The organism is Nocardia sp. NPDC004573 (genome assembly GCF_053602135.1).
This window is the reverse complement of sequence record NZ_JBSGDA010000004.1, coordinates 115,344-342,421: the sequence shown is the minus strand read 5'-3', so window position 1 is coordinate 342,421 and position 227,078 is coordinate 115,344. Positions and strand designations below refer to the sequence as shown.

The following is a 227,078-nucleotide window of genomic DNA, read 5'->3' as shown; positions in this document are numbered from 1 at the left end:
CCACAGGGTGCACGCGTTCTCGTCGCAGTCGAAGCGCATCCCGATGGCCGCGGGCGGCCCGGAACCGCACCGACCACCCGGTCCGGACACGCCGGTATCCCGTACTCCCGGCGTCGCCGCGCCGTAGTTCGGCCTTGCCTGTTGAGCATTCGACCGACAGAATCCCCAGAGATATGCAATGTTGTTATTGCGCAACGGCATTGAGAGGGAACCCACGGTGGCCGAGTAGGCACCGGTAAAAGGGGGTGCGGCGAGATCATGTCGTCGAACACGTCCGAGCCCGGCGGCCGACGCGCCCGCCCAGGCCAGGTCCGGGTCGGACGCGTGCCCAGCTGGCCGGGGATGATCTCCGCCCAGGACCCGCCGCCTGCACGGGACCGGCATCGGGCGGTCCGCCCCCGGCGTCGCGCCCGGCGCGGCGCACGCCGGGCATGGCTGGTCGGGGGCGCCGGGCTGGCCGCCTCGCTCGCCGCCGCCGCGCTGGTGCTGGTCTACACGGACGCGGCCTCGGCGCCGCGGCAATCGGCCACCGTGGCGGACCCGGTGCTCGGCGGCGGTCCCGGCTGCGAGCCGACGCGCGGCACACAGCTGGTACGCGGCAACGGAACCGGCTCGACCGCCTCGGGGCCGGACGTGATCCTCGCCTTCCAGCACGCCTACTACGTGACCCGGTCGGGCGCGGTCGCGCGATCGCTGACGGTGCCGGACGCCGCGGTGCCGCCGGTCGCGGTGATCGACGCGGGTATCGCCTCGGTCCCCACGGGGACGCAACACTGCGTCATGATCACTGCCATGCTCGACGGACGCTACGACGTGGTCATCACCGAGCTGCGCCCGGAGGCCGCCGCCCGCACCTACCGCCAGTTCGTCACGGTGGCCGCCACCGACGGCGAAGCCGCCATCGTCAAGATCGCCCCACCGAACTGACGGAGCCGCCGAACCCACCGCCCGGGCGTGCCGGCTTTCGCTACGATGCCACTGCCGGGGCGGTCGATCGGCGCGAAATGCTCTGCATAGGCGCTCGATTCAGGGGAGGTCGTCGGTGGTGTTCGCGCCGCCGAGGATTCCACCGGACTGTTCTGCGCACCGTCCTACACGGTGCGCCGGTCGGTGCAGGCCGGTCTGCTCGACGGACAGATCGATCCGCTGCGCAGCGCCCCGGCGCTGTTGGCGCAGGGATGGACGGTCGTGGTGCCGGATCATCAAGGGCCGAACGCGGCCTTCGACCATTCGAACGAACACCTGACCCTCAATACGCTCGCCGAGAGCAGTGTGATCGCCTGGCTGCGCGAACGGTTCGCCGGAGTGCCGGTGGACGACAACTGCACCATTACCGATGTCGGTTCCATCGCACCGGGGCGATGACAAACGGCCGATGCCGGGCGATGCGACTACGGCCGGTCGAACGCGCCGTCCGTGACAACGGCGGTGACCGCATCCCACTGACCGGGCGTGAAGACCAGCGCCGGCCCGGTCGGGTTCTTGGAGTCCCGCACGCCGATCATTGTCCCGTCGAGGTGCGCGACCTCCACACAGTCGTTGCCGCCGCCCGCTATGGCTGCTCCACCGGTCGGTGGAGAAGATCCGGCTGCGTATCGAGAACGAACCTCAGGTCAGCCCGGCGACCTTCCGGCAGCGCCATTCCAGGTAGTTGATCAGCATCCAGAAATCCTTGAACGCCGGATTCGTGGTCTGTCCGTGGTGGTAGCGATAATAGATCTGCTGGGCGATGACGGCGAGGCGGAACAATCCGAAGACCTCGTAGAACGGCCAGTTCTCCGCCGAGCGGCCGGTGCGTGCGCAGTAGTGTTCGACGATCTGCGCGCGGGTCAGCATGCCGGGCAGGTGACTGGGCTGACGGCGGGAGGCCCGCATGACCTCGTCGTCGTCCGCCTGCACCCAGTAGGCCAGGGCCCCACCGAGATCCATCAGCGGATCGCCCAGCGTCGCCATCTCCCAATCGAGCACGCCGACGATCGCGCCCGAGCCCGACGGGTCCAGTACCAGATTGTCCAGGCGGAAGTCGTTGTGGATGACGGTGGTGGCGACGTCCGCGGGCTGGTTGGCGTCCAGCCAGGTCATCACCGCGGCGAAATCGCCCACGTTGTCGGTGCGGGCGTTCACGAAGCGCCGTGACCAGCCCGCTACCTGGCGGCCCACATAGCCCGCACCCCGGCCGATTTCGGTGAGCCCGGCGGCGACGGGGTCCACCTGGTGCAATTCGATCAGGCAGTCGACCGCCGCGGTGGACAAGCGTCGCGCCCGGTCCGGGGACAGGCTGGTGCCCTCGGGCAGGTCACCCCGCAGGATCGTGCCCGCCACCCGCTCCATCACATAGAATTCGCTGCCGATCACCTCGGGATCGGCGCACCGTGCCACCATCCGCGGCACGTAGCGATAGTGCGGACGCAGCCGCTGTTGCACCAGGAACTCGCGGCCCATGTCGTGCGCGGACGCCGCTTTGGTGCCGCCCGGCGGGCGGCGCAGGATCAGGTCGCGATCCGGGTAACGCAGCAGGTACGTCAGATTGGATGCACCTCCGGAGAACTGGCGCACCTCGGGCGGCTCGCTCAGACCCGGTACCTGCTCGGCGAGCCAAGCGTGCATCGCCGCGACGTCGAAGGCGTCCTCCGCGCGGACCGCGGCGGCGTCCGGAGCGTTCACCGGTCGGTTCCGTATTTGCGCAGCTCCTGGCGGGCGATCACGCCCAGGTGCACCTCGTCGGGGCCGTCGGCGAAGCGCAGTGAGCGAATGCCGGCGAACGCGCGCGCCAGCGGGAAATCGTCGGAAAGCCCGGCGCCGCCGTGTAATTGGATCGCCATGTCGAGCACTTCCTGGGTCATCCGCGGCACGACCGCCTTGATCTGCGAGACCTCGCTGCGCGCGCCGGCCAGGCCCTTGGTGTCCAGCAACCAGGCGGTGCGCAGGACGAGCAGCCGCGCCTGGTCGATCGCGACGCGCGCGTTGGCGATGCGCTCGCGGTTCCCGCCGAGGTTGGCCAGCGGCTTGCCGAACGCCGTGCGGGACAGGGCACGGCGGCAGGCCAGTTCCAGTGCGCGCTCGGCCAGGCCGATGGCGCGCATGCAGTGGTGGATGCGGCCGGGGCCGAGGCGGCCCTGGGCGATCTCGAACCCCCGTCCCGGCCCGGCGATCACGGCGTCCAGCGGAAGGCGCACGTCGGTGAAGGTGACTTCACCGTGGCCGAAGGGTTCGTCCAGGTAGCCGAAGGTGGTGAGCATCCGTTCGATCCGCACGCCGGGCGTGTCCAGCGGGACCAGCACCATGGAGTGCCGCTGATACGGGTGCGCCGCCGGGTCGGTCAGGCCCATGAAGATGACGAACTTGCAGTTGGGGTGGCCGATGCCGGTGCTCCACCACTTGCGGCCGTTCAGCACGATCTCCTCGCCGTCCACCACGGCGGTCGCGGCCATGTTGGTCGCGTCCGAGGAGGCGACCTCGGGCTCGGTCATACAGAACGCCGAGCGGATCGTGCCGTCCAGCAGCGGCCGCAGCCACTGCTCCCGCTGCTCGATGCTGCCGTAGTGCAGCAGCACCTCGGCGTTGCCGGTGTCGGGCGCGTTGCAGTTGAACACTTCCGGCGCCCACCCGGAGCTGCCCATCGCCTCTGCCATCGGGGCGTAGTCGACGTTGCTCAGTCCCGCACCGAGCTCGGGATCGGGCAGGAAGAGGTTCCACAGCCCCGCCGCCCGCGCCTTCTGCTTGAGCTCTTCGACCACCGAGGGGACCGCCCAGGGCGATTCCCGCAAGGCAGCCGCGTGCTCCTCGTCGCGCGGCTCGATCTCGTCGCGCACGAACTGCCGCACCTGATCGGTGAGACGGACGGCTCGGTCGGAATGTGTGAAGTCCATACCCATCCTCGAGGCTCGCCGAGCATTGCTCAACTTCCGGTCGGGTCATTGGTAGCATATTATTGAGCATTGCTCAATAGAGGAGGGCGGATGACCGAGGTTGCCGTGGCGGGTGGCCGCCGCTCGGCGGACGACCGGCGCAGACAACTCATCGGCATCGGTCTGGGCATGCTGATCGATCGCCCGTGGCACCAGATCACTATCGACGCGGTCGCGCAGGAGGCGGGCATCTCGCGCGGGTTGCTGTTCCACTACTTCCCGACCAAGCAGGACTACTACGCGCAGCTCGTCCACGCCGCGGCACAGCGATTCCTGCGCGCCACCGGTCCCGACCCGGACGCCGCGGACCCGCTCGCGTCGATGATCGCCAACTTCGTGGGCTACATGCGCAGGCGCAGTGGGCCACTGGTGAGCCTGCTCAGCGCGGCGGGGCAGGACCCGGTGCTCGAGTCGATCATGGAGCGGATGCACGACGAACTGACCGAGCGGGTGTTCGCCGCTCTGGGCCGGCCCGCGCGCTCGACCGCCGAGCGCTTGGTGGTGCGTTCGTGGTGGGCGCTGGCGGAGGACCTCACCGTGCAGTGGCTGTCCCGCGATGATGTCGACCAGGACGGGCTGGACCGGCTGCTGTTCGACATGTTGTCCCGGGTGCTCGACTCGGTGGACGCCGAGCGCGCGGCCGGTCACCGGTGAGCGGCGCCGCGGCGGAGAAACGTTCGCGAATCCGGCGCGGCGCGCCGCGATGATCGCGGCTCGGGGGTCGGTGCGGATCGGTGGGCGGCCCGGTGCCGCCGAGGGGCGAATCTCGACAGCACCGGCGTATCCGAACGCGCTGCGGGAGCGCACGCGCCGCCGCGAAGGGAGAGCGCGCCACTCCAGCATAGAGGGATCAATGGTCTGCCGCGCGGTAGGAAGGAAATGCCTGCGACTAGCGGGAAATCATCTCGCGGCGCGTGTGTCGTCCGCGGCGCGCCGAATAGTTTTGCGAGATGGCAAATGAACAGTTTCGCCAGTAGCGGTGGATCGACTATGAATGAGACGTGCCGTTGCCATTCGTGATCACTTGTCTGCCATCGACTCTCCCGTGCGGGGAGCGCTGATGGTCATCGAACATCCCATCGAGGACGAGGTTACACAGCTGGCGAGGCGGGTCGAGAAGGCCCGTGGACGGCTCGCCTACCAGTTCGATCCCGCGCTCACCGAGGCGCTGTCGGAGGACGAACTGTATGCCGAACGTGAGCTCGCCGAACGGATTCGCACCCAGGAGCGTGGACAGCGCTGGAAAGAGGCGCAGGCGGCCGCCGCGGCGTCCGACCGCGCCAGGCAGACCACCGAAGCGATCGAGAAGGCCGACATGCGAGACCTTTTGCTCGCCCGCAAGGCGATTGCCGCGCAACGACGCGAATCCAGTCCGCACGCGAAGCTGGCCTCGCTCTACCGGCATCGGTCCTGGTCGCTGCGCGCGCTGGCCGGCGTCGTCGCGGCGGGCATGTTGTGGTCGGCGGTCAACGTCCAGCACAATATCGCTCCCGGTGGCGCGACCGATCCGCTGTACTGGTTCAGCTACCTGCTCGAAGGCATGATCAGCGTCTGCTTGATCATCATCATGATCGGCACCAACAAGGTCGCCGAGTGGGGTGTGGTGGACAACCGCCGTCAGGTCGCGGCTGCCGAAATGGCCCTGCTGGCCTTGACCGTCAGCCTCAACACCTACCCCTATCTGCGTGCTGGCGCGTGGTACGACGCGGCCGTGCACGCCATCGCGCCGGTGATGATCGGCGTCGCGCTGCTCATCCACGACGCCGCGAGCGCCCGCTACGGCCTCGCCATCGCCAGGGCCACCGAGCAGGTTCGCGATCTGCCCGACCCGGCCGAGCAGATCCGGCTCACGCTGCCCAGGTACCGGATGCCCACCGCGCCCGAGGCGCCGGGCATCCCGCACGAGCACGTGCACCCCGAACCGCAACCCGTCGTGGCCGCGCCCCCGGTGGAGGTCGTCGAGCAGGAGGCCGTCGAGGTCGTCGAAACCGACGGCGCGCCGGAGACTTCCGAAAAGCAGCCCGTGGCCGTGGCGCAGGCCGAGACCCAGTGGGCGCCGGTCGAGGCACCGCGGAAGCCGGTGCTGCCCGAGTCGATCGAGGATCTCGACGCGATGGACGTCTTCGGCACGTCGGCGCGGGTCGAAGACACCGCCGTCAACGGAAGTGCGCCGTCGGCCAACGGGAAGAAGCTCGTCGCGAGCGAACCCGCATCGGGTGCGGCCGCCGGCTCCGAGGACCGTCCGGCCGCGCGGGTGCCCGTCGACGAACCGGCCGCGGCGAAGGTGGTCGTCCGGCAGACGCCCCCGGCCAAGCCCCGCGCCACGGCAGCCGACACCGAGGCCGCGACGGCGGAGATCCCGGTGGCCACGCGCCGCCCGCCGGTCGAAGCCAAGAGCGACAGCCCGACGCCGGAGCCCAAGAACGGCAAGGACACCCCCAAGCCCGATATCGCGCAGCCGCCGACGGCCCGCACGCCGGACATCTACGACACCGGTTCGTTCCGGGTCGCCGACATCCTCGAGCAGGAACTCGCCGAGCTGCAGGCCGAACGCCGCCGCGCCCGCACCAGCAGGCAGCGTTCCGCTTCGACCGCGGGCCGCGAGTCCTAGCCCCCGTTCCGGCGACGATGCCCGTCAGCGCACCCTGCGCCGACGGGCATCGTCGTTCCACGGGCCGGATCCTCCGGCGCCCTCAGGCTTTCGGCTCGGACGGCGGCGCGGTTGCGGCCCATTCCGCCCAGTCGGCGAGCGCGTCGTAGAGCCGCACCGCGGCTTCGACCGTGATGCGCATCAGCGTCCGCTGGAACTGGTTTCCGACGTGGAACTGCACCGGCAGTTCGACATCAATGTCTATGGCCCGCACCGAGTCCTGGCGGCCGCACTGCCGCTGTTACGCGCGGGCCACGGCCGGGTGATCAACATCAGCGCGGCCAGCGCACGCACCGCGATGCCATACCTGGGTCCCATCTCGGCGAGCAAGGCCGCCCTCGAATCGCTATCCCAGGCGGCCCGGATCGAGCTGGCGCCCTGGGGTATTCCGGTCTCGGTCGTCGAGCCCGGTGCGGTCGAGACGACGATCTTCGCCAAGGCGGATGCGACTGCGCGTGAAGCGCTGGCGCTGGCCGACCTGGATCGTGTTGCGCTCTACCGCGATCAGCTGGCGGCCGTCGGCGATGCGCTGGCCAAGCAGAAGACGGGCTCCACGCACAGTGTGGTCCGCGCGATCGTCCGCGCTGCCGAAGCCCGCAGACCCAAGGAGTGCTACGTCGCCAGTGCGGACGCCCGCATGCTCCGGTTGCTCGCCCATCTGCCCTTCCGCCTGCGCGATCGTGTGCTCGCCGGTGCGCTGGGGCTGTCCCGGGTCCCGCTGGCGGCCGGAGCGGCGCGATGAGCCGGATCGTGTTCGCCGCTGCCACATCAGGGCTGGGGCGGCAAGCGGCGCACCGGATGTCCGTCAGCGGCTGCTGAGAGCGGATCTGCCCAGGGCAGCGCGGAGCCGGTTCGGTGCCGCTGGTGCGGCACCGTGGAGCCATGGCTCACGATGACAAGACCCCGATGTTCAGCTGGCGGGCGCGCGAGCAACTGCTCAGCCGTCGCATCGTCGTGCTCGACGGCGCGCTCGACGACGACAACGGCACGCTGCTGATGACCCAGTTGCTCACGCTCGCCGCCGAGGATCCCGAGGCGGGTATCTCGCTGTGGATCCATTCGCCGGGCGGATCGGTTCCCTCCATGCTCGCCATCCGCGATGTGATGCGGCTGGTGCCGTGCGAGGTCTCCACACTCGCGCTCGGATTGGCCTGCAGTGCGGGGCAATTCCTCTTGTCGTCGGGGAGCAAGGGCAAGCGTTTCGCATTGCCGCACGCACGGGTGCTGATGCATCAGGGATCGGCGGGCATCGGCGGCACCGCCGTGGACGTCGAGGTCCAGGCCGACGATCTGCGCTACACCGTCGACACGGTGCTCGGAATCATCGCCGAGGACACCGGCCAGCCCTTCGACCGGATCTACGAGGATTCGCTGCACGACCGCTGGTTCACCGCGGCGCAGGCCAAGGAGTACGGCTTCGTCGACCACATCGTCGACTCGTTCGGGCAGATCGTCCCCCAACGCCAGCGAATCGGGATCTCGGCATGAGCGGTCAGGCCCGGAGGCGGCAGCGGAGCGTGACCACGGAGGGCCCCGCTCATGCCGGAATCGGATACAGCATGAGCGGTCAGGCCCGGAGGCGGCAGCGGAGCGTGACCACGCAGGGCCCCGCTCCTGCCGAAATCGGATACGGCATGAGCGGTCAGGCCCGGAGGCGGCAGCGGAGCGTGACCACGCAGGGCCCCGCTCCTGCCGGAATCGGATACAGCATGAGCGGTCAGGCCCGGAGGCGGCAGCGCAGCGTGACCACGCAGGGCCCCGCTCATGCCGGAAAGGACGGAGCATGAGTACCTACACCATTCCCAATGTGATCGCGCAGCATCCGCGCGGCGGCGAGCGGATCACCGACATCTACTCCCACCTGCTCGCCGAGCGCATCGTCTACCTCGGCACGCCGATCGACTCGGGCGTCGCCAACGCGCTCATCGCGCAGCTGCTGCACCTGGAGTCGGAAAGTCCGGAGCAGGAGATCAACCTCTACATCAACTGTGAGGGCGGCGATCTGTCGTCCATGCTCGCCGTGTACGACACCATGCAGCACATTCGGTCGCCTGTGCAGACCACCTGCGTCGGGCAGGCGATCGCGGTGGGCGCGGTGCTGCTGGCGGGCGGCGAGCCCGGTCGCCGCGCGATGCTCCCGCACGCCAGGGTGGTGCTGCATCAGCCCGCCGCCCGCGGGCAGGGCACGATTCCCGATCTGATCCTGCAGGCCGACGAACTGGTACGCATGCGCGCGGAGATCGAGTCGATCTTGTCGAAGCACACCGGGCAAACGGTGGAGCGGCTACGCCGCGACACCGACCGCGACCGGGTCTTCACCGCGTCGGCAGCGGTCGAGTACGGCCTCGTCGACCAGGTCCTGGGGCGGCGCGACTAAGCCGCCAGAGCCATCAGCGTGGGCCCGGTAGCGGAACGCGGCGCAGGCCGTCGCAACAGCGCCATCCGGCGCCGGGCCCGCAGCTGGTCGGCCACCTGTCCGGTGAGCTCGCCCAGTGTGGTGCCGAGGGAGCCGGCCAGGGCGGCGATCATCTCGCTCGACGGCTCTTTGCGTCCCCGTTCCACCTCCGACAGATACTGCGGGGAAATGCCCGCCCGGCGAGCGGTTTCGACCAGCGTCTCGCTGCGGTCCTGCCGCAGTGTGCGCAACTGTTCACCGAGCACCTCGCGCCACAGGGGTTCCGGCGGTGTGCGCGGGTCCTGCTGCCGGTCGTCGCGTCCACCGGGAATCGAGTGCAGTCTCGGGTGCTCGCTCATGAGCAGAGCGTACGGTTCCGGATGGCTGGTCTGCCCGGCATTACGCTCTGGGCGTACGAGCGCGGCGGTAGGCGTGGATTCGGCGTGGTCGCCGCGGTGATCGGGGCGGACCGAGCATGATGGGAATCATGCCCGAGAATTCGAAGGTTCCCGATCTCAAGCCGCGCAGCCGCGACGTCACCGACGGCCTGGAGAAGACCGCCGCGCGCGGGATGCTGCGCGCGGTCGGCATGGGCGACGCGGACTGGGAGAAGCCGCAGATCGGCGTCGCCTCCTCGTGGAACGAGATCACTCCCTGCAATCTGTCCCTGGACCGGCTCGCTCAGGGCTGTAAGGACGGCGTCTTCTCCGGCGGCGGCTTTCCCATGCAGTTCGGCACCATCTCGGTGTCCGACGGCATCTCCATGGGCCATGAGGGGATGCACTTCTCCTTGGTCTCGCGGGAGGTGATCGCCGACAGCGTCGAGACGGTGATGCAGGCCGAGCGGCTCGACGGCTCGGTGCTGCTGGCCGGATGCGACAAGTCGCTGCCCGGGATGCTGATGGCCGCGGCCCGGCTGAATCTGGCGAGTGTGTTCCTGTACGCGGGGTCGATCCTGCCCGGGATCGCCAAGCTCTCCGACGGCAGCGAGCGCGAGGTGACGATCATCGACGCCTTCGAAGCGGTCGGCGCCTGCGCCCGGGGGCTGATGAGCCGCGAGGACGTCGCCGCCATCGAGCGGGCGATCTGCCCGGGCGAAGGGGCGTGCGGTGGCATGTACACCGCCAACACCATGGCCAGTGCGGCGGAGGCGCTGGGCATGTCGCTGCCCGGCAGCGCGGCCCCGCCCGCGACCGACCGCCGCCGGGACGGTTACGCCCGCCGCAGCGGCGAGGCCGTGATCGAGTTGCTCCGGCAGGGGATCACTCCTTCCGACATCCTCACCAAACCAGCGTTCGAGAACGCGATCGCGGTGGTCATGGCGTTCGGCGGTTCCACCAACGCCGTGCTGCATCTGCTGGCCATCGCGCACGAGGCGAACGTCGATCTCTCGCTGGACGATTTCGCGCGCATCGGCCGCCGCGTTCCGCACCTTGCCGACGTCAAACCCTTCGGCAAGCATGTGATGACCGATGTGGACCGGATCGGCGGCGTGCCGGTCATGATGAAGGCACTGCTCGATGCCGGGCTGTTGCACGGCGACTGCCTGACCGTGACGGGACGGACGGTGGCGGAGAACCTGGCCGACATCACCCCGCCGGACCCCGACGGCAAGGTGATCCGCGCGATGGCCGCACCGATCCATCCGACCGGTGGCATCACGATCCTGTCCGGCTCGCTCGCCCCGGACGGCGCCGTCGTCAAGTCGGCGGGCTTCGACTCCGACGTGTTCAGCGGCACGGCACGGGTTTTCGACCGGGAACGCGCGGCGATGGACGCGCTCGAGGACGGCACGATCGCGGCGGGCGACGTGGTCGTCATCCGGTACGAGGGACCGAAAGGCGGTCCCGGGATGCGCGAGATGCTCGCCATCACCGCGGCGATCAAGGGCGCGGGCCTGGGCAAGGACGTTTTGCTGCTCACCGACGGACGGTTCTCCGGCGGCACCACCGGCCTGTGTGTCGGACACGTCGCCCCCGAGGCCGTGGACGGCGGACCGATCGCTTTCGTGCGCGACGGCGACCCCATCCGGCTCGACGTCGCCGCGGGCACCCTCGACCTGCTGGTCGACGCCGACGAACTCGCGCGCCGCCGGGAAGGCTGGGCACCCCTGCCGCCTCGCTACACCCGCGGCGTCCTGGCCAAGTACACGAAACTGGTCGGCTCGGCCTCGATCGGTGCCGTCTGCGGCTGACGGCGTGCGACTGTGCGGTCGCAACCGCACAACCAGGGCATTAAGCTACATAATTGTAGCTACAGTTGACTAGCTACCGTGCCGTATCTATATTTGCGTTGTGAACGCAAGAAAGCCTGTTGAGAAGGGGCGCCGCACCCAGCGCGAGTTACGTGCCGACTGTCATGCGGCCGTCATCGCCGAGGCCGCCGAGGCGGGGGTGGCGAAGTTGGCGATGGAGGGAGTCGCGCGTCGCGCGGGTGTGGCCAAGACCTCGCTCTACCGGCATTGGCCGACAGTCGAGGACTTGCTGATCGAGGCCCTGGCGCAGGCGTATCCGGTCGAAGTTCCGACTCCCGCGGGCGGCAACCTGCGCGGCGACCTGCTGCGCGCGCTGGAGCAGTTGACGGAGTGGCTGTCCGCTCCGACCGGAGCAGCCGCGGCTGCCGTCCTCGCGGAACGGCAGCGACGGCCCGATCTGGTCGAGGCGCTCTATCACAATGTCTTCGACCTTCGTGGCGGCCGATTCACCCGGACGGTGCTCGACCATTACGCGTCATTGGGTCAGATCGACTCCGCGCTGATCACACCGATCGTGAGCGACATCGGCGAGGCGCTGGTGATCAAGCATCAGATCGACACCGGACGATGGCCCGACGAGCGCGTCCGGGCAGCCATCGTCGATCAAGCTCTCTTGCCCGCACTCGGATTCCCGCCTCCACAAGAGAAGAGCACAACGAAATGACAAGCGCACCCGAGAATCCGGTCCACATCGACTGGACCGCCACCACCGGCACCTCGCGCACCACACTGACAACGCACGTGTGGACCGCGCCGCCGCTGCGCCGGAATTCGCCGATACACGACAAAGCCTTCGCCGCGCTGCGCGCGCTCGACGCCGACCTCGTTCGGTTCCTGCCGTGGTATTCCCACCCGCGCATTTCCGTCGCCGAGCTGACTCCGCCCACCGCGACCGAGACATACTGGGATTTCCAGCTGCTCGATCCCCTGGTCGAGGACTTCATGGACGCCGCGGAAGGCCGGCCGGTGGTCGCGAATTTCGCGACCATTCCGGCCTGGATGTTCCGCACCGACGAGCCGGTGGCCGTAGCGGAGAACCCCGACGAAATCCATTGGGACTACGAGCAGGGCTCCGAATTCCGCGACTCCAGCTTCACCGAGGTGGCGGACTACTTCTACCGTGTCGCCAGCTGGTACATCGCGGGTGGGTTCACCGATGAACTGGGGCGTCGCCACGAGTCGGGGCACCATTACCGCTTCGCCTATTGGGAAGTCCTGTGCGAGCCGGACCTGGGGCACCGGATCGGACCAGCGGCATACACGAGGCTCTACGACGCGATCGTGGAACGTCTCCGTCCGCTGGATCCCGACATGAAGTTCGTCGGATTGTCGCTGAGCCATATCCACCGAAACCCCGAGTATTACTGGACTTTCCTGGATCCGGCCAGTCATCGTCCCGGTGTCCCGGTCGACGCCTTCTCGTACCACTTCTACGCCCAGCCGGACATCGTCAATCCGTTCGGCCCGGAGGGTAACGCGCCGGCCGCGCACTGGCGCGATATCTTCTTCGCGCGGGCGGATGGATTTTTGGAGCAGGCACGGTTCGTCGAGGGCATCCGACGTCGGCTCGCGCCGGACGCCGCGACGTTCGTCAACGAGATCGGCACCTTCCCGGCCGATCTGATGAACCCGAACCCGGATATTCCGGATGAGTACTGGGCACTCAGCGCCGCGATCCAGTCCTACCTGTGGGCCGAGCTGGTCGCGCTCGGGGTCGACCTGGTCGGCATCGCCGAGTTCATGGACTATCCCGGCATGATCCCCGGCACTTCGCTGATCGACTGGGAGACCGGCGCCCCGAACCTGCGTTACGAGGCGCTGGCCTTATTGCTGCGGCACTTCGGGCCCGGTGATCGACTGGCCGTGGCCGGCACGGTCTACCCCGATCCACGCATCCACGCACGAGCTTTCGTCACCGTGTCCGGCCGGCGAAAGCTCCTGCTGATCAACAAGTTCGCCGCGCCCCTTACGGTCACCCTCTCCGCATCCGTGCCGATTGCTGTCGAGCAAGTGGGATCCGAGGGTTTGCGAGCCGCACCGCTGAGCGAGCCTGTGCTACCGCTCGACGGCTTCGCCACCGCTGTCGTCGATTTCTGACGCAGAGGACCGGTTGTGGGCCGCGCGGCAGAATCGCCGCGCGGCCGCTCGGATCTATTTCGCGGCGGCTCGAGCGATCAGCTCGGTCACCACATCCGGCGCGGACACCGAGACCGCGTGCGAGGCCGCGACCTCGACGACATCGGCGCCCGCCCGCTGCGCCATGAACCGCTGCGCTTCCACCGGAATGTTCTTGTCCTCGCTGGTGAGCAGCGCGAACGACCGGATGTTCCGCCACGCGGTGGCGGTCGCGGGCTGTTGCAGGGCGTCGAGGGCGACCGGCCGCTGGGTCGCGGCCATCAGCTCGCCGGTGGCGGCGGGCACGTCGGCGGCGAACTGCCGGTGGAATTCGTCCTGGCGGATGTAGAGCTCGGTACCGGTGCCTCCGCCCGGAAGCGGGTAGGCCGCGGCCCGGGTAGTCGGCCCGAGCGTCGATCCGGGGAACTTGTCGGTCAATTGCAATGCGCTCTCGCCTTCGTCGGGAATGAAAGCGGCGATGTAGACGAGCGCTTCGACATTGCTCTTCCCGGCGGCGGCAACCGTGATGACGCTCCCGCCGTAGGAATGGCCGACCAGAACGCACGGCCCTTCCACGCTGTCGAGGACCGAGGCCACATAGGCGGCGTCACTGTCGAGGCCGCGCAGCGGATTGGCGGCCGCGATCACGGAGTGCCCTTGTGCGCGCAACCGTTCGACGACCCCGTTCCAGCTGGAGGAGTCGGCGAAGGCGCCGTGGACAAGCACGATGGTCGGACTGGTGGGCTCGGTGCTCACGAGGGTGATTCCTCCGAATCGGATCGTCGGGTACGGATCAGGCGGGGTACAGAGCGGATCGCAACGTCGCGACGGCCTGCGCCACCGCCGCCTTGGCGGCATGGGTGTCGTGCAGCGAGTTGACCATCACGAAGTCGTGCACGATCCCGCCGTAGCGCACCTGGGTGACCGGCACGCCCGCGGCGCGCAACTTGCCCGCGAAGGCTTCGCCCTCGTCGCGCAGCACATCGGCCTCGGCGGTGATCACCAGCGCGGGCGGCAGCCCGGCCAATTGCTCGGTGGTCGCGCGCAGCGGGGACGCCGTGATCTGCGCGCGCTCGTCCGCGCTGGTGGTGTACTGATCCCAGAACCACTTCATGCCCTCGCGGGTGAGGAAGTACCCCTCGGCGAACTGCTGGTAGGAGCCGGTGTCGAAGTTGGCGTCGGTCACCGGGTAGAACAGCACCTGCTGGACGAAGGAGACGTCGCCGCGTTCCTTGGCCATCAGGGTCAGCGCGATGGCCATGTTGCCCCCGACCGAGTCGCCCGCGATCGCGATGCGGGAGGGGTCGAGGCCCTTCTCGGCGCCGTGGGTGGTGACCCATTGGGCGACGCGGTAGGACTGCTCGTTGGCCACCGGGTAGCGCACGTCCGGGGACCGGTCGTATTCGGGGAACACGACGGCCGCGTTCGTGCCGACCGCGAGATCGCGCACCAGACGGTCGTGGGTGTGCGCGTCGCCGAACACCCATCCCGCGCCGTGGGTGTAGACGATCACCGGCAGTGTCCCGGTAGCGCCCTGGGGCTTGACGATCCGAACCCGCACCGAGCCGGTCGGCCCGCCCTCGACGGTGATCCACTCCTCGTCGATCGCGGGCTTGAAGATCGGCGAGTCCTGCACGCCGTCGACCGCTTTGCGGCCCTCTTCGGGCGGGAGTTGGTAGAGGAACGGCGGTTGTGAGGTCGCGTCGACGAACTCCTGCGCCGCCGGTTCGAGCGAGATGCCCAGCGGATTTCCTGACATGATCGTGCCTCTCTGATGGGGGTGTGGGAACTGCGATGGCTCAGGCAGACGCGGCGATCGCGTCGGTGATGACGGCCGCGACTTCGCCGGGGTGGGTCTGCATGACCAGGTGTGGCCCGTCGATCTCCACGACCGCGCGGAATCCGGCTCGCCGGTAGCCGAATCGTTCGACCTCCGGGTTGATGGTGCGGTCGGCGCTGGACACGATGCCCCAGGCCGGTTTGGTCTTCCACGCGGCCGCCGAGGCGGGCTCGTTGAACGCGATCGCCGACAGCGGGCGCTGCGAGACCGCGAGCACCGCGGCCTTTGCCGGGTCGAGGCCCGCGGCGAAAACCTCGGGGAAAGCGCCGATCTCGACCGAGACATCCGTGCCCGGCTCGGCACCATCGATCGGGTACGGCGCGTAGACGAGGTTGGCCGCCAGGTCGGAATCCGGGAACCCGCCCTGCAACCGGCCGAGACTCTCGCCCTCCTCGAGGGCGTAGCCGGACACGTAGACCAAGCCCACGACATTGTCGGCGACGCCGGCGACGGTGATGACGGCCCCGCCGTAGGAGTGCCCGGCAAGCAGCACGGGGCCGTCGATCTGCTCGACGAACGACCTGATGTAGGCCGCGTCCGCCGCGAGGCTGCGATTGAACACCGGAGGAACCAGGACGCGACGGCCTTGGGCGAGCAGCCGTTCGGTGACCGGGGACCAGCTCGAGGCGTCGGCGAAAGCGCCGTGCACCAGGACGATGGTCGGACTTTCCGGGGCGGGCATAGCGTTCCTTTCTCCAGCGCTCGACGAGTGGCGCTGTGACCGACCCAAGTCTCGGCCGGACACCCCTCCGCGCGCCCCTCCGCACGGGCCACAAATGCCTCCGATCAGGACACGGCCTGCGCCATCATCGGCTCCGCCCGCGCGGTCGACCGGAAGCGCTGCTGATATTTGCTCGGGGAGACGCCCAGACGCGCGACGAACGCGCGGCGCAACGCCTCGCTGGTGCCGTATCCCGCGGCCATCGCGGCCTCCGTCACGCTGTACCCGGCGTGCAGCATGTCCCGCGCCGTGCCGAAACGGATGAACGCGACGTACTCCGCGGGGGAGCGTTCGAGTTCCGCCCGGAACAGCCGGGTCAGATGCCGGACGCTGACCCGCGCGTGGGCGGCCAGGGTGTGCACGGTGTGCGGGTGGGCCGGGTCCGCGCAGATCAAGTCCACGACTCGGCGGACAAGCGGGCTGCGCGGCACCGGTCCGCTCAGTGACGCGGAGAACTGGGATTGCCCGCCCGCGCGCTGCATGTAGACCACCAGCGCCTGCGCCCCGTTCCGCGCGATGTCGGCGCCGTGGTCCTCTTCGACGAGGGCTAGTGCGAGATCGACGCCGGCGGCGACCCCGGCCGAGCTGAAGAGGTTGCCGTCCCGCACGAAGATGGCGTCCGGGTCCACCTCGATGGACGGGTAGCGCCGGGCCAGCTCGGTCGCGAATTTCCAGTGCGTGCTCGCGCGTCTGCCGTCGAACAGGCCCAGCTCGGCCAGCACGAACGCGCCACTGCAGATGGATGCCAACCGCCGCGTGTTGCAGGCCAGGTGCCGCGCGGCCGCAAGCACCGCAGGCGTCACGAACTTGCCGGGCGGCAGCTCGCTGCCCGGGATCACCACCGTGTCGAAACGGCCCGCGTCGGCGGCCGCGCAGCTCACCTCGACCCGCGCGCCGATCGAGGTCTGTGCGTCCTTGCCGTCGGCCGAGACCAGGACCACCTCGTACCCCGCCACCGATTGATTCGCCTCGACGAACACCTCCGCGGGCCCGACGAAGTCGAGCATCTTCACGCCGTCGAAGACCAGGATGCCTACCCGTTTGCCGGGCGAGGCGGCGAAGTTGTGGGACATGTCAACAGTATTGTGGAGGCGCGCCTCCAGAACAAGTGATGTGCCGGACCTCGCACACCGATTGGTACGGTGAGGGCATGGGACGGCCGCGACAGTTCGATGAATCGAGCCTGCTCGACGCCGCGACCGAGCTGTTCTGGTCGAAGGGTTTCGACAGCACGTCGGTGGAAGACGTCTCGCAGGCGACCGGTGTGGGCAACGGAAGCATCTACGCCGCCTACGGCAGCAAGCGCGGCCTGTTCCTGGCGGCGTTCGAACGCTATTGCGAGCGCCGTGCGCGTCTGGTCCGCGAGGCCATCGGCTCGGCGGGCGGTTCCGCGCGCTCCGCGGTGCGCGCGCTGTACCAGGCGATCATCGAGGACTGTGCCGCGCAGCCGGATCGGCGCGGGTGTCTGATGATCAACAGCATCGCCCAGCTCGCCACCCGTATCCCCGAAGTCGCCACCATCGGGACCCGGACCACCACGGACATGGAGCACGGCGTCGCCGACCGGCTGCGACCCGCCATGCACGACGCCGGAACCGGCGACGAAGCCATGCTCTCGGCCGTCAGCGCCAATGTCGTGATGGTCGCCCAGGGCCTGATCCAATTGAGCCGCCTGGGTTTTTCCTCGCAGCGCCTGCACGAGATCGCCGACGTGTCGAGTGCGGCACTGCCGCAGGCATGGGCCGACCAGCCGGTCCGCTGACCGGCTTCAGGGCAGACCGTCATCCGACGCGCACGCCGGTATGGACCGTGCGAACGTCGCATGCCTGCCGACAGCCAGGGCGACGACCATCGAAGACGACCGATCGGGCCCACACAGTGCAGGAGGTCCCATGCCGTCGACCATCGTGATGACGGGGGCGAGCCGCGGAATCGGCCGCGTCGCCGCGCAGCGCATCCTCCGCGCGTCGCCGCAGGCGCATCTCGTCGTCGCCGCTCGTGGCTCCACCGGCGCACGACTGGCCGCCGAACTGGGCGCGGGCGGGCGCTCGGTGTCGCACGTCGAGGTGGACCTCGGCGCACCGGACAGCGTGCGGTCGGCCGCGGCCGAGATCCGCGGCAGGCTCGACCGGGACGAAGCCAATCTCGACGGCGCGTTGTCGTTCGTCGACCGGCTCCGCGGTGACGAACCGTCCGCGCTGCCACCGGCCACCACGACAACGCCTCGGGTGCTCGCGATCGGACCGTCGCCGACGAGTACGCCGCGGCCGACGCCGACCACGTCGTCGGCCGCGGCGACCTCTACGTCCACCGTCCGGCCGTCCCCGTCGGCGACGTCGGCCGCCTTGGCTCCTTCCAGTGACGGGTGGTACGACCTGGTGGAGTATCAATCGGTCAGCTGGGCGAACGGATTCGACCCGGTCGATCCCATTCGGATCGGCGCGGTGTCCTTTCCGAGCAGCATCGTTGGGTACTACCCGTCGAGCGCTTCCGACCCGATGAACCGGGCCACGTGGACGATCGGCGGGCAGTGCGACCGGTTCTCGGTCTGGATCGGCAAGGATTCGGATTCACCCTCGTCCGCCGGGGTCGGACGATTCGTGGTGCGGGTCGACGACCAGGACGCGTTCACCGCCGAGAAGTCGATGTCCGATCCGGCCGAGGAAGTGAATCTCGACATCTCGGGGAAGATCCGCCTGACCCTGTTCGACGCTCGGCGCTCGCAGGACGCGAAGAACGCGTGGGGTCGTCCTCGGGTTCATTGCTCCGCACCGCCCGGACGGAAACGTTAGTTTCGTCCGGGTGTGTCGCCACCGTTCTCAGAGGTAGGGGAAGCAGTCGATATCGCGGTGCGTGAAGCAGGGCTGCTCGACCGGTCGCAGCCAGCGGGCCGGGACGCGGAGTGGTTCGACCTCGGGCAGGCGCACCGGCCGGTCCTCACCGTCGAACAAGGTCCCGCGTACTCGGAACACGCCGACCGGCAAACCGAGATCCTGGGCTTGTTCGGGGGTCAGCACGACGGCGATGCGCGAGTTGGCGGTGATCCGCAAGCCTTCGACGGTGATCGGATCGCTGGTCTGATCGATACCGGTGACGGTGAGCCGGAACCGGCCGCCGCGCAGCCAGGACCACGCCCAAGTGAGGGAACCCGGCTGGTCGCAGTCGGGGTACCGACTGCGTGGCAGGCGCTGCGGGACCAGCACCATATAGGTGCACCCGACCTCGATATCGCGGGTCCGCATACCTTTCAGCGTGACCGCGGCACCGGCTCCTCGCAAGGAAACCGGCAAATCATGCGCGCTACCTCGGGGTGGAGCCGAAGGTCACTTTGCCGCGGATCCGTCCGAGGGCGGAGTTCCGCAGGTGCGATCGGGCCGTCTTCCATCGGGTCAGCACGGGAGCGAGCGGACGGGGGTCGACGCCGTCGAGAGCCTCGGTGAGCAGGCGGATGGGCTCGGCGCACGAGTCGTAGCGCGCACCGGGTTCCTTGGCGAGCGACCGATGCAGGATCACGTCGACCTCGGGCGGGATCCAGCGGTGACGGGCGGCCAGCCGAGGGGGCGATTCGTGCAGCTGCGCCTCGGCGGTGGCCATGAGGTTCGCCCGGGAGAACGGCGTGTGGCCGGTGAGCAACTCGACGGCCGAACAGGCCAGCGCGTACTGGTCGGTCGCCGGGGAAACTGTGTCCGCTCGCAGCAGTTCCGGCGCGGCGTAGGGCACCGATACGACGACGAACCCGTGGCTGGCCAACGGCGGCTCGGGCCGGTGCAGCCATCGGGCCGAATCGAAATCGGAGATCTTCACCGTCGCCGGTTCGTCTGTTCCGACCAGGACGTTCGCCGGTTTCACGTCGAGATGGACCACTCCGTTGGCGTGCGCGAAGTCCAACCCCGCCGCGACGTGGGTCAGCACGTGGAGCACCTGCCGCAGGTCCGGGCGCCGACGCGGCGCCGGCACCAATGTCGACACCGTCGCGCCGGCCACGTACTCGTGGGCCGACCACAACCTGCCGTCGGTTTCACCGTGCGTGTACATCCGCACGATGTCGGGGTGCCGCAACGCCGACAAGATGTCGAACTCGTGCACGAATCGAGCGCGCGCCTCGGGCGACCGGCTGTCCTCCGGTCCCAGAATCTTCAGTGACACCGGTCGCGACCATTCCGGGTCTTCGGCCAGGTACACCTCGCTGCTTCCCCCGTGTCCCAGCCGGTCTCGCACGACGAATCCCGCAAACTGGTCACCTGGTTCGAGCGGCACCGCCCCACCATAGTGCGCCGACCTCGGCCGTACGCCGCGGTTCGCCCTCGTTGTGCCCAACGGCACTGCGTCGCAGGCAGGCGGATGACGCCCGCTCTTGGAGGACGGGCCGCCCGCCGGCCTGACGGTCGTGACACGTCAGGCCGGCGGGCGGAGTCGTTCGAGCGTCAGACGAGGGTGACCTTCAAGGTGTAGCCGGCCGCCCCGCCGTCGGCGGAGGAGACGACGATCTGGTAGTCCATGCCGTCGGCGACGAGGTCGGCGTGCGGAACCTCGTTCGCGACCTGCGGCCCGATCAGCGGGGCCACCGACACGCGGGCGTTGCCGCTCACGTCGAAGCTCAGGTGCTGCCCCGGCGCCGTGGCGATGGAGTAGCTGTCGGACTTGCCCTGCGCGACGTTGCCGGTGGCTTCGGTGCTGTTCTGGCCGGGAGCGATCTGCAGGCGTTGCACCACGCCGGGAACACCGGGAACGCCGGGTGCGGCCTGGGCCGTCGAGACTCCTCCGGCCGCGGTGAAGCTGACGACGGCGAGCACCGCGGGCACGGTACCCACCAACGAACGAAACAGTCGAGATGCGGTCATGGACATCATCTTTCCTCAGCACGCCCGCGAGAACGCATGCGGATGCGAAAAATCGGTGGCCGGGTCCGCTGCTCGCGTCGTCTTCGCCGAATTCTGTCGGTGCCCCATGCCACACTGACGACGTAGTCGCCTGGCCGGAGGAGAACGAATTGGCCGCCATTGATGACCGCCCCGTGGTGAGACTGGTCGCGCACTGCCGTCGTTGTCACGGTTGGTTGCTGTCCCCGCAATCGGTCGCCGAGGGGATCGGACCGACGTGCGCGATTCGGGAGCGCGCGCAGCAGCGCGCCGAATCCGCACGGGGCCCGCAGGAACTGACGCTGTTCGACGTCGCGGCATGAACTGAGATCAGCCCGGAGATCATGTGGTCGCGACGATGATCTGCTCTGATTCCGCCGGTCGCAGGCCATCGGTGCGGTCGGCGAAGTAGCGGGCGGTCAGCTCGGCCGAAGAGATGTGCCGGGCGTCGGCGAACCCGGCGTCTCGGGCCAGCCGCACCATCTCGCCGGGACGGAAGAAGCTGAGGAACGGGGTTCCGGAGCGGCGGGCGCCTTCTTCGGCGAACCGGCGCATGCGCTGTTCGCCGGGATCGACGAGTTCGAGCGGCAGCAGGAATGTGGTGGCCAGGGTGGAACCCGGCGCGAGTGCCGACAGTTGCCGCAGCGTCGCGGTGTTCGCCTCGCGGGTCAGGTACATCGAGACACCGGCGGAGGCGACCAACGCCGGGCGAGTGGGGTCGAAACCGGCTTCGATCAGCCGCTGCCACCATGCGTCCACCTCGAAGTCGACCGGCACCAACCGCAGCCAGGGCGGTAGGTCGAAGCCGAGTTCGCTGAGCCGCTGACGTTTCCATGCCTGCGGGCCGGGCTGGTCGACCTCGAAGACGGTGAATCGTGCGGCGAGGTCGGGCCTGCGTTGCGCGAAGGTGTCCAGTCCCGCGCCGAGTACGACGTACTGATCCACGCCGCGCTCGGCCTGCTCGGCGAGGAGATCCTCGAGAAACCGTGCGCGGCAGACTATTGCGGCGCGCATCGGTGCGGTGTTGCGCGGTTCCATGTCCGGGCGCTCCCGCCAGCCGTCCTCGGGAGCGGCCAGGCGCAGGCCGACGCGATCGTCGAATACGTGCGGGGGCGCGTCGTCCAGGACGTGTATCGCGCGCCACAGCGCTACCCGTACCGCGGTGTTGTCCGGGGCAATGGTCTCATGTGCCACTGCTTACTCCTTGCCCGGTGCCTGCAGGCTCCACGACCGTCCGTCCGGGTCTCGGACGGTCATCTCCTGGGTCCCGTAGTGGGTCGGCTCGAAGCCGGTGACGATGTCGACGCCCTCGCCCGGACGTTCCTCGGAGCTCGCCACCTTCAGCACCAGCTGGGTGCGGGCGGGCTGCGTCGCGGGGACCTCGGCGACGAACACGGAGGGGCCGTCGCCGTTGCGGAACTGGCCGGAGTGGTGGTCGGTCTCGAATTCGACCGTGAATCCCAACCCCTGCAGGAACTTTGCCATCCGGCCCCAATTGTGGGTCTCCAGGAACACGGCCTCGATGCCCTCGGTGGTCATTGTCGATCCTCTCCTGACGGCGCGTTCGATCGGTCGTCCAGGTAGGCGCGCAGCGCGGCGGTCACCAGCGCCGACAACGACATCTCCGACTCGATCGCGCGCAATTTGACCTGCTTGATCAGTTCGATCGGCAGGTAGACGTTGAACTGCTTGACTTCCTCGCCCACCGGGCAATGCTAGCAAGCTAGCATGCTAGCCACCAGAGCTCGCTGGAGTTATTCGGGAACGTACGGGTAACGGGGGTCTCCCTTCACAACTTCTAGTTGTTGACTTCAGGCGATCGGTTGTTGGTGTCGATGCCCACCGATCGGCTTCAATCTCCTGATCACACAACATGGTTCAGGGCTGGAAGCGGGTATCGGGTATGGGCGGTGACAACCTCGGAAGGTCGTGCGGATGGTTGTGGGCGGCCTACGCCGTCAGCGCCTACGGGACCGGGCTCGGGTTCGGGGCGTTCACGGTCGTCGCCATCACGGCGCTGAACGCCGGCTCGGCGGAGGTGGCGGTGCTGTCGTCCGCCGGGTCGGCGATCGGGGCGCTGCTGGCGGTTCCGCTCGGGCCGTGGATGGAGCCCCGCGCCAAGCGGCCGGTCCTGATCGCCATGGACGTCGTCCGGTTCGCGGCGCTGGCGTCCATACCGCTGGCCTACTGGCTGGGCGTGCTGACCTTCGCGCAACTTCTGCTGATCGCCATCGTCACCGCGGCGGCGAAGATCGCGTTCACGGCCGCCAGCGGCGCCTACCTGAAAACCGTCGTCCCTGCCGACCGGCTTCTCCTGGCCACCAGCCGATTCGAGTCCACCACCTGGTCGGCCACCGTCGTCGGACCGCCCGTGGGCGGCGCCGCCATCGGGCTGCTGGGGCCGGTGGCCACCGTTGCCGTGGATGCGGCGAGCTACCTGTTTTCGGCGCTGGCTTTGACCGTCATCCGAGAGCGGGAGCGGCCACCGAGCCCGCGGACGACCCGGACGCGCCGGTGGGGCGACATCGTCGAAGGATGGCGCTACATCCTGACCCACCACACGCTACGGCGACTCTTCTTCAACACCGTGCTGGTCAACGGACTGATCATGGCCGCGGAGCCGCTGCTGTCGGTGCTGATGCTCGCCGAACTGCGGTTCCCGGTCTGGGCGTACGGGCTGGCGTTCGCCGTTCCCTGTATCGGCGGCCTCGTCGGGTCACGACTCGCCCACCGGGTCGTTTCCCGCTTCGGCGAGCAAGCGGTGCTGCGCGTCTTCGGCGCACTTCGAGCCTGCTGGCCCCTCGGTCTCGCGTTCATTCAGCCGGGCGTGACCGGTCTCGTGATCGTGATGGTGACCGAATTCGGGCTGATCGTCTGCGTGAGCCTTTTCAATTCCGTCTTCGCCGCCTATCGGTTGCGCAACACCGATGCCGACCGCCACGCCCGGGTGCTCGCCGCCTGGTCGATCACCAGCAGCATCGGCATCGCCGTACTCACCCTCTCGTGGGGTCTGCTGGCCCACCTCACCGGCCTCCGTGCGGCGATTGCCCTGGCCGGGCTTTTGCTCCTGGCCACACCGCTTCTGCTGCCACGGCCTGCCGGACCGTCCTCATCCGGCTTGCGGGAGGGCGGCGAAATCGTCCAGCGCACTGATGAGGGGGGTGAGTCTCCGCAGCTCTTCCAGATGCGTGGCGCCGAGTAGGGCCAGCGTCTCCTTGCCCGCCTCGGTGAGCGTGAGATGGACGACGCGGCGGTCGTTGCCCTGCCCCCGCGTGCGGGCGACAAGGCCGAGTTGCTCGGTGCGATCGATCAGTTGCACCACGCTGTGGTGGCGGGCGCACAGATATCCGGCGATCTCTCCGACGCTGGGCCCGTCCGGATCCGCGTGCCCTCGGATCGCGAGCAGTAGCTGATGCTGCGTGTCGGTGAGCCCGACTTCGGCTGCCCGGCGTTCACTCCAGCGCAGGAGCTGCCGAAGCCCGCTCCGGAACGCCAGCAGCCTCGCGTACTCCTGGTCGGTGAGGTGGGCAGGCGAGGGCATCGACCCTTCCATCATGGAGTGATAGTATCACGGCATGACATATGAGTGAGTGGCGACTACCCGGGCCGCGTTCCGCGACCTAGCACAGGCCGTCCGGCTCGAGAGCCTCGATTCGCCACTACGTCCAAAGGTGGTGGAGAACATGAGTAGTGAAACCATGATGAGTCGGCATCCCGACATCGTGGAGTTGCGGGAGAAGTACGAGCGCGCTTCGGAAGCGCCGGACGCGCAGGCGGTCACCGGACTGCTGTTCTTGACCGGGCTGTATATCGCGATCTCCCCGTGGGTTGTCGGATTCAACGGGTTCTCGACCTTGACCGTCAACAACCTCGTCTGCGGTATCGCTCTGGCGATGCTGGCCCTCGGATTCGCCTCGGTGTACGGGCGGACGCACGGCATCGTCTGGGCCGCACCACTGATCGGCCTCTGGACGATCGTGTCCCCGTGGGTGGTCAGCGGTAACGTCGACACCACATCGACGATCTGGAACAACGTCGTCACCGGCGCGCTCGCGCTGCTGCTCGGCCTCGGCTCGATGGTCCTCGGGATGAGCCGCACCGGACGACTCACCGGCGAAGCGCCCGGCGTAGAGGACACTCGAATCCGGCGGCCGTCCGGACTGGGGCCGGAGACTACTACCCGGTGAAACGAGTCGTATCGGCATCGGCCGGGCGTGGCGTCGCGCCGATCGCCCGGCCGCCGACGAAGCCGTAGCCGGTCGCAGCGTGCGCGAGCGCGGTGACCGGCACGGCGAACAAGACCGCCCGTAATGAAAGTTCTTCTTCGGGACGCCGTCCGCTCCCGCTAAGATGAGCGACGCTCAGTTTTGGTTGCGGGGCGGGAGGTGTGGTGCCGCCGAAGGCTGTCGGCCAACGTCGTCGTCCGACTCAGGAGCGGGCAAAGGCGACGCGGGAGCACATTCTGGATACGGCCGCGCGGTTGTTCGGGGAGCGCGGTATCGCCGATACCTCGACGAACCGGATCGCGGCGGAGGCCGGTGTCAGCATCGGCACGGTCTACCGGTATTTCGCGGATCGGGCGGTTCTGGTGGACGAGCTGCTCGAGCGGTTGCTCGAAACAGTGGAGCGGCGCTTCACTCAGCGCGTGTTCGATCTGTCGGGCAAACCCGTCCGGCAGATCGTCACCGACATCCTGGAGGTCATCAGCGAGGAGTTGGTCGCCAATGCGAAATTGGTGCGCGCGCTGGTGGCGGGAGTGCAGTTCTACAGCAGCGGGATTCCCGAATTCGAGCCGCGGCTTCGCCTGCTGGTCAAGGTGTTGCTGATCCAGGTGCTCGGCCCGGGTGACGATCACCGCTACGACGTGATGACGTTCGTCATCATCAACACCGGCTTCGCGGCAGTGTTGCGCGCGTCGGCACTCGAGGTCGACAGTGGAGCGCGCAGGGAGGCGATCGAGATGACCGGGCGCATGATCGGGGCATGGATGGAGGCCGAGATGGGCGCCGCGGCCGTATGAATCCCGCACGGCAAAAGTGAGCACCTGACTATGTATGTGGGGGCGGGGAGCTTCCCAAATCGAACACAGGCTCACTAACTTTCCTGGTCAGCACCCATTGCGCCGGACGTCGGAAGGGTGCCCGAAGGGGAGTAGTAGCTGAGTTGCCGTGCGGTTTACCGTTTGTGACGGAGCGGACAGCAGTGGTGCTGCGGACGCTGGAGGTCGGGCGCTTCTCCGTAGCGAGCGGCGAATCCGACGCCACCGTGGCTCGACGGCGACGAGGAGGTCACCCGTGACGATCGGCAGAATCGCCCACTTCGCACCGGATACGGCGCGGCCGGTGCGGTCACCTTTACGCGACACCGACGCATGGACCAGAAAGATCGTCGGACACCTGAAGGATTCCGCCGTGCTACCGGGTGGCCCAGCCGACGCGACGATCCCGGTGGTGGTCCGGATGTGCTTGGAATGGGCGAGTCAGCGGGTGGGCGAGCCGGCCTCGGCCGACCGCACCGAGGGGCTACTGAACGCGGCAGCGGGGTGGGCTCGGCAAGGCATATCCGTCGACGCGATCCTTCATGCGGTTCATGTGGGATTCAAGTTCGGGCTGGAGATGTTGTTCGCCGAGAAGGACGCCGCGAATCGCGTAGACATAGTCTCCGGCACTGCCACCACGCTCGAATTGCTGAGTCTGGTCACCGCGACGATCGGCAAAGCCTATGTGCGGGAATGCAAAGCCGGTGCGGCCGAGGATCGAACCGCGGTACTCACCCTGACCTCCGCGCTGCTGGGCGGCCATGCGACCTCCGCGATGGCGCGCGAATGCGGCGTACCGATCGCGGACACCTACATGGTGCTCGCCGTGGCGGTACCGGCGCATCCCGACGAAAGTCTTCCCCAGCTCGACGGAAAAGTCGTCGCGCGGCGCAAACTTCGCCGCCTGCAGTCCAGTCTCGCCGATCTGTTCGACGGCCAAGCCCTGTCGCTGCTCTCGGTGGACGGAGGAACGATCCTCATTCCCGCCACCCGGTCCGGCGCCCCGGATCTGGACGCCGTGGTCGGCGAACTCTCGCAGGCGGCGCGCGTGCCGATCACCGCCACCGTCGTCCCCGCCGAACCGCACCAGGTCGCCGCCGCCGCTGTGCAAGCCCACGAGTTGCTCGACACGGTCGAGCAACTCGGACGTGGACCGGGCGTGCACAGGTTCACCGAGTTGGCGCTCCAATATCAGCTGACCCGGCCCGGCATCGGACGCGACGCACTCGGCACCCAGCTCGCGCCGCTGATGGATTATCCGGACTTGGTCGAGACGCTGCGGATACACATCGGCAACGAATTGAGTCGCCAGCGCACAGCTCGGCGGCTGAATGTTCATCCGAACACGGTCGATTACCGGCTACGACGAATCGCGGAACTCACCGGCCTCGATCCCTCCGACGCACGAGGACTCTGGTACCTGCACTCGGCACTGATCATCTGGACCAACGGCGGCGCCGAACGGCCGCGAGCCGAGACCCGGCGAATGGCCGCCCCCTGAGGCCCGGCCGCTGTGCAGTCGACAACTGACGCCGGAGTGCGAACAATCTCGGCTCGTGTGACATACGCCGCGGATGCTCATGGAGGTGCATGCGGTGACCGATCGAGTGCCCAAAGGGCGTTTGGCCCGGGGTGGCCGGCTGGGCCGGCTGGCAGCGGGACAAGCCGTCCGTGGCGTCGGAAATCGGTTGTCGATGGTCGGCAGAACCGAGGAAGCCCGCCGGGTACTCGCCGAACGGTCCACCCTGACAACGGCGCAGCAGCTCGTCACGGTGCTCGGCAGTATGAAGGGCGCGGCGATGAAGCTGGGCCAGATGTTGTCGGTGCTGGACGTCGACCTGATCCCGCCGGCGCATCGCGAACTGTTCCGGACCAAGCTCGCCGAATTGTGCGACCGCGCACCGACTGTGCCGTTCGCGGCGATGCTGAAGGTCATCGAGGACGATCTCGGGCCACCGGCGCGAATTTTCGCCGATTTCGACGAGACACCGATCGCGGCGGCGTCGATCGGGCAGGTGTACCGGGCGCGGCTGCGCGACGGACGCGCGGTGGCCGTCAAGGTGCAATACCCGGGCGTGGACGAGGCCATCCACGCGGACATGCGCAATCTGGAAGTGCTCAGCAAGCTGTGGAAATCCATCCTTCCGAGCGCGGCCGACAGCGCCGTGCTGGAGGAGATCGCCCGCAACATCGGAAACGAACTCGACTATCCGCGCGAAGCCAGGACCCAGCACCGGGTGGCTTCGCGCTACCGCGGCCATCCGTTCATCATGGTGCCCGACAGCATCCGAGAGCACTGCACGAGACACGTACTGGTCACGGAGTTCGTCGCGGGCAGACCTTTCCCGCAGATGCAGGCGCTGCCCGAAGTCGAGCGCGATCGGCTCGGGGAGTTGATCTACCGCTTCTACATCAGTTCGCTGTTCTGCGACTACGAGTTCTGCGGTGATCCGCACCCCGGGAACATCCTGCTCGCGGACGACGGCCGGCTGGCATTCGTCGATTTCGGGCTCTACGACCGCATGGATCCCGTGCATGTCGATTTCGAGCGCGCGTGCCTGCGGGCGGCCGGGGAACACCGCGCCGAGGACCTGTACGAGGCGTGGGTGGGACGCGGCATCATCGACCCGGGAGCGGGCGTCAGCACACAGGAATGCCTCGACTACGTGTGGGCCGCCGCGGGCTGGCATCTGCTGGACGAGCAGATCACCATCACTCCCGACGTCGCCACCGGCGCCGTGATCCTCGCGGTCGACCCGCGAGCCGCCGAATTCCGCGGTATGCGGCATCAATCGCTGCCGCCGGAGCACGTCTTCTCCCGCCGCGCGGATTTGTTCACCTTCGCCGTGCTCGGCCGACTGCGAGTGACCAACAACTGGCATCGCCTCGCGCGTGAGTGGCTCTACCACGAGCCCCCGGCAACCGAGATCGGACTGGCGATAGCCGAGTGGCGCGAGCGCCGGTGAACTTCCTTGTCGCCGCAGGCGCACACCACGATCACGGCAGCATCGAATGTGGTCTGACCGCGGCGATCTCGCGCCGCGAGCGTAGGCCGAGTTTGGTCAGGATGCTCGACACATGGGATTGGATCGTGCGGCGCGACAGGAACATCTGCGCTGCGATATCGGAATCGGAGCAGCCCTCGGTCACCAGCGCGGCGACCTTGCGCTCGGTCTGCGTCAGTGCGGTCCAGCCGGTCTTGGGGCGGTTGCGCGGACCGCGCACGCCCAGTCGGATGCCGTGTGGCCGCACGCGTGCGGCCGCACGGGCGCTGTCCCACGACGCGCCCAGACGGCCGTAGATTCCGATCGCCGTGTCCAGCGCGCGGCGCGCCTCGGCCTCTCGCCCCGAAGCGGCGAGCAGCACGGCGGCGTTCTCGTGCGCCTGCGCTTCGTACCAGGGCCACCCGGACCGCTGGAACGCGTCGGCGGCCGCCGCCAGATCTTGCGGATCGGCCGCCGCCAGACCTCGGCAGAGCAGGGCCGTTCCGGTGCGGCCCGCGGTCTGCTGCCGCGCCAGCAACTCGTCCGCGCCGGCGACCACCGTGCGCGCCGCAGCGTCGTCCCCGACCTCCGCGGCCAGCCGAGCGATGTCCGGGAAGATGTGGTGCAGGGTGGACGCGGTCAGGCCGTCGGCAAGCCGCTGATGGGCGTCGAGGAGTAGTTCCAGCGCTCGCTCCGGGCGGCCGCGGGCCTCGTGCGTCAGCGCCTGGACCCAGGGATGCAGCTGGGCGTAGCCGGCGCTGCCCAAGCGGTCGTCCGGCACGGGAATGTCTGCGGGGTCCGGCACGAATGTGCCGCGGTGGATACCGATCAATGCCGCCAGGCAACGCGCGACGGGCGCGTACCCGAGGACGTCGGGGGCTTCCACGCTCGCCGCGCACTCGGCCAGCGCGTCGTCCCAGCGGCCATCGAGCAGGTACAGTCGCGCTTTCGCGAGCAGGTTGGCGGACAGGTAGACGCCGTGCATCCGGCGGTTGTGCCCGATGGCCGTCTGCAGCGTCTGTTCGGCGTCGGCGAGCCGATCGAGTTCGATCAGGCAGTGCGCATACAGCACGTACGGATCGAACTGGTCCGATCCGGTGCCGTCTTCGAAGATTGTGAGGATCCGGGTGCTCAGATCCAGCGCCTCGTCCAGATAGCCCTGCGTGTAGCGCACCGCGCCCAGCGCCATGAGACCGTATCCGGTCGCGAGCGGGTTACCGGTGCTCCGTCCCATCGACACGGCCCGCCGACCGGCCGCCTCCGCCGCCTCGAAACGCTCGAGGAAGAAGTTGTCCAGTCCGCACATGCCCAGGAGCCGCCCCGCGTCCTCGGCGCGGAGATCCATGGTGGACAGCGCCGTCTCCGCGACCGCGACGGCGTCGGCCAACCGGCCCTGGGAATGGCAGGCCTGGACCAGCAGCCAGGTCAGTTCGGCATCGTGGTCGTATTCCGGTCGAGCGCGCAGCGCGGTGCGGACCACGGTTTCGGCCTCGGCGGCGCGGCCGTCCCACAGCAGCGCCCTGGTCCGCCAGCGGATCAGCGCGTTGCGTCCGGCGCCGTCGAGTCCGGTCGCGGCTCGGCTCAGCAGTTGCACCGCCAGCTCGGGCGCCCGCACGATCAGCTCGCCCGCGACGGCCAGCAGCCACTCCGAACTCCTCCGGTCCAGTTCGTGGCCGCTCGCCGACAGGTAGTACGCCACTCGTTCGATCGGCGCGTCGGTCGCTTGCAGGGCCTGCCCGGCCTTGCGCAGCAGATCCGAACGCAGTGAAGCGGGTAACCGGTCTGCCAGCACATCGCGCACGAGGTCGTGGCGAAACACCAGCTCGGAGTTCCTCCGGGTGAGCAGCCCGCCGTCCACCGCCTCGGTGACGGCCCGCCAGACGTCCAGAAGTGGACTGTCCAGCACCGCCGCCAGTTCCCCGACATCGATGACGGGTCCCAGGGCGGCGGCCATCGGCAGCACGTCCCGGGTGCGACCCGACAGCAGCTGCAGCCGCTGGATGATCGCCTCCGGCAGCGAGGCGGACGGGGGTTCACCGGCGTCCGGCACCGCCGGAGCCGCGATTTCGGCGATCACCCCGATCGCCTCCGCACGCAGCAACGCGGCCACCAACTCGGTGATGTGGAGGGGATTTCCGCGCGCGCCGGCCACCATCCGCAGCAGCGCCGGGCCTGGGGAGGCACCGACCAGATGCCCCACGAGCCCAGCCGTGGCCGGCCCGGGCAGCGCGTCCAGCCGGATCATCGGGGCCTGCCGTTCCTCGAGATCGACCCTCAACGCGGCGAACGCCGGGGCCGACGGCAGCGGCCGGGTCGCGAGTACCAGCAAGAGAGGTTGCGCGTCGACGAGGGCACAGAGCCGCCGCAGTACCGCCAGGCTCGACGTGTCCGCCCAATGGATGTCGTCCACGATCAGCGCCACCGGAGCGACCGCACACCAAGCGTCCACGCGATCCACAATGGCTTCGGTGACGGCGAACTCGTGGGTCGCCGCGGCATCGCCCGCACGATCCGCACTGTGCCGCAGCGGGCGACCCGGATCCGGACCGCCGCACGGCGCGGTGCCCTCGACGGCGAGCCAGGAGCGCACCGCGGCGAACGGCACGTCGCGCTGCAATTCCCTGGCGGCGCCGGTGCGCACCCGCAGACCCGCTTCCGCGAAACGGGTCGCGGCTGCCTCGAGCAGTGCCGTCTTCCCGATGCCTGGCTCGCCCTCCACAAGCACCACCGCGCCCTGTCCCACGGCGACTCGGCCGGCCAGTGCCGCCAGGTGCTCGAGCTCGGCGTCTCGACCGAGGAACACTGTGGCGGCGGACTTCTGCATGGGGGTGAGCTTAAGCATGTCCTGGCCGTGAGCGGTGGCGATGCCGGGACGGTACGGATATTCCGTTCCGGTTCGACGGATGTTCTCGGAGTCCGGCTGCCATACCGTCCCGAGGGCGTGCCCGATGACGCTCGGGCGGGCACAGCAGTCGAATCCGGCAAGCAGAGGAGATACGCGTTGGCGTCCACAGCTTCCACTCCGGTACTGGAGATCGTGCGGGGGATCGCCCGCATAGGTGGTCACGTCACCAAGGAGACGCTGACGCGGCGTCGGGCCCGGAGCGCGAGCGATATCCCGGTGACCGCCCGTGAGGTGACCGTCGAATGGCTGACCGCCGTGCTGTGCGCGGACCACCCCGGCGCGGAAGTCGAATCGGTCGAGAACGAGGATGTGAGCGCGGGCACGTCCACCCGCTGGAAGCTCGGCGTGGCCTATAACACCGCGGGCCGCGCGGCGAACCTGCCCGAGCGCTTGTTCGCCAAGACCACCGCGGACTTCAAGCAGCGCCTCACCTTGGACCTCGCCGGAATCCTCGGCGGCGAGCCGGGATTCTTCACCCACCTACGGTCGGCCCTGGACATCGAAGCGCCCCGCGGCTACCACAGCGCCGTCGACTATCGATCGGGCCGGTCGATCTCGTTGCTCGAGGACATCGGCAGCACCAAAGGCGCGCTGTTCTGCACGCCGCAGACGCCGATCGACCATGCCCAGATGGCTGATCTGTTGTGCACGATGGCGACCTGGCACGCCCGCTACTGGAACGACGCCGAATTGGCGCGGCACCGATGGCTGAAGCCGCCGCAGGCGCATTTCGCCAATCTCGACCGGCTGATCGGCATGTCGAAACGCGCGCGGGTGGGAGCCCGGCGGGCCGCGTCGGTGCTGCCGGAAGCACTGGCAGGCGACCACGATCGGTTGTATCGCGCGCTGCGACGATCCCTGGAGATCGCGGGCGCCGGTGCGCAGACCTTCTTGCACGGCGACAGCCATATCGGCAACACCTATATGACTTCCGAAGGCCGGATGGGATTCACCGATTGGCAGGTCGTTCTGCGGGGTAGCTGGGCGTATGACGTCGCCTATGTGGTCAACTCCGGTCTCGCCGTGCCCGACCGGCGGGCCTGGGACCGCGAGCTACTGGCCGTCTATCTCGATCGTCTCGCGGCCTGCGGCGCGCCGGCGCCCGACTTCGACGCGGCGTGGCGGGCCTACCGGCAGCAGGCCATGTACCCGTATTTCATCTGGTTGGCGACCATCGGCCACAGCGCCATCCAGCCGAAGTACCAACCGGACGAGATCAGCCTCGGCATCATCGAGCGCACCGCCAACGCGGTATTGGACCTCGACGCCGTGAATGCACTGGACGAGGGGTAAGCCGTGCAGATCGTCAGCACCCGCTGCCGCACTTTCGAATACACGGTGACGGCGGCGGGCCCGTGCGCGGTCGAATCGGAGTCGGCGGTCGGGGCCCGCCGGTATTTCCACGATTGCCTCCGTGTGACCGTCGGGGTGGATCACGGGGATCTCCCCTTGGCGGGCGCGGCCGTGCAGCTAGTCCGGCGCGTCGTCGACCAGACCCACGCCTGGGGAGTCGTCGTCGACGGCCTCGCCCATCTGTCGTCCGGCGACCTCGCTCGGCCGCCCGAGAAGGTGGATGTCCTCTCGGCACTCGCCGACACAGTCGACGTCCTGGCCGAGTTCGCCGAACGACTGGAGGAACGCGGCGAACGCGTTCACCTGATGCCTTTCGGCTGGCGCAAGGACTGCCGCACCGAGGTGGTGACCGGACCGGGGGCCCGGCAGGTCATCCAGCTTTCGGCGGACGGCGATATCCGCGTGCATCCGGGGTTTCGCGAGATGCGCGCCTCGGCCGGGTGGCGGCGCCGCGTGCGGTGTATGACGGGGCCTAGACCTGGCGGTTTTCCGACTTGATTATCCACGCCAGCTTCTCCAGCGACTCGATGACCTGGTGCAGCAGATCACTGGTGCTCGGGTCCTCGGCGTCCACGTCGTCGTGCACGTCGCGGATGGTATCGATCGCCGCGTAGGTCCGCGTCGTGATCAAATCGACGACGTCGGCGCTGTTCGCCTCTTGGGCGGGGAACGGAGGAAGGCTCGTCGTCGCGGCGATGGTGTCGGACCGCCCGTCGGGCACGAGATCCAGCGCGCGCATCCGCTCGGCGATGGTGTCGCTGCTCTCGCGGGACGCGTCGACGAGTTCGTCGAGCTGCAGATGCAGGTCACGGAAATTGCTTCCGACGACGTTCCAGTGCGCCTGCTTGCCCTGCAAATGCAGTTCGATGAGATCGACGAGCACGCGCTGAAGACTGGCCGCCAGCCGGGGCGAACCGGTGAAATTCCGGACATCGTCGGCGAGCCGACGGTTGGTCCGCTGCCGAGCCTGAGGTGCTGCGGTCATGGTTGCACTCCCTAAGTGCCTGTGAACAAACTGATCGAATAGCGTGTGTGGTGCGTTGATCTGCGGTAATCGTTGCGGGGCTGTTGCGGCGGTTGCTGGCGGTTTATCGTCGGTGTTGGGGGGTGGCGAGTCTGTGGAGGCGGCGATGGTGGCCTGGCGTGAGGAGCTGCTCGGCGCGAGGCGGCGGCGGCCGAGCAGGCCGCTGATCTTCGTCGGCGGATCGGGGAGCTGAGCGAGCAGTTGGATGCTTGCGAGCAGGTGCTGGCGAGGCTGGTGGTCACTCGGGAGACGATGAACGAGATCCTCACCGCCGCTGGCGGTCTGGATTCGGCGCGGATGCCGGAGACCGGCGACGTGGCTGGTGAGGATGCGGACCCTGCGCCGGTGCCGCCTGTTTCGGGTGATGGCGGGTCGCCGGTCGGGTTGGTGCTGGTGCCGCCGCGCAGGGCTGGGGTTGATGCGGCGGCGGTGTTGCCGGGCGACTACTGCGACATTCTGGATGTGCTCGCCCACGCTGGTCAGGGGTTGCGCGCCGGGCAGGTCGCGGCCGAGTTGGGGATCGCGGGGACCGGGCGTTCGAAGGTGGAGGCGTTGCGGTCGAAGCTGAAACGCCTGGTTGCGCGGGGTTGGGCTGCCCAGCAGCCGTCCGGGGGTGTTCACGATCGCCGAATGAGGTTGGCGTAGTGGGTGGTTGACAGACCGGTTGCTGATCGGCCGGTGTGGCTGCCGGGTGGGGGCGGGACCTGGTGGTAGCCACGGGGTCACCACAACTCCGACCCCACCGAGGTCCCGCCCATGTCGTTCTACTCCGCAACCCCTTGCGCTGGCACCGATATCGCCTCAAACGGTTGTGGGTGTGTGGCCTGCCGGTTCGGGCACGGCACCCGCCGTCCGCCGCGACCGCGCCACTACACCTCCGACACCACCGATGCCCAATGGCAGGTCCTGGCACAGGTTTTGCCGTGGCCGACCTGGCTCGACGGCGCCGGGGGCCGGCCCGAGGAGTACTGCCGCCGTCAGATCATCGACGCGATCTTCTACCTGGCCGACAACGGCTGCAAATGGCGTAATTTACCTGCGGATTTCCCGCCTTGGCGCACTGTCTATGCCTTGTTCACCCGTTGGTGGCACAGCGGGGAGGTCACCGCCGTGCACAACGACCTGCGCGAAGCCTTGCGCGAAGCCGATGGCCGCGACCTGGAACCGAGCGCGGCGATCATCGATTCCCAAACCGTGCGCGCCGCCGAAACCGTCGGCGCGGCAACCCGCGGCTTCGATGCCGGCAAGAAGACCAACGGCCGTAAACGCCACGTCATCGTCGACACCCTCGGCCTGCTTCTGGTCGTGCACGTTACCGCCGCCGACACCCAAGACCGAGACGGCGCCCGCACCGCCCTGACCCAGCTGCGCGAGGTGTTCGCCACCATCGCGCTGGTCTGGGCCGACGGTGCCTACGCCGGAAAGCTCCTCGGCTGGGCCCAACAAAAACTCGGGCTCACCCTCACCATCGTCAAACGCAGCGACGACACCTCGGGATTCGTTGTCCTGCCCCGGCGTTGGCTCGTCGAACGCACCCTGGCCTGGATCACCCGACGCCGCCGATGCGTCCGCGACTACGAACGCCTACCCGAACACCACGAAGCCATGGTCTCGCCGCGATGAACAAGGGCGGTAGCTATGTCGGCTACTGACCAGGGGTAATTGTGGCGCCGCCCGGCTGGGCGCCCTGGCGGGGCGCGGCTTCATTTTGGCCTCGCAAAGAAATTCTGGAGATTGATGGAACCGATCCACGACCATCAACGTCAAACCATGGTGACAGCAACAGAATTCGGACTTGGAGCCCAGATGACGATCATCGAGGACACCGTGGTGCGGCCGCTGCCAACCCTGCGTGGCGGCGCTCGTTCGGGGTGCTCGGCGCGGTTGTCTCGGCGGGTTCTGATGACTCTGAGTCCGTGCCCGCACCGGAGCCTCTGATTAGGAACTGAGCATGGAGACGAACGGGGAAGGTTTTCGTTTGCTGGCTGGTGCGCACACTCGAACGAGCCAGCTGCTTTCAGACACTGCTGTAGGGTTGATCAGCGCCGCAGCAGAGTTCGCACCCGCATACGCGGGCGGCGACTACTCGCAGTTCGGTACGCAGATCCGGACGGCGATGGAAGCTACCGGCCAGCAAGTCTCAGGCTGGGCGGTCCGTTTCGAGGAGAGTGCGAGCAGTGTGGCGCTGAGCGCCACTGCCCTCACCCCGGTCGACAGCACCTCAGCCGCCGATATCAACACCGTCGATGGAGCCCGGTAATGCGCCCCCTCACTACTCAGAGCGACACCGACGTCGACCAAATCCTTGCCCAGGTGATGGAAAGGCTGCAGTCCTTCGGTCGGCTCGTGTCGCTGTATCGGGACTGGACTGGGACTTATCCAAACGGAACAAGCCCAGATTCCTTGATCGATGAGCATCAGCAGCAGCAAGGCATGAGTGTGGTCGCGCTCCGCACATACGCCACCACGCTGAGTAACGAGCTGTCGGCAACGCTTATCGACCAAGCTGCGGATCAGCAGACGAAACTAAACCAGCTGCAGTACTTTTGGAGTGGTTCCCCGGCCTCTGCCGCGGCGATGCCGGCACAGTCGAAACTGAGCGATGGCGTGGCCACTGACATCGCAACGCTGTCTGAAACGGCGAAAATCGTTGCCGCTGTGGCAGACACCCCCGAACGCGTCATCTCGGAGAAGGCGTCCACCATCCAGAACGGCCTGACTGATACCGTTGCAGGCTTGTCCGCCGAGCAGATCAGCCAGCTCATCGACTACGCCAGGAACGGTTTCGGCGGGGCGAGTACCGAGCGGGCGGCTGCCATGCTGCGCAGCCATCCTTCCCGAGTACCCGGCCAGCGGGAGTTGACCATGTCTCACCCCATCTACCGGTGATATGGGAAAGGCGGGAGAGTGGCGGCCCGGGGATATCGCCAATGCCATCAGCGCCGCAAGCAAGATCACGGGGAGCCTGCCGGATCTGATCAGGGCCATCGGCACATTGGACGACGACATCGACGATGTTATCAAGGCGGGCGGCGAGGCCATCAAGTCGGGCGGTGAAGGCATCGCAAAAGTGATCGATACGGTCGACAACAATGCTGAGCCTGGTACGGGTACGCCGTCGCCGACGGAGGTTCCGAGTACGGGTACGCCGTCGCCGACCGAGGTCCCAGGCACTCCGACATTGGCGGACCCAACGACCGCCAATCAATCGGCGCATACGTCGTTGATGGGTCTACCACCCGTTGGTCGCCCCACAGACGACAAGGAGCATCGGCCGGAGTCCAGACTCACTCCGACACCGACCGACCCGCGTGAGTCCGTCCAGAACGAGGCACAGCAATGAATTCGGTGTCTAGGCTCGAACATATTGCGAGTCGGCATGATTCGGCAGTTAGACGGGCCAGAGACCAGTTTGAGCGGATGGATCAGCGCGCATCGGAGGCCGCTCGTGAGCTCGCTACGCGAGAATGGCAGCGGCGGCATCGTAGCTCCCGGAGAGACGCGTCACAGCCGCAATCAGCGATGCCGAAACCTGTTGAGCTGCTATATCATCCAGACCTGCTCATTTGGGCCCTCCAGGCGAAGAATCTCAGATGACCAGCAGAACAAAATAATCGAAGAGAGTTCGAAATTGGGTGGAACCGAATCCGAACGCGATGCGTCAAATCATATGGAACAGAACGAATCTCGGAAGGAATCACCAATCGACTCACCCCCCCTGGAAATGGACCACGTAGGCCGCGGAGTCTGGCCAGCACTCAAGGGGGCAACAAAGCCTGGTGTTGGGGAGCTGCAACTCCCCAACACCCGGAGCTGCACACGTATGCAGCCGCAGTAGCAACAACCAATAGATAGGAACTCGCAATAAACCGTATCCGCAAGGCTGTCGCCGCAAGCTCGATTGTACTCGCAGCGATGGCAGGGGTGACGACAAGCATCGGTACGGCGTCGGCCGCTCCGGCCGAGCCTCACGCGACACAGTTCGAGGCCGCACGGGCGCCTATGGGGCCGATGCGCACGGCCGTCCCGGCTGTTCTGCTTGGCGTGGCCGTCAAGTCCTGCGCCCAGGGCGCCTTGGCTGGCGTGGCCGTTGACGTTCTCAAGGACGTTGCCCTCGGAGGAGACCAACCCCAATACGTTGTTGACGCCGTCGTCGGCTGCTTTAGCGGTGCTGGAGTGGGGATGGTTTGGAGTGCGCTGACGCCAGGTCTCAAGAAGAAGGCTATTGCGGCAGTGGTCGCCCTAGTCATCGGCATCTCTCCACTGGACTGAGGTAGCATCCCTACGTGCATCTCGCCGGAGGATGCCTCCCCGGCGAGATGCTGCCCAAATGCGTAGACTTCGAGGGTAGATTGTGCGTCCACTTCTTATGGCTCTGATATACGTACTAATTCTGTTAGTGTCGATCTACGTCGCTTTGAAGGGGTATCGCGGAATTGCCACGAGCGTATCCGAAGGCTACGGCGAATACATCCCAGACCATCTAAAAACTGATCCGGTCCGCAGGAAACAACTGAACAGGATGTTCTTTCACTGGGGCGCCGCTGGCGCTCTACTATGTCTGCCGCCACTGGGTTATCTCGCATACATCCTGGCTGACCCTTTCAGAAATCTACACACCTCCGCTATTGTCCTGCTGGCAGTCTACGGAGTTTCGATTACCATCGTTCCCCTGTATCCGATTGAGAAATTTAGATCTCAGAAATAGATATTCAACATCGAAGTGGCTGGACGCAACTCGACCGCCAAGGGGAGCCCATGACGGGACCCCGGTGATCGGTCCACGTGATCTGGCCCCTGCTCGTCGGTCCGCGCTTACTAGAGTTGAGGGCTTGGTTGGATGTCGAGCCACAGCGTCTCATACTCTGTGGGGCTGAGGTGGCCTAGGTAGGAGTGACGGCGCTCGGTGTTGTAGAAGTTGTCGATCCAGTCGGACATCGCGATGGTCAGCTCGAGGGTTGTCGACCACTTCCTGGTGTTGAGGAGTTCGGTTTGCATCCGTCCCCAGAATGACTCCATCGCTGCGTTGTCGAAGCAATCACCGACAGTTCCGAACGAAGGCAGAATCCTGTGCCGGCGGAGGTTCTCACCGAACGACCACGAGGTGAATTGTGTTCCGTGATCTGCATGCACGATCAGCCCCTCGTTGGTGACGCGTTCTGTCATTGCCATGTTGACGGCGTTGTTGACCAACAGCGTGTCGGCGATGGTGGAAAAGGATCGGCCGACGATCTTCTTGCTGAAGCAGTCCAAAACGGCGCAGCAATAGACTTTTCCGTCCCTTGCGGGATGTTCGGTGATGTCGGTACACCACAGCTCGTTGGGGCGAGCAGCAGTGAAGGACCGGTTCACCAGGTCCGCGGGAGTGCTCACTGCGAGCATCGGGTGGCCACGTCGTTTGCGTCTGGGCAGGCCGAACAGCCCACGCTCGGCCATGATCGAAGCCACCAGCTTGTGGTTGACGATCATCTCGCACTCGGCCAGCAACGCAGCCTTGATCCGGCGTTTGCCGTAGGTTCCACGGGACTGGACATGAATCCGGGAAATCTCATCGGCGACCACGATCCTGCGAATCGTTCTGGTGGACAACGGCTGCCGTCGTTGCCGCAGAAAGGTGGATCTGTGCACTCCAGCGATTCGGCAGGCCGACCGCCCCGAATGTCCGAGCGCGATCAGCCCTTCGACGACCGCGATCCGCCTTTTGGGGACACCACCGCCTGCGCATCGAACAATTCGCAGGCGTCGCGAGTGAGTTTCAATTCGGCTTCCAATGCGGCGATCCGTTTCTTCGCCGAGGCCAGCTCGTCAGCTTCCACGCTCGGAATGCCCTCGCGGACTCCTGCATCGACGAGGACCTGCGCCTTCCACCGGAACAAGGTGGCAGGCGAGATCCCTGTCTCGGCCGCTATCTCGGCGACGGGCTCGCCGGCACGCAGCCGAGCGCACACCTGTCGGCGCATCGCCAGCGGAAAGGATTTCGGCATCGTGACCAGATCATATCGTTCACACGTGTCGCGTTTGGCTGGTCAGCAGGGCTAATCGTTCAGGCTGAGTGGCGCTGGTCTCGCGGATCGAGCGCGATCGCCTGGTGTATCGACGGAGCAGCAAGGTGACCGGTCAGACTGGCACGGTCCGCCTGGAGGACCTGACCGCGCCGGCGTGATGCCGGTGGTGTCAGCGCTTCCGGCTGCGGTAGGCGCGTTGTTGGCAACTTCGCGAGCAGTAGGCGCGCGGACGGCCCGAAGCGGGTTGCTCGATCGGCTCGCCGCACATCGCGCAGGTTTCGTCACGCGTTCCCTCACGCTGTGCGACGCGCAACTCGATGCCGTCGAGCAGTAGCGCCAGACCGAACTCGAACGGGTCCGGCTGCTCGAAACCGCCCGTCTCCCACAGCGCGGTGAGGGTCGGGTAGCGGCTCATCCGCGACCAGAGCCCGTCGCGTGCGCCCCAGAACTCCTCGTCGCTCACCCCGCTGTCCCGCTCGGCGCGCGCCGCCTCGACCAGCGCCAGGGCCTCGGCGTCGAGGAAGCGGCCGAGCAGGCCCGCGGCCGCCACGACCTCCGCCGGCGGCAGGGGCGTGCTCGCCAGGATGCTCAGCAGGTGCTCGTAGTGCGCCAGCGCGTTCGGCCCCGGGAGGTGCCGCGTGCTGCGCTCTTCGGCCAGCCATGGGTGGCGTTTGCGCAGCTCCCAGCCGTGCCGGACGGCCGTCTCCAGGCGCTCACGCCACGGTGCTCCGGTGTCGGCGGGCGCGGGCGCGTCCAGGACGGCGTCGCGCATGAGGTCGACCAGGTGCTCCCGGCTGGGCACGTGCCGGTACAGCGACATCGTGGTGAAGCCCAGGTGCTCGGCGACCTTGCGCATGGACAAGCCCGTCAGGCCCTCCGCGTCGGCGACCTCCACCGCGGCGGCCACCACCCGGTCCGGGCTCAACCCCGGCCGCGCGTCCTCGTCGCGCCACAGCAGTTCGACCCGCTCGTTGTCCTGCGTCACCCGATACCTCCTGTTTATAGTATAAATGTGTTTATGTCATACACAACCGAAGTCCACGTGGCCCTCAACGGCGACGACGACGCCCCCGGCACCCCGGAACGGCCCTTCGCCACGATCGACCGGGCGCGGAGGGCGGCCCGGGAGGCGGTGGGCGACGTGGTCGTCCACGTGCGGGCGGGCACCTACCCCGGCCCGTGGGAGTTCACCAAGGAGGACTCCGCGCGAGAAGGCAGCCGGATCACCTATCAGGCGAACGGGTTCGGTACACCCGCGCAGGACGAGGTGGTGATCGGAGGCGGACGGGTGATCACCGGCTGGCGGGTGGGCGGTGACGGCGTCTGGGTCGTGGACGTCGGCACGCTCGACACCCGCCACCTCACCGTCGATGGTCGGCGCGTCGACCGGGCCGCCATCAACGGGATCCCGGGCGAAGTGAGTGAAAACGAGTGGGGTTACGTCACGAATGCTCGCCTCGACTGGCGAGCGGGCGCCGAGTTCGTCCACCGGGGCGTCTACCCGTGGACCGAGGCCCGGCTCGCGGTCGAGTCGGTCGCGGACGGCACGATCACCATGAAGCAGCCCGCCTTCTCCTGGGCCCGGCAGCTCTACAACTCCTCCTGGGACGGCCAGACCTCCTCCGGCCCCGGCCTGCCGACCCGCGTGGAGAACGACCCGTCCTTCCTCACCGAACCGGGCACGTTCGTCCTGGACCGCTCCCGCCCGGGCGAGCACGTCCTGCACTACCTCCCGCGCCCCGGCGACGACCCCGCCGCCACCCAGGTCGTCGCTCCGGAACGGGACACCCTGCTGGTGGCGACGGGGGCTGGCGGCATCTCCTTCCGCGGCCTGATCTTCGCCGACACCACCTGGCTGCGCCCGACCAGCGACCGGGGTTTCCTGCACTACCACGGCAGCGGCTTCCACGACGGCGGCCGGATCGACACCGTGGTCGTCGTGGAGGGCCAGTCCTGGCTGACCGTCACCGGCGAGCCGGAGACCATCCCGGCGTGCGCGTCCCTGGTCGACACCACCGGCATCCGGTTCGAGGGCTGCCGCTTCACCCGCCTGGGCTCGACCGCGCTCGGCGTCACCGGTGGCGCGGACACCGTGGTGCGCGGGTGCGGGTTCGATACCCTCGCCGCCGGCGCCATCACCCTGACCGGCACCTACCGGGCGGTGGTCGAGGACAACGAGGTCCACCGCGTCGGGCTCGACCACTCGGGCTCACCCGGCATCGCCCTCCTGGCCACGGTGGACTGCACGGTCGCGCACAACCGCGTGGACGACGTCCCGCACTGCGGGATCGTGGGCGGCCCGGCGAAGGGCACGCGCATCCTGCACAACCACGTCACCGGCGCGATGGGCGTGCTGGCCGACGGCGGCGGCATCTATGTGTCTGGGCCGCAGGGCGAATCGCACGAGGACGGGGCGGTGGTGCGCGGCAACGTCGTCACCGACACCCGCACCCCGTACAACTTCGCCCTCTACACCGACTACGGCGCGGCGTGGGTGACGGTGGCGGACAACGTGGTGCGGCGCGCCGACAACACCGCCGTGCTGCACGTCCACCCGCCGCTGGACAACGTGGTCTACCGCGGCAACGTGTGGGACGCCGACCCGGTCGGCAGCGAAGCCGTCCCGGATTCGGTCACCTACGAGGACAACGCGACCCTGACCGACGCGGCCGACCTGGACGCCGCCGAGGCACGCGCGCAAGCCGGACCTCGCCGACGCTGACCACACCGGGCCCGCGGCCCCTCCACGGGGTCGCGGGCCGTCGCGGGTCGCAGTCGGCCTTGTCCATGCGCGCCGCGCGCGTGGAGGTCAGGTGCACGTGGGTGTTCGTCCGGTGCAGAAGCCGGTCCAGGGAAGGCCGGCCGTTGGACCAGGTGCAGGCTCACGCCGGCCGATGTCGCACGGCGGTGGGCCGCGAGCAGCATCGACAACCGTTGACCGCGTTGGTTTCTTCCGGCGTAAGTGTAAACGGTGCCTTCAAGATCGACTCTTCGTGCGCGGTCAACACGAGCCGGTTCGGGCTAATGGGGAATAGCGCTAGCGCTGCGGTGATAAAGCTCGGTCCCGGATAGCGAGCCTGCCCGGCCCGGCTGATTCTCTGTGTTCAACCCGTCAGGCGTGTTCGCCGCTAGCTGCCAATGCCACTGGGCGGATGCGAAAAATCGCTGAGACAGTAGGATTCAGCACCACATCGGGCCTACCGATGAATCGCCCCGGCGTGTCGGGAGACTTCATCTCTTGAGGAGGATGGAGTCGTGTCGTCGAGGAGGAAGTACCCGGCCGAGCTGCGTGAGCGGGCCGTGCGGATGTTTGTCGAGATCCGTGATCAGCATGGCTCGGAGTGGGCGGCGATGCGGGCTGTCGCCGAGTTGTTGGGAGTCGGGCACCCGGAGACGGTCCGTGGGTGGGTGCGTCAGAGTGAGGTCGATGGCGGCGCTCGTCCCGGTGTCACGACTGAGGAGTCTGAGGAGCTGAAGCGGTTGCGCCGGGAGAACGCAGAACTGAAGCGCGCCAACGCAATTCTGAAATCAGCGTCGATTTTCTTCGCGGCCGAACTGGACCGGCCACAGCGCTGACCGTCAGGTATATCAGCGAACACCAGGGCCACCGAGTCGACGGTGGCCTGCGATGGGGTGTCGAGTCGATCTGCGCCACGCTCACCGAGCTCGGCGTCCGGATTGCCCCATCGACGTACTACGCGCACCGCGATCCGAACCCGACCGTTCGGGAGGCCCGCGACGAGGAACTGCGGGTGCACATCCAACGTGTTCACAGCGAGAACTTCGGCATCTACGGCGCCAGAAAGGTCTGGCTTCAACTCAATCGGAAGGGAATCACCGTGGCCCGCTGCACCGTTGAGCGGTTGATGCGGCAGCTCGGATTGCGGGGTGCGGTGCGCGGCAGGGTCAAACGCACCACGATCGCGGATCCGATCCCACCGCGGTCGGCGGATCTGGTGCAACGCAGGTTCACCCCGGCCGCACCGAACAGGCTCTGGGTCGCCGACATGACGTATGTGTCGACGTGGTCGGGCTGGGTGTATGTGGCGTTCGTGATCGACGCCTACGCCCGCCGGATCATCGGCTGGCGCACCGGCACGTCGATGACCACGGCACTGGTGCTCGATGCGATCGAGCATGCGATCTGGACCCGTGAGCGTGCCGGATGGAATGTGAACGATGTTGTGCACCATACGGATAGGGGTTCGCAATACACACCGATTGCGTTCACCGAGCGGCTCGCCGAAGCAGAGATCCAGCCCAGCGTCGGCGCGGTGGGCTCGAGCTTCGACAACGCTCTCGCTGAGACCGTGAACGGCCTTTATAAGACCGAGCTGATCAAGCCCCGCGGCCCGTGGCGCAGCGTCGATCATGTCGAGTTCGCCACCGCCGAATGGGTGGATTGGTTTAATCACCGGCGCCTCTACCAGTACTGCGGGGACGTCCCACCCGCCGAAATGGAAGCCGCCTACTACGCTCAGAACCCAGCCCAGCAACCTGCTGAGCTGTCACACCAATAAGTCTCCGGACTCACCGGGGCGATTCAGACCGGGGAGTCATCAGACGGGCGGAGTTGAAGATCCGAGGCGCGAAAGCAGGATGTCTCGTGCTGGTCGGTCAAGCTATGCCGTTCAATTCGTATCGGCGGAATGGAATGAAATGTAATGAAATTGAGAAGGTGGGGGCGACAGCCTTACCGACGAATGCCCTTGCCCCGGTACCCAGTCCGCTGCCTCACTGCGCTTCGGCATCCTTCAGGACCGCCGTGAGGTGGCATCGACTACCTGTCTGCCCACCTCATCGAGCGCCCCATGTGCGCACGAACGACTACGGCTCGGCGCCAGGTGCAGCCTCATTGCTGTCGCGTGATCCGCATCGGTCAAGCATATGTAGCGCGCGGCAGGCGGCAACATCAACTCCTCGACATAGGAGACAGCCACGCGGGCGGTGCCGTAGGGATTCGGACCCAGCGTGGCTGACCACCGAACTTGCGTTCCCGGGCCGGGACCTGGCCTGGATGCGCAACCTCTGAGCGGTGTCCGCTCGTGCGTGGCGACCCCTGCCACTAGATGGCAGGGGCGCTCACGACATGAGCCATCATGCTCGTCGTCTGGTTTTCACAGGCCGTTTCGCGGGAGCGAAAGGGCTGCGGCTTCGCTGAGTATCCGGCTGATCGTCGACCGGCTCCTGTTCAATTCGTTGGCAATGCGGGTCAGATTCCAACCGTCGCGGTGATGGTGGGCCAAAGCTTTGGCCACGAGTTCGGGATCTCGTCTCCCGGCCGGATCGCGTGCGCACAAACGCGCCGCAACGTCCGCAAAATCTTGGCTTGTGACGTCGGCCAGGTGCGGCGCCGTGAGAACCGGCTCGAGTACATCTGGTGGCGTGTGCACGAGCTCGTCGTCCGCGAACGAAGGATTCGCCTGCGGTACGGAGTCGTCGTTGCGCGGGTCGTCACCGTGCGCACGCTTCTCGCTGAGGGTCGAGTGGGCGAGGGCGAGTAGCGCGACGGTGGATTGGGCCATGGATCCTTCGATGATCAGCGGCCATATCCACGCTTCACTCTGAGGAACTCCGGCGGTGATCGCCAGCGACCGTAGGGCAGTGAAGGAGAGCCAGAACGCACCGGTCGCGATGAGAACCGTCATCGCGGTCGCCACCCACCGTGCGGCGCGGGTCGCAGTGTGCGCACGCGCCAGGACCGTCACCCCGTGCACCGCCGCCAGTAGAGCCAGGGGTGGGATGATCGCGACCGCAGCGGCCACGACGGGCAACGCCGTGTCGTGCAGTAGAGCTTGGGTGGCGTTGCCGGTGATGCTGACCGTGGCCGCAGCGGTGAGCACCGTCCAGAAGAAGCCGTGCGCACGGGACTTCGGTGTGGCTGCCTCCGCTGATGGCGTCCGCGCGATTGCCGTGGGCGGGGCGAGCGCGATCTCGGTCATGAGAGGGTTCCTTCGGTCGCGGGCTCGGCGTGCGGACGGTCCGGCGTGCCGTACGCGGGCACGAGCGGATGCGCTTCGCCGGTCAGCACGGCCACCGCGGCGGCGACCTCGGTGATGTGTGCTTTGACGTAGGTGGCGGTGGTGCCGTTGTTCTTGCTGTGATGTCCGGCGTACTTCTGGGCGACGGCGTAGCTGAAGGTGCGTTCTGCCCAGGTGAGTGTGGTGTGGCGCAGCCAATGCATGCTCACGCCCTGCGTGGCGACCCACGGCAGGGTTTGCCCGATCCGTTTCCAGATGTGGTCGAAACGTCGTGATGTGATGGGCTTTCCGTTGCGGTAGCGCAGCAACTGCCCCGAGCGCGGGCTGTGACGTTCGGCGGCGTGCTCGAGCAGGTGCCGCATCAAAGTGGGCGACACCGGCTGCCAGCGGTCGGTACCGTCCTTCTCCCGCAGATAGACCAGGCACTGATCTGCGTCGAGATCGTGCGGACGCAACGCCAGGGCACCACCACGACGGCAAGCGGTCTCGATGTGCAGGCGCAGGATCAGGGAATCGAGGTCGGGGTCATTGCCGGTGGTCGCGGCGACCGTCCAGATCTCGGCCAACTGATTCGACGGGATCGCATAGCGGTGGGAGGGCTGTCGGGTGGGCATGGTGAGTTTGCGGGCGGGGTTGTCGACGGGCCGGATCCAGCCGGTGTCTTCGGCGTAGCGGTACACGCATCGGGTGGCGCTGATGAAGTGTTCGACCGCGCTGGTGCCGCCGCGGGAGGCGCGGTTGACCCGTGTGTTGGCCTGGATGCCGGCCGCCATCTTTTCGAAGTCGGCTTTGGTCGGCTCGTTGAGGCGGCGCTGGGCCCAGTGGGCGAGCAGGTGCTCGAAATGCGTGTTGTAGGTGCGCAGCGTGCCTTCCGACAGCCGAGCCCGGACCTGGGGGATCACCTCCTCGAAGGTTGGCATCCGCGTGTCGGGAGTCACGAGATCGGCAGGGGCGATGCCCATCTGGGTCAACAGCAACCGTGCGGCGGCTACTGTCTCCGCAGTCGCGGTCGAAGGGGCGAGTGCGGTCATCACGCCCCCGCTTCCAGCAGCCGCAGGCTCGCGGCGCACAACTCCTCGAGCGCGGCGGGCGGATGAATCAGCAGAACACGGCGGCTGCGGTGCCCGATCAGCAGGGTTCGCTGTCCGATCAACAGACCTACCCGGCGCCGCAGCCGGTACGGAACGCGGAAGTACCCGCCCTCGGTCATGGCGATGCCACCCGCGGGAACTGGACGGGCCAGCAGAACTCTGGCATCCGGACGCGTCAGCTCCAGGCGCATGCCCGGAGGCCAGTCCAGCGCGGTGAAGGTGATCTTGTCGAGGATCCGGCCTCCGTCTCCGACGGAGCAGAGCCCGTAGACGAGATCGTCATCGGCGGGACGGACCACGCGGTTCGTGACCAGCGGTCCGTGAACAAGTTCCTGTAACGGCGACTGCGGTGGGATGACCGGTGCGATCACCGCCGACCACCCCTCCCGGCGGCAGTGGCAGCAAACTTTTCGAGGGGGTCACCACTGTCATGAAGTGGCAGATCTGCCACGAATCTATGCAGTTCAGAGCGTGTTTCCACTGGTCGTCCTCCGTGTGTGAGAGTGCACTCCAACACGCGGCACGAAAAGTGTCACGACTGACGGGAATCTGTGCGCGAGAGGGGACTTGAACACGAAGACGGGCCACCAGTGACGGGGATCCGTGCGGAAGACACCTCTAAACTAGATCGCTGATCGGTAACAGTCAACTGTGCCATCCCGCCTCAGTGTGAAAGTGGCAGGAATGACACAAGTTTCGGAACTGGAGCGGATTAGCTATCAGCCTGCTGTTCTCATTCGCTTGCTGTCCTCAGACCTGTGGTCCCTGGGGACGATTCACACCCGGCTGCGGTTTCCGCGACGAACCTGACCGGCAACGACGCTGCCGCAGGGAACGGCGTCGAGTTTCTCGAGGAAGGTGGCGGCGATATGTTCGGCGGCCCCTCTACCGGACAGCCCAGCTACCGGACGATCTCACCGGCCTCGACGTGTTCTCTGTGCTGCAGCGCACTTCGAGGATTTCGACGCACTCCTGGCCGAACTCGTCCTGGACCGGGCGCGGGATCGACGACCGGTCCGCCGCATGTGCGCGGCACGCGGGCACGGGTTCGGTCGTGGGCAATGTCACCGAGGCGCTGGACCAGGTCTTCGGTTCCGTGGCCGGGCCGTCCTGCTCCTGATCACCTTTCGCGACGAGTTACGCGCCCGCCTCCGTGCGCGGTCGGGGGCAACATGAGTGGTCGTGCGAACTCGGTCAGAATATGCCTCTGAATGGCAGGTCGGTCAGTGTGTCGTCGGGTGTGGCGAGTGGGTGTGGTTCGCCAGTGAGTTCGGCGACTGCGGTGGCGATTTCGGTGATGGTTGCTTGGACGTAGGTGAGGGTGGCGCCGTCTTGTCCGGTGGGTTCGGCGTGGGCGGCGAATGCACGGGCGATGGCGTATCCGTAGTGGCGTTCGATCCAGGTGAGGGTGGTGTGGCGTAGCCAGTGGGTGGTGATCTGGTGGGTGGTGATCCAGGGCAGGTGGCGGCCGAGGCGTTCCCAGAGGTGGTCGTAGCGGCGGCGGGTGATTGGGCGCCCATATCGGTATCGCAGAAGTTGCTGGCTGGGGTCGTCTCCACGACTTCTGTGGTGGAGCAGGCGAGTGGTGAGGGTGGGGGATATCGGTTGCCAGTGGATGGTGCCGCCTTTTCCGAACAGTCGTATCTGGGAGTGGTCGGGGTCGATGTCTTCTGGTCGTAGGCGCAGGGCGCTGCCGGTGCGGCAGGCTGTCTCGAGGTGCAGGCGTAGTAGGAGGGTGTCGAGGTCGGGGTCGTCGCCGGTGGTGGCGGCGACGTGGTTGATCTGGGTGAGCTGGCGGGCGGATAGCGCGCGGCGGGAGCTGCGCTGGCGGCGTGGTTTGTCCAGTGCCGCAGCGGGGTTTCGGGAGGCGGGTATGTATTGGCTGGCGACGGCGTGGCGGTAGAGGCGCCGGATCGCGCCGACCATGTGTTCGGCGGCGCTGCGGCCTTCCCGGCTGTTACGGCGCACGATCGCGTGGCGTCGTGTGTGCTCGACGAGTTGCTGGAGTTCCAGGCCGGTGGGGTCGGCGATGCTGCGGTCGGGCCAGCGGCTACTGAGTTTTTGCCAGTAGGGCAGGTAGGTTCGTCGGGCGCCGGCCGGAGCGGCGTCGACTACTTGGGGAACGTACTCACCGAAGGTCGGGATGGTCACGTGGGTAGGCGCGGTCAGCAGATCCTCGGGGCGAACATCCAGGCGCTGCAACAGCAGACGCGCGGCCTCGAGGTCGGCGCTGTTCATGCGGCACCGACTATCTCGGCCACCATGGTGGACAGGGCGTCCTGGACGAGTGGTGCCGGAATGATCGCCAGCAGGCCGTCGGCTGGCAAGGCGAGAACCACGACCGGGTCGCCCGGTCGGAGTCCGGTGGCCCGCAACACTTGGGCGGGAAGCCATATCTGGCCGAGTGCCCCGATCTTGAACCGTGAAGTGCCCGCGTAAGTACCGCGGATGGCTATGACGTGCCCATGTACTGAATAGACGATGGGATGTCCGGGCGGCCAGCCCATCGCAGCGAAACTACGCCGAGCCGACAAACGCGCGCGATCGTTGAGGATCGACACAGCGATCATCGAGATCGTTGACTGCTGCCGAAGAGTTGGTGGCGGCCCCACAGGGGAGGGAAGGGGTAGACCCTGCGAGTGTCGTGCTGTAGGCATGGACTTTCTTCCTTTGTCCAGCCTGCTGATCCTCCAATGCCATGGAACCAGATTTTCAGCGATCACGCCATATCTGGTACTGCGGAGACGAAATGGACCTCGTGCGCTAACGACGATCGTTGCGCGGCTGGATTCGGAAACACTCACCTTGCGTCGCGGAGCGGGTCCGCAAGGTCCACCGACAAGTCCTGCGCCGCGAAAGTGCCGAACGCGCTCGATCCGCCGAACACTCCGTACAAGTGGCTCGCCGGCGGCCGCCCGCGCGCACCGTGGCCGGACCTGGCCGCGGCGCTGCTGACCGCCGAGCTCGCCCGCCCGGTGGCGAACGTTTCTGGGAGTCGTGCGAGCGGGGTCGCACTGGCGTGCTCGTGGACATCGCGGTGCCGGTCGGGGTCGGGGATCAGACGGCCGCGTTCCTCGAGGAACTGGGCTGCTAGCGGGTCCATACGCCTGGTGGGAGTGCGTGCGTTCTGCCGCGGATCGGACCAGCTGCTCTGGGTTGGGCCGCTACGCCCCAGGCTTACGTCGTGTCCTGAATGCTCAATACGGAGCGGTCCTGTCGCAATACCGGTTGACGTAACCGCCCGGATGTCCCGCCCGCCTAGTCAGTCGCCATGTCAGAGCGTTACAGTTGAGTCTGTCGGGCGCGGCACGGATGTCGGCTATGAGTGTGGGGAGTCGTTGTGGCCGTGAATTTTTCATGCCCGCCCTGGTGTGAATCGCACCAGGGGCGGGTTATGAATAATCCCAGCGTTGGCACTGTCCATTATGGACCGGAATTGGTGCTCGAAATCGCCGAAGTGGTAGTTATCGGCGTTGTCCGTCGTATATCGATGCGAGTCAGTGCTCGCGATCATGGCGAATCACGCAGGTGTGTGATCGAAATGGTGGATCCGCACGGAGTCGGCTTGGAATTGACCGCCGATGAAGCTCGGCGGGTAGTGCAGATGCTGATCGACGCCGCGGACCTGCGGCTGACTGCCTCCGACGGAGAGTGCCCCCCATGGTGTCTGGAGCACACAGACCCCAACCCGGACGATCCTGACGATGAGCGCGAGCACCGAGGTCCGTTCCAAGCGATGGTCGTCGCCGGTACATACGAGCCCAGCGTCGCGATCGGGGTGCGAGTGCGCGCATTCGACGAGGAATACGCGCGCCGGGTCTCGCTGGAGATGCTGGTGCAATCGGTCTCTACCGAGCTGTTGGCGGCGGAAGCGTGCAAGATCTCGGCACACCTGCTCCACTGCGTAGATCTGGCCGAATTGGTGGATGTCGCATAGGAAGCATGGGCGCTACTCGGCCTCCACGTGGCTGTCCTGGTGCAGGCACCGGACTGCTATGAGCCTGCTCGCCATCCCGTTCTCGTCGACGAGTCGATCATCGGGGTCGAAGACGAGATAGAAACGGATGTCGCTTCGCCAGTGTTCTTCGATGTAGCCAGTCGGGCCGTTGGAGTCGACCTGGTTGACGACCCGATAGCGACGCGGGTCGGTTGTGCCCGGCACCCAGCATGCAGTGTAGGTGGTGTCCTCGACATCTTCCATCACGTGCCGCAACCCACGGTGATCTACCACCGCATTCCCGACAGCGGCAGCATGTGCGTCACCACAGTTTCCGCCACAGCGGGCCTCGCTGGGTTCGGTCGGCTCGTTCAGCGCATCTGGTCCCGCTGGCCGGCCACCACAACCGAATCGGCACGGTTCCGCCTCTATATCGCTGTCTTGTACTGGAATGCTCTGACCGTCCTCCCCGAAGGGCGTCGACTGGCGGAGGATTACTTCCAGTGCTGTGTCGCCGACTTGGCCGCGGCCTGGCAAGGCGACGAGCCCGAAAACGACCTGCCCGCCCGCATCATCACCACAATCGAGGACGGAAGCCGTGCCGACACTGCCGCATGACCTCGCCACCGCCACCCAGAATGCCGGAATCCGCATCGACACGGTGCTCCAGCAGACTGACAAGACACTGCTCGCCGCAGGCAGCTTCGCCGATAGGCGCGTGGCCGTGAAATGCCTACTCGGCACCGACCCGTTCTGGGCCGGGAAATGGCGGCACGAACTCGAGGTGTACGAGGTTTTCGCGCACTCCGCGCCGCCCGTGCCAGTGCCGCAGCTGGTCTACACCGATCACACCCGGCTCATGGCACTGGAATGGATGAACGGGCAGCGCCTCGACGACGACCGCTACCCGCAGCGGTCACTCGCCGACACAGAGATCGACGCGGTGCTCGGCACAGTCGAGGCTCTGAACCGATGGCAGCCACCCGCCGAGGCGTTCGACGTGATCTTCGACTACCGAGATCGGATCGGCCGCTATCATGCCCGCGGTTATCTCACCGACACCGACCGCGACGCCTTGCTGCGCCTGGTCGACCGCGCCGGTGCTGTCGATCAGCTCAATCACGGAGACCCGTTGGCCAGCAACATCCTCCTCCGCGAGGAGGCCCCCACTGTCCTGCTGGATTGGGAATTCACCGGACTGTTCCTGCCCGGTTTCGACCTGGCAATGCTGCACGCCCAGCTCGGCGCCGCCACCGCAGAACTTCGGGCTCGCATCGACACCGCGGTCACCGCCGCTGGGATCGAGGTACCGTTCGTCGTCAATCTTGCGACCGTGCTCACCCGGGAAATGCGCATCCACCGGGAGCTGCCGGACGGGCCGGTGCGCGAAACGCGGCTACGGCTCATCGACTCGGCGTGGCAGCAGACGCGAGAGCGTGTGCACGCCATCGCTATGCGGGATGTCTGATGCACATCGCCATGGTCCACCGCGATCTGCACCGACCTACCCGCGGTGGCATCTGCGCCATCTACCGGTCGCTTGCTGCCCGCATGGCCGCACGTGGCCATACCGTCACCCTGATCATCCAGCAATCCCCGCACCCGGTGACGGTGGACGGTGCACGGGTAGTCACCCTTCCACGCACCGAGAACATGACCGCGCACCGGGCATCCGTCACCGCCGTCCTCGACCGCATCCGCCCCGACGTGATCGACTGCTCCACCTGGGAAGCCGAAACGCTGACCTACTTGCACCAGCTACCTGAGTACCGGGCGCCGGTCCTCGTGCGAGGGGAATTCAGCGCCCGCACCCTCGGCGCCGACGACCTCGCCGCCGTCGAACATGAGCTGGTGCACCTCGCCGACCGCGTGATCGCAGTCAGCCACTACGCCTCCCGCGACCTCGCCGATGCCTACCACATCGAGACACCCGCCGTGATCCACAACGGAATCGACCGCGACCGAATTACCCCTGGTCCAGCCACCTGGCCGAACAGCGGACTACGCATCCGTCTGGACCGCGACGGGCAGCCGAGCGACCCGGAGCCCATCCCCGCTTTGCTGGCCTCCGCCTCGCCGCTACCGCCGTTCACCGCCGACCCACGTCACCGCCAGTGCCTGGTATGGGTCGGCAAGATCACCCCGATGAAAGGCTGGGACCGGCTCGAACAGATCGCCGCCCGCCTCTACGACATCGCGGTGATCACCGTGGTGCTCGGACACTCCCGTGCCTTCTGCCCAGTCAGCGAGCACTGGATCTCGAACCGGTACGGGCTCATGTTGTAGTCGGCTTCACCGAGCTTGCGCACGATCTCGAACTCCGAGAGCCCGGTCTCTTCCCGCGCCTCTCGTACGGCTGAACTCTCCGAGGTTTCCCCGGCCCGGATGCTGCGGCGGGAATCCTGGATACCGACTTCCTCCCAGGAGAAGTCGGGGTGCCGGAACACCAACAGCTTGCCGTCACGGACGACGTACACGACGACCTTCTCCTTGATGGACTCCTCAGGCATCGAGCAATCCATCCCTCCGAATTGAAAGTCGTGGCGACGCAGGAAACCGCGCCGGAAGGGCAGCTCAATCGATCCAGTATCGGCGATTCAGAATGCCATCCGTACATGGTTCGACCGATTCGAATACGCCGCCGCAGGATTCGATGATGCGCCGAGAGGCGAGGTTGGTGTCGTGGCAGGTGATCAGTATCCGTTCGATGCCGATCGCGCGGGCGATGGTGAGACTGTGGCGGAGGATGGCGGTGCCGTAGCCGCGGCGCCGATATTGTGCCAGGACGGCGTAGCCGATGTGACCACCTCGCCGGCGTAGTGCGTCGTTGAGGGTATGCCGGATGGAAGTGCGGCCGACGATCTGGTTGTCGACGGCGGCGACCAAATTGGTGGCCGCGACGATACCGTCGGGCAGGTTGATCCCTTGGCGGTAGTCCTCCAGCATCGACAGATACTGCGGCCATGTCATGGCCGGTGTGAGACCTAACGCGAAGGGGAATCCGTCGTCGTCGGCCATGGCCTCATGCGCCGCACGGACCACCTGTTCATCCGACACGCGCAACGGCCGCAGCCGCACCGCATCGAGAATGGGCGAGGTCCGGAGAGCATTTGACATGGCCCGCACCGTAGCCAGCGAAACTACCGTCGTCGACGGATTTTCAGCCACGATCCGCTCGTGCCGACATGGGGTGGCACACATGCTCCGCCGAGCGACACATCAGTCCCCAAATGTCTGCGTCCAAGGCATGCGACGGGCCGAGGTCGTGCACGATCATGTCCGATAGCCTGGATGGCGAATTCGGTTGTGTGAAGCGCGTTTTCTGGTCTCAGGGGGTGGCGGTGTGTCCGGTGAACTCCAGGTCGAGGTCGACCGGTTGCGGGAGGCAGCGCGGTTCGTTTCCGGGAAAGCCCAAGCCATCAGGGATGAGCTGAAGCGGCTCGATGGCACTATCGGCAAGGAACTCCTCGCCGACGGCTGGCAAGGCAAGGCGGCTAGCGCGTACGACGAGTCGTGGGTGGAGTGGAAACACGGCGCCGAGGCGGTGATCGCTGCGTTGGAGGAATCCGCCACCAGCCTCGCTGAGGCCGCCAACCGCTACGAGAACCGCGACACGACCACCCAGCAGGCGATCACAGGGTTGACTGGATTGGACCTCCCATGACAGACAGCGGTCGCTACCGCGTCGATCTGGAGCAGCTCGATGCCGCGGTCGACACGATGCAGAAGTTCGGCCGCACGGTCGAGGACTGGTTGGGCGAGGTCGACCGTCACATCGCCGACTTGCACCTGACGTGGGCCAGTGAGGCGGCGACCGCGCAGCGGTCCGCGCACGATAAGTGGGTCACCGGTGTGAACGAGATGCGCGAGAACCTCGATGAACTGCGGGAGGTCGCGAGGAAGGCGCACCAGAATTACACCGCTGCGATCGAGGCCAACACCCGGATGTGGCCTTAATGGCGCCGCCTGTTGTGCAGGTGGATCCGCAGGGATTCACGAAGGCCGCTGAGGCCTACGAAGGCGTGCACAACGCGTTGATCTACGGCGTCGACACGTTGGCGAAGGTACTGGGCCAGTCCGGTGGCTGCGCGGGTTCGGACAACGCCGGCCGGGCGTGGAGCAACGACTACGACCCGGCCGCGTGGGACACCGTTGACGCGCTGGGCGAGCTCGCCCTCGCGGTGGGGCAGATGCACGACCTGCTGCAGTTCACCGCCGCCAACCACGCCAACGCGAACTCGCAATCCACGCCCGAACCGAACTCGAACGACCTCGTTTTCCCGCCAGGGACGCTGAAGGTCTACCAGCCGCCCGAACCCCCAGCCGTCTACGGCGGTCATGACCCGGAGCCGACCGGGTGGGACTGGGTCACAGGCGCGGTCCAAGGTGAGCTGTGGCCAAATGGGCACCCCGACGTGCTACGAAAGATCGCCGCGGCGTGGCGGACCATGGCCAACGCTCTTCGTATCGCGGCCGGGCTGTTGCCGAACGCACGGCAGTTGATCGAGGCACAGCAAAGCCCGGAAACACCCCAAGCGCTCGAGCAGGCCGACATCGTCAAGGGCCAGTTCGACGCCTTGGCGGCCGTGTGTGATGAACTCGCGAAATCCTGCGACTCGTACGCGGATTCGGTCGAACAGACCAAGAACACGATCAAGCGTGCGCTCATCGAACTCATCGCGATCGTGGCTGTGGACCAGGCGTTCGGGTGGATCGCCGCGCCGTTCACCGTCGGCGGGTCGGCGGCCGCCGCGCAAGGCGGAATGGCGATTGCGATCGGCATCTACGGCGCCCGCATCGCCGCGGTCATTCGCGCGCTGATCGGTCTCGCGGAAGCTGCCCGCGTCCCGGTCGTGGTGTCGCAGGCCGTTGCCCGCGGCAGCGAGGCGTTGATCCCGCTGATACGGGCGCGCCCAGCGCTGGCCGGCGCCGACGGTGTCGTCGCGCCCGGACCGTTCATGACATTCGCCAACCTCCGCCGCCCGCACCTGACCCAGCAGACCAGAGACACGATCATCGCCAGAACCCGAACCTGGGGACGGCCCGGCGAAAAAGAAGACTTCTATGTCGTCGAATCCGAGCCGAACGTCAAGGTACCGATCAACAAGTCCTATGACGATAAGCCCTGGGTGCAGCAGCTACCCAAGACAGAGGACGGCAAATACTACGTCGACGCGGCCAACAGGTCGTTGTATCCAGTGAACCCGAAGTGGGAGTTCGGCCACAATAGTGGCTTTGAGCACCGGCGCCTGCTGGCCGATGCCCAAAGCCGCGGCTTGACCCAGAAAGAGTTCGACGACTACGTCAACAGCCACCCCGAGCGGTTCCACATCGAAGACATGACCGGAAACAGAAGCCACAGACGGGAGCAGAAGTAGATGACCGAACCAGACGAATGGGGCCGAACCCCCCTGCATTACGCCGCGATGGAAGGGCAGGTCGATGCCGTGGCGCGTCTGCTTGACACAGAGGACGTCAACGGTCGCGACAACGAAGGCTGGACGCCGTTGCACTTCGCATCCCAATACGGGTTCACCGAGATCGTCCAACGGCTACTCGACGCGGGCGCCGACATCAACGCCTTGACCGAGAAGGGTATGCCGCCGATCTACTGGGCGATCATGTCCTCCAGCGGAGATCGAATCGGCACGGTCCGTCTCCTGCGTGCGCGGGGCGCCGACCCGACGAAGTCGACGATCAAAGGGTACTTCGGAACCCAAAGCCCCCTGGACGTGCTGCGGGAAGTCCGCAACGACCCCGCCATACAGGCCGAATTCGCGGACCTGCTGTGAGCGAGCCGCCAGACCTCGACGCCACACTTGAGGAGATGAAAAACAAAGCCAGCCAGGTCAAGTCGGCCCTGTCCCGCATACGCGGCATCGGTACAGCAGGCAACGGCGCCATCACAGCGATCGTCGATTCGGCAGGACACCTCCGCGACCTGAATCTCACCCGGGACGCACACCGGTGGGGAGACCGGCTGGCGAGCCTCATCCTGCAGGCGACCACCGCTGCCGAACGGGACGCCGCCACGAAAGCTGAGAAAGCGATGCGCCCACTCATCCACGACGAACGCGTCGAAGCCGGGATTAAAACGATTCGCGAAACTTTCGGACAAGCGGAATCCAGGACGAAGCCCACGAGGCCGATGACCGAAGACGAGATCCAGGCCGCTGATGACGCCTACTTCGAACGCATGAACCGACAAGGCTGGAACCGCTGAATCTGACCGCATACAAGCTCCTCCCGGCCAGTTTGCATTCCGATCTGGTCGCAGGTCGCCTCCAGCAGCCGCTGATGCGTCACATCTGACCAGCTGCGATGGAACACGGCTCCACGAACCCGGTTCAAGATGGACAGTTCTGCGGGCCAGGGACGGTAAGCTGACGGCGGAGTGTCAGGACGCGCACGCGCTCCACCTTTTTCGCCGGAGTCACCCCGCCCACGCTGGTTCGGTGACAGTGATGGCCAAGGTCCTCCCCGGGGCCCGCGGTAGCTCGTTTTCCCTGTTCGCATGATTTTTCGTCGCAGGCAGGGTGGCGTGGGCACCGCTGCCGGAACTGGACGAGGGCATGCCCAAGAACAGCAGTGCGCGCCGTCGGCGCCGGGCTCACCGCATCGCCGCTGAGGAAGGCGTGAAGTACACCGAAGCCTTGCGTCGCGGCGATGAACGCGCCGAGCAAGCCCGCGCCGACGAACAGGCAGAGCAGGATTCGTTCCTGAGACCGGTGACGGTCGAGATCGACGGTGTCAGGCGCTATTTACGACGTGAGGATGCCGAGCAACTCAGCCGCGACGGGTTGGCCGACCCGGTCGAGAAAGATGTTGTTGCTGCGGTGGATGTGCTGTTACCGCAGGTGCGTGCCCTGCTGTCAGCCAGGTTACGGCCGGTGACCGTGACCTGGCCGGACGGGCAGCCGCACAGGGTGGTGCCATGCGAGGCCGAACACCGCGAGAACTTTCGCGACACGGTGCAGAAGGTGATCAAGGACCTAGAGCGTGTGCGAGAGGACGCCGAGATCGCCTGGGTCGAGTCGGCGACCGTGGCCGCTGCCTACTACGGGGTGGAACTGAAATTGAGTGGTCTGCGTCGGATCACCGACGGGCTGCTGCGTGATCGGGTCGCGTCGGCGGTGGAAGCGGCCGAGGTGCTGTCGATGACGGCAGAGGCCACGCACAGTCGAGGGTGCATGCTCGGAGCGGGCGAAAACCGGTCCCGGCGGCGCTGGGGATACTCGCCGTGCGCCGCCGGTGACGTGCGGGTGCGCGTGAGGATCTTCGATGACGACACCATCGTTACCGTCCCGGGGTGTCCTCGCCACGCCGCCGAGGAAATTGTGCACTGGGACTACTTCGTCGAGATGGGCGACTCCGCGGTCGAGGTCATGGGCGGGACGGACGATGATCTCGACATCATCTACGACCTCGCTGCCGAACTCCGCCGTGAACGCAAACGGATCCAGCGAGAACGGGAAGAGAACAACATCGGGTCATACACCCTGCCGTCGCCTCCATGGATGAGGCGCCAGGACTGGTGATCACCGACGATCAGGAGCCGGCCGTCGTGCGGTCGGTGTCGGTGCGAACGGCAAGGTAGGCGGCCCGGCTAGTTGGGCCAGCCGTTCCCAGGCGTGCGGTGGTCAGGCAAACGCCGAACAGGTCACTGACCACCGCAGGCCGCGGGCGGCGGCAAGCTTGTCAATCAGGATGGCCGACGCTGTCGACCCCGCGGGTCGGCGGTGAATGGCGGTAGCACCGAGCCGGAGGCCAGCAAAAGCCGATATCGACACCCGATCGCTCAGCTGCCCGCTGGGGTCCAGCAGGGCCCGTAGTCTGCTACACGTGCCCGACCCCGGATAGACCCCGACTGCCGGGCATGGCAGCGTTGACGAGGGTGCCGTCCCTCGCAAGGAACAACATCACCGGTCCGGTAATTCTCGATCTTCTCGAGCCGATCCGGCAGTGCCTGGGTGTCGTGTGAAGGCTCAACCTGGGTATTTCAGTGAAAGCCGACAGCCTGGGTCGACAATGAAGCGGGACTCGACCCTGGCACTGCGGAAATCCACCCGCCAGACTGGTCGGTGATTGGCCGTGAGCCGGTAGGTGATCTGGGTGCCGAGTAGGTGTACGAATTCAGCGACTGGTTTGTCGCGTAGCGGCCCGGGTCATGGCGGTGCGGTAGGCGGGCGCGGTGCGGAGGGCGGCCACCACGGGGGTTGAAGGTGCCGATCATCCCGTCCCATGAGTGATCGGAATTCTCGTCGACGACGAGGAGCTGGCTGCGGTGGATGCGGCGTTCCCAGTCGGGGGTCGGAAAGCGCGGCAGCCTGGGCGAAGGGCTCGCTGAAGGCTGCGGGGTCGGTGCGGAGTGCTTCGAGGCGAAGTTCGCGGAGGTGCGCGCCATGGCCGGGGCATGGCCGTCCGATTGTCCAGGTTGGCATCCGTCCGACGGTACGAGTGTCGTGCGGCGTGAGCGAATGAAATTGGCGGCCCACCTCTACTGGTAGGCCACCAATTAGAGATCGTTGCGGTCAGACGGTCACTAGGTCAACTCACAATGAGGTCAGACTGAGGCCGGGATGAACTCACCGGCGCGAATACCTGCGACAAAGGCAGTCCATTCGGCGGGGGTGAACTCCAAAGTGGTGCCGACCGCATCGCGGACCACGGTGCCGTGGCTGTCCGTAGCAATGCTGGGAACAGCGATACTGCCGCCCTGGATGACGTTGCCGAGGGTCAGCTCGAGGAATGCTGGCCAGGCGGTGACGGGCACGGCGATGGTGGGTTGCAGGTCTGCGGGGCCGTTGTATTTATCGTCGCGGACGAGCACCATATCGCCGTCGAACGCTACCTCCACGCAGTTGTTGGAGGATGTCGAGAACGAGGACTTGAACCACTCGCGACGGGGTGTGTTGGTGCTGCTCATGAGGATGATCCTATCTGTGTGATGACGTCGCGAATCCGTGCAAGAGAGTCCTCACGCGATAGCGACGCCTGTGCGGCAGAGCCGAAGGCAGCCGCCAGCGTTTCGATCTTCGCGGGATCTTCGATTACCTCGGCGACCACGGCTGACTCATGCCAGCCCAAGGGCGTGGCCTGATCGCCGGGGAAGTCCAGGATGTGGAAGGCGGCACCACCGGAGCCAGAGCCGTTGGGGCTGGTGAAGGGCAGAATCAGCACTTCAATCGTGTCGTACGTCGTGATGACCTTGACCAGGTGTTCCAGCTGAGCACGCAGGACGTCGACACCGCCGATCTGCTGGTGGAGCGCGGCTTCGGAGATCACCGCGTTCAGGCGAACCGGGTCCTCACCCCCGATGCGCTCCTGTCGCTTCATCCGCGCCTGAACACGCCGCCGCACCTCGGGTCTCCGAACCATGGCCTGGTCGCCGGAGATGAGGCTGCGCGCGTAGTCCTCTGTCTGAAGTAAGCCGGGGATGAGCAGCGACTCGAACGACGAAATCTCCTCGGCACCGTACTCAAGTCCCCACAGCCGAGTCTGTTCGGCGTTGAACAGCCCGGCGTACTCGTCCCACCAGCCGCGGTTCTTGGCCTGCGCACGTAGCTCGATCAGCTTTTCCCGCTCTTCGCCGTCTACTTCGAGCAGATCGAGCAGCGCCACGTGCTTCTCCTCGGGCAGCACCATGCGGTCTCGCTCGATCTTGTACCAGTAGTTCGGCGCATAGCCAAGCTGCTTGGCGATCTTGGTGCCGATCAGCCCGAGGTCGGTCTGCCTACGCCGCAGCCGTTCGAACAACTCCCAGCGCGCGACGGTCGGTGACATCGGTGCCACGACGTGTCCTCTCCAGTCGGGATGAGCGGATATGTGAAGACGATACAGGGTCTGCACGCACCCAACTGGCCATCTAGCATGTTAATTAACATCTTGAATCTGTTTACGTTTCAGTAGAGATGTTGACGTTTAAAGAGTGTGTCACTTACCGTATGAATGTGTCGGCTATCACCTTGGCCAGAGTGGCCGACACACCCTCCGATGCGGAGTGCGTTGGCGCTCCGCGCATCTGGACGCCAAGGGGCAAAACATGGCAAGCGAGAGCGACGAGCACCGAGCCCGAGGTGCGCAGATACAGCAGCACCACGACGGCAGTCTTTCCATCGCTCAGGCGCGCGTTCTCAGGGCGCTGAACTGCGGCGGGATGCTCACCAAGAAGCAGATCGAGGTGGCGGCTGGCCTGACGAGGTGGAAGACCCGGCAGACCGTCACGGAACTGACCCGCCGAGATCTGATCTTCGACAGCGCCCGGCTGGACCGCTATGAGATCACCCGGTTAGGCCGCAACACTTTGGCAGCTCAGGCGTCCGACTTCGAGCGGCTGGAGGCGGAACATGGAAGAGCTACAGGACCGGACTCCCGGTGACTACATCGAGTACGGCTTCCAGTCGACGTGGCCTCCCGTGTTGAGGAGGGCCTGCACAGGCTGGATTCCGAGCCTTTTCCGATGCCTGGGCGTGGCGGCATGAGTGAACACATCACCGAGGTGGACGGGCTGCAAGCGACCTGGCGACTGGAACGGCTGCGGATAGAGATCATGAACGTGCACAACCAATCTCAGTCGGTTGAGGTGACGTTTGTGACTGGCACGGATTTGGCAGCCGCACGGGATAGACGTCCGAAGTGGGCGCGGCCGTGGGGCCGGATACGCAGCGAATTCTGGATGGAATACACGTCGGCCACCGGACGCAACCCGACTGTTGGCGTAGTGCGGTTGTGCTGATAGGCAATCGAGACGCACGCGAGCTGTGCAGCCCCTGGGCGATCGTCACCGTGCAGGACTACCGCACTTAGTACGGCGCTGCGGCCGAGTTCTCGGCCTAGGCACACCGACAGCATTTGGCACCGGTCACCATCGACGGCTCTATGCCCCAGGACGTGAAACGTTCTCCCAATCAACGGCTTTTCCTGCCGTGATCCCACCCCTGCCCAGAGGAGATGAACATATTGAGATCACTCGCAGCTATCGGCTACATCCGCCGCGATGTGTCCGGAACCCGTCAACACTGGGATGAGACAGAAATCCGCCGTCTGGCCCACGACTTGGGCTACTCCCTCGCCAAAATGGCCGTGTTCGGCGACGACGTGGACCATCCGGCGCTGCGCCTGCGCAATCTGGCCCGCAACATGACCCGCGTACACGGGGTGGAGATCTCGGCTGTGCTCACCCCGAATCTCGATCATCTCGACGGTGATGCGGGGCCGGTCATCGAGTGGTGCGACGAGGTTGTCACCGTGGACGACGGTGCGACCTATGCCCGCACCGAGTCAGATGTCATCGCGTAAGGCCGTGGAGGCAACTATCACCGGCGATCAAGGTCGTTCTGGTGTTCGCCGGGACGATTTTCTGGGCCGCGTGTGTTGCCTCGCGACGGTCGGGCAGGCCCGATGATCGACCGTGACAACGTATTCGGCGAGTTGATGCGTAGGCTGCGCGAGCGGCGTGGTCTCTCGCTCAAGGCTCTCGCCGCGCTGACGGTGTATGCGCCGACGACCCTGCATCACATCGAGCAGGGAGAGCGGCCACCGACCACGGACATGGCCACTCGCCTCGATGACGTTCTGCAGGCGGATGGGGCCCTGCTGTCGGCGGCCACCGACGCCGCGTTGCAGCGGCTGCTCACCACCGCAGCGCAGGAGTCGACGGACCTTGTGCGGTGGGTGAGCGAAGAACCGGTGGTCGGGATCTCCCAAGACGGCCTGACGCGTGATCTGAGCCGAATTGCACGTGGTTACGTGCACCGGCCGCCTCTGCCGCTGCTGACCGACCTGCTGCGTGTGCGGAAGCAGATCGCGCAGCAACTGGATCAGGCGCGGCGACTCCAGCGCCGGCGCGAACTGTCCCTGCTGGGGGCGGTCGCGGTCCAACTGCTGGGTGAACTCACCGATGATGTGGCGGGGAATTCTGAGGCCGCGATGCGGCATGCCGTGGCTGCCGAGCTGCTGGCCCAGGAAGCCGCGCATCCCGGATTGCGGGCGTGGGTGGCCGGCACGAAGGCCCTGATCGCGGAATGGTCTCCGCAGCCACACACGGCACTGGACGTCATCGACGACGCGGCCGGGTCGGCGCCGCCGGGCGACTACCGGGTCCGGCTGTTTGCGTTGCAGGCACGGTGCGCTGGTCGGCTCGGTGATATCAGCCTTACCCGTTCCGCCGCGGTGCGCACCGTTGCCGCCGCCGAGCAGGCACGCGATGCGCCTGATGAGGTGACCGCGTTCGGTGGCGCTCTGACATTCCCGCACGCGAAGATGGCCTACTACCTGGGCTGCGCGTATCAGGCGATTGGTGACCACCAGCATGCCGAGCGGTGGGCGCTGGATGCCATCGGCGAATACACTGTCGGTCCACCCGAACACCGATCCTACGGGGACGAGGCCCTGGCTCGGGTCTCGCTGAGCCTGTCCCGGATCGCCTGCGACGAGTTCGAAGGCGCGCGGGAAATACTCTCTCCGGTCCTGGAACTTCCCACCGAGCAGCGGATCACGGCCATCATGGAGGGGATGAATACCGTTACCGCCGCGATCCGCGAGCACCGCCATGCCCAAGCACCCGTCGCCCAAGACCTTCACGAGGCCATCCGCGGGTACACCACACCCTCGACCGCGGCCCTGGCATGACGGAGCTGGCCGCGCACGACATCCTCATCGCCGCCTGCGAACAGATCGGGCTCGACGCCCGGGACGCGCGGCTGCTGCGCGCCCACAGCAACGCTGTCTGGCTGCTCCCGCGCCCGCCAGCGGTGGTCCGGATCGGGCGAAGCCAGCACCGCGGCTTGCGGTTTCAGGCGGGGCTGACGCTGACGCGGTGGCTGGCCGAGCATGGCATTCCGGTGACCGAGCCGCTGGTGGACCGGGCCGTCGATATCGACGACGCCACCGTCACGGTGTGGCGCTACTACCCGCAGCAGCAGCGGGGTGAACCTCCGATGCGAGACCTCGGCGCTATTCTGCGTCGGCTGCACGCATTGCCGACCCCGCCGCTGGAACTGCACCCGTATCCGCCGCTGTCCGGGCTGACCACCATCCTCGGCTCGGATGCCGCACGCCGAGTTCTCGAGCCGGATGATCTGACCTGGCTGTCCGACCGCGCCCACGAACTGCTCGACCGCTACCAGGGCCTCGAATCCGTCCTGGGCGTCGGGTTCATCCATGGCGATCCGTATCCGGCGAACTGCCTGTGGGACGGCGACGAGCGGGTTGTGCTGGGAGACTGGGACGAGGCCAGTATCGGCCCGCGCGAGCTGGACCTGATCCCCACCTGCCACGACCACCTCCGATTCGGGGCCTCCGAAGGCGATCTCGCGCAGTTCTTCCGCGCGTACGGTCTCGACCTCGAGGAGTTCCGCACCTGGCCGGGGTTCACCGTGCTGACCTCGATGCGTGACCTGCACACCCTCACCGGCTACATTCGCCGCGCGGCCGGTGCCGATACCGCCGCAACCGGCGAACTCCACCGCCGCCTGGGCATGCTCCGAAACCCCGGCGCCGGCACCGAGCCCTGGCACGGCATGTAGACACCCTCGGCGCTGCGCGTCTCGGTCGGGATCTACCGGATCGGGGCCGAGATCGCAGTGCGTTCTCCTGGGTCGCTGCGGCACGGGAAGATTCGGCGCATGCCAGTTCAGTGAGATATCCGCTCCGGCAAGGTACTCCACGCTCGGTCGTCGCATGCACATCCGATCTGATCATCTCGCTGTGGCGGTGTGCGGTCTGCCGCTGTCTCGGGGTCTTCCATGGCGCGCAGGCGGCCGACGGTGGCGGAGGCAATTTTTGGCTCTGACCTGCGTACCCATGAACTGGACAAGTGATTGGGTACGCGCGCCCTATTGTGCGGCGTTGCTTGGTTTGCCGAAAATTGTTCCAGCACCAGTTATTTCGCTGCATCGCGAACGCTACTCACTTCAGTACACCGAGCTGTGCAGGTCGGCGCCGCACCCCTTGCGGGGCCGCTCTGCATAGCGCGGCGATAGCTGGTGCCCAAGACATGGGAGGTATTCGAATGTGCATGACGAAGTTGCTGTCGTACATGCCCGCCGAAGAACGCGACAGGATGGCGCTAGGCGACTGCGCAACACCGCCCGATCCGGAGATCACCACCGTGCAAGCGCATCTGCTGCGGTCACAGCACGCAGGACATCCCGTCACCTGCGTACGCAGACTGGCCCGATCCAGCGAAGAGGACGATAGCCGCCGCGAATTCCCCTACGCCCCTTTGCGTTCGGCGAGCGGCGGCGCAGCAGTGGGCGAGCCGGACGCGCAGCCTGCGCAGGCGGGGACGATATGACCGACGCCAGCATTGCGCAGACGTGGCCGGACTCGCTGGCGTTGATCGGGGCGGTGTCGGATGCGCTGTGCGGAAAGTACACCGCTGTCGATGCGCATCCGGCGCTGAGCGTGGTGTGCGGGATGGCGCTGCTGTACAGGAAGCGCCGCGAGGACACCCAGCGGTTCAGTGCTCCGCCGGCCGCGGTCAACTGGGACCAGGCCGACGGGCCTGCGGAAACCAACCCGCCCGAGCTGCGTCTGTGTGCTGAGTTCGACCGAATCGCTGCCACAGCATTCGACCTCGGCCCGGCGCGACCGGGTGTGCTGGCCGCGCGAGTCGCGTACTGGACCATCTGCGAGAACATCCCCTGCGTGGTGAGCGCGACCCGCGCCTACGACGACTGCATAACCCGCCTGAAGGCGGCGCCGACCAACCTCGACGAGCACGTCTCCCTCTAACCACCCACCACCGTTCTTCCCTGGCGGCCCCGCGCTCACCGCGCATGGCCGTCCCGGATCCTTCCCCGCTCATAGTCGGCCGCTGCGACGGACCGGCTTGATTCGTCGTGCCCCGAGCACGTCACTTTCCCTGCCCGGAGGCACATTTGACCACCCCAGCACCCCCACCAGGAACCGGCACATGCCCGCACGCCGACGCCGATCGCGCGGTGCAGCTGTACGGGCCTGAGTTCTTCGCCGATCCGCACCGGACATATCAGCAGATGCACCACGACCACGGGCTTGTGGTTCCGGTGGAGACCGGTCCAGGGGAAAACGCAACCGCGGTGATCGGGTTCCAACACGCCCGCGAAGTCCTCGACGATCCCCTGCACTACCCGACCGACCCGAAACCACGGCAGTCCCACCAGCGTGCCGAGCGCCGGGATCGGCCGGATCTGGCGCAGGCCAGCGGCACCGATCACGCGCGGTTGCGCCACACGGTACGCGAGTGCCTCGAACGCATCGATCAGCACGCACTCCGCACCACGGTCGGTCAATTCACGGCAGGACTGATCAAGACATTCTGCATGGAAGGCTCCGCCGATCTCGTCGGCGAATTCGCGAGTCCACTTGTCGTACGGACATTTTCGTGGATGTTGGGTCTGCCTGCGGATGTGTGGGACGAGGCCGACATCGCGGTCCGGACATTGCGCACCATGGGAGATGCAAGCGCACTGACCCCGCTGGTCTGGTCGGCTGTGGAGGCCGCCCGGATGACCCCGAGGACAGATGTGACCTCATGGTTGTGCGGGCATCCTGCAACCCTGGACGACTACGAAGTGGTTCAGCAGGTGCTGCTGCTGTACACCAGCGGATGCCTACCGACCATCGATCTGATCGCCAACGCTCTCATGCTGGTCATGACCGACAAAGAGTTCGGCGGCGACGTGATGTGCGGATCGCTGACCTTGCGGGACGCGCTCGAGCACGTGCTGGCCGTCGAGCCGCCGCGCCCGACTCTTCGCCCGCGGTTTCCCCTGAGCCTACAGATCCGCGATGGCGTACACCTACATCCTCGTCAGCCGGTGCTGGTCAGCCTGGCCGGCTGCGCCGCTGATCCGGTCATGGCCGCCGACCACACCAGGAAGGTCGGCAGCCGGTCCCATCTGGCTTGGGGCGGCGGCCAGCACAAATGCCCGGACGAAGCGGCGGCCATAGCGATGCTCACCGCCGAAGAAGCCCTGAACCTGCTGTTCGAATCCCTCCCCGACATGCAGCAGGCACCCGGCACGCGGATCGAGTGGCTGCAAACCCTGTACCACCGTGCGCTGGTCGCCCTTCCGGTCACGTTCGCCCCAACATCACCGCTTCCACACCCCATCAGCACGTAGGAGACCACTGCTGTGCCGCCGAACTCCATCCCCGCCCTGTCGGACGCGGATTCGACACCGATCGAGGACGTGTGCGAACGAACCCTGATCCACACTCAGGACTTCGCCGATGACCCTCACACGGTCTACGCCTGGATGCGCGCCCAGGGCCCCATGGTCCCCGTCGAACTCGCCCACGGCGTACCGGCGACGCTGGTCGTCCGCTACCACACCGCGCTGCGCATCCTCCGCGATCCCGAACGCTTCCCCGCCGACCCACGCCGATGGCAGCCCACCATGCCCGCCGGGTGCCCGATCGCGCCGATGATCGAATATCGGCCCAACGCGCTGCGCAGCGCCGGAGCCGACCACGACCGCTATCGACGCGCCAACCTCGACAGCCTCGACGGCATCGATCTGCTCCGCCTGCGCGAGGAGGTGATCGGCACTGCCGAAAAGCTACTGGATACCCTGTGCCACCGACGAGACATCCAGGACGCCAACCAAATAGACGTCATCACCGACTACGCACGGCCGCTGGTGTTCACGGTACTCAACCGGATACTCGGCTGCACCGACGATGTCGGCGACGACGTTGCCTGGGCGATGGCCCGCATGTTCGAGTCGACTGAGGACACCGAGCACGTCAACAAGGTGCTGGGCCAATCGCTGGGCGGGCACATCACCGCCAAGAAGGCCGCGCCCGGAGACGATGTCACCTCGCGCCTTATCGCTCACCACACCGGCTTGGACGATGTGGAACTGATCCACCAACTGGTGACCCTGTACGGCGCGGGTATCGAACCGACGACCAACTTGCTGGCCAACACCCTGCGGCTGATATTCAACGACCCCCGATTCGTGGCAGGCGGGGACGGTTTCGGTGTGCCGATCAGAGAGGCGGTCACCGAGAACGAGATCACCGACCCGCCGATGGCGAACTACTGCCTCTCCTATCCACCGGCCGGGGTCACGGTCGACGGGATCTGGCTGCCCGCCCACCAGCCGGTGGTGATCAGCATGGCCTCCTGCAACAACGACCCCGCCGTCAACACCGGCGACGGGGAATACCTCCAGGCCGGCTGGGGCCTGGGCTATTCCGCCGGGCCGCACCAGTGCCCGAAACCGGCGCAGGCCGTGGCACGTCTGATCGCGACCGAAGGCATCACGCGGTTCATCGACATGCTGCCCGACGCCCGACCGCAAGGGCGGCCGACCTGGCGGCCGGGACCGTTCCACCGGGCCCTGTCCGCCTTCCCCGTCAGCCTGCACTGATCCCCGCATCCCGCTCCCAACAAGGACACCACCGATGACCATCGATCCCGCCCCCGCCGCGCTGGACTACAACGGCGCAGCGGTCCCGCACACCTTCCTGGACACCTATCACCGCGAGTTCATCGACCACCACCGCGCCACCGGGCACCTGAGCCCTCAGCAACTCGACGATCTCGACCAGAACCCTCACTACTACCTCGAGTTCTTCGACCAGCAGCTTGCCACCGCACGCGCGGCCCTGGACCTCGAGCAGGCCCTCACCCTGGCCGACGTCATCAGCACGCCGACAGACCAGTTCGACCGCCGATGGTGGCCGCACCCGGGCCGCACCATGGCCGTCGTGCTACGAGCCGGCGCCGACGTGCCGCATCACAACGAGCGATGGCGCGCGGACTGGCTGGTCCTGGCCACGGTGTGTGAAACATGGACACCGCCGCAAGCCTTCGCCGTCCTCGGCGCGCTCACCCGCGGCCGCCACGTCTGTTCGGACTGGGTCGGCACCCTCCATGCAACGGGCCTGTGGCTCGGCTAACCCCTTCGTCCCAGGCGCCGCCGCGGCGCTCGGCGGCACAGAAAGTGTCCGGCCAGCAGAGAACGACGTGACACAACCAAATCTCGTTGTGTCGCATCGTCGACCCTCTCTGCAAGACCGGCTTCCCAGTAACCAGAACCCGTGAAAGGGGGTGTTGCCCGCCTATATCGGCGTCGGTCCGACAACGGCGAATGACCGAACTATTGATCCAGCGCTGCATTGATTACAGCGAGATAGGCACAGCAGTGCCCCGCAGGGAAACCGCAGGTCCACTCAGTGACGCCAGGATCTGTCGTGCACCTCTGCGGGGCCGGTGCACCGGCACGCACCGCTGCCATTCACCCACAGCTCCACCTCAGCACGCCATCACGAAAGTGCGTGCAGCTCGAAGCGTTCGGTGACACGACCCCGCCGTTTTTACCGGGCGCATCACCGGCACTCCCGAAGGGACAGTCATGACAACCCACGGCACGCTGGACGGTCCACTCAACACCGATCTCGTCGACGCCTTGCACACGGTGCTGGTCGGCCCAGACTCCCCGCTGCACGCACGGGTCCGTGAAGCAGTGCTCGCTGTGCGGGACGTGCCGACGTCCGGGCTGACGTACGCCGACCAGCACTCGCGCACACCGGGTCTGCTGCGGGCACTCATCCGCGAAATGGGCGGATCCGCGCTCGATATCGCTGGTGATCCCCGGCTGCGGGGGGTCCTGTTCGAGGAGGCGGCTATCGCCGCGCCTTCGGTGCTGACCCTGATGAGCGGGCACCTCAACCTGGCGCTGGGCGCCATCCTCGCCTCCGGGATCGACACCGAGTATGTACAGCGCTGCGCCACCGACCTCGATACCGGCGCGGCGGTGGGTGTGCTGATGCTGACTGAGTTGGCCGGCACCAACGGACCCCATTGCCGCACGACCGCCACCTGGGATCCGGCGATCGGCGGGTTCCGGCTGGCGACCCCAACCATCGGAGAGAAGCCAACCATCGCAGAGAAACCGGCCGTCGAAGCGGCGAAGTTCATGCCGAACCTGGCAGGACGGGCCCCGAAGATCGCAGTGGTCACCGCGCGCCTGCAATTCGACGGCCGCGATGAAGGGGTGCTGCCGTTTCTGCTGCGCGTGCGTGACGCCGACGGGCAGCTCGCTCCCGGGGTGCGGGTGACGGCGCTGGCGGAGAAGATCGGGTCGGCCTCGGCGATGGACCACGGCCTGATCGTGTTCGATCCAGCCGAGTGCATACTGCCGCGCGAGGCGCTGCTCGGCGGGGACTGGGCACGCATCACCAGCAACGGCGAATTCGACTGCACAGTGCCGTGGGAGCAACGGTTCGCCCGCACGAGCGAACCCCTGGGTGGTGGCCGGGTGGACCTGCCGTGCGCAGCGATCGCCACCGCTCGCGCCGCGCTGGCAGGAGTCGTCGGCTACGCCGGTCAGCGCCGCCCAGGCCGGACGGTCATGATCGACCGCGGACCGGTCCAGCGCAACATCGTGACCGCACTGGCGGCGGTTTGGGCCACCAGCATCCTCGGCCGGCGGGCACGCGAACTCCGCGCGGCTGGCGCATCACCGTGGGCGACGCTAGGGCCGATGGTGGCCAAACCGCTGCTGTCCGGCACCGCTTTTGACGTGCTGGTCATGTGCCGCCGCCGCGCCGGTGCGCAGGGCATTCTGCGCTCGAACTACATCCCGGACTGGATCGCCAATGCCGACGGCATCTCCACTGCCGAGGGCGACGACCAGATCATGCAGGTCGCGGCCGGACGACACTACAAGGATCTGCTCGAGCTGCACCTGCCGGAAACCCCCGGCAGTCTGCCGTCGTACATCGATCTGCTGATTGCGCGTGAGCACGCGATCGCGGCCGGGATGCACCAAGGCAATTACGGTGCGGCAGGACCGGTTTGGGGGTCGGATACCGCGGCCGCGGAGCTGACCGCCGCGACCGGGGAACGTCTGGCCGCGACCGCACTGCACATCGCGGCAGCCACCGCATCCCATCCAGCCGCCGAACGGCTTCTGCACTCGGCGGCTGCTGCCTACGCGCTGGGCCGCATCTACGAGCACGGCGGCTGGTACACCGTCCACGGCCTGATGAACGCCGAGCAGGCCACCCGGATCCACACCGAACTGCTCGAGCACCGCGGCGTGCTGGCGGACTCCATGGCCGAACTCGTGGCCGCGTTCGACATCCCCGCCCTACCCGGGGCGCCGCTGTTCGCCCCCAACTACCTCGATCCCTACCGGACGCTGACCGGCTCGAACGCCGACACGCCCGCTGCCGTCTCGGTACGCCAGGCCAGCTGAATCGGTTTCCTACCACCTGATCCCGCACGAGCAGAGAAAGGACAGCTATGGGTTTGGCCGATGAAGAAGGCTGGGATGATCCGACCCCCATCCAGAGGTTCCGCAGGCGGTTGCTGGAGTGGGAGGCACTTTCTCCCGAGGAGGCCCGGAAGTTGCTGCGTGCACGGATTCCGGCTGCGTTTCCCGCCGACGGGTACAGGATCAGAAGAGCCTATATCGAATACCTGCGGCTGATCGGCGACCCGCAATGGCAGCAGCGCATGACCGATCTCGACCGCTCCGGATTCCACCGGTACTGGGCGGATTACGACCCCGTGGTGTGGGGGCCGTGGCGTGAGCCCGCCACCCCGCTCCAGCAGTACTTGAACGCCCTGAAATTCTGCGACGAGGATTCCCGGGTGCTGACAGCCATGGAGCTGCGCAATCATGGAGCCCCGGCACCCGTAGCAGCGGACGGGGAGGAGATCTGCCGAGCCTGGTGCCAGCTACGAATCCTCATCGGCGACCCCCGAGGCCCGCAACTGCTGAGGTGGTCCGAAAAAGCGGCGGACTCCAACCCGGCTGGAACTGGCGAGGAGGGGGAAACCGGATGAACAGCTACACGCACAGTCCGGAGCGAGCGCACAGCGGCCGCATTCACAGCGCCCTGCTGGGCGGCAAAGATGCCTATTCCCTCGATTTCGCCGCCAGCGAGCGGCTGGCCGCCGAGGCGAAGCGCTTCCAGATGGCGACTCGCGCGACGCGGCTGTGGCTGTTGCGCGCGGTGGAGTATCTGGCTGCGGAAGAGCAGATTGCGCAATTCGTGGAGTTGGGTTCGGGTTACCCGCTCGCACCGAACGTCCACGACGTCGCACGTGAACACCTGCCCGCCGCGCGTACCCTCTACATAGACCATGATCCGGTGGTCGCGTCTCACGGTCGGGCTCTGCTCGCTGATGATGCTCAGACATTCTTCTCCCATGCCGATCTGACCGACACCGACACCATCGTCAACAAGATCACTACCGTGCTGGACCTTGGTGCGCCTGTGGCGGTGTGTCTTTCGTTCGTGGCGGAGTTCATCGCCGAGCCGGTCGACGTCGTCGACGCTGTGACCGCCGCGTTGCCGCGCGGCTCTTTCGTGGCGCTGAGCCACGTCGCCGACGACATAGAACCCGGTGTGGTCAAAAGTGCTGCCGAGGTCTACGCCAGCTATGGCATCGACTTTCGGCCCCGCTCGCGCGGAGACGTGGCTTCGTTGCTGGCGCGCTGCGACCTCGTCGAGCCGGGGCTGGTTGCTCCGCATCGATGGCGACCGGCTGACGAACTCGACCGTCGCCGTGCGCGGCGCAAGCGCTGGGAGCCGCCGCAGGAGGAGCAGGTGTGCTGCTACGTCGCCGTGGGGAAGCTTCGCTGACCGGATCGAGCAGCATATGTCCACCCTTTCAGCGGGGTGGGCCTCCAAGTCCGAGTTGCTATGCGCCACAGCAGTTTTCCAGAAATAGTAGCGGGGTGGGTGGCGCGGTCGGCGCAGCCCGTCGCGTCACAGCGTGGGGGTGTGCATGCCGGGTAGTCAGCTGGTGGTCGTCTTCGTCGGCTTGGTCGTCATTATGGTGGCGGCCAGGGCGATGGGGTGGCTGGTGGAGAAGGTCGGACAGCCTGTGGTGGTCGGGGAGATCGCGGCGGGGATCCTGGCAAGGACATGGGCGGCGTAGGTTTCGCCGAGCAGCGGATTCGACAGCGCGGCAGTGACGGGAGTTCGGGTGAGACGGGTCGGGGTGGACAGCGAGTTCGGGGAGCTGCGGTCGGTGGTGATGCGTCATGCCGGTCCGGTCACGCTGGATCTGTCCGGGTCGGTGGATCCGGTGCTGGCACGCCAGCGCGAGACCAGCCGATGGGGGCCGTATTCGCCTGTCCGTGTGCGCGCGCAGCAGGACCGCTTCATTGATCTCCTGCGCGGCCGCGGTGTGGAGGTGGTGCTCGCCGAGCAGGTGCCGGGCTCCTACGGCCAGCACTACACGCGCGATATCGGGTTCGTCGTCGACGATGTGTTCGTGGTGTCCCGGTTGCACTCGCGGCGGCGGCAAGGGGAGTTCGCGGGGGTGCGGCGTCTGGTGGAGCGCATGGAGCGGGTGGCCTATCTCGATGCGGGCACGATCGAGGGCGGTGACGTGATGTTGCACGACGGGCTGGTGCTGGTCGGCCTGAGCGAGGAGACCTCGCCGGCCGGGCTAGAGGCGCTGCGCTACCAGCTCGACCGGCTCGGCAGCGACCGCACCGTCCGGCCGATCGAGTTCGCCTGCGGTGGCATCGTGCACTTGGACGACCATTTCAACATCGTCGCGCCGGAGGTGGCACTCGTGCACCAGGGCGTGTTCGACGATGCTCAGATGCGGTGGTTCGCTAAGCATTTCGACTTGATCCCGGTGACCGGCGAGGAGGCTGCGGCGGTGGAGGTGAACGCCTTGGCGCTGGGGCCGGGTGTGGTGGTCGTCGCCGAGCGCAGCGAGCGGATCGCCGCGCAGCTCGATGCCCGGGGCATCGAGGTGTTCCCGGTGGACTATTCCGAGGTCACCCGGATTCCGGGCGGTTTCCGCTGCTCGACGCTGCCGTTGGCTCGCGCGAGCGCCGTCGTGCCTTCACCTGGCGGGCAGCAGTTCGAACGCGGCCTCGGCGATTCGGCGGCCGTTGATCTGGATCTGCAATCGGCTGGTGCCGGGGGTGAGTTTGCGGCTCGCGGTTGACCTCAGCGGTTGTGTCCGGGTCACGGTGCGGGATTCACCGGGGTTCAGGTCGAGAGTGGCCCCTTTGAATATCGCTTCCCCGTGGCCGGATCGGGCCCGTGGGTAGGTCAGGACGTAGTCGATGACGACGCGCTCGGTGGTGGTGCCGGTCGCGCGCAGGGTGCAGTCGACGCCGAGGCTGTTTCCGATGGCCACCGCGGGTGCGTCCAGGCGTAGTTCGGCCACATCGACCGCCGGGGTGATCGACAGTCCGAGGAATTCGAACGCACCGGGGTGCCCCTTTTTGACCAGTGTGCGCAGCGATTGCCTGATGATGAATTCCATTTCCTTCGGGCGCTGCCTGTGCGATTCACGCCACCTGCCCAGGGTGGTCAATACTAGTTCTGGATCGGTAGCGGTGATGTCGTTGAGGTGATTGGCAACCGATTGGGTGACGAACCGAGAATCGTCGGAGAACAGTTCGTCCAATATCGGAATTGCGGCGTCAACGGGAAGGGTGATGCGGGGCGACCAGGGAAGTTTAGGGCGTGTTCCTTCGCTGGCCAGACGACGGACATGATAGTCGGGATCGCGACTCCATTCCGCAACAGTTGTCATCGTCTCGTCGGGGTATGTGTTGAGGAAATAGCGCAACGCGTCTTCGGCGGTGAAATGCTTGGTTATTTCTTTCAACGCGTTGAGTGAGGAGTCGAGGTTTTCGCGGGTGCAGCCGTAGCGGGCGATGAAATCGGAATACGGGGCGTAGGTGTAGAGACCGAAGTCGCTGCCGGTGAAGGTTGCGTCGTCGTGTGGGGGCAGCGCGGCAACCACGATCGCTGTCGCGGTGCTGACATCGGCGGGCAGGTGATCCGCCAAAGCGTCTGCGACACAGGCGATTCGGGCTTTGAGTTCCAGCCGGGTAAGTTGCGCCATGACGGTGGTGACGAACCCCTCGGCGTCGAAGCCGGGCTCGACGCGTGATAGATCGCTGGCCAGCGATTCGACCCGTGCACGGTTCATGGCGGATTCTTTCAGCGGAATCGGCTGAGTCATGGCGAAATGATATCCTATTTTTCCTCTCGGACCGCAGTAGACCCACATCTCGAGCAGATCTACCGCCATCCGGGGAGCATCCGTCCCCGGCTCTCCGATTTGAGCCTGAATACGGGCTGTTCTTGCTAGAATTCATCGGTGAGTCGCTATCATATCGGCCCCTTGGCATCCACATTCGGCGCTGAGGTTTTCGGGATTGATCTGTCCGGCCCGTTGGAGGAATTGGTTTCGGCTTCCCTCGTTGACGATCTTCTGAAATACAGGGTCCTGGTGGTGCGGGATCAAGCCTTGTCGCACGAGGACCACATCCGGGTGAGCAGAGTGTTCGGTGAGCCGGAAATACATGTGCAGGATCAGTACACGGTGCCGGGTTTTGCGCAGATCGTGACGATCAGCAACATTCATCGCAACGGCGTGCCGATCGGGCTGTACGACGGCGACAACGAGCAGGAGTGGCACACGGATCTGTCGTTTCGCCCGGCGATGAGTTCGGTGTCGCTGCTGTACTCGGTGATCGCGCCGGAGGTGGGTGGACAAACTCGGTTCGCCGATACGACCGCGGCCTACGATGACCTGCCTGCCGAGCTGCGCACCCGGGTCGACGGGCTCGAGGCGGTGCACTCGATGGTGCATCTGTTCGAACGCCAAGCGGCCGACAACCCGGCGAAGGTGCCGCTGACGGAGGCTCAGCGTGCGCAGGTGCCGGATGTGGTGCATCCGCTGGTGCGGCAGCATCCGCAGACCGGACGCCGGTCGCTGCTGCTGGGCGAGATGATCATCCGCAACATCGTCGGCCTCGATGAGTCCGAGTCGGCGAGCCTGCTCGATCAGCTGCATGCCCATGCGACCGCCGAGCGGTACGTGTACTCGCATCGGTGGGCGGTAGGGGATCTGGTCATCTGGGACAACCGGGCCACGATGCATACCGCCTCACCGTGTGATCACACCCGCCACCAGCGTCTTCTCTACCGCACCACGGTCATGTGAACGCGATGGCCGCGCCGAGCGCCACTGCTCGGCGCGGCCATTCGATCGGCGGAGTCAGGAGCCGGCGTCGACGGTTTCGATGACCGGCAGCCACGGCACGGCGTTGTCCTTGCAGGACTGGTGCACCGGGGTCAGCGCGCTGTGGTCGTCGAGGGCCATCATCGTGATGCCCATGGCGTCGCCGCCCTCGTCGATCGCGGCGACGAGTGACCCGCAGTTGGGGCAGAAACCGCGCTTGGTGGTGGGGTAGGTGTGGTACCAGGTCGGCTCGCCGCCATTGCCGGTCCAGGCGAACGTTTCGAGCGGGAAATCGACCCAGGCTGTGACCGGGCCTCCGGCCAGTTTCTGGCAGTGCTCACACGAGCACAGGTGCGGCCAGTTTGCCTCGGCGTCGGCGCGGAACCGGATCTGCCCGCACAGGCAGCCACCTTCATACATCGGCGTTCGCCTCTCTATTCGAAATTCATTGTCAACAAAGCGGTTTCAGCACCCGACCGTGACGGCCGGGCACCGGCCGGGCCAGCCTAGAGCAGCACAAGCGGCCGGTCCGGGACGTGGCAGGTGTGCCGCGTCCCGGATCAGAAGGTCGCGGACTGCCGGAACAGGCGGATGTCGCGGACGCCGGTGGCGGCCATGCAGAGTCGTTCGATCCCGATGCCGAGCCCGACGCTGCGGGAGGGCACGGCACCGGCGAGGATCGCCTTCTGCACCAGCGACTGTTCGGGGTTGTAGAGGCCGATCGCGCTGGCGCGGCGGATGAACGCTTCGGCGTCTGTCTCGTCCTGGTAACCGTGCACGACTTCGACACCGTCGATGAATACCTCGAACCGGTTGAGCACCGCGGCGGTGTCCTCACGCAGTTTGGCGCAGGGCTCGTTGCCGCCGAGGGGCATATCGACCAGGAACAGCGCCATCCCGGTGCTGCGTGGCTCCAGCTCGGCCGCGATATAGGCGTCGAGCAGGTCGTGCAGTGGTGTATCGGCCGACAGGTCGAGGTAGGCGGCGAGGGCGCCGGTGTGCCGGTCCAGGGTTTCGCGGGTGAGGTCGACGCCGAGGGTGGTGCCGAGGTGTTCGGCGACCGAGATCCGGTTCGCGGCGCCGGGGTGGGCGAGACGGACCAGATTCTCCGCGAGGTCGATCAGGTAGTCGTAGCTCGACTCCGCGGCATACAGGTCGAGCATGCTGAATTCAGGGAGGTGGGTGTGGTCGGCCGGGTCGTTGCGGAAACAGGCGCCGATCTCGAACACCCGCGGGGTGTGGGCGAGCTGGTAGCGCAACGCGGGGCCGATCATGCTGCGCAGCCACCCGTCGCGGCCGCCCACAGCGGCGCGGGCGCGTTTGCCGGTCAGATCGTCGGCCTGCCGGAAGGTGGGGGTGGTGACCTCGGCGAACCCCTGGCCGCGCAACAAGGTTCGGATCTTGTACAGCAGATCGGATTTGACTTCGATGGCCTGCCGCGGAGCCAACGTCACCCTGGCCGTGGCGCGGCTCATGCGAAGTAGTCCTCGCGTCCGCCGGCGCGCACCGTGTCCAAGGTGAGACAGTGAAAACCGCCAGCGAACAGGCGGCGGTGGCGGTGCTGGACGGGGATGACGGTCAGGCCCTTCTTCTCCAGGGTGCGCATCAAATCGGGGCACAGGCTGTTCACGACGACGGTGTCTTCGTCGACGGAGAGGACGTTGATGTCGATGTAGCGGCTGGTCAGGTTGAAGCCGAAGTCGCTGTAGTCGGGGAAGGCGTCCTCGTCCTGCTCGGGCGGCACGACGATGTCCCAGCCGTGCAGCGGTTCGGGCAGCGCGTCGAGGTAGTCGGCGGAGCGCAGCATCAGCAGGCCGGGCCGCAGTGGCACCACGATGGAATCGATGTGGCTGTCGGCGATGGCGTCGAGCCGGTGGAACCGCAGCTCGGGGAAGGCACGCCGCAGCCAGGACAACCCGAGTTCGTGGTTGGTGTTGGCGACGTTGACCAGGACATCGCGGCCCAGGCGGATGCATTGGGCGCCATCGAAGATCAGTTCGTGCCCCAGTCCGGGCAGCACGCGGGTGTCGGTGTCGCCGATGACCGCCGACAGGTCGACCGGCTGGCCGTCGAAGAAGCTCGGGTCCAGCGACTGGCGCGCCAGCGCCGGCCGCGGCATCGACATCCACCCTGATCCGGCGTGCAGGTAGCGGTAGAAGTGGGGCTTGAGGTAGTCGTTCTCGAACACCCGGCCCCGGATGTGGGGGGCGGTTTCCACGATGGTGTCACCGAGGATGATCGTCTGGTCGCGCACGTTCAGCGGTGGCGTTTCCCGAGCGGACCACCAGGGTGAGCAGATCACGGTGCGTTCGGTGACCGGCTCGGGACGCAGCACCCGCACCCCGGCCTCGGCCAGCGCGGCGCACAAGCCTTCCACGTCTTCCTCGAGCTCGTCGACCAGCTGCGGCGGGATCGCCAGCTCCCGGCCCCCGGCGGCCGCAGTCGGAGTGACGTTGTCGAGGTAGAACAGGCGGAAACTCGCATCCGCGTCGTGGGAGGTGTAGCCGTGGGGTTCGCCGACGATCACCTCACGCAACGTGGTGAATTCATCGAAACTGTTGACAGGCAGAGACATTCGAGTCCTGTTCGGGGTCGTTATCGCGGCGCGGCGTCCGCAGGGTCAGGTGTTGGGCTGGTGTTCGGTGAGCTGGAGGTGGAGTTTGGCCACGATGTCGTCGAGCACGCAGGGGATGTGCGGGGTGGAGCGGCGGCGGAAGAAGTACCCGGAGCACCAGGGCACCTCGTCCCAACGTGGGTAGTGCTCGCGCAGGATGGTGGCGGCTTCGGGCAGCTCTCGCCAGCCGATGTTGGGGAACCAGTGGTGGATCGGGTGGTGCATGTCGTCGTTGTGGCCGCCGAGCAGGTGCCGGGTCAGCGCGTGCGAGGTCCAGCCGCGGGTCTGGCGGATGACGTCGGTGTTGTGGATCAGGCCGGCATGGTTGCCCAGGTCGGTCAGCCAGGTCACGATGGGGCGCACCACGATCAGGGGCAGGGCCCAGTACAGCGCGAAGTCGATGCCGTGCCCGAGCGCGGCGGCCGCCGCGGCGACGGCGGCCCAGGTCGCCCATCGGGTTCCGGCGGCCTTCCAGGTTTCGTCACCGGCCTTGCCTGCCAGGGTGAGGAATCCGTATTTGGGCAGCTGCCACAGCGCGTTGCCGATGATCACGTGGGTGACGAAGGCCCGTTTGTCCGGCCAGGGCGCGTGGGCGCGGCGGGAGATGTAGGAGCGCAGCATCGGATCGTCGGGGCTGCCGAGTTTGGCGTGGTGGATGCGGTGCGACCGCCGATAGGGGGTGAAGGGTTCCCCGAGCGCGAGGCAGTTCAGGTGCCCGAGGATGGTGTTCGCGCGGCGGGAGCGGGTGAGCTTGGTGTGGATTGCCTCGTGGGTCAAGTTCGACAGGTGCCGTTGCCGGATCCCGATGTAGATCACGCACACCGCGGTCAGGATCGGGTGGCCGACGGTGATGCCGACCGCGGCGGTGACGGCGGCCGCGAGATAGTCCCGGGCCAGATCGAGGGGGCCTTCGGCGCGGCCGCGGGCGCACAGGGCGTCCATGCGTGCGATCAGCTCGGGGCCGAAGGCGCGGCGGACCGGGCCGGACGCTCCTGCCGAGGGGCGTCGGCGGGTGGACTCGCGCGCCGCGATGGTCATGCTGTTCTCCACGCTGAGTTCGGGAACGAGGCCAGGGCAGCCGCTGTCGGTGGCGCGTGCGCGAGCTGTGGCCTCGATCGGAGTTGGAAAAGGGTGGCGGGGCCACGAGACGAGCTGGCGTCGTGCTGTCGCGTGGCCCCGCGCAGGGGGTTCGTGCCTTGGACGTCAGGAGGCGTCCGGGCGCACCCCGGCCTTGAGGGCATCCGGCCGGACACCGGCTTTGAGGGCGGCGTCGGGGCGGACACCGGCCTTGAGGGCGTCGGGGCGGACACCGCTCTTGAGCATCGGCGACATAGTGATTTCTCCTTCTTTTCGGTGGGTTACTGCAGGGATCAGGGGAGGGTGGCGGCGCGGTCGGTCAGCTGCGACCACCACGCCGTCATGCCCTCGAGGATCTGGAGCCAGCCGTCGACGATCTGCGGCAGATCCAGGCCGAACAGCTGGTACTCGCGAATGAACCTTGCGATGCCTTCAATGTGAGCAGCCTCGACGCTGAAGCCATCCACGGCCGCGGCTTCGTGGCCCTCGTCCAGGTGCAGCGAGTAGTAGTAGTCCAGGTGCGGCAGATTCGTTTCGGCGCCGACGGTGAGTTCGGCGTAACGGTCGGTGATGGCGCGCAGCAGCTCGGTTTCGTCGATCGCTACGCCCTCGGTGGCGTAGTAGCCGCCGCAGATGTGGCTCACCGACGAGCCGATGACCAGCCAGTCGTGCAGCGACACCAGGGTCAGCGTTTCCGGCGCGGGCAGGTGCCCGTTGACCAGCAGGCCCAGATCGGCCAGCAGCGCCCCGGAGTAGAGCGTGTAGTGCGCGGGCACCTTGCCTCGCTCCCCGCCCTCCTCGAGGTGGTTGCGGCGGAACTCGTGCGCCAACTCCATGCACCCGCCCTGCACCGTGTCGGCGGCCTGGCGCAGGAAATCGGAGTTGTAGCGCGCGAACACCGACAGTTCCCGGATGTAGTGCGCTGCTTGGTCTTTCGTCAGCGTTGCCGGTGATACCTCGGCGGTGATCTGCTCGTACAGCGCGGCGACCATCGGCGCCATGTGCTTGTCGACCAGGTCGTTCCCGCTGACCGCGGGCTGGTTGAGCAGGACACTGGTGATGGCGGCCTTGGTGTCGGGGTGATCGTCGAGATAGCGCGCGACCTTCGAGGCGGTCATGCCGACTCCTCGGCGTCGGGGTCGGTGAGGACTTGGATGCCACCGGTTTCGAGCAGCAGCGCCAACGTGTCCCCTCCGAGCTCATCGGTGATGCGCACGGTGTGACCGTCGGCCAGCGACGCCAACGCGGTGCCCCAGGCGGGGGACTCCGGCACGCGCAGCACCAGACCGCGGACCGTGACACCGATGTGCAGGTGCTCGTCGATGTCCGGATCGGCGTGCAGCGTGTACGGCGACGCGACGCGCAGATGGGTGCCGTCGGCGGCGAGCGCGGCCGCGGCCTCCCGCGCCGCGTCTTCGCGGGCGAGGTCGTGTTCGGCGGCCTCCCAGCCGCCGTTGCTGAGCAGGGTGCGCCACCGCGCGCTGATCAGCTCACCGACCTTGGTCTCCAGCTGTTCCGAGACGGTGGTTAGCATGTCGGCGGCCGCCGAGGTCAGGGCCGCGGCGACCGGGCCGGGACCTGCGGTCACCGAATGCATCGGCGAGGGTGTCTCCTCGGCGACGCTGACGACGGCGGACTCGAGCACGGCCGGCAGGATCGACAGGGCCAGCATGCGCGTGTCGGAGTAGGTGTAGAGCGGGACCGCCACCGAGATCGAGAAATCGTCCTGGACCCCGACGTGGAACACCCGCCGCGGCAGGAACAACACATCGCCGGGTTCGAGGTCGTGGCGCTCACCCCGTTCGAGCAGCGCGGTGTAGTCGCCGAAGGTCGGCGTGTCGCCGCCGGTCAACTCCCGGTACAGCTCACCGGACCAGGTGTAGAAATGCTTGATTCCAGGGCCGAGATGCACCAGGAAGGCGTCTTCATAGCCTTCGTGCACGCCGAACGCGGTGCCCGCGTAGTTCCCGGCGAAGGCGACCTGCTCGCTGCCGCCGATCGGCACACCCCATCCGGCGTGGGCGGATCCGATCAGCTCACCGAGCACCGCCGCCAGCTTCGGGGAGGTGGTTTCCAAATTGTTGATCACCAGCGAGAACCGTGCGGCGCCGGTGAGATTCTGCATCCAGGCGACGAAGTCCTCATCGGACCACGGCGCCGACAGCACGGTGTCGATCACCTCGTCGCGACGCTCCTCGCCGACGTAGACGCGGGTACGGGCGCTGGTGGGCTCGCCGTGGGCGGCCGCGCGGCGCAGCCTGCGCAGTCCGTCGAGCACATCGTCAGGGCCGAGCCGATCGGCCGGCACGATGCCCTTGAACAGGTACGGCGCGGCCGCACCATCGGTCTTAGCCGGGAACCGGGTCGACCAGAACTCCGGTGACGGCGGCCAAGTGATCACAGGATCCGCGGCGGTGGTCATGACGTCAGCCCCGTCGCGGGTGAGGACATGCAGATGGTCAAGGTCTCTCCTCTCCTGCTGCGCAGCCCCGCAGGATCATCGGCCGGAGCCTGCTGTGCGGGCTGCGACAGACGAACGTCTCGATGCCCCGCCGCCCGAGACCGCGTATCCCGTCGCGACGTACGAGAAGTGTTGGCGCTCAAGGGGTCCAGTCGCATCGCCGAACCGGTCCGTAACTGTCTGGTTCCGTCCGATTCCGTCCACTGGACCACCGATCTCGATAGGATCGTGCGCTAGCTCGACAGCTCGACACCTGAAAAAGGGGACGTGATTGGGGACCGTGCTCAAGATGCTGCTGGACGAGCGGCATCTGGCAAGCCATAAGGACTTCTGCGCCGAATACCGCAAGCACGCCGCCGAACTCGGCAGCGCAGCCCGGGAGGAACCACCGGCCCGAGCAACCTTTTACAGCTGGATGTCGGGCGAGATGAAGGGTCTGCCGCAGAACCACCACCGCAGAGTGCTGGCCCGGATGTTCCCCGGCTGGTCTATCCACGCACTGTTTTCGATGGCCAACGCGGCGACCGCCGCCCCGCACCCGGCTGGTGACAACCCCGCCGACGAGGGGTTAGAAGCCTTCCTCGGCGCCGAGATGGTCGAACGGGGCGCCACGCTGGTAGTGCCCACCTTCGAGCTGGCCACGAGCTCGGTCGAAGCGCTTGCGGCCGCGGGAATCCCGCGTCAGCACATCTTCAGTAAACGGGCGAGCGTGTTCAACGCCGCCCACCGCATCGACGTTCCCGTCGCGCTGGCCGAAAACGACGTTCGCGGGATGCTGTACGTGATGTCGATGGTGCAACACCACGACGGCATTGCCGTCGATATCCAGAGCGATCGCGATGTCGTGGCAGCCTGCGACCGGCCCTACATCAGCTTCGGACTCAGTTCCAACGACTGCACCCACATGTACCTCGAAAGCAGCAGCGACCCGCTGTTCACCATCCAGGACAACCCGCGCTCCACCTGGGGATATCTGGAACACCTGGAACTCGCCGACGGCCAACGTTACAGCTCCGACGACAGCCGTAACATCGGCATCATCGCCCGCGTCCGCCCGGCGCCGCAGCTACACCCAGATCGCTACTGGTTCTTCTGCGCCGGGCTCGGCCCCCATGGCACGACCGGCGCCAGCTGGTATCTGACCAAGCACTGGGCCGCCCTCCAGGAACGGGTGACCGACCGGGAATTCGCCGCGGTCGTCAGCGTGCGCACCTACTCCGATCAGACCGCCGCCCTCGAACACCTGCTCATCCGCTGACCCGAAGGAGCCCCTGGTGCCCGACGCACTGTTCGTGGGTCTGTCCACCCTCGATATCGCCTACGCCGTCGACCGATACCCCGCCGAGGACACCAAGACCCAAGCGCTGGATCAGTTCCTCGGTGCCGGTGGGCCCGCAGCCAACGCTGCGGTCGCGTGCGCGATCGTGTCGGGCCGGCCTGCGACGCTGATCACCGCGCTCGGCCGCCACCAGCTCGCCGACCTCGTGCGCCACGATCTGACCAACCACCACGTCACGGTCCTCGACGCGACACCCGACAGCACCGACAAGCCGCCGGTGTCATCCATCGTGGTCGCGCTCGGCGCGCAGTCCCGCACCATCGTCGGCCTCGACGCCGCCCGGATCCAAGCCCCATTCACCGCCGACCTCGCCCAATGTGTCGACCAGGCATCCGTGGTACTCGTGGACGGCCACCATCCCGATCTCGCGGTGGGAATCGCAAGTCGCGCCGGAGAGGTGGGGGTGCCGGTCGTCCTCGACGCGGGTCGCTGGAAGCCAGTCCACGACCGGCTCCTGCCGCTGGTCGATGTCGCGATCTGCTCGACGGCCTTCGCGCCACCGGGCGTCAACGGCGACTGCACCGTGCTCCTGGACTACCTGCGGTCAGCCGGGCCGAAACAAGCGGCGGTGACACGCGGGCCGGACCCGATCGTGTACGCCGAGGAAGCCCGCCAGGGCACAATCGAAGTCGCGTCGGTACACGAGGGCGACACCCTCGGTGCTGGCGACATCCTGCACGGTGCGTTCTGCGCCTACTACAGCCGCAGCCGCGACTTCATCGACGCACTCACCCGCGCGTCCGCGGTGGCCACGCTGTCATGTCGATCGTTCGGCACCCGCAACTGGGCCCGTGATCTCAGCGAACTTCGCAGATGAGGTAGTTGCCGGAGGTTTCGCGCAACACGGTATCGGCGTGGCCGCGGGTGTGCGCGATCAAGCGGGCGTTGGGCAGATCGCTGTCGGTGATCTTGGTGTGCGCCTGCTCGGCGGTCTTGCCTGCGAGCAGGTGTCGGTCGGTCAGCCGCTGCTCGATGACGGTGTCATCAGCGTCGAGGTACCACACCTCATCGAGCTGGCTGCGGACCTCGACCCACCCGGGTTGGTCGAGCAGCAGGTAGTTGCCCTCGACCACCGCGATCTGTTGATCGGCGAAAGTGATCGCGTCGGGTACCGGATCGTGCAGTTCACGGTCATAGATGGGCCAGGGCACATGCTCACCGAGCGGCGCTTCGCGCAGCAGTTTCAGCCGGGCCACGAACCCGGACACATCGAAAGTGTCTGGCTGACCCTTGCGGTGACGCGCGCCAGCAGCGTCCAACTCGGCCGAAGTCCGGTGGAACCCGTCCATCGGGGCGATCTCCGCACCGACCCCATGTGCAGCGGTGATCGCCGCGGCCAAATTCTGGGCGAGCGTCGACTTGCCCGCTGCTGGTGGACCAGCGATGCCAAGCATGTACCGACAATTGCCGGGCACTCGCGTCGACACCCACCCCGCGAGCTCCGCCACGGGGACTTCGCTACCTGCACGCATCCTGGAATCCTTTGCACCTGAATCCAATCGGTGACCTCACCGTAGCAACGACGTCGCCTGGTCGACGCGAAGCCCTTTCGATCAGCGAAGTGCCCAGTTGTGAGCATTCGACCGGTACGCTCACCGCCGTGAGCGGCACGCAGAAGCTGTTCTCCGAATTGTCCGCGTCGCCGTAGCGTCGACGGTTCCTGCGAATCGCATGGTGGGGCGACAGCCTGATGGAGCACTACGAAGTCCACCATCCGCGCCTGTCGAGCCAAGCCGATCTGATCGAACCCTTATCCGAAAGGGGGTGCGGACCGCCGCGATCGAGGCTCACAACGAGGCCGGGTTCGTGCGGAACTGCCTCGCGGCCAGCCTGGTTCTGACCGGACGCAAAGCCAAGGACGGCATCGGGGTGTGCGGCTACGGTGCGTACCGACCCACCGACCACGGTCCAGGCATCGGATTCGCCGGGCTCCAGCATCGCACCGGACCTCACGCTTCCGAAACTGCGCGAGGCGTGGTCGTGGTACCCGGAATCGGTGACCATCGCGCTAGTAACGTGGGCAACTCTGTTCGACCGTGACCTACTAGGACCTGCCGCAGCCTCGAAAGAGACCGACCCGCCCAGCTCGGTCACAGTAGGTCGAGGTGGTCCATGAGGAGCGCGGTGAGGGTAACGGTGCCGACGAACCCGACTCCGGCGTCGCGGATCGCGCGAGCCGCATGGGCACCTTGGACCTTGGCAAGCAGTGCTGTGACCATTCCGATGATCACTCCCAGAAGTACGGCGATGACGATCAGCAGGATCTTGATGCTCATGTGTGCTCCGCTTCTTTCAGTAACTGTTGGCGGTGGAAGCACACCAATCCGGCTGCGGCCCACGCAACGCGCCTGCGCTCGCCCGATGACATGTTTATGAAGGTCAGGGGGCTGATTGAACGCCCATCCGCTTCCTGCGACTCGTATCGACTCGTGTCGTATCAGGCTTCGTGGTCGCAAGCGATGCTCGGCAGCACCGCACGGGAGCCAGGACCGGCAGCACCGAGTAATACTTCAGGTCGCCTGTCGCGGCGATGCCGGGTTGGAGGGAGGCGCGTTGCGCGCACGCCCGAGCCATTGCTGCGATTCGGCCTCTTCGCCATTGCCGTTCAACAAGATTGCGAGGTTGTTCATGGCCGGTCGATGTCCGCCCGCGGCTGCTTTCCGGTACCACTTTTCGCCGAGCTTGAGGTTGTCGGCCTGAACGTGTCGGAAACCGAGCCGGAACATCGCATCCAGGTCGCCTGCGGCGGCGCACCGTTCCAGCCAGCGATCGGCTTCGCCGTGCTCTCCACGCAGGTATAGCGCCTGCCATAGGGCTGACATCGACGGCAGATGGTCTGCCGCGGCTCCCCGCCGCAGATATGGCAGGGCCTCCTCGCCGCGTCCACTATCGTGAAGCAGTCCGGCGTAGCTGCGCATTGTCTCCAAGTCGCCTGCTTCGGCGCCGAGGCGCAGCAGTTCCTCTGCAGCGGCGATGTCTCCTCGGAGATAGAGAACGCGCCCGAGATACCCGACGGCGGTCGTGTCCCCTGCGGCTGCGGCCCGACGTATCCAGATCTCCGCTTCCTGGAGGTTTTCGCGCTCGACATAGATCGCGCCGAGCCCCTGGGCTGCGCGCAGCCCGGCCTCGCCGTCCGGGTCTGCCTGGTGTGCACGCCCATACCAGTGCTCGGCAGCCTCGAAGTCCTTGCGGTCGAACATGATGCAGGCCAGGTTGACTGCCGCACCGGCATGTCCAGCGGACGCGGCCTGGAGGAACCAGTGTTCGACTTCGGTCATTCGGTCGCCGTGACGTTGCAGTGCGTGCGCGTAGTTGAACATCGCGACCGGGTCACCATTGCCCACCGACAGCGCGAGCACGTGCTCGGCCTCGCCCTCACGCCGGGTCTTCGTCAGCAGAGTGGCCAGGTTGCGCAGCGCTGCGGCATCCCCAGCTTCTGCTCCCCGGCGATACCAGACTTCCGCCTCGCCCAGATTGTTTCGTTCCGCGCACAAGACACCTATGTTCGCGAACGCTGGAACGCACCCTACGGCGGCAGCCCGGCGATATAGCTCGTCGGCCTCGCTCAGTTTCCCAGCGACCTGCATCGAGACGGCCAGGTTGTAGAGCGCCCCGGGGTGTTCGACGCCAGCGCCACGGCGCCAGAGGTTGTCGGCGATCTCGTCATGCCCCCGTAGGTGGGCTTGGAACCCGACGGTGGTCACGACATCGGGGTCGGCATCGCGGGTCGCCACCTCCCAGTAGTCGTGCGGGATTGCCCGTGCGGGTCTGTCCTGACCATCGTCGGCGGCGACGAGGTAGTCGAACGGCCGATAGGCACGCTCACCCGTGACCAAACGTTCGGTGTGCAGCGCCGCGACTTGCCCGGCGCCTTCTCTCGGCATTCGCGCCGCCGCAATCGCATCCTCGAGAGCGGAGCCATCGATATCGACATGTGGCCAATGGTGTTCGAGAACATGTCGGGAGAGGCGCTGCAACTGGCTGTGCGGCATCGGGTCGGTACGTCCGATTCGAGACCAGTCGATCACGGTCTGAGTCACCGCACCGAGGGCCGGATCCGCGTGACGGGCCACCTCATACTGTCGAAGTAGGTCCGGCGCGCCGGCAAGCACTTCCGCCAGCCCGAACCGGCCCAGGTTCAGCGATGGATACAGGGTGGCCGCCATCGCATGCTCGCTCACATCATCACTGGTCGACCGCAACCTGATGGTCTCAGCTTGGGCCAGAACCGTGCGCTGGTCGCGCGTCAGTTCCCCGGTGCTGCGGGTGAGACGGTCGATGGCGTCGTCGCGAATCGTCGCTGCGATGACGGTTCGGGCCGGGCGTGCGCTGATCTGTGCGAGGAGGATCGGACTCAGCGGATTCTCACCGGCGAGGAAGTCCTGGAGGTCGTCCAGCCATACAACGATCTGGTCGCCGCAGTCGCGGAACTCCGGGAGGTCGATCGCAGCCTTCAACGTGCGGCGGCTCGGTACGAGGATCCGCGCCTGCGGCAGCGTGCGGCGCACATTCTCGTATAACGTGCGCGTCTTGCCGGTCTTCGATGGACCGGTGAGGACCACCATTCGGCGACTTTTCAGCGCCGACATGACTCTGCGATCAACCTGGTTCGCCGTGCGGGGAACGTACCGGTCGAATCGGCTGGCGTCGCCTAGTCCGACGTGAGATGGTATGGCGCCCAATGCATGTGGATCTAGGTCCGTGGCGTGCGGCAGGCCGCCGTCTGCGCCCACCTGCTCAACGATCCCAAGCCACACCAAACCTGCGTGCTCGACCTCAGCCCTGGCTGCCACGTGGAAAGCATCGGCTGCGGTAGCGCTCGTCAACGCTGCCCGACGGGCGCGGTCCCACCTGTCGATTTCGCGGCGGTCGGGTCGTCTTCCTTTTGGCCGCTGTATCAGGAATTCGACCAATCGGGCGAACTGGTCACCGTTGCGAGGGACCACCCGCTTCCGCTGGACCGTTGGTTTCTCAGGAGCGCTCGGCAGCCAGCCGCGAATGGTGGTAATGCTGATCTTGGTTTTCTCGGCGATCAGTTGCTCCGGCGGCGATCCAGCCGCCTGGTACAGGTCGTCCACCTGCCGGAAGAACTGCTCACGCAGCTCAGATTCCCCCACTTCAGCCCCTTCAAGCCCAGCGGCCGCGACGAATCGGTACCTCGATACCAGGATGTTCAACCCTACATCCGTAGGATTCTCTGTGGCGGTTGGTGCCCACACCCTGTTCGCCGGGCTCACCCCGGCTGCAGATTGCGCTGCGTCAGGCGTGGGAAGCTGGGGCCTGTGACCGATCTCCATCAGCGTGGTCGCTATGGCTTGTGCGCCGGTTGGCTGGGGTCCACAACCTGCTCACTCTCATCTGGGGGCTGGACCGGGCTAGGCTGGGCAGCCATGTCCGTCTACCTCGTGACCGGCGCCGCGGGTTTCATTGGCGCGAACTATGTGCATCACCTGCTGGAGTGGGAGTCGGACGCTCAGGTGGTGGCGGTGGACTACATCGGCTTCGCCGGCAATCTGGCGAACCTGGACGCGGTGATCGACCGGATCGTGTTCGAGAAGGCCGATATCGCCGACCTCGAGGTGATGGAGGCTCTCTATCGTCGGCATCGGCCGGATTTTGTGGTGAATTTCGCGGCGGAGTCGCATAACGATCGCGCGATTCTGGGTCCGTCGTCGTTCATGCGCAGCAACGCCCTCGGCGCGCAGGTCATGGCGGAGTGCAGCCGTCTGGTGCCGGTTCGTTCGCATGTGCATGTGTCGACGATCGAGGTGTACGGGGAGCTGGCGGCCGGGGACCAGTGGTTCACCGAGCGGTCGGCGTTGAACGCGAAAACGCCGTACTCGGCGGCGAAGGCGGCCGGGGATCAGATGGTGCGCGCCTACATGCAGACCTATCCGGAGATGAATATCCGGATGACGCACTGCGCCAACAACTACGGTCCGTTCCAGCTGCCGGAGAAGCTGATCCCGCTGGCTGTGACGAACGTGCTGCGTGGGAAGAAGGTGCCGGTTTATGGCGACGGGTTGCAGAGCCGGGACTGGCTGCATGTGGCCGACCACTGTGCCGCGGTGCACCGGGTGCTGCACGCCGAGCTGGCCCCTGTCCCGGCCGCGGCGGCGACCGACCCGGGGTTGCTGCCGATCTTCGACGTGTCCGCGCGGTTCGAGGTCACCAATATCGACATCGCCGCCATGGTGGTCACCGCCCTCGGTCTGAACCCGGAGGAATGGATCGAGCACATCCCGGATCGGCCGAACCACGATCGCCGCTATCTGATCAACCCGGACAAGATCGAATCGCAGCTGGGCTGGGCACCGACCCACGACTTCGCCAGTGGGATCGCCGAGACCGTCGCCTGGTATGTCGAGCACCGCGGCTGGTGGGAGCAGATCATCGCCGACAAGGGCGAGCTCGGCTTCGACTGGAGCCAGGTCGGCCCGGCGGCGGCCTCACGCTAGGTGTCGGCGGTCAACACGGTGTAGCCCTTCGGGTCGCGCCACGATCCGCCGTGGCAGGCGAACCAGCCGCGAACCTCCACACCAAGGCTCTGCGCGATCTGCTGACGCTGCGGTGAGTCCTCGGGGACACCGCAGGCGAAACGGGTGAGCACGTCAGCGTACTGCAGCACACTGTCGGGGGTGGGAAAGACCAGGGCATCGTCGCGCCGCCACACGGTGGCATGCCCGAACTCGATGCGCAGCAACTCCGCGGCGGCATCCACGTCCAATGGCGTAGCCGTGGTCGGTGTGCTGGCGTAGCAGCGAAGCCTCTCGTGCCCGCGCGGCCCCACGCTCGCAGCTGCCATCTGTACGACGCGGTGGCACCGACGAATCTGATCGGCACATCCGCAGTTCAGCGGGTCTTGAAGACTCAGCGCGTGCATAGAGCGGCCTCGACCCGATCACGCCCAGGTGCCGGACGGTCCCACAACGGTGCGGCCTCGGTGAGTCGTCGGGTCAGGCCGTCGACGAGCGCCTGTTCGCCTGCGGGGGTGCGATCACCCGCCGCGATGACCTTCGCGTAGCGGACCGCGTCGATGACAGCGGCTTTTATCCGCTCGCCGGCGAGGTAGCGGTCCAGGTCTTCGGGCCAGCCTGGGAGTGCGGCCTCTTTTTCGGCGGCGGCCCACGCGGTGAGGAACGCCTGCTGTTCGTGCGGGAGGTAGGTCATTTTCGCCAAGTGGATCGCGACATCGGCCAACGGGTCACCGTAGAGGGCCAGTTCCCAGTCCAGGAACACCGTCCTACCCTCGCGGATCATCATGTTCTTTCGGTGGACATCGCAATGGATCAGCCGAAACGGGCGTGCACGCAGCGATTCGGCGGCACCCGACAGGGGCGCGAACGGATCCTCGGGGATGCCCAGGCGCCGGAACAGCGCGGTGAAGTCCGGGCGGTGGCTGTCGTGCAAGCGGCGGGTGTTGTCCCACAACCGGTTCGCGAACCGGCGCGGATCGTCGTCGAGTTCGTCTGCCGGAGAGGGCAGCTGGTCGGTGGGGATCGCGCGGAGCTGCCCGAACAGGCTGGCGACGTCGGCCGGGACGTGCTCGGGGACGGCGGTGCCGCGCGGTGCGATCGCATCGAGTTGGTGGCCGTGGATGTATTCCTGGATCTGGTAGCGCGGCTGGTCACAGGAACTGTAAAGGCGTGGGGCCGCAGCGACGTGGGCGGCGATCGCGGCTAGGATCCGCGGTTCGGGCCATTGGGTCACATCCATGATGTCCGCGTGTTCGAGCGGTATACGGACATTCACCGCGACGCAAGCGACATCGACTCGGATATTGCGGTTGTAGAACCCGGCCGACGCGTTCGGACTGTCCAGAGCCTGGCGGTGCAACTCGGCGGCGGCCACACCCAGGACAGGGAGCGTGTCCCCACAGGATGAGATGTGGTGCGCGAGAACGGACGAGGGCGGCGGATCGGGATGCGGCACAGCTGCCATGCACACGATCGTAGAGCTCGCACGAGGGCAGTCACCGAACAGTGCACCGCGCGCATCACCTGCTTCCCGTCGCCGCTGGCGGTACATGCATCGTGGGGTCACTGGCGCGTCGAGCCCGCCGCGCACATGATCAGCCTGCTGAGACCCGCAAACCATCGGTGAATTCGGTCATCGGTCTTGAGGCGGGATGTATCGGCGGTGGCGGGTTCGTTTGGTCGGCCGGGCCAGGTGGGTCGAGCTCGGTTGGTTGGTTGTGGTGCAGGTTGGCGTTTGGTGGGGCGCGAAAATGGGCTTCGGGAGACTTCGATCGCGGCGTCGATGTCGCTGGCGGTGAGGAACCAGGTGCGGCCGGCTTTGTGGCCGGGAAGCGTCCACTCTTGAGTTGTTGGACGTACCAGCGTTCGGATTTCCCTAGTTGCGGGCACCGGCGGATACCGGATAGGTCTGCTCGTGAGGTCCGGTGGGAAGAGGTGGGTCCGGACCGGGTGCGGGGGTGCGAGGGTTTTCAACCATGGTCAGATCCTGCGCTCAGTTATGGATCCCGAAGTGCGGATTCGGCGAAATCGACGTCGAGACGTCGATTCGATCCGAATATTCCAGCAATTTTTCGACGGCTGTGGGGCGACGAGTTCTTTGCGTCCGCTTCATGGCAGCGGATTACAGATATGTCACGGTGCCCCCAGGTTGCCGATGGAGGGGCATCGACAGCCTCGGGCGGGCAACATGTCGGCGTGCGGTAACGCTGAGCTTGATCAACATGACCTGGCGGTCGGCTGAACTCCGAGAGAGGTCTTCGGCGTGTCGTAGCGCGTGTCGAAAGTTTTCTATCCGTCGGCTTCTCGGTTCGTGGTCGAGCCGGGGGACGGTTTGGGCGAGAGGATGAGCAGCAGGACGGACTCGGACTGATTGGAGATGGTCAGGCTGTAGGCGACCGGCTGGCCGGTGACGGGATGGATGGTGTGCATCAGCGCACTGGGGTCACGCCCGTAGGCGGCGCGTACGCCATCGCTCCACGATTTCCGGAACTCGATGTTAGGGCCCAGGTGTCGGAAGACCACTCGGACCTGCTCGGTGTGGCGATAGCGGCCGGTCATGGCACGAATGGAGGCTGCCGCGTAGTCGAGTTCGAAAGGCCGGTCGGTCAGGATCGGTTTGGTGTTGTCGCTGAACATCCACACCGGGACCGACCCGGTGCGCTCGAGTCCTGGTGTCGCCTCGCGGAACAAATTGTTGCAGGCCAGCACGTTCCATATCGGGTCGATGTAGGCGGCGAGGTCGCCTCGGGCGTTCAGGTCGCGGAGATGGGCGATGAGCAGGTCGTTGGCGGTGACCGACCTGGCCAGAACCGCAGTGGGTTCGAGGTCGAGCGCTGCCACTCCTAATTCGCGCACGTGGCGGGCGAGGGCGGAATCGAGTCGGTAGCCGGCGATGATCAGCTCCAGCAGTTCTGGGCTGGGGTTTCGGCGGCCTCGTTCGATATCGGTGAGGTAGCTTCGGCTGATTCTGAGCATGGCCGCGGCGTAGTCGCGGGTGTAACCGCGTTCGTCACGGATTCGGCGGACGGTGTTGCCGAGAGTGGGGACACGCGGTGGTAGTGCGTGTCGGGATCCGGGTGATCGGCGTAGTTCGGGATCACGGGTCATGGGAGTGGAATCCCCCTCCTCGAAAGTCTTCCACGGCAGGATGGGCAGAGGTTATGGTGATCGGTTGGCCCCCAGGTGATGTTTCGTTCCTACCAGAGCGGGTACCGCCCGGCAAGCGTTTAGATGATCACATCATCCAAACCAGTAGCTCCGAGGATGCGAGCGCCGAGGATGGTCGTCTCGATGGACGGCGTTGTGGCGGAGCGACTTCGGTGGAAATTCCAGGTATTGCAGCTTGCATACATTCCGCAGCAAATCTGCTGATCAAGTAGTGAATAGCAAATGTATGCAAGTTGCGGTACCGCAAACTGCATACCTGAAAACCCTGGATTTCCAGCAGTTCCGGGCGTTTGGTTGGAAGCGCGAGGTCGACACCGATCCCGCCGAGAATCCGAAAGACGCTGAGAGGAACGCGATCGTGGATCCCTTCGTAATTCTGGGCTACATCAACGCCGGGCTGTCGGTGCTGTCGAGCGGCCTGAACGTCGCAGCACAGGCACTCAGCCTGATCCTGCCCTTCATCTGACCGAGATGACCTGAGAAGCGGTCTCCCACAGCGTATCTCCCGCTGTGGGAGACGCCGCCCAATTCCTAGGCCGCACTCTCGCGCGGCAATTCCACTCCCCGTATCGCTCACCCTCACTGGGAAGGCTTATTTCGTCATGCCCTCATCCGGGAATTCACCGCTCCATCGCACGTCGGCCGACCACCACGCGTCGCATACGCCTGGTAATCGCGCCGCACGCCGAGCCCGGCACACGCCGCGCACCACACACGTAGCCCGCGTCACCCTCTGCGCGGTGGTCCCGGTCGCGGTCCTTCTCGCGACAGCGGGGACTGCGCAGGCCGCCGAGCCGCTCACCGCGATCGCCGACCAGCCCGGCGTCACCAGCCCCGGTCAGCCCGGAACCACCGCGCCGCCGCCACCGCCGCCCGCGCCGGAGCCGTCCCCCGAACCGGCGCCGCCGCCGGAGTCCGCGCCGGCACCGCCGGTGTACTACGCCCAGCCGCCGGAGGTGCGCAACGCGCCGACGCGCCCGGCGCCGTCGGCGGACGAGCCGGTGGAGCCGATCCGCATCGAGGACCTGCATCTTCCCGAGCCGGTGGAGCCGGTCGCGCCGGTCGAGGTCCCCGACGATGTGATCCGGTTCGGCCAGTGGGAGACCGCGCGTCCCGGCTGGCTGGATCCGCAGTGCGCGGACGCGATCAATGATTTCTCCGCGGGCGTGGAGGCGCAGCTGGCGACCGCGCTGGACTCGATCGGCATCCCGGCCGGGCGCTCGGATCGGGTGTCGGGTGCGACGCTGGCCGGTGCCGGGATCGGCGGCGCGGTCGGTGCGGTCGCGGTCGGTGCGCCCGCAGCGGTCGCCGGTGCGGTCGCCGGGGGCCTGATCGGGGGCACGGTCGGCGGGATCGCGGGCGCCGCCCTGGGCACGATCGTGCCGGTCCCGGTCATCGGCGAGGTGACTTCCGGTGTCGCCGGTACCGCACTCGGTGCGGCGGCCGGTGCCGTCGCCGGGGCGGTCGTGGCCGGTGTCCCCGTCGCCGCTGTCGGCGCGGTCGCCGCCGGAACCGTCGGCGCGGGCTTCGGTGCCGGAGTCGGAGTCGGCCAGTGACCACGACGACCTCGAACGTCCGCCGACTGGCCGCTGCCGTGGCGATCGCCGCCACCGCGTCCGGTCTGACGCTGGCCTCGGCGCCCGCCTCGGCGGTGCCGATCGGCCCGGGGTGCCCGGCACTGTACGTGCTGGGTGTGCAGGGCACGGGCCAGTCGTCCCCGACGGCGGACCCGCTCGCCGACACCGGGGTGGTGGGCGCGCTCATCGCTCCGGTGCTGTCGGCCGCCCCCGGCCTGGTGCAGCGCTCCTATATCCCCTACGGTGCCGGTTTCGGCGGTGCCGTTCCCGGCGGAGGCCCGGATCCCTACGCGGTGTCGGTGACCGACGCCCGCCGCCAGCTCGACGCCGCCGCGGTCCAGATCGTGGATACCTGCCCAGACACCTTGATCGCCGGAATCGGATACTCCCAAGGCGCACAAGCTGTCTCGGATTTCGCCGCCGACATCGGCGCGGGCCTGGGCCCGATCGGTGCAGACCGGATCGCCGGTGTCGCGCTGTATGCCAACCCCGATCGCGCGCCCGGCGCCCCGGTCTTACCGGGCCGGCCCGGGCAGGTGGTGCCCGATCCCGCGCCGGGCACCAGCGGTGCGGCGGTCTCGCAGGTCGCGATCACCAACCCCGCGGCCGGTGGCGGCGGGATCGCGGGCGCGGTCGGCTACGGCGAGCTGACCGGCCGTGTCGCCGATATCTGCACCGACGGCGACCTGGCCTGCTCGGCCCCCGACCGCGCCGCGCTCCTGCGGGTCGGCGCCGAGATCGCGGCCCAAGCCGACCTGCGAAACCCGATCGCCGCGCTGGGCACCCTCAGCGGCCTCTTGCAGGCCGCGCTCGGCGATGCGTGGAACACGGTGCTGCTCAACGACTTCTACGTCGACGGCGGGGATGTCGACTACCGGCCGCAGCAGGGGCTGGCCGATCGGCTCGTCGAGGCCGCCGACCCGCGCACCCCGACACCGGACGGACAGGCGGCGGCGGCCCGCTGGGGTGAGATCACGGCCACGGTCGCCTCGAATCCCTTTGTGCTGCTACCGAAGCTGGCCGGACAGCTGTCGGCGGCGTGGGGGCAGTTGGTCGCCGACAACGCCGACTTGATGAATCCGGCGGTGCTGCTGCGCTACGTCGACACCATCGCCCGCCATAACGGCTACGCCACCGGCGGCCAACTCGCTTCCGGGGTGGCGTGGATGGTCGCCCTGGCCCACGACCTCGCGGGACGGTGACCATGACCACCTTCGGCATCGACGACACCGAGGACGAGTTCTACGCACCGGACTCCGACGACTTCACCCAGCCCGCAGGTGCGCTGCTACGAGCACGCGAGGTCGAGGTCCCGGTGTTAGCAGGAGCGGGACGCGCGTGGCAGGTGGTGTACTCGACCCGCACCGCGTTCCACGCCCCACTGCCGGCGTCGGGGCTGGTGGTGGCTCCCGAGCAGGCCGTCGGCGGTGACGGGTCGATACTGCTGTACTGCCCGCGGTTCCAGGGACTGGGAGGGCGCATCGCCCCATCCCGGCGCCTGGACCAGACGGCCCTCGCGGATGTGGCCGCAGATGTGGCGATGGCGTTGGCGCGGGGCTGGGTCGTCGGGGTGCCCGACGGCCAGGGCGTGGGCATGAGCGCTCTGGGCGCGCACCCGTTCCTGTCCGGTGCCGCCGCCGCGCACACCGTGCTCGACCTGGGCCGGGCCATCACCAGCTCGACCGATTTCGGCGCATCCGGCCCGTGTGCGATCTGGGGGTACGGCGACGGCGGGCGGGCCGCGGTGCTGGCCGCCGAAACCCACCCCGACTACGCCCCCGAACTCGACCTGCGCGGCGTCGCCGCCGGCGCGGTCGTCGGCAACCTGCGAGCCTTGGTCGCCGACCTGGACGCCGGACCGTGGGCCGGACTGGTCTTCGCGGGGATGGTCGGACTGGCTCGCGCCTACAGCCATCTGCCCGTCACCCACCTGCTCACCGAGGAGGGACGGCGTGGCCTCGCGCACGCCCAGACGCTGACCGTCGATGAGCTGATCGAGACCTACCGGCACATTCCACTCGGCACGTGGTGCGAACGCCGCGAACCCTGGAACGACCCGATGTGGCGTTACGTGCTGGCCGCAGAATCCGCCGCCTATCGCGCCCCCGGGGTGCCGGTGCACCTCTACCACGGCACCGAGGACGCGCTGGTCCCGATCGCGCTGAGTCGCGCCCTGTTCGCCGAATACCGGGCTCTTGGGGCGGATCTGAGCTGGCGCGAATACAACACCGGCCACACCCGCACCGCCGCCGTCGGGGCACGCGAAGCGCTGACGCAGCTGAACAGCTTCCTGCCGCGCCACCGGACACCCTCTGCGGCCACCATCTCGCAACCACCCGCCACCTGAATCGTGTCTGCCCGCCCCGGCCCCCTCGCCACGGGGCGGGCAGGCACCCCCCATCGAGGTGAAATCTCATGCACAGCAACAGCATACGACCCCGCCACCTACTCCGTAGCGCCGTGATCGCGTTGATCATCGGCACTACCACCGTCAACGTCACCGTGACGGCATCAGCCGAGCCCGGCGCGGCTGTGGACGGCCCGTGCCCGGTGCTGTACGTGCTCGGTGTGCAAGGCGGCGAGGAAGGTGATGTCGCCTCCGGCAGCGACACCGGCGCGTTGGGACAGGTATTCGGACCGCTGACAGCTGCGGCGGGACAGGCCGTGCAGCGCGCCTACATCCCCTTCGGGCGCAGCGGCGACGGGAGTTCACTGGCCTACGACGACGCGGTCACCGCAGCGGCCGACCAGCTCGAGCAGGCCGCGGCGGCCGTGGAAACCCGCTGCCCGGACACCCGTCTCGCGGTTGCGGGATACGCGCACGGCGCCGCGGCGGCGGACCGCTTCGCCACTCGGGTCGGCGCGGGCAGCAGCACGGTCGACGCGGACCGGGTGGCAGCGGTCGCGCTGCTGGCCAATCCCGCCCGCCAACTCGGCACACCCGTGTTGCCCGGCCGTCCGCAAGCGCACACCCCCTCGGCCGCGCCGGGCACCGGCGGAGCCCATGTCTCGACGATCACGCTGCTCAACTCGGCGCTGACCGGAGCCGGGATCACCGCCCCGACCACCGCCCCGACCGGTTACGGAACATTGACCGGGCGGGTGGCGGATCTGTGTGTCGGCGGCGACGCCACCTGCGACACCGCACCCGGCAGTCCGCTGGCGACGACGGTGGCCAACATCGCGGCGCGCTCGGACCTGCGGGATCCGATCGCGGCGATCTCCACCATCGCCACCGCCTTGTCCACGACGGTGTTCACCACCGCGGTCGGCGTCGTCAACGACGACCTGTCCGGCACCAGCCTGGACCAACTGTCCTACGACCCCGCCAAAACCCTCGGACAGCGCCTGGCCGAAGCCTCCGACCCGGCCACCACACCACCGAGCCAGGCCGACGCGCTCTCGGCGCTGTTCAAACTCGGCACGATCGGGCTCAACGCCGCGATCTCGGTCGCCCGCACGGTGATCACTCCGGCGACGGTGGCCGAGCTGGCAACCGTCGGCATGGCTGACCCGCTGGCCGCGGTCGGGATTCTCGGCACGAAACTCGCCGCCGCGGTGGTGCAACTTGTGCCGCCCCAGACCGCCAGCCGGTGGGTCAACGACGCCTTCGACGCGATCACCAGCACCGTCACCGCCCCCGATCAGCTCTACACCCTGGCCGGGTCCGCCCAGTACAGCGACACCACCGGCCGCCACGGCTCCTACGACAGCGTGCCCGCGACCGGCACCGGCGAATCCGCGCTGCGCGCGGTGTCGGCCTGGTTCACCGCCGTTGCCCGCGACCTGGCGACCGCCCCGACCACACCGACGACGGCGACCTCGACGACGAGAACGCCCTCGGCCACCGCGCCCTCCCGGCCGAATTCCCTCCCACCGGTGTCCACGAGCTCCGTGGCTCCGTCGAGCCGGTGAACCACCCCAGACCCCTTCGGGCGGAAGCCGGATTCAGCGGACGCTACCCCTTCGGTCTGCTGATCCTCCCCGGAACTTCCGCCCGGAGGGCCCACCCCGACCCCGACACCGGCCACCGAAGGAGGTGACACACCGACAATGGCGGACACCGAGATCGACTCCCCACACGGGGCCGGGTGGCTCGAGAAATCGACACCCGCGGCCCTGCAAGCCGTTGCGCCCGATACGGGAACCGCCGACGGTGACGATCACGCGTGGCGGTGGCTGGATCGGCCTCCGGAGGAGCCACCACAACCCCGCAACCGCCGGACCGCCCGGCCCACGGCGCGACTGGGGCGGATAGGCATCGCGCTGGGGACGGCACTGGTCGCTGTCGTCGTCCTCGTCGCTGTCGTAGTCCGTTGGGGCAGCCACGAACCCGACACCAGTGGGGTGGCGCCCACCGCCCTGGCCGCGCCGCCCACCACGACCGCGGTCCTCGCCGCGGCGTGCACCGGGTTGAGCGGTGACGTGGTCACCGACACCGCCGGTGACCCTCGCACGATAGCCGGGGTGATCGCGGCCTTCGAGCACGCCTACTACCAGCGCCGCGACGCCGAGGCCGCGCTGCGGCTGGTCGCACCCGAGGCCGGTCTGGTCCCCGAGGCCCTGGCCGCGGGTATCGCCTCGATCCCCACCGGGAGCACGCACTGCGTGGCGATCACCGCGGTCGCCGAGACGACCGCCGAAGTGCACCTGGTCCAGCGGCATCCCGATGGCAGCCGCATCGACTACCTGCAATTGATCAACGTCCGCGCCGGCACCCCGAACAGCGGCGATCTGGTGATCTCCAACATCCAGAAGCGAGGGTGAGGATGACCGCCGCGCACCGCCTCGCCGACACCACGCGACCGCCCGGGCCGGCGCGGCTGAACCCGGACACCGTCGCCGTGCCAGACCCGCAGCACCGTGCCCCGGTGCGTGAACAGCCCTTGGCGATCACCGGCGCGCACCCGCCGCTGTTCGCGGTTCTGGGCGCGCACGGAGGCGCTGGTGCCTCGACCCTGGCGCGCTGGTGGGCACCGGCCGCGGACACCGGCGCGGCCTGGCCCGCCTGCCCGCACACCACCCAACGCGTGCTCGTGGCCGCGCGTCTGTGCACACCCGGTCTGACCGCGGCAGCCGATCGACTGCGGGAATGGCACGCCGGTCTGGCACCGACCGGAGTCGAGGTGATCGGGCTGGTGCTGACCCCGATACGGCCCGGCAAGGTCCCGGCGGTGGTTCGCCGCTACCGGGCACTGGTCACCGACCTGGTCACCGACGTCTACGACATCGGCTGGCACGACCAGCTCCTCGAGATCGAACTCGGCGAGCTGGCCGAATTCACCCCCTTCGACCCACCACCGCCCCGTCGCGCCGGGTTGCGCCACGCCGTTCCCGCTGATGTGCATCGCGCCGGAACCCAGATCATCACCCGCTTGTCCGCGACCCACACATCGGTTGCGGCACATCCTGATTCGGAGACGACATGACCATCGTCGCATTGGCTACCGACGTGGCCTCGACCGTGCTGGCCCAGGAAATCAAGATCACGCCCACGACCCCGCCGGGCTCGAAGCAGATCATCAACCTGGTCAATTATCTGGCCTGGCTGGTGAGCCTGGCCGGGATCGCCGCCCTGATCTACGCGGGCGGGAAATTCGGGTGGGAACGCTGGCACGGCGGCAGCGTCGAATCCCCGAAGATCATCGCCGCCGCGATGGCCGGAGGCATCCTGGCCACCAGCGCCGGCCCCATCATGAACGCCGTCGTCACCGGAGGCTCCTGATGGCCTCCAACAACTCGAACTCCGTGCTCGCGCATCAGGATTGGAATCCGCTGGCGGCCTCACCGCCCGGCAGCACGATCCTGCCGAGGCAGGTACTCGAACCTCTGGCCCAGCTGCTGGGGTATCTGGCCTGGTGCGTGCTGCTGTTGTGCATCGCGCGCGCGATCTGGGTGGGCGGGCTGCTCGCGATCCGCACCTACCGCGAGGAAAGCGTCGAAGGGCTGCTCGGCGCCCTGCTCGGCGCGGCCCTGCTCGGCACCGCCAGCTCCCTGGCCCTGGCCGTCATTCCGCGGTGACCACCATGCCCACGACACCGACACCCCCGCACCCCGACCGACTCCCGCGCTGGGCCGCGACCGCCGTCCTGGCTTTCACCGGCCTCCTGGCCGCCGCCGCTCTACTCGCCTGCGGCACCGACGCCACCGAACCCACCCGCGCCCCGGCCGCCGCGAGCGACACCCTCACCCCGCCGACCGGGCTGCGATGGCAGCCCTTCCAAGGCGTCGACCTGCCCGTCACCGACCAAGGCCCCCACCGTATCGACGGTGCCGTCGCCGCCGGGTTCGACCACTCACCCGCAGGTGCCGCCGTCGCCGCGACGCAGGCGACGGTGCGGGCCTCGATCGCCACCGACACCCAATGGCCCCAGGTCGGCGCGCAGATGCTCGCCCCCGGTGCGGGCCGTGACGGCTGGGCAGTGGCGCGCGCGCAGATCTCGATCACCGCCCCCGTCGCCGAGGGCGCCCCGCGCCTGCTCGGCTACATCGTCACCCGCTACAGCCCCGAGGCCGCCGACGTCGAGATCTACAGCCTGCACCCGGACAACTCGGTGACCCGCAACCGCGCCGCCGTGCTGTGGCAATACGAGGACTGGCGCCTGGACCTGCCCGCCCCCGCCGTCGCCGCCCCGCCGGCGGTCACCGTCATCACCGAGCCACCCCCCGACCTCGTCGTCTTCCTGCCGCGCTGAAAGCGAGCTGCCCCGCATGCGAATTCCTCGACTGCTGATCATCGTCTTCGCCGCCATCGTCGTGGTGGTGATCGTCGTGTTCGTCGTGACCATCACCCGCGACGACGGCCCCTCTCAATCCGGCAGTACGACAACACGTCCGGCGCTTTCCTCCTCCGAGACCCGCCCCACGGGACTGACCGCGGACCTGTTCGGCAACCGGCTCGAGATTCCCGCGAGCGAGGCCGGGACCGCACTCGCGCAGGATCGCACCCGCCGGGCCGACCCTGGACAGCCGGACTACCTGGTGCACGCGCCTGCGGGCCTGCGCTGGCAACGGGGATGGGGCGGTGCGGCGCTGCCGGTCTCGACCGGCGACGGCCCGACCACGATCGCCGAGGGCATCGCCTCGGGTTTCGCGCACACCCCTCAAGGCGCCGGGCTGGCCGCTGCCGACGCGCTCGCCCGCGCGCTCGCAGCCCCCGAACCCACTTGGCAACAGGTCCTCGCGTTGCGCTATCACGGCGGCGGACAGGCCCTGGTCGACCGGTTCGCGCGCTCGCGGGCGCGCACCCCCGACGCCGCCCGCTACGTCACCGTGCCAGACGGTGTGCGCATCGCCGATGGATATAACCCCGACTACGCGGTCGTCGAATTTGCGACCCGCGACGGGCTCGGCTACAGGATCGCGCGCTGGCCGATGGCCTGGCTCGACGGCGACTGGCGCGTCGCGGTGCCCACTGAGATCGAAACCCTCTGGGGGCCAGGCACCTTCGTCGACTCGATGACCGGATTCGGTACATGGAAGGCCACCTCATGAACGACAGCCTCGTATTGGCGTCCCCGGCCGGCGGCGCCCGTCAGCAACTGCCGGTGCCCGGCGTCTGCGATATCCCCCTCGGCCCGCAGCAGGTGTGCGGCCAGGTCGGCCAGGTCGCGACCCAGGCGGTGGGCTCGGCCTGGGAGGACATGGTCGATTTCCTGATGTCGGGTTTCGGCCGCGGGGTGCGTTTCGTGATGGCCTGGTGGACCGACCTGCCCTCCCCGGTGCTGACCGGTCCCGGCGGCCAACCGGGCGCGGCACTGACCGCAGTGCGCGACTTCAGCGGCGGGCTCCAGGTCGTGTTCCTCACCGCCGGAATCATGTTCGCCGCCGCGCGGTTGGCCCTGGCCAAACGCGGTGGATTGGCCGGAGAAGCCCAGGAGAGCTTCCTGATGCTGGTGCGCGCCAGTTTCACCTCGATGGCCTTCGCGGTCCTGGTCACCACCGGTACCCGCGCGGGCGATGCCTTCTCGGAGTGGGTGATCTTCACCTCCAGCCACGGGGACTGGATGCGCGCGGTCGACCGGCTCACCGAATTCGACAAGGAAACCAACGCCGGGCTCGGCACCGGGATCCTGTTCGTGGTCGGGCTGCTCGGACTCATCAGCACCCTGATCCAACTGGTCATGTTGGTGATCCGCCAAGCCCTGCTGATCCTGGTCGTGGCGGTGATCCCCCTGGCTGCCGCGGCGTCGGGCACCGGTCCGGGATCGCAGTCCTACAAGAAACTGTTGTCTTGGTCGCTGGCGTTCGTGCTCTACAAACCCGTCGGGGCACTCGTCTACGCCATCGCCTTCACCGTGATCGGTGACGAGAAACAGACCGACCCGCAGCAGGTCCTGCTCGGATTGATCCTGCTGGTGATGAGCGTGATCGTGCTCCCGGCCCTAGTCCGGCTGGTCGCCCCGGCGGTGGCCACCCTCGGCGGGGGCGGCGGCGCAACCGCGGTGCTGGCCGGTGGCGCGGCGGGTATCGCCATGGGCTCGACCGGCGAGCGCGGCAGCGCCCGCAAGGTCAGCGAAGGCGAGAACGCGCCCAGCGGATCCGGCCCCGGCGACGCCTCCGGTGGTGGCGGTGGCGGCGGTGGTGGGGGAGGGGGCCGACCACTGGGCGGCGGTTCGGGCAGCGACTCCGGCACCGCTTCGGAAGCGAGCGCCGGCACCGGGGGATCGAGCGGATCCGGCGCAGGATCCACAGCCCGGTCGACCCCGCCGAACGCGAAGCCGTCCTCCGGAGCGGGAGCGGAGTCCGGGGGTGCTGCTGGTGGTGGTGGTGGTGGTGGGGCTGCTGCCGGTGCCGGTGCGGCCGGTGCGGCGGTGATGGCCGCGCAGCAGATCAAAGCCGCGGGCGAGCAGGGAGTCGCCGCGGTCGAGGCGCAGACCCGCGACGCTGCCGACGGGGGCTGGAATCCCGATTCGCTGACCCCGGCGGAGGTGCGGCGATGACCGCGCGGATGTACGGCCGGTGGGAACGCCCCCGCAGCGCAGGCTTCTTCGGCCTGACGTGGGGTGTGTCGATGGTCGGGCTCGGGCTGGTGATCACGATCATGGCCGGGTTCCTGATCTCGCGCTCGCTCAGCGTCGCCGCCGTCCTGGTGGTCGTGGCCGCGGCGGTGTTCGCACCTTTGGCGGTCACGATCAACGGCCGCACCGGCTGGGAACTTGCGCTGCTGCGCGTCCAGTTCGCCACCGCCCGCGCCCGCGGTGAACACCTCTATCGGGCCGGGCGCTTCGCCCGCATCCCTGGCATCGCGAAACTGCCCGGTCTGCTGGCGGATTCGAGCCTGTCGGAGTACGAGACGGCGGGCGGGCGCCGGTTCGCGATGCTGCACATCCGCCGCAGCGACCACTACGCGGTGGTGCTGAGGGTCGTTCCGCGCGGCAAGGAGCTGGTGGATCAACCCCAGATCGATGCCTGGGTCGAAGGGTACGGGCAATTCCTGGCGACCCAGAGCCGCGGCGGCGAGGTCGTGGCGGTCACCGCAGTTCTTGACAACGTCGTCGAGACCCGGCTGCGCCAGGCCCGCGAGGTCACCCGGCTGGTGCGTGAGCAGGCCCCGGAGTTCGCCCAGGCTGTGATGCGCGAAGCCGCCGCCGACCTCGGCGGAGTCGGTGTGCGGATCGAGGCCCGGATCGCGATCACCTACCGCGCCATCGGCAAGGGCCGCGTGCTCCGCGACGACGCCGAGCAGGCCCGCGAGATCGGGCAACGCCTGCAAGGGGTGCTGTCTCAGCTCGCCCGCGCCGGCCTGCCCGCCACCCCGCTCCAAGCGTGGGAAGTCCTGGCGCTGGTGCGGACCCGTTACGACCTGGCCTCCCAACGCGACGTCGAAGCCGCCGGCGCGTCACTGCTCGAGACCCAGTCCTGGGATTCGGTCGGGCCGATCGCCCACGTCGATCGCTGGGATCACTACGTCCACGACGGAGCCCGCTCGATCACCTGGGAGATGGACGCCGCCCCCCGCGGCGCGGTCATGGAAACCGTTCTCGAGGAACTACTGCGCCCCCGCGCGGACGTGCCACGCAAACGCGTGGCCCTGTTCTACCGGCTGCACTCGGCCGCCGAAGCCACCTCACTCGTGGACTCCGATTTCCGTGACGCCATCGCCGCCGAACAGACCGAACGCGGGATCGCCTCGGCTTCGGCGCGTATCCGGGTCGGCAACACCCAAGCCGCCCGCGAAGAACAAGCCCGCGGCGCGGGCCTGACCCGCTTCGGGGCGCTGGTCACGGTCACCGATCACCTCGACGGTGACTTGCCCGGTATCGAGGCATCGGTCAAGGCCATGAGCGCGGCGTCCCGGTTGAGCGTGCGCCGCTGCTACGGCTCCCAGGCCGCGAGCTTCGCCGCGTCACTGGGGATCGGGTTGATCCTGCCCGAGCACTCCTCGATCTCCAAGCGGGTAAGCGCATGACCGGCAACAGCAACCACCGTGATCGGCGGCGCAGCGAGACCGTCGCGGGGGTGCGGGTGCTCACCGCGACCGCGCGGGCGGCGACCGAAGCCGCTGCCGCCCGGCCCGGGATCCGGGGCTGGTGGGCGCGGCTGGCGATATCGAGCGATGATCATCGCCGGGCCACCGCCGCCCGCCGCACCGAGAACGCGGGTGCCGGAGATGGCTTCGACCGATCGCTGGCGCAGCTCACCGACCGCGGATACCGCGGGCCGGGCGGCGGCCGGGCCGCCGTCGTCCCCACCACCCCGGAATGGCGCGCCACCACCGTCCAAGTCGCCGGACTCTGGCCCTTCTCCGTCGGCGCCAGCGCACCCACCGTCGGCACCCCGGTCGGCTCGCACTACATCACCGGCGCACCGGTCCACTTCGACCCGATGAGCTGGTTCCTCAAAGGATTCATCACCGCACCGATCGCATTCGTGCTGGCACTCAACGGATTCGGCAAATCCTCCCTCATCCGGCGCATGGTGACCGGAGCGGTTGCGGCGGGGGAGACCGTGCTGTGCATGGGCGACACCAAACCCGACTACCGCGACCTCGTGCTGCGCCTGGGCGGACAGGTCGTCGACGTCGGCTACGGGCACGGCACCCTCAACCCCCTCGACGTCGGAGCGCTCGGGGCGATCGTGGACCGGCTCACCGACCTCGACCAGCGCCGCCAGGTCACCGCACGGGTCGAAGCCGGACAGGTCAACATCGTCGCCGGCCTGATCGAACTCGTCCGCGGCTCCCGCGTCGCCGACTACGAAGAAGTCCTCATCGCCGCAGGACTGCGCGAACTCTACAGCGCCGCCAACGATTTCACCCACGAGCGGCCACCGCTGATCGAGGACCTGCTCGCGGTGATCTCCACCGGCGGCGACCGGATGATGCGCTTCGCCGAAGAGGACGACGAAACCAGCTATCGCGCCTCCACCAAGACCCTGCGTCGTTCCTTGCGTGCCCTGGTGGAGGGGCCGTTCGGGGCGATCTTCAACGGCCCCACCACCACGCGGCTGGACCTGGCGAGCCCGGCGGTGTGCGTGGATGTCTCACGGATCCCCGAAGGTGACACCAAACTGCTGGCCGCGGTGCTGATGGTGTGCTGGAGCGAGGGCTTCGGTGCCGTTGCAGCCGCGCACGCCCTCTCCGATGCCGGACTCGCCCCGCCGCGCACCTTCGAAGTGGTGATGGACGAGATCTGGCGCGTCCTCGGGGTCGGGGAATTCATGGTCGACCGCGTCGACGCCCTGACGCGCCTGAACAGGACTTTGGGCACCGGGCTGATCATGTGCAGCCACACCATCAAAGACCTCGCCGCCTTCGATTCCGCTGCGGCACAAGCCAAAGCGCTCGGGTTCTTCGAACGCGCCCGCGCCAAGATCATCGGCCCGGTCGGCCCGGAAGAGATCGACCGCATCCGCGCCGCCGTCGGCATCACCGACACCGAGAAACTCCTCGTCACCTCCTGGGCCGCGCCACGCCCACCTACCGACGACGACCTCGACCCCGGACAGCGCGAAACACCGCCCGGCACAGGATGTTTCCTCCTCAAGACCGGTGAAGCGGCCGAGCCGGGTGTGGCCTTCCGCATGACCTTCACCCCGACCGAACGGGCGAGCCAGGTCCACAACACGAATCAACGTTTCGATCTGGACAGCGAGGCGACAAGGCGATGACCGGCGACGATGATGAACGCGACCTCGAAAACGACCGCCGCCGCAGCGATCCTACTACCGATCACGCTGCTGGTGTTGCTACTCGGGGTGATCGCAGCCGATCCACCCACCTCCTGCGCCACACCGCTGGCCGCCGGAGCGGGCGGGCCGACCGGGCAAACGGTCGCGGGGTTGAGCGAAGCGCAGCTGCGGCTCGCGCGCGACGGGGTCGTGATCGGCAAACAACGCCGGATGCCCGAATCGGTGATCATCGCCGAACTCGCCGCCCAAGCCACGGAGTCCGGGTTCCGGAATCTGGCGAATCCGTCGGTGCCGGAATCGCTGACCTATCCCAACGACGGGCTGGGCCACGACCACGACTCGGTCGGCCCGCATCAACTCCGGGCCAGCGTGTGGGGATCGGTCGGCATCGCGAAGCTGATGCAATCGAGCTACCAGATCAACTGGTTCTACGACCGCGCCGAACAATCAGGTCTCTTGGCGCAACAGCTCTCACCCGCGGAGTTAGCCCAGCACATCGAGCAATCGGCACCCAACGCCTACGCCGGACAGATCGAACTCGCACGCGATTTGTATCAGCGTTTCGCCGACATCGACCCCCGCACCGCACCCGCCTCGGCGGGTGCGGCGCCCACAGGCTGTGGGTCGGGGGCAGCGGCGGTGTTGAGTCCCGCCGAGGCCAGCGCGTTCGGGCGCGCGGTGATCGAGCACGCCTCCCGCTGGATCGGCACCCCGTATGTGTGGGGCGGCGGCGATATCAACGGCCCGACCAACGGTGGCCTGGACTGCTCGGGACTGACCCTGTACGCGATCTACCACGCTTCCGGCGGCCGAATCCGGCTCCCGCACTACACCCAAGCCCAGCAGGACCATCCCAGCGCGGTCGTCGTCCCGTTCGCGCAACGACAGCCCGGCGATTTGATCTTCTTCACCTCCCGAGGGGACTCGGATTCCCATCACGTCGGGATCTATCTGGGGCCCGACGATCAGGGACGCGACCAGCTCCTGCACGCTCCCCAATCCGGACAGACGGTGACCACCACTGCCCTCAGCGGATTCGAGGGGGAGCGAATGGACGTACGCCGCTACGAAATCCGCGAATCGACCGGGTTGTCATGACCGATTGCGTCTTCTCACCGGATCTTGCGTCGATCCCGTTGCGCACCGGTGCACGGCCCACAGCATGCCGCGAGAACCCATACCCCGGCCGCGATCACCGCCCCATCTGCCGACGCCCCCGCAGAACCGGAAACAGCACGTAGACAACGACACACGGAGGTCGAACCGTGAGTGAGAACCCCACAGACCGCCCCGCCGCCGGTGCGGGAACGACGATGCGCGATATCGAATTACTGGTCACCACCAACACCGCGCTGCTTCGCCGCACCACCCGTGCCCTGGACCTGGAGCGCTTCGCGCTCGAGCACGGACTCGACGATCCGGCCGGATTTCAGCGATTCGTCCGCGTTCTGCGCTCGATGGCCGGGGTCGACTACGAGGCCGTGCGCGCGCTGAACATCGCGCAGAAGGGCGCCGACCCGATCTTCGCGGTCCGCGCGGTCCACGGTCCGCGACTGGCGCTGTGGTGCGCGGGCACCCGTGCTCATTTCACCGTCATCCGCTCGGGCGGAGAGATCGTCTGGCGCGACCGCCACCCGCCGGACGCGACGGTCAAGAGCGCGGCGCAGGCCGCCGAATCCGCCGCACTCCAGGCGATCCGGGTCGCCGGGCAGACGTGCCGACGGTGGGATGTCGACGCCGCCGCCCTGCGCCTGACCGTCGCACGCAGCCACGGGCTCGATCTGGCCGGGCTCTACCGCGCCGCCCTCGCCGCGAATCTGTTGCTCGAGATCGTCACCGATCCCGTCCGCAATCCGGCAGCCCGCGCCTCGAGCGCCCCCCGCGTCGAATGGCGCGGCAGCGACCTGCTGTCGCTGACCGACCCCGACCACGACCCGGACCAGTCATGAGCAGCCGACGCACAACGGCGGCATGGATCGCCACCGTCGCGATCTGCGCGACAGGATGTGCCGCACAAATTCCCGCCAGCCCTACGACTACCCAGAACAACTGCTACGCAAAAGGTTTCACCGCACCGTTCGATCAGGTCGATCCCTGCGATGCCGACCAGGTACTCACCGCCGCGCTCGGCGCGATCTTCGGCTACCGGCCCAGTGAGCAGGCCGACCCCACCGAGGCGCTGGCCTCGGCACGAGCGTTGCTCGAGGACCGGTTCGCCGCGAGCGCCGCATCCAGCGCGCTGGTGTGGGCGCCGGTCACCACCGCCGTCTGGCAGCAGTGGCGCCACGACCGTGTGCAGGTCGCGACCACCGCGCGAGTACTGGCCGATGACCACCAACCCGACACCACCACCAGGGTGGCCCGAGTCGTGACCGTCGACATCGACGCGCCCGAGTCCGATCCTGGCGCCTTCGCGGTTTACGCCACCGCGACCCGCGGCAGCGTCGAGATGCCATGGCTTCTGTCCGGATTGCAGGTGACCCAGTGAGCGGGGATCCGGTCGAGGAGGGCGGCCAGCAGATGCGTCAGGGCTTCGTCCAAGCCCTGCAAACCGCACATACCACCGCGGCGTTGATGCGCGGACGCGGCACCGATAGCCGATCCCGCACCGAACACCTCCAGCGCGTCGAACAAGCCGATCAACGCGAGCTGCGCTCGATCCGCGAGCACAACGTGAGGGTCGCCGCCGCGATCGACAAATCGACATCCGACTGGCGGGTCAACGAAGCTCGCATCACCGAAATCAAAGGTCGCACCACCCACAACCAGGAAGCCCACACCCTCGCACAAACCGAAACGAAGCGACGCATCGAACGCGCCGACGAACTCCACAGCCTCGACGTCGAATACAAGCAACTGCTGATCGGAATCCGTAAGCGCGCAGCCGGTTTCACCGACACCCTCACCAGCCAAGGCACCGACGGTGAGACTGCGGCATCAACGGCGGCGTTCGCCGCCGCCGACGCCAACCGGGACCTGTCCGAGGAACACGAGCGCGACGCCGACGCATACGACCAGCGCTTCGCCGAGGACACCGGCCACAACGTCACCGAGGTCATCGACGCTCCCTCCCTCCCGGCTGCCGACGCCGACGCCGTGATCGACGTCGAATTCTTCGACATCGAGCCCGACCAACCCGGCGGCGACGACCTCGGCGTCACCGACCCCACCGCATCCACCGAACCCGAGTACCCGGATTCGGTGGCACCGGATGCGTGGCAGCGACTGACCGAAAACCTGACCGCCGAGACCCGCCTCTCACACGCGGTCGACGAACTGATCGATCCCGCGCCCGAGCCTGATCTGCCGATGGCATCGGCGGTCGCCGACGCCGTGGACGCCGCGGTCGGTAGCGGCACCGGTGAGGAACCGCTGCCCGAGGACGCACCAGGCATCGATCCCACGACCGAGCAGTTCGGTCCAGAACCGGAGTGGGAGCTGTGACCGGGTCGAGGAGTCGGTGATGGACAGCCCGACCGCGCTGCAGGCCCACCTGCTCAAGGGCATCCAGAACCTGTCGTTGGACAACGAGCGCCACCGCCCGCGCCCGACCGAGACCGGCGAACCCGCCGCCACCGACGAACAGTGGGGAATCGGGCAGCGCTGCCTGGACCAACTCGAACAGGTCGCCCTCGGAATCGGGGTACCGCACGCGTGGATCGACTACGCTCGCGCATCCGGGCAACGCGGCGAACGGTGGCAGCCGGGCCGGCAGATGCTCGGATCCGGGCGCGTCGAACGCTCAGTGCTGATCACCGCGCTGGGCCGAGACGTTCGCGGCTTGCAGGACATGTCCGGTATCGGCGCGGTCTTCACCCACCGTGGCGTCGACGCCGAGGTCACCGCCCGCTTCCGCCGGATCATGGGCATGACCTGGCAGCGTCTGGGCGCGATCTCCCACGCCCTGGGGTTGACGACCGAAGAACGACACCAGGTCTGGGCCCGCGGCGAGCGCCACTGGTCCACTGCGGTCGCCGAGCGACTCCGCGACACCGACTTGAAGTCGCTGGCACAGGACTGGAACCGGATCGTCACCGCTGACTTTAGCGCGGCGACCATCCCGGTGGTCGTGCTGCAAGCGGCCGGGATCACCGCCGCCGACGCCCACGCGGCGATGCCGACCTCGCCCGACGACATGGTCACCGAGGTCACCGAAGCCCTCGCCCTGCTCGACGAACGCCACATTCCCGACCCCGCCATCGCCCGCACGGCCGCTGCGATCGCCACCGCGGTAGAGCCCTCACCCGAGCCCGGCGCGGCCCTCGCCGACCCGGACTCCACCGCGGCGGGCGAACAGATTTCCCTGCCCTCCTACCCCGATCCGAGCGACGGAGCCGAACCATGACGGCAGCTACAGCGATGCAACCGAAAACCGTTGTGCCACAACCCCGAATAGGAAGGAGAAGGCAGATGAGTCGAACCGATGATCTCGGGGACTTGGCGAGCTGGAAAGCCGGGCTGCTCGCGCGGATCCAAGTGCGTGGCGTCGAGGACGCGCGGTTGCTGTATCGGGGATATCCCGAATACGGCCCCGGCTTCGGACGCCGTGACATCGCGATCCAATCCTGGCAAGCGCACCTGCGCGACCTCAAGGCCGAACAGCGGGAATTGATCCTGCGCACCGACACCCCCGGAATCCCGCCCACGGCGATCGCCGCGGCGGTGGAAAACGGCAAGGCGGGCCGACGGTGGGGCGAGGCCGTGACCGACCCACCGACAACCCGCCACGGCGACGACCCGGTCCGCGCGCAGATGATTGCGGCGATCGCCGAGGACATCTGGACGTTGGAACACATGGCTGCCATCGCCATCGCGCGCGAAGAACGCGAGGTCGGCAACCCGACCGACAGCGCCGGTCACCAGCAGTACCTGATCAACATGGACCTGCTGTGGGAACGCGTCGACTCCGTCGCGGCGCTCGCCGAACTGACCCTGGCCGAACGCGATCAACTCTGGGGACGTGACGACCTCGGCTGGTCGCGGCTGGTGGCGGCGAGCACGGATCGGTGGCTCGAACCACCCGATCACCCGCCGGATAACGGGCCGACCGGCGGGGTCGAGCTGTGAGCGGGTGGCGATCATGACGACTCCGCCCCCGGCGCCAGGATCCCGCGAATCGGTCGTGCAGTGGCAAGCCCAGCTGCTCTCCCAGATCCGGCTGCTCACCGGCGAGCACACCCGAATCCTCGGTGCAGGCTGGGAAGGGTTCGAACCGCTGGATTCCGGCGGTGACGCCGAATCGGCTTGGCGGCAACACCTCGACGCCCTGTCCGCCGAGCGAGAGCGCACTGAGCAGACCGCGCTCTCGGCGGGTGTGCGGCAGGAATGGATCGACGACGCGGTCGCGCTCGGCGAGAACAGTGCCCGGCCCCGTGTGGATGCCCTGTCGAGATTGGATTCGATGCCCTGGCGCGACAACGCCGCCCAAGGATTCTTCGTCGGCATGCTCGGGCTGGACCTGTGGCATTTGGAGCGGATGGCCGCGTTGGCGGCCGAACGTGACGACCGCGTCGCGACCGGCCGCTGGAGCTACGGCAAGAACCCGATGTCGGAAAAGCAGTTCGCCCAGAACATGGAGCTACGTCACGAACGGGTGGTCGCGCTGGCACACGCCGCGCAGATCACCGAGGACGAGGCCGACATGTTGTGGGGCGACGCTGCCGAACCCTACCGGCGTGATCACGCCGTACGGCTGGAAATCCGCGACGAACTCAGTGTGGCCCGAGCATGGCACTCCTACACCAAACCCAGCACCGAACTGTCGGTACCGCCCTACGTTCCGACCGACCCCGCCACAGGCACCCCAATCGTCGGCGCGCACACGCTGCCACCGACACCGCAACAGATGATCGCCGCCGCCGCGGCGACACTGCGCGCCGAATTCATCAACGCCGCATTAGCCGACACCGACGTCGCCGCCGACACCACCACCGCGCTCGGCGCCATCTCCGCTGCCGTGGACGATGAGCTGCCCGCCGAGGACACCGGCCTCGCCATCGACCCCGACCTCGGACCGGATCCGGACAGTGACGGCGGATATCGCCACGACTACGGCACCGACCCCTGACCACCTGACAGACCCTGCGTTTCGTCGATGCCGTCGGTCACGGGTACTGGCCGCGACATCGAACCCGCCACCGGGGACACCGATTCTTCCTCCTCTCTGTTTCGGAGGCTGCCGATGTCCATCCCGCAAGCACCACACCACCGAACACCGCGACACCGTGACCACACCGCGGGCAGGCGCTGATGAGCTGGCCCGACTCGCACCCCGGATCGCCCACCGATCCCGGCTACTACCACGACGCCGCCGACGAGCGTGAAGCCCAACTGCGCGCCGATTTCGCCCTCTACCACAACCTCCGCGAAATCGCGCCGTTCGGCGAAACATCCGATCAAGTCGCCGAATTGACCGCCCAAGCCCAGATGCTGGCCGAGCGGTGGACCGGTGCCGGTCACACCGAATTCGCCCGGCTGTGGATGCAATTGGACGCCAGCACCGCTGCCTGGCTGGCCCGGCCGGAAACCACGCGCGCCGCCTACGACCGCCTCGCACAAGCACATGCCACAGGTGATCAGCTCGTCGACGACCTGACCTGGCGCACCCTGCGCCAGACCGCGATCCTGACCGGACGCATCGAACCCGGCATCACCGGATCGGTACAGGACAGCGCACGCTCACGCCCCCAGGACCGGGCGAAAGTGATCGAGCTGCGCCCGACGAGCCGGGTGGACCGCGCACTCGGCGGACGTGGACCCGAGATCTCGCTGAAGGAAGTCGACGCGCTCATCGCTTCCACCGACGAGCTGCTCGACGCCGAAGAACGCGACGGCGACCTCGATACCGGCGCAGACCAACGCAGCGTCGAGCGGCAAGCGGCACTGCGGCGGGTCCAGGACCTGTCGGCCGAGCACACCCGCACCAGCACCCGCTTCGCCGGCGTGCCCAGCCACGACCAGGACCTCATCGAGCGCCTGGACGAGCTGCTGGCCCAGACCCGCGACGCCCGCGCGGAGGCGGCACGGGCCGGGGCCACTCAAGACCAGATCGACCTCGCCTACCTCGCCGGACGCGACGGCACCTACGCCCACACCACCACCGAACCCGATGCGACCGCCGCCGACCGCATCGGCGCGGCAGTCTCGGCCGCCATCCCCGCCGACCCGGTCGACACACCCGGCGCCGGGCCCGAGCCCGACCTCGATACCGAGCCCGACCCGTCCCGAGACATCGAGGTGTCGCTGTGAAAACGACTGTCCACCAACAGATATCGAAAGCCGATCGAGGAGTGCGCGCATGATCTCGACACGGGAGACCCGTCGACGGACCAAGAGCGGGATCGGGGAAGAGACCACGATCCTGATGCTGTTCGTTGCGGCGGTCGCGGTGGCGCTCACCGCCTGGGCGGCGCTGTCGCTGGGCCGGTGGTGGGCCGGATTGCCGGTCACCGGGAACCCGGCCGCCGCGCTGCTGGCCGTCGCGCTCGGCAAAGCGAGCTGGCCGTGGCAGGCCACGCTCGTGGCCGTCGCGCTCTACGGCCTCGAAGCGGGCGCGCTCGTCGCCGGATGGCGACTGCTGCGCACACCGCACGAGATCGACAGCGCCGCACGGACCATGCAGCGCCCCAGCCAGATCCGTATCGCACGCGCCGGCGACAACGCCGCGGCCAACCGGCGGTTGCTGGCCGACGCACCCGAGGACGTCCAAGAACTCAAAGGCCCGCCCCTGGGCCGAACGGTCGTCGGCGGGGTCGAGCTGTTCGTGCCCGCCGAGTTGGGGGTGACGATCGCGGCGGGTACCCGCACCGGCAAGACCATGGCCTGGGCGATCCCGGCGGTCCTCGCGGCGTGGGGGCCGTGCCTGGCCACCTCGAACAAACCCGATCTCTACCGCCACACCCTCGCCGGACGGCAAGAGGCGGGCGATATCTGGCTTTCGGACCTGCAAGGGGTCACCGGAACACCGACCTGCGGGTTCTGGGTGAATTTGCTGACACAGGTCACAGGCTTGCCGGCGGCACGCAAACTGGCCGGGTTCTTCGTCTCCGCATCCTCGGGAACCGCCGCCCAAGCCGCGAATGCCAAGGTGGACAGTTACTTCGATGGCGGCGCCCAAGAACTACTCGCCCTCTACATACTCGCCGCCGCCCGCGCGGGCGGGGATCTGCTGCACGTGGCCGAATGGCTGGGCAAGGATCAGGATCCCACCCCGGCACTGATCCTGGATGCCCACGGCCAGCGCCGTCCCGCCGAACGTATCCGCGAGTCCCAGGCCCTCTACTCCCGCCAAAGAGACGGGCTCTACGACATGGCCAGAAGGTTTCTGAACGTCTTGGCCGACGCCGATTACGCGCGGATGGTGACCCCGCCTTCACGCACTCATTTGCGGGTGCGTGAAGGCAAAGCGGGTGTCGTGATCGAGAAGGCGGCCCAGCCCCGCACGCACGAGTTGCCGGAGTTCAAGCCGGTCGATTTCGTCGAATCCACCGACACCGTGTACGCGCTGAGCATGGCCGGACCGGACGGGGCGACCCCGCTGACCTCGGCGCTGGTCGGGCAGATCATCGAGGCCGCGCTGAGCGCCGCGCGCGCCCGGCCCGACGGCAGGCTGGCGGTGCCGCTGCTCGGTGTGCTCGACGAGGCCGCCAACTGCGCCCGCATCAGCGAACTCCCCAGTTACTACACCTATTCGGGGGGCTGCGGAATCATCTTGATGACCATCCTGCAAGTTCTCGAACAGGGCGAAGACCTGTGGGGCGCCAACGGACTCAAGACGATGCGCGCCCAGTCGATCGAGGTCTACGGCGGCGGAATCGCCGCGGTCGACTACCTCCAGCACTGGTCACAGATGGCCGGACAGCACGATGTCGCCGACCGCTCCCGCAGCCGCGGCCAAGGCGGCACCAACCGCACGCTGTCGTGGCGTGCCGAACCCATCCTCGAGGTCTCCCAGCTCGCCGCGCTCCCCAAAGACCGCGCCCTGGTCCGGCTGCCCGGACACGGACCGGTCCTCGTATCCAAAACCTGGTGGCAGGACACCGAATACGCACCGCTGATCCACCGATCGCTGAAGCAATTCGCCACCGACAGCCAGCCCGTCGCCCTCGTCGTACCCGAGAAACCCGACGACGCAGACGACGGTCCGGACGCCGAAGGGCAGCGGTCATGAACGCCACGAACCCGACGGCACCAGCCGCCAAACCGGCGCAGGCCCGCAAATCCTCGTATCCCCACTTCGTCGCCTTCGCCGAGAAATGGCTGCTGCCCTTGATCAGCGTCCGGATCTCCGGCGGCCAACGCGAGAACACCTACACCTGGTGTGAGCGATGGTGGGCGCACCGCCCCGTCGCGGTCCGCGTCGCCTTCTTGCACGGCGCGTTCGAAGCCTCCCGTGGCCCCGGCGCCAGCGGATTCGTCACCGGCCACGTCGACCCCCATTTCCGCGTCATACTCGACGCCGCCAAAGGACCCCTGCACCGCTGCACCCCGACCGACCACGTCAAGACACCCTCGCTGCCGTTCGAACCCGTTCCCCCCGAACGCATCCCGCCCACCGACCGCGCGGAACAAGCCGCACCCACCGAGACCGGTACCGGCTCGGCGAAGGACACCGACTCCGAGAAGAAGAAGCCGCCGCCGCGGTTCACCGACTACGGGCTCTGGGTGCAGCAGTGGCTGCTGCCGGTGACCTCGGTACGCATCGCCGCCCAGCACCGCGAGGGCACCTACACCTGGTGCACCCGCTGGTGGGAACACCACAGTGTCTCGGTCCGGTTCGCGCTGCTGCACGCGGCGTTCGAGGCCGCGGTCATCTCCACCGACAAGACGGCGATGTCGTCGCTGTTCACCCGTCAGATCGATCCGACCATGCGCCTGGTCCTCGACGCCGCCAATGGGCCGCTGCACCGCTGCACACCCAGCGACCACGTCGAGCTGGCCGGACTGGCCGCCAGCCGCGTACCCCGTAACTGGTTCGGCGCGCCCGGCGCGCGGCCCGCGATCGAACGGCTGGGATTCGGGCCCGATTTCCGAGTGCTCGCCCCGGGCGAGGACGAGGAGGAGCTGTCGTGATCACGCCCACCCGAGCCCAGACACGGTTGCTCAAGGCCGTCCAGAACCGCAGTCGCGTCATCGCCGCCATGCTCACCGAGGCAGAAGGATTCGACGGCTCACCGACGCAGGAGTGGTTCAGCACCTACCAGCACCACGCGATCACGCGCGCGGACCTGATCGCCGCCGCCACCGCTGGCGGAGTACCGACCGAGTGGCTCGACCAGGCCCAGGCGCGCGGTGAGCGGGGGATCGGATGGCGCGCGGATCTGTATCTGGCCACTCCCGGCCCGACAGACTGGGACCGGATCCTCGGCGATCTCACCGGGGATGTGGCCCGGATCCAGGAATGGGAAGTACTCGATGCCGCGAACCGGCAGCTGCACGCCCACGACCCGGGCGGCGCGTCGGCGAGCCTGCGCACCAACCTGTCCGCCTTGCACATGCGCACCGCCGGTGTCGCGAATCTGCTGGGACTGACCGCCGACCAAGGAACCCAGTTGTGGGGCGAACTCGACGACTGGGCACGCTCGGCCGCCGCCACGCTCGACGGACTGCCCGCCGAACAGATCCGGCACCGCTGGCACGCCGCCGCCGACACCGACACCCGCGCCTGGGCCGGGCAAGCCACCGCCCTGGCCACCGACGCCAGGATCGCCGTCGACACCAGCCCCGCGCTGCCCGCCCCTGCGGCCCTGCGGACCGCGATCGCCGACCAATTGGGGCCAGTCCACGCGCAGTTCGTTCCCGCGCGCGACACCGAGCTTTGCGCGGCGCTGGACGCGGCGATCCCCGAACCCGACCAGCAATCGCCGAGCACCGAGGTGCTGTTCAGCGACGCACCGTCCCCCGATGAACCGTGGGTTTCCGAACATGCCGGTGCGGAACCGGTATTCCTGAGCGCGGAGGGCAGTCCGTGGTGAGCGGGGTCGCGATGCCTGTGCGGGTGCGCGATATCCCCGCCGACCACGCGCAGGGACTGCGGCGCATCCACGAGCTCGCCGCCGAAAGCGCCCGCCTGCACCATCTCCAGAACACCGCAGGGGCGTCGGTCACCGAGCGGCTGGGCCGGCAACAACAGATCGATCGGGCCGACCGCGAGCGGGGCCTGCTCGAAATCACGGTCCGGGGCAACGGTGTCCCCACCGAATGGGTGGACCTCGCCCGGCGACTCGGATTCTCCCGACAGCCCTGGACACCGGCACAGATCCTGCCCCCGCCTTCGCCCTCGACACTTGCGCGCGGAAACCGCAACCGGGTCGCCTCCGATATCCATCGGCTCGCCGACATGGCCGCGGTCTCCGCGGTGCGCCAGCACCTGCTGACCCACCACCAGATCAGCATCGACCCGAACTCGGTCGCCGAACACCAGTTCCGTCGCAACATGCACACGGTCTGGCAGCGCGCCGTCGTCACCGCCGCAGCGATCGGTATGCCCACATCCCAGCGCGAACGCATCACCGATGCCGCCGCCGCTGGCCTCGACCAGCGCCTGAGCATCTACCGGGATCTCACCCTCGACGACCTCGACACCCTGTGGCACGCCTACACGGGCGCCGCCTTCGGCGACACCGCGCGCCGAAAGCTCACCAAGGCGCCCGAACGCGACACCACCAACGCCGCGTTTCCCGCTCCCACGGACTGGCTCGAACAGGCCCGGACCGGTCTGTCCAGCACGCTGCCTACCGACCCCGCCGACGACATCGCCGCTGCGGTCGCCGCAGCCGTCACCGACACCGACCCCGACCAGGGCACCGAGCGAGAACGCGACCACGACCCCGTCGTGGACCAGTTCGCCGACCACCAGGTCGCGACGGAGTCCGGACCCGACCCGTGATCTGTCCGACATCGGCGCGCCCGCAACCAGCACAGGAGCAGACGTGACCCGCCCTCGCGGCAGACACGACCCGCCCGGCCCCGACAACCGCCACAACCGCCGACGACGCAGTCGGCCGATCCCGCACCGAGACAACAGGTCTCGAACATCAGAAGGAGAACCCACCGTGTCCGTCACCAACGATCGACTCACCCGACCGGCCGGACTTCGCCGCCAAGTCTTCGGCCACCTTCGCGTCACCTACCTGCCCGACGGCGTGGCGCTGCTGGATGCCCGGCGCTGGCTGCCCGACGCCGACGAACACGTGTGGCGTCAGTTCACCGACTTGCTCGATCCCGACGGCTACCTCGTGGCCAGCGTGGGCGCGCTGCTCATCGAATACGGCAACCGCGCCATGCTCATCGACGCCGGATTCGGGCCGCTGGCCGCGCCCACCCCGGTAGGACAACTGCGCGGCGGGCAACTGATCGACAGCCTCGCCGCCGCCGGGAAATCGGTCAACGACATCGAACTCGTCGCTCTCACCCACCTGCACATGGACCACATCGGCTGGCTGTGGCAAGCCCATACCGACACCACCATCAACGTCTTCGCCGGAATCCCGGTACTGGTCAGCACCACCGAATGGGACATGCGCGACCTCGCCATCGCCGACGGCACACCCCCGGAAGTACTGGCCACCTTCGCCACCCAGATCCGTCCCGTCCCCGACAGTGAGTTCTTCCCCGGCGTGCGTGCCCTGCCCACACCGGGACACAGCCTCGGCCACACCAGCTACCTACTCAGCAGCCTCGGCGAGCGGCTGATCGTGTTCGGCGACGCCCTCACCACCCCCGTCCAGATCACCCACCCGCACCTGACCACCGCCATTGACGACGACCACGCACAGTCGCGGGACTCCGCCGCCCGGCTTCTGCGTGAACTCGCCGAGCCGCACACCCGCGGGTTCGGCATGCATTTCGCCGACATCCAGTTCGGCCGCCTCGTCACCCACGAGCACACCAACCACTGGCAGCCCGAATAGCGCCCGCCACCACACCGATGAAAGACGACACCATGACCCAATACCGACCCACCACCGTCAACACCGACCGACCGGATCCCCGCATCGCCGTGCGCGATATCGACAGCGAAGCCGAACTGCACCAGTTCGTACGCTGGGCCGCGATGAGCGGCGTCGGGGATCCGGACTTCTTGGTCGAGCACCTGCTCGGGTTCCACCAGGACGGACTGCTCGGCAGCGACCTCATCACCACCCGAGCCACAGTGCGCCGGACCCTCGACACCCACGGCGTGCCCGCCGCCGCGGCCACCCGCACCAGTGCCTCGGTCGCCGTGGTCGACGGCCAACTGGCCGGAGGCATCCTCAGCGGGCCCACCCTATGGCTGCTCACCCGCGTCATCGCTACCAGCCCCGACCACCTACTCCTCGCGCTGCTGCGCACCAGCGAGATCCAGGTCTTGGCCGTCGACGAACAGCATCGACGAACCGGCGCGGGAGCAGCCCTGGTGAACAGCGCCATCCGATCCTCGCGAGCCCTGAAAGCACACGTGCTCTACGGACAGTTCCCCAACACACCGCCGTTGTTGAGCTTCTATCACGGCTGCGGACTCACCGTCCACACCCCCGGCGCCGCCATCGATTTCGGCAAACTCGCCGGAATCGACCTGACCATCAACACCTCCAGCGAAGGCCGGTTCTTCACCCACAACCTCCGCTGAACTCGCACGCGGCGCGACGGCGCGATTGCCGGGCACACGAGAGATCCGCCCCGCGCAACCGCGTCGTCGGCCAGTCGGCACCGACCGGCCGCCTTCTCAACGGCGTCCAGGTCAACGAAATTCCGGACCAGGCCGCAGCGTCGCAGAGCTGACCCCTCCAACGACAGGTAACCGACCCCAGTTGAGGAACCCAAACGATCTCAGCTTCTTGTCGTTCGACGGCCGGCGCAACCGCCCCGGCACAGACCAAAGGAATGCCATGCTCACCAGCACTCGTTCGACCACACCCGCAGTCGAAATACGCCACGCCATCACCCGCCGTGAGGCGCACGAAATCGCACGCTGGCGGCGCGTGGCCGGAAACCCTCTGCCACGGCTCGCCAGACACCACCTCCTCGACATCCACCTACACCCGCGTACCGATCTACCGGCCGTCATCGCCCCGAGAGCGCACTACGAGTCGCTGTGCCATCTGACGATCGGCGATCGCTCATGACATCCGAACCGACAGCGCACGACCTGGCGCAGGGGAATACGCACCGGCATCGTTCCGCCGCGAACCCGGCAGTGCTTCAGGTCGCAGTCATCGGCGCCGGATTCGGAGGGATCGGCATGGCCGCGGCACTGCGGCGAACGGGCATCACCCGGTTCGCGGTCTTCGAGCGATCCGGCGACATCGGAGGAGTATGGCGCGACAACACCTACCCCGGATGCAACTGCGATGTCCCGGCCCACCTGTACTCGCTGCCGATCGCGCCCTACCGAGATCGCCATATCCGCTATCCCGATCAGCGCGCGATCCTGAACTACCTGCACCGCATCGTCGCCGACGAAGGACTCACACCGCACCTGCGATCGGGTATCGGGATCACGGCCGCCACCTATCTCGACGCCACAGGCTTCTGGGAATTGGTCACCGACTCCGGACAGACGATCCTCACCGAAACCGTGGTCTTCGCTCTCGGTCAACTGCACCGCCCTCACATCCCCACCCTGCCAGGACACATAGAATTCGGCGGCACCACGTTCCATACCGCGCGCTGGAACCACGACCATCCCCTGTCCGGTCGCAGCGTCGCGGTCATCGGCACCGGTTCCAGCGCTGCCCAGATCCTGCCCAGTCTCGCCGACACCGCAGCCCGGGTCCGAGTCTTCCAGCGCACACCGCACTGGGTGCTGCCCAAACCCGGTCCCGCGTTCGGGCCCGTCACCACCGCGCTGCTGGCGGTCCCGGGCGCACATCACGCCTACCGTCGGCTGCTGCACCACAGCGCTGACAACCTGCTGGCGCCGATCATGCGCCGCGGCTGGACCGCCCGCCCTGCCGAAGCGATCGCGCGCCGCTATCTGCGACACCACATATCCGACGCGGTGATGCGCGCGAAACTGACACCGAACTACCCTCTGGGCGGCACACGGATCGTGCTCGACAACGGCTTCTACCCGAGCCTGCGCAGACCGAACGTCGAGCTGATCACCACACCGATCTGCGAACTCGACACCCGCGGACTCATCACAAGCGACGGGACACACCACGACGCTGACACCATCATCTACGCCACCGGCTTCCACGCGCCGCAATTTCTGGCCGACGTTACGGTATCCGGGCGTGGCGGGCGACTGCTGCACGAGCAGTGGGCCGAGGGGGCGAGCGCCTTTTACGGCATGGCGGTGCCGGGATTTCCGAACCTGTTCCTGATCGCCGGACCCAACTCCTTCACCGCCGCGGGCAGCAACCCGGCGATGAAACAACTCCAAATCGACTACATCCTGGCGTGTCTGCGGCTGCGTGCCGAAAGCGGTGACATGGCAATAGAAGTTGACTCCGAGGCGATGTCGGCCTACCAGGAATGGATGGACCGGGCCCTCCAGACAACCGTTTGGCCGCGCAGCCCGCAGAGCTGGTACAAACACGCCAACGGCGCGGTCACCAATCCCTGGCCCGCGACCGTAGGTCAATACCGCAAGAAGTTGCGACGGAACCCGCCGACACACTGTTTCACAACGATTGCCCACCAGCCTCCGACGATGGCATTCGCGGGTGAGTTCGCACAGTGAGCGAACCGAGTCGACGGGATCGACACGGTCGGCTTACTGACCCGAACTCCGACGTTCCACGGGCGACGCCGACCGAGGTGCCGCTGGGGAGGGGATCCGGCGGCACTCGGACGACGATCAGCGTGTGCTGCCCCCTCGCGAACGTTAGACTCACACCGTCCCGTACGGGCAGCGGACCCCTGATTCGACGCCACGCCGGTGAGGACTCGACAGCGGTTCGGCGCGTCGATCGGCCCAAGACGATTGGCCGATGGACTGAGGAACCGAACACGCCGGGCTGATCCTTCGACGGTGGTTCTATCGGCGAACGCTCTGGATGACAGCGATGCAGTTCAGTGGTACAGCGACGGGTTCACGGCATGGACTGATCTCCAGGAGCACGGCGCTGTGGTCGCCGGTGATCCCGTACAGGGCTGCGGGGATATCGATCAGTCCCGCGGTGTATTCGGTGGGTGGATGCTCGATCTCGGGGAGCAGGCCCCACCGCGAATGGACTGTCGGGGGTTTCGCGGCGGCGATTTCGAGTCGGACCTGTACGTCGGCGGTGTTGTGGGCGCTGGTGCGGGAGAAGGCTAACTCGAACAGGTCGAGGTCATCGACACCTGGGATAAATATCGAGCCGGCATGGTTGAACGCCGCTCGTGCCTCCCAGGTGGTCCAGCTACGGTCGTCGCCGTGGAGGTGCGCGGGAAGCTCACGGCTGTTCAGGGCGAAGGGGCGGGAGTGGTACTGGAACTGGGCGTCGTTGAGCGCGGTGACCAGGTGGCGGCGTTCGGTCTCGACAAGCGATGACAGCCGGGGCGAGTGAGCCAGGTCGGCCGGGTGGATCACGACTCCGACTTCGCGCAGCAGTTGACGAGCCGCAGTGACGGGGTCGACGTCGTCGATCAGCGGTGTCGAGCGGATGTGGGAAGAAATAGCGTGCGCCTGTTCGGCGGCGTGGTCGGGTACCCGCAGCACTGCCACGGTGGTCCGGTCGCGATCGTCGTAGTCGTCGGACAATCTGCTGCCGTATCGGAGCTCGATCGGCATGGGCGGCAGCAGCTGCGGGTATTGGGTCAGATAGGCCAGTCGTGCGCGGGATGCGACGTGCAAAGGCCATCCGGCTACCAACAGGGCGCGTTCGGGTTCGGTGCTGTGGTCGCGGCGATGGACTCCGCGCAGCCCGTGCAGGGCCATTTCCGCGCGGTCCACCCAGGCGGTGACGGTCCGGTCCCGCAACGTGGAAAAGACCCGATCCGCCCAGCTCTGCGGTGTGTCGGCCGGATGGACCGCCACCGTGGGATCGGCCGGTAACCGGGTCAGGTCCTTCACCTGTGACAGGTGTTCGGCGACATACCTGGTGGCATTCGCGGTGATCATGGCGGGATCGGAGTGGCCCTGCCGGTGCGCGGCGAGCCAGAGACCAGCGACCGACGCCCAAGCGTCGAAGGACCGATCCTTCAGGCCGTAGACCCTGATACCGGAATCGGCGGTACCGGTGATGGCCGCAAGCAGATCGCTTTCGGCGCGTGCGGGTGAGTCGGTGTCCACGATGTCGACCGCCCGATCGAGCAGCCCGTCCTCGGCATCGGAGCCGAGCCGCGTGGCCAATTGCGCGAGCAGCTCATCGTGTCGGCGCGAGTAGTCGAGGGCCGCGCTGTTGATGGCGGCGATCGTGCGCGAGTAGCCCCGAACGCCCCGGATCTGGTCGATCAATCCCGCTATCGATTCTGTCGACATCGGGCATCGGGCACGCCATTTCGCGTAGTCGAGCCATTCGAAGGTGGCGTCGGGATCGGCGAGCATGCGGGTGAGCGAGTCGATGTGTCGGCGCATCGCGCTCACTTCGCCGACGGCTCGGAGGGTGCTCGCGTGTACGGGGTCGACGGATCTGGCGACATTCGCGCAGTTGCGGCACACCTCGGCCCACCGGATTCCGAGCAGCGGGATCTGCTGGACGGCTCCCTCACGCCCGTACTGACATCCGTTGCGGGCATGCCATTTACCCGACCTGGCCGCAACCAGCTCGACGGTGGCCTGATCCAACGCGGCGGGAATCGGAATCTGGTGACGCTCGAAGTCGGCACGGTCGAGCACGTCGGAAGGAAGGGTGACCGGGCTCATCGGCCGCGATCGGGACTCGTTCGCGCGGCCGAACGCGAACGCGTCGCGAAGGGGTTCGCGGGGAACTGATGCGCCACCCAGAGGAGTTTATCGGGTTACCGAGCACAGCGGATCATTTGGCGTGGCCGCAGCAGATCCGATCCGCGCGTCTGGGCGGTCCCGTCGTCGACGATCGAGCGGGCACGCCGGGCAGCTATGTGCAGCAGTCGGTCTGCGATCGTTGTGCCGGATTGTTCCAGCGCCTGCACCGCTGTCCGGCATGGGCCTGCGCTCAGCCGCTCAAGTGGGCAGTTCCGTGGAGGTGGTCATCGGTACTGTCGCTCGCTGTTCTCGTCGCTGGTGTGGTGGGTCTGCGCGGGTGGCGCGCCTTCGTGGCGGGTGTGGGCGCGCGGGCCGGTTCGAGGTCGGCTGCCGCGTCCCACGCCGGTGACCACTGCTTCGTATCGCTGACCGAGGTGGAGGAATTCGGGGACGATGAAGCGTTGCGTGATGTCGGGGCGGACCTTGTGGAGCAGGACCGCGAGCATCGCGATAGGCGCGACGAGATCGCCGATGGTCACGATCCCGCCGGGTTCGTCATCGAGGGGCAAGGCCGCGCCGTGGCGGTGGCTGAACCGTTGGGCGAGTTCGACATGATCGCTGTAGTGGCCCCGTGCTAGTGCGGCCTGGCCGCCGTGCAGGGTCCAGTCGTGGCTGTCGACGATGTCGATACCGGCGAGGTAGGCGGCCCAGATGTCGTGGACGGTGTCGAGCGCGTCCTCGATCGTGGTCGCCGGGGTCACTGATCCGTGCCGGATGCCGAGGAGCCGGTTCATGTCCGGACAGGCCGGGGCCGGTCGAAAGATGCTCACCTGTGGTCTTTCTCGGTTCGGTTGCGCGTCGGGCCGCTGGGGTGGGGTCGAGGATCGCTCGTCGTTACGGCGGGCTCAGTCATCGCGCACCGCCGCGAGTGCGTCCCGCACAACGGTGATGACGTCGGGGTCCTCGTCGGCGGGAGTCGTGAGCGCGATCTCGTGATCGGTGGTGGTGCGGTCGGGGGTGAGCCGGCTGGGATCGGGCATGGGTCAGCTCTCCTGGATGGGGGTGCTCGTTCTGGGGAATGTGCGGTCGTTGGGGGCAGGCAGTACGAGTTCGATTTGCGTTCGGATCCACTGGTGGTCGGAGGTGGCGTCGTCGGGCGGGCCGATGGCGAGCCCGACCAGGGCGGCGATCAGTGATGCGGCAGTGGTCGGGAGCTCGATGCCAGGGCAGGGTTCGATGGTCGTGGTGAGCAGCTCGGTCAGTGCCGCGTGGATTCGGTGTCTGCGGTCGTGGTGCTGTGCGCGGTGTTCCGGGCCGGTGGTGGCGAGATCGAGTTCGAACCAGATCCATTCGGGGTGGCTGGTCACGGTGCGCGCCCACTTCGTCAGCGTCGTGACTAGGTGGCTGCGGTCTCTCGGGTGAGCATCGCGGATGTGGTGTACGGCCAAGGCGGTCAGCCTCTCGGCGACCTCGTGACCGATCAGATGTTTGTAGGGGTAGTGCTTGCCCAGCGCACCGGTGGTACACCCGGTGGCGTCGGCGATATCGGTGATGTGGACAGGCCCGTAGCCGTGGGCGAGGAACAGTCGTCGTGCGGTCAGCAGCAGTCGGCGCCGGGTCCGTTGCCCGCGCCCGCGACGCGCCGTTGCCGGGGCGGTCACAGGGACCGCACGTTCTGCGCGGCAGGGCCTTTCGGGCTGTCGATGGCATCGAAGGTGACATGTTGATCCCGGTGCAGCGCGTCGTGGCCGTGGACATCGGCTTGACGGACGAACAGGTCCGGGCCGGAGTCGGGTGTGATGAACCCGAAACCCTTCTCGTGGTTGAACCATTTCACGGTCCCGAACTTCACGTTTTTCCTACCTCTCTTGGTGATTCGATGGACGGTCGGCATCGTTTCCGCGGTCGGCCGAGTGGGAGCTGCGCGCGGGGTTCGTGGGTCGTGGTGACCGGGTCGGCGTGGCCTTCCTGGACTTGTGCCATGCGCAGTGCCGGCTCCTGCCGGTGTTCGGCGCTGCTGGCGTGGCGTAGTACGGACCGGGATTGGCGTGGATCTGCGCGGCGTGGCGGACGACCTCGCCGAGGGATCGCGTGTGGCGTTTCGGCAGGGTGGTTGTGGTGTGGGGCGTGGTCAGTGCCGTGCATCGGCCGGTTGTGGGACACGGGTGGGTAGATGGACCCGTCCTGCGGCGACGTCGGCGGCGAGCAGGTCGTAGACCACGGCCTGACCGACCAGGGACTGGTGTGCTCTCGGACCGGTCTCGACCGGGACAGAGGGGTCGATCGCGGTGATCCAGCATCGGCACAGTTGAGATACCTCGGCGCCGAGACCGTTGCGATGACAGGTCGCCGGCCGGTGCACCGGCGGGGCGAGGGTATGGGCGAGATGGTCATCGATCCGGTCGATCAATCGGCCGAGTCGTCGGTGGGCGGTATGCAGGGCGTCGGTAGGAACGTCGATGTCGACGCTGTCGTCGTGGCCGGGCGGCAGCCGCAGTAGCTGGCCGAAGGCGGCCCGGTAGTGGTGATGGGCATCGAGCATCTGCACCGCGATACCGACCAGCGTGGGGAACGGGTAGTCGGCGGCGGCGAATTCTGGTGTGTTCCAAGCGCGGAACAGCACGTGCGCGGATGGGATCGCTCCGAACCAGGATGAGTCTTTGCCGGCGGCGCGTGGCGTCGGTGGGTCTGGTTGGTGCCCGGTGCCGGGGCGTGTGCGGTTCATCGGAGCTCCTGGATTGCTCGCCAGCCCAGCGGTAGTTGGACGCGTCGGGTACGGATCGCGGTGACCAGATCGGCGTAGCCCTGGTGGGTTTGGGCCATCCGCAGAGCGGCTTCGTGGTGGTGTTCGGTGTTGGTGGTGTGGCGCAGGATCCACTGGGACTGGGCGAAGACATTGGCGTAGTGGCTGATCACTTCGCCCAGAGGATGGGTGTGGTGGGCGGCGTTGACAGGTCGGGGCAGGCGGAATATCGCCCACTCGTCGATCGCCGCCATGACCGCGGTCATGTGGTCGCGGGTGGCGATCTCGTCGAACCCGGCCGGACGCCGATCCGGTGACACCGCCGCGCTCAGCAAGCTCGCGTGAATGTCGGCCAGCTCTCGCGCCCACCCGATCAGCGACGAACAGCCCTCGACACGGCGTCCGGCTACCGCGAGGTGAAGTTCACGAGCCTCCAGCAGGTTGTCGACCGCCCCGCCGCGATCACCCTGTCCGGCATAGTGTTCCGTCATCGACAGCGGGCCGGTGATAGGTGTTGTGGTGCTCATCGCTGACTCACCGCCGACTCGCCGGTCGTGCTCACGCGGGCCGGAAGGGTGCAGCGAGTGATGGTGTGTGCGCCGCTGGGGAAGCGCTGCACACGCTCGCACAAGACGACCAAGTCGTGGGCGGGCTCATCGCTTCGCGGATACGGTTCGTCGAGTTCGATGGCCAGCGCCCCGGTCAGGGTGTCGACCAACGTGCGGATCACCGTGTCGGGGATCGGGGTGGGTTCGAGCCACAGCGTCCGGGTGGCCGGGTGGTGGCGGTCGCCGATGAGGGCGACATAGACCGCGTCGACGCGTTCGATCACCTCGGGCCACCCGTTACGGGTCAGCGCTTCGGCGGCGTCCAGTTGCGCCGCGGCCGGGATCGCGCCGACCCGAGACTCGACCACGACCTGTTCGTGGTCCGCGTCGTGCTCGGGGACCGGACGCGATACCGGAGCGGGTCGGTGCGCGGTTCCGTCGAGATAGTGCAGGGTGAGCGTGGGCAGGGCGGTGAGGTGGGACAGTGCCGCCCGTCCTGACGGGTAGAGATCGGACAGGTGCTGTCGGGAGGGCACCAGGAACCAGACGTCGGTCGCTTCCGGAATTCGCGACAGGATCGACCAGAGCAGATCGGCTCGGCGGTGACCCGGTGCCAGGAGCCGTCCGAGGTCCACCCGTCGCGACCGTGCCAGCGACTCGAGGCGGTTCAACACCGGCACGGTACGGTCGATCTCGGTGAGCAGATCACCGATCAGGGTCTCCGGTGCGAGCGGTTCGAAGAACACGCGGCCGTCCCCGAACCCGTTGCGCGCGGCGAAGTCGTGCACGGATCGATCGAAAGCATCGGCGCCGTGTCTGGACATCAGGTCCGAACGGGCGTATCCAATCCACATTTCCTGTGACCCCTTTTCGCTGGTTCTCCTCGAAGAGGTGAAGGGCGGTAGTGACCGATGACCAGTGGCGACCCGAAGGGTCTTCAGGCAGGCACGAGATGAGCCTGCGTGTCGCCGACGATGACGTGGGCGGTTCCTGACAACGAGTGATCAGGGAAAGCAGTTCTGGGGAACGTCGGGTTCCGCAGCGCTGATGTGGCTGCCGTCCAGGCGGCGTGTGGCGACTTATCGTGTCGATCCGGTCCGGCGCCGACGTGGCGGGGCGCGGAGTACGTCATCTGCTGTCATAGACAGAGTTAATCGTCGCCAGAGGACTGCCACCATGACATCGCGCAGGGCAGAATCGGGCAAGTTCGCCGACATTCACATGACAGATTCGGACAGCCGGTCCGATGACTCCAGGCACAAGCTGTCGAGGATCGTCGATGCGACTGCCCTCCGGTCCTGTCGGTCGAAGGCCGGTTTGCCGCCACGCGGGGATCTAGGTGTAGAGGTCCCAAGGGATGTCGTGCCGGCCTGTCTTGAGTGTGGCCAGGCGGTGGGCGTGTTGGGCGGCGACGCTGGGGCGGTGCTGGAGATCGGGCAGGACGCTGGTGACCATGATCAGCTCGCGGATACGAGACAGGATCGGCCACGCCGGATCGTCGCGGACGTCGCTGCCGTATGCGTGGACGAACTCGCGGTAGAAGTCGTGGCGGTGGAACCGTGTCGCTCCGACCGCTTGGGGAACGAGATCGTATGCGAGGGGACCGATCCCGGCCTCGTCGAGGTCGCAGAGCACGACGGTGTCATCGTCTCGGTGCAGTAGGTTGCCGGTGTGGGGATCGCCATGGATGATGCCGGTTGGCAGCTGGTCCTGGACGCGCCGGAATTCTTGTTCGGCTCGGTCCCATTGCTCGCGCAGCCACCGGGCGTCGGCGGGGGCGAGGACAGCGGTGCCGGCGTGTGCGAGCCGATCGCGTGCGGTGGTGAACGGGTCCCAGGTCGGCAGGACGGTGTGGTCGAGGTCGAGGGCGTGCAGTCGATGCAGCGGCGATGCCAGATCGGCAGCGGCCCAGTCTGTTCGCCGGCCGAGTTCGTGCCAGAACGTCACCGTGTAATCGCCTTCGACCTTCAGCGGTTGTTCACCGTCGAGCAGGGCCGCGATCGGGGCGTTTCGGGCCTGCAACCAGCGGGCCATGGTGACCACGCGCTGTCCCCGCGAAACTCCGACCCGGTCGGAAGCGACGCGAAGGACAACGCGTTCGCGTGGGAGCCGGTAAACGGCGTTGACGGTGTATTTGATCAGTTCTGCCCCGTGGGAGTTCAAACCGATTCGGGCGCAGGCCAGCTCGACGATGCGATGCAACTCGGCGGCACGCTCGGCCGCGATATCGGTCGCCACACCCCCAGCCTATCCGGTCGTGGCACGGCCCGTGGTCGGGTGATGTGACGCGCGGGGGATCGCCAGCAGGCTCGCTTTGACCGCGTGGGACAAGTCCCGGACATCGCTGCGTGGTGTCGCGGTGGTGGCGCAGCGGACCATGTTCTCCAGCCGGTCCGCGACCCTGGCGCTGGTGATCCGTTCGGCCATCTCGACGGCGGCGGTGGCGAAGGACAGGCCGGTGTCGATCTCACCGAGTCGGAAGCAGGCGGTGGCGGCGGTGATGTTGTCGAACAGGATGCTGCGGGCCGGCCGCCCGGGCGCGGAGGCTTGCAGGGAGGCGCGGGCACTGTCGAGGGCGGCGAGGCAATAGCGGTCGGCGACGGCGCGGGGCGCGGTGGTGGCGTATTCGTTGTAGATCACGGCCTGGATACCGGTGAATTCGCCCGGTGTGAAGAACACGCGAGTCCATGGCGCGACGATGTCGCCGACGCGGTTGATCTCGTCTTCGGCGCATGCCAAGGCGAAGTTCATGCGGTTCTGATCGCCCAGCATGGCGTGTGCCCACGCCTCATTGGCGTACAGGCGAGCCGATTCGCCGCCGTCAGCGGCGTCGCGCGCGGGAAGTTGCCCGAGCTGGAACATGCGCAGTGCGGTGCGCGGATCGCGTTCGATCACACTGATGCGGCCCAGCACGTACAGGATCGACGCAGTCAGACTGTCCGCGCCCGCCCGACGCGCGAAGGCCAGAGCCAGGGTGGCAAATTGGCGCGCGCGATACTGATCTCCGGCATCGTGAAACGCCCAGCCGATCAATCGGGCCAGGTCGGCCGAGGCAACCAGAATCGCCTGATCGGCAGTCTCGTCGCGACACAGCTTCCGCAGATCCGGTATCGAACCCAACAACGCCGTAGCAGAACCGGTGATCGCGAAGCCGCCGCGTTGTTGATCGAGCGACCGCAAACGCGCCGTGGCCGACCGCACACCATCGGCATCCATGGCCCGCCCGCGGCCGACCCGATCCGTCGCCTCTGCCTCGTAGAGTCGCGGAAGCCACGGGACCAGCGCGGAAAAGGATCCGACGACCGCGGCGGCGACGGCCTCCAACAACGTTGCTTCCGGCGCGCGTCGCAGCTCGGATACGCCTGACCCGACAGACGATGACATCGGTGCCTGCACGGGCACGGCATCGGTGGCGGGTCGCGCGCGTGCAGATCTCTGGTCGTGGTCAGGGACAGGTGCGCCGATTGCCACCAGTAGACGTCGATACGGTGCGCTCGGGGTCCGGACGTCGCCGTCTTCCCACCGTGCGACATGACGCTCGGAACACGCGACGTTGACACGCTCGCCGCGGGCGCGCGCGTTGATGAGCTCGGCGAAGTCCTTGCGGCTGATCTGGAGGTGATCGAGCCGAAACGACCGCAGGCGTTCGCCCCAGGATCGGTCGCTCGCCTCAGCGCCGGCCGCGAACTCGGCGATGGGATCGCGCAACATCGACGGCTCCACCGGCCACCCCTTACCTTCGGACACCACCTGCTGAACCCTGACGCCGCGCGCGCCGGTTCGGCGTCCCACATCTCCCTCGCGCGGCGACGCCCAACCGAACATCGACTAACGGAGTGCTCTCGTGCCTCGGACAGACTATCTTGACTGATAATCTAACCTGATAATCAGTGTTACGGGTGGAAAGAGTCCGATCGAGCTGTGGATACGGTGGGAGTGCATGGCGAGGACCGCGAGGAAAGTGCTGCTCGGACGGGAAATCGATGACCTGCTGCGGCGGTCGCGTGTTACGCAGGCCGACGCCGGCCGGATCGTCGGTGTCGGCCAGTCGCGCATCGCCGCCGCGATCGCGGGAACCGGCAATCTCACCGCCGAAGCGCTGAAGAAGCTGGTCACCGAATTGGGGATCGGCGATGAGAACTATCTCCAGATCCTGCTCGACCTGCGCGAGGACAACCATCGCCGCGGGTACTGGACCTCGGGCTACCGGCGTGCCTACATCGAGGACCTGCGACTGCTGGTCGATCTCGAAGCCGTGGCCGATCGCCTGCGCGAAACGGCCGCCGAGATCATCCCCGGTCTGCTCCAGCATCCTGACTACATCCGCGCGCTGCACCAACCGTTCCAGCCCGACGACCACGACCCCGACGCCATCACCGTCGACGACTACGTCGAAGCCCGAACCGCGCGCCAGCAGATCCTGTTCACCCGCACGGCACCGGAGTTCCACGCGATCCTGTCCGAATCCTGCCTTCGCCGCACCTACGGCAACGACCAGGTGATGGTCGACCAGCTCAGCCACCTCATCGAACTATCCGGGCGACCCAACATCCAGCTCCAGGTCATGCCCTTCACCCACCAAGCCCCCGGCGCCGGTATGGAAGACCGCTACATCCTGGTCCGTGTCCCCTCACCCGGCGCCGCCGGTGATCTGGAGATGGCCGTGGTCGAAGCGCAAGGCGAGATCCGCTACATCGACGACAAACCCGCCGTCGCGATCCGCGACAAGATCTTCACCCGCCTCACCATGACCGCGCTGAGCCCCGCCGATTCCCGGCAATTCATGCACCACCTGCTGCGCGGACTGCGCAACCGACCCAGCGTCACGCGATAGCCGACCCCCGCGACCACAATCGAACAGGAACCTGTCGATGTCCGAACCCGACTTCGAACCTCGCCATCTCGACACCGCCAAGCCGAGCTCGGCACGCATCTACCTGCACATGATCACCGGCGAGGTCATCTACGAAGCCGACCTCCCCTTCATCGAACAGCTCTATACCGCGATCCCCTTCTACCCCACGTGGGCCCGACACAACCGCGCCTTCCTCGCCCGCGCGGTCCGGCACATGGTCGGCAACGGCATCCGGCAATTCCTCGACATCGGATCGGGACTGCCCGCCGGTGGCAATACCCACGAAGTCGCCCGCGAACTCCTCGCCGACCCGCGCGTGGTCTACGTCGACAACGACGAAGAAGCCATCAACCGTGCCCGCGAACTGCTCACCCGACACCAGCTCCTCGACACCACCGCCATGGTCGACGCCGATCTGCGCCACCCGGCACGCATCCTCGAACACCCCGAGACCCGCAGGCTGCTCGACTTCACCCAGCCCATCGGGCTGCTCTTGATATCGGTGCTGCCCTGGATCACCGACGAAGACGACCCCGCCGCACTCCTCGCCGAACTCCGTCACGCGATGCCGCCCGGTAGCCACCTCGCGATGACCCATGTCTCCCTCGAAGACGCAGGACCCGAAATCAGGACCCAGGTCGCCGCCGGTGCGTCGGTATTCGCCGACGCGAGTACCCCCGTCACCCTGCGAACCCGACAACAGTTCGCGAGCTTCTTCGACGGATGGACACTCACCGAACCCGGAATCACCTACGCCACCGACTGGCACCCCGACACCCCCACCGACACCGAAGACGACGCACGCCGCTGCAACTTCGCCGCTACCGCCACCCTCCCGTAGCGTCGACCGGTGCGGAAACCGGAAAACACGGTCCCGCGCGCTCGAAAGGAAAGGCCCATGCTGCCGACACCGACCGTAAGTCAATTCCGCAAAGCTGCCGCCAGCTCACCCCAACAGGCATGCGTCATGATCTACCGAGACGCCACCCGCACCATCCTCTGGGACGACAAACTCGCCCACAACGGCGACCACGAAGTCCCCCTCGACCAGTGCCTGACCTTGGACCACGACCAATTCGAGGCGATCCAACAAGCCATCAGGACAGGCCAGCCGGTGCGTCACGCGCTCACGATCACCCGAACAAGCGGCAACGGCTACGTTTTCAGCGCCACCGACGGGCACGCGGGAAGCGCCGGAACGGCCAGACTGTACTTCGACCACCACGAATACCGCGCCTTCGCCACAGCGGTGCGAAATCGCGAGTTCGAACGCCGGTCTACTACGTAGCAACCCCCTGTAGCCCTCCGATCTTGTTCGACTGCCCGGCGGTGCCGCTCCTCACCGTCGCCGAACCACGACAGGGCTGCCGGATGTCCGGAGGCAAGCTGTCCGAAACAACAAGCGGGCAGAACCACCCGCCCGAAAGCCGATCTCACAATCCGACGTCGGGCTCCGGCGAGCCGCTGACATCGGGCTGGTCCAGCCCGGTGTGGTCGAGGGGGGCGTGGAGCTCGTCGGCGAGGCGTATCACCTGTTCGCGACGTGCCTGTGCCGGTGTGAGATCGGCTCGGCGTTGTTGCTCGGCGTGGACGCGGTCGATCTCGCTGCGGGTATCGGCGGCGAACCGGTCGGCGGTCGCGTCGACGGCGGCTTCCCCGCGGCGAGTGTGGCTGTTGCGGGTGGTGATGTCATCGGGGCTCGTGTTCAAAACGTCGTCCCATTTGTCGGGCGTTCCGGCGTGGTTGACTGCGTCGCGGTGGGCTTCTCGAGCGTCGCTGCGGGCGCGGGTGCGGGCACGTTCGTGGTCGCCTTGCTGGCGTACGAGTTCATCGATGCGGGTACGCAGGACGTGACGGACGTGGCGTTTGTAGGTAGGTGTGGTGTCGAGGCGTTGGCGGTGGGTCGCGAGTTCGGAACGGGTGGCGTGCAGCGCGCGGGTCGCATCGTGTAGACGGTGCTCGGCATCGAGTGCTGCGCGGATAGCGGTTTGCGCGTCGCGGTGACGCAGAAGCAGTTCATCGATATCGACGCCCTCGGATTGTTCGGGGGATGCTGGAGCGTAGGCAGCGGCGTAGGTGTCGGTGAGCGCGAGCTGCTGGTGAAGTTCGCTCAACCGGTCTGCGAGTTGAGCGTCGGTGAGCGCGAAGAGTGGATCGGCGACCGGCTGCTGGTGCTCGACGTCGCCGATCGGCGCGGGGTGGGTGCGGATCCAGGCTTCGATCTGGGCGCGGCGGTCGAGATCGGTGACGGCTTTCCAATCCCGGCGCAGGATGGCGTGCACGGCGGGAAGGGGTTTGGTGGCCGCGAGGTGGTCGGCGCGCGCGATCATGTGCCGGCTCGGGTCGTGGTCGGGGATACCGGTCTCGCCATTGTCGCGGCATTCTCCGCAGAGCCCGTCGTCGGAGCGCCGCGGCGGCACCGGTGTCGCGTCGCGCGGGCGGCGTTCGATGCTGCACGCGACGCATTCCAGGCCGCGGGCACGTGGGGTGGCGGCTTTGTCGTAGTCGAGCGAATACGCGGCCGGGGTGGGATCTTTGGCTTCGTCACGGCGGTAGCTACGGACGGCGAGATCGGCCTCGCGAGGCGTCGGCACCGCGCGCCGCGGTAGGGGAGGTAGGTGTGAGTCGGGTAGCGCGGGGTCGTCGGTGAGACCGCGGACCTCGTGCGCGTCCGGGCGCGCCCAGGGCTGATCGTCCATTCCGGCGCGGGCGTCGTGGTAGTCCTGCTCATGGCGGCGGGCACGGACCTGCGGGTCGGGCAGCGGGTCGCGGACGAGGTCACGGTCGACTCGGGTGTCATTGTCGCGGGCTGCTCGATGACGGCGAGCGCGGTCGAATACCGGTGAGGGTGGCTCGCGGTCGGGTCGGTCGTCGTGGACGCCGGGGTCGATGGCCGGGGTGCAGGCGTCGATGAGCGCCCGATGTTGCGGAAACTGTTGCCCGGCTTGGCGCAGGCGGGCGGTGGCGACGGGGTAGGCGTAGCGGTAGAGAGTGTCGGTGACCGCGCCGATCACCCAACGCTGCTCGTCATCGAGGTGGTCGGCGAATTGCCGGAATCGGTGCACGGCCGCGCGGATTCGGCCTTCGCGATACAGCTGCGCGATGGCCGCGAGCTCCGGATCGAAACCGGAGGCGGTGATGTTCGCCGGAGTAGACGGCACCGGTGCCGGAACCGGGGCGCGGTTTTCGTGGTGACTGTCGGGTTCGAGATGATCGGGTGGATGCTCGCGGGCCGTCGATGCGGGGGTTGGTGGGGTGGTGGTGTTTTCGCTCATGGGTGGGGTGCTTTCGGTGGGTTTGGTGGTGGGTGTGTGGTGCAGGAGTGCGTCGATGCGCCAGGCGAGAGCGGCGGCGATCTGGTCGGGGCGCAGGCCGGTGCCCTCGTTGTCGGGGATGGCGGCGAGCAGCAGTTCGTAGGCGGTGGCCAGGATCTGGCGGGGCCTCCATTGCGTGGCGGTGGCGCGGTCGACCGCGGCCACGACGCGCGGCCAAGCGGGGTCGTCGACGACCCGGTCGGCGGTGTCGGCGCCGAGAACGTCGGCTAGGTCGGTGATCCAGTCCGGGCGCAGGTTGTGGTCGCGGGCGTCGAGTGCGGAGGCGTCGAGTTCCAGACGCGCCCACAGCGCGGCGGCGGGCATCTCATCGGGCAACGGCCTCAGATCAGCGGCGGTGTGAAGTCGTTCGGTGATGTCGATGCCGGCGCGGGTGGCGAGATCGATGCGTTCGGCGATCACGGGCCAATACGGGTCCTCGACAATGCGGGCTTCGATCTCGCGCACGGTCTCGGCCCACCGGTTGACCGGGCGTGCCGGATCGCCGAGCGCGGCGACGACGCGGGCGTCGAGGACGTCTTGGTGGTCGCGTTCGCGCACCGGGTAGCGGCGCGGACCGGTCGGGCGGATATCGGTGTCCTCGACATGCAAACTCGCCCGCCAGACCGCGAGATCGGCCAACAAGGCGGGGTTGGCGCCGAGCAGAGGTCGCGCCCAGACAGGCGCGGTCAACGGTGTCCATGGCGCGGTCGCGGCCCGGATCTGTGCGGCGAGTTCGCCCAGGACACGCGCGCGAGCGTGGACCTGGGTGGCGCTGGTGTCGAGTCCCGGCGGTAACGCGGGTGTCCACGGCAGCGGCCCGGTCCCGGTCGAGCGCGCATCGCTCGGGTCCAGGCGCCAGTCCAGGACTGCGGCGGGATCGGCGGCGGTGTCGAGTTCACGTTCCTCGATCGCCTCGCGCAAGGCGGTGACCGGGTCGGCACCGGTGCGGGCGAGGGTCGCTAGATGCTGGCGCAGTGTCGGGTAGGCGGGGGCGTCGGTGAGCCCCGGGTGCAGCAGTTCGGCGGCGGCATCGAGGCGTGCGAGTGCGGGTTCGCCGAGGGCGTGTTCGGCGGCGAGACCGAGGGCATCGAGGTAGATATCGAGCGCGCGACCGATACGCCGGTGCGGGTCGAGCGCGTCACGCAGGTGGGTGTGCGCGGACTTCTGAGCCCCGTCACGACCCAGGATCCGCACGAGATTCTCGACTGCGGTGCGTGGGAAGACCGCGTCCTCGCTGTAGAACGAGCCTTCGTCACCGTTGAGCGCGGAAGGGATGTAGGCGTGGTTGGCGTGCACGCCGCGGGTCATCGCGACGTAGAACTGCTGTCGGGTCTCGCCGCCGGTGAGCGCGACATGACATGCGGTGGTGGTGATTCCTTGCGCGGAATCGATCGTCGCCGCATACCCGAGACGCACATTGTGTGCGACGTAGTCGGCAGGCAACCGCACAATCGCCCCGGTTTTGCTGTGGTGTCGGGCGGTGACACTGCCGTCGGAATGCACGGCGGTGACGGTCCAGGCGTAGCCGTTGCGCACCCAATCCCGCACACCGATACGCAGCTTCGGCGCGTTCTGACGGGTGCGGATCGTGTCACCGACCGAGGCGGCGGTGCTGTCGGCGAGCACCACTTCGGGGCCGTCGAGACCACCCTTGCGCAGAAGTCTGTCGGCCCGGGCACGCTCGTTGAGCGCGGTCACGGTGTCGTGGTTGGCGGCCAACATGATCGCGCTACGCCCGGCCGCGTGGTCGGCGGCCCATGCGGTGTAGGCGTCGTCGTGGGTCGCGCCGGTGTGCCCGCCGTGGATTCGGCCGTTGTCCAGATACCAGCCCAGCGCTGCCGGGTCGCCTTGGCGCAGCATCAAACTCGCCGACGCCTCGGCGGTGGAGGCGAACCGCACGACGTGGGTGAGGGTGAGCGTGTGCTCGGGTGCCGCTGTCGCCATGTCGGCGTCGACGCCACCGGCCTCTATCGCGGGAAGCTGGTGGTCATCGCCCAGGCAGCGGATCGTCGCGCCGCGATCGGTGAGGAAGCGCAGCAGTTTCAGGCGTTTGAGGGTGCCGATCTTGACGTGCTCGTCGACGATCACGAGCGTGTCGGTGCCGATGTCGAGGACCCATTGCGGCAGCGGCGGGGGATGTTCCCGTTCGTTGGCGGGGCTGTTCGGGTGCGGTGTGTGCAGGGCGATGACGGTGAGGAGTTTGTCGACGGTTTCGCAGCGCGCGCCGATCGATTCGCCCAGGACCGCGGCGGCGTTGGCGGTGGGCGCGAGCCCGAGCACCGTTCCGCCGCTGGTATTCCACGCGGTGGTGAGCACGGCCATGCCGGTGGTCTTGCCGGTTCCGGCGGGCGCGTTGGCGGTGTGCACGCGCATACCGGAGCCGGCGAAGCCTTCGATCACGCTGCGCTGCCCGGCGTTGAGCACCCGATCCGGGTTGGCGGCGTCGTATCCACGGATCGCCGCGTTCACCACCGCGGGGTCCACGACGCGGGCACCGGGCTGCACCGACAAAGCGATGAGGGCGTCCTCGGCGGCCAGAATCCGGGTGGAGGTGTAGATCTGGGCGCCAGCGGGGGTGTAGCTGCTGGAGTTGTCGCGGCGGCGCAACGCGTCCGGGATGGTGGCCAGTTCGGGCTCGTCGGCGATATCCGGGTCGCCCATCGGAATCGAACGCGCCGGATCCAGGGCCGCATCCAGTACGGCCTCGCTGACGTGTTCCCACTGGCTGCCGGGGATTTTGCCGCGGATCTGGCGTTCGATTTCAGCGCGTACGTTCGCCGCGCGCCAGGTGGAGCGCTGCTCGGCGACGGTCTCGAGGACCCGGTCCGCGGTGCGCGCGATCCACTCCCTGGTGGCGGTGATCCGCGGCGAGCGCACCGGATTCAGTGCCGCCGACACCATCGCGGCGACCGCGTCTCGGCCGCCGAGCAGCGCGACGGCCTCTTCGCGCCAACTGCGCCGCTGCTGGGCGAAGGAGCGCAACAGGTGTTTTGCGGGCCGGGTTTCCAGGGTCGCCTGCTGGGCCAGATCACGGATCTCGATCGGGGTGGGCTCGCGACCGTGCTCGCGTTGGAACACCGCCGCCAGCTCACCGACGCGGGAACGGATCGCGGTTTCGCGCCGCGACCACGCCTGAATCAACCGCAGCGGGATGCCGACGATCTCGCGGATCGGGCGCTTGCCCGGGTCGTTCCCGGCCCGCTCGGCGAACTCCACACCCACCAGCCGCTCGCAGTGGTGCTCGAGGCTGGTGTTGTAGATCTCCGACACCGTGACCACCACCCGGTACAGCGCGGCACCGTCCAAGGTCCGCCAGCGACCGTCGGCGGTGCGGACACGGTTGGCTATCAACACGTGTGTGTGCAGATCAGGGTCACCGGCACGCGAATCCCTGTGGAAAAAGCACGCGGCGACGATGCCCTCGACGTCGACCTGGCGGACGCCGTTGCGACCGAGTCGGGTGTAGATGCCGTGGCGCTCCAACCACCGCAACGCATCCGCCACCGCGGCGCGGTGGGCGGCCTCGATCTTCGCCGACACCGATAGCGGTGCGACTGCCCACAACGCCGACACCGACTTCACCGGAGAAAAAGTGACGTCGAAACCCGCGACTGCTGTGGCGGGTGGGCGTGAGTTTTTCGCGATCCATCCCGACAACTCACGCGCGTTCAGTGGTGGCCGTTGGTACTCGTCGGTGAACATATCGAACGCGACATGTGTGCGGATTCGCCTGCGATCCGACTCCGAAAGTGGAGCGTCGGCCGGTCTTCCGTGCGCGATATTGTGTTCGACATACGCCTTCGCGCACCGTTTTCGAAAATCGGAATTCGGTGCGTAAACGCGAAAAGGATTACCCAACCGCGACGCCTTATTGGCCGCATCGCTGGCTTGTTTCGGTGTCGAACCGGCCGCCGAAGCGTGGTGGAAGACCGTCTCCTCGATCGATTCGGCGTCTGGATGGCGACCCAGTCCGAACAGGGACTTCATCTGAGACTCGGTCACTTCCGCGCCGATATCGATCCCGAGTGAGGCCAAACCGGTACCGCTCCACACGCCAGGAGACTCGCCGTGGGCGGAGTAATAATCGGACAGCGGTGATCGGCCGCGGGAGTTGATGTCGTTCGCGGCTATATTTCGCAGGTAATACTGGTAGCCATTGCCTGCGACGACTTTATGGATCGTCGCGGTCATAAATCCATCGAGCGCCCCGGCTCGACGAAAGTCGAGCGATCCAGGTTATGCAGATTTCGGCTGTTTACGAAAAATCCCAGTACGAGACCGGATCGTTACCAAAATGGGCTGGGGGAGGGTCCTGGATGCAAGAGGTGTGCTTGACAAAAAGAATGGGGATGAAGGGGGTGGATGAGTGTATGGATGGTGGGGGGTGGATGGTCAGGTGGGCTTGTGGATGGCTGGGGACGGATTGGGGAGCGGTGTGCGGGTGATCGGTGAGTGCGTAGGGACTGGGGCGGGTAGGAACCGGAACGGGTGACCCGGTTCCTACCGTGATCACAGCTGTCGGGTGCCCGACGGTCGGGTGGGCACGCTCACCGGTGCTGCCGGGTCCGGACCGCCGCGAGCGGGTCGAGGTCGGGATCGAGGGTCAGGGCGGTGAGGGTGTGGCCGTGGCAGGGTTTGGGCGCGCACCAGCAGCCGAGCACCCGGCGGGCGAGTTCGCCGCGACGCAGGCGGGCGAGGAGGTCGGGTTGGTCGGCGAGGTGGCGGGCGTGAGCGGCGAGCACGTCGTCGCGGTTGCCGTCGCGTCCGAGGACGAAGGGGTTGCCCCAGCTGCTGGTGCGATCGATGGGCACGAACAGGTCGTGGCGGCGTGCCCACTCGATCAGGTGCGCGTGTCCGGCGGCGGCGCGCATCGACACCACGACCGAGCGGCCGGTGGCCAGGGTCTGGTGCAGTTCGGTGATCGTGAGGTGCGCGGGGTCACTCGGCGGCGCGGGATGAGTCATGGCGTAGTGGTCCTTCCGGTCAGGGTGGTCGAATGGCGGGTGCGGACCCTCGGTCCGTGCATCGCCAGCGTGGACGGCCGGTCGCGGCGCGGTGCCGGTCAGCCCGGTGGGGCGGGGACGCGGGTCCATCCGCGGGACTGACACGTGTAGTGGCGGTCGTCGAGTCCGACGACGTCGCCGACCGACAGTGACCGGAGTCGCATGCCGTACCAGGTGTCGGTGTGGATCTGGTCGTCGTCGTGTTCGGGGTGGTCGTTGAAGGCGGCGAAGACGCGCTCGAGCAGAGCCTGGTCGGTGTCGGTAGCGGGGTCGACGCGCAGTATGTAGGTGTAGGCCAGTGTGAGGGGTGCGTCGGGCCGGTATCCGGTCAGCAGGGCGGTGGGGTCGGTGTTGAGGTAGACCCGCACCCGGACCTCGGTCGGGCGGCGGGGTGCGAGCGGGGCGTCGCGCAGCGCCGCCAGGGCGCGGCGCGCTCGGTTCGGGAGTCGATGCACGGTGGTGTTCCTGTCGGATCGGGAGTGGTGGACCGGTCCGCCGCAGGGGTCGACACCGCGGCGGACCGGCGAACGGGAGGGAACCGAGCAGGGGCGGGTCAGGCCGCCGCTGCGGTGCGGCGGGTGGTGGGCACGAGTCCGAGGTCGATCCGGCAGTCGGTGCAGTAGTTGTCGGCGTGCACGATGCCGTTTCGGGCGCAGGCGTCGCAGCGTCCGATGCGCTGCCCGGCACCGAGCGCGGACCCGCCCCGGCGCGGCCGTCGCGCGGCGGCAGGACGGGGTGCGCGTTCGGGCTGTTCGAGGTTGGCCGCCATCCACCGGGTGATCAGCCGCCAGGTCGGTCCGGTGTTCGCCGCGGCGGCCCGCACCCGATCCAGCAAAGCCCGCACCTGGACAGGATGAGCGGCGGCGATGTAGGCGCAGCGGGATTCGACGAAGGTCTGCATCTCGAACCCGGCGGGCAGGGCGGGGATGCCGGGGTGGCCGTCGGCGCGGCAGACATCGCAGAGCCCGTCGTCGCTGACGATCACTCCGTGGCGGGTGTGGAAGGGGCGGCGGTCGCCGGAGGGCCGGTCGATCCAGCAGCCCACGCACGGCCACCCGAGATACGGGGTCATCGCAGCGAGGTCGTAGTCCAACCCTGAGCCCTGCCAGGTGGACTCGCGGACGTCGAGTTCGCTGTAGGGCAGATACTCGTCACGGTCGCTGGGGACCGCGAGCCCGGTCCTGCGGGCGGCGAAGCGGGACTGGTCGGCCGGGGTGATCCGCGGCGGGTACTGCGGGCGGGTGCGTCGGGCACGCGCGCCGCGCGCCCAGGCCGAAGGCTTGGGCTCGGTGTCGTGCTCGCGCAGGAACTCCCGTGCCGCGTCCGCGAGACCGGCGTGACGGCGCTCGGGCGCGATGTGGCGTTCGGGCAGCTCGGGGGCGAGGAGATGGCGGTCGGCTTCGGTGTAGCACTCGGCGACGTGCAGGAAGTACGAGCGGTCCCACAATTCGGCCTGCACGTGCGCCCACAGCTGCCCGGCCTTCTTCCGGGGCTCGGGAACCGGCGGGGTGCGGTCGTCGTCGACGGCGGTGTCGATCGTGTACAACCGCTGCGCGGCATAGCCCGCGTATTCACGGTGGCGGCGCTCGGCGACGGCCAGGTCCCGGCGGCGGTGGCGCAGACTCACCAGCCCGGTGGTGGGTGCGGGGATGCGGGCGCGGCGGGCGGCGACCTTCTCGGGCTGGTAGCGGGCGGCGTCGGTCGCCGCAGACGGGGTGGCGGTGTCGCGGTCGCGGTAGCGGCGCTCGCGGATGGAGCGACGCACCCATTCGGCCGCCTCGATCGAGGTCTCGGACTGCTGGGGGAGCTCGGGCCGGTACAGACCCGGGTCACCCTCGGCGGTGTGCTCGACGATCATCGACCGCAGCTCGGGGCGGGACTTGGCCATCCACCCCAGCTGACGCGCCGCGGTCTTCCACGGCGAGCGGGTCAGCATCTCGGCAGCGCGATCGAGGAAGGCACGCTCGGCCGGGGACGCGAGAGCCAGCACGGCGGTGAAGCGTTCTCGCGCGGCGTCGGGATCGGTGTCGAGGAGGTATTCGATCTCTCCGAGCGCGGCGGCGAACGGGGACACGGTCTGCACGGGATCGGTGACAACGTCGGTGACGGTCTCGGTGACAGAGGCGGTGGTTTCGGGTGCGTTCAACGTGGCGGTCATCACTGGGTTCCTGTTCTGTCGTCTGGAAACAGCTCGGCCCCGCGCCGGACGCACGCACACGCGTACGTAACCCCGGCACGGGGCTGGGCGGCTGGTCGTCTGACCCGCCTGAGTGCGGCCGACCAGGGTGGGAGCCCGACGCGGCGGAGGGAACGCGCCGAAGCGGGCGGCGCTGAATTCGCTGCGCCCAATCACTCGGCCGCCGGGTACGAGACAGCCGGCGCGCCGGGCGAATTCGGTGACGGCCGGGCGCGGGGCCCGCAGCCGTGGCGGGATCACGCCCTGGTAGCACTCAGCAAGGCGGGGCAGACGGCCAGAGGCCCAGCCCTCACCAACCGCCACACCCGCCCGCTCACGTGCCCAGCACCAGGCATCAGGTGTGCGGGTCATCGGGGCGGTCGATGGCCGCCCACGCCTGTTGCCAGGCGGCGGTGAAGCTGGTGCCATTCTCGGCGGCGCTGATGCCCTCGTCGTGGGACTGTGTCGCGTCGTAGATGACGACGGTCCAGCTGTCGATGTCGCTGCGCCGGGCAGCGAGTCCGGCGTCGATGCTGGTGATCAGGACGTAGAGGGTGCCGCTCGGGTCGATGATCGGCCCGGCGTCGGCTTCGATGGCCACGAACGCGAAGGCGGGCATTCCGCCGGTGTCGACGACGCGGGGATTGCCGCCGATCCCGGTCAGGAACTCGACTTCGGGACCGTGGGCGGCGAGCAGCGGTGCCGCGATGTGTTCGGGCGCGGGAAAATTGGGTGAGTCGATGGACATTGCGCCTCCTGTCTGTCGCCGGGCCGGTGCACCCACCCCGCGAAGGCCCGGCGACAGTGCGCGTGAGTTCGAGCCGGGTTGGGTGGGGGTCTCGCGAGCGCGTGCCGCGGCGACCCCGCGTGTCGCGGTCGGTGGCTGTGCCGGGTAGAAGTCAGTGCTGCGTGGCGGATTCGAGCGGGTCCACCGATTCGATGAACCGCAGCGGCACCAGCACCGCAGCGAGTCCGAGGCGGGCGTGAGTGCGGACGACGATGTGACGGTGACCGACCGCCAGGACGTGGACACGGTGGCAATGCCCGCCGCGGGTCGTGATCGTGGCCCCGGTCGCTGTACGGCGCAGCCGGTGCAACTCGACCGCGATCAACGCGAGCCGACCATGCCCGCTGTCTGCGCCGTCCGCTCCGGGTTCGGCCGGTTCGGTGTCGGTGATGACGGTGAGGCGTTGGGCTATGACCCGGCGCAGGCGACGGATCCCTTCCCACGGGCTGGCCTCACCGGCGAGGGCATCGAGACGGTCGAGCAGATGGCGCAGGAACCGGATCTGGATCGTGGCCGTCTCACGCGGGTCATCGGCGCTCACTGCACACCCCGCTCCCCGGTCAGGCCACCAACCGGCCGTGCGCGCCGGTACTGGTGCTGGTCACCGTCTCGAAACCGGGGTGGCGCGGTCGGCGGCGGGCGCGGGTTGCGATCGCTTCGCTGGTGGTGCGCACCGCGTCGGTGGTCGGGCTCGGTTCGGCGTGCAGGCGCAGGTCGTAGCAGTCCTCGCGGACCGGGCGGCGCACCCAGCTGCGGACCTCGACCTCGACCGGGACCTCGATCACCTCGACGCCGGTGGCTGGGTGCGACCGGTGGTCGAGAGCCTGGGTGTCGGCGGTGCCGAGCCGGGCTGCGGCGAGGGCGAGGACCCTGGACAGGGCGGCGTCGGGTGAATGGGCGTGACCGCGGTAGAGCAGCCCCAGCCACGCCCAGTCCTCGGGCGCCAACTCGGTCAGCGCCGCAGCCATCGCGGCGCGCGCTCGCGTGGGCGCGCGCTCGGCGAGCGCGATCAACGCGGACGCCGCCGCTGTCGACGCGGTGACCGCGGGCGCTTCGGTAGGGACTGGCTCGCTCATCTGGGGATCTCCTGGTCCGGGTGAGACAGCGGTGGATCCACACCACTCGCGTGGATCCACCGCTGTCGAGAGGGTGGGTTCGATTCAGGGCTGTTCTTCGCGCATCTGCGACTCGCGGCAGATCCGCTGCCAGGTGCGCACGAGTCGATCACCGGGCCGCAGGGCCGCGACGGCCTCTGCGCGGTCGCTGGACTCGCACCACAGCTGCCCGTCGGGGCCGAGCACGCTGTACCAGCGGGTCGGCTCCCAGTCACCGTGGTCGCGGGTGTCGGTCGAGTTCTCGGGATTGTGCACGCGGTGGTCGACCTTTCGACAGTGGATCGGCGCACGCGGGCGGGGCGCGCGGGATGCGAGAAGGGCGCGCGATCGCTTCCGCGAGCGCCGCTGACGCCGGGCGCGCGCGGAGGTCGGAGTCGCGCGGGACGGGTTTCTAGAACGAGGGCTCCTCGCCTCCGCCGAATCCGCCGCCGAACCCTCCGCCGAATCCGCTACCGGTGGTGGCCCAGGGATCGTCGTCGCCGCTGCGGTTGCCGGTTGCCGCGCCGACGAGCTCGCGGGAGCGATCGCTGCTATCGTTCGTGTTGGTGTGGTTGGGCTTTCGTTTGGTGACCTTGGCGGTGGCGTAGCGCAGCGAGGGACCGACCTCGTCGACCTCGAGCTCGACGACGGTGCGTTTCTCGCCTTCGCGGGTCTGGTAGCTGCGCTGCTTGAGACGGCCGCTGACCAGAACACGCGCTCCGCGGGTCAGCGACTCCGCGGCGTTCTCGGCGGCCTCTCGCCAGAGGCTGCACCGCAGGAACAGCGCTTCGCTGTCCTTCCACTGGTTGGTGTTGCGGTCGAAATATCGCGGGGTGGATGCGACGGTGAAATTCGCGACCGCGATACCAGCGGGCGTGAATTTCAGCTCTACGTCCGCCGTGAGATTCCCTATCACGGTGATGACGGTGTCTCCGGCCATAGCAGTTCTCCTCGAAGTTCGATGATCAACAGGGACAGATGAATTCGCGCGGGATCAGCGCACGGGTGCGGCTCCGAGCCGGTCGTGTTCGGTGTCGGTACGCGGCTGGTCGCCGCGCTGGTGGCGGGGTTCGGGGTCGGCGGTTTCGTTGAGCGCGGTGAGCACGTCGGTGACCGAGTGCGCGGGGCGGGCGTGGCCGTCGCCGATGAGCTGGTGACAGCCAAGCGACGTCGAGAGGGGGCCGGGCACAGCCAGCACCGGGCGGTGCAGCCGCCGCGCCCACCGCGCGGTGGACAGGGTGCCTGAGCGCAGCCCGGCCTCGGGGATCACCAGCTGCCGCGACATCGCCGCGACCAGTCGATTGCGCGCCAGCAACCGCGCACGGTCGACACCCTCGCGCGGCGGGTATTCCGACACGATCGCGCCGGTCTCGGCGACGGCGTCGAACACCTCGGCGTGCGCGGTGGGATAGACGCGGTCGATCCCGGCCGCGGACACGAGCGTGGTCGGCGCGCCGTGGTCGAGGGCGGCTTGGTGGGCGAGCACGTCCACGCCGAAAGCGCCGCCGCTGACCATGTGCACACCCCGCACCGCCAACGCGCCTGCGATCTCGGCGGTGATGCGGGCACCGCGCGGCGAGACCGCCCGCGTACCGATGACACCGACGCGGGTCAGCACCGAGACCGGGTCGATGGTGCCGCGTACCCAGACCGCCACCGGCGCGTCCAGATACCGGTCGTCGGGGGAGTCGAGGTCGTCGAATCCCAGTCCGGTCCAAGCGGGATCGTGGGGGGTGAGCAACCACGCCCCGATGTCGGTGGCGCGGTCGAGATCGCGGGCAGCCAGCTCGGCCACCGACAACCTCGAACCGGGTCCGGCCGGGAGCGCGCCGATCCGGTCGGCGGCCTCCTCGATGTCGGTGGCGGCCGAGCGAGTGGCCGCGAGCGCGCGGGCAGTGGTGGCCGGGGTGAGCGCGGCGCGGGCCAGGATCGCCCACGCCCGCAGCCGTGTATCGGAGACCGTGGCGATCGTGTGCATGGCAATGCTCCTCGAAAGTGGTGGTGCCGGGCCGGTTGCCGGGGCGGGAGAATCGCGGCCTGCCTGGGCACCGGAGTCGGGTGTCGCAGGGTTGGTCAGCCGGGTGCGATGGTGATGCCGGTGAGGTGTGCAGGGCGTGGCGCCAGTCGGCGAAGCGGGTGTTTAGGTGCTGGTCGGGGATCCGGTGTCTGCAGTCACCTCCGGCGTAACCCCCCACCCGTCGCAATCGTGGGTGACCGCAGCCAGACACAGCTCGCCGTCCCAGACCCGGACTTCGCTCGCGTCCGTCTCGCCGGCCGGGTCCGCGGTGAGATCGTCATCGCCGCGACAGAACTGGAGACGCAGGCCCGCACCGGCCGTCGCGACGGTGGGTACCGTCGATCGCGAGACCGGTTCGGCGGTCGAGGGGTTCGGGGTGGGATCGAGCATGCGGGTACCCCAGACTCCGGTGGTCGAGGGCAGCGGTGGACGAACGAACCGACACTGGCGGGCGGCACCTGGCCGGACTCGCCCGCCCGTGTCGTATTCCGTGGTACCGGATCTCAGGAGGGGCAGGTGTCGGAGAGTTCGACGGAGAAGGTGTTCGGGTAGACGGTGATGACGAGCCAGGCCGCAGTGTCGGGTCCGCGCAGCGTGTCGATGAACGCGGCCCCGTCCTCGCCGAGAGACTCCGTCAGCGGCAGGTATTCGACGAAGTCGTCACCCAGCGGCGGGCCGTGATGCCAGTGGGTGCCGTATCCGTGGCCATGGGCGTAGACGACATGCATCTTGCTGTCCGGGTGATCGGCCGCGGTGCGGGCTTGGCGGGGCAGACCGTTGCTGGCCAGATAGATGCCGTCGTCTTTGACCCAGATAAGCGACGGCGACCCCACGCCGGTGTTGTCGAAGGGCGGAAGCGAGTGTTCGGCGGCGGCCATGGCGTGCTCGGCGAGGTCGAGTACGTCGGCGCGGGGAAACCACAGTTTGGCGCAGGTCATCGCGGTGAGGTGTCCTTCCTGGTGGTGCCGGTATCGGTGGCCGGTGCCGCGGCGGATTGCTGGACCAGGCATCGCCAGATGCGCGCGCGGCTGCGGGTGGCGGGGGTGAGCGCGGTGAGCAGTGCCGGGTCCAGCCCGCGGTAATAGTCACTGCCCTCGATCTCGTGGCGGTGGGCCAGTTCGACCCGGACCCGGTCGCCGGACCCGCCGCTGCGGGCGAGGCGGTAGAGCAGCTGATGCGCGGTGACCTCGCCGGTGGTGTCGGCGATCGCGGCGGTCAACACCGTGTCCCAGCTGGTCGTGGCCCAGGCCGCGACCGCGTCGGCGGCCGGGGTGCGATCGCTGCGGAGCAACCGCTGCCCCTCCGGCAAATGCTCGCGCAGATACGTCAGCGCGAAGGCGTCGATATCGGTGGCGGCGGGCACGGTGACCGCGACCGCGCGTGGTCCGGTGAGCCGATAGCGCGAAGCGAGCCGGTCCTCGGCCTCGACCCCGTCGAGCCAGTGCCTGCGGTCTCGGCCGAGCACGTATTCACCGCCGGGCGGGTCGTCGAAGGCGTCGATCAACTCGGCGCGGCAGGCCGGACTGCTGGCTTCGGCCAGGGTGGCGTCGCGGAAATCGCGCCAGTCGTCCCATTCCCAGCCGTGACCGACATCGATCACCACCGATCGGCAGTCGGCGACGACGCCGTCGACATACACCGACACCCAGGTCTGGGCGGACGGGTCACGGACCACCACGACTTCCACGTTCGGATCCGGCATGATGTCTCTCCTTCCAGCTGCGGTCGATGGGTCATCGGCGCAGGTAGCGGGGGCGGGAGCGGGAGTAGCGCAGCCCGTTGGCGATAGTGCGATCCGCCTCGCTGCTGGTGAAGCCCTCGACCCCGACGTGCACCGCGGCGGCGTCCGCGAGCACGGTGCGGGCGTGGTGTTCGCTGATCTCGTCGGCGGCCACCAGCCGTCCCAGCACGAGCGCGGACCGGAACAGGGTGTGGTTGCGCAGATGGACTCGTGCGCTGGCGACGCGGTGGGCTTCCCCGGCGAGGATGGCCGCGAGGTAGGCGTCGGGATGCGTCGCACCCGCGCAGGACCGAATCGTGGGCGCGGGTGGTGGCGGGGTGAGCAGAACGACGAGCTCGGCAGGCAGTTCGGCGACCGGATGCTCGGCGGCGACGATGTAGTCGCCGTGGCGGGTCCGTGATCCGGGCGCGATGACGTAGCCGCCGTGCCCGCGGGTGTCGATGCCGTCCCCGAGACGGCCGATGCTGCACGGCAACCGCGGCGTCTGCGGGGCCCGGTAGTAGAGATGCCAGCCGTGCGGGGTCGCCACCGTCCACGTCACCGGCACCGGCGCGCTTGAGCGTGCGTCGAGCCGGGTCATGGCGTCGGCGAATCCGGTGGCGGGCGGGCTCATATGGCGGGGGTCGAGGTCGATCACGCACAACCCGGCAGGGCCGGTCGCGATCGCCACGTTGCGGGCCGGGTCCTGATCCCACCACCGGTTGATGCGGGCCGGGTCGGTGGAGGCGTGGTCGGGCCAGCGTTTGAACACCGGCGGCTTCTTTGCGCCGGGCCGGATCGGGAACACCGGCCACCCGCGCGCCGCGATGTCGAGAGCGAATGCCCGCAGGTCCACGACGTCGGCCTGCGCCGACGTGGCGGTCACCACCGCGGTCCCACGTGGCGGGCGGTGCGGGCGATCCACACTGCGGTGGCGTGCAACTCGCGCACGCGTGCACAGACCGCCTCGAGGGTGGCAGGCGGGTCGGGGTCGGCGGGCAGGCGCGGGTAGTCGAGATGGTCGGCGCGCAGCAGTAGATGCCAGGACAAGCTCATCTGGTCGAACACGCGCACGGTGGCGCGGAAGCCGCCGTCGGCCTCGACGGTGACGGTGATGTCGGCGGGCTGGGCGTCGACCAGGCACAGGCTGCGGGCGCGATAGCCGTTGTCGTCGGTGCGGGCCAGGGCCTCGATGGCGGGTTCGTCGGGGGTGCGCACAACTGACTCCTTCGGAGAAGGCCGGAGAAGGCCGGGACGCGGCCCCGGTGCGCCCGAAACTCCTCCGGGCGCACCGGGACCGCGGGGATGCCGAGACGGTCAGGCCGCGTCGGGCAGGTCCTGCTCGTCGGCCTCGGTCTCCTCGTCCGCGTCGAGATCAACGACGCCATCGGCCCCGGTGTCGCCGGGTTCGCCGGTGGCGGTGGGGTTGTCGATGTCGATGTCGACGGCCTTGATCTCGCCGAGGGCGGCGAGTTCGACCGGGACCAGCGGGTAGCCGAGTTCGCGCAGGAAGCTCAGGTAGCGGCGTACGGCGGATTCGGTGTAGCGCCACAGGTCCTTGTCGGCGCGGTGCTCGTAGCCACCCAGCACCAGCGCGAGCGCGATGACCTGGGCGCGGGCGGGTTTGGTGGTGTCGAGGGTGGCGAGAATGTCGAGGCGGGACCGGTAGCCCTCGATGCCCAGCAGCTTGAGCGCGGAGTCGAAGGCGTGGTACTCGCCGGTCAGTCCCGGATCGGCCAGCAGGGACCGGGTCATGAACAACGCGGCTTGGGTAGGCGGGGTCTTGCGGGCCAGCAGCCGGGTGACGAACTCGATACGGGTCGCCTTGGCGGCCAGACCGAGCTTGTTGAGCTCGCGGACCCGCCGCCGCGCGGCCCGCTCGATCTCGGCCGCCTGCGCCGCGGCTTCGGCTGCCGCTTCGGCGGCGGCGCGCCGATCCGCGGCGACCTGCTCCTGATCGACCTGACCGAAACGGGTACCGCGCTCGCCGAGGTGCTCGCCCTCACCGACCTCACCGGCATCGGTGTCGGTGTCGTCTGCGTTGTCGGGCTCGGTGTCGACGCGTTCGCGCAACCCTGTCGCATCCAACAGGTCGCGGGGCAGGAAGTACTCGCACAGCAGCTGGTCGCGCTGCTCGACTTCGCGCGCGTGGCGCAACCCCTCGGCGGGCTCGGCGTCGGGCTGATCGCGGGTATCCCAGTCCACGGTGTCGGGGTCAACGATATGGCCGGACTCGATTTCGACCCACACCTGCTCCTCGGCAATCTCGAACCACGCCAGCCACGCTTCGGGATGGGCTCGGATGTGCTCGAATTCGACGGCGTTGCCGTCCGCGTCGACGAGTTCGCCCGCGCACAACAGTCCCATGTCGGCGTCATCGAGGTCGGGGTAGTCGGTGAGGATCCCGAGCCCGGCCTGGGCATACGGGAGGGCGTCGGCGAGGTAGGCGCGGCGTTCGGCGCGATCGGCGGCGATCCGGTTGGCCTCGTAGTCGAACACCCCGCTGCGGACGTTGAGCAGCCGCCGGACGGCGTCGAGGTCGCCGACGTTCTCGTATTCGGCGATGACCGCGGCGTGGGTCAGGTCGTACTGGTCGTCGTCGATCAGAGTGCGCGCGGTGGGCGAGGTACCGACCTTGCCGACGAGTTTGACCTCGTCGCGTTTGGTCTGCAACGCCTTCGCGACGCGGGTGACCGAGGCGCCGAGGTCGAGCATCGCCGCGATCCCGGCGGCGCGGTCGCTGTTGGTGAGCGGGATGCGGCGGTCGTTGAGGGTGATCTGTTCGGTGATGCGCTCGATCTCGGCCTCGTTGGTGTCCACGCTCGGGTCGAAATCGCGGATGTAGACCGGCACCTCGGGCAGTTCGTAGGCCAGCGCGATCAGGGTTCGGACCTGCCCGTCGCGCACCACCAGACGGCCGTCGGGCATCCGGATCACCAGGATCGGGTCCCGGACACCGTGTTCGCGGATCGACTCGGTGACTTCCGGGTGGTCCTCGAGCTGGAAGGTCTCGCGCACGTTCTTGTCGATCTCGAGCAGGGCGGGATTCACGGTCGGGCCGGTGCACAACCGGTCGAGGGACCCGGGTGCCTCGTCGGTGTCGGCTTCGCCGGGGCCCGAGCCGCGGTGTTCGGTGTCGGTGGGGGCGGGACCGGGTGCCGGGTCGACGGCGGGGGCATGCTCGGCGATGTCGGTGTCGGTGGTGGGCGTGTCGGTGTCGGTGGGCATCGAGATGGGCTCCTATCGTGAAAGAGGCAGGGACCGGCCAGCTTTGGACTGGCTGGTCCCTGCCTCGTGGGATGGGACTTCGATGGATGGGGCGAAAGCGCGGGCTAACCGCCCGCGGGCTTGGTGAGGTCCGGGGGGTCGCCATCGATGACGATGTCGAGGTCGTCGCGGGCGATGGCGATCTCGGCATCGATGCCGCCGTGTTTGTGGTGCACGTCGCGGTAGCAGGCGCGGCACACGACCCCGGAGATCGAATCGGCGCTGCCCTTGCCGCTGGCGTGACAGCACGGTGTCAGCACCGCCGTGTGGTGAGTGGCGAATCTGATGACGACACAGCCTTCGGCGTCGAGGCCGAGGATGTCCTCGACAGCATCGAAACCCGCGGGCAGTCGCAGTTCTCGCTTCTTCTTCGTCATGGGCAGATGTCCTTCCAGGGTTCGGAGGGGTTCTGTCGGCGCGAAGCAACACGAGATCGCGGTCGCCGCGCGATGTCGGTGACCGTGTGGCCGGTGGCGAGATCGAGGGACACCGGAACGGCCAGCGGTCCCGGGCTGCCGATGTCGCTTCCGACCGCGTGCGGGCGCTCGGGACAGGGGTGCTACTTCTTGGGGCGGGGGGCGACGTTGATCGGGCGCAGGTACCGGGCGCCGTGCGGGGATTCGGGGTCGGTGTAGCCCCAGTGCTTGGCTTTCCAGTCCGGGTACTGCTCGCGCCAGCGGTCCACGGTGTCGGGGCCCAGCGCGGTCACCGCGCCGGCGGCGCCGAAGTGCTCGGCGGTGTCGAATTCGGCACGGGTCAGAACAACGGTTTCGGCCATGGGCGTAACTCCTTCGGAAAAGCAGGGACAGGGATATCGAGCGGGAGAGTGGTCCTCGGGTGCGGGTCAGACGAGGGTCATCGCGGTGAGGGCAAGGTCGTCGAGGTCGTCGGCGCGGTCGGGGTCGGGGATGGTCTGGGAGTAGCTGGTGACCGCGTTGGCGATCCCGGCGGCGGTGAGCTGTCCCCCGGCGATGAAGTGCGACAAAATCCCCGAGCGCTCGTCCTCGGTGAACCCGAGCTTCTTCGACACGACCTCGAGGGTGCGGTCGGGCTGGGTCACCGGGGTCCCGGCGTGGCGCTCGAGTTCTTCGACCCGGGCGGTCAGGAACTCCGGCGACATCCACTCCGAGACCTTGTCGCGGGTCTCGGCGGTGATGACCGCGAGCCGTTTACGCTGGGTGTCCTGCGACCACGAGCGGGTGCCGCCGATTTCGAGGCGGTCCCCGACGTGGCGTTTGGTGAACGCGAACAACGGCAGCGTGAGCCCGTTGCCGCAGATCTGCACCACCAGTTCCGGTTTCAACGTGACCGCGTGGTGGCCGATCTCGGAGTTGGAGAACCGCAACCCGGCGAACACCACCGGCTCCGAACCGGGCCGGTAGCCGCGGCCTTCCCGCGCGGCCAGCCGCCGCCCGGTCTCGATCTGCCCGGCCACACGACGGCGCTCGGCCTCGAGGTCGGGGTTGGCGAACGGGGTCCGATAGTTCTCCAGGAACGTCGGCGCGAGGGTGCGGATCTTCGGCGAATACACCTTGCAGTGCATCGAGGACTCCGACAGATCACACGAGCGCACCGTGACGTCGGTGTCGGCCAGGCGGATACCGTCGAGCACCGCGGTGAGCACGTCGAGGTTGTCGATGATCCCGTAGCGGTCCGACAGCACCGCCCGCAACACCCCCGGCTCACCGGGCGTGGAGGAGGTGAACAACCGCAGCAGGAACGAGCGCTCGTCCGGCCCACCGGGCAGACGCGGATCGTCGGGGCCGTGCAGCAGGCCGTTGACGTTGGCGTCGTAGAGATCGGTGCGCTGTATCTCCCGCAGCGACTTCAGGTACCCGGCGGGGATCTTCAGCTTCGACCCCAGATGCGAATCCGCGGCACCGGTCGGCCGATACAGGCCATCGACAGGGGTGACACCGCGGTCGTCGAGGACCGGCTCCACACCCGACAGCTGCAACAGCCCGTCGCAGGCGCGCAGCGCCGACGCGGGGGCCAGGACGTCGAGTTTGGCGGCCTGCTGATCGTTGAGCAGACCGACGAGGTCTCCCAACTCGGCGTGACGCACACACGAGGCGATCGACATGACGGTGTATTCCTCTCTGGGACAGGCGGATACGACGCGACACCCACCGGGTGCGGCGGGTGTCGCTGGCAGGAAGGGGCGCAAGGGCAGTTGCAGGGATCACAGACAGCACGGGCCGATTCGACCGCCTCGCCATAGGCGAAGGCGTCGGGCGCGTGAGGTTGCTCGAGCGCGGTGACCTGCGTGCGCCTCGGGCTGGTGAGTGCGGTTCAGGTGTCAGGGGTGAGCCGGGTCGGCCTCGGCCGCGACGTCGAAGACGAGGTTGTCGATCTGTTGGATGAGTTCTTCGACGGCGTCGAGCTGTTCGGAGGTGAGGCCGGGAATACGCACGATCGCGGTGGTGCCGAAGGAATCCTCGTGCTGTCGGCCCGCCTCGGCGTCGGCCTCGGTGTCGAAGGCATGCAGGTAGAACTCTCTGCTCGCGCCGCCCTGCTGGATGTAGACGAAGGATGTCTTCGGAGCCGCAGCACCCGCGAGCCATGCGGACAGGCGCCGGATCGGGTGCAGAATGTGATGCGCCCGGTCCTGCGGGTCGCACTCGTCGTAGTCGCGTTCCTCCCCGATCTCCGCATAGGCCAGGACCGCACGCAGGTCCGCCAGCACCGCAGGCGTGAGGCTCAGGTCGGTGTCGAGCATCATTGAAACTCCTCGGGTGGCTGCGATCAGCAGTACGGATCGGCGCGGGTCAGTTCCGCTGGCGCAGGGTCTGCACGAGCGCCCAGGCCGCATCGGCCTCGGCGCGGGCGGCGGCCAGACGCCGGTAGCCGTGCTGCTGGAGCACGTCGATGGTCCCGAGAGCGGTGGCCGCGTCCTGGCGGCGCTGGTCGGCGCAGAAGTGGCGATGGCGGGCGGCACGGTCGTCGGTGAGGAACTCTCGGCGGTGATCTCGATGACGGTGTCGGACACCAGTTCCCGCAGGTCCGCATCGGCGGTGGTGAGAGGATGGCCCAGTTCGAGGTGCAGGCGTCCGGGCTCGCCCAGGCACACCGCCGCCGCGGCCCCGCGGCCGGGCTCTCCGGGGACGAACCGGGCCAGCACCCGCGGGTTGCCCAGGGGCTCGCCTTGGGCGCGCAGGCCGAAGAACCGCACGATCACCATCGACCGGCGTTCGGGGATGCCGTCGACCAGGACGGTGTGTTCGCCCATGTCGGTGAACACCGTCCCGGTCAGGGGTGCCTCGTCGGTGCGGAACAGCGTGTAGGAGGCCCCGTAATCGGTGGAGTTCGTGTCGGTGCTGAGGCTGAAACCTGGTGTGGGCATGACGAATCCGGGCTCCTGTCCAATCGGCGGGTACGAGGGGTGGCGGTTTTTCAGCTGGCGCGGGTGGCCCGGTCCCACGGCGCCACCACGGCACCGGCGCGTGCTCGGGTGCGGGCGCGTCGGCGGCGCGCGAGGGCGGTGTCGGCGAATTCGGTGGTGACGATCTCGGTGCGCGGGGCGGGGTGATGCCAGTGCGGGTCGTGGAAGGCGGTGTTGACACTGCATCCGGGCTCGAGGGCGATGCCGGTGCCGGAGGAGAAACGCTTGTATTCGGCGTCGCCTTGCCCTTCGAGCATCTCCTGGCGTCCGCTGTAGTGGAACGGCGCTGAGGTCTGCGGCACCAGGAACACGCCGTGGCGGGCCAGGTGCGAGGCGAGTGCGATGACGTGGTATTCGAAGCGGGGGCCGCGGTAGCCGGGGGCGTTGCCGGTGCGGGGGCGGTTGCCGAAGGGCGGGTTGGCGATCGCGGTGTCGAACAATCGCCATCGCTGCCGCCCCACCTCGAACACATCGGCGCAGACCCAGGTGGCCTCCGGAACCAGCTTCATCCCGACCGCCACGAACTCGGGATCCGATTCCACGCATACGATTTCGCGCGCGGGCAGCCCACGAGCCTGCTCAAGGGGGTTGCGGCAGGCGAAGGCGAGCGCGCCGATCCCGGCGCACAGGTCGATCACCCGATTGCCGACCACGTCGAGGGACATGCAGTCGGCCAGATCCGTCGGGGTGAAGAACGTGCCCTCGACGGGGCGGGCCTGGCTGGCCGATTCCTGGTAGTGGGTGAGGACGAAGCGTTTCTCTTCTTCGTCCAGGTCGCGGCGTAGACCGGCCAACCCGAGCGCTTCGCGATGCGCGGTGGCCTCGGCACGAGTGAGTCTGCCCATGAGAGATCAACCTCCGAACACAGGAAAGATGCCGCACCTGAGCCGGGTCCGGCGAAAAGGGGGGATGGATGAGGAAACGGAGCCGGCCCTGACCGGAATGCGCTCAGGCGGCGGGCCGGGGTTCACGTCCGCGCGGTGGGTGGCGCGGATTCGCCGGGTGCGTGCAGGATCTCGAATTCACGCAGGGCCCACCCGGGGGCCGCACGCAGTTCGCGGCCCTCGATCTCCACGCCGGAGTCGGTGATCCGGGCACGCCGCCAGAGGGTCGGGGAGCACACCAGGACCTGCTGCACGGCGCCGATGCCGTGGCCGTAGGTGTAGGCGCGGTCCAGGCGTATGACCGCGCCGACCGTCCGGCGGGCGGTGGCGAGGGCGCGGTGGTGGCGGAGCGCCTCGGCCCGCCACTGGCAGGCGTCGGGATGGTCAGTGGGGGTGAGCGCGTCGAGCACGCGGCGGGTGACGCCGTGGTGATCGCCGGGGCCTTCGGTCTCGTGCAGGTGCTTGACGACGATCTCGGAGACACCGCCGCGGTGGTGGCGCTGGTAGAGCAGCACGTGCGCCGACACCGTCACCGGTGTGGTGGTGTCGGCGATCGCGGCGTAGAGGGCATAGGACCAGCCGCCGTGGCGGCGGCCGGTGCCCAGCGCGGCGCGGCAGTGCGCGACCAGCATGTGCCCGGTGGGCAGGTTCTGGCGCAGGTTGTCCAGGACGAAGCGGTGGGTGTCGGTATCCACCGGCACCCGGAACCCGGTCGAACCCATGCGATCTCCTCGCAAGTGGGCGCCCGCGGGCGCGGGGTGGTCAGGAGGTGGTCTGGGATGAAGTCGCTCAGCCGTTGTTCGGCGGCGTCGACGAGGTCTGCGAGCAGCGGGTCGATGCCTTCGCTCGTGCGCGATGCCACCGGGGTCAGCGGTTGTCGTCGCCGAGGTACGGAGCGTGCTCCTCGACCTCGCCGCGGTTGAGGACTGCCCGCAGTTGCCGGACCCGGGCGGGACCGAGGTTGTGGGCGATGCGCATTCCTGGCGACGCCGGGCACGCCGTAGCGGATCCGAGCTGCTCGCCCGAGAGGGATTCGAGCCAGGTCAGGACTGCCCGCAGATCGGTGAGAGTGACGACGGTGATGCCCTCGACCTGAGATCGTCGGTGTTCTCCGGTGTCGCGGTCACGACGTAGCGGAATTCGGTGCGGGCTGCCGCCGCGACAACGGTGGCGATGGTGTCCGGCGGGCCAGCGGCGCGCAGGCGGCCGTCGAGGCCGAGTTCGGCGAGAAACAGGACGTGGTCGAGGAGCCCGCGCCAGGGCGGGTCGACGGCGAGCTGGTGGACGGTGACCGCGACCGCCAGATCGTGGTGGGGCCGGTGGCCGGTGCCGCCGACGCGGTAGAGGCGAAACGCCTCGCTCGGATATCCGGCGTCGCTGTTGACCAGCCCGGCACGAACTCTGTGGCGGGTCTCGGGCGGGACCGGGTGCGCGGCCACGGAGGCTGCGACCGTGTCCCGCGCGGTGGTGGGAGTGGCGGCGAGCAGGGCCAGTTCGGTGCCGCCGTGGCGGGTGAGATTCGCGGTCCAGGCGAAGGTGTCGATCACGCGGGTTCTCCGTTCGGTCGGTCCGGGGCGTCGTCGCCGGGAAACGGATCGGTGGGCAGATCACCGGCGAGCAGGTAGATGTCGCGGGGTGAGGCGACCGGGGTGACGTCGTGGTCGGCGATGAGGCAGTTGCCGGGGCTGGAGGTCGGGGAGGTGATCGGCCCAGGCACGGCGTAGGTGTTGCGGCCCAGCCGCTGCGCCCACGTGATCGACACCTCGCTCCAGCACCGCCAATCGGCCTCGACCAGGACGGTGGCGCGGGTGAGCGCGGCCAGTAACCGGTGGGCCGCTCCCACTCGCTGCGGTCGCGGCTGGGTCCCCGGCGGGTATTCGCTGACCAGCACACCGGTGCCAGGTTGCGCAGAGCGCAGGTGGTGGTTGTGGTGGCGGTAGGCCAGGTCGGTGCCGCACGAGAGCACCGTCAGCGTCGGTGCCGGGATGTGGTGGGCGGTGGTGAGGGCGTGGGCGGGGATGCCGGGGCCGCCTGTGGCGGCGACGGCCATGCCGCGGGCGGTGACCTGGGCGACGATGGCGGTGGTGACCTCGATCCCATAGCCGGTCGGGCGTGGTGTCCCGGCGACCGCGACAGCGTCCTCGGCGATCTCCGGCAGCCGGGCGGTGCCCGACACCCATAAGGCGAGGGGACCGACGAAGTATTCGGGTCCCCACCCAGGTGCGTGCAGCGCCGCCAGATGCGAGCTCGGCCATTCGGGGTCATCCGGGGTGATCAGTCGGCCCCCGCCCGCGTAATGTACGACCAACTCGGCAGCGGCGCGGTCGGCATTCGCGCGGGCGACTACACCTGGATCCACCTCGGCCTTGGCGGTGCCGGTGGCCAGCGCGGTCGCCGCGTCTTCGACACCGAGCCGGTCGATCAACTGCCACACCGGTTTCGACGGTCCGCGCGCGGCGCGCGATAGCAGCGCCCACGCCAGCCGCCGGGGCTCACGCACTGCTCCGAACGGGCAGGGATCAGTGCTGTACATGAGCGAATTCCGTTCTGCTGGTCGGTGAATCGGCCTGGCCGATCGGGGCGGTACTGCCGTGGCGCCTCGGCGCGCCCGGGTGGCGGGTGTTATACGCCGAAGGCGTTGAGGGGCTGGCCCGAGCGCCAGTTGGTCCAGGCGTCGGCGATATTGGGGCGCGACACACCCGCGGCCACGAGCACGGCGTAGGCGCGGGCGAAATCGACCGCGTCACCGGACCCGACCCCGGCCGCGTCACACCAGCCGCGCACATACCCGAGAGCCTCGGCGCACAGCCACCACGCCGTCCGGTTCCGTAACGCGGCGTCGCATTCCTCGAATCCCGGCACCCGCTCGACCGGGGACGGGGCGGGAGCGAGGTCGGCGGTGAGGTCGCCGGTGAGCCGCCACGCGACCCACGCTTCCGCCAGGCCGGGGACGAAAACGTTATCTTTGGTGAGGGATTCGGTGACTCGGTCGGCGTAGGCGGACGCGAACGCCTGGGCGGTGGCGGCTTCGGGGGTGCCGGAGTGTTGGATGTGCAGTGCACCCCAGACGAAGCCTTCGGCACGCGCGCGATCGTTGTCGATCCGGGCGCGGAGGCCGGTGTCGGCGGGCGAGTCGGGCGAGGCGGGTGTGGACATGGGGGTGGCTCCTTCGAACGAACGACGACGCCGCTCTCGTCGGGAGAGGGTGGCGGCGGGTTGACTGGGGCGAGGGTGGACCTCGACGCACCCGGCAGGTCAGTTCGGTGACCACGCACCCGCCGACCGGCACCGGGGAGTCGCCAGTGGGTGTGGGTGCGCGGTGGGCTGGAACTATGGTCTGCCGAATCCGTACAGGTGTAGGGCTTCGACGATGTCGTGGGTGCTGGGATGGTCGGCGCCGCGCAGGTCGGCGATGGTCGCCGCGACCGCGAGGGTCCGGTCGGCGCCACGGCGGGTGATCCGGCCCTCCCGTAGTGCTGCCTCAAGGGGAGCGGCCTCGGTCCGTGACAACGGAAAGTGTTGGCGCAGAAGCGATGCGGGGACGCGGGCGTTGGTGGTGTAGCCGTGCTCGCGCCACCGGGCCGCTGCCGCCGTACGGGCCGCGGTGACCCGGCGGCGCACCTCGGCGCTGGTTTCGCGGGAGTCCTCCCCGAACCCGCCACGGTCGTCGGGGTTGTCGCGGATGGTGATGTCGACCCGTTCGGCCAGGACCCGGTGCAGCCGCTCCCGGTGGCGGCGCTTGGCCGCTGGCGGGCAGGCACACGCGCTATCGCGGGCCGCGTGGCACAGGCATTCGGCCGAGGTCAGCACCGCGAGGGTGTCACAGGGCAGCCGCAGCAGGTTGTCGCGGTTGGCGACGACGACCTCACCGTCGTCCAGCGGTGCCCGCAGCGCGTCGAGCGTGCGCTGGTGCAGGTCGGGATAGGACTCCAGGTGCAGCACGCCGAGGTGGGCGCGAGCCAGCGCGCCGGGACGAGACGAAGTGGCGCTACCCAGCAACGCCCGAGCACTCGAGGAATGATGGACTTCGACATAGGGGCGGGCGGTGATCGATGCCAGCGGACCCTCGGGCAGGGTGCCGGCCAGCGACGCGATCGCCCGGACCTCCAGCGACTCGGATTCGGTCAGCCGCGGCAGTAGTCCGGGCAGGCGGCGGGCGAGCGCGCCGAGCCCGGCGGCCGGTGACCCGATCAGGCGCAGGTGGTGGCCCCCGGCGGCGGCGACCTCGAGAGCCCATCGCGCTCGGTAGTGACCACGCACGTCGCTGAGGTCCACGCCGGTGAATTCCGGTGGTGCCGGGACGGCGGCGGGGACGTCCAGTGTGTGGTCGGCCCCGCCGAGCCAGGCCAGCACAGCGCCGAGATGATCGGCGCCGAGAACGGTCATCCCCGGCACGAGGGCGGCCTCGGCGAGGCTTTCGCGCGGCACGATCACGAGGGTGCGTCCGTGGTCACGGGCGGCCAGGACCGCGGGCAGGATCCCGCGCACGGGCCGCAGACGGCCGTCGGGGGCGAGTTCGCCGAGCAGCACGACCCCGGCCAGGCGCGGTGCGGGGATCGTGTCGGGGGCGGTGGCGGCGAGTACCGCGACCGCCAGTGCGAGGTCGTGCATACCCTCGATGCCCGAGCCGACCGGCGGCGAGATCGTGAGCGTCACCTGGGCCTGCGGCCACCCCCAGCCGCAGCTGGCGACCGCGGCGCGGACCCGGTCGATGCACGCGTGCGGCTGGTCCTCGGAGAGACCGGTCACGGTGAGCGAGGGCAGTCCCGGCGTGATCTCGGCCGCGACCTCGCGCAGGTGCCCGGTGAGTCCGCGCACGATCACCGACCAGGCCACCGCGCCCATCACCGATCTCCCTCATGTGGGGGGTCGACGGACAGGGGCAGACGACGGGTCGATACCGCGGCGTGACGGACAGGAGTGGAGGGCATGGTGGTCTCCGTTCTCGGTGCGGGACATGGACGGGACGCCGCAGGAGGGCAGGCCGACAGGGATCGGTCGAATGGCGGCCGAACGGGTCGGCGGCGCTGCCGCGGTCGCCGGATGCTGTTGTGTGACAGCGGATTGCGCGAGCCACAACGGGATCGCGGGGCGGCGGTTGGCCCGGTGTCGCCCGCAGGGGTGTCGGCGGGTCAGGCGGCGGGCAGGTAGGTGCGGGCCTCGACCAGGACACGGACCTGGTTGTGGACCTCCTCGGGCCAGCACACCGGCCCGGTGATCGCGAACTCGGTCACCGGGAGTTCGACCGGGTCACCGTGCACGCGCCCGGCCGGGCGGCGACGCGCGCGCAGACGCACTACACCCGGTTCGGTGATGGGCTCGGGCGGGGTGGCGAACCAGTGCGAAGGGTGCGCCCACACCGCGTCGTATTCGATGCCGTCGATGCGCCAGGACCAGTGCTCGGCCTGGAGGCCACGGTGGTAGTCGAGTTTCGTCTTCCCGCCCTTGCGTTTCGGGCGCGGCGGGAGGCTGTTGGTGTCGAGGTCGGCGAAGATGTCGGGGAACCGTTCGTGGGCCTGGGCCTCGGTCATGACGGCGGTGATCTCGTGGAAGCGCACCGTGTCATCGGTGGTGATCCACCGATGCCCGGTCATCTTCGCCGCGATCGTGTGCACTGCCAACGGGGACAGTGAAAAGTTCACCACCGACACCGATTTCGGATTCACCCGCGTGATCTGACGCCACGTCGCCCCGCGGGCGCGCACGAAGTCCCCGACCGTGAAATCCTCACGGCCCCAGCCCGGGGTCAAGCCTTGGTCGATCTGGGTTTGGCGGACCTGTTTCCAGTAGGCGATGTCTCGCTCGCGCTGGGTCATTCGGGCTAGCACGCGCGCCCGGTAGTCGCCGGTCGCCGGGCCGGTGGTTTCGGTCTGATAGACGTTGCCGTAGCTGTCGAGGAACCGGCGGGTGTGTCCGTCGAGGGCGCGTTGATCGCCGCGCTGCTCGGCCTCAAGGGTATCGATCCGGTTGGCCACTGTCCGCGGGGAATTCCGGTGCTCGGTGGTGTGGGCGGCGGCCTCGGCGCGATGGTGGGCGCGGGTGGCGTCGCGGTCGGCTTCGACCGAGCGCCCCCACGCCTTCCACGACTTGTCGATGGCGTTGCGGTGGCGGCGTTCGGAGTGGTGCCCGATCTTGACCGGCTCTCCGAACGGGGGCAAGGCGTTGTGGGCGCGCTGATGCGCGGCTTCCGCGGCGGCGGCTTTCGCGTCTTTGCGGGATGCCTTGTTCTGCAACGCATCGACTCGGTCGGCCTGTCGGAGGGCGCGGTCGGTTTCGGCGTCCTCGGTGGCGCGCACGCTGCGGTCGATGTCCACCTCGACGGTGTATCCGGCCTCACGCAACTTCTCGGCGGCGTAGTCGATGTGGTACTGCTTGGGCTGGCGATCGCGGGAGGACACCACGATCCAGCACTGAAGGCTCCTGGCCCACCGCCAATGCCCGATCGCGTCGCGTACCGCGCACATCACCTCGTAGGTGCCATCACCGCGGTCGGTCCCTTCCAACAGGGTGCCCTCTTCGGCGGTATGGGAAATCGTGAGTGCCGGCAAGAGCGCCACCTCCTTCCAAGAGTTGTCGACATGCGCGTCTACGCATGTGTGAGGGTTGGGTTCGTCCGGCCGTTTTCTGTAGCCGCGGGTCAGTCGCGGCGGGGTGAGCTTTCGGGCAGCTGATAGTCGCGGGGGCCGGTGCGGGTCAGTTCGTCGCGGGTGAAGTCGTCGACGGTGGCGCCGATCCACTCCGCGGTCAGGCCGGGGAAGGTGGCGTCGCCGAGCAACCACGACTCGAGAGTGTCGCCGACCTCGAACAACCTGCCTGTCACGCGGTCGTCGACGCAGAGCCGCGCGGCGTCACCGCACGGCACGCGGATCAACGACAGTCCGGTCGCTTCCTCAATCGCGGCGAACAGGCTACCGATGCGCTCAGCGCTGACCGAGACCAGCGGTGCCGGGCCCAGACGTGTGGTGAACGCCTCGGGATCGGTGAACGCGCGCAGTTCGGCGGTGAGTTCGCGGCGGCGTCCGGCGATGACGGCGAACACCACATCGCCGAGCGAGTCACCGATACTCGAATTCCGAATCGCGGCGCGCACCTTGGGGAGTTCGGTGCGGGTGAGGCTGCCGCCGACCATCGCCAGGAGATCCGCCACCGAGATCACCGCCGCCCCCGCCGCGGCACTCGCGCGCGCGGGCTCGACAGCGGTGACCGACGGCGGTTCGATCTCGGTGTCGTCGTCGCATCCGCCGACCTCGAGATAGGCGCCGGTGAGAAGGTCGTCGTCGCCGACCTCCACCAGAGTGAGGCCCCCTTCGTCGATACCGACGAAATCGGAGGTATCCAGACCCGACACCCAGGTACGTAGTTCCGGGACGGAGATCATGAGCGTCCTTCCTTTGCTGTTGTTGGAACAGAGTTCGTCGATTCGGCGACCGGGTCGCTCGGCAGCGTCGACCGCGGCGAGTCAGAGGAGGCGACGCGACCGGGATCTGTGCTGGCGATATTGGAGCGGCGTCGCCGCGGCGGTGTTCGCCGGAGCCGCTGCGGGCAGTGCGTGCCCCTCTTCCGGTCGTGGGCTGTCTGAGACGACCAGTGATGAGGTGAAGCAGGCCGTTGGCGATCTCCACGGTGTGTTCGAGGTGGAAACGGATTGCCGCGGCCGTCGAGAGTCCACTGTCGGGGAATAGTATTTCGGTGAATCCGGTGGTCACGGCGACGCTTTCCTGCCCACCGCTGTAGTTGCGCAACATGCGGGTGAAGCCGGGAAGCTGCGGGGTGTTGTCGTGGTCGACGAGCATTTCCAGGCGAGGGTCGCCGGTGCGAACGTCGGCGTTGCGCGCGGCGTCGAGCAGTGCCACCAGGTCGCTGGCGGGCTGCTCGTCGTGACTGCACGCGATGTTGCCCGCGATCCGATGCCCTTGCGCCGCGACCCAGCCCGCGAACGCGGCCTCGTCCAGAGCGAACGGGCACGGATCGCGATGGCCGATGACGAAGGCGGTCTCGGGAGAACCGCTCGCCGGTGCGTCGGCGGGCTCGTAATCGCTGAGCAGCTCGTGTGCACGGGCCAGCAGATCCTTCTGCTACGTACCGAGGACGTCGTGGGGATCCCCGGTAGCGGCCCACAACTCCGCGGCGGTCGCTACCAGGCACTCGATTTCCTCGGTGGTGAACCCGGTCCTGATCGGGTACATGGGCGGTCCCTTTCTGCTCTGCTGTGGCGATATCCGTGCTCGGCCGCCACACCAGCGGTGATCCGAGCGACGGTGCCGACACAAAGGGATGACGCAGCGACACCACTGGTCCGGTCAGTGGACCGCCGCGTGATCTGCACGGCGGGACGGCAGGACGGTCGGCGCGGGCCGAAACTGTCGTGGCCGCAACCGGAGTGGGTCATGCCGCAGGGCTGGTGCCATGCGCCCGGCGGCGGCGGCGTGTTGTGACTCGCACCCATGCATGGCCGTGCCCGCGCTTGGTGACGCTGGCAGAGGCGTTGCGAACAACGATTCTTGGCCGGGCCGCGCGGCGATAGTTGGGCATCCAGGGACGTGGGCTGCGGGCTGGCCCGGTTATCGATTGGTTTGTGGGCCAGCGGGCCGCGGACATCCGACGCCGTTGTCGCGACGCGACTGCGGTTCAGGAGTTTCCTTCGTCGAGTTCTCGACGCAGCAGTCAGATCGGCTGATACGTTGAGCGCGTGGACCAAAGGGCCGATCCACTGAGCGCAGAGGATCCGGTGACCAGCCGGGAGCAGGACGCTGTTCGAATCCTGTTGTTGCTCGACAGCGCGGGCGAACCAGTGGACGACACCGAGCGGAGGATTCCTGGGCTGAGCACCGCGGTGTGTGTTGTCCGCACGACGGTGCGGTTGCTGAAGCTCGACTTCTGGCTGCGCAACCCCGACTACCTTGCAGACGAGCTGCTCAACGACTACGAGAGCAGTCGCGAGGAGCCGCTGCTTGCCATGGCCGCGTCGATCTTGGAGTCCGAGGAACCCGAGGTGCGTCGATACCCCATGCTGCGCAACAAGTTCGGCGCGTGGGAGAACATCGACAACGCGATGGCGGTTCTACGCGGTGCGGGCCTTGCCTCCCGCAAACGCAGCGGCACGATCGAGCGGGTGCGTCAGAGCGATTTCTACCTCCTCGACGAAGGCAGGCGGGTGGCCCGCGAGATCGTCGCCGACGAGCCGGTCTTCCAGTACTACGTCGACCGGGTCGACTTGGTGGTGAGACTCGCGGATGGTCTCGGCGGAACGCAGTTGAAGAACCGCCAGTACTTGCAGCGCGAGTATGCCGATACACCACTGCACGAGCACATCTCGACGGTGGCACCGCGGGCACGTGCCCGCTTGGCGGCGCTGCAAGCCGACTTGGCCGATTCGCGTGAGGCTGTGGACACTACGCAAGGAGAACGACGATGACCGGGCTTGTGGGTGACGACCAGCACGCCCTGTTCACCGGTAAAGATGCGAGCACCGTGGCAGATGGGGGCGCGCAGGAGCCGCCGGTGTCCGGTGAAGCGTTGCTGGATACGCGAATCGCAGACCGGGCCAAGGTCACCGCGGAACAGGTACGGGACGTGTTCGCCACCTATGGGTGGCCGTTGGTGTTCACCCCGGCCCGCCCGCGGTCGCTGCGCCTGGTACGCCTGCGGTTGGCGGGAGTCCGCGCGGGCAAGGTCGCACCCGGCGCGTTCGACACGACATTTGATTTCACCACGGGCCTGACGGCTCTGGTCGCTTCCAACTTCCGGGGTAAGACCAGTGTCCTGGAGCTGATCACATGGTGCCTGCGCGGGACACCGCGGCGGGAATTGCAGAGCGGCGTCCGGGGCTGGCTGAAGCACCTCGACCTGGACATCACCGTCGCCGGACAGTCGATGGGTTTCCGCTTGGACATCACCGACGGGGCGATCTCGTCCGCGACCGTCCTCACCGCACCCAGCGCGGCCATCCTTGCTCATGCCCGGGAACCGGACCCCGCACAGAAAGTGACTGTCCTGCTCCAGGCGACCGGCGAACAGAGCTACGCCGAGCAGGTGGCCAACCTGATGTTGGACCGGCTCGACCTGTCTCAGATTGTCAGCACGCTAAACGAGACCAGCACGCAGACCCACGGATGGCCAGCCTATTTTGCCGCGATGTACCTGGGCTCAGCCAGCACGAAGGTCCTGCTGGGAGACCATCCGATGTCAGGCTTGGCGGGCAGGCTGCTTCAGGTCTTCTTGGACCTCCCCGCAGCCGCAGCGCTCACCCGGGTCAGGACCGCCCGCGATGTCCGCCGTAACGAGGCACAAGCCCGCCAAGCCGACTGGGAACGCGAAGCGGCCCAGCGCCTAGGGCCTGTCCTGTAACTCATCGCAGCCAGAGAATGATCGCAGCGATGGTGATTTCGGCCTGGTAGTACGCCGCACGCTTGGCGTAGCGGGTCGCCAGCCCACGGAACTGTTTGAGCCGGTTGAAACAGCGTTCGACCACATTGCGCTGCTTGTAGACCTCGGAATCGAAGGCCGGTGGCCGGCCACCGGCCGAGCCCTTCGCGGCGCGGCGAGCGATCTGATCGTCGCGTTCGGGACTGACGAACCGCACCCGTCGTCGCCGCAGCGCGGCCCGTGTCGAGGGATGGGAGTAGCCCTTGTCCGCGATCACGACCTCCGGCCGCATACGTGGCCGGCCCAGTCCGGGCCGCGCCACCCTGATCCCGTCCAACAGCGGCAGGATCTGCGGGTTGTCACCGGCCTGACCACCGGTGATCAGGACCCGCATCGGCAGGCCACGGCCATCAACAGCGAGGTGGATCTTGGTGCTCAGCCCGCCCCGGGATCTGCCGAGTGCTTCACCGTCGACGCCGACGGCGCCCCCTTTTTCCGGGCTCCGGCAGCATGCTGATGGGCCCGCACCACGCTCGAATCGACCGAGACGATCCATTCGATCTCACCGATCGAGTCGTCCTTGACGATCACTTCGTCGAGGATCTTCTGCCAGGTCCCATCAGCCGTCCAGGTCCGCAGCCGCTCATGCGCGGTTTTCCACGGTCCGTACCGTTCGGGCAGGTCACGCCACGGTGCGCCGGTGCGGAGTTTCCACAGGATCGCGTTGATCACCTGCCGGTGATCACGCCACCGCCGCCCACGTCCCGAGACCGGCAGCATGGGCTCGATCCGAGCCCATGCCCGATCGGTCAACTCACCACGACCAACCACACCCGAAAGCTAACACCAACCACCACAACGAATTACAGGACAGTCCCTAGAAGAGCGCACGCGCATCGAGGCCGAACTGGTGACCGCACGCGCACGACTGGCCGAGATCACCGCCGCCGCCGGGCACAGCGGATCCCTCACCGAACTCGCCCGAAAAGCCGCGCACCTGGCCGGGCAGGTCGCCGACGCCCGAGCAGTCGATGACGACGCCCAGCGCGCCGAACAGAGCACCAAAACCGACCGTCAGCGGGCAGCCAAGCGCCTGGCCGACGTCCGCGAGAGCAAGGTCGCCAGAGCGCTGTTCCAGGGACTGGACCCCGACGCCTGCCCGCGGTGCGATCAGGCCATTACGACCGACCGCAGGCACAGGGAGCACCACTCCCACGCCTGCGCCGTGTGCGACCGCCCGGTCGCCACCGACGACGCCGAGGCGATGGAGATCATCGCAGAGGCAGAAGTCCGCTTGAACGCGGCTGCGGAAGCCGAAGACCAGGTGAGAGCCCACGCGGAGTCCACGCGTACTCGGCTCAGGGCCCTCACCGCGGAGTTGGCTACCGCAGACGAACTTCTCCGAGCTGCGCGGTCGGCCACCGCGCTGCCCGAGGTGATGCAAGCCCAGCAGGCAGTCTGGCGCCTCGAAGGCGCGTTGGATGTCCTGCCGGCTTCGTCCCCGCCGGGCGGGGACGAAGCCGACAACGAGACGGTGACTCTGCGGGTGCTGGACACGGCGGTGAAGATCCTCGACGCCGACAACAAGAACGCCGCGGACGCGCTGTTCAACGACTTGGGGCGAGAGGTCGTCGACCTGTCCCGTCGGTTCGGCATGCTCTCGCTAGAGAACGTGCGCATCGACCGCGGTGCTCGGATGAAGGTCACCAAGGACGGGGGCGGCGAGGACTGGTTCAGCGATTGCGATTCCGGTGCCCGCCTGCGCCTGCGCATCGCATTGATCATCGCCCTGCTGCGCGTCGGGGCTGCCTATGGCGTCTCGACCCATCCGGGACTGGTCATGATCGACAGCCCCAAAGCCGAGGAGGTTCAAGACCTCGACGCAACTGTCCTGTTCCGCGAACTCGCGGCGGTCGCTGAAGAACAGGGCATTCAGGTCGTGATCACAACCCGCGACTACGACCTTGTCCACACTGTCCTCGACGCCAAGCACACCATCGAAGCTGACGAGAACGAGCCGCTGTGGTGACCAGGCCAGGAACACGACGTGGCTGATTTGGCCGATCGCTTGAACAACCTTGCCGCAGCCGGGCAGCGGGCGTCCTTCACAACGATCGCGATTCCCGTGGCGGAGATCCTCGACAAAGCCCGCGAGATCGCCGCAGGTCCATTGGCGCCGTTGCTGGCCGAGGCCATTACCGCGGACGACGCCGACCAGCGATGGGCGGATGTCACCGGACTGTTCGTCGACGGTCTGGCGGCGCAGAGAAGCGTGCTGGCCCTGTCTAGCGCCTTGGAAGTACTTTTGGCCCGTCCAGCGGTGCTCAGTTCTCACGGACCAGCGCTGCTCGACGCACTTCTCGACCAACTCGCACAGACGGTCCAAGACGCCCCAGTCCTCGCCGGTACCCGGCTGGACGCCGCAGTGCGGTTGGCCATCGGCAAGGCCGTGAAGCCCTTTCGGGTGTGGGATTTCCTCGAACGGCTCTCCGTGCAGGACGCCCCGGAAGACTTCGTCGAACTGCTGCCGCGCACCCTCGGCGCGGCACTCGACAGCTGGGCGGAGGAGACGGAAGCAGCCACCACGCTGCGCCGCCTACTCGGTGAGCTGGCCCAACTGGAAGCTTCCGACTCGGACGCGGTCTACGAACTAGGCTGCCACCGACTCCGGAACGCTTTATCGAGCACCGACCTGACCCAGGTCACCCAACACCTTATAGATGCCCGGCGAGATCTCGCCGCCAGCACCACCGACGAAGCCCGAACCGACGCCGACTGCTTGATCGCGGCCTGCGACGCGGTTCTCGCTTTCAGCCGCCACGACACCGTTGCCGTCGCCAACGCCGCCGCACGCCTCACCGCGTCACTAGAACAGCTCACCGCGTGGCAGCTGCGTACCCACCAGCCCACCTGGACCCGCCCCCGTCGCTCGGCCCTGCTCGGATGGCACCAGCTCCTACTGCTGCTGGACACAGCCTCGAATACTCTCGTCGACACGGTTTGGATGAGCCCGTGGAACGCCCTCGACGCCGTCCTCTCCGCCTACAACTCGATCCGCACCGTCCAACCGTTGGGCCCCAGCACCGACGCGGGCGTGGCCTTACTCGTAAAGCCCGCAATCGAAGACACCTTCTTACGCGAGCAGAACTTCCTGCACATCCTCGAACGCGCCGTAGATCAATCCGAACAGCACACCTGCCACCCCCAATTCGACCACCCAACAGCCGAAATTCTCCTGGGCAGGATCCGCGCCCGACAACCTCGCACCCCCAGATCCAGCGCGCCCGACGGCGAAGCCAACCCCGACGACGAAGACCCACAACCTACGCAACGGCTGTACCGCCTGGCGCCACTGCTGGTCCGCGCCATGGGCGAGAAGGCAGCACTAGACCTCACCGCAGACCTGACCGACGACGTTGTGTCTTTCCTCGGCGGACTCGCCGAGCAGGCAGATCAAAGCCGCTTCGACGCAAACGACCCAGTGGTAGGTCCGATCGTGCACCGCATCCTCGACCAGTTGGCCGGACACCCCCACTACACCGGGCGAGTACATGTCACCTTCTCAGCGCTGGTGTACCAGACCGTCCTATTCCTCAAGTCGCGCCTAGACCTGGAAAAATCCAGCCTTCTGGGCAAGAGGCGCCGTAACGGCGAACCGGTCTACGACTACCGCCAGCGGCCCGAGAAAGACCAACGCCAACCGCTTGAGGAGGACCTGCAATTGGACTTCCGTAGCTGGCTGGACTCGGGCCCCCTCCACTACGCGGCAAGTGCTGAGCCAATCGACTTGGCCCTCGGACGGGGCGACATCATCGTACGCTTCGACGCGCTGCGCTACTTGGCCGAGATCAAGAAAGATGATCACGACAACAGCCGCCAGCACATCGAGTCCACCTACCTGACTCAAACGACGGAATACAGCAACACCAACGTCCCCTTCGGCCTGCTCCTCGTACTCGACCTGACGCCGAAGACCTCCAGCAGCGGCACCCTCAGACTCGATGAGCTGATCTGGGTCGCGACCCACCGTCCGGCAGGAGCCACAGTTGATCGGAAGGTCGTCGTAGGTATTTTGCCTGGCAATCGATTGCCACCCTCGGATTACTCAAAGTGATGGCTCATGAGGCCGCAAGCCCAAGGCCAATGAGTTCCGCGCCGCTGTAGCCCCTATCCACGCCAACTCATCGAGAGGTGGTGCGAACCCCACGAGTCGGCTCTCCGCATGGAACGTACGACACTCGACACCACCGGCGCTGCAGACAAATCCGGAAAACGGCCACCGAGAGCCCCAGTTGAACGGTGAAACACGTGTACTGGCCAACTATCGATGAGAGTGGTCAATTACCCCTGCAAGGCACACGTGTTCGAGTGCCAGCAAGCGCTCGTCGGCGTGTCCGCCCCACCGGGTTTCGAAACCTGAACGTTTCTTCGGGGTGATCGTGTTCGGGGCCGCGACGAAGAACTCCTCCAAGCGTGGATAGTTCTCGGTCTCGACGGTCAGCCAGAGCCGGGTGTGCTCACCGTCGGCACGTACAGCGATCCCCAGGCTATCGGCGAGGTCGAGGACGAACCGCTCGGCCGTGGCGCGGTCGGCGCGATGGGTGATCTCGACCGCGCGCCATGCTGTCGCGCGGGCGCTGTAGCAGCGCCGCACTCGATACACCGCCCACTCGCACGAGTCCATTGCGGCGTCGGCCAGGGCGTGGACCTCGTGCGCACCGTCCGCCCTGAGCCTGTCCCTTAACGATTTCCCCGGCCCGAACAGCCCGCTGCGGTGGTTCAATGCCAGCGTGCAGTACTCGTCGACGAGATGTTTGAAGGCTTCCTCGGGATAGGTGCGGTAGCGGGCGAGTTGGTCGGGCCAACTGGGCACGCTGACGTAACCACACTGGCGGCAGCAACTTTTGGGCCACCATACGCCGAACAATCCGTACAGGTAGCCCTGGCTCATCGCCCGGCTCATCCCGGCGGCGTGCAGCGGGTAGATCGGGTGGCGGCGCCCGCCCATCGTGACTGAGGTGTCGCGGGCTATCCTTGCGGTCTCCTCGGCGGAGAACCCCACGGCGTGGATGTAAGGGCGCGGTCCCAAATGTGTTGCACGCCAGGTATCTAAAGGCTGGCCCTTTGCCTTGGATGAGCAGGCGCGCCCGTTGAGGGTGGGCATGACACCGTTGCCGCGGTGTTCGGCCGAGAGCGGGTAGAAGCCGTGCTCGTCGGGATCGGGATGCAGACGTGTGGGGGTCCGGGTGTCTTGCAGGACAACGATCCCGTCGGCGACGCTGGGACCGGCACGGGCGACTTCGATGAAGCGCACTCGCCGGGCGGCGAGCAACGGCAGGATATGTTGCGCGACAAGGTCACAGGTCGATCGCCACTCGTCTCCTGTCTGGGCGACCATGACCAGCAGATTCGACAGATCATCGAGCAACTGCGGGGGCCGGAAACCTGGGTCGAGCAGAGTACGGGTGACCCCCGCGGCGCTGTCCACGCCTAGACCGAAAGACCAGCACAGCGGCATCACATTGTCATCGAAAAGCGTTGGAAGAGGGAATAATCCCTCGGTTTCCTCGACCATGGCGACCGTTCCTTTCGGCAGATGACGCGGCTCGGCAGCACGGCCGGAACCGATACCCCGGGTGCTCACGCGAACGAGCAGTCCCCCCGGGCGGGTGCGCTCACGGCCCAGGCAATGCGGGAACTACGCGCCGCGTGGAGGGACCGCGCCGGCCGAGGGGGCCGGAATCGAAAGCAGAGGCCCGTTCTGGGGAGATCCGTACTCCGGATTGCCGCTCTGTCAGCGGTCGAGCGGGCGGCGGGCGTGCAGGAGCACGGTGTCGACCTGGGTGCCGGAGGTGGTGAATGCCCCGGCGGGCAGTGGTTCGTGACCGCCGTGGGCGGTGATGAATTCCCGCATCGCCCGGTGGTCGCGGTCGGTGCGGTGGGTGTAGCTGTTGGGCGCGAGAGCCAGCAGCCCTCCACCATCGTCGAGCAGGTCCCAAGCGGTGTAGAGGTGGTCCATCCACACCGTCGGCTGCCCCGGCAGCGCGAACGGCGGGTTCATCACCACGCCCGCGTACCGGGGTGTCGCTGTCGCGGCGAATTCCTCGAAACTGGCGATCACGATGGTGACCCGCGGGTCGTAGTCGATAGCGGCGGCACGCTCGCGGTCGGGCTCGACGGCGGTGACCCGCACAGCCGGGTTGGTGGCCAGGATCGCATGCACGAGCGCGCCATCGCCGGCCGAGGGCTCGAGCACGTGCGCGCCGGGCGCGAGAGCGGCGATACCGGAGTGCTCACCGGCGACGATATGGTGGGCCAGCGGCTCGGGGGTCGCGTAGTACGCCTCGAGTACTTTCCTCTCGGTGTTGGGGGTCGTGCCGCGAGCCACGGCCGCGGCGATGGTCTCGCTGGGGTCGTCGGGGAAGATGTGGGCTTGTGCCCGGCGGTTCCATTTTCCGCCCATGGCTTCGATGACCCTGTTGACTTTCTGGTAGTCGGCTTTGCTCAACTGCTGGGGCAGGAACAGGTTGTTGCCTTCGATTCGCGACTCGGCCAGGACCTCGCGAGCGAACTCGGGCACCGACACCGACGTTCTCACAGCCATCAATATCACCTTTCACACAGAATGGACACAGACAAGGAGACCCACGCCCAGCGGGCGGGAATCCGAACGACGCTGCACAGCGCGGGCCGAAAGGCCGTGGTGGACTCGAACTCCGGCGTCGCGCCGGTCAACAGGACGTGTCGATGACCAGTTCCACCCGTTCGTCGGCGACGGCCAGGCGATAGTGGACGCAGTAGGTATCGGTCATGGCGGTGGCGATGTGCAGCCGGTAGTGCTCGGCCCAGGCGCGCAGTTCGTCCCCGGCGGCGGCGAGCCGGTGCTGGGCATCAGGGTCCAGGGATTCGAAGTGCTCGCCGTAGTCGGCGAGACTGCCGGTGTGCAGGGCACCCGCGGAGGACCACACGTAGCGTCGGGGTTCACCGCCCATACACCGCTCGTGATGGCGGACGTGGACACCGCCCAGGACCGAGCGCGCGGACTCGGGACACCCGCAGCGGGCCGCAGGCGTGCCGTGGCGTTGCGCGATCGTGGCGCCGTCGAACCGGATTCGTATCGGCACCGATCGCGCGAGTTCGGCCGAGTTAATCTCGACCGTCACCACCCCCGCGGTGTCGCGCCCGCAGGCGATGCTCAGCAGCGGCCTGCCACCGTCGCAGAGCACCCGCATACCGCAGGTCGTCGTCGTTTCGCGGCCGTCAGCCGACGACAGGCGCGCATCCACAGCGCGGTCGCCGCAGCCGGTCATGTGGCGGCTTTTCGGGTGATGTGGGCGAGCAGGGCGCGCAGTCTTCCGCGCCGCGTTTGCAGGTTGAGATAGGTCGACAGCTCGACCGCGGCCATGAAGGCGTCGACGAGCTTCTCGCCGAGTTGGTCGACCTCACTGCGCTTGTCCAGCAGTTCCTGGACCTGCTCGCTCAGCCGCGTGATCTGTTGTCCGGGTCCTGCCATCCCGGCCGGGACGAGATCCAATCCGAACTCGGCGGCCAGCATGCCGAGCAACTCCCGCCCGTTGGGCAGCGGGGCCCGATCGGCGGCCTCGACCACCGCCAGGCCCTGCGGGGTCGAGCAGACCACGCAATCCTCGCGCGGCTGCTCGTAGCTGCACCGGGTCCCGTGCACCTCATCCAGCGGCTCGCCCTGCTGGATCAACCCGTCCAGACACCATCGGCCGTCCTCGAACACCATGTACACCTTCACCGCGTCCTCGATCCGATGCTCATCGGGCATGTACGGATCGAAATCGGGGTGATAGGCGTCGATCTCGTTGTCACTCATAATGTTTCCCTTTCTGCGAGTTCGGATGTGGGCGTGCGGATCTCGATTCGGGTCCGGCCGTGCCGGGACACGAACCGACGTCAAGGAGAGCCAGGCGTACCGGGAAGGGGGCGGGTTCAGTCGATCCAGTCGGCGACCGGCCTGGTCCCGGTGTCGGTGGCAGCTTCGGCGACGACCTCGGCCATGGACACGTCCACACGGAAGCGGTGCCCGATATCGGCCTCAACCGCTGCGTACTGCGCGGCCAGCTCGGGGTGCAGGCGCGCAGCTCGCACCAGACCTGATTTCGATGAATAGATGCAGAACACACACGACGCGCGCGGAAATCCTGCACTGTAAGAAAAATGAGGCCGGGTGCCCGCCGACGCGATCCTATTGGGGAAGTCCGATATTCAACGCTCTGGAATAGCCGGGACGGTCACTGCGGAGCCCGTCGTTGAACGACTGCGGCGTATTTGGCCCAGGAGGCTCCTGAACGATCGACCCAGCGGTCGGCTGCGGACGGGCTGACGCCGAGGAGGTCGGCGAAGACTGCGGCGGGCATCTGGGTGGCGAAGTCGAGAAGGGCGGCGTGTCGGCCTGGTCGCGAGAAGATTCCGATCTTCTTGAGGCGGTGGCCGAGGTGGTTCGGGCTCAGGTGTCGGGCTGGGTCGACACCGGGGAAGAGCCAGGGCGATTCTCCGGCTCGGTTGACGACTGATCGGGCGCTGCGGGTCTTGATGTGTTCGTGGAGGAGCTGAGCCAGCTCTGGGGGCAGGTTCAGCGGCTTGGGGCCGAAGTTGATGTGGGTCTCGGTGGTCGTGACGGTGACGTCGGTCATGGTGAGGCGGACGATGTTGGTGACGGATTGGGCGTAGAGCAGTGTGAACAGGCCAGCGACGCGGTCCCCGATATGGATGGTTCGGTCGTTGAGGAGTTGGCGGGCCAGGGCCCATCGGCGTTCGGCATCCAGCGGAACCGTTTGCTTGGTCTTCCGGTATTCGGGGATCTCGATTTGGTGGGCGTGGTGTTTCTGAACTGACCATTGGACGAATCCGCGGGCCTGGTAGCGGGTGCTCGAGCCCTCGGTGATCCAGCGGTCGATGTCGGCCTGCTGACAGCTGGCCAAGGTCAAGTCCTGCTCGTCGAGCCAGCGAAGCAGGGCGATTGCGGCTCGGAGGCTGACGCGGATCGCATCGACTTGTGCTCGTTGAGCGAATTTGTCGTCGCCGAGCAGTCGACGCAGTCGGCTGAGATGGTGCCAGGTGACGAAGCGGCGCAGTAATTTCCGTTGTTCGGGGTTGTCGACGGTGGTCAACGCCTTGTCGATCCATGCTTGGAGGTCGGCGAGGTATTCGTCGCGGGGTTCGAGAATGCCTGCGGTGGCCAGGATCCCGCGGAGGTGTCGGCTGGCATTCCGGGAGAGCCGCCGGTCGAATTCCTCATGGGTGAGTGGGCAGGTTCCAGCGGCGATGTCGCTCAGTAGCTGGGCGGAGGCGGACCTGCTGAGCCATTGGAGGATCTGGTTGGGAGAGGTGGCGTTGAGCAGAACTTGGTGCAGGGCATCGAGCTCTGGGCGGTCGACGGCGTCGGGACCGCGGAAGAGTTGATCGAGTTGGCGGGCGAGAGCGCAGCGTGGGCAGAGCCCGTAGTGGTAGAGCCGATCGACGGTTCCGCATTCGGTGCAGGTGCGGAACGAGATGGGGTCCTTCTCGTAGCAGGTGTGGCAGAGACGGCCGTCTGGGCCCCGGGCGGCGATCTGGAGAGTCTTGTCGCATCGAACGCAGGGCCATTTCTTGTGTGAGCATGACTCGCAAACGGGATGTCCGGCAGCGACTCCCAAACAGTTGCGGTAGTGGCCGCAGCGGCCGCAGAGGGCCAGCGGGAGTCGGTAGCAGATGTTGCAGAGCTGCTCGGTGCCGTGGCGCTGGACGATGAACCGGTGTCTGTGGCAGGTGGTGCATTCCTCGTGGAGAAGGCCGACGTTCCGATGGCAGTACTGACACAACGGCTTTCCCTCGGAGGTGCGGCCGACCACGAGCCGCTCACGGCCGCAGCGGGTGCATATCTTCTTCGGCTCAGCCTTCTTGTAGCAGGGGTTGCAGACGCGCTGGCCGTCGAGGCGATTGGCGAGCGCGAGGTCTTGGTTGCAGACCGGACAGGGCGGCAGCACCACGTGACGTGCACCGGCTCGGCGCAATTCGGTGATCAGGCGGATGAGGAATGGCGAGCCGGATGCCGCCTCGCCGGTCAGCAGACCGGGGCGGTCTTCGATCTCCCAGGAGAGCTTGAGCAGATGGTTGGGCAGCTTGGAGACCTTGGTGATCGCCGCGTTCATGATGTCGCGGTCCATTTCCGGCTCCAGCTCCCGCAACTGTGCGGCGAGCAGAGCGACGGCGTCGACGTCGCGGCCGGGTCGGCAGTCTCGGCAGACCCTCCGGCCTTGCCGGTCATGGTATTGGAGCCAGCGGAAGGCTTTGCAGTTCGCGCATTCGGCCTTCGGTCGCTTTCTCTTCTGCTTGCAGGGCAGACAGATTCGCGTGTTGTCCGCGCGCTCGGAGAGCTTGTTGGGTTTCTCGCAGTCCGGGCAGCGCGGTGCGACCACGTGTGCGGCGCCGGCGGCGATGAGGGCGTGGATGAAGTGGTCGACCGCGACAGGGCCGTCCGGTCTGCCGCAGGTCAGCAGGTCCGGGCGTTCGGTGAGTGCTTGGACGATGCGCAGCTGTTTGGCCCTGATCGACGCGGCCGTGCGTGCCGCGGCGAGCACGGTCTCGGCCGCCATGGCCGGTTCGACGTCAGCGACCAGCTGGAGCAGTTGGGTGTCCAAGGGTGATTGGTGCTCCATCTGACCCGTCCTCGTCCGGATTCAGCGGGTGATCCGGGCCGGCTTCGGGCGGAACGAGCCCACGCCGGTCTCGGTGCCGCTGCCGGATGCTGCTTTGCGGGGCCGGGCAGCTATGCCGACCGCGATCGGTTCGATCAGATCTTCCATCGAACAGTCCAGGATGTCCATCAAGGCGACGAGCACTTTCAGGCTCAGACGCTCCGGTCGCTCGGCGACCAGGCGATAGACCTGGCTCGGTGACAGACTGATCCCTCGCTCGGCGAGCATCGGCCGCAGCGCCGTAGTCGAAAACATCTCTCGGGTCGCCATCACCTGCCGGAGGTTCCAGCGGTAGTCCAACTTGGCGGTCATGACAACTCCTTCTCGAAGGCCCGGTCCAGGGCCTGACGCATCATTGAATTCATGAAGTCACCGCTGACCGCTGTGTAAATCGCTGTGGTGGACTGGAATTCGTGTCCCGCTGCGGCCTGGATGAGTTTCGGGTCGGCGCCGTCCTCGATCAAATGGGTGACCCAGGAGTGTCGGAGGCAATGTGGGGTCAGCTCTGCTGGCAATCCGAGCGCGTCCCGATACTGGGCGAAGCGGTCGTTGATGTCGGCCGGCCGTACTCGCCCGCCCCGCTCGGTCAACCAGATCGCAGGGTGTTCCGGGATTCCGAATCTCGGCCGGATGTTGACCAGGTAGTCGTCGATGACCGGAACGATCCACGGCATCAGCGTTGGGACCTCGCGGCGCTTCGGTGGTGATCCGCGGGTGCGTTTTCCGTGCCTGACTTGCAGCATCCCGTATTTTCCCAGTTCGCGGGCGTTGGCGTTGCGGTAGAAGTCGACGGTGTCCATGCGGGACGCCTCAGTTCGGCGAAGGCCCCACGCGTAGATCGTCTTGAACAAGGTTGCATCGCGGTAGGCGGCCAGGGCGCCCCTTCCTGCCCGACTTCGCGGCGCGATCGACCTGCTCGTCCGCGTAGTCGAAGAACCGTTGCAGCTCATCCCGGGTGAACGGTCGCCGGTCCGGCGAGCCCTCGTAATCCAGGAGGTGAGCGACGCTGTTCCACTCGTGGACGATTTGGATCGGGTGAGTCTCGAATCGCTTCTGGCACTCGTATTCCCAGCCGTATGCGGGGTTGGTGAGGTATTCGGTGAAGCCCCGGACCGCGCCCTGATAGTTGCGGATGGTCGATTCCGCGCGGCCGAGTTCGCTGACCAGGTAGGCCATCCACTCGTCGAAGTCCGCCGCGGTCCAGTTCCATGGGTACTCGTTGGTGTAGGTGTGGAACCGCCGCACGACCTGTGCTCGTGAGTGAATTGTCTTGGGTTGCAAGCGACGTCCGCCTCGCTGCTGGCGTTCCCACCCGCGAATCATCGCTTCGAAGACGGTCTCTTCGGGATGCAGAAAGGCAACGCCGTCGACCAACTCGAGGCCCGCAGCACCGGGGCCAAGCACGCCCTTCTGCACCCAGCCTCCCGTTCCCTTTAATGCGTAGATCTTGCATCAGATGCGAATAGCATTGCAAATGCGCAGGTAGGAGGGTTGCCATAGGGGGTCGTTGCGGGTTAGGGTTACGCCGATTGACCTGCAAAGTCGGGAATCGTGATTGCATCAGATGCAATTCCGGATGGACGCGCCCACACCGTCTCGAGGTCCCAGCCGTGAATCGGCAGCCAGGTATCCACGATCCGCCGCGAATTCGAGACACTGGCCTTCGGAGGATTCCCGGCGCTGCGGGCGGCAGCACATCGCGGGCACAGACACGTCCTGCCGGGCTCATGCACGAAGGCGGGCCGGTTCGCTCTCTCCGCGGACTCTTGACTGCGATGGCCCATGATGTTCAGCACCCTGATCGGGCGATCGACGATCCCGGCGGCGCGGGATTCCGCGACCAGCATCGTGATCACCCGCCGCGCCGGAGATCTCTTGAAATCGCTTGTGCACCAACGATTTCGATGAGATGGCCATTTTCCGCGTTCGGTGACACGGTCGAGCAGGTCCCCGCCGGTCCGGGCTACCACCTCGTGGCGCAGCCCGTAATGGTCGGCGTGTTCTCGCGCGAGAGCCGAAGTTTCCGGCCAGTCGGAGCGGCCCATGTCGGCATGGACGGTGGTGACCCGGTCCAGCACGCCGACGTGGTGGAACTCCTCGACCAGAACATCCACCATCGCCTGGCTGTCCTTGCCGCCACTCAGGCTCAGAAGGTAGTGGTCGTATCCACCCATGTCAGGCCCCGCAGCCACCGAGAAATCGATCCCACCGCGCCCGCGCCGCAGTGACCGCTGGACGGGGCCACGCCGAGCGGGCCTTCGCGTCGTGGCAATGGGCGTGGTCACGGCCGGGACCGCCTTTCTGTGTCGGTGCCGCTGCGGGCAGCGGGAGGCAAGGGGCGCGCACCGGTGGGGAGCGTGCGTGGTGTCGGATCCGGTCAGGCCGCCGACACCGTTCGTAATCCGGCGTCGAACAGCGGGATCTGTTCGCTGCCAGTGACTTCGGTGCGGGGCGCGATGCGGGGCCGCGGGCGTGGTGCGGGTTGAGTGGGTGCCGGTTGCTCCCACAGTTGCGGGTCGGTGGTGACGCGCAGGTGGTGGTTGAGGCGCAGGGCGTTCATGGCCTTTTCGCGGAAGGCCACCGCGTAGCGCAGGCAATTGCGGCAATCGGTCACCCGCCGGCGCCCGCTGTCGCCATTCGGGCGTGAGAGGTGCACGCAGCCGGGCATCGGTGTCCGGGCGCGCCGCGCTGCCAGTGACCAGGATTGGCTGTCAGCGCTGTGCAGAAGATGCCCGGCCAGGACCAGGGTGCGCAGCGAGACTCCGTAGCCGTGCATCCTCATCCCGAATCCCGCGAGCGCGGTCAGGACGTGGGCGACATCGTGGTCGGCGCTGCTACGTCGGCAGATACTGCCGATCCCGACCCAGCGGCCGGCCAGATCGATCCCCGCCGAGCGATACATCCGGTAATGCTCGACATATTGGCTGGGATGCCACCCTTGAAGGGTCGGCAGCCACGGGACGTGATCGAAATTGTGTGCCAGGTACCGGTAGTTGTCGAGGGTGAGTTGCTGATGATCGGCGATGCTCAGGCCGGTGCGTCGCAGGCATCCGGGTTCGCACGGCAGGTCCTGGATGCCGACGAACCCGGGTGGCCCGATGTCGTCGATGAGCCGCGACCACAACGCCCCGTACTCGTCCGGCACGGCCCACCAGGGGTGATGATGTGGATCGGCGGTGAGCACGAGAGCCGAGTAAGCCCCCGAGTCGCCGCTGTAAGGGGCGTGGTTGATCCGGACCGGGAACCGCTCCCCCCTGGTTCGGTAGCGCGCCAGCCGCGGCGCGGACAGGAACACCGGCACCGGTGTGGTGTTGAGCAGGCTGGGTTGACCGACACCCAGATAGAACTGCATCCGCCGCGCCGGATCAGGATGGTCAGCGGTGACGGTCCACGGCGTGATCGGTCCCCACGGCGTGTCCCACCGCCGACCGCCACTGTCCTCGGACCCGCGCTCGGGTGCCGGGTCATCGAATGGTGAGGCCATCATGCGAACTCCTTCCACACCGGGACGACGAAGCAACGGCGGCCCCGACCGTCCTCGGACACCGCAGGCGTATTCGCCGCATTCGGGGGGCCGATGACCCTCCGATTCGATTCGGGCGGCACACATCGATGAGGCGGCAGCGCAGCGAACGGTGCTGTCGCGCTGTGCCGCGCCGTGTTTGGCCCGGCCCGGGTTGGGTATCGCTACGGGATGGTGATGCCGAGGTCGGCGGCGGCTGCGATGGCGAACCGCGCGAACCGGTGCACTACGCCTGGTGGGAGGGCGCGTTCGAGCGCGGCGTGGAGCAGCCGGGCGAAGATGTGGGTGGGATCGGCCTCCAGTGCGATCGTGATCGCGAGCCCGGCCAGCGTGCTGTCGCCGCGCAGGTGTGCGCTGTAGGCGAGCAGGACCGCGGCCTCGGCGCGGTAGCGGCCGGTGAGGCTGCGGGTCAACAAGATCCACAACCTCTCCGCGGCGACGGCGTGCTCGCCGATGGCGATCGCGGGCAGGCACTGCGACACCGTCGCGATGCTCAGCACGGCCCCCAAGCGTGCGAGGTCGCTCGGGGTGAGGGTGAGGCCGTCGGCGAGATCGGCGATCGCGTACAGCACCTGCTCGAGGTCGCGGCGGTCGCGGACGGTCATCTCCAGCTCGTGCTCGACGGCCTGGCGGCGGCCACGGACCTCGGCGACAGCCCCGCCCAGCGCCGCTGACACCGGGACGGCGAGCGCGGGATCGGTTCTCAGCGAGTCGGCCAACGCTGCCAGAGACTCCAGGACAGGCATCCCGAGCGCTGCGCGTTGCCGCGCGGAGGGTGTGCGAGCGGGATCGGGCAGCGTCCCGGATTCGGTGGTGCCCGACAGCGACCACCACGATCCACCGGCCACGATCGCGACCGTCGCGAAGGTGCCGGACACGCGGACAGGACTGGCGGCGAGGCCGCGGACCACCTGCTCGACAAGACGATGGTCTCGCCCGGATGTGGCCCGTCCGTCGACGCCCGGCGCGGGCAGCCGGTCATCGACGACGATCACGAAACCTGTGGCAGAGCCCATTTTCGCGAGCAAGGGCCGCAGGCGGTCGAGGATCGAAGCGGCGCTGTCGGTGAGGTCGAAGCGAGGCAGCGCCGCCAGCTCGCCGCGGTCGGGATCTGTCGATCCTGCCGGGATCAGAACCAGGATCAGCGACCGCTGCGGGATGAAACCGATCATGCCGGGGATCGAGGCGATCAACCGGCCCGGAGACGGCAGCGGCTGAGGTATGGACATCACTAATCTCCTTGGTAGGGAATAGAACAACCTCCGAACAACTCATTGCTGGTGCCGGTATGACATCGGAATGGGAATGCCGAGGGCTGGCGCCGACCGCAGTGGGGCTAGTCGGGCACCGCAGCACCGGACGGGTGGAATCGGCGTGGCATTGGTCTTCCACGAACGTGAACGACGAGCGGATGATCACGATGGGTGGGCGGGGAGTAGCATCGTTGCCGGAGGATCAGCAGGCTGGCCGATATTGTTGGAGGTCAGCTCATGGCTGCACGTCGACCGCCGCGCTCACCGCGAACGGCTCGGTCACCGGAAATGACGCAACGGGTGCAACGTTCACGCGAGCGTGTGCGCCGTCGCCGGGAACTCGCCCGCGAACGCGACCGCGCGATCGCCGCGGCGGTGCGCCGCTATCTGTCCGACTGGCAGGCGATCACCGCGTGCGAGACCAAACGCGACACCGAGATCGCCGAACTGCGCCGGCAGATCAGCGTCGTCGAAGACGAAGCCGCCGCACAGATCGCGAGTCTGCGCGCCGACCAGGGCATCGCGGCAATGATCATTCGAGACCAGCCCGGCCACACCGACGATGACGTCGCCGACCTGCTGGAGATCACCCCGAAACAAGCCCGCCAACTCATCACACTCGCCCGAACACCGGCCACCGACCCGCCCGTCCCGCCGGAGGACGCCGAAACGACCGACCTCACGCGCGAGCAGAGGCAGCGGACGGAGGAGAAACAGACCGACACCGACGGCACGGAATCACCGCGTGCCACCGGTATCCCAGCGCAGACCGAACAATCGAGATGACACCGGCATTGCCGCCGACCACCGAGATCGGCTGCGCATGAGACCTGATCGGCGGCGTCCAACTGTGTACAACACCAGCCATCGCTGCAACGCGCATGATTCGCCGAACGGTTCGACACGTGCCGACTCGACGACGACCGTGCCGGGAGATCGGAGCGAGAGTCGACCGGTGCGATGGGCGCTATCGCTCGGCGACTATCGGGTGTCGTTGTAGCGGCCGACCTTCCAGACATGCCATCGGAACTGCTGCGGCGACAACGACTGTCGCACCGGTATTCCTGCCACGGGCGAGTACGGCCAGAACGCGGTCCCGCAGCGATGGCAATAGAACCCGGCCCTCCACAGCGCGTGCGCGTGCGGGCGTCCGCGCAGGATTCGGTTGTTGTGACGGCGTCGGCCCCGCGCAGCCGCGAGCGTCAACAGGCCCGGCGAGGCGTAGACCCCGACCATGAACACCCCGGACACAGCCATCGACATCTGGGCTCGTCCCGGTTCTTCGCCGACAGTGCCGATGGCCAGAACGATGAGCATCAAGAACGCGGGTACCAGCAACATCCAGCCCACTCGGGTCAAACGCCGCGTCGGTTTCCAGTCGGGCTCGCGGGCGAAGCTGTTGGCCAGCGCGGTGGTGTGGGTTCGATCGACGGTCATGGTGCCGAACACCGGCACGAGCCCGCTACTCGACACTCCGAAACCCGAATACGATCCGCTCTCCATCGAGACCGAGGTCCCGTCCGAGCACAACGCGGGCACACTCTGCACCCAGTCGAGCCGTCCACAGCTCGGGCAGGTGATGTCGATATCCATCCGCCGATCTCCCGGTCGGGCCGCCGCGTCGTCACGGCGGCGCGGTGGTGCTGCCTGCGATGTAACCTCTGGCAAATCGTATTGAACACCGCCGGAACCGGTGTGTCGATAATCCGAATCTACGTAACGCATGGTCTGTTTCCTCTCATGGGCGCGTGAGGGAGGGCTCCTGTCGGTGAATTCCGGCAACGGGTGCGAGCCAGCAAATAGCTGGTAAATACTGGTGGGTTCTCGGTCGGGGGATCTTGCGGACCACAACCGCTGCCATGTCGATCAGGGGCCGTCCTCGGAGTGCATCTGTGTGACAACTCACACCATCGCTGCTCTGATGGATACGCCCCCAGGCCCGTTCGGGGCCGCTAGAAGGTCTCCTCGTCATCGAGGTTGTGAATCGCCCCGGCATGTCCGGAGACTTCATCTCTTGGAGAGGATGGAGTCGTGTCATCGAGGAGGAAGTACCCGGCCGAGCTGCGCGAGCGGGCCGTGCGGATGTTTGTGGAGATTCGTGATCAGCACGGGTCGGAGTGGGCGGCGATGCGGGCGGTCGCCGAGTTGCTGGGTGTAGGGCATCCGGAGACCGTCCGGACGTGGGTGCGTCAAAGTGAGGTCGACACCGGTGCGCGGGCTGGTGTGACGACCGAGGAGTCCGAGGAATTGAAGCGGTTGCGGCGTGAGAACGCAGAACTCAAGCGCGCCAACGCAATTCTGAAAGCGGCGTCAGCTTTCTTCGCGGCCGAGATAGACCGGCCACAGCGCTGATAGTCGGGTTCATCACCGAACACCAGGGCCGCCGCGAGAGCGGCGGCCTGCGGTGGGGCGTCGAGTCTATCTGCGCCGGGCTCACCGAGCTCGGGGTGAAGGTCGCCTCATCAACGTATTACGAACACCGGAACCGCACCGCCACGAAGCAGGAGCTGCGTGAGGAGGAAGTGGCGGTGCAGATCCAGCGTGTGCATCGCGAGAACTACGGCGTGTACGGCGCGAGAAAGGTGTGGCTGCAACTGAACCGGGAGGGCATCCGGGTTGCGCGCTGCACGGTGGAGCGGTTGATGCGTCGGCTCGGGCTGCGAGGTGCGGTGCGCGGCAGGGTCAAACGCACCACGATCCCGGACCCAGCCGCACCGAGGCCAGCGGATCTGGTGCAGCGCAAGTTCGCTCCGGTGGCGCCGAACCGATTATGGGTTGCCGACATTACCTATGTGTCGACGTGGTCGGGGTGGGTATATGTGGCGTTCGTCGTGGACGCCTACGCGCGTCGCATTATCGGCTGGCGCACGTCGACGTCGATGACTGCGGCGTTGGTGCTCGACGCGATAGAGCATGCGATCTGGACTCGTGAGCGCGAGGGATGGGACGTGAAAGATGTTGTGCATCATAATGATCGAGGATCTCAGTATACGTCGATCGCGTTCACCGAACGCCTCGCCGAGGCCGGGATCCAACCCAGCGTAGGCGCGGTTGGATCGAGCTTCGATAACGCCCTCGCCGAAACGATCAACGGCCTCTATAAAACCGAGCTGATCAAGACGCGGGCGCCGTGGCGCACGGTCGACCACGTCGAACTGGCCACTGCCGAATGGGTGGATTGGTTCAACCATCGACGCCTCTACCAGCATTGCGGGGATATGCCACCCGCCGAGATGGAGGCCGCCTACTACGCTCAGAACCTAGCTCAGCAAACCGCCGGGCTGTCACACCAGTAGGTCTCCGGACATGCCGGGGGGATTCATTGTGACGTGCCAGTTCTGCGAGGTCCTGGACCTGGTCGTACGGTTTGGTCCGAGCGGCGACAGCAACGGTGACCCGGATCTGATCGTCCTCGCCCGTGCGCTCCGTGTGGCGAACCAGCGAAGACACGAGATCTCGGGTTTCACGTGGCTACGCACAAAGTTCGGTGATCGCTGCGCCGCGACCAAAATACGGACCTGGTCCTCTTCGGTACCATCGACGATCAACAGATCATCGATGTCGCTGGCGTGGGCTTGGAAGTGCACCTGTGTGATCGGCAACTGATCTGTCTCGGCGCGGCCAATGCCCAGTGGCATTGCAGCAACGGCGACGCTGGCTGGTGGACGAGCGATTTGCGGCTACTTATCGGATGTCGCCCGTGGGTCGCGCCTGGTTCGCGTGTCGTGGGGTCTAGGACGGGTCGAACTTTGTTTCGCCGCAACCGGTCTCGAGTGCCGAGGCGTACAGGTTTGAAGCTGGTGTCGCTGCTCCGAGTGGTGCGCGGACATGAGCCGTGGCGGCCACCGTGCTCCCCGACGCCCTCGCCCGCCACGGCCACTACACCCTCGCCGGCCACCACCCCGGTCGCCGACCAACCCGCGACCATCCTCCCCCCGCCGCGGAGCACCCCTCCGGCGGCCCGCCCACGCACCCCGACACCTACTCGCTGCGATCCTGAACGGCGAAGCTACCGGGTCAGCAGCGCCCCATGCACATGCGCAACCACAGCCTCTCCGCGCCGCACTCGTGCTCGAGCGCCGAGGTACCGCGCGATCGCCGAACATCTGGCCGAGATCTTCGACGGTGAGCCCACTGTGCGACCCGGACGATACGAGTGATGGCCAGCAAGCCTTCGAAACAACAGCCAGGTAGGACGCCGAGCAAGAGATCGTCAGCAGCACGGCCGGGCACTGTACGTGTCGACTGTCGAAACGTCTGCTTCAGCGGTTCACGCGCGCGGTGCTAGTTGGACTGGTCCTCGGCAACATGTTCTGCCTGCTGGAGGATCAGGTTGGTTGCCGAAGCTTCTTGGTCGGGTGGGTAGCCGTGCTTGAGCAGGAGGCGCTTTATCCTCGTGCGGAGCTTAGCCCTGACGGTCTCCTTGATATTCCAGTCCGTCTTGGCATCTTCGCGGATGATGGCGGTCAGTTCCTGCGCGATCGCGCGCATGGTCGCGTCCTGCATCGCGATGCGGGCCGATTCGTTGTCTCTGAGGGCGTCGTAAAAGGCCAGTTCGCTGTCGGTGAGCCCGGTTTTCTCTCCGCGCTCCTTCTGGGCCTTAATCGCCTGTGCTATCGCGACGATCTCTGCCATCACCTGCGCGGCATCTATGGTGCGGTTCTGGTACCGGTTCATCGATTGGGACAGCATCTCGGAGAACCGTCTCCCGGCGACGATGTTGCGCTTGCTGATCACCTTCACCTCGTTCTGGATGAGGCGGCGTACGGCTTCCAAGCGGGCGTTCTTCAGATCGGCGGTCTCGAACCGCGTCTTGAACTCGTCGTCGATGACCGAGATGTCTGGCACGTCGATCCCGGCTTCGGCGAACAGGTCTATAACGCCGGAGCCTGAGATGTGCTCGGAGACGATCTGCCGGATCGCAGTGTCGAGTGCTGCGTCGGACTCGCTGCGTCGGGCGTCGGTCTCGAGCTTGGCGAGCTGGCCACGGACAGCGTCGAAGAACCCGATGTCTTCGACTACCGCGTGTGCCTCGTCGGAAGTTGGCACGAGCGAGTACAGCTTCTTCAGGCGGCTGGCGTGTGCCATGAACCTCTTCTTGAGGCTCGGCTGACCATCGCTGTCGTCGTCGAACTCCCTGGGTTCGGCGTCGCCGGTGTCGTCAGTTGACCGGTCTGTCTCAAGCAGGTGGTCGACGACAGCGGTGACTGCGTACAGAAACGCTTTGTGCCCGCCGTCGCCGAGGATCGTCACCCAGTCCACGCCGTGGAGCAGGTCACTACAGATCGAGTGTTCGATGAGCATCTCCGGGATCGCCGCCTGACGTACGTCCGCGCCGATGACCCGTTCCCTCTTGTCCCGCGGGGTGTAGGTGGCGAGCGCATCGTGTAGGTCGTTGGCAATGCCGATGTAGTCGACTACCAGGCCGGACGGCTTGTCCTTGAACGTGCGGTTGACGCGAGTAATGGCTTGCATCAAGCCCGCCGAGCGCATCGGTTTGTCGACGTACATGGTGTGCATCGGCGGGGAGTCGAACCCGGTCAGCCACATGTCCCGCACGATCACCATTTCCAGCGGGTCGTCGGGGTTGCAGGCGCGGGCTTTGAGGTCGCGGCGCTGTTGCTTGTTGCGGATATGTGGCTGGAAGCGCTCCGGATCGGTGGCGTCGCCCGTGATGACGACCTTGAGCGCCCCTGTTTCATCGTCATCGGAATGCCATTGCGGGCGGAGCCTGACGATCTCGTCGTACAGGTCGACGGCGATCCGGCGGGACATCGTCACGATCATGCATTTACCTACCAGCACGGAGTTGCGAGCGTCCCAGTGCTCGACGATGTCGACGGCGAGCTCTTTGATCCTCTTCTTGGATCCGACGATCGCCTCGACCCGCGCCCATTTGGTCTTCAACCGCTCCGCGATCTCCTCCTCCGATCCGACCGTCGCGTCGTCGAACTCGTCGTCGATCAGGTCGCGCGCGTCCTCCGGCAGCTCGACCCTCGCCAACCGCGGCTCGTAGAAGACCTTCACCGTCACACCGTCGGCGATCGCCTGCGTCATGTCGTAGACGTCGATGTACTCGCCGAAAATCTCCTCTGTCGAGCGGTCCTTCTCATCGATCGGCGTACCGGTGAACCCGATGAACGACGCGTTCGGTAGCGCGTCCCTGACGTTGCGGGCGAACCCGTCGATGAGGTCATAGTTCGTGCGGTGCGCCTCATCGACAATCACCACGATGTTGTTGCGCGCCGATAGTGTCGGGAACTTCCGGCCTGCCTCCCGGTCTGCCTTGGTGAGCCCGAACTTCTGAATGGTGGTGAAGATGATCCCGCCGGACTCGCGGCCACCGAGCAGCTGTTTGAGGTGGTCCCGCGAATCGGCCTGAACGGGTGCTTGCGGCAGCGGCGAGCCCGGCTTCGAGGAGGCAAACGTGTCGTCGTAGAGCTGATCATCGAGATCGTTGCGGTCTGTGAGGACCACCACCGTGGGGTTTTCCATTGCCCGGGCAGACATCACCAGGCCCGTGTAGAACGCCATCTCCAGCGACTTGCCCGAGCCCTGCGTGTGCCACACCACCCCGGCACGCCCATCACCCTCAACCGCTTCGACGGTATGATCGACGGCTTTCTTCACCGCCCAGTACTGGTGGTATTTCGCCACCGCCTTCCGAGTTTTTACGCCCTCTCCAAAGGTGGCGACGAAGTGCCGACACAAGTCGAAGAACACGTCGAGGCGGAACATGCCCCGTGTGAGTACTTCGATCTGTGGCATCTTCAACCCGTCACGATCACGCGGATCGCGGGTGTGCCCGTCGATCGTCTTCCAAGCCGCCCAGTGGTTCCACGGGGCACTGAACGATCCCGCCAGAGCCTCGACACCGTCGGAAACGACGGACACCTGGTTCCACTTGAACACATCCGGGATCTGCGACCGGTACGTCTGCGTCTGCTGGTACGCCCCTTTGACGGTCGCGTACGCCTTGCCGGTCCGCTTCAACTCGAACAATGCCATCGGCAGGCCGTTGACGAACAGCAGGATGTCCGGCCGCCGAGTCTTTTTCGGTCCCTGAATCGAGAACTGGTTGACGGCCACCAGATCGTTGTTGGCGAAGTCATCCCAGGCGATCAACCACGCCCGCGCCGCCCTAGCGCTCCCGTCAGCGTCGCGATACTCAACCGGAACCCCGTGGATCAAGAACCGATACGCCCGCCAGTTCTCCGACTCCACCGCTGGAGATTCGACACGCTTCACCGCCGCGATAACGTCCGCCACAGCTTCGGGCGGCAGATCGGGGTTCAGGCGGACCACGGCGTCCCGCAGGCGGCCCTCCAGAATCGTCTCGCGATAGTCCGCCCGCTCGGCCTTCGGCTCTCCAGGCGCGATTTCCGGACCGAAGAGATGCTTCCATCCCAGCTCATCGAGCAACTCCAGAAGCCACTGCTCCAAATCGTCCTCAGTCGGCGTCGACACCTACCCCACCCCTCGAGAACCTCGACACGCATCCGGCCAGATACAAACAGCGGAGATTATCGAAGGTGCGGACGCTGGAGTCGGCCATCGCAATCCTGAAATTTGGAGACCGTGGTTGCTCATAGCTCTTCCTACGTTGAAGCGGAAAACCGCTGAAAAATCGCAGCCGATAAGCGTTCTGCTCGATCGATCTCGCGACGGTTGTGGGCGATGAGTTCGTCAAGGGCTCCAAGCGCGGCAACAAGTCGCTCTTGCTCCTCTATCGGCGGCAGATTAATCACCACTCGACGAAGGTCTGTCAAACTGACGTAGGGAGCCATATCAGTCTGGTCCTTGTAAATACCGAGCTGACCCGCGAACTCCAGTGAACGCGCCCAGTGATATAGCCATGTCGAGTTCAGTGCATCTTCGTTGAGGCTCCGCAGGAAGCAGACTTGAGGACTGTACGAATGTTCCGGGAAGTCATCCGGTACGCGGGCAACTCGTCCAACGGTACCTTTCGTCGTAATGAGCACATCGCCTGGCCGAGAGACTTTCGCGCCCATTTTCGTTCTGAACTCGAGTCGGATGTGATCCTTGTATGACGGTTCCAATCGTCCGTCAAGCACGTCAGCGACACGCAGGATGGGTAATCCGGTGGTACCAAGTTGATCCGCACGAGTTCGGTATCCATCACTGAATATGAGATCGCCTCGGGCAGACAACTCGGCCAAGGTAAGTGACTTACGCATCGCATCCCACCAGGGAGTCGAGTGCGGCAAGCGTTGACGCTTCGAGTTCAGCCCGCTTCTTGAAACCGTCGCGGATCTCGTTGGTGAGTCGGGCGATCTTCTCATCGAGGGGTTCACCGTCATCCTCGGCTTTTTCAGCACCGACGTACCTACTCGGCGTGAGGACGTAGCTGTGCTCGGCAATCTCGGCGCCCTCGACAACGCGACAGAACCCGGGGACATCCTGGTATGGCTGGCCGTTGCTGGTGTCGGTGCCGCGCCATGCGTGGTAGGTGTCGGCGATCTTGGTGATGTCGTCGGTGCTGAAGGCTCGAAGCGTACGGCTCTCCATGTAACCGATCTTGCGGGCGTCGATGAACAGCATCTCGCCCTGTCGTGGCCTGGTCTTCGCCCCGTTCGGTCGAGCGGCCTTGTTCTTGGTAAGGAACCACAGGCAGACCGGAATCTGCGTGCCGAAGAAGAGTTGCGGCGGGAGGGCGACGATGCACTCCACAAGGTCAGCTTCTACTAGCCTTTTCCGGATCTCGGCTTCCCCGTTCTGCTGGCTCCCCAAGGACCCGTTGGCTAGGACTGTTGCCATGGTCCCTGTAGGTGCCAAGTGATACAGCATGTGCTGTATCCAGCCATAGTTGGCATTGGCATCCGACGGAGTTCCGTAGCACCATCGGACGTCGTTCTCCAGCCTGGTGCCGCGCCACTTGTCCTGGTTAAAGGGAGGATTCGCGATGACAAAGTCGGCGCGGAGATCAGGGTGCTGGTCATTGTGGAACGAGTCGCCCCACTCCGCGCCGAGGTTGGCGTCGATGCCGCGCAGGGCGAGGTTCATCTTCGCCAGCCGCCACGTGGTCGGCACCGATTCCTGCCCGAAAACGGAGATGTCATTGTGCACGCCGCCGTGTGCTCGGACAAACTTGTCGGCCTGGACGAACATGCCGCCGGAGCCACAGGCGGGGTCGAAGACGCGGCCGTGATAGGGCTGAAGCATCTCCACCAGCAGTTGAACCACGGAGCGTGGTGTGTAGTACTGCCCGCCGCGCTTGCCTTCACCTCCGGCGAATCGGCCCAGGAAGTACTCGTAGACGCGGCCGAGCACGTCGAGGTCCTTGTGCTCCTCAGCTGCGAGGTCGGAGCGAGAAAAGACGTCGATGAGCCCGCCGAGCATCTCGGGGGTGAGCTCTTGGCGGGTGTAGTTCTTCGGCAGCACGCCGCGCAGCGTCGGGTTCTCCCGTTCGATCGCCGCCATAGCCGCGTCGATCCGCGCGCCGATGTCGGCCTGCTTGCCGACCTTGCGCAAGTCCTCCCACCGATGCCCGTCGGGAATCCAAAACACGCCTTCGGCGGTGTACTCGTCGCGGTCTTCGAGCACCGACCACTTCGCGCCCTCGCTGGGCATGAAGTAGTCCGAATCCGGATCGTTGACGAGTCGGGCCAGCTCGTCGTGGCGTGCGGTGAACGTGTCCGAGACGTACTTCAGGAAGATTAACCCCAGCACGGGGTGCTTGTACTCGGCAGCATCCATCGACGAGCGCAATGCTGTCGCCGAATCCCAGAGCACCTCCTCCAGGCTCTTGTTCTGCTTCGCCCTAGTCCTCGGCGGCACTGCGACCTCCTCTTCAATTCGTCACGCTCGTCGGTCAACTGTATTCGTCGGCCATAGACTGCCTGACCGAACGGATGGGGTTCGACTCCCCCGTGTGACCTCGAGTCGTCATCGGTGCCGCGCACTCGACAAGGTCATCGTTGACGCTGGCTCTCGTGGCCGTAACCTCAAGAGTGGGTAAGCGGCGGGCACACGACCAGTCGGACCGCTCCTGCTCCTGCACGAACACCGCCTCCCCAAACTGTGAATCTGCCTGCACTCTAGCGTGATTCACTGCTTCACAATCATCATCATGTGGTCGCCTGCGATTCCGCAGAACAAGCGACGACCATGTAGACATCATGACATTGCCTTCAGTAAATGATGGAATTTACTGGATAAGGGTGGAATGGGTGTGATAACGTATCGGTCGTGACCACCCCCTTGGAGGAGCTCGAACGACGGATCGAGAACCTGCGCATCGACCTACGTCGTGCCACGATCGCAGGTGATTCGGTGCGAGCTCGCGAACTGAGGGCGGAGCTACGTCGAACGGACAAGGCCTGGGAAGACGCTCTGGCGGCCTTGGCGCCGTCCGTGGATGAACCCGAGCTGGTCGGTCACCCCGGATCGCTGCTGTCGATTCGGGATCAGGTTCATCAGGCATTGACGCTCGTAGGCGTGGCATCTGCGCCGAAGCTGATCGCGGCGGTGCAGGATGCGTTCTTCGGTGGCGGACTCGGTGGATCCAAGCTGACCCACCTTCGCCGGGATGAGGAACGTTCGTTCCGGTCATCTCCTTACGCTCGCCCCTACTACCTGTGCAGCGCGCTGACTGCAGATCGTCTGACTGCGGCCCGAGGTCTGCTGGCCGTGTCGACCTGGCCGCTGAGCCGCCGAATGATCGGCCCACTCAGCCCGCGCGTGGACTTCCTCTCTGCGGCCATCAACGTGGCGGAACGGGTGGGGCGGATGGGGGAGCCGACCTTGCCTGCGATGCGTCTGCTGTGGCGGTTCGCCACCACTATCCCCGGTGCTGGCGAGAACTTCGACGTGCTGGAGTGGGAGACCGTCGCCGAGGCGGCCCGTGCCGAGCTGGCAATACATTCCGACGCTGACCTAGCCGATCGCGATTCGGCGGCAACGCGGGCCGGGTCTCAACTCGATGACGTCCAGCAGTTGTTCGGCGCCGTGCTCGAGGTTGTTTCGCGCTCTACAACTGAACACTGATCGCGCAGCATCGATTACTCTTCTCATCCACGCTTGCTTCCCTTGTGAAGGAAGATCATTTGAACGACAACGACTTTCGTCTGGATTTCATCCGCGGGTCGGTCACCCCGAAGAAGCACAACGCCCGGACGATCGCCGCCCTGACCAGCAATCCCGGGTGCGCGCGACGTAGCGTTCTCGATGCCGCCGCGGTCGATAAACAGGAACTGGCAGAGCATCTGGGATACCGTCCCCAGTTCGGGCAGTCGCCCTTCGACCTGACACGCGGCAAGGCCTTCGAGGCCTTCGTCAAGGACCATGGCTGCACCGAGCTGCTCAAGCTGCTGCGAGAGCATCTGCAGCTGCCGCTTCCACAGGTCGCCTACGCTGATCTCAACAACGTGGCCGGTCACGACACGCTCGAAACGCGCTACACGAACTCGCGCCAGCAGCTAACACGAGCCGGTCGGTCCGGGCCCGGCGCGGGCACCCTGTTCGATCATCCGCTGCTGCGGATGAACATCGCCGGCCACAACGCCTATCTCGAACCGGACCTGATCGCGTTCAAACTGTCCGAACAGTTCCACGTCGTGGAGGTGAAGTCCTTCCCGATCATCGACGGCAGCGCCAACCCGGCGAAAGTCGCTCTCGCGGCGACACAATCGGCGGTGTACGTGCTGGCCCTGCGGCAACTGCTTCAGGAGCTGCGGCTGGATCCGTCACTGGTGTCGGACGAGGTGTTCCTCGTCTGCCCAGAGAACTTCTCGAACCGGCCGACCGCAGCACGAGTGGATGTCCGCAAACAACTCACCGTCCTGCGCCGCCAACTCGCCCGGATCGCTGACATCGGCACCTTATTGGGCGCGCTGCCACCAACCCTGACACTGGACTTGTGCCGCGACCCGGAGGGAAAGGCCACCCGCTCGGTGGCCGACCTGTGCGCTGCTCTGGACGCTATCGAAGCGCGATACGCACCCGAATGCCTGACTACCTGCGAGATGGCACTGTTTTGCCGAAACGAGGCGCACGATCGCACCTCGCGATTGGGTCGATCGGTCCAGGAAGACCTCGGCGGTATCGAATCGATCACCAGGACCCTTCACCTGGCGGAAGGAACCCGGACCCCCGGCGAGCACGAGTACGAGGCGACACAAGTGCTGAGGATGGCCGCACAGCTGCGAATGGACTGCCTGGGCGGTGTAGCATGAGCACGCTCACCGCTCTGGCTCGCGCATACGCCGTGAAAGCCCGTCGTGCACAGCCGATCACGACAGTGCGGCACATTCATATCGAGGACCATCCGATGGTCTGCGTTCCCCTGAGCTTGGCCGGTGAAGTGATCGCGCCCTTGGCCGCGCTGGTCGGCACCGATCGCGACCACCCGGAACTGCTCATCGTGCCGCAACCACGCGACCGGGTCCTGCGGCTCGAGTTCGCCCACGAACTGGCAATGCGGGTCCTGCACTACATCGCGACGTGCCGACACGCCACCACCGGGCCAGCCATGGGCACAGCAGCACAACTCTGGGTGCCCAATCGCGGTGGCGTCGAATTCCTCCGACTGCTCGGCCGCTCGACGCGATTCCGCTCCACCACCGGCGAATACCCGGCTCCGATTCCGGTACCGGACCTTGGGCGATGGCTGACCTTCTACGCCGAGCGAGCCGACCACCCCGGATCCTCGCTGCTCGTTGCCGCCACCGACGCCTTGGCCCGGCACTGGGCGAGCGGGCAGAGCGACCTCGAAGACGCCAACCTCGCCGCGCTGCTCGGCTGGATAGAACCACCGCCGGATTCCGATGGTGCCCGAGCCGCACTCGATGCCGCTGATCCATTGATCTGGCCCCCAGCCGGACCGGCCACCGACCCGACATTCGACCGGGAAGTGCTGGCACCAAGTATCGCCGAGTACGACCGCGCCACCACACGACGGGACCGCCTTGTCGCCACCACGCGTCTCGAGACAGCACTGCGCGAGCAGCTGTTGCCGACCTGGCAGCTGGTGTGGCGCGGGATCGACTGCTTACGAACCCTGGCCCCGGGAGCGCACGTGCCCGCGCGCTGGAGCCGAGATATCAAGGAATTTACCAAGTTCGGCGATCGAGTCGCCAAACGGCAGCGTCCACAACCCAAACGAGACAGCGCGGTGGCCGCCGCAAGGAGACTGAACGAGCTCGAGCGGGCGCAGGCGGAGTACGACGCGCAACGGGCTTTCGACGACCTGCTCGTGATGGCCGAGTACCGCCTGTCCGGCGAGGCATTCGCCGGAACTGTTACCACCGTCAACCTTCAGAACCCTGCCGGGACAAGACGCCGATCCCCGAAGCCGGTGATCACCATCCACACCACCGATCCGGTCAGGTTGACCGCCGACGAGGGCGCTGCGCTGGTGGACCAGCAGCGACCACAGCAGAAGGCCTCCATCACTGCCATCCGCAGCCGGGCCGACGGTACCGAGATATCCCTCGAACTGTCGAGGGGAATGGGCCACGGCAAGACCCCGCAACCCGGCAGCGTCCCCGCCGTCGGCGACCTCGTCTGCTACAGCCGACTCTCGGACCGATACACACCGACGGGCAAGTTCCCCGATCGCAGCGACACCCCGTGGACCCACGGCGGGCCCCCGGACGAACCACTGCCAGCAGCCCAGGACGCGAACGAGGAATGGTCATGAACAGCGTTGTCGCACAACAGGTCGACCATGTGATCGCAAGCGTGCTCGCGGAGTTCCAGCACGGCAGCCACCGCGGGGTGGTCGTGGATTCGCCACCTGGTGCCGGGAAATCCACACTGGTGGTGCGCGTGGCGGTCGAGATAGCGCAGTCCGGCGAGCCGGTGATGGTCATCGCTCAGACCAACGAGCAGGTCGATGATCTTGTCAATCGACTGGCAATGGACGCGCCGACTGTGCGGATCGGGCGCCTGTGTTCGCACGACTATGTACCCACCGCCCAGGTGGCGCACCCAAATATTGTTGTCGGCCAGCAGTTGTCGAACCTCGGCGACGTCCAGATCACCATCGCTACAGCCGCCAAATGGGTGTATGTCACTGAAGGCCCCTGGCCGTGGGCCATTGTCGACGAGGCGTATCAGATGCGATCGGACATGCTGTTGCGCGTGGCACTACGGTTCGATCGCGCACTGTTCGTCGGCGACCCTGGCCAGCTGGATCCATTCTCCACCATCGACATCGATCGCTGGACCGGTCTGAAGTGGGATCCGATGCAGAGCGCCGTCGCGGCGATGCTGCGCAGCAACCCCGACCTGCCGGTTCATCAACTCCCAGTGTCATGGCGGCTACCGCCGTCGGCTACCGAGCCGGTGTCCTCCGCGTTCTACCCATTCACCGGATTCCGTGCCGCCACCGAGCCCCATCAGCGTTATTTCTCCTATAGGACAAGCGGATTCGGGACCGCATCCGATAACACTCTCGATCTGGCGGCGCAAACGGGATGGGCTCTGCACGAACTACCAGCACGCCACACCGTGCGCACCGATACACAAGCCATCGAGACGATCGCCGACCTGGCGCACCGCGTCCTACTTCGCGGCCCTGTGGCCCGATCCGAACGCAGCACCGACGAGACCGAGGTCGGCGCAGACCGGATCGCCATCGGCGCCGCCCACCGCGATCAGGTTGCGGCGATCCGGCAGGCCCTAACCGCCCGCGGCATCGCCGAGATCTGTGTGAACACAGCAAATCGCCTGCAGGGCAGCGAGTACGACCTCGTCCTGGTGCTGCACCCGCTGTCCGGACGCCGCGATGCCACCGCATTCCACCTCGAATCGGGACGGCTGTGTGTGCTGACCTCCCGGCACCGGCACGCCTGCATCGTCGTCGCCCGCGCCGGCATTCAACGACTGCTCGATGCCCATCCGCCTAGCGAACCGATGCACTTGGGGGTCCCCGCGAAATTCCCGGACGGCTGGGAAGCGAACCAATCCATGCTCACCCATCTACAGAACCACCGAATATCCGCCACATAACACCGAATTCATCTACGTTATCAATATTTTCGATCAGGCGTGCCGAAAGGCACGCTTCCCCTCCCGCGCCCGGAAGAAGATCATGAGAATCCTCCACACCTCCGATTGGCATCTCGGCAAGATGCTGTATCAGCGATCCCGCGCCGAAGACCACATTGCTGTCCTCCACGAGATAATCGATATCGCCCGAACACGCGAGCCTCACCTTATAATTCATTCTGGCGACCTGTTCGATCATCGCCGGCCGTCCTACCGCGACGAAGGCATCGCGATAGACGTCCTGCAGGAACTCGCTGCGATCGCCCCCATCGTAGTGCTTCGTGGCAACCACGACTCGCCCCACTGGTTCCGCCATTTCGCCCGAGCGTTCGGGCCACGCAGCGGAATTCACCTTATCGACAGCCGACGCGATCCGAACGACGGTGGAATACTCCGCTTCGACGGACCCGGCGACACGACCCTGCGACTTGGTGTACTCCCGTTCGTCGATCTGGCTACCCAGACCAACGTATACGACAATCCCGACCAATGGTATTCGTCCTACGCCCGGGCTGTGGGCGAATTCGAACGAGAACTCGCCGCGGAATTGGTGCGCGATCTGGACACCAGCCGGGAGATCGCCGTGTTCACCGCACACGAATACGTGCGAGGCGCTGAACTCAGCGGGACCGAACGAGCAATGCACATCGATGACAAGTACGCCACCGATCCCGCGGACCTGCCCACGGTCTCCTACGCTGCGCTCGGACACATCCACAAACCCCAACAGCTCCGCATCAGCGGCGTCACCGCCTGTTACGCCGGATCCCCACTGCAGCTGGACTTCGGCGAAGCGGGCGAGCAGAAGAGCGTCGTCATCGCCGATCTGCACCCAGGCCAACCCGCCGAGATCACAACAGTCGCGCTCCGAAGCGCGCGGCAGCTGCGGATCTTCGAAGGCACCCTCGACAAACTACGGGCAAACGCATCGACCTTCGGGCGGGACCTGTGCCTCTTCAAAATCCACACCCCGACAAACGATCCCACGCTCGCCGAGCAAGTCAGCGCGATCGTCCCCGACGCGGAGATCGTAGGAGTACGACCGATATTCGGGGATGAACCGGAAATTATCACCGCTGACATTGTTGGCGCTGAGGCCGACTCGGATCTACGGACATTATTCGCTGAATTCCTGTCCACCCAGACCGGGCCAAAGGCGGACCCACAGATTCTGCACAAACAGTTCGACCGCATCCTCACCTGCTTCGAAGACGAGGTCGCCTTCACCTTGCCGGACATCGAAGCGCTACTGGCCGAACCCGACGACACCACTGACCTTGAGGAGAACCAGCGATGAGACCGCTGCATCTGAAATTCAAAGGTTTGCGCTCATATCAGCGCGACCAGGAAATCGACTTCACCAATATCAACCTGGCCGCCATCATCGGCAACACCGGCGCTGGGAAATCATCGATCCTGGAAGCGATGTGTTTCGCTCTCTACGGCTACCCGACATGGGCCAAACAGAACAGCAGCTGGCTGGCAGCCCACGGAGGCGACGGCGCCGTGCGTGCCGAGCTGACCTTCCGGGCAGGCGACAAAACCTGGTGCGTGCGGCGAGCGACAACCATCGACAACCACAAGCGGACCGATGCCCTCACCTGCCGGGACACCGGCGCCACCATCACCGGGTTCACCGAGGTCACCGCCGAGATCACCCGAATCATCGGCTTCGACCACGACGGCTTCCTCAAAGCGATCGTCCTTCCCCAAGGCCGATTCCAGGAACTCCTGCATGCCAAGACGAAACAACGCGCCGACATCCTGGAGACAGCACTCGGACTCGACAAGATCACCGACATGCGCGAATGCGCACGGGCCAAACGCGACCAACTGCTCCCAGCCCGGGACAAACTGCGAAACAGGCTCCGCGACTTCCGCGATGATGACCCCGAGAAAGTCATCACCGAAACGACCCAGCGCCTAGCGGAGCTGACCGCGGAGCGGACCACGCTTTCCGCCGCAGTGAACACCTGCAGCCAGGCAAGTGCTGAGCTCTCTCGCGCGACCCAATGCGCCGCCGAACTCCGCACCGCTGCCGACCGTCTGCACCAGCGAACCCGGAACCTGAAGCCCGCCGAAACCGAGGATCGCTACCGCACGCTGACCGAGTTGAACGCGCACCTCACACAGCGGCTCACCGAAACAAACCACGAGCTCACCGCCGCAACCGAGGAAGATGAGCGACTGCAAGCCCAGCTCGATGCTGCCGAGCACGCAGGAACCGGAGTATCAGGCACCGCCGCAGCGGCTAACACCCTGCAATCACTGCAGAAGGACCTGCCCGAGATCCAAGACGAACTGGCCCAGCTCGCCGAACGCAATACCCTCATCCAGCGCGACCGAGACCAGCTTGAGCAACGCAAGAACGAACTGCCGACGCTCACCGAGGCAATCACACGGCGCGAATCCGACGTCGCAACAACCGCATCCGCACTCTCCGTAGCCCAGAACACTCTCGAGCTGCACCGCTCTATGTTGCGCACAGCGCGGCAAGCCCACCAGAAATCGGCCGAGACTACCGCCGCGGTCCAGACGGCGGAAACGGCCGTCGGATCCACGACCGAGGCCCTCGCCGCGGCGCAGCGCGTGTCCGATGACGCCGACAAGCACGTCGAAGACACCGAGACATTGCTGGAAGCGACCCGCCGCCACAACTCCGCAGCCCACGCTGCTGAACACCACGGGCCCGGGGATCCGTGCCCGCTGTGCGTGCGCCCCCTGCCAGCGGACTTCCGGCCGCCGACGCACACAGACCTCGGCGAAGCGACCAGCGCATGGAAGAAGGCCACACAGCACGCCAAGCGCGCGGGAGCCGAGCTGTCGCACACGCGCGCAGCGCACAACCAGGCCGAACTGACCTGGAAGAACGCCACCACCGCCGCAGAGCGGGCCGCCTCCGAGGCCGCCACGGCCCTGGACTCACTCACCGCCGCACTCGGTGACGGTGACTTGGCGCGAACCGACGACTCGCTGCTGGCCGACACGATCGCCGCAGTCCAGCACGCCGACACGATGAACAAGCAGGCTCAAGCCGCCCTGCAGGAGGCACAGAACATACACCGTGACCTCTCGGCCGAATTGCGAAGGGATGAAAAGGATCTCGCGCGCCGACAGAAGGACACCTCCGCTGCGCTTGAGTCCTGCACCAACCGCCGAAACCGCGCAATTCACGACTACCGCTGCATATCAACCGAATTCCGCGACAATGACGCACCGGACCCGCACGCGATCGCCCGCGCCCTCGAACGCATCGAGCAACGACGGCACGAACTTACAGCCGTCAGCGACAAAGCAGCGACGATACGCAATAGGGTGAAAGATCTCACCAAGGAACAGGCCGCCCTGCGTGAGAGGAAGTACGCGGAGGTCGAGCGACCTGTCCAGCAGCTTGCCGAAGACCTGCGCGTACTCGCGGAGAATGCAACGGCGGTGCCGCTGGGGATCCCCGTCGATATACCGACCCGCCCACAACCGTGCTCGATCGCCACAGATGCAGCGTGGTCGCGCGCGCTGCTCGAGGCCACCCAGCGCGTCACCGAGACCTGCCGACGAGAAGCCGACGGCTACGACCAGGCATCGAATCGGGCCCAAGGGACCATCACCTCGGTCCTGACCGAGTTCAGCATGACCACGCCAGAGGCGTTGCGAACCAGGATCGGGGCGGTCGAGGAACTCATCGATCAGAGCGAATCCAGGCTCGCCCAGGCCAGGATCGACAAGCCGCTTCGGGAGGAGGTGGTACGACGGCTCGCGCTCGTCGAACCCGAACTCGACGCATTGCGTGAACTCGGCAGCCTGCTCTCGGCAGGCACGTTCATCGGATTCGTCCTCAAACGACGGCAGCAAGACCTGCTGGGAATCGCGACCAGCGTTTTGATGGACATGACACGAGGACGTTTCGCGTTCCTGCCCGACTTCATGATCATGGACCGGCAGACCTGCCAGCCCCGCGATGTCAAGACGCTGTCGGGGGGAGAGACTTTCATGGCCAGCTTAGCGCTCGCGCTTGCGCTGGTGCAGCTGACCTCCCGCGGCGGGGCAAACATCGACGCGTTGTTCCTCGACGAGGGATTCGGGTCCCTGGACAGCAACACCCTCAGCGAAGCGATGGACACGCTGACCCGCCAAGCCGCCACCGGCCGACTGGTCGCAGTGATCACCCACATGCGCAACGTGGCCGAGAACTTCGACAACATCCTGATGGTCACCAAGGACCGGAACGGAAACAGCGAAGCCCATTGGGCCACAACGGAAGAACGCGATCGGATGATCACCGATGACCTCGGCGGCGGCCTGCTCGACTAGGCATCGCGCGTCTGCGAAAGAAGCGACCACCATCGTGATATCGACATCCACCCCTCACGAAACCAACCGGAGGTTCCGTCGGGCCGTCGGCCGGCCATGGCTCGGCTCGGCGGATCCGGCCGGCGGTCGGACACGGCAGGGTGAGAGCGCCCCCGCCCCCAAACCGGCGTATCCATCGGTGTTCATCCAGGCCGTTGAGCGCGGACTATCAGCGGTTCCTGTCGGACTATCGAGCTACTGTCTCGAGGTGTGATGGGGGACAACGAGATTGGTGTCATCCGCCCTGACGGGAACCCGGTGGCCGACGTGGGGCCGTCAGCATTGAGCTCGACGCTGGCCGGATTCATGGATAGCTGGCAGCCCCGGCAACGCCGGACCGCCGGGTACCAGTCGATGCTGTTCGGCAGGCTCGACACCCTGGCGCGCGCACACCCCGAATGGGCGAACTATGACCTGCTGACCCACACGCTGGCGGCATTGCATCTGATCATCGAAGGCGACCGGCTCACCGGAGGACAATCCCGCCAGCAGATCGTCGACGAGCTGATGCTGCTCGTGCGGCTGGAAAATCCGTCCGACCCTGTGGACCGGCATCGCGACCTGGCGGACTCGATCATCGATCTTCTGCTGAACACGCGTGAGCGGCAGGCGCGCTTCCGCCACCCGTATATGCGGCTCAGATCCGACGGTGTCGTCGAACATCCGGTTCTGTCACTCGCTTTCGTCCGCGCCACCGGAGACGACGACACCTCCTCGCCGGTTCTTCGCCCCACACCTGAGGCGATCAACATCTTCCAGAACTTCTTCCAGTTCGATCCGTCCGATCGCGCGAGCGCGGAACGCTACCGTTCCGAACGGATGCTCCACCGTCGCGACTACGAGGAAGTGATCTCCTCGATCGGCCGGCGATCGACCACTGTGTACGAGCTACGCACCGGACTTGAGCAGTTGCTCAAACGGATCCACTACAACATTCGCGACGTCGATTACTCCGCGGACGTCGTACCGCATCTCGACACGACGGTGCAGCTGATCGAGGAACAAGTCGCCGCCGAGGAACGGTTCGCGGCGGTGGTCGCCGAGCACCAGCACCAGCACGCACCGGATTTCCTTCGACTGCAACGAATCACCGAGCAATTACAGGAACTGATCGGGTCACTGGCCGAACTGTTCACAGTAGCCACCGCGACCCGACAGGCATATGAGGAAGAACAGGACCGTCAGCTGTTCACCCATCGTCGCACGACGATCAACCCCAAACCGCAACTGCTGGAACCACTATTCGACCTGCCGTCCGGACAAGTGATCGAACTGCTGGAACATCAGCTACGAGTATGGCTGGGACCGGTCGCACCCCGCGTGACCAACCTGCAGGCCCTCATCGACAAAGGCAGCCCCGCCAAACGCTCCCCGAGATCAGGACCGGTTCCCGATCCCTTCGACGTCGGCGAACTCGGCGACCACACGAGCGAACTGGACCCAGCCCTGGTGGCCGCCGTCAATGAACTCCTGGCCACAGTGACACAACCGACCAGCCTCACAGAACTACTCGCCTCCGCATCAACGCACGCCAGCCGATCTCCGGACTTATCACCGGCGCAACGGATCCTGCTGCCCTGGGCGGTCGCGGTGACTGTCGGCACCGCCTACACAGGCGGAGCCGAGGCACCCGCAGACGGCGAAGCGGACATCGACCGCACGCGCGTCGTGGTCGTGCGCACCGGCGCCACGATCGACGCCGGCGCGGTAACCGGGGACGACCTGCTCATACTGCCTGCCGAACCCGAACCACATCAGACAAGCCACCGATCGTCAGGAGAACCATGATGGACGGAATCGACACGGGCCGGTTGATCTCCTTCGCCACCAAAATGTCGGTAACCCCGGGACGATCCGGTGAGGCAGCCGAATACGAACGCCTGATCACGCGATATCAGAGTGACGCGGAATTCCAGCAACTCGTCGACGACTTCCTCGAGGGCGCCCAGTGCGCTGTCAGCAGTGTGCGCACAGAGAGCGGATTGATCCTGCGATCTGACCCCGACGGGCCGTGGTGCTGGCCGGAAGCAGCCAGTGAACTGCCCTGGAACAAGAATTCACCGCGACCGGCAGAGCGGGCCTGCAGAATGCTCGTCATCCCCGCTCTGCTCGCCTTCATTGCCCCATCGGCCGCCGACCTCGAAGACCTGCTGGCGGACCCCACGCTGCGACCCCCGGCAGTTCCGGTCCGTGAACTCGAAGAATTCATCAGAACCTACGCAGAATATTGTGACCAGCAGAACCCGGACCCGGACTCCGACGACCCACCCGTATGGTGGCAGTGGCTGCAACTGACCGCCTTGGGCGACACCCCGACACAGCAACGCGCCAGCCGCGTCGACACCACCCATCTCGTGTACGACGTCCTGCTGTTCTTGAGCAAGAAGGGACTGCTGAGCAAGTCCGGCGACACGCCTGCGCGCGATACCGTTTTCCGTCCGAAACGACGAATCCTCGCCCACTACGAGGATATGTTCTGCGATGAAGTATTCGTAGGGCTACAGAAATTCAGTGCGGTGAACCGGCCTGACGGCGCAACAGGATCGGAAATCCGAGGGGATGCATAATGGGCCCGATCACAGGATTCCGTATCGTCAACCTGCGCGTCAGAGACAATCAGTCCGGCCCGGAAAGCCGCGACAAAGTGGCGTATCCGGATCTCACCCTCGACCTGGACACCGGCGGCCACGTCGTCATCGGCCTGGAGAACGGTGGCGGCAAAGGCACCCTGCTGGGTTTCCTGTTCCACGTCTTCGCGCCCGCGGACCGGCAGTTCCTCCCACGGCTTGCCCAGCGCCGACAACGAAAACAAGGAGACGAGCGCCGGATCGAGCAATACATCCCCGGGGGGTCCCCCACCCATGTCGTGGTCGAGGTCGCCATCCCCGCACGCGGTCCCGCAGGAGCGCGTGGCCCGTCCAAGGTGCTGCTCGGCGCCTGCCTGTCCAAACCTGCCGGCGCCGGCCCTGCCGAATCGGCCGAGGAATTCTTCTGGTCCGCACGGTGCGTCGCCGACAGCCTGGACCTGCGAAGCCTGGCGATACGATCCGGCGACCGGCTGCTCGACCACAAAGAATGGGAATTGTGGCTCAACCGCATGAAAACCGCCCATCCGGACGCCGAAATCTTCACCGAAACAAAGCACCGGAACTGGGAACGCCACCTCAGTGACACCCTGATGATCGACATCGAGTTTGTCACGTCCTGGCTACTGCTCATGAACCAGGACGAAGGGGCCGCTGACCGGGTATTCACCTACGGCTCGTCACGCGAATTCCTCAACACCCTGGTGACGGCCCTCGCGAATCCAGAAAGAATCAACGAGTTCCACACAGCTCTCACCAAACTGTCCGAGGACGCCGATCAAGTAGAGGTAAAACGCGGACGGAAACGCCTGCTGGACAACCTGCTCATCAGCAGCGGAAAGACAGCGCAGCACGTTCAGGAGCTACACCGCCTCGACGCCGGTCGCCGAGGACTCTTCGATGCCCTTCTCGCCACGAGAATCACCATGGAAACACTCACAAGCAGCCTGGCTCTGCGACACGAGTCGGCACGCGAGGACGTCCTCGCAGCTTCGGAGGCGCTGACGACAGCGCAGGAGTCCTGCACTGTCGTCCAGCTGCACGAGACGCAGGCACGAAGCCAGCTCGCTGGTCTGCAACTAGCCGACTGCACCCGAATTCTCGACAGCCGCAAGGGCGATCGCGAAGCCATCAAGCGCCGCGTCCGGATCGCCGAAGCCGCTGAACGTCTCGCGGACCTGCGCACCGACCAGGCCGAAGCGCAAAGCATCAAGGACGTATTCGCCGCCAAACTCGAAGAAATGGAGCCGGTTCGGCTCGTCGCGTCATCCGCCGCACAGATGTGGAAACAGCGGGTCCAGGACGAACTCCGAGACCTCGACACCCAGCGACAGCAGCAGCAACACCGCGCCGTGTCCGCCCGGGACCTGGAAGACGCAGCCCACGCTCGCAAGGGAACAGCCGAAAGCACGCTGGGCGGATGCAACACACGGATGCGGCGCATCCGGCAGGATCTGGATCTGATCACGCAACGGATCGCCGAGGCAACCACGTGCGGTGATCTGGCCGAAGGACAGGACATCACAGAAGCGCTCGCCGCCACAAGCGCGGCCGCTGAGGAACTGCACCGTCGCTGGCAACAGGCATCCGAACGCAGTCGAGAACACCAGCAGGCCCTGGACGCACTCAGCGAGGAACAACACGAACTCGATACCCGCGCAGCGCGATACCGATCCCGCCTCGACTCAGCAACCAAACACTACCAATCGCTGGTACAACGCGGTGAGGCACTCGCAGAGACGCTACGCGCCAGCAATCTGCTGGAACTCGACGACATCGATCTCCTCGAGCACGCGACGATCATCGCCGAACTACTCGGTCACATCAAACACTCGGCCCGCACCCGACACCTCAAGGCCGAGCTCGACATGGCATCGGTCGCTCGAACCGTAGCGGCCCTGGAGACCGGGCAAGGGCTGCTCCCGCCCCGCCCCGACGTCGAATCGCTGTGCGAGCAAGCCATATCGGCCAAATTCGGCGCTCGCAGCGGATGGTCCTACCTGGCACGCCTGCCCGGCGACATCGCTGAACGCTACGCTCAGCAGCATCCCGACCTCGCCGCTGGAATTGTTGTCAACATTCCCGAAGACCTCGAGGGAGTCACCGAGCTGGTCGAGTCCAGCCGGACATATCTGACCGGACCCGTGGTGATCGGTCCGCCCGAAGCGTTCGACAATCCCATCGAGGCATCCGCCATCCGGGTAGTTCTCCCCGACAGCGGCTTTTGGTCCGTCTCCGCCGCGCAGAGCCAGCTTCCGGGCAAACAGCGTGAATATGAGCAGCATCGTCAATCATCCCAGACCGAAAGCGACCGCTACGACCTCGCGGTCAGCTTGCAGGCGAACCTCACCCAATGGTCCCAGGAAGCGGGGCCGGCCGCGTTGGGCGAGGCAGAACGTGCCCTGACCGAGCTAAACGCCACCGTCAACGACCTCGCCCAGGAAGAAGCCGAATTCACCGCACGCCGCGAGCAGCTGCTGACAGACCGCGACCACGCCGAGACGCATGCACGAGAACTGCACGATCAACACTCGGTAGTGAAAGAAAAAGAACGGCGCCTGGCGGCACTTTGGCAAATCTGCTCCACAGAACCTGACCTGGTCGCGCAAACCACCTCCATCGACCAGGAGATCCGGGAGGCCCAGCAGGTGAGCCAGGACGCCGACACCGATATCGACATTGCTCGTAGACAGCAGCGCGAAGCCCACGAGAGACTGGCAGCAGTGAAAGCCAGAACCGCCGAGTTGAACCGCGACCTCATCGACGTATCGGACATTCACGACAGCTTCGTCAAACCAGGCGACGAGATCACGGCGTCGGACGAGAATGCAGACCTCGCCTCCTTGGAAAAGCGCGCGAAGACCGCCGCCGAGACATGGAACGGATCCCTTCCCGACGAGCATTTGAAAATCAAACTCGACCTCATCCAGGAAAAGGTGCGCCACGGTCGCGAGTCACTGGCGCGCGCCTTCTCCGATGTCCTGCCCGACAGCGAGCAATTCATCGCCGACAATCCAGCCCTCACAGCGCGTGACATCGCCGCCCGCCGGACCGAACTGAACTCCGAACTGGAACAAGCCAACCAAGACGTGGGCAAAATGGAGCAGGCCAGAATCGAGAAAAAGCATACAGTCGACGCGACCGCGGACGAACTGAAAATGATCGGAGACAGTCTCGATACCCCCAGTGAATATGTAGCCCACGACATCGCCCGAGCGTTCGAAATTGCGTACGGGCTCAAAGAGCTGCGTGACGACGCGGTCGAAGAGAGAGAACGCGCACAGATTCGCCGTAATTACGCCGAGGCGCAACAACGGCAGATCGAGGCGAGAAAAGGACTGATAGACAAGTACGACAGCCATTTCAGCTCGATGCTGATGCAGCTATCGGCGGCGGTCCCGCCTCTGGAGGCGATCGATGCGGACGATCGGCAATTCGACATCGACGCCGACGCCGCACTGGGCGAGGGGCCGGACGAGTTGCGCGAGATCCTGTCCATTCTCGACGATTCGACAGAACATGCCATTCCCGAAGATCGGGTCGACCACATCCTGGATTCGATTTCGCAAGAACTGAACAACCAGAGAAGGCTCCTCACCCGCGCCGCCAAAAACACGTCCAATGCCGTGAACGTCACGGACGCCGAACTGCGAAACGCCGACGAATCCGTCGTCGTCGGCGACATCCTGCTTCATACACTGCGGGCACTCCCACGCGATGAATTGATCGCGCACGCTGTACAGCATCACCACAATATCGAGGCCAAGCTGACGGTCGTGGCCGATGAGGTCGCGCGTTTCGACAAGAACTTGAACGCGCTGTCGAAGATAGCCTTCGCGACGGTGCAGAACCTGTTGCGATCGGTTCACCAAGCGATCAAGGACTCCGAACTACCGACTACCCCCGCGATGGGACGGTGGAGTGGGTTGCCACTGCTGCGAATCGCGGGCCTGGACAGCCTCACCAAGGATCAGAAGGAAGCGGCGATCCTGTCGAAGCTGCAGGACTGGTTCGCGCCCGACCACCGCGGTCGACGACCTGTATTCGACGCCAAGGCGACGGTGAACGCTCTCATCGAGGCAGTGACGCCTCGAGTGAAAGCGACGGTACTGATCCCATCGGATCCTCTCGATGCCCAACACAAGCCGGTCGAGCAACTGGCGATGACCTCGGGTGGCGAAGGAGTGACCGTCGCGTTGATTCTGGCCTCACTGCTCGCCTCACGCCGCTCCCTCAACCACGGGCACAGATACACCACGATGTTCCTCGACAATCCGTTCTCCAAAGTCACCAAACCGATGTTCCTTCGCCTGGCCCGCGATGTCGCCAGCTCACTGGGCGTGCGACTTGTTCTGCTGACCGGAATCCGGGATCTCGCAGCACTGACAGTCTTTCCCTCCCTGATCCAACTGCGTGTTTCCCACCGCGCCAACGCCAACGTTGTCCTGCCGGCCGACATCGCCGACGATCGACTCCGCGACCTGCTGCACGAGGGCACACTGTACGTGTCGGCCATCGAAAGACACGCCGCCACAGCAAACAGCGATGCGCAGTGGCCCACCATGTCGAGCGCCGAGGTCCACTGGCACGACCAACTCGAGATAGATCTGACTACCGCCGCCGACCTCGACGGCGCACGTGAGGCCGAGCATGAGTGACGGGCGAAGCCGAACGGACTCCCCGGCGCCGGACGACGTCCTGGAGCGGTTCGTGGAGGAATTGTTCGGTGCCGGAAATCCGCGGATCGGTCGCAAGCAATTGCTGGCGCTGTGGTCCAGCTCCGACGCCGCATGGTCGAACACCAGCCATGCCAGGTTGCGCCTAGCGGATGCACTGAATCGTCTTCAGGCCCAGGGAGTCATTGAGCTACCAGCGCGGGATGGTCAGTTGTGGGACAGCTCACTCACCCCGTTGCCGCACAGAATCACAGTTCCTGCCAACAGATCCGAGATCGTACGTGCACTGGATCCGGCATCGGAACCGTGGGTTCCCGAACTCAAGTGGGCCGCAGGATGGATTCGCGCTGCACGGCCACCTCAACGCCTTCGATGGGCGGCTGCACGAATCAACAAGTGGCTCTTGACAACGCATGGAAAACTCCGGCATCGGGTAGCGCGTGAGGAACGGTCACTGCACATCTTCGACGACGAGAAGCAACTGGCGATCCTGGCCGCCACCGCGCTGTTCGCGGACGACCGGCTGTCGCTCGACGACCTGGCCTGCGATCGACCGATCGGAGGGCTACGAATAGCCCGATTCGCAGACTTCGGAAGAGTTTTGGTTGTAGAAAACAAATCGACCTTCGACTCGGTCTGGCGTGCGCTATCGGCCAGCTCCATCGAACACAACTACGCCGCAGTTGTATTCGGTGCAGGAGACGCAGTGGCCGCGCTGGCCCCGGAACTGGCCCAATTGCCCCAATTGTGTTCTGTAACACCGACAATTCTGGAGTATGCAGGAGACGTCGACACCGCGGGAGTTCAAGCGGCATATGCTTTCGCCGACAGCGCCTCGAAGGCTGGCTTGACCTCCACGATGGCGCTACCGCTGTGGAACGCAGTTGCCTGCGCCCGACCGACCGGCGAGGACCTGACATCCATCGCGACGGATCCAGAAGAGGCAATCGTTCTCGCCCGTGATCTGGGGCTGCCTCAGACGGTCATCGACCGGCTGCGGGACGGCACACGGGTGCCTCAAGAACGCATCGACCGGACGGCCCTTGCAGACATCAGATGGTGGGCGATCCGATAGCCGCCTTAGCAACGCGGACGACGACCACTCCCGTGATTCGACAGCAACAGTCATGAGCGTGTTGGGACAAGTGCTTCGGTGCGGATGTTCTCCAGTAGGACCCTGGAGGGGAATTGCTAGGTCAGGGCAGCACGAAGGTCGCGTTCGATCACCTATCCGCGTGGTTGTCCAGGGAATTCGAGAGCGGATGGGCCAGAACAACTCGGCGAAGGAGACGGATGAGGAGGAGCGTGAACACGCACCAACAAGCTCGGAGAGGTGGCGGTATGGATTGGGTGCGGTTGGGTGCCGCATTGGATGCGGTATCGCGGCGATACGCGTATCGGCACGGGTTTCGTCGGACCGACGAATGGCTGATGCTGAAGGTTGCCGAGGAGGCGGGCGAGTTGGTGCAGTGGTTTCTGGCCGCGTCCGGGCAAGGTCGCCCGCGCGGCAAGTCACCTGCCGAGCTCGAGGATGCGGTCGATGACGAGATCGCGGACGTGATCTGTCATGCCTTGCTGTTGGCGCACCATCGCGGCACCGACGTCCAGGCGGTGATTGACCGAAAATGGCTGCATCGCAAAGATAACCGTCCAGAGGCACCGGCAGTGGCGATGCTGGGCGAGGATCCCGACCTTCCACGCGCCGAGGTGGGGGAGCCGGTGCGGATTGTTGAACGCGTGCCGACGGTGGTCGAGTATCGGGCGCTGCGGGCCTCGGTCGGCTGGAAGGCCCCGGCAGCCGCCGAGTGTGAGTCCGCGTTGGCCGCGTCGCTGTACAGCGTGGTAGCCGAGATCAGCGGGAGGGCGGTCGGGATGGCCCGGGTAATCGGCGATGGCGTGTATGCGGTCGTTGTGGATGTTGTCGTCACCGATGGCTACCAGCGGTGCGGGATCGGCGGATCGCTGATGGATTCGATTGTCGGCTGGGCGACTCGGAGCCGGGTTGCGCACATTGGTCTGGTCGCCGACGATGCGGTGGCCGGGTTCTACGACCGATGGCCGATGCGCGCCACCGGGCAGTTCTTGCGGCTCGATGGTGTTGAGGGGAACTGAACGTGCCTGGCATCGATCAGTAGCCGAACATGTGTGTTCTCGCTCCAGCGGCGAGAACCGGTCTACCGCAGTGCCCGCGGCAGCTCGACGGACACGGGTGTTGTGCTGTGTGGATTCCGGCGTCGCGGAAGAGCGCGGCGGCGCGCATGGTTGCGTCGACGCTTCCGGGCCCATGCGGAGGCTGACTGGCCGATCATGCGTTACAACGTTCGTGCAGCCGCGGTGGCGACCGGGTTTGGCGCGTTGTTTCTCGACGTGGGACAGGAGTTCGTCAGGGTCGCCGAGATGCTCAGCGACTGGAGGCTGTCGGCGCCATAGCGACCTGCTGGGGAGACTCTGTGATCGGATGGGCTTCATCCGTCCGAGTTGGGCGTCGAGCTGATCGGATCGCTCGTCTGCGATGCGTGGCCGTCTAGTGTGCCCGTTCAGACGCCGAGGAGGTAGCTGTGGAACGGGGAGCGGACCATGTGCTGCCAGTCTCGCGTGGGGAAATTCCGCGACGGCCAGGATGTGTCGAGGCACCAAGGGGCTGTAGTGCGCCGACTATCGCTCCAAGTTGCCCACAAAGGCCCCGTCATCGAATTCTTCGGTTTGCCGTCGGCAACGCCGACGGCAAACCCCTCCGCGTCGCACCTTTGTGCGCCAACCAGATGAGCCTTACTGGCGGGGCCTGATATCCAGTCATGGTGAGTTCGGCGTGCGGTGCGCTGGATTGACACACGACCACACTCATGTTTCGGGCGGCGTTGATCAGATGGCCTGTGCAACCTCCGCGGCGATAGCTTCTGCGGCTACAGCCGGGTTGTCCGCAGCGGTGACAGCACGGCCGAGGACAAGAATGTTCGCACCGCTGCGAATGGCTTCTGCAGGTGTGGCTATCCGCTGCTGGTCGTGTACTGGGCTGCCGGCCGGGCGGATACCGGGAACAACGGTCAGGATGTCGGGAGCTGCGCTTCTGATTGTAGAAAGGTCGGTGGCTGCACAGACGACGCCACCACAGTTGGCGGCGACAGCGTCGGACAAGCGTTCTTGGAGGAGTGCGGGGGAGGCATCGGGTGCGCTCGTCAAAACCGTGACGGCGAGCACGGTGGGCGTTGGGAGACCTGCTGCGTCCGCCCCCTCCGTGAGCCCTTTCACCGCCGCTTGAAGCATGGCTTTTCCGCCGGCCGCATGAACGGTCAGGTACTGGACGCCGAGTGACCCGAGAACTGTGCTGGCCCCGTACACAGTGTTCGGAATATCGTGCAGCTTGACGTCGAGGAAGACGTCCATTCCAATGTCCTGGATGGCTCGCACCGCGTCGTGACCGGCGGCGCTGAACAGTTGGAGCCCAACTTTTGCCACACCGACGCTGGGTTGGACAGCTTTAGCGATGGTCAGGGCATTTTCCAGATCGCCGGTGTCGAGCGCGATGGCCAGCCGATTTCTGACGGTGGATGATGAGGTGTGCATCGAGGGTCTCCTAATCGTCGCTAATGGGCGCTTCGTAGGTGTCGAATGTGATGACGCTGCCTTGCGCTGGCCGCACATTGATGACAGCTTCCAGTGCTTCATCTGCGGCGCCATAGGTGCCGTGGATGTGTTCGATGATGATGCCGTTCGAATCGATTCCGAATATTTCCTGCTCTGAACTATTGGCGTGACGAGTTCGAATTTCGTTGGCGGTTCGTGTCACGACATGTCCGGCGTCTTCGATTAAGGCGACTACTCGAATGCGTTCCTCGCTTTCGAGTCGGGGAGCGGCTTTGACGATGGATTCCGGGAAGAACATCGAAGTGTCTTCCGTGGGTGCATTGTTGACGTATGTACGGCTGCGACGATGAAAGACGCGCACACCTTCTTCGAGGTTGAGGAGGTGGGCGATCAGGAGTGGTGCCTCGACCCATTCACGCTCGATGGTGTCTTTGCGCACATTGCCGCTCACGTCGTTGGCGAAGACCAGCCCTTGAGCAGCGCGTGCTCGTGCGTATCGGCCGTTCATCGGCCATCGGGTGCCTCGTAGTTCGGGCGGCATTGGTATCGCCCGCATTCCGGGCCGGGCGATCACCAGTCCTTCAGCAACCAGCTGTTGGACTGCCCGCCCTGCTGTCTTCATGTTGACGTCGAAGCGAGCGGCGAGGGCGGCGTTGCCGGGAAGTGGCTCAGTGTCGTAATTCCCGGCGAGCACTTCCGCTCTCAGTGTCTCGGCGATCGAGACGTATTCGGGCTGCTTGGGCATGGCCATGACGGTACTGCATCGCTGGTGGTCATCCGCAAACCGCCCGCCGCCTGGTACCTATCCGCCTGGTGGACAACCACCTGGCGGATAGGTACCGTGTGATTGTCACGTGGTTGCGCAGCCTCTCAGCTGGGCACCAAGCAGCCCAAGAGCCGGGGGTCACCATGCAGGCTGAAGGTTTCGGCGGTTCGAGGCGTCGGAGACTCCTCCCGCCTGCGACGGCGACGGCGACGGCAGAGCAGCGTGCCGAGGTGTATCGGTGTTTTCATCCCGTGCAGTCGTCCCGATGCCGGGGTGGGTATGTCCCCCGGCATCGGGCGCTTCCACGAGGCTCGACCGGGAGTGATGAACGACCGCTGTTGGCGCTGCTGGACACCGCGGTCACCCTCGGGTCCTCCGCGCGGTCGTGCCCGAACGGAGCGGTGTGATGGAGCGGTTGCGGATCGCGGTGATCGGCTGCGGCGTCGCCGCGCAAACTCGGCACTTGCCGGCGTTGGCTCGCCTCGGCGACCGGTTTCGGGTGGTCGCTCTCTGCGACACCGACACGCGGGCGCTGGAGCAGGCTGCGATGTGGGCGACCGGATGCCGCACATTCGTGTCGCTGGGAGAGTTGTTTGCTGCGGCTGAACTGTTCGACGCAGTGCTGATCGCCACGAGCGGTGAACATGTCCCAGAGATCCAGGCTGCGGCGGCAGCCGGGAAGCCGACATTCGTCGAGAAGCCGCTGTCGTTGACCCCCGAACAGGCCCGTCCGCTGGTCGAGGCCCTCGAGTCGGCCGGGGTCTCCTGCGTCGTCGGGTACATGAAGCGCTACAGCGACGCTGTGACGACCGCGCTGGGGCAGGTCGGGATCGGGTCGGGCCTGCGTACCGCGGCTGCGGATCTGGTCCATCCGCCGGAGGACCGCTATTTGTATTCGGTGCTCGGCCGAGCGCGGCCGCCCGGCGGGTCGCTGTCTGATTTCGTGAACCGTCAGGTCACCGACGGAGCCAGTGCCGCCGCCATCCGGCGGACCGTCGGAGTCGATGCTCCCCTCGCCGCGTTGGCCGCCTATTTTCTGTTGGCCACCAGCGTCATTCACGACGTCAACCTGCTGCGGACCGCGCTCGGCGGCCACGCGCGGGTCGTGAACGCCGCACTCTGGAACGACGGGCTGAGCGGGCAGGCGACCCTGCGCAGCCCTTCGGGCCGGGTAGGGCTTCTGTCCTACACCTTCGTTTCGGCCGGTCGGTACACCGAAACTCTGTCACTGGTCGGCGACACCGCCCGGTGCGCGGTGTCGTTCCCGTCGCCGTATCTGCCGTACGCGCCGATCGCGCTGGACACCGAGAGCGGCGGTGACGCGGTGACGCGGGAGTTGTTCTACGACGACGTGTTCGCCGCCGAGTTGATCGCCTTCCACGACCAGACCGTGTCCGGCCGGGCCTCAGCGACCGGCCCGCGCGAGGCTCTGGCCGACCTTGAACTCATCGCCGAAATCGCACGGTCAGCGCAGACCGTCGAGCGCGACACCACCACAGAAGGGAACCGTCGTGTTGGTCTCTGTTGATCTTGCCGACCGCTTCGTCGATGCCTACGAGTTCGACATCGTCGAACGCAAGGGCATCGGTCACCCCGACTCGCTGGCTGACGGGCTGGCCGAGGAGTTGTCGCGTGCCTACTCGCGGTTGTGCCTCGAGGAGTTCGGGGCGATCCTGCACCACAACACCGACAAGACCGCCCTGCTCGGCGGCTCTGCCACGGTCGCGTTCGGCGGCGGCAGCATAGATCGGCCCGTCACCGCTTTGGTCAACGGCCGGTTCAGCGAGACCTTGGGGGACCGGAAGCTACCAGTGGGGGACTTGATCGAGACTGTTTCCCGCGATTTCCTGTGTTCCCGGTTGCCGCTGCTGGGGCGCGACGACATCGAAGTCCGCATGCGGCTGAACCCGGCATCGAGCCCTGGCCATGTCCACAGTGACACTAGCTCGCGCGATGGTGGGCGGCTGCACTGGTTCGCCCCGCGCAGCCTCGACGATCTGAGCGAGCGCCGCCGCCTGCACGCCAACGACACCTCCGCAGGTGTAGGTTACGCGCCGCTGAGCATCGCCGAGCGCGCGGCCCTCTACATCGAGGGCTGGCTCAACGGCTCCGAATTCGCCGCCACTGCACCGCACTTCGGGTCGGATATCAAGGTGATGGTGTGCCGCGATGGACATGACCTGCACGTCACGTTGTGCGTGCCCCAGATCGATCGACATACACCGGATCTGGCCACCTACATCGACCGCAAACACGCCTTGTACGGGCTGGTGCTGGAGCGGGCGCGTGGTCTGGCGCCGTCAGGCGAGGCGACGGTGGCGTTGAACACCCGCGACGACCACGACGCCCGGGAGCTGTATTTGACGGTGACCGGGTCGTCGATCGAAAGCGGCGACGAGGGTGTGGTCGGGCGCGGCAACCGCTGCAACGGAGTCATCTCGCTGATGCGGCCCATGAGCATGGAGGGCGCCAACGGCAAGAACCCCGTCTACCACGTCGGCAAGCTCTACAACGTGCTGGCCCAAGCCGTCGCCGAGCGGCTGCACGCTGAAACAGGGCTGCCGATGGCGGTGTGTCTGGTGTCGCGGTCGGGTGGCGAGCTGACCTGCCCCCAGTTCGTCGGGGTCCAGCAGTCCGGCGGCGTCGCCGTGGACAGCGGGTACGTGACCACGGTTGTCGAGGACGTGATGGAGTCGCTGCCCACGCTGCGCGACGACCTGATCGCGGGGAGGCGAGTGCTGTGCTGACGTTGCCAGCTCGCGACGGCGGTCCGCGCCTACCGGTGTGTATCAACCCGGCCTGCTTCCGGTGGGGCACCTCGGTCAGCGACTTCCTCACAGCCGCCGGTAACGCGGGATTCGAGCGAGTAGAGGTGTCCATCCAGCAGATCCTGGCCCTGGCCGACCTCCTCGGCGGCTTGGGCCCCGTCGCCGCCCGAATCGCGGATCTCGGGGTGCGGGTCGAGGCGTTCAGCGGCCTGTTGCCGGCCGGGCCGGTGCTGCCCGCGCCGCTGCTGATCGACGAGACCGCATGGAGCGCCGTCGAGGACACGATGGATGAACGGCTCACTGGGGCAGCCGCGTTGGGCTGCGCACGGGCGGCTATCGTGTGCAACCCACGCACCGATCTGCCTCCCGCCGACGCCGCCTTGATGGCGGTGGATCGGCTCGGGCTGCTAGCCGATCGTGCCGAACCCTACGGGGTGCGCCTGGCGATCGAGTTCATCGGCCTGCGCGCTGGGCTGCCCGCGATGCTGGACGGAAAGCATCCGTTCGTTCAGGATCTCGCGGGATTGGTCGGTCTGCTCGACCAGCTGCGCCACCCCAACGTCGGGCTGTTGCTGGACACCTGCCATCTGTTCGCCGCCGCCGTGCCCGAGGCCGAGATCCGGGCGCTGCCGCCAGGCTCGGTCGAGTTCGTGCAGGTCAGCGATGTCCCTGACGGTACCGTCCCAGCGGCGATGCGCGACGAGCTGCGCTGCCCGCCAGGACAGGGGATCCTCGACCTGCCCGGATTGCTCGGGGTCATCGCCGACACCGGATATAGCGGGCCCGCCTCGATCGAGCTTTTCTCGCCGTCCGTGTGGAAGCTCGATCCGGACGAGGCTGCGCACCGACTGTTCGCGGCTGGATTGCTCGGTCTGGCCCCCGCGCGGGCGAGTTCGACCGGGCGCACCCCGACCGGAGGAATGTCATGACGCTGCGTGTTGGGTTGATCGGTTGCGGCCGAATCGGCACGGAGGGACACCTGCCTGCCTACGCCCTCGGCGAGGTGACGGTGAGCGCGGTCTGCGACCTGGACCTGTCCCGTGCTCGAAGCGTGGCCGAATCCTGCGGGGCCGCCGTTGAATCCGATGCTATTACCTTGGCGCGACGCGGCGACGTCGATGTCGTCGACGTCGCCACGCGACCCGGCGACCGCGCCGCGCTGATCCGCACGCTGCTCGACGCCGGTAAGCCGCTGCTGGTGCAGAAGCCCGTTCTCTACGACCTGGCTGCGGCGCGTGCGCTGGCGGAGGATGTGCGACGGGCGGGGCTGCCTGTGGCGGTCAACCACAATGCCCGGTGGGCACCCGCGCATGCGCGGGTGCGCGGGTGGATCGAGGCCGGGCGCCTCGGAGAGGTGTACGCGGTGCATCATGCGAACAGGTTCAACGAGGATCTGGCCGCCTGGTACACCGATCACCCGGACTACCTGTTTCTCGACCACGGCCTGCACTACCTCGACCTGGTCCGCCACCTCACCGGCCGCACCCCGACGACGGTGTCCGCGCGGGCATGGTCCAAGCCCGGCCAGCATGCGTCGTGCCCGCTCGCATACGCGATCACGCTGGGCTTCGACGACACATCACCGTTGACCGCGAGCCTGTCGTTCAACAACGCCGTGCCCGCGCCGGGTGGATTCCACTACCGCCTCGACGTCGACGGCTCCCTCGGCAGCGCCGGGGCTGGCCTGGACCGCGCCTGGCTCGTCTCCGGTGACGGCGTGCCCGTCGAGAACGAGAAGTGTCCCGGGGAGTGGGTGCCCGACGGCATCCTCGGCGCATATCGCGCGTTCGCGCACGCCGTGGAAACCGGTGCGGCGCTGCCGCATTCGCTGGACGACCACCTGCGCAGCCTTGCCGTCGCTACCGCGGCCGCGGACTCGGCCCGCGCCGACGGCGCCTGGATCACCGTGGAGCAGCCATGAACGCCGTCCCGCCCGAGGTAGGTGTCGCGGTAATCGGCGCGGGCACCCGACTGCAGACGCTCTACGGTCCGCTGCTGATGATGCTTCCCGGTATCCGACCCGCTGGAATATACGGACGCGACCGGCAGCGCAGCGCCGAGGCCGCGATAGCCCTGGGCACCGTCGCGTATCCGGACTTCGACGCCCTGCTCGAAGACCCGGGCGTGGACGCGGTGATCGCGTGCGTCACCTGGTCGCAGAACCCCGGGCTGTATCGGCGACTCGCGGCCTGGGACCGCCCGCTCCTGCTGGAAACACCACTGTCGGCGGACCCGACCGAAGCACTGGACGTCGCGGCCGCGCTGCTCGGCCGCAGCAGCTACACCGATGTCGCCGAGCAGTACCACCGCCGCCCAATCGAGACCGTCAAACGCGACCTGATCACGCGCGGCGTGTTCGGTGACGTCCAGACCGCCTACAGCGACGGAGTCGGCCACGAATACCACGGTGTGAGCCTGCTTCGCTCCTACCTCGGACAGCCCGCCGCGCCAAGGCGGGTCCTGGCGGCGCAGCGGGATCTGCCGATGGCCGATCACATCACCCACCGCGGCGTCTTCTTCGCCGGAGAACGCATCCAGCACGCCGTGATCGAGTTCGACAACGACACCCTCGCGACCTACCACTGGTCGTGGCTGAACTACGAATCCCCGATCCGCGCCCGCCGCCACGCCGGTTTCACTGGCACCCGAGGCGCGGCCTGGGGAGAGGAGATGGTCGCCCTCACAGACCCGGACAACCCCCACGCCCGGCATTACCGCGTGCAGCGCCGCACCCGCGTCCTGCACGGCGTCGAAGTCCTCGCCGAGATCGCCGTCCTGGCCGACGAGACATGTATCACCAAGTGGCACAACCCATACCCGCTGCTACCGCTCGACGAAGAACGCATCACCGCCGCCGCGTTCCTCGCCAACCTCGCCGCCAGCGTCACCGACCCCACCATCGCACCGCTGTACCCGCTCACCGAAGCCGCTGCCGACCACGCCACGGTCGCCGCGATGTACCAGGCGATGGCCGACGAGTCCGGCAGCTGGACCATCACGCCATCACCGGGAGCCGTTCCATGACGATCAGCGTGTATCTGGAAGGTCTACCCGGCGCGGGCAAGACCTCCATCATGGTCACCCTCGCCGCCGCGCTCGGCGAGGACTGCCTCGCCGTCCCCGAAACCAACCCCACCACCGCCGACCGGGATGCCCTGCACGACAGGCCCTCTCAGGAGGTCACCACATGGTATCTACGGCGGGAGTTACGCCGCGACCGGCTGGCGTCCCGCCTCGCCGATGCACGGCACCCGGTGGTCGCGGTGTTCGACCGCAGCTACCTCAGCGTGCTGGCCTACTGCTGGGCCACCGCCGCCTCCACCCGCGGCCGCGACCGGTACCAGCAAGCCCGCGCCGTCTTCGACCGCGACATCCGGCCGCACCTGACCCCGACCGCGGAGATCGTGCTGCTCACCACCCCGGTCGCCGCGTCGCTGCACCGCCGCCGCGACAAGGCCGACCGCGAATTCGAGCACCAGTGGTATCACGGCGACTTCCTCGACGCGCTCGCCGAGTTCTACCACGTCGAAGCCCCCACACTGGCTGTCGGTCCACTGCACAACATAGACACCACCGGCAGGCCCGCCGACCAGATCCACACGGCGCTGCTGCCCGCCCTCGATCCGACCGGACGCCGCACCGGCATCCCGGTCGAGCGCTTGACCGCGCCACTGGTACCACGGCTACACGGTCGACACCTGTGCCGGCCGGGCCTTCGCCGCTACTACGAAACACACGGTGGCGTCCGAGTTCTCGGTCAACCGCTGGGCGAGCCGATCAAACACCACGCTGGAGTCTCCCAGTTCTTCGAGCGGCACGCGGTGCTGCTCGACGACACCGGCGTCATCCTCCCCCTCGATCCCGCCACAACAACCGACGACCATATGGAGACCCCGTGACCGCACCGCTGCGTCTGGGCGTACTCGGCTGCGGCATGATCGGCAGCGCCTACCTGCGCCAAGCCCACGCCGTGGACGGGGTTCGCATCACCGCCATCTGCAGCCCGACGGCATCGTCCCGGGATTCGGCATTGCGGTTGTGGCCGACCGCCCGCGCCCACGGCGACCGCAGCGCGCTACTGGACGACCCAGCGGTGGACGCGATCCTGGTCTGCACCCCACATGCTCACCACTGCACCGACGCGGTGGCCGCGCTCGAGGCCGGCAAACACGTGCTGATCGAGAAACCGATCGCGACCTCGCTTCGCGAACTGGACGAACTCGAACTCGCCGCCGCCCGCCACGATCGTGTCGTGGTCGCACTGCCGCTCGTCGACCGCCCAGCGCTCACTGCGGTCGCCGATCTGATCGGCTCGGGAATCATCGGCCGGCCAATGGAATTCACCTCTATGCTCGACGTCCCCGGGCCACCGCGATCGAACTGGTACTACAGCCGGGAGGCCGTGGCAGGCCCGGCGCTGGACACATTGCCGTATGCGCTGTCGCGGCTGCTCGCCCTCACCGGCACACCGAGCGTGGTCACCGCTTCGGTGACCCAGGCCATCCGTCACCGGCGATGCCTCGACGGCGGAACACTCACCCAGCAGGTCGAGGACCACATGAGTATGCAGCTGACATTCCGGACAGGACAGCAAGCCCTGGTCAAGTCGTCGTGGTGCCTGCATCGGCCCGAGGACTACCTCATCGTGCGCGGCCGATCCGGCGACATTCGACTCGACTGCTGGCGCAACCGCATCCTCGTCCGATCGCGCACCCCGCCCGAGCAGCCGCACCACACCGCCACCTGGGATGACACCCCGGCGTTCGGTATCGACCTGCCTAGTGCCGATCCCGAGCATGTCAAGCTCACCGAGCTGGTCGCCGCAGTGGCCACCAACACCAACATCCTGGCCGAATCGTCGTTCGCGATGCGGCTGATCCTGACCGGACTGGCGACACATACAGGGGCGGTCGAAGTCCCGCCCGACACCGGCGGGCCGCAGCCCCTTGTCGATCTGCGGATAGGACAGGAATACCTGTAGGCGATGACCGGCACCGTGAAGCGCTCGACGCATCTGGCTATGCTGCCGAAGGCGCACCTGCACGTGCACCTGGAAGGCGCCGCCCGCGCCGCCACCATCGCCGAGTTCGCGAATCGGCACCACCGCCCGCCGCCTGCCGTCGCGGCTTTCAGCGACCTTCCACGGTTCGTGGACTGCTTCCGGCAAGTCACCGATGTGATCGCCACACCCGACGACCTAGTGCGGGTTATCTACGAGTTCGTCGCCGACGAAGCGGCCGAAGGCGTGCGCTACAGCGAACCGATGGTCGGGCCGTGGCTCTACGCCGACCGATTCGGCTGGTCCGTCCCCGACACCTTCGCGTTCATTGACGACGCCTTCCAGCAGGCCGCGCGACGCCACGACGTCGAAGTGCGCTACCTGCTCGGGGTGAATTGGGCACGCCCGCCCGACTGGATCGAACAAGCCGCCCGCTTCGCCGTGGAGCACGCCACCCGCAATGTGGCTGGGCTCGGCCTGGCTGGGCTGGAGCCCACCGACGGATTCGAGCGGTACTCCCGGGCCGCCGCGATCGTCCGCGCACACGGCCTGCTCGTCGTGCCACACCTCGGGGAAACCCAAGGACCACAGTCGATCCGCGCCGCCGTCGCCGCCATGCGACCGCATCGGATCGCGCACGGCGTCCGCGCGGTCGCCGATCCGGGCCTCCTCGACGAACTCGCCGAGCGGCGCATCGTCTGTGACGTGTGCCCGACATCCAACGTGCGCCTCGGCATCATCAGCGAGCTGGCCAGCCACCCGCTGCCAAGGATGCTGCGCCATGGCGTGCCCGTCACACTCAACGCCGACGACCCCATGCTGCTCTCGACCACCCTCACCAGCGAGTACAAGCAAGTCGGCCAAGCCTTCGGGCTCACCGATCATCAGCTGGCAGACCTCGCCGCCGAAGGAGCGTCGACGGCTGGTATGACCGAGACCACACGCACCGCACTGCGGTCGAGCATCCGGCGATGGCTCGCCGACGATCACCCCACCAAGAAAGGACATCATGGATAGCGACGCCACCGAACAGTTCCAGATCCAGGTCACCGCACGCGCCCTGGTCACCAAGGGCGAGGATCTGCTGCTGGTCTCCAACGACGGCCGGATCTGGTACACCCCCGGCGGTCGCCTGCAACCCGGCGAATCGCTGCACGACTGCATCCGCCGCGAAGTCCACGAGGAAACCGGACTCCATGTCGCCGCTGGGGAACTGGTGCACGTCTTCGAGTACTGGGAGGCCAAACACCACCGCCACAAAGTGGAGTGCTACTTCCGCGCTCGCCTGAAATCCGGTGAACTGGACCAAGACTGGGCCGACCTCGACGGCCCGGTGGAACACATGCGGTTCTTCACCCCGGCCGAAGTGCAGGCCGAGGAACACATCTACCCGCAATTCCTGAAGAAGGGCCAGTGGCGTACCGGCAAGGACATCTACATGGGCTTCGAGAAATGAGCACGGCGGATCGGATGCCGCCGCGACGCCGCGTGGTATTTGTCGACTGGTGGGGTGTGCTTTCCCGCGACTTCTACTGGCAGTCCATCTGCGCCGACCCGCATCATCCGCTCCGCGACCAGCTGATGGAATACATCGGTGAGGTGCTGACCGACAACAGCATCCGAGGTGAGGAATGGATGCGTGGCGTCCGGTCGAGCCAGCAGGTGATCGCCGCGATGAACCTTACTCCCACTGCCGGGCTCGGTAAGGACTTCCTGCTTGACAGGCTGATCGAGGACTGCGCAGTCATGTCGGTCAACACCGAACTCACGGCGCTGCTGGCCGAGCTGCGCGCACAAGCATTTATCGTGGTCGCCACCGACAACATCGACTGCTTCGCCGACACCTTCCGGCGCGCCCACCGCGCGGCCGCCCCTTGGTCCGATGCGGCGGCGACGCTGGCCGAGGCCGTCGGGCTGTTCGACGGCCTCATTTGCTCCAGCGACGTCGGCGTCTGCAAAAAGGACGACCCGAAACGGTTCTTCGGCGGGTGGCTCGATGCTCACGGCCTTTCGACCGCCGAGGCCGCGCTCATCGATGACAGAACCACCAACTGTGACGCATTCGGACTCAACGGCGGCACCGCCGTGCGATGGGACACCAGCCGCGACAGCATCGCCGAGCTGCGCCACACGCTGGCGGGGTGGATGGCACATTCGCTCAGCTGACCGAAAGATCCGCCGATAGGCCACTTCCCGGTCTAGCGGTGCCCACACAGCCAGGGACGTGCGCGCACTGGGTTCTGGCACGGTTGGTGCGAGTGAGCGCCCCTGATCGTCTTGGGCCGGGAACCGCCGTCGGCAGGATCGACGCTGGGCGGGCGGGAGGAACGAAGGCGGGAACGCTGCATTGAACGGGACTGCAGACAAATACCAAAAACGGAAGCGAGGAGTCGAGCCCATGAGCATCGATATGGCCGAGCCGCGGCAGATAGGCGATGACATTACAACACCCACCGAAGAGGTTGCGGCACTGATGGGTCTGGTCAATCCGGCAGTGTCGGTACTGATGCAGTCGGCTGACGAGCTGGCGGTGGCACTTGCCAGCGCGGGACGTAGCCACGGCGATCGTCCGGACCGGGGGTGAGGACCGATGTGCATGTTGTGCGATGACGAGCATTGCCTGACGCGATTCTATGCGACTCCACGTCCGAAAGAGTCGAGGATTCTCGGTACCTGGGACGAGGACGAATGTGACGCGCCGACGTTGTCCGATCATCTCGAGGACGCGAAACCGGCCGGTGTCGAGGCACGTGAACTCGACGATGCGGCATGGTTCGTGGGTTTCGACAGATTGAAAACCGATCCGCTGCCGCAGATCCGATGGCGTATCGCCGGACCGCTGGAATTTCCCGAATACTGCTTCGGTGATAGTCCTGGTGTCGTGGTGGGGCCGATCCGCACGGCATGGGAGCTGGCGGCCTTCGCGGAGCGGTTGATGACCGGCCACGAACACGACGACGGCGGCACCATCGCCGAGTGTCTCGCGGGTGCGGTGCCGTTGCGGCAGGAACAACACTGCTGGTTCCTACCGAACTTGCGGGTGGTGGGGCCGTGGCAGGAACGGGTCACTGATGCTGGCGTGGTGTATCGAGTGCGTGAAGATCTTCCGGCACCACCACCGCCCCGGCTGTAACTGGCCACAACGCGGCCCCGCACACCCGCTACGGCGTGGGAGAGTTGTGCGGCCGTGCGTGCGGTTACGGCCATGAGAGTCGTCGGCGCAGCCATTCTCGCGATACGCGCGCCGAACGTGTCTGGTGGTGGCGGAGTTTCGGTGACCGTGGCGGTGCGGGCATGCGGCTGTTGCGCGCCCAGTAGCCGGCCAGCGCAGCGAGGAAGGCATCGACAGCGACCGGATCGGTTGTGCGGGTGGCCGGGTGCGTGGTGAGGATCGGGTCGGGGTCGATTCCGCTGGTGGCTATCGATGGTGCCAGCGAGACGAGTTCGATCCAGGCGGCGCCGCGGCACGGCCAGGCCCAGTCGATCACCGCGACGGTGCCGTTGGGGCCCAGGAGCATGTTATCCGGCCGCAGGTCGGTGTGCAGCAGGGTTGCACCGTCAGCGTGTTCGAGCCAGGTCGATTCCAGCGCGGCGAGCCGGTCGAGATTGCGCAGCGACCAGCTGTCGAGGTCGGCAGGTGGCCCGTGCTCGGCGAACTGCCGCCAGCCATTCAGCTTCGGCCCGTAGCTGTCGGCAATAGTGGGCACCTCGAGGAGGGGACTGGGCGTCAGCGCGTTCGCCAACCGTTCGACAGTGGCGAGCACCGCGTCCAGGTCGCCCGGCTGATCCAGGCGGGGATGGCGGCCGTCGACGTCGTCGAATACCACGGCGAACCACCCGGCGATGTCGATCGTGAACTGGACAGACGGTGTCGGCACTGTGCGGGGTAACCGCGCTGCGGTGCGTGCCTCGGTCTGGTACATCCCGCACAGAGCGTCGTCACGATTGATCACCTTCACGAAAACCCTGCGGCTGTCGGCCAACAGGAGCCGCGCGGCCGTGCCGTGGCTGAACCCACCCGGCTGCGTGACCGCCGACCGTACCCGGGAGCCGAGGCGGCGCTCGATTCCGGCGCGTACCGGCTGCGGCAGCTCGTGCCATTCGATTCGCGTCGCGGTGCCTGCGTTGTCGGCCATGGCACCATCGTGGGATTCGGGCGCCGGTGTCCGCCAGTCATTATTTGAGGCAGGTGTGATGATCGTGTGCGTGGCAGGGCTCGTCGGCGACCCCGACGGTGTCCGCTGGGAATTCGCGCACATCCCGATACCGACCCGTTAAGTCGGTGCAGGGCGGTCGGCGATGACCGGTCACCCGTTCTTGCCTCGACGGGCGCGGATTTCGCGTAGGAAGGGGTGCTATGGCCTCGGCATTCGATCGACACCTGGACGCGTTCCGCAGCTACCAGACCACCCCGTGGGGTCGGCTCCGGTACGAGCAGGTGTACGCCAACCTTGTCCGCCATCTGCCGGCTCGGCCGCTGACAGTGCTCGACGTGGGCGGAGGTAATGGACTCGACGCTGTGCGCTTGGCGGCGCTTGGCCATCACGTGACCATCGTGGATACCTCGTCGGCATCGCTGGCTGAGGCTGTGGGCTTGGCCGAGGCACAGGGCTTCGGAGACCTGATCGACACCCGGGTGGCGGACATATCCGACATGCTCACGGTCGCGGCGCGTGGGTCGATTGACGTGGTGTTGTGCCACAACGTGATGCAATATGTTTCGGATCGAGGTTCCGTCCTCGAGACAATGGTGTCGGTGCTGCGCCGCGGCGGGCTGCTGTCGGTGCTGGCACCGAACCCGTTCAGCGATCCGCTGACTGCTGCGGTGCGGCGCGGAGCGCTCGAGGAAGCGATGCGCCTGCTGAACACCACCAGCCGGGCATCGGTCACCTATCACGCCGAGATCGACGCCGTGTCCGCGGCCGACCTGGCCGCGGAGATGGTCGCGGCCGGTCTGCGGCGTCCGGTCCGGTACGGGGTTCGCGCTGTGTGCGACTTGATCAGCGACGACGGGATCAAGCACGACTCGGAGTTCTTCGCGAAGCTCCTGCAGCTGGAGAACCTGCTGGCCGACCGGCACCCCTACGTCGAGACGGCCCGCTTCTCGCATCTGATTTCGGTCAAACCCGCAGTAGCGGAGCCGGTCGCAGTGACCGAGGTCGGCGGCCGTCGCGTGGCGATGGACCTGGCCGCCTACGAACAGCGGGTGCGTTCGGAGGGCTGCTTCGTGTGCGCCTTTCTGGAAGGCAGGCCTGGCCACGAGCATCACATGGTCTATGACGATGGTGAGCACGTCGCGTTTTTGAACAAGTACCCGACCTTGTTCGGCTACGTTCTCGTGGTGCCGCGCCGCCACGTCGAAGATGTGGTTGCCGACCTTACCCCGCAACAGTACCTTCGACTGCAATCGGCCGTGCACAAAGTGGCACGCGCGGTTGCCGCGGTGACCAGTCCCGAGCGGACCTACTTGATGTCGCTCGGCTCTATGCAAGGCAATGCCCATGTTCACTGGCACGTCGCTCCGCTTCCGGCCAACACGCCCTACGGCCGTCAGCAGCTGCACGCGCTCTATCCTGTCCACGGCATCCTCGACTACACCGAGACCGAAATGGCTGACCTCGCGGCGCGGATTCGTTCGTCGCTGTCGGCCGAGCCTGCGGGCCGGTTGGTGGTCCTTCGCGGCAGCTCCGGCGCCGGCAAGACGACTGTGGCCAGGACATTGCAGCGGCGGTTCGACCGAGCGCGGTGTGTGGTGATTTCGCAGGATGTCGTGCGCCGAGAGTTCCTGCGCGAGAGCGATGTTCCCGACGGACTCAATATCGAGTTGATCGGCGAGATCGCCTCGTTGTGCCTGGCTCGTGGGCTGGTTGTCGTGCTGGAGGGGATCTTCTCGCCGCGCCGTTACGGCGACATGCTGGACCGATTGAGATCCCATGCAGCCGTGTCGCGGTTCTACGCTTTCGACTTGCCGTTCGAAGAGACGTTGCGGCGGCACGCGACCCGCGCCAAGTCGTCGTCGTTCGGTCGCGACGAGATGCGGGACTGGTACA

At 66.9% G+C, this 227,078-nt stretch carries 223 protein-coding genes and 2 pseudogenes (1 of these 225 only partly in view); 122 read left to right on the top strand and 103 right to left on the bottom strand.

Annotated elements, in window-relative coordinates:
- Positions 1-258 precede the first annotated feature (258 nt).
- Both ACWEKR_RS09255 and ACWEKR_RS09250 read left to right on the top strand, forming a co-directional pair.
- Complete coding sequence (locus ACWEKR_RS09255; RefSeq protein ID WP_452354046.1) at positions 259-927, top strand: hypothetical protein; 669 nt, start codon at positions 259-261, stop codon at positions 925-927.
- Between the two features lie 171 nt (positions 928-1,098).
- Entirely contained in the window at positions 1,099-1,365 is a 267-nt protein-coding gene (locus ACWEKR_RS09250) for a hypothetical protein (RefSeq protein ID WP_452354045.1), read from the top strand.
- A gap of 26 nt (positions 1,366-1,391) precedes the next feature.
- Here the strand turns inward: ACWEKR_RS09250 and ACWEKR_RS09245 are convergent, their stop codons facing one another.
- Genes ACWEKR_RS09245 through ACWEKR_RS09235 form a run of 3 tightly spaced genes read right to left on the bottom strand, consistent with a single transcriptional unit; the run spans position 1,392 to position 3,869 of the window.
- Entirely contained in the window at positions 1,392-1,556 is a 165-nt protein-coding gene (locus ACWEKR_RS09245) for a DUF397 domain-containing protein (protein WP_452354124.1), read from the bottom strand.
- Between the two features lie 52 nt (positions 1,557-1,608).
- Positions 1,609-2,664, bottom strand: coding sequence for a phosphotransferase family protein (locus ACWEKR_RS09240; protein ID WP_452354044.1), 1,056 nt, complete (start codon positions 2,662-2,664; stop codon positions 1,609-1,611).
- On the bottom strand, positions 2,661-3,869 hold the full coding sequence (locus tag ACWEKR_RS09235) for an acyl-CoA dehydrogenase family protein (RefSeq protein ID WP_452354043.1): 1,209 nt from the start codon (positions 3,867-3,869) through the stop codon (positions 2,661-2,663). Before ACWEKR_RS09235 ends, ACWEKR_RS09240 begins: the two co-directional genes overlap by 4 nt.
- A gap of 90 nt (positions 3,870-3,959) precedes the next feature.
- Here ACWEKR_RS09235 and ACWEKR_RS09230 point away from each other — a divergent pair, with 90 nt between their 5' ends.
- Positions 3,960-4,562 carry a TetR/AcrR family transcriptional regulator gene (locus ACWEKR_RS09230; RefSeq protein ID WP_452354042.1) on the top strand — a complete coding sequence of 201 codons (603 nt, stop codon included), beginning with the start codon at positions 3,960-3,962 and terminating at the stop codon, positions 4,560-4,562.
- 406 nt (positions 4,563-4,968) lie between these two features.
- Positions 4,969-6,519 (top strand): hypothetical protein, encoded by a 1,551-nt coding sequence (locus ACWEKR_RS09225; protein WP_452354041.1) that lies wholly within the window; start codon positions 4,969-4,971, stop codon positions 6,517-6,519.
- A gap of 82 nt (positions 6,520-6,601) precedes the next feature.
- On the opposite strand, the gene ACWEKR_RS09220 is transcribed toward ACWEKR_RS09225, so the two are convergent.
- Positions 6,602-6,739 carry a hypothetical protein gene (locus ACWEKR_RS09220; RefSeq protein WP_452354040.1) on the bottom strand — a complete coding sequence of 46 codons (138 nt, stop codon included), beginning with the start codon at positions 6,737-6,739 and terminating at the stop codon, positions 6,602-6,604.
- Between ACWEKR_RS09220 and ACWEKR_RS09215 the strand changes: the two genes are divergently transcribed.
- The 3 genes from ACWEKR_RS09215 (at position 6,728) to ACWEKR_RS09205 (ending at position 8,935) form a co-directional block, all read left to right on the top strand.
- On the top strand, positions 6,728-7,300 hold the full coding sequence (locus ACWEKR_RS09215; RefSeq protein ID WP_452354039.1) for an SDR family oxidoreductase: 573 nt from the start codon (positions 6,728-6,730) through the stop codon (positions 7,298-7,300). The two genes, ACWEKR_RS09220 and ACWEKR_RS09215, sit on opposite strands and share 12 nt — an antisense overlap.
- A 140-nt stretch (positions 7,301-7,440) precedes the next feature.
- Complete coding sequence (locus tag ACWEKR_RS09210; RefSeq protein ID WP_159842514.1) at positions 7,441-8,046, top strand: ClpP family protease; 606 nt, start codon at positions 7,441-7,443, stop codon at positions 8,044-8,046.
- Positions 8,047-8,341: 295 nt separating this feature from the next.
- A complete protein-coding gene (locus tag ACWEKR_RS09205) occupies positions 8,342-8,935 on the top strand; it encodes a ClpP family protease (protein WP_195084749.1) in 594 nt (197 codons plus the stop codon).
- Here ACWEKR_RS09205 and ACWEKR_RS09200 read toward each other — a convergent pair.
- On the bottom strand, positions 8,932-9,312 hold the full coding sequence (locus tag ACWEKR_RS09200; RefSeq protein ID WP_452354038.1) for a helix-turn-helix domain-containing protein: 381 nt from the start codon (positions 9,310-9,312) through the stop codon (positions 8,932-8,934). The genes ACWEKR_RS09205 and ACWEKR_RS09200 overlap by 4 nt on opposite strands.
- A 128-nt stretch (positions 9,313-9,440) precedes the next feature.
- On the opposite strand from ACWEKR_RS09200, the gene ilvD reads away from it, so the two are divergent.
- The 3 genes from ilvD (at position 9,441) to ACWEKR_RS09185 (ending at position 13,304) form a co-directional block, all read left to right on the top strand.
- Positions 9,441-11,147, top strand: a complete 1,707-nt coding sequence (gene ilvD, locus ACWEKR_RS09195; protein ID WP_452354037.1) for a dihydroxy-acid dehydratase — start codon at positions 9,441-9,443, stop codon at positions 11,145-11,147.
- A 100-nt stretch (positions 11,148-11,247) separates the two neighbouring features.
- A complete protein-coding gene (locus tag ACWEKR_RS09190) occupies positions 11,248-11,871 on the top strand; it encodes a TetR/AcrR family transcriptional regulator (protein ID WP_452354036.1) in 624 nt (207 codons plus the stop codon).
- The gene (locus ACWEKR_RS09185; RefSeq protein ID WP_452354035.1) at positions 11,868-13,304 is read left to right on the top strand and encodes a hypothetical protein; all 1,437 of its coding nucleotides are present in this window, start codon (positions 11,868-11,870) and stop codon (positions 13,302-13,304) included. The genes ACWEKR_RS09190 and ACWEKR_RS09185 overlap by 4 nt, the downstream gene beginning before the upstream one ends.
- Positions 13,305-13,358: 54 nt before the next feature.
- Here the strand turns inward: ACWEKR_RS09185 and ACWEKR_RS09180 are convergent, their stop codons facing one another.
- The 4 genes from ACWEKR_RS09180 to ACWEKR_RS09165 all read right to left on the bottom strand — a co-directional run bounded on the left by ACWEKR_RS09180 (position 13,359) and on the right by ACWEKR_RS09165 (position 16,956).
- Positions 13,359-14,078 carry an alpha/beta fold hydrolase gene (locus ACWEKR_RS09180; protein WP_452354034.1) on the bottom strand — a complete coding sequence of 240 codons (720 nt, stop codon included), beginning with the start codon at positions 14,076-14,078 and terminating at the stop codon, positions 13,359-13,361.
- A gap of 37 nt (positions 14,079-14,115) precedes the next feature.
- On the bottom strand, positions 14,116-15,081 hold the full coding sequence (locus ACWEKR_RS09175) for an alpha/beta hydrolase (protein WP_452354033.1): 966 nt from the start codon (positions 15,079-15,081) through the stop codon (positions 14,116-14,118).
- Between the two features lie 40 nt (positions 15,082-15,121).
- The gene (locus tag ACWEKR_RS09170; RefSeq protein WP_452354032.1) at positions 15,122-15,844 is read right to left on the bottom strand and encodes an alpha/beta fold hydrolase; all 723 of its coding nucleotides are present in this window, start codon (positions 15,842-15,844) and stop codon (positions 15,122-15,124) included.
- A 104-nt stretch (positions 15,845-15,948) separates the two neighbouring features.
- Positions 15,949-16,956, bottom strand: a complete 1,008-nt coding sequence (locus tag ACWEKR_RS09165; RefSeq protein WP_452354031.1) for a GlxA family transcriptional regulator — start codon at positions 16,954-16,956, stop codon at positions 15,949-15,951.
- Positions 16,957-17,033: 77 nt separating this feature from the next.
- Between ACWEKR_RS09165 and ACWEKR_RS09160 the strand changes: the two genes are divergently transcribed.
- Together ACWEKR_RS09160 and ACWEKR_RS09155 are read left to right on the top strand one after the other, a co-directional pair.
- Positions 17,034-17,645, top strand: coding sequence for a TetR/AcrR family transcriptional regulator (locus ACWEKR_RS09160; RefSeq protein WP_452354030.1), 612 nt, complete (start codon positions 17,034-17,036; stop codon positions 17,643-17,645).
- 130 nt (positions 17,646-17,775) lie between these two features.
- Positions 17,776-18,675 (top strand): SDR family NAD(P)-dependent oxidoreductase, encoded by a 900-nt coding sequence (locus tag ACWEKR_RS09155; protein WP_452354029.1) that lies wholly within the window; start codon positions 17,776-17,778, stop codon positions 18,673-18,675.
- A 27-nt stretch (positions 18,676-18,702) separates the two neighbouring features.
- On the opposite strand, the gene ACWEKR_RS09150 is transcribed toward ACWEKR_RS09155, so the two are convergent.
- From ACWEKR_RS09150 to ACWEKR_RS09140, 3 genes are all read right to left on the bottom strand, one after another.
- A complete protein-coding gene (locus ACWEKR_RS09150; protein ID WP_195084765.1) occupies positions 18,703-19,125 on the bottom strand; it encodes a hypothetical protein in 423 nt (140 codons plus the stop codon).
- A 58-nt stretch (positions 19,126-19,183) separates the two neighbouring features.
- Positions 19,184-20,140, bottom strand: a complete 957-nt coding sequence (locus tag ACWEKR_RS09145; RefSeq protein WP_452354028.1) for a serine/threonine-protein kinase — start codon at positions 20,138-20,140, stop codon at positions 19,184-19,186.
- A 167-nt stretch (positions 20,141-20,307) separates the two neighbouring features.
- On the bottom strand, positions 20,308-20,724 hold the full coding sequence (locus ACWEKR_RS09140; protein WP_195084767.1) for a hypothetical protein: 417 nt from the start codon (positions 20,722-20,724) through the stop codon (positions 20,308-20,310).
- Positions 20,725-20,873: 149 nt separating this feature from the next.
- Between ACWEKR_RS09140 and ACWEKR_RS09135 the strand changes: the two genes are divergently transcribed.
- Positions 20,874-21,065 carry a DUF6011 domain-containing protein gene (locus ACWEKR_RS09135; protein ID WP_452354027.1) on the top strand — a complete coding sequence of 64 codons (192 nt, stop codon included), beginning with the start codon at positions 20,874-20,876 and terminating at the stop codon, positions 21,063-21,065.
- A gap of 19 nt (positions 21,066-21,084) precedes the next feature.
- Here the strand turns inward: ACWEKR_RS09135 and ACWEKR_RS09130 are convergent, their stop codons facing one another.
- Genes ACWEKR_RS09130 through ACWEKR_RS09120 form a run of 3 tightly spaced genes read right to left on the bottom strand, consistent with a single transcriptional unit; the run spans position 21,085 to position 22,448 of the window.
- Positions 21,085-21,921, bottom strand: a complete 837-nt coding sequence (locus ACWEKR_RS09130) for a class I SAM-dependent methyltransferase (RefSeq protein WP_452354123.1) — start codon at positions 21,919-21,921, stop codon at positions 21,085-21,087.
- A gap of 18 nt (positions 21,922-21,939) precedes the next feature.
- A complete protein-coding gene (locus tag ACWEKR_RS09125) occupies positions 21,940-22,281 on the bottom strand; it encodes a VOC family protein (RefSeq protein WP_452354026.1) in 342 nt (113 codons plus the stop codon).
- Entirely contained in the window at positions 22,278-22,448 is a 171-nt protein-coding gene (locus ACWEKR_RS09120) for a ribbon-helix-helix protein, CopG family (RefSeq protein ID WP_195084770.1), read from the bottom strand. The genes ACWEKR_RS09125 and ACWEKR_RS09120 overlap by 4 nt, the downstream gene beginning before the upstream one ends.
- A 197-nt stretch (positions 22,449-22,645) precedes the next feature.
- Here ACWEKR_RS09120 and ACWEKR_RS09115 point away from each other — a divergent pair, with 197 nt between their 5' ends.
- The gene (locus ACWEKR_RS09115; RefSeq protein WP_452354025.1) at positions 22,646-23,944 is read left to right on the top strand and encodes an MFS transporter; all 1,299 of its coding nucleotides are present in this window, start codon (positions 22,646-22,648) and stop codon (positions 23,942-23,944) included.
- On the opposite strand, the gene ACWEKR_RS09110 is transcribed toward ACWEKR_RS09115, so the two are convergent.
- Entirely contained in the window at positions 23,852-24,298 is a 447-nt protein-coding gene (locus ACWEKR_RS09110) for a MarR family winged helix-turn-helix transcriptional regulator (protein WP_452354024.1), read from the bottom strand. The genes ACWEKR_RS09115 and ACWEKR_RS09110 overlap by 93 nt on opposite strands.
- A 127-nt stretch (positions 24,299-24,425) precedes the next feature.
- On the opposite strand from ACWEKR_RS09110, the gene ACWEKR_RS09105 reads away from it, so the two are divergent.
- From ACWEKR_RS09105 to ACWEKR_RS09090, 4 genes are all read left to right on the top strand, one after another.
- Entirely contained in the window at positions 24,426-24,929 is a 504-nt protein-coding gene (locus ACWEKR_RS09105; protein ID WP_195084772.1) for an SPW repeat protein, read from the top strand.
- 203 nt (positions 24,930-25,132) lie between these two features.
- Positions 25,133-25,762, top strand: coding sequence for a TetR/AcrR family transcriptional regulator (locus ACWEKR_RS09100; RefSeq protein ID WP_452354023.1), 630 nt, complete (start codon positions 25,133-25,135; stop codon positions 25,760-25,762).
- A gap of 274 nt (positions 25,763-26,036) precedes the next feature.
- Positions 26,037-27,281, top strand: coding sequence for a PucR family transcriptional regulator (locus tag ACWEKR_RS09095; protein ID WP_452354022.1), 1,245 nt, complete (start codon positions 26,037-26,039; stop codon positions 27,279-27,281).
- Positions 27,282-27,375: 94 nt separating this feature from the next.
- On the top strand, positions 27,376-28,746 hold the full coding sequence (locus ACWEKR_RS09090; RefSeq protein WP_452354021.1) for an ABC1 kinase family protein: 1,371 nt from the start codon (positions 27,376-27,378) through the stop codon (positions 28,744-28,746).
- A gap of 31 nt (positions 28,747-28,777) precedes the next feature.
- On the opposite strand, the gene ACWEKR_RS09085 is transcribed toward ACWEKR_RS09090, so the two are convergent.
- Positions 28,778-31,588, bottom strand: a complete 2,811-nt coding sequence (locus ACWEKR_RS09085) for a helix-turn-helix transcriptional regulator (RefSeq protein ID WP_452354020.1) — start codon at positions 31,586-31,588, stop codon at positions 28,778-28,780.
- A gap of 177 nt (positions 31,589-31,765) precedes the next feature.
- On the opposite strand from ACWEKR_RS09085, the gene ACWEKR_RS09080 reads away from it, so the two are divergent.
- Positions 31,766-32,962 (top strand): phosphotransferase, encoded by a 1,197-nt coding sequence (locus ACWEKR_RS09080; RefSeq protein WP_452354019.1) that lies wholly within the window; start codon positions 31,766-31,768, stop codon positions 32,960-32,962.
- Between the two features lie 3 nt (positions 32,963-32,965).
- Entirely contained in the window at positions 32,966-33,520 is a 555-nt protein-coding gene (locus ACWEKR_RS09075) for a threonyl-tRNA synthetase editing domain-containing protein (protein WP_452354018.1), read from the top strand.
- Here the strand turns inward: ACWEKR_RS09075 and ACWEKR_RS09070 are convergent.
- Entirely contained in the window at positions 33,495-34,007 is a 513-nt protein-coding gene (locus ACWEKR_RS09070) for a Dps family protein (protein ID WP_452354122.1), read from the bottom strand. The two genes, ACWEKR_RS09075 and ACWEKR_RS09070, sit on opposite strands and share 26 nt — an antisense overlap.
- Positions 34,008-34,865: 858 nt before the next feature.
- On the opposite strand from ACWEKR_RS09070, the gene ACWEKR_RS09065 reads away from it, so the two are divergent.
- The 5 genes from ACWEKR_RS09065 to ACWEKR_RS09045 all read left to right on the top strand — a co-directional run bounded on the left by ACWEKR_RS09065 (position 34,866) and on the right by ACWEKR_RS09045 (position 38,318).
- Positions 34,866-35,669: an IS5 family transposase gene (locus ACWEKR_RS09065; RefSeq protein WP_452354017.1), complete on the top strand. Its 804-nt coding sequence runs from the start codon at positions 34,866-34,868 to the stop codon at positions 35,667-35,669.
- A 328-nt stretch (positions 35,670-35,997) separates the two neighbouring features.
- Complete coding sequence (locus tag ACWEKR_RS09060; protein WP_452354016.1) at positions 35,998-36,306, top strand: hypothetical protein; 309 nt, start codon at positions 35,998-36,000, stop codon at positions 36,304-36,306.
- Positions 36,306-36,935, top strand: a complete 630-nt coding sequence (locus ACWEKR_RS09055) for a hypothetical protein (RefSeq protein WP_452354015.1) — start codon at positions 36,306-36,308, stop codon at positions 36,933-36,935. The genes ACWEKR_RS09060 and ACWEKR_RS09055 overlap by 1 nt, the downstream gene beginning before the upstream one ends.
- 1 nt (position 36,936) lies before the next feature.
- Positions 36,937-37,389, top strand: coding sequence for a hypothetical protein (locus ACWEKR_RS09050; protein ID WP_452354014.1), 453 nt, complete (start codon positions 36,937-36,939; stop codon positions 37,387-37,389).
- Positions 37,390-37,961: 572 nt separating this feature from the next.
- Positions 37,962-38,318, top strand: coding sequence for a hypothetical protein (locus ACWEKR_RS09045; RefSeq protein ID WP_452354013.1), 357 nt, complete (start codon positions 37,962-37,964; stop codon positions 38,316-38,318).
- Positions 38,319-38,864: 546 nt separating this feature from the next.
- On the opposite strand, the gene ACWEKR_RS09040 is transcribed toward ACWEKR_RS09045, so the two are convergent.
- From ACWEKR_RS09040 to ACWEKR_RS09030, 3 genes are all read right to left on the bottom strand, one after another.
- Positions 38,865-39,719, bottom strand: a complete 855-nt coding sequence (locus ACWEKR_RS09040) for an IS3 family transposase (RefSeq protein ID WP_452354121.1) — start codon at positions 39,717-39,719, stop codon at positions 38,865-38,867.
- Positions 39,719-40,030, bottom strand: coding sequence for a transposase (locus ACWEKR_RS09035; protein WP_452354012.1), 312 nt, complete (start codon positions 40,028-40,030; stop codon positions 39,719-39,721). Before ACWEKR_RS09035 ends, ACWEKR_RS09040 begins: the two co-directional genes overlap by 1 nt.
- A gap of 190 nt (positions 40,031-40,220) precedes the next feature.
- Complete coding sequence (locus ACWEKR_RS09030) at positions 40,221-41,036, bottom strand: TetR/AcrR family transcriptional regulator C-terminal domain-containing protein (protein ID WP_452354011.1); 816 nt, start codon at positions 41,034-41,036, stop codon at positions 40,221-40,223.
- Positions 41,037-41,069: 33 nt separating this feature from the next.
- On the opposite strand from ACWEKR_RS09030, the gene ACWEKR_RS09025 reads away from it, so the two are divergent.
- Together ACWEKR_RS09025 and ACWEKR_RS09020 are read left to right on the top strand one after the other, a co-directional pair.
- On the top strand, positions 41,070-42,773 hold the full coding sequence (locus ACWEKR_RS09025; protein ID WP_452354010.1) for a right-handed parallel beta-helix repeat-containing protein: 1,704 nt from the start codon (positions 41,070-41,072) through the stop codon (positions 42,771-42,773).
- Between the two features lie 584 nt (positions 42,774-43,357).
- Positions 43,358-44,571, top strand: a protein-coding gene (locus ACWEKR_RS09020) for an IS3 family transposase (RefSeq protein WP_452354009.1) whose coding sequence is annotated in 2 segments (ribosomal slippage) — positions 43,358-43,589 and positions 43,589-44,571 — 1,215 coding nt in all. Because the reading frame shifts where the segments join, the coding sequence is not laid out codon by codon here.
- 597 nt (positions 44,572-45,168) lie between these two features.
- On the opposite strand, the gene ACWEKR_RS09015 is transcribed toward ACWEKR_RS09020, so the two are convergent.
- From ACWEKR_RS09015 to ACWEKR_RS09005, 3 genes are read right to left on the bottom strand one after another with little or no spacing between them, the layout of a single operon-like run.
- Entirely contained in the window at positions 45,169-45,993 is an 825-nt protein-coding gene (locus ACWEKR_RS09015) for a DUF2637 domain-containing protein (RefSeq protein WP_452354008.1), read from the bottom strand.
- Entirely contained in the window at positions 45,990-47,063 is a 1,074-nt protein-coding gene (locus ACWEKR_RS09010; RefSeq protein ID WP_452354007.1) for a tyrosine-type recombinase/integrase, read from the bottom strand. Before ACWEKR_RS09010 ends, ACWEKR_RS09015 begins: the two co-directional genes overlap by 4 nt.
- Entirely contained in the window at positions 47,063-47,494 is a 432-nt protein-coding gene (locus ACWEKR_RS09005) for a hypothetical protein (protein WP_452354006.1), read from the bottom strand. The genes ACWEKR_RS09010 and ACWEKR_RS09005 overlap by 1 nt, the downstream gene beginning before the upstream one ends.
- Positions 47,495-48,060: 566 nt before the next feature.
- On the opposite strand from ACWEKR_RS09005, the gene ACWEKR_RS09000 reads away from it, so the two are divergent.
- Complete coding sequence (locus tag ACWEKR_RS09000) at positions 48,061-48,243, top strand: hypothetical protein (protein WP_452354005.1); 183 nt, start codon at positions 48,061-48,063, stop codon at positions 48,241-48,243.
- Between the two features lie 74 nt (positions 48,244-48,317).
- Here ACWEKR_RS09000 and ACWEKR_RS08995 read toward each other — a convergent pair whose 3' ends face one another.
- Positions 48,318-49,361, bottom strand: a complete 1,044-nt coding sequence (locus ACWEKR_RS08995; protein WP_452354004.1) for a tyrosine-type recombinase/integrase — start codon at positions 49,359-49,361, stop codon at positions 48,318-48,320.
- Positions 49,358-49,693, bottom strand: coding sequence for an AbrB/MazE/SpoVT family DNA-binding domain-containing protein (locus ACWEKR_RS08990; protein ID WP_452354003.1), 336 nt, complete (start codon positions 49,691-49,693; stop codon positions 49,358-49,360). The genes ACWEKR_RS08995 and ACWEKR_RS08990 overlap by 4 nt, the downstream gene beginning before the upstream one ends.
- Positions 49,694-50,448: 755 nt before the next feature.
- Between ACWEKR_RS08990 and ACWEKR_RS08985 the strand changes: the two genes are divergently transcribed.
- The 4 genes from ACWEKR_RS08985 to ACWEKR_RS08970 are packed head-to-tail and all read left to right on the top strand — an operon-like array spanning position 50,449 to position 53,346.
- Positions 50,449-51,060, top strand: coding sequence for a DUF6907 domain-containing protein (locus tag ACWEKR_RS08985; protein ID WP_452354002.1), 612 nt, complete (start codon positions 50,449-50,451; stop codon positions 51,058-51,060).
- Between the two features lie 27 nt (positions 51,061-51,087).
- A complete protein-coding gene (locus tag ACWEKR_RS08980) occupies positions 51,088-51,678 on the top strand; it encodes a hypothetical protein (RefSeq protein ID WP_452354001.1) in 591 nt (196 codons plus the stop codon).
- Positions 51,659-52,528, top strand: a complete 870-nt coding sequence (locus ACWEKR_RS08975; protein WP_452354000.1) for a phosphotransferase family protein — start codon at positions 51,659-51,661, stop codon at positions 52,526-52,528. The genes ACWEKR_RS08980 and ACWEKR_RS08975 overlap by 20 nt, the downstream gene beginning before the upstream one ends.
- Positions 52,528-53,346 carry a glycosyltransferase gene (locus ACWEKR_RS08970; RefSeq protein ID WP_452353999.1) on the top strand — a complete coding sequence of 273 codons (819 nt, stop codon included), beginning with the start codon at positions 52,528-52,530 and terminating at the stop codon, positions 53,344-53,346. Before ACWEKR_RS08975 ends, ACWEKR_RS08970 begins: the two co-directional genes overlap by 1 nt.
- On the opposite strand, the gene ACWEKR_RS08965 is transcribed toward ACWEKR_RS08970, so the two are convergent.
- Positions 53,247-53,570 carry an NUDIX domain-containing protein gene (locus ACWEKR_RS08965; RefSeq protein ID WP_452353998.1) on the bottom strand — a complete coding sequence of 108 codons (324 nt, stop codon included), beginning with the start codon at positions 53,568-53,570 and terminating at the stop codon, positions 53,247-53,249. The genes ACWEKR_RS08970 and ACWEKR_RS08965 overlap by 100 nt on opposite strands.
- Positions 53,571-53,634: 64 nt before the next feature.
- Positions 53,635-54,228, bottom strand: a complete 594-nt coding sequence (locus ACWEKR_RS08960; protein WP_452353997.1) for a GNAT family N-acetyltransferase — start codon at positions 54,226-54,228, stop codon at positions 53,635-53,637.
- Positions 54,229-54,403: 175 nt separating this feature from the next.
- Here ACWEKR_RS08960 and ACWEKR_RS08955 point away from each other — a divergent pair, with 175 nt between their 5' ends.
- From ACWEKR_RS08955 to ACWEKR_RS08930, 6 genes are all read left to right on the top strand, one after another.
- Positions 54,404-54,724, top strand: coding sequence for a WXG100 family type VII secretion target (locus ACWEKR_RS08955; protein ID WP_452353996.1), 321 nt, complete (start codon positions 54,404-54,406; stop codon positions 54,722-54,724).
- On the top strand, positions 54,721-55,017 hold the full coding sequence (locus ACWEKR_RS08950) for a WXG100 family type VII secretion target (RefSeq protein WP_452353995.1): 297 nt from the start codon (positions 54,721-54,723) through the stop codon (positions 55,015-55,017). Before ACWEKR_RS08955 ends, ACWEKR_RS08950 begins: the two co-directional genes overlap by 4 nt.
- Positions 55,017-56,438 carry a WXG100-like domain-containing protein gene (locus ACWEKR_RS08945; RefSeq protein ID WP_452353994.1) on the top strand — a complete coding sequence of 474 codons (1,422 nt, stop codon included), beginning with the start codon at positions 55,017-55,019 and terminating at the stop codon, positions 56,436-56,438. Before ACWEKR_RS08950 ends, ACWEKR_RS08945 begins: the two co-directional genes overlap by 1 nt.
- Positions 56,439-56,852, top strand: coding sequence for an ankyrin repeat domain-containing protein (locus ACWEKR_RS08940; RefSeq protein WP_452353993.1), 414 nt, complete (start codon positions 56,439-56,441; stop codon positions 56,850-56,852). It begins immediately after the preceding gene.
- Positions 56,849-57,283, top strand: a complete 435-nt coding sequence (locus ACWEKR_RS08935; RefSeq protein ID WP_452353992.1) for a YbaB/EbfC family nucleoid-associated protein — start codon at positions 56,849-56,851, stop codon at positions 57,281-57,283. The genes ACWEKR_RS08940 and ACWEKR_RS08935 overlap by 4 nt, the downstream gene beginning before the upstream one ends.
- A gap of 349 nt (positions 57,284-57,632) precedes the next feature.
- Entirely contained in the window at positions 57,633-58,598 is a 966-nt protein-coding gene (locus ACWEKR_RS08930; protein WP_452353991.1) for a hypothetical protein, read from the top strand.
- Between the two features lie 1,025 nt (positions 58,599-59,623).
- Here ACWEKR_RS08930 and ACWEKR_RS08925 read toward each other — a convergent pair.
- Positions 59,624-59,986 carry a DUF397 domain-containing protein gene (locus ACWEKR_RS08925; RefSeq protein ID WP_452353990.1) on the bottom strand — a complete coding sequence of 121 codons (363 nt, stop codon included), beginning with the start codon at positions 59,984-59,986 and terminating at the stop codon, positions 59,624-59,626.
- The gene (locus ACWEKR_RS08920) at positions 59,983-60,843 is read right to left on the bottom strand and encodes a helix-turn-helix domain-containing protein (RefSeq protein ID WP_452354120.1); all 861 of its coding nucleotides are present in this window, start codon (positions 60,841-60,843) and stop codon (positions 59,983-59,985) included. Before ACWEKR_RS08920 ends, ACWEKR_RS08925 begins: the two co-directional genes overlap by 4 nt.
- Before the next feature lie 259 nt (positions 60,844-61,102).
- On the opposite strand from ACWEKR_RS08920, the gene ACWEKR_RS08915 reads away from it, so the two are divergent.
- From ACWEKR_RS08915 to ACWEKR_RS08880, 8 genes and pseudogenes are all read left to right on the top strand, one after another.
- On the top strand, positions 61,103-61,438 hold the full coding sequence (locus ACWEKR_RS08915; protein ID WP_452353989.1) for a hypothetical protein: 336 nt from the start codon (positions 61,103-61,105) through the stop codon (positions 61,436-61,438).
- 99 nt (positions 61,439-61,537) lie between these two features.
- A complete protein-coding gene (locus ACWEKR_RS08910; protein ID WP_452353988.1) occupies positions 61,538-61,795 on the top strand; it encodes a hypothetical protein in 258 nt (85 codons plus the stop codon).
- 224 nt (positions 61,796-62,019) lie between these two features.
- A complete protein-coding gene (locus ACWEKR_RS08905; protein WP_157227684.1) occupies positions 62,020-62,358 on the top strand; it encodes a hypothetical protein in 339 nt (112 codons plus the stop codon).
- Positions 62,359-62,460: 102 nt separating this feature from the next.
- Positions 62,461-62,649: pseudogene (locus ACWEKR_RS08900) on the top strand (helix-turn-helix domain-containing protein); the annotation flags it as partial.
- 30 nt (positions 62,650-62,679) lie between these two features.
- Complete coding sequence (locus ACWEKR_RS08895; protein ID WP_245560548.1) at positions 62,680-63,690, top strand: hypothetical protein; 1,011 nt, start codon at positions 62,680-62,682, stop codon at positions 63,688-63,690.
- Positions 63,687-64,586, top strand: coding sequence for a phosphotransferase enzyme family protein (locus ACWEKR_RS08890; protein WP_452353987.1), 900 nt, complete (start codon positions 63,687-63,689; stop codon positions 64,584-64,586). Before ACWEKR_RS08895 ends, ACWEKR_RS08890 begins: the two co-directional genes overlap by 4 nt.
- A 491-nt stretch (positions 64,587-65,077) precedes the next feature.
- The gene (locus ACWEKR_RS08885) at positions 65,078-65,356 is read left to right on the top strand and encodes a hypothetical protein (RefSeq protein ID WP_452353986.1); all 279 of its coding nucleotides are present in this window, start codon (positions 65,078-65,080) and stop codon (positions 65,354-65,356) included.
- Positions 65,353-65,796, top strand: a complete 444-nt coding sequence (locus ACWEKR_RS08880) for a hypothetical protein (RefSeq protein WP_452353985.1) — start codon at positions 65,353-65,355, stop codon at positions 65,794-65,796. The genes ACWEKR_RS08885 and ACWEKR_RS08880 overlap by 4 nt, the downstream gene beginning before the upstream one ends.
- A 35-nt stretch (positions 65,797-65,831) precedes the next feature.
- Here ACWEKR_RS08880 and ACWEKR_RS08875 read toward each other — a convergent pair whose 3' ends face one another.
- A complete protein-coding gene (locus ACWEKR_RS08875) occupies positions 65,832-66,311 on the bottom strand; it encodes a hypothetical protein (protein ID WP_452353984.1) in 480 nt (159 codons plus the stop codon).
- Positions 66,312-66,365: 54 nt separating this feature from the next.
- On the opposite strand from ACWEKR_RS08875, the gene ACWEKR_RS08870 reads away from it, so the two are divergent.
- The 8 genes from ACWEKR_RS08870 to ACWEKR_RS08835 all read left to right on the top strand — a co-directional run bounded on the left by ACWEKR_RS08870 (position 66,366) and on the right by ACWEKR_RS08835 (position 73,981).
- Positions 66,366-67,169: a hypothetical protein gene (locus ACWEKR_RS08870; protein WP_452353983.1), complete on the top strand. Its 804-nt coding sequence runs from the start codon at positions 66,366-66,368 to the stop codon at positions 67,167-67,169.
- A gap of 12 nt (positions 67,170-67,181) precedes the next feature.
- Entirely contained in the window at positions 67,182-68,423 is a 1,242-nt protein-coding gene (locus ACWEKR_RS08865; protein WP_452353982.1) for a cytochrome P450, read from the top strand.
- 34 nt (positions 68,424-68,457) lie between these two features.
- Positions 68,458-68,955: a hypothetical protein gene (locus ACWEKR_RS08860; protein WP_452353981.1), complete on the top strand. Its 498-nt coding sequence runs from the start codon at positions 68,458-68,460 to the stop codon at positions 68,953-68,955.
- 455 nt (positions 68,956-69,410) lie between these two features.
- Positions 69,411-71,258, top strand: a complete 1,848-nt coding sequence (locus tag ACWEKR_RS08855; protein ID WP_452353980.1) for an acyl-CoA dehydrogenase family protein — start codon at positions 69,411-69,413, stop codon at positions 71,256-71,258.
- A 47-nt stretch (positions 71,259-71,305) separates the two neighbouring features.
- Positions 71,306-71,851, top strand: a complete 546-nt coding sequence (locus ACWEKR_RS08850; protein WP_452353979.1) for a hypothetical protein — start codon at positions 71,306-71,308, stop codon at positions 71,849-71,851.
- Positions 71,848-72,654 carry an SAM-dependent methyltransferase gene (locus ACWEKR_RS08845; protein WP_452353978.1) on the top strand — a complete coding sequence of 269 codons (807 nt, stop codon included), beginning with the start codon at positions 71,848-71,850 and terminating at the stop codon, positions 72,652-72,654. The genes ACWEKR_RS08850 and ACWEKR_RS08845 overlap by 4 nt, the downstream gene beginning before the upstream one ends.
- Before the next feature lie 145 nt (positions 72,655-72,799).
- Positions 72,800-72,952, top strand: a complete 153-nt coding sequence (locus ACWEKR_RS08840; RefSeq protein WP_157227898.1) for a hypothetical protein — start codon at positions 72,800-72,802, stop codon at positions 72,950-72,952.
- A 48-nt stretch (positions 72,953-73,000) separates the two neighbouring features.
- A complete protein-coding gene (locus ACWEKR_RS08835) occupies positions 73,001-73,981 on the top strand; it encodes a dimethylarginine dimethylaminohydrolase family protein (protein ID WP_452353977.1) in 981 nt (326 codons plus the stop codon).
- Here the strand turns inward: ACWEKR_RS08835 and ACWEKR_RS08830 are convergent.
- Positions 73,877-75,082, bottom strand: coding sequence for a hypothetical protein (locus tag ACWEKR_RS08830; RefSeq protein WP_452353976.1), 1,206 nt, complete (start codon positions 75,080-75,082; stop codon positions 73,877-73,879). The two genes, ACWEKR_RS08835 and ACWEKR_RS08830, sit on opposite strands and share 105 nt — an antisense overlap.
- 69 nt (positions 75,083-75,151) lie before the next feature.
- On the opposite strand from ACWEKR_RS08830, the gene ACWEKR_RS08825 reads away from it, so the two are divergent.
- Positions 75,152-76,000 carry a TauD/TfdA dioxygenase family protein gene (locus ACWEKR_RS08825; protein WP_452353975.1) on the top strand — a complete coding sequence of 283 codons (849 nt, stop codon included), beginning with the start codon at positions 75,152-75,154 and terminating at the stop codon, positions 75,998-76,000.
- A 54-nt stretch (positions 76,001-76,054) separates the two neighbouring features.
- Here ACWEKR_RS08825 and ACWEKR_RS08820 read toward each other — a convergent pair whose 3' ends face one another.
- The 7 genes from ACWEKR_RS08820 to ACWEKR_RS08790 form a co-directional block, all read right to left on the bottom strand.
- Positions 76,055-76,438: a GFA family protein gene (locus tag ACWEKR_RS08820; protein WP_452353974.1), complete on the bottom strand. Its 384-nt coding sequence runs from the start codon at positions 76,436-76,438 to the stop codon at positions 76,055-76,057.
- A 140-nt stretch (positions 76,439-76,578) separates the two neighbouring features.
- Positions 76,579-77,493, bottom strand: a complete 915-nt coding sequence (locus ACWEKR_RS08815; protein ID WP_452353973.1) for an amino acid--tRNA ligase-related protein — start codon at positions 77,491-77,493, stop codon at positions 76,579-76,581.
- The gene (locus ACWEKR_RS08810; RefSeq protein WP_452353972.1) at positions 77,490-78,593 is read right to left on the bottom strand and encodes an inosamine-phosphate amidinotransferase 1; all 1,104 of its coding nucleotides are present in this window, start codon (positions 78,591-78,593) and stop codon (positions 77,490-77,492) included. Before ACWEKR_RS08810 ends, ACWEKR_RS08815 begins: the two co-directional genes overlap by 4 nt.
- A gap of 45 nt (positions 78,594-78,638) precedes the next feature.
- Complete coding sequence (locus ACWEKR_RS08805) at positions 78,639-79,670, bottom strand: fatty acid desaturase family protein (protein ID WP_452353971.1); 1,032 nt, start codon at positions 79,668-79,670, stop codon at positions 78,639-78,641.
- Positions 79,671-79,835: 165 nt separating this feature from the next.
- Entirely contained in the window at positions 79,836-79,964 is a 129-nt protein-coding gene (locus ACWEKR_RS08800) for a hypothetical protein (protein ID WP_452353970.1), read from the bottom strand.
- A gap of 38 nt (positions 79,965-80,002) precedes the next feature.
- Positions 80,003-80,827, bottom strand: coding sequence for a DUF3865 domain-containing protein (locus ACWEKR_RS08795; RefSeq protein ID WP_452353969.1), 825 nt, complete (start codon positions 80,825-80,827; stop codon positions 80,003-80,005).
- Positions 80,824-82,131 (bottom strand): JmjC domain-containing protein, encoded by a 1,308-nt coding sequence (locus ACWEKR_RS08790; RefSeq protein WP_452353968.1) that lies wholly within the window; start codon positions 82,129-82,131, stop codon positions 80,824-80,826. Before ACWEKR_RS08790 ends, ACWEKR_RS08795 begins: the two co-directional genes overlap by 4 nt.
- A 328-nt stretch (positions 82,132-82,459) precedes the next feature.
- Here ACWEKR_RS08790 and ACWEKR_RS08785 point away from each other — a divergent pair, with 328 nt between their 5' ends.
- Together ACWEKR_RS08785 and ACWEKR_RS08780 are read left to right on the top strand one after the other, a co-directional pair.
- On the top strand, positions 82,460-83,428 hold the full coding sequence (locus ACWEKR_RS08785; RefSeq protein WP_452353967.1) for a hypothetical protein: 969 nt from the start codon (positions 82,460-82,462) through the stop codon (positions 83,426-83,428).
- A gap of 16 nt (positions 83,429-83,444) precedes the next feature.
- The gene (locus ACWEKR_RS08780) at positions 83,445-84,326 is read left to right on the top strand and encodes a PfkB family carbohydrate kinase (protein WP_452353966.1); all 882 of its coding nucleotides are present in this window, start codon (positions 83,445-83,447) and stop codon (positions 84,324-84,326) included.
- Here ACWEKR_RS08780 and ACWEKR_RS08775 read toward each other — a convergent pair.
- The 3 genes from ACWEKR_RS08775 to ACWEKR_RS08765 all read right to left on the bottom strand — a co-directional run bounded on the left by ACWEKR_RS08775 (position 84,307) and on the right by ACWEKR_RS08765 (position 88,686).
- A complete protein-coding gene (locus ACWEKR_RS08775) occupies positions 84,307-84,981 on the bottom strand; it encodes a nucleoside/nucleotide kinase family protein (protein ID WP_452353965.1) in 675 nt (224 codons plus the stop codon). The genes ACWEKR_RS08780 and ACWEKR_RS08775 overlap by 20 nt on opposite strands.
- Positions 84,982-85,599: 618 nt before the next feature.
- Positions 85,600-85,785 (bottom strand): hypothetical protein, encoded by a 186-nt coding sequence (locus ACWEKR_RS08770; RefSeq protein ID WP_043738550.1) that lies wholly within the window; start codon positions 85,783-85,785, stop codon positions 85,600-85,602.
- 234 nt (positions 85,786-86,019) lie between these two features.
- Positions 86,020-88,686, bottom strand: a complete 2,667-nt coding sequence (locus tag ACWEKR_RS08765) for an SEL1-like repeat protein (RefSeq protein WP_452353964.1) — start codon at positions 88,684-88,686, stop codon at positions 86,020-86,022.
- A 213-nt stretch (positions 88,687-88,899) separates the two neighbouring features.
- Between ACWEKR_RS08765 and ACWEKR_RS08760 the strand changes: the two genes are divergently transcribed.
- Positions 88,900-89,967: a dTDP-glucose 4,6-dehydratase gene (locus ACWEKR_RS08760; RefSeq protein WP_452353963.1), complete on the top strand. Its 1,068-nt coding sequence runs from the start codon at positions 88,900-88,902 to the stop codon at positions 89,965-89,967.
- Here ACWEKR_RS08760 and ACWEKR_RS08755 read toward each other — a convergent pair.
- The 3 genes from ACWEKR_RS08755 to ACWEKR_RS08745 all read right to left on the bottom strand — a co-directional run bounded on the left by ACWEKR_RS08755 (position 89,964) and on the right by ACWEKR_RS08745 (position 93,093).
- Positions 89,964-90,230: a hypothetical protein gene (locus ACWEKR_RS08755; protein WP_452353962.1), complete on the bottom strand. Its 267-nt coding sequence runs from the start codon at positions 90,228-90,230 to the stop codon at positions 89,964-89,966. The genes ACWEKR_RS08760 and ACWEKR_RS08755 overlap by 4 nt on opposite strands.
- A 149-nt stretch (positions 90,231-90,379) precedes the next feature.
- Positions 90,380-91,450, bottom strand: a complete 1,071-nt coding sequence (locus tag ACWEKR_RS08750; RefSeq protein ID WP_452353961.1) for a phosphotransferase family protein — start codon at positions 91,448-91,450, stop codon at positions 90,380-90,382.
- A gap of 824 nt (positions 91,451-92,274) precedes the next feature.
- Positions 92,275-93,093 (bottom strand): helix-turn-helix transcriptional regulator, encoded by an 819-nt coding sequence (locus ACWEKR_RS08745; protein ID WP_043738542.1) that lies wholly within the window; start codon positions 93,091-93,093, stop codon positions 92,275-92,277.
- Positions 93,094-93,379: 286 nt separating this feature from the next.
- On the opposite strand from ACWEKR_RS08745, the gene ACWEKR_RS08740 reads away from it, so the two are divergent.
- The 29 genes from ACWEKR_RS08740 (at position 93,380) to ACWEKR_RS08600 (ending at position 122,529) form a co-directional block, all read left to right on the top strand.
- On the top strand, positions 93,380-93,619 hold the full coding sequence (locus ACWEKR_RS08740) for a hypothetical protein (protein WP_043738540.1): 240 nt from the start codon (positions 93,380-93,382) through the stop codon (positions 93,617-93,619).
- 274 nt (positions 93,620-93,893) lie between these two features.
- Positions 93,894-94,709, top strand: a complete 816-nt coding sequence (locus tag ACWEKR_RS08735) for a hypothetical protein (protein WP_051047475.1) — start codon at positions 93,894-93,896, stop codon at positions 94,707-94,709.
- Entirely contained in the window at positions 94,706-95,932 is a 1,227-nt protein-coding gene (locus ACWEKR_RS08730; RefSeq protein ID WP_245560545.1) for a cutinase family protein, read from the top strand. The genes ACWEKR_RS08735 and ACWEKR_RS08730 overlap by 4 nt, the downstream gene beginning before the upstream one ends.
- Positions 95,933-95,934: 2 nt before the next feature.
- Positions 95,935-97,077, top strand: a complete 1,143-nt coding sequence (locus ACWEKR_RS08725) for a lipase family protein (protein ID WP_051047474.1) — start codon at positions 95,935-95,937, stop codon at positions 97,075-97,077.
- A gap of 68 nt (positions 97,078-97,145) precedes the next feature.
- Positions 97,146-98,645 carry a cutinase family protein gene (locus ACWEKR_RS08720; RefSeq protein WP_452353960.1) on the top strand — a complete coding sequence of 500 codons (1,500 nt, stop codon included), beginning with the start codon at positions 97,146-97,148 and terminating at the stop codon, positions 98,643-98,645.
- Between the two features lie 138 nt (positions 98,646-98,783).
- Complete coding sequence (locus ACWEKR_RS08715; protein WP_051047473.1) at positions 98,784-99,497, top strand: hypothetical protein; 714 nt, start codon at positions 98,784-98,786, stop codon at positions 99,495-99,497.
- Between the two features lie 2 nt (positions 99,498-99,499).
- On the top strand, positions 99,500-100,159 hold the full coding sequence (locus ACWEKR_RS08710) for a hypothetical protein (RefSeq protein ID WP_051047472.1): 660 nt from the start codon (positions 99,500-99,502) through the stop codon (positions 100,157-100,159).
- Complete coding sequence (locus ACWEKR_RS08705; RefSeq protein ID WP_280186298.1) at positions 100,156-100,455, top strand: hypothetical protein; 300 nt, start codon at positions 100,156-100,158, stop codon at positions 100,453-100,455. Before ACWEKR_RS08710 ends, ACWEKR_RS08705 begins: the two co-directional genes overlap by 4 nt.
- Positions 100,455-100,751, top strand: a complete 297-nt coding sequence (locus ACWEKR_RS08700) for a hypothetical protein (RefSeq protein WP_280499055.1) — start codon at positions 100,455-100,457, stop codon at positions 100,749-100,751. Before ACWEKR_RS08705 ends, ACWEKR_RS08700 begins: the two co-directional genes overlap by 1 nt.
- 5 nt (positions 100,752-100,756) lie before the next feature.
- The gene (locus ACWEKR_RS08695; protein ID WP_452353959.1) at positions 100,757-101,425 is read left to right on the top strand and encodes a hypothetical protein; all 669 of its coding nucleotides are present in this window, start codon (positions 100,757-100,759) and stop codon (positions 101,423-101,425) included.
- A gap of 16 nt (positions 101,426-101,441) precedes the next feature.
- Positions 101,442-102,224 (top strand): hypothetical protein, encoded by a 783-nt coding sequence (locus ACWEKR_RS08690; RefSeq protein ID WP_051047470.1) that lies wholly within the window; start codon positions 101,442-101,444, stop codon positions 102,222-102,224.
- Positions 102,221-103,672: a hypothetical protein gene (locus ACWEKR_RS08685; protein ID WP_452353958.1), complete on the top strand. Its 1,452-nt coding sequence runs from the start codon at positions 102,221-102,223 to the stop codon at positions 103,670-103,672. Before ACWEKR_RS08690 ends, ACWEKR_RS08685 begins: the two co-directional genes overlap by 4 nt.
- On the top strand, positions 103,669-105,141 hold the full coding sequence (locus ACWEKR_RS08680) for an SCO6880 family protein (protein WP_452353957.1): 1,473 nt from the start codon (positions 103,669-103,671) through the stop codon (positions 105,139-105,141). The genes ACWEKR_RS08685 and ACWEKR_RS08680 overlap by 4 nt, the downstream gene beginning before the upstream one ends.
- Positions 105,138-106,841: a hypothetical protein gene (locus tag ACWEKR_RS08675; protein WP_086007615.1), complete on the top strand. Its 1,704-nt coding sequence runs from the start codon at positions 105,138-105,140 to the stop codon at positions 106,839-106,841. The genes ACWEKR_RS08680 and ACWEKR_RS08675 overlap by 4 nt, the downstream gene beginning before the upstream one ends.
- A 12-nt stretch (positions 106,842-106,853) precedes the next feature.
- On the top strand, positions 106,854-107,960 hold the full coding sequence (locus tag ACWEKR_RS08670; RefSeq protein WP_452353956.1) for a C40 family peptidase: 1,107 nt from the start codon (positions 106,854-106,856) through the stop codon (positions 107,958-107,960).
- Between the two features lie 167 nt (positions 107,961-108,127).
- Positions 108,128-108,811 (top strand): hypothetical protein, encoded by a 684-nt coding sequence (locus ACWEKR_RS08665; protein WP_157227889.1) that lies wholly within the window; start codon positions 108,128-108,130, stop codon positions 108,809-108,811.
- Entirely contained in the window at positions 108,808-109,350 is a 543-nt protein-coding gene (locus ACWEKR_RS08660; protein WP_452353955.1) for a hypothetical protein, read from the top strand. The genes ACWEKR_RS08665 and ACWEKR_RS08660 overlap by 4 nt, the downstream gene beginning before the upstream one ends.
- The gene (locus ACWEKR_RS08655; protein WP_452353954.1) at positions 109,347-110,306 is read left to right on the top strand and encodes a hypothetical protein; all 960 of its coding nucleotides are present in this window, start codon (positions 109,347-109,349) and stop codon (positions 110,304-110,306) included. Before ACWEKR_RS08660 ends, ACWEKR_RS08655 begins: the two co-directional genes overlap by 4 nt.
- A 19-nt stretch (positions 110,307-110,325) precedes the next feature.
- Positions 110,326-111,207 carry a hypothetical protein gene (locus tag ACWEKR_RS08650; protein WP_043738527.1) on the top strand — a complete coding sequence of 294 codons (882 nt, stop codon included), beginning with the start codon at positions 110,326-110,328 and terminating at the stop codon, positions 111,205-111,207.
- A 65-nt stretch (positions 111,208-111,272) separates the two neighbouring features.
- Complete coding sequence (locus ACWEKR_RS08645) at positions 111,273-111,929, top strand: hypothetical protein (protein WP_452353953.1); 657 nt, start codon at positions 111,273-111,275, stop codon at positions 111,927-111,929.
- A 13-nt stretch (positions 111,930-111,942) separates the two neighbouring features.
- The gene (locus ACWEKR_RS08640; protein ID WP_157227887.1) at positions 111,943-112,929 is read left to right on the top strand and encodes a hypothetical protein; all 987 of its coding nucleotides are present in this window, start codon (positions 111,943-111,945) and stop codon (positions 112,927-112,929) included.
- A gap of 182 nt (positions 112,930-113,111) precedes the next feature.
- Positions 113,112-114,110, top strand: coding sequence for a hypothetical protein (locus ACWEKR_RS08635; RefSeq protein WP_043738521.1), 999 nt, complete (start codon positions 113,112-113,114; stop codon positions 114,108-114,110).
- Positions 114,111-114,159: 49 nt separating this feature from the next.
- Positions 114,160-116,031 (top strand): type IV secretory system conjugative DNA transfer family protein, encoded by a 1,872-nt coding sequence (locus ACWEKR_RS08630; protein WP_452353952.1) that lies wholly within the window; start codon positions 114,160-114,162, stop codon positions 116,029-116,031.
- On the top strand, positions 116,028-116,933 hold the full coding sequence (locus tag ACWEKR_RS08625; protein WP_452353951.1) for a DUF4913 domain-containing protein: 906 nt from the start codon (positions 116,028-116,030) through the stop codon (positions 116,931-116,933). Before ACWEKR_RS08630 ends, ACWEKR_RS08625 begins: the two co-directional genes overlap by 4 nt.
- Positions 116,930-117,835, top strand: a complete 906-nt coding sequence (locus ACWEKR_RS08620) for a hypothetical protein (RefSeq protein WP_452353950.1) — start codon at positions 116,930-116,932, stop codon at positions 117,833-117,835. Before ACWEKR_RS08625 ends, ACWEKR_RS08620 begins: the two co-directional genes overlap by 4 nt.
- 11 nt (positions 117,836-117,846) lie before the next feature.
- The gene (locus tag ACWEKR_RS08615) at positions 117,847-118,749 is read left to right on the top strand and encodes a hypothetical protein (RefSeq protein WP_452353949.1); all 903 of its coding nucleotides are present in this window, start codon (positions 117,847-117,849) and stop codon (positions 118,747-118,749) included.
- Positions 118,750-118,915: 166 nt separating this feature from the next.
- Positions 118,916-119,773 carry an MBL fold metallo-hydrolase gene (locus ACWEKR_RS08610; RefSeq protein ID WP_452353948.1) on the top strand — a complete coding sequence of 286 codons (858 nt, stop codon included), beginning with the start codon at positions 118,916-118,918 and terminating at the stop codon, positions 119,771-119,773.
- 32 nt (positions 119,774-119,805) lie between these two features.
- A complete protein-coding gene (locus ACWEKR_RS08605) occupies positions 119,806-120,471 on the top strand; it encodes a GNAT family N-acetyltransferase (protein ID WP_452353947.1) in 666 nt (221 codons plus the stop codon).
- 567 nt (positions 120,472-121,038) lie between these two features.
- Positions 121,039-122,529 carry a flavin-containing monooxygenase gene (locus tag ACWEKR_RS08600; protein WP_452354119.1) on the top strand — a complete coding sequence of 497 codons (1,491 nt, stop codon included), beginning with the start codon at positions 121,039-121,041 and terminating at the stop codon, positions 122,527-122,529.
- Positions 122,530-122,826: 297 nt separating this feature from the next.
- Here the strand turns inward: ACWEKR_RS08600 and ACWEKR_RS08595 are convergent, their stop codons facing one another.
- From ACWEKR_RS08595 to ACWEKR_RS08550, 10 genes are all read right to left on the bottom strand, one after another.
- The gene (locus ACWEKR_RS08595; RefSeq protein ID WP_452353946.1) at positions 122,827-124,635 is read right to left on the bottom strand and encodes a hypothetical protein; all 1,809 of its coding nucleotides are present in this window, start codon (positions 124,633-124,635) and stop codon (positions 122,827-122,829) included.
- 305 nt (positions 124,636-124,940) lie between these two features.
- The gene (locus tag ACWEKR_RS08590; protein WP_452353945.1) at positions 124,941-125,486 is read right to left on the bottom strand and encodes a hypothetical protein; all 546 of its coding nucleotides are present in this window, start codon (positions 125,484-125,486) and stop codon (positions 124,941-124,943) included.
- 75 nt (positions 125,487-125,561) lie between these two features.
- The gene (locus tag ACWEKR_RS08585) at positions 125,562-125,696 is read right to left on the bottom strand and encodes a hypothetical protein (RefSeq protein ID WP_452353944.1); all 135 of its coding nucleotides are present in this window, start codon (positions 125,694-125,696) and stop codon (positions 125,562-125,564) included.
- A gap of 3 nt (positions 125,697-125,699) precedes the next feature.
- Positions 125,700-126,317, bottom strand: coding sequence for a TetR/AcrR family transcriptional regulator (locus ACWEKR_RS08580; protein WP_452353943.1), 618 nt, complete (start codon positions 126,315-126,317; stop codon positions 125,700-125,702).
- Positions 126,314-126,508: a cold-shock protein gene (locus ACWEKR_RS08575; RefSeq protein WP_043736804.1), complete on the bottom strand. Its 195-nt coding sequence runs from the start codon at positions 126,506-126,508 to the stop codon at positions 126,314-126,316. The genes ACWEKR_RS08580 and ACWEKR_RS08575 overlap by 4 nt, the downstream gene beginning before the upstream one ends.
- A 279-nt stretch (positions 126,509-126,787) precedes the next feature.
- The gene (locus ACWEKR_RS08570; protein ID WP_452353942.1) at positions 126,788-127,381 is read right to left on the bottom strand and encodes a hypothetical protein; all 594 of its coding nucleotides are present in this window, start codon (positions 127,379-127,381) and stop codon (positions 126,788-126,790) included.
- Entirely contained in the window at positions 127,378-127,926 is a 549-nt protein-coding gene (locus ACWEKR_RS08565; RefSeq protein ID WP_043736798.1) for a hypothetical protein, read from the bottom strand. The genes ACWEKR_RS08570 and ACWEKR_RS08565 overlap by 4 nt, the downstream gene beginning before the upstream one ends.
- The gene (locus ACWEKR_RS08560) at positions 127,923-128,735 is read right to left on the bottom strand and encodes a hypothetical protein (protein ID WP_452353941.1); all 813 of its coding nucleotides are present in this window, start codon (positions 128,733-128,735) and stop codon (positions 127,923-127,925) included. The genes ACWEKR_RS08565 and ACWEKR_RS08560 overlap by 4 nt, the downstream gene beginning before the upstream one ends.
- A gap of 547 nt (positions 128,736-129,282) precedes the next feature.
- A complete protein-coding gene (locus ACWEKR_RS08555) occupies positions 129,283-130,185 on the bottom strand; it encodes a phosphotransferase enzyme family protein (RefSeq protein ID WP_452353940.1) in 903 nt (300 codons plus the stop codon).
- A 9-nt stretch (positions 130,186-130,194) separates the two neighbouring features.
- Positions 130,195-131,274, bottom strand: a complete 1,080-nt coding sequence (locus ACWEKR_RS08550) for a hypothetical protein (protein ID WP_452353939.1) — start codon at positions 131,272-131,274, stop codon at positions 130,195-130,197.
- A 613-nt stretch (positions 131,275-131,887) separates the two neighbouring features.
- Here ACWEKR_RS08550 and ACWEKR_RS08545 point away from each other — a divergent pair.
- The 3 genes from ACWEKR_RS08545 (at position 131,888) to ACWEKR_RS08535 (ending at position 134,090) form a co-directional block, all read left to right on the top strand.
- Positions 131,888-132,781, top strand: coding sequence for a Scr1 family TA system antitoxin-like transcriptional regulator (locus tag ACWEKR_RS08545; protein ID WP_452353938.1), 894 nt, complete (start codon positions 131,888-131,890; stop codon positions 132,779-132,781).
- Between the two features lie 37 nt (positions 132,782-132,818).
- The gene (locus tag ACWEKR_RS08540; RefSeq protein WP_452353937.1) at positions 132,819-133,643 is read left to right on the top strand and encodes an SAM-dependent methyltransferase; all 825 of its coding nucleotides are present in this window, start codon (positions 132,819-132,821) and stop codon (positions 133,641-133,643) included.
- Between the two features lie 126 nt (positions 133,644-133,769).
- Positions 133,770-134,090 carry a hypothetical protein gene (locus ACWEKR_RS08535; protein ID WP_452353936.1) on the top strand — a complete coding sequence of 107 codons (321 nt, stop codon included), beginning with the start codon at positions 133,770-133,772 and terminating at the stop codon, positions 134,088-134,090.
- Positions 134,091-134,235: 145 nt separating this feature from the next.
- On the opposite strand, the gene mobF is transcribed toward ACWEKR_RS08535, so the two are convergent.
- The 28 genes from mobF to ACWEKR_RS08395 all read right to left on the bottom strand — a co-directional run bounded on the left by mobF (position 134,236) and on the right by ACWEKR_RS08395 (position 163,824).
- Positions 134,236-140,307 (bottom strand): MobF family relaxase, encoded by a 6,072-nt coding sequence (mobF, locus tag ACWEKR_RS08530; protein WP_452353935.1) that lies wholly within the window; start codon positions 140,305-140,307, stop codon positions 134,236-134,238.
- 356 nt (positions 140,308-140,663) lie between these two features.
- Positions 140,664-141,080 (bottom strand): DUF4326 domain-containing protein, encoded by a 417-nt coding sequence (locus tag ACWEKR_RS08525; protein ID WP_452353934.1) that lies wholly within the window; start codon positions 141,078-141,080, stop codon positions 140,664-140,666.
- A 98-nt stretch (positions 141,081-141,178) separates the two neighbouring features.
- Positions 141,179-141,574, bottom strand: a complete 396-nt coding sequence (locus tag ACWEKR_RS08520) for a hypothetical protein (protein ID WP_452353933.1) — start codon at positions 141,572-141,574, stop codon at positions 141,179-141,181.
- Positions 141,575-141,672: 98 nt separating this feature from the next.
- Positions 141,673-143,277, bottom strand: coding sequence for a hypothetical protein (locus ACWEKR_RS08515; protein ID WP_452353932.1), 1,605 nt, complete (start codon positions 143,275-143,277; stop codon positions 141,673-141,675).
- 373 nt (positions 143,278-143,650) lie between these two features.
- The gene (locus tag ACWEKR_RS08510) at positions 143,651-144,043 is read right to left on the bottom strand and encodes a hypothetical protein (RefSeq protein WP_452353931.1); all 393 of its coding nucleotides are present in this window, start codon (positions 144,041-144,043) and stop codon (positions 143,651-143,653) included.
- Between the two features lie 151 nt (positions 144,044-144,194).
- Positions 144,195-144,623 carry a hypothetical protein gene (locus tag ACWEKR_RS08505; RefSeq protein WP_280186895.1) on the bottom strand — a complete coding sequence of 143 codons (429 nt, stop codon included), beginning with the start codon at positions 144,621-144,623 and terminating at the stop codon, positions 144,195-144,197.
- Positions 144,624-144,642: 19 nt separating this feature from the next.
- Positions 144,643-145,158, bottom strand: coding sequence for a hypothetical protein (locus ACWEKR_RS08500; RefSeq protein WP_452353930.1), 516 nt, complete (start codon positions 145,156-145,158; stop codon positions 144,643-144,645).
- 84 nt (positions 145,159-145,242) lie between these two features.
- On the bottom strand, positions 145,243-145,452 hold the full coding sequence (locus ACWEKR_RS08495) for a hypothetical protein (RefSeq protein WP_356967981.1): 210 nt from the start codon (positions 145,450-145,452) through the stop codon (positions 145,243-145,245).
- A 136-nt stretch (positions 145,453-145,588) separates the two neighbouring features.
- Complete coding sequence (locus ACWEKR_RS08490; protein ID WP_280185884.1) at positions 145,589-146,116, bottom strand: single-stranded DNA-binding protein; 528 nt, start codon at positions 146,114-146,116, stop codon at positions 145,589-145,591.
- 54 nt (positions 146,117-146,170) lie between these two features.
- Complete coding sequence (locus ACWEKR_RS08485; protein ID WP_280185883.1) at positions 146,171-147,154, bottom strand: DNA-processing protein DprA; 984 nt, start codon at positions 147,152-147,154, stop codon at positions 146,171-146,173.
- Positions 147,155-147,316: 162 nt separating this feature from the next.
- Entirely contained in the window at positions 147,317-147,583 is a 267-nt protein-coding gene (locus ACWEKR_RS08480; protein ID WP_452353929.1) for a hypothetical protein, read from the bottom strand.
- Positions 147,584-147,696: 113 nt separating this feature from the next.
- Positions 147,697-148,131 carry a hypothetical protein gene (locus tag ACWEKR_RS08475; protein WP_452353928.1) on the bottom strand — a complete coding sequence of 145 codons (435 nt, stop codon included), beginning with the start codon at positions 148,129-148,131 and terminating at the stop codon, positions 147,697-147,699.
- Entirely contained in the window at positions 148,128-148,895 is a 768-nt protein-coding gene (locus tag ACWEKR_RS08470; RefSeq protein ID WP_452353927.1) for a hypothetical protein, read from the bottom strand. The genes ACWEKR_RS08475 and ACWEKR_RS08470 overlap by 4 nt, the downstream gene beginning before the upstream one ends.
- A 31-nt stretch (positions 148,896-148,926) precedes the next feature.
- Complete coding sequence (locus ACWEKR_RS08465; protein ID WP_356967974.1) at positions 148,927-149,799, bottom strand: bifunctional DNA primase/polymerase; 873 nt, start codon at positions 149,797-149,799, stop codon at positions 148,927-148,929.
- Complete coding sequence (locus ACWEKR_RS08460; RefSeq protein ID WP_356967972.1) at positions 149,796-150,131, bottom strand: hypothetical protein; 336 nt, start codon at positions 150,129-150,131, stop codon at positions 149,796-149,798. Before ACWEKR_RS08460 ends, ACWEKR_RS08465 begins: the two co-directional genes overlap by 4 nt.
- Positions 150,132-150,230: 99 nt before the next feature.
- On the bottom strand, positions 150,231-152,141 hold the full coding sequence (locus tag ACWEKR_RS08455; protein ID WP_452353926.1) for a ParB/RepB/Spo0J family partition protein: 1,911 nt from the start codon (positions 152,139-152,141) through the stop codon (positions 150,231-150,233).
- Between the two features lie 104 nt (positions 152,142-152,245).
- A complete protein-coding gene (locus ACWEKR_RS08450; RefSeq protein ID WP_452353925.1) occupies positions 152,246-152,557 on the bottom strand; it encodes a hypothetical protein in 312 nt (103 codons plus the stop codon).
- A gap of 182 nt (positions 152,558-152,739) precedes the next feature.
- Complete coding sequence (locus ACWEKR_RS08445; protein WP_452353924.1) at positions 152,740-152,958, bottom strand: hypothetical protein; 219 nt, start codon at positions 152,956-152,958, stop codon at positions 152,740-152,742.
- A 66-nt stretch (positions 152,959-153,024) separates the two neighbouring features.
- Entirely contained in the window at positions 153,025-154,263 is a 1,239-nt protein-coding gene (locus ACWEKR_RS08440; protein ID WP_452353923.1) for a hypothetical protein, read from the bottom strand.
- 216 nt (positions 154,264-154,479) lie between these two features.
- Positions 154,480-155,523, bottom strand: coding sequence for a hypothetical protein (locus ACWEKR_RS08435; RefSeq protein ID WP_452353922.1), 1,044 nt, complete (start codon positions 155,521-155,523; stop codon positions 154,480-154,482).
- Between the two features lie 50 nt (positions 155,524-155,573).
- A complete protein-coding gene (locus ACWEKR_RS08430) occupies positions 155,574-156,407 on the bottom strand; it encodes a methyltransferase (RefSeq protein ID WP_452353921.1) in 834 nt (277 codons plus the stop codon).
- Positions 156,408-156,529: 122 nt separating this feature from the next.
- Complete coding sequence (locus tag ACWEKR_RS08425) at positions 156,530-157,168, bottom strand: hypothetical protein (protein ID WP_452353920.1); 639 nt, start codon at positions 157,166-157,168, stop codon at positions 156,530-156,532.
- A gap of 321 nt (positions 157,169-157,489) precedes the next feature.
- On the bottom strand, positions 157,490-157,993 hold the full coding sequence (locus ACWEKR_RS08420) for a hypothetical protein (protein ID WP_452353919.1): 504 nt from the start codon (positions 157,991-157,993) through the stop codon (positions 157,490-157,492).
- A complete protein-coding gene (locus ACWEKR_RS08415; protein ID WP_452353918.1) occupies positions 157,990-158,979 on the bottom strand; it encodes a DNA-processing protein DprA in 990 nt (329 codons plus the stop codon). The genes ACWEKR_RS08420 and ACWEKR_RS08415 overlap by 4 nt, the downstream gene beginning before the upstream one ends.
- Before the next feature lie 89 nt (positions 158,980-159,068).
- Complete coding sequence (locus tag ACWEKR_RS08410; RefSeq protein WP_452353917.1) at positions 159,069-159,602, bottom strand: hypothetical protein; 534 nt, start codon at positions 159,600-159,602, stop codon at positions 159,069-159,071.
- 174 nt (positions 159,603-159,776) lie between these two features.
- Complete coding sequence (locus ACWEKR_RS08405; RefSeq protein WP_452353916.1) at positions 159,777-161,291, bottom strand: ATP-binding protein; 1,515 nt, start codon at positions 161,289-161,291, stop codon at positions 159,777-159,779.
- 287 nt (positions 161,292-161,578) lie between these two features.
- Positions 161,579-162,994: a DUF3560 domain-containing protein gene (locus ACWEKR_RS08400; protein ID WP_452353915.1), complete on the bottom strand. Its 1,416-nt coding sequence runs from the start codon at positions 162,992-162,994 to the stop codon at positions 161,579-161,581.
- An 89-nt stretch (positions 162,995-163,083) separates the two neighbouring features.
- Positions 163,084-163,824: a hypothetical protein gene (locus tag ACWEKR_RS08395; protein WP_452353914.1), complete on the bottom strand. Its 741-nt coding sequence runs from the start codon at positions 163,822-163,824 to the stop codon at positions 163,084-163,086.
- Positions 163,825-164,224: 400 nt separating this feature from the next.
- On the opposite strand from ACWEKR_RS08395, the gene ACWEKR_RS08390 reads away from it, so the two are divergent.
- The 3 genes from ACWEKR_RS08390 to ACWEKR_RS08380 all read left to right on the top strand — a co-directional run bounded on the left by ACWEKR_RS08390 (position 164,225) and on the right by ACWEKR_RS08380 (position 166,793).
- The gene (locus ACWEKR_RS08390; protein ID WP_452353913.1) at positions 164,225-164,881 is read left to right on the top strand and encodes a hypothetical protein; all 657 of its coding nucleotides are present in this window, start codon (positions 164,225-164,227) and stop codon (positions 164,879-164,881) included.
- 254 nt (positions 164,882-165,135) lie between these two features.
- On the top strand, positions 165,136-165,861 hold the full coding sequence (locus tag ACWEKR_RS08385; protein ID WP_452353912.1) for a hypothetical protein: 726 nt from the start codon (positions 165,136-165,138) through the stop codon (positions 165,859-165,861).
- Complete coding sequence (locus ACWEKR_RS08380) at positions 165,858-166,793, top strand: ATP-binding protein (RefSeq protein ID WP_452353911.1); 936 nt, start codon at positions 165,858-165,860, stop codon at positions 166,791-166,793. Before ACWEKR_RS08385 ends, ACWEKR_RS08380 begins: the two co-directional genes overlap by 4 nt.
- A 1-nt stretch (position 166,794) precedes the next feature.
- On the opposite strand, the pseudogene ACWEKR_RS08375 reads toward ACWEKR_RS08380, so the two are convergent.
- Positions 166,795-167,591 (bottom strand): annotated as a pseudogene (locus tag ACWEKR_RS08375) (IS5 family transposase).
- Between the two features lie 130 nt (positions 167,592-167,721).
- On the opposite strand from ACWEKR_RS08375, the gene ACWEKR_RS08370 reads away from it, so the two are divergent.
- Positions 167,722-168,840 carry a hypothetical protein gene (locus ACWEKR_RS08370; RefSeq protein WP_452353910.1) on the top strand — a complete coding sequence of 373 codons (1,119 nt, stop codon included), beginning with the start codon at positions 167,722-167,724 and terminating at the stop codon, positions 168,838-168,840.
- Between the two features lie 18 nt (positions 168,841-168,858).
- Positions 168,859-170,925 (top strand): hypothetical protein, encoded by a 2,067-nt coding sequence (locus ACWEKR_RS08365; protein ID WP_452353909.1) that lies wholly within the window; start codon positions 168,859-168,861, stop codon positions 170,923-170,925.
- A gap of 207 nt (positions 170,926-171,132) precedes the next feature.
- On the opposite strand, the gene ACWEKR_RS08360 is transcribed toward ACWEKR_RS08365, so the two are convergent.
- The 6 genes from ACWEKR_RS08360 to ACWEKR_RS08335 all read right to left on the bottom strand — a co-directional run bounded on the left by ACWEKR_RS08360 (position 171,133) and on the right by ACWEKR_RS08335 (position 177,235).
- Positions 171,133-172,386: a hypothetical protein gene (locus ACWEKR_RS08360; RefSeq protein ID WP_452353908.1), complete on the bottom strand. Its 1,254-nt coding sequence runs from the start codon at positions 172,384-172,386 to the stop codon at positions 171,133-171,135.
- Positions 172,387-172,605: 219 nt separating this feature from the next.
- A complete protein-coding gene (locus ACWEKR_RS08355; protein ID WP_452353907.1) occupies positions 172,606-173,415 on the bottom strand; it encodes a hypothetical protein in 810 nt (269 codons plus the stop codon).
- A 127-nt stretch (positions 173,416-173,542) separates the two neighbouring features.
- Positions 173,543-174,043 carry a hypothetical protein gene (locus ACWEKR_RS08350; RefSeq protein WP_452353906.1) on the bottom strand — a complete coding sequence of 167 codons (501 nt, stop codon included), beginning with the start codon at positions 174,041-174,043 and terminating at the stop codon, positions 173,543-173,545.
- 74 nt (positions 174,044-174,117) lie between these two features.
- Positions 174,118-174,651 (bottom strand): hypothetical protein, encoded by a 534-nt coding sequence (locus ACWEKR_RS08345; RefSeq protein ID WP_452353905.1) that lies wholly within the window; start codon positions 174,649-174,651, stop codon positions 174,118-174,120.
- Positions 174,652-174,767: 116 nt separating this feature from the next.
- Positions 174,768-174,926, bottom strand: a complete 159-nt coding sequence (locus tag ACWEKR_RS08340; protein WP_452353904.1) for a hypothetical protein — start codon at positions 174,924-174,926, stop codon at positions 174,768-174,770.
- Between the two features lie 143 nt (positions 174,927-175,069).
- Positions 175,070-177,235, bottom strand: a complete 2,166-nt coding sequence (locus ACWEKR_RS08335) for a CHASE3 domain-containing protein (protein WP_452353903.1) — start codon at positions 177,233-177,235, stop codon at positions 175,070-175,072.
- A gap of 31 nt (positions 177,236-177,266) precedes the next feature.
- Here ACWEKR_RS08335 and ACWEKR_RS08330 point away from each other — a divergent pair, with 31 nt between their 5' ends.
- The gene (locus tag ACWEKR_RS08330) at positions 177,267-177,479 is read left to right on the top strand and encodes a hypothetical protein (protein WP_452353902.1); all 213 of its coding nucleotides are present in this window, start codon (positions 177,267-177,269) and stop codon (positions 177,477-177,479) included.
- Between the two features lie 17 nt (positions 177,480-177,496).
- On the opposite strand, the gene ACWEKR_RS08325 is transcribed toward ACWEKR_RS08330, so the two are convergent.
- The 6 genes from ACWEKR_RS08325 to ACWEKR_RS08300 all read right to left on the bottom strand — a co-directional run bounded on the left by ACWEKR_RS08325 (position 177,497) and on the right by ACWEKR_RS08300 (position 182,266).
- Positions 177,497-177,826, bottom strand: coding sequence for a helix-turn-helix domain-containing protein (locus tag ACWEKR_RS08325; protein ID WP_043734997.1), 330 nt, complete (start codon positions 177,824-177,826; stop codon positions 177,497-177,499).
- Positions 177,823-178,365, bottom strand: a complete 543-nt coding sequence (locus ACWEKR_RS08320) for a tyrosine-type recombinase/integrase (protein WP_452353901.1) — start codon at positions 178,363-178,365, stop codon at positions 177,823-177,825. The genes ACWEKR_RS08325 and ACWEKR_RS08320 overlap by 4 nt, the downstream gene beginning before the upstream one ends.
- A complete protein-coding gene (locus ACWEKR_RS08315; RefSeq protein ID WP_452353900.1) occupies positions 178,325-178,930 on the bottom strand; it encodes a hypothetical protein in 606 nt (201 codons plus the stop codon). The genes ACWEKR_RS08320 and ACWEKR_RS08315 overlap by 41 nt, the downstream gene beginning before the upstream one ends.
- A 104-nt stretch (positions 178,931-179,034) precedes the next feature.
- The gene (locus tag ACWEKR_RS08310; protein WP_452353899.1) at positions 179,035-179,688 is read right to left on the bottom strand and encodes a phosphoadenosine phosphosulfate reductase domain-containing protein; all 654 of its coding nucleotides are present in this window, start codon (positions 179,686-179,688) and stop codon (positions 179,035-179,037) included.
- A gap of 203 nt (positions 179,689-179,891) precedes the next feature.
- Positions 179,892-181,001 (bottom strand): deazapurine DNA modification protein DpdA family protein, encoded by a 1,110-nt coding sequence (locus ACWEKR_RS08305; protein WP_452353898.1) that lies wholly within the window; start codon positions 180,999-181,001, stop codon positions 179,892-179,894.
- Positions 181,002-181,201: 200 nt separating this feature from the next.
- Positions 181,202-182,266, bottom strand: coding sequence for a DUF4192 domain-containing protein (locus ACWEKR_RS08300; RefSeq protein WP_452353897.1), 1,065 nt, complete (start codon positions 182,264-182,266; stop codon positions 181,202-181,204).
- A 324-nt stretch (positions 182,267-182,590) separates the two neighbouring features.
- On the opposite strand from ACWEKR_RS08300, the gene ACWEKR_RS08295 reads away from it, so the two are divergent.
- Positions 182,591-183,076 (top strand): hypothetical protein, encoded by a 486-nt coding sequence (locus ACWEKR_RS08295; protein WP_452353896.1) that lies wholly within the window; start codon positions 182,591-182,593, stop codon positions 183,074-183,076.
- 195 nt (positions 183,077-183,271) lie between these two features.
- Here the strand turns inward: ACWEKR_RS08295 and ACWEKR_RS08290 are convergent, their stop codons facing one another.
- Positions 183,272-183,883 (bottom strand): hypothetical protein, encoded by a 612-nt coding sequence (locus tag ACWEKR_RS08290; protein WP_452353895.1) that lies wholly within the window; start codon positions 183,881-183,883, stop codon positions 183,272-183,274.
- 438 nt (positions 183,884-184,321) lie between these two features.
- On the opposite strand from ACWEKR_RS08290, the gene ACWEKR_RS08285 reads away from it, so the two are divergent.
- Positions 184,322-185,586, top strand: a protein-coding gene (locus ACWEKR_RS08285; protein WP_452353870.1) for an IS3 family transposase whose coding sequence is annotated in 2 segments (ribosomal slippage) — positions 184,322-184,604 and positions 184,604-185,586 — 1,266 coding nt in all. Because the reading frame shifts where the segments join, the coding sequence is not laid out codon by codon here.
- A gap of 988 nt (positions 185,587-186,574) precedes the next feature.
- Here the strand turns inward: ACWEKR_RS08285 and ACWEKR_RS08280 are convergent.
- The 3 genes from ACWEKR_RS08280 to ACWEKR_RS08270 form a co-directional block, all read right to left on the bottom strand.
- Positions 186,575-189,757 (bottom strand): type I restriction endonuclease subunit R, encoded by a 3,183-nt coding sequence (locus tag ACWEKR_RS08280; RefSeq protein ID WP_452353894.1) that lies wholly within the window; start codon positions 189,755-189,757, stop codon positions 186,575-186,577.
- Between the two features lie 131 nt (positions 189,758-189,888).
- Complete coding sequence (locus tag ACWEKR_RS08275) at positions 189,889-190,488, bottom strand: restriction endonuclease subunit S (protein ID WP_356967913.1); 600 nt, start codon at positions 190,486-190,488, stop codon at positions 189,889-189,891.
- Positions 190,481-192,088, bottom strand: coding sequence for a class I SAM-dependent DNA methyltransferase (locus ACWEKR_RS08270; RefSeq protein ID WP_452353893.1), 1,608 nt, complete (start codon positions 192,086-192,088; stop codon positions 190,481-190,483). Before ACWEKR_RS08270 ends, ACWEKR_RS08275 begins: the two co-directional genes overlap by 8 nt.
- 411 nt (positions 192,089-192,499) lie before the next feature.
- Here ACWEKR_RS08270 and ACWEKR_RS08265 point away from each other — a divergent pair, with 411 nt between their 5' ends.
- From ACWEKR_RS08265 to ACWEKR_RS08215, 11 genes are all read left to right on the top strand, one after another.
- The gene (locus ACWEKR_RS08265) at positions 192,500-193,297 is read left to right on the top strand and encodes a hypothetical protein (protein ID WP_452353892.1); all 798 of its coding nucleotides are present in this window, start codon (positions 192,500-192,502) and stop codon (positions 193,295-193,297) included.
- Between the two features lie 59 nt (positions 193,298-193,356).
- Complete coding sequence (locus ACWEKR_RS08260; RefSeq protein ID WP_356967907.1) at positions 193,357-194,484, top strand: hypothetical protein; 1,128 nt, start codon at positions 193,357-193,359, stop codon at positions 194,482-194,484.
- A complete protein-coding gene (locus ACWEKR_RS08255; RefSeq protein WP_356967905.1) occupies positions 194,481-195,950 on the top strand; it encodes a hypothetical protein in 1,470 nt (489 codons plus the stop codon). The genes ACWEKR_RS08260 and ACWEKR_RS08255 overlap by 4 nt, the downstream gene beginning before the upstream one ends.
- Positions 195,947-197,263: an AAA family ATPase gene (locus ACWEKR_RS08250; protein WP_452353891.1), complete on the top strand. Its 1,317-nt coding sequence runs from the start codon at positions 195,947-195,949 to the stop codon at positions 197,261-197,263. Before ACWEKR_RS08255 ends, ACWEKR_RS08250 begins: the two co-directional genes overlap by 4 nt.
- Positions 197,145-198,599 carry a metallophosphoesterase family protein gene (locus tag ACWEKR_RS08245; RefSeq protein ID WP_452353890.1) on the top strand — a complete coding sequence of 485 codons (1,455 nt, stop codon included), beginning with the start codon at positions 197,145-197,147 and terminating at the stop codon, positions 198,597-198,599. Before ACWEKR_RS08250 ends, ACWEKR_RS08245 begins: the two co-directional genes overlap by 119 nt.
- Positions 198,596-201,610, top strand: a complete 3,015-nt coding sequence (locus ACWEKR_RS08240; RefSeq protein WP_452353889.1) for an AAA family ATPase — start codon at positions 198,596-198,598, stop codon at positions 201,608-201,610. Before ACWEKR_RS08245 ends, ACWEKR_RS08240 begins: the two co-directional genes overlap by 4 nt.
- A 252-nt stretch (positions 201,611-201,862) precedes the next feature.
- Positions 201,863-203,437 carry a hypothetical protein gene (locus tag ACWEKR_RS08235; RefSeq protein ID WP_452353888.1) on the top strand — a complete coding sequence of 525 codons (1,575 nt, stop codon included), beginning with the start codon at positions 201,863-201,865 and terminating at the stop codon, positions 203,435-203,437.
- A complete protein-coding gene (locus ACWEKR_RS08230) occupies positions 203,437-204,216 on the top strand; it encodes a hypothetical protein (RefSeq protein ID WP_452353887.1) in 780 nt (259 codons plus the stop codon). Before ACWEKR_RS08235 ends, ACWEKR_RS08230 begins: the two co-directional genes overlap by 1 nt.
- On the top strand, positions 204,216-208,892 hold the full coding sequence (locus ACWEKR_RS08225) for a hypothetical protein (protein WP_452353886.1): 4,677 nt from the start codon (positions 204,216-204,218) through the stop codon (positions 208,890-208,892). The genes ACWEKR_RS08230 and ACWEKR_RS08225 overlap by 1 nt, the downstream gene beginning before the upstream one ends.
- Before the next feature lie 52 nt (positions 208,893-208,944).
- Positions 208,945-209,985 carry a hypothetical protein gene (locus tag ACWEKR_RS08220; RefSeq protein ID WP_356970047.1) on the top strand — a complete coding sequence of 347 codons (1,041 nt, stop codon included), beginning with the start codon at positions 208,945-208,947 and terminating at the stop codon, positions 209,983-209,985.
- A 266-nt stretch (positions 209,986-210,251) separates the two neighbouring features.
- Entirely contained in the window at positions 210,252-211,022 is a 771-nt protein-coding gene (locus tag ACWEKR_RS08215; RefSeq protein ID WP_452353885.1) for a GNAT family N-acetyltransferase, read from the top strand.
- 750 nt (positions 211,023-211,772) lie between these two features.
- Here the strand turns inward: ACWEKR_RS08215 and pyrF are convergent.
- Together pyrF and ACWEKR_RS08205 are read right to left on the bottom strand one after the other, a co-directional pair.
- Positions 211,773-212,474, bottom strand: coding sequence for an orotidine-5'-phosphate decarboxylase (gene pyrF / locus ACWEKR_RS08210; protein ID WP_356968358.1), 702 nt, complete (start codon positions 212,472-212,474; stop codon positions 211,773-211,775).
- Positions 212,475-212,484: 10 nt separating this feature from the next.
- On the bottom strand, positions 212,485-213,240 hold the full coding sequence (locus tag ACWEKR_RS08205; protein ID WP_356968356.1) for a GntR family transcriptional regulator: 756 nt from the start codon (positions 213,238-213,240) through the stop codon (positions 212,485-212,487).
- Positions 213,241-213,667: 427 nt separating this feature from the next.
- On the opposite strand from ACWEKR_RS08205, the gene ACWEKR_RS08200 reads away from it, so the two are divergent.
- From ACWEKR_RS08200 to ACWEKR_RS08145, 12 genes are all read left to right on the top strand, one after another.
- Entirely contained in the window at positions 213,668-214,789 is a 1,122-nt protein-coding gene (locus tag ACWEKR_RS08200; protein ID WP_356968354.1) for a Gfo/Idh/MocA family protein, read from the top strand.
- Positions 214,773-216,008, top strand: coding sequence for a methionine adenosyltransferase (locus ACWEKR_RS08195; RefSeq protein ID WP_452353884.1), 1,236 nt, complete (start codon positions 214,773-214,775; stop codon positions 216,006-216,008). The genes ACWEKR_RS08200 and ACWEKR_RS08195 overlap by 17 nt, the downstream gene beginning before the upstream one ends.
- A complete protein-coding gene (locus ACWEKR_RS08190; RefSeq protein WP_452353883.1) occupies positions 216,002-216,958 on the top strand; it encodes a sugar phosphate isomerase/epimerase family protein in 957 nt (318 codons plus the stop codon). Before ACWEKR_RS08195 ends, ACWEKR_RS08190 begins: the two co-directional genes overlap by 7 nt.
- The gene (locus ACWEKR_RS08185) at positions 216,955-217,950 is read left to right on the top strand and encodes a Gfo/Idh/MocA family protein (protein ID WP_452353882.1); all 996 of its coding nucleotides are present in this window, start codon (positions 216,955-216,957) and stop codon (positions 217,948-217,950) included. Before ACWEKR_RS08190 ends, ACWEKR_RS08185 begins: the two co-directional genes overlap by 4 nt.
- Positions 217,947-219,053, top strand: coding sequence for a Gfo/Idh/MocA family protein (locus ACWEKR_RS08180; RefSeq protein WP_452353881.1), 1,107 nt, complete (start codon positions 217,947-217,949; stop codon positions 219,051-219,053). The genes ACWEKR_RS08185 and ACWEKR_RS08180 overlap by 4 nt, the downstream gene beginning before the upstream one ends.
- The gene (locus tag ACWEKR_RS08175; RefSeq protein ID WP_452353880.1) at positions 219,050-219,928 is read left to right on the top strand and encodes an AAA family ATPase; all 879 of its coding nucleotides are present in this window, start codon (positions 219,050-219,052) and stop codon (positions 219,926-219,928) included. Before ACWEKR_RS08180 ends, ACWEKR_RS08175 begins: the two co-directional genes overlap by 4 nt.
- Positions 219,925-221,010, top strand: coding sequence for a Gfo/Idh/MocA family protein (locus ACWEKR_RS08170; protein WP_452353879.1), 1,086 nt, complete (start codon positions 219,925-219,927; stop codon positions 221,008-221,010). Before ACWEKR_RS08175 ends, ACWEKR_RS08170 begins: the two co-directional genes overlap by 4 nt.
- A gap of 3 nt (positions 221,011-221,013) precedes the next feature.
- Positions 221,014-222,045: an adenosine deaminase gene (add, locus tag ACWEKR_RS08165; protein ID WP_452353878.1), complete on the top strand. Its 1,032-nt coding sequence runs from the start codon at positions 221,014-221,016 to the stop codon at positions 222,043-222,045.
- On the top strand, positions 222,038-222,484 hold the full coding sequence (locus ACWEKR_RS08160) for an NUDIX domain-containing protein (RefSeq protein ID WP_452353877.1): 447 nt from the start codon (positions 222,038-222,040) through the stop codon (positions 222,482-222,484). The genes add and ACWEKR_RS08160 overlap by 8 nt, the downstream gene beginning before the upstream one ends.
- Before the next feature lie 14 nt (positions 222,485-222,498).
- Positions 222,499-223,194 carry a hypothetical protein gene (locus ACWEKR_RS08155; protein WP_452353876.1) on the top strand — a complete coding sequence of 232 codons (696 nt, stop codon included), beginning with the start codon at positions 222,499-222,501 and terminating at the stop codon, positions 223,192-223,194.
- Positions 223,195-223,426: 232 nt separating this feature from the next.
- The gene (locus tag ACWEKR_RS08150; RefSeq protein ID WP_452353875.1) at positions 223,427-223,612 is read left to right on the top strand and encodes a hypothetical protein; all 186 of its coding nucleotides are present in this window, start codon (positions 223,427-223,429) and stop codon (positions 223,610-223,612) included.
- A gap of 120 nt (positions 223,613-223,732) precedes the next feature.
- Positions 223,733-224,161, top strand: a complete 429-nt coding sequence (locus ACWEKR_RS08145) for a hypothetical protein (protein ID WP_452353874.1) — start codon at positions 223,733-223,735, stop codon at positions 224,159-224,161.
- Positions 224,162-224,225: 64 nt separating this feature from the next.
- Here ACWEKR_RS08145 and ACWEKR_RS08140 read toward each other — a convergent pair whose 3' ends face one another.
- Complete coding sequence (locus tag ACWEKR_RS08140) at positions 224,226-225,164, bottom strand: phosphotransferase (RefSeq protein WP_452353873.1); 939 nt, start codon at positions 225,162-225,164, stop codon at positions 224,226-224,228.
- 221 nt (positions 225,165-225,385) lie between these two features.
- On the opposite strand from ACWEKR_RS08140, the gene ACWEKR_RS08135 reads away from it, so the two are divergent.
- Positions 225,386-227,078, top strand: the 5' portion of a protein-coding gene (locus tag ACWEKR_RS08135) for a GDSL-type esterase/lipase family protein (protein WP_452353872.1). Its footprint extends 896 nt past the window's final position; only the first 1,693 of its 2,589 coding nucleotides appear in the window; it begins with the start codon at positions 225,386-225,388; its stop codon lies off the right edge, out of view.

What these genes read in the sequence shown, in the direction of transcription:
- ACWEKR_RS08920 (WP_452354120.1), bottom strand. Translation starts at nt 60,843, where the DNA reads ATGTCACCGACCGTCGCGCGCTGGGAGTTGTTCGAACGGCTGCGGCGT.
- ACWEKR_RS08405 (WP_452353916.1), bottom strand. Translation starts at nt 161,291, where the DNA reads ATGGGCGCGGTGGCCTGGTCGGTGATCGTGCGCGGACTCACCGGGCAC.
- ACWEKR_RS08725 (WP_051047474.1), top strand. Translation starts at nt 95,935, where the DNA reads ATGACCACCTTCGGCATCGACGACACCGAGGACGAGTTCTACGCACCG.
- ACWEKR_RS08290 (WP_452353895.1), bottom strand. Translation starts at nt 183,883, where the DNA reads ATGGATATCGACATCACCTGCCCGAGCTGTGGACGGCTCGACTGGGTG.
- ACWEKR_RS08740 (WP_043738540.1), top strand. Translation starts at nt 93,380, where the DNA reads ATGCAAGTTGCGGTACCGCAAACTGCATACCTGAAAACCCTGGATTTC.
- ACWEKR_RS08250 (WP_452353891.1), top strand. Translation starts at nt 195,947, where the DNA reads ATGAACAGCGTTGTCGCACAACAGGTCGACCATGTGATCGCAAGCGTG.
- ACWEKR_RS09035 (WP_452354012.1), bottom strand. Translation starts at nt 40,030, where the DNA reads ATGCCGAAATCCTTTCCGCTGGCGATGCGCCGACAGGTGTGCGCTCGG.
- ACWEKR_RS08415 (WP_452353918.1), bottom strand. Translation starts at nt 158,979, where the DNA reads ATGTACAGCACTGATCCCTGCCCGTTCGGAGCAGTGCGTGAGCCCCGG.
- ACWEKR_RS09045 (WP_452354013.1), top strand. Translation starts at nt 37,962, where the DNA reads ATGGCAGGGGTGACGACAAGCATCGGTACGGCGTCGGCCGCTCCGGCC.
- ACWEKR_RS08625 (WP_452353951.1), top strand. Translation starts at nt 116,028, where the DNA reads ATGAACGCCACGAACCCGACGGCACCAGCCGCCAAACCGGCGCAGGCC.
- ACWEKR_RS09185 (WP_452354035.1), top strand. Translation starts at nt 11,868, where the DNA reads ATGACAAGCGCACCCGAGAATCCGGTCCACATCGACTGGACCGCCACC.
- ACWEKR_RS08840 (WP_157227898.1), top strand. Translation starts at nt 72,800, where the DNA reads ATGCCGGGTAGTCAGCTGGTGGTCGTCTTCGTCGGCTTGGTCGTCATT.
- ACWEKR_RS08345 (WP_452353905.1), bottom strand. Translation starts at nt 174,651, where the DNA reads ATGAGTGACAACGAGATCGACGCCTATCACCCCGATTTCGATCCGTAC.
- ACWEKR_RS08150 (WP_452353875.1), top strand. Translation starts at nt 223,427, where the DNA reads ATGAGCATCGATATGGCCGAGCCGCGGCAGATAGGCGATGACATTACA.
- ACWEKR_RS08380 (WP_452353911.1), top strand. Translation starts at nt 165,858, where the DNA reads ATGACCGGGCTTGTGGGTGACGACCAGCACGCCCTGTTCACCGGTAAA.
- ACWEKR_RS08690 (WP_051047470.1), top strand. Translation starts at nt 101,442, where the DNA reads ATGCGAATTCCTCGACTGCTGATCATCGTCTTCGCCGCCATCGTCGTG.
- ACWEKR_RS08410 (WP_452353917.1), bottom strand. Translation starts at nt 159,602, where the DNA reads ATGTCCACACCCGCCTCGCCCGACTCGCCCGCCGACACCGGCCTCCGC.
- ACWEKR_RS08760 (WP_452353963.1), top strand. Translation starts at nt 88,900, where the DNA reads ATGTCCGTCTACCTCGTGACCGGCGCCGCGGGTTTCATTGGCGCGAAC.
- ACWEKR_RS08635 (WP_043738521.1), top strand. Translation starts at nt 113,112, where the DNA reads ATGAGCTGGCCCGACTCGCACCCCGGATCGCCCACCGATCCCGGCTAC.
- ACWEKR_RS08360 (WP_452353908.1), bottom strand. Translation starts at nt 172,386, where the DNA reads ATGGTCGAGGAAACCGAGGGATTATTCCCTCTTCCAACGCTTTTCGAT.
- ACWEKR_RS09070 (WP_452354122.1), bottom strand. Translation starts at nt 34,007, where the DNA reads ATGACCGCAGCACCTCAGGCTCGGCAGCGGACCAACCGTCGGCTCGCC.
- ACWEKR_RS08790 (WP_452353968.1), bottom strand. Translation starts at nt 82,131, where the DNA reads ATGACCACCGCCGCGGATCCTGTGATCACTTGGCCGCCGTCACCGGAG.
- ACWEKR_RS08700 (WP_280499055.1), top strand. Translation starts at nt 100,455, where the DNA reads ATGGCCTCCAACAACTCGAACTCCGTGCTCGCGCATCAGGATTGGAAT.
- ACWEKR_RS08630 (WP_452353952.1), top strand. Translation starts at nt 114,160, where the DNA reads ATGATCTCGACACGGGAGACCCGTCGACGGACCAAGAGCGGGATCGGG.
- ACWEKR_RS09050 (WP_452354014.1), top strand. Translation starts at nt 36,937, where the DNA reads ATGGGAAAGGCGGGAGAGTGGCGGCCCGGGGATATCGCCAATGCCATC.
- ACWEKR_RS08820 (WP_452353974.1), bottom strand. Translation starts at nt 76,438, where the DNA reads ATGTATGAAGGTGGCTGCCTGTGCGGGCAGATCCGGTTCCGCGCCGAC.
- ACWEKR_RS08185 (WP_452353882.1), top strand. Translation starts at nt 216,955, where the DNA reads ATGACGCTGCGTGTTGGGTTGATCGGTTGCGGCCGAATCGGCACGGAG.
- ACWEKR_RS08430 (WP_452353921.1), bottom strand. Translation starts at nt 156,407, where the DNA reads ATGGGCAGACTCACTCGTGCCGAGGCCACCGCGCATCGCGAAGCGCTC.
- ACWEKR_RS08205 (WP_356968356.1), bottom strand. Translation starts at nt 213,240, where the DNA reads ATGCCCAAGCAGCCCGAATACGTCTCGATCGCCGAGACACTGAGAGCG.
- ACWEKR_RS08660 (WP_452353955.1), top strand. Translation starts at nt 108,808, where the DNA reads ATGAGCAGCCGACGCACAACGGCGGCATGGATCGCCACCGTCGCGATC.
- ACWEKR_RS08680 (WP_452353957.1), top strand. Translation starts at nt 103,669, where the DNA reads ATGACCGCGCGGATGTACGGCCGGTGGGAACGCCCCCGCAGCGCAGGC.
- ACWEKR_RS08450 (WP_452353925.1), bottom strand. Translation starts at nt 152,557, where the DNA reads ATGACGAAGAAGAAGCGAGAACTGCGACTGCCCGCGGGTTTCGATGCT.
- ACWEKR_RS08480 (WP_452353929.1), bottom strand. Translation starts at nt 147,583, where the DNA reads ATGCTCGATCCCACCCCGAACCCCTCGACCGCCGAACCGGTCTCGCGA.
- ACWEKR_RS08775 (WP_452353965.1), bottom strand. Translation starts at nt 84,981, where the DNA reads ATGCGTGCAGGTAGCGAAGTCCCCGTGGCGGAGCTCGCGGGGTGGGTG.
- ACWEKR_RS08830 (WP_452353976.1), bottom strand. Translation starts at nt 75,082, where the DNA reads ATGGCGGTAGATCTGCTCGAGATGTGGGTCTACTGCGGTCCGAGAGGA.
- ACWEKR_RS08310 (WP_452353899.1), bottom strand. Translation starts at nt 179,688, where the DNA reads ATGGGTGGATACGACCACTACCTTCTGAGCCTGAGTGGCGGCAAGGAC.
- ACWEKR_RS08815 (WP_452353973.1), bottom strand. Translation starts at nt 77,493, where the DNA reads ATGAGCCGCGCCACGGCCAGGGTGACGTTGGCTCCGCGGCAGGCCATC.
- ACWEKR_RS08930 (WP_452353991.1), top strand. Translation starts at nt 57,633, where the DNA reads ATGCCCAAGAACAGCAGTGCGCGCCGTCGGCGCCGGGCTCACCGCATC.
- ACWEKR_RS08455 (WP_452353926.1), bottom strand. Translation starts at nt 152,141, where the DNA reads ATGCCCACCGACACCGACACGCCCACCACCGACACCGACATCGCCGAG.
- ACWEKR_RS08570 (WP_452353942.1), bottom strand. Translation starts at nt 127,381, where the DNA reads ATGAACCGCACACGCCCCGGCACCGGGCACCAACCAGACCCACCGACG.
- ACWEKR_RS08395 (WP_452353914.1), bottom strand. Translation starts at nt 163,824, where the DNA reads ATGATCTCCGTCCCGGAACTACGTACCTGGGTGTCGGGTCTGGATACC.
- ACWEKR_RS08855 (WP_452353980.1), top strand. Translation starts at nt 69,411, where the DNA reads ATGACAACCCACGGCACGCTGGACGGTCCACTCAACACCGATCTCGTC.
- ACWEKR_RS08245 (WP_452353890.1), top strand. Translation starts at nt 197,145, where the DNA reads ATGCCCATCCGCCTAGCGAACCGATGCACTTGGGGGTCCCCGCGAAAT.
- ACWEKR_RS08200 (WP_356968354.1), top strand. Translation starts at nt 213,668, where the DNA reads ATGGAGCGGTTGCGGATCGCGGTGATCGGCTGCGGCGTCGCCGCGCAA.
- ACWEKR_RS08330 (WP_452353902.1), top strand. Translation starts at nt 177,267, where the DNA reads ATGAAGTGGTCGACCGCGACAGGGCCGTCCGGTCTGCCGCAGGTCAGC.
- ACWEKR_RS08470 (WP_452353927.1), bottom strand. Translation starts at nt 148,895, where the DNA reads ATGCCGGATCCGAACGTGGAAGTCGTGGTGGTCCGTGACCCGTCCGCC.
- ACWEKR_RS08490 (WP_280185884.1), bottom strand. Translation starts at nt 146,116, where the DNA reads ATGGCCGGAGACACCGTCATCACCGTGATAGGGAATCTCACGGCGGAC.
- ACWEKR_RS08595 (WP_452353946.1), bottom strand. Translation starts at nt 124,635, where the DNA reads ATGAGCCCGGTCACCCTTCCTTCCGACGTGCTCGACCGTGCCGACTTC.
- ACWEKR_RS09115 (WP_452354025.1), top strand. Translation starts at nt 22,646, where the DNA reads ATGGGCGGTGACAACCTCGGAAGGTCGTGCGGATGGTTGTGGGCGGCC.
- ACWEKR_RS08800 (WP_452353970.1), bottom strand. Translation starts at nt 79,964, where the DNA reads ATGTCGCCGATGCTCAAGAGCGGTGTCCGCCCCGACGCCCTCAAGGCC.
- ACWEKR_RS08745 (WP_043738542.1), bottom strand. Translation starts at nt 93,093, where the DNA reads ATGACCCGTGATCCCGAACTACGCCGATCACCCGGATCCCGACACGCA.
- ACWEKR_RS08255 (WP_356967905.1), top strand. Translation starts at nt 194,481, where the DNA reads ATGAGCACGCTCACCGCTCTGGCTCGCGCATACGCCGTGAAAGCCCGT.
- ACWEKR_RS09010 (WP_452354007.1), bottom strand. Translation starts at nt 47,063, where the DNA reads ATGACCGCACTCGCCCCTTCGACCGCGACTGCGGAGACAGTAGCCGCC.
- add (WP_452353878.1), top strand. Translation starts at nt 221,014, where the DNA reads ATGACCGGCACCGTGAAGCGCTCGACGCATCTGGCTATGCTGCCGAAG.
- ACWEKR_RS09140 (WP_195084767.1), bottom strand. Translation starts at nt 20,724, where the DNA reads ATGACCGCATCTCGACTGTTTCGTTCGTTGGTGGGTACCGTGCCCGCG.
- ACWEKR_RS08965 (WP_452353998.1), bottom strand. Translation starts at nt 53,570, where the DNA reads ATGCCTGAGGAGTCCATCAAGGAGAAGGTCGTCGTGTACGTCGTCCGT.
- ACWEKR_RS08350 (WP_452353906.1), bottom strand. Translation starts at nt 174,043, where the DNA reads ATGCGGGTGCTCTGCGACGGTGGCAGGCCGCTGCTGAGCATCGCCTGC.
- pyrF (WP_356968358.1), bottom strand. Translation starts at nt 212,474, where the DNA reads ATGCACACCTCATCATCCACCGTCAGAAATCGGCTGGCCATCGCGCTC.
- ACWEKR_RS08785 (WP_452353967.1), top strand. Translation starts at nt 82,460, where the DNA reads ATGCTGCTGGACGAGCGGCATCTGGCAAGCCATAAGGACTTCTGCGCC.
- ACWEKR_RS08525 (WP_452353934.1), bottom strand. Translation starts at nt 141,080, where the DNA reads ATGACTCATCCCGCGCCGCCGAGTGACCCCGCGCACCTCACGATCACC.
- ACWEKR_RS08970 (WP_452353999.1), top strand. Translation starts at nt 52,528, where the DNA reads ATGCACATCGCCATGGTCCACCGCGATCTGCACCGACCTACCCGCGGT.
- ACWEKR_RS08710 (WP_051047472.1), top strand. Translation starts at nt 99,500, where the DNA reads ATGACCGCCGCGCACCGCCTCGCCGACACCACGCGACCGCCCGGGCCG.
- ACWEKR_RS08230 (WP_452353887.1), top strand. Translation starts at nt 203,437, where the DNA reads ATGGACGGAATCGACACGGGCCGGTTGATCTCCTTCGCCACCAAAATG.
- ACWEKR_RS08880 (WP_452353985.1), top strand. Translation starts at nt 65,353, where the DNA reads ATGACCGACGCCAGCATTGCGCAGACGTGGCCGGACTCGCTGGCGTTG.
- ACWEKR_RS09060 (WP_452354016.1), top strand. Translation starts at nt 35,998, where the DNA reads ATGGAGACGAACGGGGAAGGTTTTCGTTTGCTGGCTGGTGCGCACACT.
- ACWEKR_RS08940 (WP_452353993.1), top strand. Translation starts at nt 56,439, where the DNA reads ATGACCGAACCAGACGAATGGGGCCGAACCCCCCTGCATTACGCCGCG.
- ACWEKR_RS08885 (WP_452353986.1), top strand. Translation starts at nt 65,078, where the DNA reads ATGACGAAGTTGCTGTCGTACATGCCCGCCGAAGAACGCGACAGGATG.
- ACWEKR_RS08535 (WP_452353936.1), top strand. Translation starts at nt 133,770, where the DNA reads ATGATCTACCGAGACGCCACCCGCACCATCCTCTGGGACGACAAACTC.
- ACWEKR_RS08240 (WP_452353889.1), top strand. Translation starts at nt 198,596, where the DNA reads ATGAGACCGCTGCATCTGAAATTCAAAGGTTTGCGCTCATATCAGCGC.
- ACWEKR_RS08215 (WP_452353885.1), top strand. Translation starts at nt 210,252, where the DNA reads ATGGATTGGGTGCGGTTGGGTGCCGCATTGGATGCGGTATCGCGGCGA.
- ACWEKR_RS09170 (WP_452354032.1), bottom strand. Translation starts at nt 15,844, where the DNA reads ATGCCCGCCCCGGAAAGTCCGACCATCGTCCTGGTGCACGGCGCTTTC.
- ACWEKR_RS09025 (WP_452354010.1), top strand. Translation starts at nt 41,070, where the DNA reads ATGTCATACACAACCGAAGTCCACGTGGCCCTCAACGGCGACGACGAC.
- ACWEKR_RS08750 (WP_452353961.1), bottom strand. Translation starts at nt 91,450, where the DNA reads ATGGCAGCTGTGCCGCATCCCGATCCGCCGCCCTCGTCCGTTCTCGCG.
- ACWEKR_RS08160 (WP_452353877.1), top strand. Translation starts at nt 222,038, where the DNA reads ATGGATAGCGACGCCACCGAACAGTTCCAGATCCAGGTCACCGCACGC.
- ACWEKR_RS08140 (WP_452353873.1), bottom strand. Translation starts at nt 225,164, where the DNA reads ATGGCCGACAACGCAGGCACCGCGACGCGAATCGAATGGCACGAGCTG.
- ACWEKR_RS08990 (WP_452354003.1), bottom strand. Translation starts at nt 49,693, where the DNA reads ATGATCGCTGTGTCGATCCTCAACGATCGCGCGCGTTTGTCGGCTCGG.
- ACWEKR_RS09125 (WP_452354026.1), bottom strand. Translation starts at nt 22,281, where the DNA reads ATGACCACCGAGGGCATCGAGGCCGTGTTCCTGGAGACCCACAATTGG.
- ACWEKR_RS08805 (WP_452353971.1), bottom strand. Translation starts at nt 79,670, where the DNA reads ATGACCATCGCGGCGCGCGAGTCCACCCGCCGACGCCCCTCGGCAGGA.
- ACWEKR_RS08645 (WP_452353953.1), top strand. Translation starts at nt 111,273, where the DNA reads ATGAGTCGAACCGATGATCTCGGGGACTTGGCGAGCTGGAAAGCCGGG.
- ACWEKR_RS08925 (WP_452353990.1), bottom strand. Translation starts at nt 59,986, where the DNA reads ATGAGCAGCACCAACACACCCCGTCGCGAGTGGTTCAAGTCCTCGTTC.
- ACWEKR_RS08540 (WP_452353937.1), top strand. Translation starts at nt 132,819, where the DNA reads ATGTCCGAACCCGACTTCGAACCTCGCCATCTCGACACCGCCAAGCCG.
- ACWEKR_RS08950 (WP_452353995.1), top strand. Translation starts at nt 54,721, where the DNA reads ATGACAGACAGCGGTCGCTACCGCGTCGATCTGGAGCAGCTCGATGCC.
- ACWEKR_RS08810 (WP_452353972.1), bottom strand. Translation starts at nt 78,593, where the DNA reads ATGTCTCTGCCTGTCAACAGTTTCGATGAATTCACCACGTTGCGTGAG.
- ACWEKR_RS08615 (WP_452353949.1), top strand. Translation starts at nt 117,847, where the DNA reads ATGCCTGTGCGGGTGCGCGATATCCCCGCCGACCACGCGCAGGGACTG.
- ACWEKR_RS09105 (WP_195084772.1), top strand. Translation starts at nt 24,426, where the DNA reads ATGAGTAGTGAAACCATGATGAGTCGGCATCCCGACATCGTGGAGTTG.
- ACWEKR_RS09210 (WP_159842514.1), top strand. Translation starts at nt 7,441, where the DNA reads ATGGCTCACGATGACAAGACCCCGATGTTCAGCTGGCGGGCGCGCGAG.
- ACWEKR_RS08585 (WP_452353944.1), bottom strand. Translation starts at nt 125,696, where the DNA reads ATGCCCGATCCCAGCCGGCTCACCCCCGACCGCACCACCACCGATCAC.
- ACWEKR_RS08445 (WP_452353924.1), bottom strand. Translation starts at nt 152,958, where the DNA reads ATGGCCGAAACCGTTGTTCTGACCCGTGCCGAATTCGACACCGCCGAG.
- ACWEKR_RS09015 (WP_452354008.1), bottom strand. Translation starts at nt 45,993, where the DNA reads ATGACCGAGATCGCGCTCGCCCCGCCCACGGCAATCGCGCGGACGCCA.
- ACWEKR_RS08435 (WP_452353922.1), bottom strand. Translation starts at nt 155,523, where the DNA reads ATGCCCACACCAGGTTTCAGCCTCAGCACCGACACGAACTCCACCGAT.
- ACWEKR_RS08485 (WP_280185883.1), bottom strand. Translation starts at nt 147,154, where the DNA reads ATGCACACGATCGCCACGGTCTCCGATACACGGCTGCGGGCGTGGGCG.
- ACWEKR_RS08650 (WP_043738527.1), top strand. Translation starts at nt 110,326, where the DNA reads ATGGACAGCCCGACCGCGCTGCAGGCCCACCTGCTCAAGGGCATCCAG.
- ACWEKR_RS09225 (WP_452354041.1), top strand. Translation starts at nt 4,969, where the DNA reads ATGGTCATCGAACATCCCATCGAGGACGAGGTTACACAGCTGGCGAGG.
- ACWEKR_RS09175 (WP_452354033.1), bottom strand. Translation starts at nt 15,081, where the DNA reads ATGTCAGGAAATCCGCTGGGCATCTCGCTCGAACCGGCGGCGCAGGAG.
- ACWEKR_RS08355 (WP_452353907.1), bottom strand. Translation starts at nt 173,415, where the DNA reads ATGGCTGTGAGAACGTCGGTGTCGGTGCCCGAGTTCGCTCGCGAGGTC.
- ACWEKR_RS09085 (WP_452354020.1), bottom strand. Translation starts at nt 31,588, where the DNA reads ATGCAGAAGTCCGCCGCCACAGTGTTCCTCGGTCGAGACGCCGAGCTC.
- ACWEKR_RS08685 (WP_452353958.1), top strand. Translation starts at nt 102,221, where the DNA reads ATGAACGACAGCCTCGTATTGGCGTCCCCGGCCGGCGGCGCCCGTCAG.
- ACWEKR_RS08175 (WP_452353880.1), top strand. Translation starts at nt 219,050, where the DNA reads ATGACGATCAGCGTGTATCTGGAAGGTCTACCCGGCGCGGGCAAGACC.
- ACWEKR_RS09205 (WP_195084749.1), top strand. Translation starts at nt 8,342, where the DNA reads ATGAGTACCTACACCATTCCCAATGTGATCGCGCAGCATCCGCGCGGC.
- ACWEKR_RS08235 (WP_452353888.1), top strand. Translation starts at nt 201,863, where the DNA reads ATGGGGGACAACGAGATTGGTGTCATCCGCCCTGACGGGAACCCGGTG.
- ACWEKR_RS09235 (WP_452354043.1), bottom strand. Translation starts at nt 3,869, where the DNA reads ATGGACTTCACACATTCCGACCGAGCCGTCCGTCTCACCGATCAGGTG.
- ACWEKR_RS08475 (WP_452353928.1), bottom strand. Translation starts at nt 148,131, where the DNA reads ATGACCTGCGCCAAACTGTGGTTTCCCCGCGCCGACGTACTCGACCTC.
- ACWEKR_RS08945 (WP_452353994.1), top strand. Translation starts at nt 55,017, where the DNA reads ATGGCGCCGCCTGTTGTGCAGGTGGATCCGCAGGGATTCACGAAGGCC.
- ACWEKR_RS09110 (WP_452354024.1), bottom strand. Translation starts at nt 24,298, where the DNA reads ATGATGGAAGGGTCGATGCCCTCGCCTGCCCACCTCACCGACCAGGAG.
- ACWEKR_RS09165 (WP_452354031.1), bottom strand. Translation starts at nt 16,956, where the DNA reads ATGTCCCACAACTTCGCCGCCTCGCCCGGCAAACGGGTAGGCATCCTG.
- ACWEKR_RS09160 (WP_452354030.1), top strand. Translation starts at nt 17,034, where the DNA reads ATGGGACGGCCGCGACAGTTCGATGAATCGAGCCTGCTCGACGCCGCG.
- ACWEKR_RS08870 (WP_452353983.1), top strand. Translation starts at nt 66,366, where the DNA reads ATGGAAGGCTCCGCCGATCTCGTCGGCGAATTCGCGAGTCCACTTGTC.
- ACWEKR_RS08425 (WP_452353920.1), bottom strand. Translation starts at nt 157,168, where the DNA reads ATGGGTTCGACCGGGTTCCGGGTGCCGGTGGATACCGACACCCACCGC.
- ACWEKR_RS08565 (WP_043736798.1), bottom strand. Translation starts at nt 127,926, where the DNA reads ATGAGCACCACAACACCTATCACCGGCCCGCTGTCGATGACGGAACAC.
- ACWEKR_RS08545 (WP_452353938.1), top strand. Translation starts at nt 131,888, where the DNA reads ATGGCGAGGACCGCGAGGAAAGTGCTGCTCGGACGGGAAATCGATGAC.
- ACWEKR_RS08510 (WP_452353931.1), bottom strand. Translation starts at nt 144,043, where the DNA reads ATGTCCATCGACTCACCCAATTTTCCCGCGCCCGAACACATCGCGGCA.
- ACWEKR_RS08860 (WP_452353981.1), top strand. Translation starts at nt 68,458, where the DNA reads ATGACCATCGATCCCGCCCCCGCCGCGCTGGACTACAACGGCGCAGCG.
- ACWEKR_RS08300 (WP_452353897.1), bottom strand. Translation starts at nt 182,266, where the DNA reads ATGTCCATACCTCAGCCGCTGCCGTCTCCGGGCCGGTTGATCGCCTCG.
- ACWEKR_RS08275 (WP_356967913.1), bottom strand. Translation starts at nt 190,488, where the DNA reads ATGCGTAAGTCACTTACCTTGGCCGAGTTGTCTGCCCGAGGCGATCTC.
- ACWEKR_RS08325 (WP_043734997.1), bottom strand. Translation starts at nt 177,826, where the DNA reads ATGACCGCCAAGTTGGACTACCGCTGGAACCTCCGGCAGGTGATGGCG.
- ACWEKR_RS08850 (WP_452353979.1), top strand. Translation starts at nt 71,306, where the DNA reads ATGGGTTTGGCCGATGAAGAAGGCTGGGATGATCCGACCCCCATCCAG.
- ACWEKR_RS08695 (WP_452353959.1), top strand. Translation starts at nt 100,757, where the DNA reads ATGCCCACGACACCGACACCCCCGCACCCCGACCGACTCCCGCGCTGG.
- ACWEKR_RS08890 (WP_452353987.1), top strand. Translation starts at nt 63,687, where the DNA reads ATGACGGAGCTGGCCGCGCACGACATCCTCATCGCCGCCTGCGAACAG.
- mobF (WP_452353935.1), bottom strand. Translation starts at nt 140,307, where the DNA reads ATGACCGCGACGATCCATAAAGTCGTCGCAGGCAATGGCTACCAGTAT.
- ACWEKR_RS09230 (WP_452354042.1), top strand. Translation starts at nt 3,960, where the DNA reads ATGACCGAGGTTGCCGTGGCGGGTGGCCGCCGCTCGGCGGACGACCGG.
- ACWEKR_RS08705 (WP_280186298.1), top strand. Translation starts at nt 100,156, where the DNA reads ATGACCATCGTCGCATTGGCTACCGACGTGGCCTCGACCGTGCTGGCC.
- ACWEKR_RS08305 (WP_452353898.1), bottom strand. Translation starts at nt 181,001, where the DNA reads ATGATGGCCTCACCATTCGATGACCCGGCACCCGAGCGCGGGTCCGAG.
- ACWEKR_RS08795 (WP_452353969.1), bottom strand. Translation starts at nt 80,827, where the DNA reads ATGACCGCCTCGAAGGTCGCGCGCTATCTCGACGATCACCCCGACACC.
- ACWEKR_RS08155 (WP_452353876.1), top strand. Translation starts at nt 222,499, where the DNA reads ATGCCGCCGCGACGCCGCGTGGTATTTGTCGACTGGTGGGGTGTGCTT.
- ilvD (WP_452354037.1), top strand. Translation starts at nt 9,441, where the DNA reads ATGCCCGAGAATTCGAAGGTTCCCGATCTCAAGCCGCGCAGCCGCGAC.
- ACWEKR_RS09200 (WP_452354038.1), bottom strand. Translation starts at nt 9,312, where the DNA reads ATGAGCGAGCACCCGAGACTGCACTCGATTCCCGGTGGACGCGACGAC.
- ACWEKR_RS08770 (WP_043738550.1), bottom strand. Translation starts at nt 85,785, where the DNA reads ATGAGCATCAAGATCCTGCTGATCGTCATCGCCGTACTTCTGGGAGTG.
- ACWEKR_RS08675 (WP_086007615.1), top strand. Translation starts at nt 105,138, where the DNA reads ATGACCGGCAACAGCAACCACCGTGATCGGCGGCGCAGCGAGACCGTC.
- ACWEKR_RS08720 (WP_452353960.1), top strand. Translation starts at nt 97,146, where the DNA reads ATGCACAGCAACAGCATACGACCCCGCCACCTACTCCGTAGCGCCGTG.
- ACWEKR_RS08915 (WP_452353989.1), top strand. Translation starts at nt 61,103, where the DNA reads ATGGCAAGCGAGAGCGACGAGCACCGAGCCCGAGGTGCGCAGATACAG.
- ACWEKR_RS08500 (WP_452353930.1), bottom strand. Translation starts at nt 145,158, where the DNA reads ATGAGCGAGCCAGTCCCTACCGAAGCGCCCGCGGTCACCGCGTCGACA.
- ACWEKR_RS08640 (WP_157227887.1), top strand. Translation starts at nt 111,943, where the DNA reads ATGACGACTCCGCCCCCGGCGCCAGGATCCCGCGAATCGGTCGTGCAG.
- ACWEKR_RS08910 (WP_452353988.1), top strand. Translation starts at nt 61,538, where the DNA reads ATGAGTGAACACATCACCGAGGTGGACGGGCTGCAAGCGACCTGGCGA.
- ACWEKR_RS09155 (WP_452354029.1), top strand. Translation starts at nt 17,776, where the DNA reads ATGCCGTCGACCATCGTGATGACGGGGGCGAGCCGCGGAATCGGCCGC.
- ACWEKR_RS08440 (WP_452353923.1), bottom strand. Translation starts at nt 154,263, where the DNA reads ATGTCGATCGCCTCGTGTGTGCGTCACGCCGAGTTGGGAGACCTCGTC.
- ACWEKR_RS09150 (WP_195084765.1), bottom strand. Translation starts at nt 19,125, where the DNA reads ATGCGGACCCGCGATATCGAGGTCGGGTGCACCTATATGGTGCTGGTC.
- ACWEKR_RS09055 (WP_452354015.1), top strand. Translation starts at nt 36,306, where the DNA reads ATGCGCCCCCTCACTACTCAGAGCGACACCGACGTCGACCAAATCCTT.
- ACWEKR_RS09255 (WP_452354046.1), top strand. Translation starts at nt 259, where the DNA reads ATGTCGTCGAACACGTCCGAGCCCGGCGGCCGACGCGCCCGCCCAGGC.
- ACWEKR_RS08715 (WP_051047473.1), top strand. Translation starts at nt 98,784, where the DNA reads ATGGCGGACACCGAGATCGACTCCCCACACGGGGCCGGGTGGCTCGAG.
- ACWEKR_RS08845 (WP_452353978.1), top strand. Translation starts at nt 71,848, where the DNA reads ATGAACAGCTACACGCACAGTCCGGAGCGAGCGCACAGCGGCCGCATT.
- ACWEKR_RS08225 (WP_452353886.1), top strand. Translation starts at nt 204,216, where the DNA reads ATGGGCCCGATCACAGGATTCCGTATCGTCAACCTGCGCGTCAGAGAC.
- ACWEKR_RS08670 (WP_452353956.1), top strand. Translation starts at nt 106,854, where the DNA reads ATGAACGCGACCTCGAAAACGACCGCCGCCGCAGCGATCCTACTACCG.
- ACWEKR_RS08995 (WP_452354004.1), bottom strand. Translation starts at nt 49,361, where the DNA reads ATGAACAGCGCCGACCTCGAGGCCGCGCGTCTGCTGTTGCAGCGCCTG.
- ACWEKR_RS08515 (WP_452353932.1), bottom strand. Translation starts at nt 143,277, where the DNA reads ATGACCGCCACGTTGAACGCACCCGAAACCACCGCCTCTGTCACCGAG.
- ACWEKR_RS08180 (WP_452353881.1), top strand. Translation starts at nt 217,947, where the DNA reads ATGAACGCCGTCCCGCCCGAGGTAGGTGTCGCGGTAATCGGCGCGGGC.
- ACWEKR_RS08605 (WP_452353947.1), top strand. Translation starts at nt 119,806, where the DNA reads ATGACCCAATACCGACCCACCACCGTCAACACCGACCGACCGGATCCC.